Consider the following 213,268-nt stretch of genomic DNA (forward strand, 5'->3'; position numbering starts at 1 on the left):
AAAATCCAGGATCGGGAGCGCAGCCGGGGAAAAGTGTGGCTGCCAAGGTCGTGCAGTGTACAGGACTGAGCCCGGCAACGTGCCGCAACGGTTTATTGTGTTGCGCAGATGCCTCTATAGTGAGGTTCATCCGGGAAGTTGGGAGACCGCGCATGCCGTTACCGTCCATGAAAGAGCAGTTCGCCGCCTTGATCGCCGCGCCGTCGGTGAGCTGCACCCAGGCGTCTCTCGACCAGAGCAATCGCCCGGTGATCGACCTGCTCGCCGCTTGGCTGGGCGACCTGGGCTTTGCCATCGATATCCAACCAGTCAGCCCCGGCAAGTTCAACCTGTTGGCCAGTTTCGGCAGCGGCCCCGGTGGCTTGGTGTTGGCGGGGCATAGCGATACCGTGCCGTATGACGCGGCGCTGTGGAACACCGACCCGCTCAAGCTGACGGAAGTCGATGGTCGCTGGGTAGGGCTGGGCAGTTGTGACATGAAGGGGTTCTTCGCACTGGTTATCGACGCGGTGTTGCCGCTGCTGGACCAACCCTTCAAGCAACCGCTGTTGATCCTTGCCACCTGTGATGAGGAAAGCTCTATGTCCGGTGCCCGTGCGCTGGCCGAGGCGGGGCGCCCATTAGGTCGTGCAGCTGTGATCGGCGAGCCGACCGGGCTCAAGCCTATCCGCTTGCACAAAGGTGTGATGATGGAGCGCATCGACATCCTCGGGCGCAGCGGCCACTCGTCGGACCCCAGCCTGGGCCACAGCGCCCTGGAAGCCATGCATGACGCCATCGGCGAACTGCGCGGCCTGCGCCTGGCCTGGCAGCGCGAGTACCGCAACGCGCAATTCAGCGTGCCGCAGCCGACGATGAACTTCGGCTGCATTCACGGCGGCGACAACCCCAATCGCATCTGCGGCCAGTGCTCCCTGGAGTTCGACCTGCGCCCCCTGCCGGGCATGGACCCCGAGGTGCTGCGCGCCGCGATTCGCCAGAAGCTCGAACCCGTGGCCGAGCGGCATAAGGTCAAGATCGACTACGCGCCGTTGTTCCCCGAAGTGCCACCCTTTGAGCAGCCCGAAGACGCCGAGTTGGTGCGGGTGGCGGAGCGTTTGACCGGTCATCGTGCCGAAGCAGTAGCGTTCGGCACCGAAGCGCCTTATCTTCAGCGCCTTGGTTGCGAAACCCTGGTGCTCGGCCCTGGCGACATTGCCTGCGCCCACCAGCCTGGCGAGTACCTTGAAATGTCACGCTTGACGCCTACAGTGCGTCTATTGCGGGAACTGATCGAACACTACTGCCTGAAACCTGCATAAATTAACCCCTGCCCATTCGTACATAAGGAGAGTGAGCGTGTCGCCAAGCCTGTTCCGACGATAACCATCAGCCGCTGTGCGCTTTCACGATTGATCCTTTATTTGGCTGCTTTTTATTACAGGCCCAGGTGTTATGCCCGAATACGTCAATTGGCTTCGTCACGCTTCGCCCTACATCAACGCCCACCGCGACTGCACCTTTGTGGTCATGCTGCCCGGCGATGGTGTGGACCACCCCAACTTCGGCAATATCGTCCACGACCTGGTGCTGCTTCACAGCCTGGGTGTGCGCCTGGTGCTGGTGCATGGCTCGCGCCCGCAAATCGAAACCCGCCTGCAAGCACGCGGCCTTACCCCGGCTTACCACGAAGGCTTGCGCATCACCGATGCTGCGACGCTGGAGTGTGTGATCGACGCGGTGGGCCATCTGCGTATTGCCATCGAGGCGCGCTTGTCCATGGACATGGCGTCCTCGCCGATGCAGGGCTCGCGCCTGCGCGTGGCCAGCGGCAACCTGGTCACCGCACGGCCAATCGGCGTGCTTGAAGGCGTGGACTACCACCACACCGGCGAAGTGCGCCGGGTCGACCGCAAGGGCATCAACCGCCTGTTGGATGAGCGCTCTATCGTGCTGCTGTCGCCGTTGGGGTATTCGCCCACCGGCGAGATCTTCAACCTGGCCTGCGAAGACGTCGCCACCCGCGCCGCCATCGACCTGGGCGCCGACAAATTGCTGCTGTTCGGCGCCGATCCCGGTCTGATCGATGAGAACGGCCGCCTGGTGCGTGAATTGCGCCCACAACAAGTACCCGCGCACCTGCAACGCCTGGGCAGCAACTATCAAGCCGAACTGCTCGATGCCGCTGCCGAAGCCTGCCGGGGTGGAGTAGGGCGCAGCCATATCGTCAGCTACGCCGAAGATGGCGCCTTGCTCACCGAGCTGTTTACCCGCGACGGCGGCGGTACGCTGGTGGCCCAGGAGCAATTCGAACTGGTGCGCGAAGCGGCGATCGAAGACGTCGGCGGTTTGCTGGACCTGATCAGCCCGCTGGAAGAGCAGGGCATTCTGGTGCGCCGTTCGCGGGAAGTGCTGGAGCGTGAGATCGAGCAGTTCAGCGTGGTCGAGCGCGAAGGCATGATCATCGCCTGCGCGGCGCTGTATCAGATCGCGGATTCGGATGCGGGGGAGTTGGCGTGCCTGGCAGTGAACCCGGAGTACCGCCACGGCGCGCGAGGCGATGTGTTGCTCGAACGCATCCAGACCCGGGCACGCGCCCAGGGCTTGAAAACCCTCTTTGTACTCACCACCCGTACGGCCCACTGGTTCCGCGAACGCGGTTTTGTGCCGAGCAGCGTGGACCGCCTGCCGTCGGCGCGGGCGTCGCTGTACAACTATCAGCGCAACTCGAAGATTTTCGAGAAGGCCCTGTAAAAGAATACTGCTCTGTGTGGGAGCTGGCTTGCCTGCGATAGCGGCGCCTCGGTTTAACTGCAGGACCGAGTTGCTGGTATCGCGGGCAAGCCAGCTCCCACCAAAGACTGTATTTATTGTGGGATGAATTTGTCGGTCACATAGGCCGAATAATCCGGCAGCACCGTCTCTACCTTCCCCTGTTCCTTCAGGAACTTCGCCGTTTCCTCAATCGCCTTCGCCGTGCCGCCCTTGAGCAGCGCAGCGGTTTGCTGTGCCTGCGCATCCGGAAACGTCGTACCGGCCAACAGTTCCGGAATGTCGTCGGCATTTGAACCTGTCAATTTGGCGATTTTCTGCACTCGCTCGGAATCCACCGTCCAGCTGTCTTTGTGGGCGGCATAGTCGGCAAAGGCATCCAGGGTAACTTTGGCGAACTTGGCCACTACGTCAGGATGTTTTTGCGCAAAATCCTTGCGCGCCACCCACACCTCAAACGTCGGTGCGCCCCATTGGCCCACCTGCGCCGCGTCTGTCAGGGTTTTTCCGGTCTTGCGGATTTCGCCCAGGGCCGGTGACCACACAAAAGCCCCATCAATATCGCCACGCTTCCAGGCGGCGGCGATTTCGGCCGGTTGCAGGTTCACCACTTTGACTTGTTTGGTGTCCAGCCCCCAGTGTTTCAGCGCGCCGAGCAGGCTGTAATGGGAGGTGGAGACGAAGGGCGTGGCGATGGTTTTACCAATCAAGTCCTGGGGGGTGTCGATCCCACTGCCGTTGCGCACCACCAGGGCTTCAGAAGCGTTGATCTGTGCCGATACGATAAACGCCACAATCGGCAGGTTGCGCGAGGCCGCCGCCGCGAGCGGGCTGGAGCCGAGGTTGCCGATTTGTACATCACCGGAAGCGATGGCCGTGACTACCTCTGGCCCGCTGTTGAAGCGGCGCCAGGCGATTTTTTCGCCGATGGCTTTTTCGTACAGGCCGTCGGCCTGGGGAACCTTGCTGGGATCGATGCCGGTCTGGTAGCCCACCGTCAGGTCGGCGGCGTTGACACCCAAAGAAAGTAATAGCGATACAAAAACTGTAACAAATTGACGGGAGGATGTGCGTTTGGCCATGATGGCGTCGCCTTTTTGATCGTGAGTGACGTATGCAACCGTACGGCAACACTAATCGATCTAAAAAAGCACCAGTAAATACCCTTTAGGAATTAGCTTATGGAGCGGCGCGTCTATCCTGACCGACCAGCTTCACGGAAAGTCTTATTCCTGGATCGTATGAAAAAGAATGAAATAATTCTTTTTGGGTGTATGAAAAACTCATTACCCTGCAGGGACCAAATCAACTGCGATTAGACGAAGGTAGTAGACACACAAGGTTACGATTGACTTGGTGGTCACTATCTGGCGCTAATCGCGCATCTGTGGATCGAGGGCGTCAGACCCGAGACCAAAGAAATACAAAAATTAGAAATGAGAGGAGCGGTACATGAAGAAGTCCACCTTGGCTGTGGCTGTAACGTTGGGCGCAATCGCCCAGCAAGCAGGCGCTGCCGGTTTCATCGAAGACAGCAAGGCCACACTGGGCCTGCGTAACTTCTACATCAACACCGATAACCGCGAAGGCACGGCCAACCCGAGCAAGAACGAAGAATGGGGCCAAGGCTTCGATCTGCGTTTCATCTCCGGTTACACCCAAGGCACTGTTGGCTTCGGTCTCGACGCTATCGGCCTGTTGGGTGTTCGCCTGGATTCCGGCGGCGGCACCAACGGTGCGACTGCCAGCTCTTACGGCGGCACGATCTTCCCGAGCAAGTCCAATGGCGAAGCCGTTGATAACTACTCGAGCCTGGGCCTGACCGCCAAGGCCAAGATCTCCCAGACCGAACTGAAGCTGGGTACCTTGCAGCCCAAGCTGCCGGTCATCGTCACCAACGATGGTCGTATGCTGCCGCAGACCTTCCAGGGTGGCCAGATCACCTCCAGCGACATCAAGGATCTGACCCTGGTCGCCGGCCAGATCGAAAAAGCCAAGGGCCGTAACTCCAGCAACAACGAAAGCCTGTCCATCTCCGGCGCCAACAGCCGTGGTGTGAACTGGCGTTCGAGCAACAAGTTCTACTACGCCGGTGGCGACTACAAGATCACCAAGGATCTGACCGCCCAGTACTACTACGGCAACCTGGAAGATTTCTACAAGCAACACTTCCTGGGCCTGACCCACAACTGGGCCATTGGTCCAGGCGTGCTGAAGTCTGACCTGCGCTACTTCAACAGCTCCGACGATGGTAACAACGGCAACCAGTCCGCTTACTTCTCGACGGGCAACTACAGCGGCGTGAACTCCGGCCGTGGCAAAGTCGACAACAACCTGTACAGCGGCCTGTTCCTGTACTCGGTTGCCGGCCACACCTTCGGTGGCGGTTACCAGGTCAGCAACGGCAGCAGCGACTTCCCTTGGCTGAACCAGGGTGACGGCTCGTCGGCTTACATCACCACCGACATGCAGATCCAGAAGTTCGCCCGTGCCGGCGAGCGTACCTGGCAAGCTCGCTACTCCTACGACTTCGCCAAAGTCGGCGTGCCTGGCCTGACCGCCGGTGTGGTTTACCTGAAAGGTGATCATATCGACACCGTCGCCAGCAACCGTACCGAGTTCACCGGCCAGTCCGAGTGGGAACGTGACCTCACTGTTGCCTACGTCGTACCGGAAGGTCCGCTGAAAAACGTCGGCGTGGCGTGGAAAAACGCTATGTGGCGCAGCGACATCGCCAACGCGCGTAACCAGGACGAAAACCGCTTGATCGTCAGCTACTCGATCCCGCTGTTGTAAGACTGTAAAACCTTGCCCGGCGCAATGCCGGGCAAGGTGTCTTGCTGTTCAAGTCGGGCTCAACCCCCGCAAGCCCTTCCTGAATCCCTCTTTTTTGCAGCGTCTCAAGGCCTTCTCGAACCTTGAAGGCGATGTTGGCCTCAGGCCGTTCCCAAGTCCAATGAACTGATTTTTAATATTCCTTTATCGTCTAGATAAATCGATATTTATTCTTTTTAAATCAGCAAAAATCCATGCACAGTGGGCTCCATAAGCACTCACCAGGAGCCATACCATGAGCCTAAGACTGGGCGACATCGCCCCCGACTTCGAACAGGATTCCAGCGCCGGCAAGATTCGCTTCCACGAATGGCTGGGCGACAGCTGGGGTGTGCTGTTTTCCCACCCGGCGGACTTCACGCCGGTGTGCACCACCGAACTGGGTTTCACCGCCAAGCTCAAGGATGAATTCGCCAAACGTGGGGTCAAGGCCATCGCCCTGTCGGTAGACCCGGTGGACTCGCACCACAAGTGGATCGAAGACATCAACGAGACCCAGAACACCGTGGTCAACTTCCCGATCCTGGCCGACGCCGACCGCACGGTCTCGGACCTCTACGACCTGATCCACCCAAATGCCAGCGATACCCTCACCGTGCGCTCCTTGTTCGTGATCGACCCGAACAAGAAGATCCGCCTGACCATCACCTACCCGGCCAGTACCGGGCGTAACTTCCATGAAATCCTGCGGGTGATCGACTCGCTGCAACTGACCGACAACCACAAGGTGGCGACGCCGGCCAACTGGCAGGATGGGGATGAAGTGGTGATCGTGCCGTCACTCAAGGACGAGGAAGAGATCAAGAAACGCTTTCCCAAGGGCTATCGCGCGGTGAAGCCGTACCTGCGTCTTACCCCACAACCCAATCGTTAAGGCTGATATCGCCAGCGCGGGCAAACCCGGCTCCCACAGTTGACCGCATTCCCCTGTGGGAGCCGGGCTTGCCCGCGATGGCGGCCTCATGAACAGCACAGGCTTCAAGTTGCAAACCGTCTCACACAGCAGGGGTTTTCAGGCCGTTTCGACGGCCTTTTTTTTCGCCTGGCGATTGGTTAAACGCTTATGTATTTATGGAATAAACAAATGAATAAATAAGATTTATAGATATATAAATCTGCTGATAAGGTCTATCCCATCTTGGCGCCATCGCCGCACAGCGAACCGCCGACACTTGCTCAAGGAATCTCCTGCATGCTGGTCGTAACACTTGGAGGCAGTCCCAGCCAGCGTTCCCGCTCTGGGGTCTTGCTGGATAAAACCCGTCAGTGGCTGCAACAGCAGGGCGTGGAAGTGGTGAGTTACCAGGTACGGGACTTCCCGGCTGAAGACTTGCTGCACGCACGCTTCGACAGCCCCAAGGTCATCGACCTGCTGCAACAAGTCGCCAATGCTGACGGGCTGGTGATCGCCACGCCGGTGTACAAGGCGTCGTTTTCCGGGGCGTTGAAAACCGTACTGGACCTGCTGCCGGAGCGTGCGCTGGCCCATAAGGTGGTGCTGCCGATGGCGACCGGCGGCAGCATCGCCCACATGCTGGCGGTGGACTACGCCCTGAAGCCGGTGCTGTCGGCCCTCAAGGCGCAGGAATTGCTCCACGGTATTTTTGCCGAAGACAGCCAGATCGCCTATGGCGAAGGCAGTGTTCAGGCGCAACTGGTGCCGGTACTTGAACAGCGTCTGCACGAAGCCCTGGAGCAGCTCTACAGCGCCATGGCGCGACGGCCAAAACCTTTGGACCCTGACGTATTGAATGAACGTTTGTTGAGTGCTCGCTGGAGCATCTGAGCCTCACCCCGAAAAGCTGGAAACCCTCACCTTACTCAGCCGACAACGGCCAAGCAGGTGCAGCCAAAACCCTAATCGCACAGTTGGAGAGAGCGCCATGCGCACTGTCATCTTGCGTCGTGGTCTGGTCGCACTCTTTGCTGCGGCTGTGTCCTTCGGCGCCATCGTTCAAGCCCAAGCCGCCGAGACCTTGCGGATCGGTTATCAGAAGTACGGCACCCTGGTGCTGCTCAAGGCCAAGGGCACCCTGGAAAAACGCCTGGCCGACCAAGGCGTGCAGGTGCAGTGGACCGAGTTCCCCGGTGGCCCGCAATTGCTCGAGGGCCTGAACGTCGGCTCCATCGACTTCGGCGTTACCGGCGAAACCCCACCGGTGTTTGCCCAGGCGGCTGGCGCCGATCTGCTCTACGTCGCCTACGAACCACCCGCGCCTACCAGCGAAGCGATCCTGGTGCCCAAGGACTCGCCGATCAAATCGGTGGCCGAGCTCAAGGGTAAAAAGGTCGTGCTCAACAAAGGCTCCAACGTGCACTACCTGCTGGTGCGTGCCCTGGAAGATGCCGGCCTCAACTACACCGACGTAAAGACCGTGTTCCTGCCCCCCGCCGATGCCCGTGCCGCATTCGAGCGTGGCAGCGTGGACGCCTGGGTAATCTGGGACCCGTACCAGGCCGCCGCCGAGAAGCAACTGCAAGCGCGCACCCTGCGAGACGGCACCGCAATTGCCGACAACCATCAGTTTTACCTAGCCACCAAACCCTACGCCGAACAGCACCCGCAAGTGATCAAGGCGTTGGTGGAAGAGGTGCGTGCGGTAGGCGAATGGTCCAAGGCCAACCCGCAGGAAGTGACTGAGCAGGTCGCCCCACTGCTCGGCCTGCCGGCAGATATCACCCTCACATCGGTGAAACGCCAGGGCTACGGCGCGCTGTTCCTGACCCCGGAAGTGGTCGCCGCCCAGCAGAAAATCGCAGACACCTTCTACCAACTCAAATTGATCCCCAAGCCCTTGAGCATCAAGGACGTGATCTGGACGCCACCCGCCGCGGTTGCCAAAGCGCCGTAATCCGACTTCATTCAGGAGACAACTCCATGAGCCTCAATATTTTCTGGTTCCTGCCCACCCACGGCGACGGTCATTACCTTGGCACCGCCGAAGGCGCCCGCGCTGTCGACCACGGTTACCTGCAACAAGTGGCCCAGGCTGCCGACCGCCTGGGTTTCGGCGGGGTGTTGATCCCTACGGGCCGCTCTTGCGAAGACTCGTGGTTGGTGGCCGCCTCGCTGATCCCCGTGACCCAGCGCTTGAAATTCCTGGTTGCCCTGCGCCCTGGGATCATCTCCCCGACCGTGGCCGCGCGTCAGGCCGCGACCCTGGATCGCCTGTCTGGTGGCCGTGCGCTGTTCAACCTGGTCACCGGTGGCGATCCGGAAGAACTGGCTGGCGACGGATTGTTCTTGAGCCATGAAGAGCGCTACCAGGCGTCGGTGGAATTCACCCGCATCTGGCGCCGTGTGCTGGAAGGCGAGACCGTGGACTACGACGGCGAGCACATCAGCGTCAAAGGCGCCAAATTGCTCTACCCACCGATCCAGCAGCCACGCCCGCCGCTGTATTTCGGCGGTTCCTCCGAGGCCGCCCAGGACTTGGCGGCCGAACAGGTGGAGATGGTGCTGACCTGGGGCGAGCCGCCGGCAGCCGTTGCGGAAAAGATCGCGCAGGTACGCGCCAAGGCTGCAAAACTGGGACGCACGGTGCGCTTTGGCATTCGCTTGCATGTGATCGTGCGCGAAACCAACGACGAAGCCTGGAAAGCCGCCGACAAACTGATCTCCCACCTGGACGACGAGACCATCGCCCGCGCCCAGGCGTCCTTGACGCGCTTCGATTCGGTGGGCCAGCAACGCATGGCAGCCTTGCATGGTGGTAGCCGTGACAACCTGGAAGTCAGCCCCAACCTGTGGGCCGGCGTCGGCTTGGTACGTGGCGGCGCAGGGACGGCGCTGGTGGGCGATGGCCCCACGGTTGCGGCGCGGGTCAAGGAGTACGCGGACCTGGGTATCGATACCTTTATCTTCTCCGGTTATCCACACCTGGAAGAGTCGTATCGGGTCGCCGAGCTGTTGTTCCCGCACCTGGATATCGAACGTTCCGAGCTGCCAAAAAGCGCCGGCTACGTCAGTCCGTTTGGCGAGATGGTGGCCAACGACATCCTTCCCAAAGCTGCGTCACAGAGCTGAGGCGCCGTTATGGACTTAGAAAAAATCAGCCATCGCGTGGCGCCCTGGGTGCTGCCGATCTTATTGCTGGCGGTGTGGCAGTTGTCGGTGTCGGCGGGTTGGTTGTCGACGCGCATTCTGCCAGCGCCGAGCGCAGTGATCGAAGCCGGGGTGAACCTGGTGGTCAGCGGCGAAATCTGGACGCACCTGGCCATCAGCGGCTGGCGCGCCGGCCTGGGCTTTGTGATCGGAGGCAGCATCGGTCTGGCCCTGGGCTTTATCACCGGCTTGTCGAAGTGGGGCGAGCGCTTGCTCGACAGCTCCGTGCAGATGATCCGCAACGTGCCGCACCTGGCGCTGATTCCGCTGGTGATCCTGTGGTTCGGCATTGATGAGACCGCGAAAATTTTCCTGGTGGCCCTGGGTACCTTGTTCCCGATCTACCTGAACACTTACCACGGCATCCGCAATGTCGACCCGGCACTGGTGGAAATGTCGCGCAGCTATGGCTTGTCCGGTTTCAGCCTGTTCTGGCAAGTGATTCTGCCGGGCGCGCTGCCGTCGATCCTGGTGGGGGTGCGCTTCGCCCTGGGCTTCATGTGGCTGACGCTGATCGTGGCGGAAACTATCTCGGCAAGTTCCGGCATCGGTTACCTGGCGATGAATGCCCGTGAATTCCTGCAAACCGACGTGGTGGTGCTGGCCATCGTCATGTACGCCATCCTCGGCAAGCTGGCCGACCTGGCAGCCCGTGGGCTGGAACGTGTGTGGCTGCGCTGGCACCCGGCGTATCAAGTCAAAGGAGGTGCAGCATGACGGCCCAACAACCTCCGCGTCTGTTGAAGGGTATCCCACTGGCGGTGCGCAAATTGCGCAAGGCCTTTGGTACCCGCGAAGTGCTCAAAGAGATCGACCTGCATATTCCCGCGGGGCAGTTCGTGGCTGTGGTCGGCCGCAGCGGTTGCGGCAAAAGTACCTTGCTGCGCCTGTTGGCGGGGCTGGACAAAGCCAGTGGCGGCGAGCTGCTGGCCGGCTCCGCGCCACTGCACGAAGCGATTGAAGATACACGGTTGATGTTCCAGGAAGCGCGTTTGCTGCCCTGGAAAAAGATCATCGATAACGTCGGCCTGGGCCTCAAGGGCGACTGGCGGCCCAAAGCGCTGGATGCGCTGGAAGCGGTTGGCCTGGCCGAGCGCGCCAATGAATGGCCGGCGGCGTTGTCCGGTGGCCAGAAACAGCGCGTGGCACTCGCCCGGGCGTTGATCCACCAGCCGCGCCTGTTGCTGCTCGATGAGCCGCTGGGCGCACTGGATGCCCTGACCCGCATCGAGATGCAGCAACTGATCGAAAACCTGTGGCGCAAGCACGGTTTCACGGTGTTGCTGGTGACCCACGACGTCAGCGAAGCCGTGGCGATTGCCGACCGCGTGATTCTGATTGAAAACGGCGAAATCGGCCTCGACCTGAACATCGACCTGCCACGCCCACGGGCCCGTGGCTCACATCGCTTGGCCGCGCTGGAAGCCGAAGTGCTCAACCGCGTGCTGTCGCTACCCGGTTCCCCACCGGAACCCGAACCTGTTTCACCGCTGCCGACGCAATTGCGTTGGGCTCAATAACTCACACAGGAAAAACACCATGACTATTAAAGCCATCAACGTGCGTAACCAGTTCAAAGGCACCATCAAGGAAATCGTGGTTGGCGACGTGCTGTCGGAAATTGACGTGCAGACTGCGTCCGGCATTGTCACCTCGGTGATCACCACCCGTTCGGTCAAGGAGTTGGAGCTGGTGATCGGCAGTGAAGTGATTGCCTTTGTGAAATCCACTGAGGTGTCGATTGCCAAGTTGTGATAACGCCACTGATCGTTCCCACGCTCTGCGTGGGAATGCCGCCTGGGGCGCTCCGCGTCCCGCTGTGCCAAAGGTGACGCAGAGCGCCACGGGATGTATTCCCACGCAGAGCGTGGGAACGATCAGCGCTTGGGCAGATAGGCCGGCAAATAAAGCCCCACATACGCGTCAAACACCCGCATGCCTTCCTCCGCCATGCGCGGCGTAATCAGCCCATGCTGATGCACCGACCGCGCGTACACGCGGTCGCTCAACTCCAATGCCAGGGCAAACACGTCCACATCGCTCGGTAGCGTGGGCACTTCAAAGTGGCGATTGAACACCGCCAGCATCAAGTCGCCCAATTCCAGATCATGCTGGCGATCGGCCTGGGTCACTTCGGTCAACCCGTGCTGAGCGAGGATCAACTGGCGCGCCGCGGCATCGTTGCTGTAGATGCTGAGCATGCGTTGTTCAACGATGTAGGACAGGTCGCGCCAATGCTTGAGCGATTCATGCTCGATGGGTGCCTGGATGGCGGCGCGAAAGGCTGCGTGAACGTCAGCGGTCAACGCCTCCAGCAACGCCGGCACACTGGCGAAAAAGTGGTACACCGATGACGGTGGAATCTGTGCCCGTTCGGCCACGCTGTAGATCGACAAACTGGCCACACCTTCGGCGGCCAGCAAGGTGCGGGCGGCGTCGAGGATCGCATCGATCCGGGCCTGGCTGCGGGCGCGGGGTTTGCGAACAGTGGCGGGGCGGGTGGTCATGGATGTCTCCTACAAGGCAGCGGGCATTGTATGAGCAGGAAGGTGTGTTGTCTGCCAGGCCGCCTTCGCGAGCAAGCCCGCTCCCACATTTAACTGCATTCCAAAGTTGAAACCCGACCCCTGTGTGGGCTTGCTCGCGAAGAGGCCAACTCGGTCTACCGGTAGAAACCCATAAAAAAACGCCACTGACCAAAATCAGCGGCGTTCTTTTATTGCAGCAACCGCTTACACGGTATGCAGGTACCAGTTGTACTCAAGGTCGGAGATGGAGTGTTCAAACTCCTCCAGCTCACTTTCCTTACAGGCGACGAAGATATCGATGTATTTAGGATCGATGTACTTGGCCATTACCTCGCTGTCGTCCAACTCACGCAGTGCATCGCGCAGGTTGTTCGGCAGGCTCTGCTCGTTCTGCTCGTAGCTGTTGCCTTCCACCGGAGCGTTCGGCTCGATCTTGTTGGTCAGGCCGTGGTGCACGCCCGCCAATACCGAGGCCATCAGCAGGTAAGGGTTGGCATCGGCGCCAGCCACACGGTGTTCGATACGCACGGCCTCGGACGAGCCGGTGGGTACGCGAATCGCCACGGTGCGGTTATCCAGGCCCCAGCACGGCGAGTTCGGCACGTAGAACTGTGCGCCGAAACGACGGTAGGAGTTGACGTTGGGGCACAGGAACGCCATCTGGGCGGGCAGGGTCTCCAGCACACCGCCGATCGCGTGACGCAATGCGGCGTTCTGCTCGGGATCCTCGCTGGCAAAGATGTTCTTGCCGTCCTTGTCCAGAATGGAGATGTGCACGTGCAAACCGTTGCCTGCCTGGCCTGGGTAAGGCTTGGCCATGAAGGTGGTGTCCATCTCATGGTCATAGGCGATGTTCTTGATCAGGCGCTTGAGCAGTACCGCGTAATCGCAGGCCTTGATCGGGTCGGCAACGTGGTGCAGGTTCACTTCGAACTGCGCCGGGGCACTTTCCTTGACGATGGCGTCCGCCGGGATGCCTTGCTCCTTGGCACCTTCCAGAATGTCCTGGAGGCAGTCGACGTATTCGTCGAGGTCGTCGATCAGGTAGACCTGTGTCGAGTGCGGGCGTTTGCCGGAGATCGGTGAGCGGGGCGGTTGTGGCCGGCCGTTCACGTTCTCCTGGTCGATCAGGTAGAACTCAAGCTCGAAGGCGGCGCAGATGGTCAGACCGAGGTCGTCAAACTTGGTAACAACTTGGCGGAGCACTTCGCGCGGATCGGCGAAGAAAGGTTCACCTTCAAGTTCGTGCATGGTCATCAGCAGTTGCGCGGTAGGGCGCTTTTGCCAGGGTTCATTGCACAGGGTGTCGGGGATTGGATAACAGATTCGGTCAGCATCACCGATGTCCAGGCCCAGGCCGGTGCTTTCCACCGTAGAGCCGTTGATATCCAGGGCAAATAAAGAGGCAGGCAGGTTAATGCCCTTCTCGTAAACCTTGTGGAGGCTGGTGCGTTCGATGCGCTTACCGCGCACCACACCATTCATATCCGCAATTAGAAGGTCTACGTACAGAACCTCAGGATGATCCTTAAGGAACGCGTTCGCTTCGTTAAGCTGAACGGCACGCGGGGGTACCGACATGATGCAACACCTTTGTTGTTAAAAATATCAATCATTGATCTTTTCTGGTTTCAGTCAACCCGAACGGCTTGCCGAAGTCAAGCGAGGCATTTTTTGCCCTAAAAAAGCGCCATGGAGCCTTTTTTGCGGGGTTTTGGGGCGGTTTTTTGGGTTTTAGGGGCTTGGGACCTGCAGGCTTGAGCGGGCCGTGTAGGATTTTTTACGGGGGTGTTGTGTAAAAAAATGAACAAGGCTAAGCTCGATTCAAACCCATAACAGCAATAATACCGGGGTGCTTCATGTTTCACCTGCCGCCAATCGGCGTCTGCGCCTGCTCCAGCCAGGCTTTGTCCGCAGCTCGTTCGCCCCGTGTGAATGCCCAGGCACCGGCCAATATTCTTGACGGCCCGGCCGATCTCCTTTTTGCCATCTCCGACGCCACTGAGCGACCCTCATCCGCCGTGCCGATCATAATTGCGCACAACTTTGGCCTGAGGAATGCAACCTGCGGGCAAATGGCAGGTAAGCTCCTACCCTGAATGAAAAAACGACGCGGATGCTGCGTCAACCAACGCCTGGCCTTTAATGGATGCCAGGAAACCCAGCCCAGAGGCATTTATGAGTAACAACCTCGACCAGCTCACCGATTGGTTGAAAGACCACAAGATCACAGAAGTCGAATGCATGATTGGCGACCTCACCGGTATTACCCGAGGCAAGATCTCGCCGACCAACAAGTTCATTGCCGAAAAAGGCATGCGCCTGCCCGAGAGCGTTCTGTTGCAGACCGTGACCGGCGACTATGTCGAAGACGACATCTATTACGAATTGCTCGACCCGGCCGACATCGACATGATCTGCCGCCCCGACCAGAACGCGGTATTCCTGGTGCCCTGGGCCATCGAACCGACCGCCCAGGTGATCCACGACACCTACGACAAGCAAGGCAACCCGATCGAGCTGTCGCCGCGCAACGTGCTCAAGAAAGTCCTCAAACTCTACTCCGACCGCGGCTGGCAGCCCATCGTGGCGCCGGAGATGGAGTTCTACCTGACCAAGCGCTGCGAAGACCCGGACTTCCCGCTGCAACCGCCGATTGGCCGCTCCGGCCGCCCGGAAACCGGTCGCCAGTCCTTTTCTATAGAAGCAGCCAACGAATTCGACCCGCTGTTTGAAGACGTCTACGACTGGTGCGAACTGCAGGAGCTGGACCTCGACACCCTGATCCACGAGGACGGCACCGCGCAGATGGAAATCAACTTCCGTCACGGCGATGCCCTGTCCCTGGCCGACCAGATCCTGGTGTTCAAGCGCACCATGCGTGAAGCCGCGCTCAAGCACGACGTGGCCGCCACCTTCATGGCCAAGCCCATGACCGGCGAGCCCGGCAGCGCGATGCACCTGCACCAGAGCATCATCGACATTGCCACCGGCAAGAACGTCTTCTCCAATGAAGACGGGACCATGAGCCAGCTGTTCCTCAACCACATCGGCGGCCTGCAGAAGTTCATCCCTGAATTGCTGCCTTTATTCGCCCCCAACGTGAACTCGTTCCGCCGCTTCCTGCCCGATACCTCGGCGCCGGTGAATGTGGAATGGGGCGAAGAAAACCGCACCGTCGGCCTGCGCGTACCGGATGCCGGCCCGCAGAACCGCCGCGTGGAAAACCGCCTGCCGGGCGCCGACGCCAACCCGTATCTGGCGATTGCCGCCAGCCTGTTGTGCGGCTACATCGGCATGGTCGAAGGCCATAACCCGAGCGCGCCGGTGGTGGGCCGTGGTTATGAGCGGCGCAACCTGCGCCTGCCGTTGACCATCGAAGACGCTCTGGAACGCATGGAAAACAGCAAGACCATCGAGAAATACCTGGGGCAAAAATTCATCACGGGCTACGTCGCGGTCAAGCGGGCCGAGCATGAAAACTTCAAGCGCGTGATCAGTTCGTGGGAGCGGGAATTCCTGCTCTTCGCCGTCTGATGCGCCGGGCGCGCCTTCTAAATGGCGCGCCTTCACTGAAAAGTCTAGGAGATTGGTATGTCCAGCAACAACCCGCAAACCCGTGAATGGCAAGCCTTGAGCAATGATCACCACCTGGCGCCGTTCAGCGACTTCAAGCAATTGAAAGAGAAAGGCCCAAGGATCATCACCAAAGCCCACGGCGTTTACCTGTGGGACAGCGAAGGCAACAAGATCCTCGACGGCATGGCCGGCCTGTGGTGCGTGGCGATCGGTTACGGTCGCGATGAACTGGCCGATGCCGCCGCCAAGCAGATGAAAGAACTGCCGTACTACAACCTGTTCTTCCAGACCGCACACCCGCCGGTATTGGAGTTGGCCAAGGTCATTTCCGATGTCGCGCCGGCAGGCATGAATCACGTGTTCTTCACCGGCTCCGGCTCCGAAGGCAACGACACCATGTTGCGCATGGTCCGCCACTACTGGGCGATCAAGGGCCAGCCCAACAAGAAAACCATCATTGCCCGCAAGAATGGCTACCACGGCTCTACCGTGGCCGGCGCCAGCCTGGGCGGCATGACCTATATGCACGAGCAGGGCGACTTGCCGATCCCGGGCATTACCCACATCGCGCAGCCGTACTGGTTTGGCGAAGGCGGCGACATGAGCCCCGAGGAATTCGGTGTGTGGGCCGCCAACCAGTTGGAAGAGAAAATCCTGGAGCTGGGCGTGGACAACGTCGGCGCCTTTATTGCCGAGCCGATCCAGGGTGCCGGTGGCGTGATCGTGCCGCCTGCCACGTACTGGCCGCGCATCAAGGAAATCCTCGCCAAGTACGACATCCTGTTTGTCGCCGACGAAGTAATCTGCGGCTTCGGCCGTACCGGTGAGTGGTTCGGTAGCGATTTCTACGACCTCAAGCCGCACATGATGACCATCGCCAAGGGCCTGACCTCGGGCTACGTGCCCATGGGCGGCCTGATCGTGCGTGACGAAGTGGTGGCGGTGCTCAACGAAGGGGGCGATTTCAACCACGGCTTTACTTACTCCGGCCACCCGGTGGCCGCGGCCGTGGCGCTGGAAAACATCCGCATCCTGCGCGATGAAAAAATCGTTAACCGTGTGCACGACGAAACGGCACCGTATTTGCAGAAACGTCTGAGGGAACTGGGCGATCATCCGCTGGTGGGTGAAGTACGCGGCGTCGGTATGCTCGGTGCGATCGAGCTGGTGCAGGACAAGGCGACGCGCAAGCGTCACGAAGGCAAAGGCGCCGGCATGATCTGCCGAACCTTCTGCTTTGAAAATGGCCTGATCATGCGCGCCGTGGGCGACACTATGATCATTTCGCCGCCACTGGTCATCAGCAAGGCTGAAATCGACGAGCTGGTCACCAAGGCCCGCCATTGCCTGGACCTGACTTTGGCTGCCTTGCAGGGCTAAGTGCTAGGCTCAGTGCGCGGTGCACTGGGCAGTTAAAAAGGCAGGGGCTTTGGTTGAAAGCCAGCCCCTGAACTTGCCAGACTGTCGCCCTGTTTTGTTGCCCTTCGGTTGGGCCGTAAAACATACAACGCTTGTGGCCCAAAAAAGAAAAAATTGGAGCATCACCAAATGAAGGCATTAGGTTTGAAGAACGCTGGCAAGACTCTCCTCGCCTTGTCCCTGATGGGCGCAATGGCGGGCGCGGCCCAGGCAGACAATAAAGTGCTGCACGTTTACAACTGGTCCGACTACATTGCACCGGACACCATCGCCAACTTTGAAAAAGAGTCGGGCATCAAAGTGGTGTACGACGTTTTTGACAGCAACGAAACCCTGGAAGCCAAGTTGCTGGCAGGCAAGTCCGGCTACGACATCGTCGTGCCGTCGAACAGCTTCCTCGCCAAGCAGATCAAGGCCGGTGTCTACCAGGAGCTGGACAAGTCCAAGCTGTCCAACTACGGCAACCTGAACAAATCCCTGCTCAAGGCTGTATCGGTCAGCGACCCGGACAACAAGCACGCCTTCCCGTACATGTGGGGCTCGATGGGCATCGGCTACAACCCGGAGAAGGTCAAGGCCGCACTGGGCGTGGACAAGATCGACTCGTGGGACGTACTGATGAAGCCGGAAAACATCGCCAAGCTGAAAAGCTGCGGCGTGAGCTTCCTCGATTCGCCAACCGAAATGCTGCCGGTAGCGCTGCATTACCTGGGCCTGCCGACCGACACGACGAAGAAGGCTGATCTGAAACAGGCCGAAGACCTGTTCATGAAAATCCGTCCTTCGATCGGCTACTTCCACTCCTCCAAGTACATCTCCGACCTGGCCAACGGCAACATCTGCGTGGCTGTGGGCTACTCGGGTGACATCGAACAGGCCAAAACCCGTGCGGCTGAAGCCGGTGGCAAGGTCAAGATCGCCTATGACATTCCCAAGGAAGGTGCTGGCAGCTTCTTCGACATGGTCGCCATTCCCAAGGATGCCGAAAACGTCGAGGCTGCCTACGCATTCATGAACTACCTGCTCAAGCCAGACGTCATGGCCGCGATCACCAACAGTGTGCGTTTCCCGAACGGTAACGAGAAAGCCACTGCCCTGGTCGATAAAGACATCACCAGCGACCCGGGTATTTATCCGTCGGCCGAAGTGCAATCCAAGCTCTACGCCATTGCCGACATGCCGGCGGCAACTCAGCGTGAAATGACCCGTAGCTGGACCAAGATCAAGTCCGGTAAATAACGCCAGAAACCTGTAGGAGCGAGCTTGTGTGGGAGCGGGCTTGCTCGCGAATGCGGAGCGTCAGCCAGCATATGTATCAACTGATACGCCACTTTCGCGAGCAAGCCCGCTCCCACACAAAACAGCTCTCAGAAATTAAATGACAGAAAGTTTTGCCGGATCGGTTTATCGACGGTAAGTTGCGCGCCGGTTTTGTTGCCGGGCAACAACTTCAAGGCCCCAACTATTCAAGAGGACCTCCACTTGCCAATTTCTTTATTTCGCAAAGCCATGCTGGTGGGTGCAGGTATCACGCTGGCTGCCAGCGTACAGGCCGCACCGACGGTGCATATTTATAACTGGTCGGACTACATCGGCCCCGACACCCTGGCCAACTTCGAAAAGGCCAGCGGTATCAAGCCTGTGTATGACGTGTTTGACTCCAACGAAACCCTGGAAGGCAAGTTGCTCGCCGGGCGCACCGGCTACGACGTGGTGGTGCCGTCCAACCATTTCCTGGGCAAGCAGATCAAGGCCGGGGCATTCCAGAAGCTCGACAAGTCACTGCTGACAAACTACGCCAACCTCGACCCGGTGCTGCTCAAGCGCCTGGAAAAGAACGACCCGGGCAACCAGTACGCGGTGCCGTACCTGTGGGGCACCAATGGCATTGGCTACAACGTCGACAAGGTCAAGGAAGTGCTGGGGGTCGACAAGATCGACTCCTGGGCCGTGTTGTTCGAACCGGAAAACATGAAGAAGTTGGCCACTTGCGGCGTGTCGTTCATGGACTCGGCCGATGAAATGCTGCCCGCAGTACTCAACTACATGGGCCTGGACCCCAACAGCACCAACCCGGCCGACTACAAGAAAGCCGAGGAAAAACTGCTGAAAGTGCGGCCCTACGTGACCTACTTCCATTCCTCCAAATACATCTCGGACCTGGCCAACGGCAACATCTGCGTGGCGGCCGGTTTCTCCGGCGATGTGTTCCAGGCCAAGGCCCGTGCGGCGGAGGCGGGCAAAGGCGTGAACATCGCCTACACGATTCCCAAAGAAGGCGGCAACCTGTGGTTCGACGTGCTGGCGATTCCCAAGGATGCCAGCAACGTCAAGGAAGCCCACGCCTTCATCAACTATTTGCTGCAGCCTGAGGTGATCGCTCAGGTCAGCGATCAAGTCGGTTACGCCAACCCTAACCCAGGGGCGGACAAACTGATGGAGCAATCGATACGCACCGACGCAGCGGTTTACCCACCGCAGGCGGTTCTCGAGCGGACATTCGTCAACTTTGAGCTACCCCCGAAAGTGCAGCGTTTAATGACCCGTAGCTGGACCAAGGTCAAGACGGGCAAGTAAGGCTAAAACTATCCAAGGCTGGCCCGCATTGGGCCGGCTGCACAGTTTTTTTTGGGAGTTTCGTAAATGGCAGTTGCCTCCGGCGCCTATAAGAAAGCCCTCGAGGGCGACCAGACACCGAAAAAGGTGCTGGTCAAAATCGACCGGGTCACGAAGAAGTTCGACGAGACGATTGCCGTGGACGATGTGTCCCTGGAAATCAAGAAAGGCGAGATCTTCGCCTTGCTCGGCGGTTCGGGTTCGGGCAAATCCACCTTGCTGCGCATGCTTGCAGGTTTCGAGCGCCCAACCGAAGGTCGCATCTACCTCGACGGTGTGGACATCACCGACATGCCGCCCTACGAGCGGCCGATCAACATGATGTTCCAGTCCTACGCCTTGTTCCCGCACATGACCGTGGCGCAGAACATCGCCTTCGGCTTGCAACAGGACAAGATCCCCAAGGCTGAAGTCGACGCACGCGTGGCCGAGATGCTCAAGCTGGTACAGATGAGCCAATATGCCAAGCGCAAGCCGCACCAACTGTCCGGCGGTCAACGCCAGCGCGTGGCACTGGCCCGCTCCCTGGCCAAGCGCCCGAAACTGCTGCTGCTCGATGAGCCGATGGGCGCCCTGGACAAGAAGCTGCGCTCGCAGATGCAACTGGAGTTGGTGGAAATCATCGAGCGCGTCGGCGTGACCTGCGTGATGGTGACCCACGACCAGGAAGAGGCCATGACCATGGCCGAACGCATCGCGATCATGCACCTGGGCTGGATCGCCCAGATCGGCAGCCCCATCGATATCTACGAAACGCCCACCAGCCGCCTGGTGTGCGAGTTCATTGGCAACGTCAACATTTTCGACACCCAAGTGGTGGACGACGCTGAAGGCCACGCGGTGCTCAAGTGCCCGGACCTGGACCGCGACATCTACGTGGGCTACGGCATCGCCACCTCGGTGGAAGACAAGTCGGTGACCTACGCGATTCGCCCGGAAAAGCTGCTGGTGACCACTGAAATGCCAACCTGCGAGCACAACTGGTCCAGCGGCAAGGTGCACGACATCGCCTACCTGGGCGGCCACTCGGTGTTCTACGTGGAGCTGCCGAGCGGCAAGCTGGTGCAGTCTTTCGTCGCCAACGCCGAACGCCGTGGCCAGCGCCCAACCTGGGGTGACCAGGTGTACGTGTGGTGGGAAGACGACAGCGGCGTGGTACTTCGCTCATGAACATGAAGAAATTCAAGCGGCGCTTGGATCGCATCGTGCCCAATGGCAAGCAGGTGGTCATCGGGATTCCTTTCCTCTGGCTGTTCCTGTTTTTCGCACTGCCGTTTTTCATCGTGCTGAAAATCAGCTTTGCCGAAGCCGATGTGGCGATCCCGCCCTATACCGAGATCTATACCTACGTTGAGCAAAAGCTGGAGGTGGTGCTGAACCTGGCCAACTACAGCTTGCTGGCGGGCGACGAGTTGTACATCGCCGCCTACCTGGGCTCGCTGAAGATGGCGTTTTTCAGCACGCTGCTGTGCCTGCTGATCGGCTACCCGATGGCCTACGCCATTGCCACCGCGCGCAAAGAGATGCAGACCGTGCTGGTGCTGCTGATCATGATGCCCACCTGGACCGCGATCCTGATCCGGGTGTATGCGTGGATGGGCATCCTCAGCAACAACGGCCTGCTCAATGGCTTCCTGATGTCCATGGGCTTGATCAACGAGCCGCTGCAGATCCTCAACACCAACATCGCGGTGTACATCGGCGTGGTCTATTCGTACCTGCCGTTCATGATCCTGCCCCTGTACGCCAACCTGGTGAAGCACGACCAGAGCCTGCTGGAAGCTGCTTCGGACCTCGGTTCGAGTACCTTCAACAGCTTCTGGAAAATCACCGTGCCGCTGTCCAAGAACGGCATCATCGCCGGTTGCATGCTGGTGTTTATCCCGGTGGTGGGCGAGTTCGTGATTCCTGAACTGCTCGGCGGCCCGGAAACCCTGATGATCGGTAAGGTGTTGTGGCAAGAGTTCTTCAACAACCGTGACTGGCCGGTGGCGTCTGCCCTGGCGGTGGTGATGCTGGCGATCCTGATCGTGCCGATCATCCTGTTCAACCGCAGCCAGGCCAAAGAGCTGGAGGGCAAGATATGAAGCGCTTTCGTTTCTCCAGCTTCATGCTGGTCGCAGGCCTGTTGTTCATCTACCTGCCAATGTTGATCCTGGTGATCTACTCGTTCAACGAATCCAAGCTGGTGACAGTGTGGGGCGGTTGGTCGATCAAGTGGTACGTGGGCCTGTTGGACAACACCCAGTTGATGGGCTCGGTGGCCCGCTCCCTGGAAATTGCCTGCTACACGGCGGTGGCGGCGGTGGCGTTGGGTACCCTGGCGGCCTTCGTGCTGACGCGCATCAGCCAGTTCAAGGGCCGCACGCTGTTCGGTGGCCTGGTGACGGCACCGTTGGTGATGCCCGAAGTGATCACCGGTCTGTCGCTGTTGCTGCTATTCGTGGCCATGGCGCAGATGATCGGCTGGCCCCAGGAACGTGGCATCGTCACCATCTGGATCGCCCACACCACCTTCTGTGCGGCGTATGTGGCGGTGGTGGTGTCGGCGCGCTTGCGTGAGCTGGACCTGTCGATCGAAGAAGCGGCGATGGACCTGGGCGCACGGCCGTGGAAAGTGTTCTTCCTGATCACCATCCCGATGATCGCGCCATCGCTGGCAGCGGGCGGCATGATGTCGTTCGCGCTATCGCTGGACGACCTGGTACTGGCCAGCTTCGTGTCGGGCCCTGGTTCCACCACCTTGCCGATGGAAGTGTTCTCGGCGGTGCGTCTGGGGGTTAAACCCGAGATCAACGCCGTGGCGAGCCTGATTCTGTTGGCGGTGTCGCTGGTGACCTTCCTGGTGTGGTTCTTCAGCCGTCGGGCCGAAGAGCATCGCAAGAAGGCTATTCAGCAAGCGATTGAAGAAGCCGCAGCGGATGGCTGGCAGCAGCCGGACAAGCGCCGGGCGCCAGCGCCGGTCTAATCAGGCCTGCCTGAAGAAACCGGATCAAAATGTGGGAGCGGGCTTGCTCGCGAATGCAGAGTATCAGTCACCAGATGTCTCGACTGATCCACCGCATTCGCGAGCAAGCCCGCTCCCACATTTGATTGCATTTCAGGTTGATTACATCGCCCAAGGCGACGTGCGGATCACCTGCACAAAATTCATCGGCGTGAACCCCGGCTCCTGGTCCACCAGCACGTCGGTCTTAACATTGCCAAACGTGGTCTGCGGGCGATGGCGCAAGCCGTCGGCGAACGCGCAGATGATGCACTCCTTGAACCCTTCACCCCGTGGATGCGCGTGCACCACCGCTTCGCGCTGCGCGCTGCTGAACGCGGCGTAGTCCATGCCCAGCACATCCATCTCCACACCAGCGGTCACCAGCGCTACGGTGGGACGCAAGTGTTTCGGCACGCCCGGCGTGGTGTGCAGTGCGATGGACAACCACACTTGTTCGATATCGTCATCGCTCAACCCATAGGGCTTGAGAAATGCGGCGGCGGCGTTGGCGCCGTCCACTTCAAAACGCTCGTCGTCACTGCGGTGGCCTTCCACCAGCCCCAGGTCATGGAACATCGCGCCGACGTAGAGCAACTCCGGGTCGTAGGCCAATTGCTTGCGCTCACCGCTCAAGGCGCCGAACAGGAAGACGCGGCGCGAATGGTGGTAGAGCAGGTCCGATTCGACGTCGCGGATGTATTCGGTGGTGGCCCTGGCCAAGGTGCTGTCAGGGATCTGGATACCGGCTATGGTGGTGCTCATGGTGGATCTCCTCTGGAAAGATTCCAGTCTGGTCCCATGACCCTGAAGCGGCTATCGCCACAGGGAGGCGATCCCGGCCAATGTGCCGCCACATCGTGCCAAGCATGTAGGCGATCCCCTGTGGGAGCTGGCTTGCCTGCGATAGCATCACCTCGGTGTACCTGAGGTACCGAGTCGTCTGCATCGCAGGCAAGCCAGCTCCCACAAGGGGGTCGCGTTTATCCAGTTGGAAAAAGGTGTTTGTGACCATGGGCAAAACCGTCGCCATCCTGATCTTCCCCGGTGTCCAGTCGCTGGACGTGACCGGGCCGATGGATGTGTTCTGCGAGGCCAACCGCTTCCTGGCGCCCGAGGATCACTATCGGCTGGAAGTACTCGGCTTTGGCCACGGCGCCATGGCGGCCTCCAACGGTTTGTCACTGCAGGCGCACAAGCACTACAGCGAAGCCCGGCAACCCTATGACCTGTTGCTGGTCGCCGGCGGCCCGCAGTTACCCTTCGAGGATTTCGGCTTCGAGTTTGACGCTTGGCTGCGCGCGGCCGCCGCGAAGGCGCAGCGCTTCGGCTCGATCTGCAATGGCGCCTTCATGCTGGCCCGCGCAGGTCTGCTGGACGGCAAGACCGTCACTACCCATTGGAACGATGCCGCCAGCCTGGCGCGCCTGTGCCCCTCGGCCCAGGTCGAAGCCGACCGTCTCTATGTGCAGGACGGCAAGCTCTACACCTCCGCCGGGGTCACGGCAGGTATCGACCTGTCGTTGTACTTGCTGGCCCAGGATCACGGCCCGGAAGTGGCCCTGAGCGTGGCCAAGCGCCTGGTGGTGTTCACCCAGCGCTCGGGCGGGCAATCTCAGTTCAGTCCGTTCCTCACGCCCCATGCCGAAACCACCTCGGCGGTGGCGCTGGTGCAGCTGTACGTGCTGGCCAACCTGACGGGAGACTTGACCATTGCCGACCTGGCCAAGGCGGCCAATATGAGTGCGCGCAATTTCTCCCGGGTGTTTGCGCGTGAAGCGCGGATTACGCCAGCGGAATTTGTCGAGAGGGCGCGCGTGGATGCGGCGCGGGTGATGCTTGAAAGCAGCCACGCACCGCTTAAGACCGTGGCCTATCAATGCGGCTTTCGCGACGCCCAGCATATGCGCAGTGTGTTCAACCGCCGGCTGGGCGTCACGCCGCAACAGTTCAGGCTTAACTTTGCAGCGCCGGTTTGAGCGTGCTTGATCGTTCCCACGCTCTGCCTGGTAACGCCTCTTGGGACGCTCTGCGTCCCGATTCTAAGGGCGGACGCGGAGCGTCCATGGCTGCATTCCCACGCGGAGCGTGGGAACGATCATCGGGCGGGCAGCAGTTTCAAGGTGCCGCGGGTATTGGCCGTCACTTCCTCCTCACTGAAGTGCGCCTGCTCATACCTGCCCTCGATATAGCTCTGCGCCTGGTCGCCATAGTGCGTATCAAAAGGCACACCGCTTTGCCCCACCGGGTTGATGGTGAGGGCGTGGGCCGGGTCGGCGAAGTCGATCAGGCGTCGTGTCGACGGGCCGTAGGTTACCGGCCACGGTGCTGGGCCAATCGGAGAGGTCTGGTTGTTCGGAACCTCGTGGCTGCCCGGTGCCGGGAACGGGCCGACGTTGAAGATTTTATCCAGCGGTTTTTGCAGGCCCAGCGGGTGACCGTGGGTCAGGGTGTGCGCCTTGCCCCACTGCCACTGCGCCGGGTCATCGCCGAACGTCGCCTTGAGGTGGGTCAGGCTGTTGTCCCAGGCGAGCTTGACGGTGTCGGCCCGATTGCCGTTCCACCAGGGTGAGTCTGCCGATGCGGCCAGGCGTGGCAAGGCGGCGTCGATCACGCGGGTGCCGAGCAGGGTCTTGAACAAGGCATCGCCGAGTTTGGAGTGAAAGGTTGCGTCGCTGAGGTTGAAGAGCAACTGGTTGAACAGCGTGGCATTGGTGGAGTCCAGTGGGTAGTCACCCTTCCAGTTGGCAAGCTGTTCCACCAGTTTGAGTTGCGCCGGGTCCTTGACCACCTCGCGCAGCACCGGCAACAGCGGCGCCAGCAGGCGTGGGCCGTAGGCGGTGGTGGTGCCCAGTTGCAGGGCCTGGCTGTTGGTCACATCCCACTTCACGCTTGGGTCGCTCAACTGCGCGTTCAACTGCTGGCCGCGGTCAGCCAGGTTGTAATAGCCGGGAATCGGCATGCCGGTGGGCGATGCCGGCTGGGCATTGGCGGACACCACATAGCCGCGCGGCGGATTTTCTTCCTGGGGGTTGGCACTGAAGGGGTAGAAACCCAGCTTGTCGGCCTGGGTAGTACTGCCGTCGAGGATGAACGCAGGGTTAACGCCGGCCGGGCGGATCGGCAACTGCGCCGCTGCCCACCAACCGATATCGCCCTTGGCATTGGCCCACACGATGTTCAGGCCCGGTGCCGAGACCTTGGCGGCTGCGGCACGTGCCTTGGCCAGAGTGTCGGCACGGTTGAGCTGGTAGAAACCATCCAGGATCGGGTTTTCACTGTCGAGGAACGCCCACCACATGGCAATCGGTGTGCTGCCGGCGTTCTCACCGAGCACGTCGTTGATGATCGGGCCGTGGGGCGAGCGGCGCAGGGTGAGGGTCACCGGCGCCTGGCCCTTGACCTGGATCTGCTGCTCGCTGCTGCTCATGTCCACCCATTGGCCGTGATACCAGACCTGGTTGGGGGTGTCCGGGTTGACCTTCTCGGCGACCAGGTCGAGGTCGTCGTTCTGGAACATGGTCAGGCTCCAGCCGAAGTCCAGGTTGTGCCCCAGAAACGCCACCGGTACCAGCGCGTTGTGGTAGCCGTATAGCTCGAAGCCTGGCGCCGACAGTTGCGCCTCGTACCAGACCGAAGGCACCGAAAAACGGATATGAGGGTCACCCGCCAGCAACGGCTTGCCGCTTTGGGTATGGCTGCCGCTGACGGCCCAGGCATTGCTGCCTTCGAACTGCGGCAGGCCGTTGTCGGCCAGGGCCTGTTCGCTCAGGGCGGCGATGGCGCCAAGGGTCTGCCAATCGCTGGCGGCCAGGTTGAGAGCGCCCTTGGGTTGCCAGTCGAGATCGAAGACGTTCAAGTAGGCGCTGCCCAGTCGGTCGCGCACATAGGTCAGTACCGGCTCGGTGCGAAAGGCTGCGGCAAAGCTGTAGGCCATGTACCCGGCGACGCTGATGCTGTCTTCGGCGGTAAACGGGCGCTTGGCGATGCCCAGCACATCGAATTCCATGGGGCTGGCGTGGCTGTCCTGATACTGGTTGATCCCGTCCAGGTAGGCTTGCAGGGCCTTGGACGAGGCTGAGCCAGGGTCCATGTGCTCCACATAGCTCAAGGCGCGCTCGCGAATGCGCAGGCTGCGAAACAGTTTGTCGGTCTCCAGCAGCTTGGGCCCCAGCACCTCGGCCAGTTCGCCACGGGCCAGGCGCCGCATGATCTCCATCTGGAACAGGCGGTCCTGGGCATGCACATAGCCCAGGGCGCGGTACAGGTCGGCTTCGTTTTCGGCGCGTATATGCGGTACGCCACGGTCGTCGTAGCGCACCGTGACCGAGCCTTGCAGGTGCGCCAGCGTCACCGTGCCCTGGCGCGTGGGTTGTTTGCTGTAGACGTACCAACCGGCGCCCAGGGCGACCAGCACAATCAGCACCGCAAAAACCTGCAGGACGCGCTTCATGAACATTCCTTACCAAAGTGGACGGGCTACAGATCCTTAGGCCACGAACAATAGCAGCCTACCGCGAGGGTGTGAGTGGCATTCACTTCGCGTCCGGTTCCAAGCGCCTTGAGGATCGGCTCGATAAAACTGTTGCTGGCGTTGCACGTCAGGCCTTCGCTGTAGGGGCCGAAATACGCCAGCTTGCCGGTGCGATCCCAAATGCCCACGGCCGGGCTGGCGGGGATCTGGTCCGCGCCGGGCAGGGCATCGAGGACTTTCATGTGGCGCAGGTTCTCGGGCAACTGGCCGTGGCTGCCGGGTTTTTGCAGGGCATAGAACTCCACCCCTTGGGGCGCGTACTGCTCGATCAACTCGCCCAGGTGCTGCTGGTTACCGACATTGCACGGGCAGGCCGGGTCCCAGAAGTGCACCAGGCGAATCGGGCCAGGGCCACTGAGGGCGGCGGGCAGTTGCAGCGCATCGCCGGAAAATACCGCGGTGTGTTCGCTGAAGGCACGCAGGTAGCGGCCTTGGAACCAGTCATAGGCCGCCCACAGCACCCCGGCGCAGATAACCAGGATCAGGCTGGCGAACAGGGCGTTACGGTAGGGCGGTCGCATTGGATGTATCCTCGCAGGTCGCGTAGCTTGCCATGCTTGTCCTGACAGATGAATATCGCAGCTCGATATTCATCTTCACCGCAAGTCTGGAAGCCTTTATGCCCGTCACCTTTGACCCTGATCATCTGCGCGAAAGCTTGCGCCCCCTGGTGGATGCGCAGCCGCTGTCAGCCGAGGCGAGGGTTTACCAGCGTTTCTACGGGCTCGACCTGGCCGCACGCCAGGTGCCGGCGGTGAGCCGCCTGGGGCGCTTGCAGGTGGATGGGTTCGAGGTGGTGGCCCAGGTCTGGTGGCCGGCGGCGCCGGTCGCGACCATGTTCCTGTTCCACGGTTTCTACGATCACATGGGGCTGTATCGCCATGTGGTGGATTGGGCCTTGGACCAGGGCTTCGTGGTGATCGCCTGCGACCTGCCGGGCCATGGCTTGTCCAGCGGCGTGCGCGCCAGCATCGATGACTTTGCGGTGTACCAGAGCGTGGTGCAGGCGTTGTTCGTCGAGGCCAAGGCGCTGCAATTGCCGCAACCCTGGCACCTGTTCGGGCAAAGCACCGGCGGCGCTATCGTGGTGGACCACCTGCTCAACCACGGCGCCCAAAGCCCGGCCCAGGGCAAGACCTTTCTCTTGTCGCCGTTGGTGCGGCCGCGTGCCTGGGGTTGGTCCCAGGTCAGCTATTACCTGCTGCGCCCGTTCGTCAAAGGCATCGCCCGGCGTTTCAGCGATAACTCCAACGACCCTGCGTTCAAGCCGTTCCTGGAAGCCGACCCGCTACAGCCTCGCCAGCTGCCTACCGCCTGGGTGGGGTCGCTGGCGCGCTGGATCAAACGCATCGAAGCCGCACCACGCAGCCCCCGGCGCCCGGTGATCGTGCAGGGTGAGGAAGATATGACGGTGGACTGGCAGCACAATTTGCAGGTGTTGCGAGGTAAGTTCGACCGGCCTGAGGTGTTGATGCTCAAGCGGGGTCGGCATCACTTGGCCAATGAAATTCCGCAGATTCGCGAAGCATATTTTAACTTCCTCACGGATCACCTGAAATAACGCGGTTCAAATGTGGGAGCTGGCTTGCCTGCGATAGCGGTGTCATTGACAGATCGCAATCGCAGGCCAGCTCCCACAGGGTTTACTGCGTCAGGCTTGAGGTGCTTTGGCCGACAGCCAGCCCTGCGCGAATGGCCGCCAGGGCAGCCTGGTAATACGCCTTGCCCTCCGGCGACTCGGCAAAGGTGGCGAACTCTTCCAGCTCAGGGTCGGACAAATCCCGATAGACATACAGCAAGGTATTGTTCAAATCCTTGTCGATCTGCTGCATCAACCGCTCGCGCTGGCCATTCAACATTCCTTGCGCCTGGCCACCGCCGAGCAGGCCGGGGATCATCTGGCTCAAGCTGTCGGCCGCCACGCCTGCAATCGCCAGGCTGACCTCGGCACCGGCCTCGCGGGCGGGCAGGGCCTGGGCCAGGTGGCCGATGATCAGGCTGCGGGTGGCATCGGCTTCGAGTTTGGGCAGGCCCTGTGCGTTTTTCGCCAGTTGATCGCGGCGCGTGGCCAGCAACTCAGCGGCGACGATCTTGCGGCCCAGGGGCGACTGGAAAAACGCCAGGGCAGGTTTCGGGTCGGGCAAGTGCTTGCGCAGTTGCGCCTCGGCACGCTGGTCCATGGCCTGGGCGGCAAAGCGTTTATTGCTGTTGTCCACCAGCGCCTGGTACACCACCGGCGGCAGGCTATTGCGGTAGCGCTGCTGGGCGGCACTGAGGGCGTCATTGAAGTGCGCACGTTGTTCGGCCCAGCCGGCGACCTTGTACAACTGGTCATGGCCGTCTGCCCAGGCGGGCAAAACGCAGAACATCAACACAGAAAAAAACAAACGACGCATAAGGACTCCTGTCAGTCGGCCACTATTGTCCGTGTCGGGCGTAGGATTTGTCGAGAAGTCCTATCAGTCACCTGACTAAAGTGCATTCAGATGCTCAACGGCGCTGTCGGATTTTCAGGCGTATGGATACTATGCGCGCCATGCAAATACCCCTCGATCACCCGCTGCTGCAACGCATCGTCGACGACTTGGCCGAAAAAGGCTGGTCGCAGCAAAATGGCTTCCTGCCCCAGGCTCTGACCCTGGAGCTGGCGGCTGAGTGCCGTAAACGTGCGGCGCAGGGTGAACTGGCGCCCGCAGCGGTAGGGCGTGGGCCGGCCCAGGAGATTCGCGAAGGCATTCGCGGCGACCATATCCAGTGGTTGGAGGAGGGGGACGCGCCTATCTGCGACACCTACATGGGCGTGATGGACGGCCTGCGCCTGGCGATGAATCGCAGCCTGTTCCTGGGCCTGGAAGATTTCGAAAGCCACTTCGCGATGTACCCGCCGGGCGCGTTTTACCTCAAGCATGTAGACCGTTTTCGCGACGATGACCGGCGCATGGTCTCGGCGGTGATCTACTTGAACGACGCCTGGCTGCCCGAGCATGGCGGCCAACTGCGCATGTACCTCAAGGGCGGTGTCGAATACGACGTGGTGCCCACCGGGGGTTGCCTGGTGGTATTCCTGTCGGGCGAGGTGCCTCACGAAGTCCTGCCCGCTACGCGCGAACGCCTGTCCTTGACGGGCTGGTTTCGCCGGCGGGGCAACGAGCCGTTTTAAACATGGAAAAGATTCTGGTCAGCCGCTGCCTGCTCGGGCACAAGGTGCGCTATGACGGCGGGGCCAGCGGCCCATTCGACCCACTGGCAGCGTGGCAAGCTGAAGGCCGCGTGGTTGCCATCTGCCCGGAAGTGGCGGGGGGCTTGCCCACACCGCGCCCGCCGGCCGAAATCCCAGGCGGGCAGGGGATCGACGTGTGGGAAGGCCGCGCCCAGGTGCTGACGGCCCAGGGCGAAGACTTCACCAGCGCCTTTCTCGACGGTGCCCGCCAGGCCTTGGCGCTGGTGCAACGCCATCACATCCGCATCGCCATTCTCAAGGCCAACAGCCCATCCTGCGGCAATCTGTTGACCTATGACGGCACCTTCAGCAGGGTGAAGGTCAGTGGCGAAGGCGTCACGGCGGCGCTGCTCAAGCGCCATGGTGTGCAGGTGTTCAGTGAGTTGGAGTTGCCACAGGCGGCAATTGCCCTCACGCAGCTTTAAGAAGTTTAAACAGATCAAGTGTGGGAGCTGGCTTGCCTGCGATAGCGGTGTATCAGCACCTTATGTGTAACTGACAGACCGCTATCGCAGGCAAGCCAGCTCCCACATTTTATTGCGCCTTGAGCCATTTCTGCGACAGCGCCTTCAACCGGCCATCGTCCTTAACCCGCTTCAACGCCCCGTTCAAACTGGTCTTGAACGCCGGGTTGCCCTTCTGGAACGGGATCGCCAATGCCGGCTTCTGGTGGTAAGGCTCACTGAAATCGAAACGATCCTCAAGCTCGGCAGTCATAGCCATATGGTTAATGGCCACGTCGTACTTGCCGGTTTCCACACCGGACAGCAGGTCCGCGTTATCGGTGGTAATAAACGAGGAGCGCACCTCCATCTCCTTGGCCAGCAGTTCACCCAGCTCCACTTCAAAGCCGGCGAGTTTGTCGCCCTCTTTGAAATTGTACGGCGGGGTGTTGGCTTCCAGGGCGATGCGCAGTTCACCGCGATCGTTGACGTCGTCAATCAGTTCGGCATTAGCCAGGGGGCTCAGAAGAGGAAGCAACAGCAACAGGCCAGGCGAAAAGCGCATGGTCACTCCTAAAGAATTCGTACAGGCGAGGCGCCGTTCAGCAACGTTTTGTTATGGTGTCGGGTGCCTTGGACCGCAATTTATCGCGAAGTTGTCATAACCCTACAGATTTCACCGAAAAACTGGAGAAGCGAATGAAAGCCCTTTTGTCCCGTGCAACGATTGCCAGCCTTTTGCTGGGTACCTCGATGTTGGCCAGTGCCGCAGACCTTCCTCGTACACCTGCGCCTGAAGGTGCCGAAGTGTTCATCGTCTCGCCGAAAGATGGCGCCACCGTTGATAAAACCTTCACCGTCAAATTCGGCGTCAAGAAGCTGGACCTGGAACCGATCGACAAACAAGTGCCTAACGCCGGGCACCACCACCTGTTGGTAGACCAGAAGGTGGAGTCGCTCAACGCCAATGAGGCGATCCCGGCCACGCCTACTTCGATTCACTTCGGCAAGGCGCAGACCGAAACCGAGCTGACCCTGACGCCAGGCAAGCACACCCTGCAACTGGTGGCCGGCGACAACGTGCATCGCCAGTTCGAACCCACAGTCGCCTCGAAAGTGATCACCATTAACGTCAAATAAGCGTTATTCGGGCAAAAAAATGGGAGACCCCTGCGGGTCTCCCATTTTTTATCCAGCGCTTGAAGCCTTAGAACAACACGCGGCTACGAATAGTGCCGTTGATGTGCTGCAGCTTCTCTTGCGCCAGGTCCGAGTACTCGGCGTCGACGTCGATCACCACGTAGCCGACCTTCTCGTTGGTCTGCAGGAACTGACCGGAGATGTTGATGCCGTTTTCCGCGAAGACCTTGTTGATCTCCATCATCACGCCAGGGATGTTCTGGTGGATGTGCAGCAGACGGTGCTTGCCCGGGTGAGCCGGCAGGGCCACTTCCGGGAAGTTGACCGACGATACCGAGGTACCGTTGTCGCTGTACTTGACCAGTTTTTCCGAGACTTCCAGGCCGATGTTGGCTTGGGCTTCAGCGGTGGAGCCGCCGATGTGCGGGGTCAGGATCACGTTGTCCAGGCCACGCAGCGGGCTTTCGAAGATGTCATCGTTGGAGCGCGGCTCCACCGGGAACACGTCGATGGCAGCGCCGATCAGGTGCTTGTCCTTGATCGCGTCGGCCAGGGCATCCAGCTCGACCACGGTGCCGCGAGCGGCGTTAATCAGGATCCCGCCTTTCTTGATCGCGCGGATTTCCTTCTCACCGATCATCCACTGGGTCTCGGCCGTTTCCGGAACGTGCAGGGTGACGATGTCGGACATGCCCAGCAGCTCGGTCAGGCTGGCCACTTGGGTGGCGTTGCCCAATGGCAGCTTGGTCAGGGTGTCGTAGAAGAACACCTGCATGCCCAGGCCTTCAGCCAACACCGACAGTTGCGTGCCGATCGAGCCGTAGCCGACGATACCCAGCTTCTTGCCGCGGATTTCGAAGGAGTTGGCCGCGCTCTTGATCCAGCCGCCACGGTGGCAGGAAGCGTTCTTCTCAGGGATACCGCGCAGCAGCAGGATGGCCTCGGCCAGCACCAGCTCCGCCACGGAACGGGTGTTGGAGTACGGTGCGTTGAACACCGCGATGCCGCGCTCGCGCGCTGCATTGAGGTCGACCTGGTTGGTGCCGATGCAGAAACAGCCGACAGCCACGAGTTTCTTGGCGTGGTCGAAGATCTCTTCGGTCAGCTGAGTACGGGAGCGAATGCCGATAAAGTGCGCGTCGGCGATCTTTTCCTTGAGCTGGGCTTCCGGCAGAGAACTGGTGATGTACTCAATGCTGGTGTACCCGGCGGCTTTCAGAACGTCGACAGCCGATGGGTGGACGCCTTCCAGAAGAAGGAACTTGATCTTGCTCTTATCGAGAGAAGTCTTGCTCATCTGCGTAAACCTGTATCCCGGAGAAAATTGGCAGGGAGTCGAGCAGCGCAAGCTGACCCGGACGGCAGGAAAGCCGTCACCGCAGAAACGCCCTTTGGGTCTGTCCTGCGGGGGCGGTATGCTAGCATACGCACCCCGCTAAACACCTATTCCTGCGACGTGAAGCGTTCTCAGGATGACCATGAATTGTTCGAGAGTTCTGTCGATGACCCATCCTGCCCTGATTGATGAGCTAAAGACCCTGGTTGAGCCCGGCAAAGTGCTGACCGATGCCGACTCCCTGGAGGCTTACGGCAAGGATTGGACCAAGCACTTCGCTCCCGCACCTAGCGCCATCGTGTTCCCCAAAACCACCGAGCAGGTACAGGCCATCGTGCGTTGGGCCAATGAGCACAAGGTGGCGCTGGTGCCCTCGGGCGGGCGCACCGGTCTGTCGGCCGCTGCCGTTGCCGCCAACGGCGAAGTGGTGGTGTCGTTCGACTATATGAACCAGATCCTCGACGTGAACCTCACCGACCGCACCGCCGTGTGCCAGCCGGGTGTGGTCACCAAACAACTGCAGAACGTCGCAGAAGAAAACGGCCTGTATTATCCGGTGGACTTCGCCTCGTCCGGTTCCAGCCAGATTGGCGGCAATATCGGCACCAATGCCGGCGGGATCAAAGTCATTCGCTACGGTATGACCCGCAACTGGGTGGCTGGCATGAAGGTCGTCACCGGCAAAGGCGATGTGCTGGAGCTGAACCGCGATCTGATCAAAAACGCCACCGGCTACGACATGCGCCAGCTGTTTATCGGCGCCGAGGGCACCCTGGGCTTTGTGGTCGAAGCCACCATGCGCCTGGACCGTGCGCCAAAGAACCTCACGGCAATGGTGCTCGGCACGACTGATTTCGACTCGATCATGCCGGTGCTGCACGCCTTCCAGAGCAAACTGGACCTGACCGCCTTCGAATTCTTCTCGGACAAAGCCCTGGCCAAAGTCCTTGGTCGTGGCGACGTGCCGGCGCCGTTCGAAACCGAGTGCCCGTTCTACGCCCTGCTGGAATTCGAAGCCACCACCGAAGAAGTCGCCAACCACGCCCTGGAAACGTTCGAACATTGCGTGGAGCAGGGCTGGGTGCTGGATGGCGTGATGAGCCAGAGCGAAACCCAGCTGCACAACCTATGGAAACTGCGCGAGTACATCTCCGAAACCATTTCCCACTGGACGCCGTACAAGAACGACATCTCGGTGACCGTGTCGAAAGTGCCAGCGTTCCTGAGCGAAATTGACGCGATCGTCGGTGAACACTACCCGGACTTCGAAATCGTCTGGTTCGGCCATATCGGTGACGGCAACCTGCACCTGAACATCCTCAAGCCGGAAAACCTGAGCAAGGATGAGTTTTTCGCCAAGTGCGCCACCGTTAACAAGTGGGTATTCGAGACCGTCGCCAAGTACAACGGCTCGATCTCCGCCGAACACGGCGTGGGCATGACCAAGCGCGATTACCTGACCTACAGCCGTTCACCGGTTGAAATCGAATACATGAAGGCCGTCAAAGCCGTGTTCGACCCTAACGGGATCATGAACCCCGGCAAGATCTTCGCTGTTTAACCGCACCTGAAGGAGTCGTTCCATGAGCTACCAGCACAAGTATGTCGACGGCACCAACATCCACTTCCCGGTGGGTAAAGTGGTGTGCATCGGGCGTAACTACGCCGAACACGCCAAGGAACTGGACAACCCGGTACCCACCGAGCCGCTGCTGTTCATCAAGCCGGGCAGCTGCGTGGTGCCGTTGGAAGGTGGCTTTGCCATTCCGACCGAGCGTGGTTCGGTGCACTACGAAGCGGAAATCGCCGTATTGATCGGCAAGCCTTTGTCCGCCAAGCCGAGCCGGGAAGAAGTGCTGGACGCCATCTCCGGCTTCGCTCCGGCCCTGGACCTGACCCTGCGCGACAAACAGGCCGAGCTCAAAGCCAAGGGCTTGCCGTGGGAAATCGCCAAGTCTTTCGATGGCGCGGCGGTGATTGCCCCCTTCGTGGTCAGCAGTACCTTTGCAGACGTGACCGATATCGGCATTCGCCTGAGCATCAACGGTGAAGTGCGCCAGGACGGCAACAGCGCGCAGATGCTCAACCCGATTGTGCCGATGATTCAGTACATGGCGGGTTGCTTCTCCCTGCAAGCGGGCGACGTGATCCTGACCGGCACCCCGGCGGGCGTTGGCCCGTTGAATGTGGGGGATGAAGTGGTGTTGGAGCTGGCGGGTGTCAATCGCTTCGAAAGCGTTGTGCGCTAAATCACTGCCAAACTGCGATCAAACTGTGGTAGCGGGCTTGCCCGCGATGGCGGTGTGACAGTCACTGAATAGTTGACTGAACGCCCTTAATCGCGGGCAAGCCCGCTCCCACAGTTGTTTGTGTACATCTGCAGGATCCAGCGTTTTGCATTTTTTTCACACACTATCCGGATAATTCCCTGCTCTTGCGCGCGGGTCCTTGAATCCTGTGCTATCCCCTACAGCTGACTTTCCGGAAAAGCGCTCAATGGTCGTGCCTCTGCCCACTTCGAAAACCTCGCTTCGCTCTCGCTTGTCCATGCGCTGGTATTCCTGGGTATTTTTGGCTGGTGCCATTTTGTATGGCATCGCCTGGGCCATGCACTGGGATGATCGCGGCCTGCTGTGGGTGCTGGAGCGTTTCGAGAGTTCGGCCGAACGCCGGGAAAGTGTGTGGCTGCCGGACTATCACGCGGTGATCGACGCCAAGTTGCTGCCCGGTATGGAGAAGGACGAGGCATCAGACCTGTCCTATAACCCGCAGACCAAAACCCTGTTTTCAGTGATGGGCAAGAATCCCTTCCTGGTCGAACTGAGCCTGCAAGGCGATGTGTTGCGCAAAATGCCGCTCAACGGTTGGAACAATCCGGAAGGCGTGGCAGTGATGGAAAACGGCTTGATGGCGGTGGTCGATGAACGCGATCACAGCCTGACCGTGGTCAAGGTCGACGCCGGCACTACGGCGCTGAACAAGGCCGATTTCCCCAGTTATGACCTGGGCCCGTCCAAAGATCAGAACAAAGCCTTTGAGGCCGTTACCTGGGACAAGCGCAACCAGCAGTTGGTGCTGGGCGAAGAACGTCCCCCGGCCCTGTTCACCTGGAAAAGCGATGGCAATACGCTGACCGGCGACAAGCAAAAACTGGCCAGCACCGAACTGGATGTGCGCAACCTGTCGGCCCTGTCCATCGACCCACGTACCGGACATTTGCTGGTGCTGTCGGCCGATTCCCACCTGCTGCTGGAACTGGATGAAACGGGCGAGCAAGTCAGCTTCATGACCTTGCTTGGCGGCTTCAATGGCCTGAAAGACACGATCCCTCGTGCCGAAGGCGTGACCATGGACGAGAGTGGCAACCTGTACATGGTCAGTGAGCCAAACCTGTTCTATCGTTTTGAAAAGCAGAAATAACTGACGAATTACGTCAGACTTTTCTTTATAAACGGCATTCGCCAGGCAGTCCGGTGCGTTTAAGTTTAAATTCAGGTGACCTTGATATCTATTCGCCAGTTTTTTCTCTGAGCCCGCCCCGATGCGTCGACTTGCCCGCCCTAAACCTGCTGTTTTTATCCTGCTGTTGCTCGCCCTGGTCACTGCCGGGCTGGTGGCACAGCAGTTCCGTCTGTTCGAACGCGCCTGGTTCAACTGGCAGGTGTGGTACCAGCCTGCGGATGAGCGCGCCATTGGCCTGGCGGACTACCGTGTCACCCTCGAAGGCCAGGTGATCGAAGGGCTCGACGACGATGTCTCGGCCCTGACCTACGACCCCGTGCGCAAAAGCCTGTTTACTGTCACCAATAAAAACGCCGAACTGGTCGAGTTGTCGCTGGCGGGCAAGATCCTGCGGCGCATTCCGCTGGTGGGCTTTGGCGATGCCGAAGCGGTGGAATTTATCAGCGACAACATCTACGTCATCAGCGATGAGCGCCAGCAGCGCTTGATCAAAGTGCATGTGGACGACGACACCAAGTTCCTCGACGCCGCCGATGCGGAGCAAATGACCCTGGGCGTGCACGTCGGCGGCAACAAGGGCTTTGAAGGGTTGGCCTACGACTCGGTGGGCAAGCGCTTGTTCGTGGCCAAGGAACGCGACCCCATGCTGATCTACGAGGTGCACGGGTTTCCCCATTTCAAGCCGGAAAAAACCTATTCGGTACATGTGATCAACAACCCCAAGCGCGATGCCGGCCTGTTTGTGCGCGACCTGTCGAGCCTGCAATACGACGAGCGCAGTGGCCATCTGTTGGCGCTGTCGGATGAGTCGTTCCTGGTCTTGGAGCTGGATATTGATGGTCGCCCTCTAAGCAGTCTGTCGTTGCTTAAAGGGCGCCATGGCCTGAGCAAGCGCGTGCCCCAGGCCGAAGGGATCGCCATGGATGACGACGGCACGCTGTACATGGTCAGCGAGCCCAACCTGTTTTACGTGTTCAAGAAACCCTGATCAGAACATCCATTGCACACCCAGCGAATAACCGGTCTGGCTGCCTTCAGCATGCCCGAGGCGGCCATTGACCTCGGCAAACACGCCCAACTGTGGGGTGATCGCCAGTTGGCTGCCCAGTTGTGCGCGAGCGAAGCTCTTATCCACTGAGCCCAGCCTGGCGGTGCGGGCCTGGCCATCGGCGCGTGCGGTGAGTTGCAGGTCGTCCAGGCGGCCGTCGGCCAATTCCTTGACCCAGGCGATGTCGCCGTAGGGCATCAGGTTCAGGCCATAGGGCAGGGCAACAGCGCCGCGCACGCGCCAGCCGAGGCTGGCTTCCAGGGAGTCGAAAGACTGCTCTTCGTACTCTAGGGCCGTGCGCAGGTTCTGCTTTTCGTGGAACTTGTCGATGCGGTAATGGCTGTAGTCCAGGCCGGCGAACGGCCCGCTCTTGATCGCGCCAAAGTCAAAGTCATAGCCACCCAGCACCCGTGCGCCCAACGCCAGGGCATCGGTATCGCCCGTCAGTTGCTGGTTGAGCAGGATCGGCCCGCCATTGGCCTGGATGACCAGGTTGCGCTTGGAGTCGAAGCGCGTGTGGCCCACGCTCAGGTCACCGGCCAGCCAGCGTGGCCCGCCATCGTTGAGCAGTGCATAGACGGCTGCCTGCCAGGTGTCGCTGTCGAGCTTGCCGCGATGCTCCAGTTTGTCGCGCCCATTGAGGTAGCTGAGGCTGGCGCCGATATTCAGGCTTGAAGTCAGTTGGTAGTCGCCGAGGGCATGCAGGCCCACGCGCCGGGCTTCGGGGTTGGGGGCCGTGTCGAAGCCGCTGTCCGGGTTGTATTCGCCATCCACGCCGATCTCGCCATCGAAGCTGCCGACCGCGCGGCTGGCCGCTTGCAGGGTCAGCCAACGGCGATCATGCAGGCGCACCAGGGCCTGATGCTGGCGCTGCAGGTTGTCTTGCATATTGCGCGCAACGGCACCGCCAGAAGCGGTCGAGGCCATCAGGTCGGCGTTGGTCAGTTCCAGCACCAGGCGGCTGAGCAGGCGTGAATAGTCGCGCAGGCGCTGGTCGATGCGCGCCTGGCCGAATGCATCGGTCAGCACGGCTTTGTTGTCTTCGTTCGGGTCGTGCCAGGTCGAGCCGCCGGGGATTTTCGGGTTGTCGGTCTGGGTGTAGCCGTCCAGGTCGCCCAGTTCCCAGTTGGTGGCCTCTATATAAAGGATCGGGATATTCAGCGGTTCAAACGCTTCACCATCGCTGCAGCAGCCGGTGCCCTTCGGGTACTGCGGGTCCAGGCCGGGGTTGCTGAATAAGGGGATGTTCAATTCCCTGGCGACCTGGAAGGTGTGCTCGCGCAAGGAGGCCAAGGCCGGGTTGGCGGTGCTGTTCTGGCCGGCGTGGGCGTACATCATGTCGCCGGTGATCAGGCTGTCGAGGTTGATCATCGCGAGCATGTTGGCGCGCTGGCTGGTGTTGAGTGAGTCGACAAAGGCACGGGAGCCGCGCAGGCCTTCTTCTTCGGCGCCGAAGCCCACTACCTGCAGGCCATTTTCCAGTGACAGGCCGCTGAGGTTCTTCGCCACTTCGGTCAACACGCTGGCGCCGGAGCCGTTGTCATCCAGGCCTTGCAGGGTCGGGCGGCCGAAGTAAGTGTCGAAGTGCGCGCCAATCACCACGTACTGGGCCTTGATACCAGCGGCAGAGGCCACCACGTTTTGCGAAGCCCGGCTGCCGTTGTTCCAGGTGAAGTCCTGGCGGCTGAAGCTATAGGCCGTGCCCATCTGGCTCTGCATCCAGTCGGCTGCCCCGGCAAAATTTGCCGTGCCTCGATATCGGCCAGGGTAGTCGTTGATCAGTTTTTCCAGGGTGGTGTTGGCGTGCTGGCCGTAATCGTAGGCCTGGGTATGCGTGGACAGCAGGGCACCGGCAACGCTGATGGCGAAGGCTAAGGGCTTTATCACAAGGTCTTCCTTGAGGTGAGGGGGACGTTCAAGCCCAGACCCTTTGCACAATGCGCGCCTCATTCCATGGGCGGCTGCGAATTGGCGCATTGTTAAACGCGTGGGTCGCGTGGCTGTAATTTGTAACGGATTGGATACCAGGCGGGGCAGGGGATGCCGTGACAGAGCGCACGGTTTTGGCGAGGAGTGCTGCGAAAAGTAGCGTTTTTGTTACATCGCTCTAGAGTCGAGCGCTAACACATGTGGTAGCTGGCTTGCCTGCGATGGCATCGCCTCGGTATCCATTGATACGCCGAGTCGTCTGCATCGCGGGCAAGCCCGGCTCCCACAGGGTCAGGCCTTGAGGGTTTTCACGCCTTCCGGGGTGCCCAGCAGCAATACATCCGCCGGGCGCGCCGCGAACAGGCCGTTGGTGACCACGCCCACGATGGCATTGATTTGCGTCTCAAGCTCCACCGGGTTGGTGATCTGCATATTGAACACGTCGAGGATGATGTTGCCGTTGTCGGTCAACACACCTTCGCGGTACACCGGGTCGCCGCCCAGTTTCACCAGCTCGCGGGCCACATGGCTGCGGGCCATGGGGATGACTTCCACCGGCAGTGGGAACGTGCCCAGCACGGGTACCAGCTTGCTCGCGTCGGCGATGCAAATGAAGGTCTTGGCCACGGCCGCGACAATCTTCTCGCGGGTCAGGGCCGCGCCGCCGCCTTTGATCAGGTTCAGGTGCTCGTCGCTTTCATCGGCGCCGTCGACGTAGAACTCCAGGTCGCTCACGGTGTTGAGCTCGTACACCGGAATGCCATGGCCCTTGAGGCGGGCAGCGGTGGCTTCGGAACTGGCCACGGCGCCGTCGAACGCGCCCTTGTGCTGGGCCAGTGCGTCGATGAAGCAGTTGGCGGTGGAACCGGTGCCGACACCGACGATGCTCTTGTCGTCGAGCTTAGGAAGGATTAAATCGACAGCGGCCTGGGCCACTGCCTGTTTGAGTTGATCCTGGGTCATGCGGGCTCCGGAACGGGCGGGGAATTAACGAGGGCGGCGAGTATAACCCAACAAAACCTCGGGATTCGTGTGGTCGCCCGGCCAAACGCTGGGTTAGACTCCTTGGCCCTGCCCAACCCGTGAAGTAGATGCCTGCCGATGCTTGAACACTACGTCAAAAAAATCCTCACCTCGCGTGTTTACGACATCGCCGTGGAAACCCCCTTGCAGACTGCCCGCCAGCTCTCCGAGCGGCTGGGTAACAAGATTTGGCTCAAGCGCGAAGACTTGCAGCCGGTGTTCTCGTTCAAGATTCGCGGCGCCTACAACAAGCTGACCCAGCTCAGTGCCGAAGAACGTGCGCGCGGCGTCGTCACCGCGTCGGCCGGCAACCATGCCCAGGGCCTGGCCCTGGCGGCCAAGGTGCTGGGGGTCAAGGCCACCATCGTGATGCCCAAGACCACCCCGGAGATCAAGGTCGAAGGCGTGCGCTCCCGTGGCGGCAAAGTGGTGCTGCACGGTGATTCCTTCCCGGAAGCCTTGGCCTACTCGCTCAAGCTGGTCGACGAAAAAGGCTACGTGTACATCCACCCCTACGATGATCCGCACACCATTGCCGGGCAGGGCACCGTGGCGATGGAAATCCTGCGCCAGCACCCAGGGCCGCTGGACGCGATTTTCGTACCGGTGGGCGGCGGCGGCCTGATCGCCGGGATTGCGGCGTACGTGAAATACCTGCGCCCGGAGATCAAGATCATCGGCGTGGAGCCGGACGATTCCAACTGCCTGCAAGCCGCCATGGCGGCGGGCGAGCGCGTGGTATTGCCGACCGTCGGCCTCTTTGCCGACGGCGTGGCAGTGGCGCAGATCGGCCAGCACACCTTCGACATCTGCAAGGACTATGTGGATGAAGTGATCACCGTCAGCACCGATGAAATCTGTGCGGCGATCAAGGACATCTACGATGACACTCGCTCCATCACCGAGCCGGCCGGCGCGCTGGGCGTGGCCGGGATCAAAAAATACGTCGAGACCCGCGGTGTCAGCGGCCAGACCTTTGTCGCCATCGACTCGGGCGCCAACGTCAACTTCGACCGTTTGCGCCATGTGGCCGAGCGCGCCGAACTGGGTGAAGGCCGTGAGGCCATCATCGCCGTGACCATCCCCGAGCGGCCGGGCAGCTTCAAGGCCTTCTGCGAAGCGGTGGGCAAGCGCCAGATCACCGAATTCAATTACCGCTACCACTCCGGCAGCGAAGCGCACATTTTCGTCGGCGTGCAGACCCACCCGGAGAACGACCCGCGCAGCGCGTTGGTGGCCAGTTTGACCAGCCAGGGTTTCCCGGTGCTGGACCTTACCGAGAACGAACTGGCCAAGTTGCACATTCGCCATATGGTCGGCGGGCATGCGGCCAAAGTCAGCGACGAGTTGGTGTTTCGCTTCGAATTCCCGGAGCGGCCGGGGGCGTTGTTCAACTTTCTCCACAAGCTCGGCGGGCGCTGGAACATCTCGATGTTCCACTACCGCAACCACGGCGCGGCTGACGGCCGAGTGGTGGCGGGCTTGCAAGTACCGGCGGACGAGCGCCACTTGGTGCCTGCCGCGTTGGCGCAAATCGGTTACCCGTACTGGGATGAAAGCGAAAACCCGGCTTACCAGCTGTTCCTCGGTTGAGCGACTACGCTGACTGAGCGGCCTATAAGGAATAGAGACCATGGAAACGCTGACCACCCTCAAGGTGATCCACATCACCGCCACCGTATTGCTGCTGCTCAGCGGCCTGGGCCTGGCGGTATTGGCGTGGCGTAAACGCAGCGCCGGCCCGGCCGCGACCGTGCAGCGCCCCTGGGCATTTGTATGGCTGCTGATGGGGATTTGCCTGGTGAGCATGCCCTTCACCGGCTGGTGGCTGGTGCACCTGCTCGGCTGGCCATTGGGGCAAACCTGGATCTTGGGCTCCAGCATCCTCTACACCGTGGCGGCGCTGGCCTGGTTCTGGCTGGTGGCGCGGCTCAATCGGCTGCGCAAGGGCGAGGGCGGGAGCCTGAATTTCACCCTGGTGCTGGCGGTGGTCAGCCTGGTGGGGTTTGTGGCGATTGCCGGGCTTATGGGCGCCAAGCCGGTATAAGAGTGATCGTTCCCACGCTCTGCGTGGTAACGCCGCCACCGCGTTGGCTTCATCGCAGGCAAGCCAGCTCCCACACTTGACCGGATTCCAACATGAAAACAGGGTCAAAATGTGGGAGCTGGCTTGCCTGCGATAGCGTTGTCAGCTGCGCAGCGTAATCACCGGCCAACCCCGTTTCTGGGCCTCAGCACGAAGATTCGGATCCGGATCCACTGCCACCGGGTGCGTTACCTGCTCCAGCAACGGCAAATCATTCATCGAATCGCTGTAGAAGTAGCTGTCTTCCAGGCTATGCCCGGTTTCTTCCAACCAGCGGTTCAAACGCGTCACCTTGCCCTCGCGAAAGCACGGCACATCGGTACTGCGCCCGGTATAGCGGCCATCCACCATTTCGCATTCGGTGGCGATCAGGGTCTCGACGCCCAGGCGGGCGGCAATCGGCGCGGTGACGAAGCGGTTGGTGGCGGTGATGATCACCAGCTTGTCACCGGCGGCGCGGTGCCTGGCCAGCAGTTCAACGGCCTTGGGGAGCATGATGGGCTCGATGCAGTCGCGCATGTAGTCGTTGTGCCACGCGTCCAGCTGGGCCATCTCGGTGCGGCCGAGGATTTCCAGGCAGAAGTTCAAGTAGGCGGCGTTATCCAGCCGCCCGGCCAGGTAGTCCTGGTAGAACTCGTCGTTGCGGGCCTTGTAGGCTACCGCGTCGAGAATCCCGCGTTCACACAGGTAATCGCCCCAGGCGTGATCGCTGTCACCGCCCAGAAGGGTATTGTCCAAGTCGAATAAAGCCAGGCGCATTGCAGTTACTCGCTGAAAAGTCTGTAAAAAGGCGTCCAGAATACGGTCTTTTCACAAGAGTGCACATAAGGTAAGAAGCCTCGTTGCCGCTGGAACAACCTTTGTGGAACAATGCGGCGACATGCGTTTGCGAGGTTGTTGCCGTGATCGACCCCGATGGTTTCCGTCCTAATGTCGGCATTATTCTGACGAATGATGCCGGACAGGTGCTATGGGCTCGCCGAATCAACCAAGATGCCTGGCAGTTTCCTCAAGGTGGAATCAACCCCGACGAAACCCCTGAAGACGCCTTGTACCGTGAGTTGAACGAAGAAGTCGGCCTTGAGCGCGAAGATGTACAAATTCTGGCCTGTACCCGTGGCTGGTTGCGCTATCGTTTGCCGCAACGCCTGGTGCGTACCCACAGCCAACCGCTGTGCATCGGCCAGAAGCAGAAATGGTTTCTTTTGCGCCTGATCTCCAACGAGCAGCGGGTGCGGATGGATTTGACCGGTAAACCGGAGTTCGATGGCTGGCGCTGGGTCAGCTATTGGTATCCGTTGGGCCAGGTGGTGACATTCAAGCGCGAGGTTTATCGTCGCGCTCTCAAAGAGCTTGCCCCGCGCCTTTTAGCGCGCGACTGACGACGGAGTTCGACCCCGAGCCATGCTCAATACGCTGCGCAAGATCGTCCAGGAAGTTAACTCCGCCAAGGATCTCAAGGCGGCGTTGGGGATTATTGTGTTGCGCGTCAAGGAAGCCATGGGCAGCCAGGTCTGCTCGGTTTACCTGCTGGACCCCGAGACCAACCGTTTTGTGCTGATGGCCACGGAGGGCTTGAACAAGCGCTCCATCGGCAAGGTCAGCATGGCGCCCAATGAAGGTCTGGTGGGCCTGGTGGGGACGCGTGAAGAACCCCTGAACCTCGAGAACGCGGCCGATCACCCGCGTTATCGCTACTTTGCCGAAACCGGCGAAGAGCGCTACGCCTCGTTCCTTGGTGCGCCGATCATTCACCACCGCCGCGTTGTCGGCGTATTGGTTATCCAGCAAAAAGAGCGTCGCCAGTTCGACGAAGGCGAAGAAGCCTTCCTGGTGACCATGAGCGCGCAACTGGCCGGGGTTATCGCCCACGCCGAAGCGACCGGCTCGATTCGCGGCCTGGGGCGCCAGGGCAAGGGTATCCAGGAAGCCAAGTTCGTCGGCGTACCGGGTTCGCCAGGCGCTGCGGTGGGTACCGCGGTGGTCATGCTGCCGCCCGCCGACCTCGATGTGGTGCCGGACAAGACCGTCAGTGACATCGACGCCGAAATCAAACTGTTCAAGACCGCCCTCGAAGGCGTGCGCGCCGACATGCGCAACCTGTCGACCAAGCTGGCCACCCAGCTGCGCCCCGAAGAGCGTGCGCTGTTCGACGTGTACCAGATGATGCTCGACGACGCGTCCCTGGGTAACGAAGTCAAGACTGTGATCAAGACCGGCCAGTGGGCCCAGGGCGCGTTACGCCAGGTGGTCACCGATCACGTCAACCGTTTCGAAATGATGGACGACGCCTACCTGCGCGAGCGCGCATCGGATGTACGCGACCTGGGGCGACGTCTGTTGGCGTACCTGCAGGAAGACCGCAGCACCAACATGGTCTTCCCCGATAACACCATTCTGGTCAGTGAAGAGTTGACCGCCACCCAGCTTGGCGAAGTGCCTGAAGGCAAGTTGGTGGGCTTGGTTTCGGTATTGGGTTCGGGTAACTCCCACGTGGCGATCCTGGCCCGGGCCATGGGTATCCCGACGGTGATGGGCCTGGTGGACCTGCCGTACTCCAAGGTCGACGGCATCGACATGATCGTCGATGGGCATCGCGGCGAGGTGTTCACCAACCCCAGCGACGTGCTGCGCAAGCAATACGCCGAGGTGGTGGAAGAAGAGAAGCAACTGGCCCAGGGCCTGGATTCGCTGCGCGAGCTGCCGTGTGTGACCCCCGATGGCCACCGCGTACCGCTGCTGGTCAACACCGGCCTGCTTGCGGATGTAGCCCGTGCGCAACAGCGCGGCGCCGAAGGGGTGGGTCTGTACCGCACCGAAGTGCCGTTCATGATCAACCAGCGTTTCCCGAGCGAGAAGGAGCAGCTGGCGATTTATCGCGAGCAATTGCAAGCCTTCCACCCGTTACCGGTGACGATGCGCAGCCTGGATATTGGCGGCGATAAGTCACTGTCCTATTTCCCCATCAAGGAAGACAACCCCTTCCTTGGCTGGCGCGGTATTCGCGTTACCCTCGACCATCCCGAAATCTTCCTCGTCCAGACCCGCGCCATGCTCAAGGCCAGCGAGGGCTTGAACAACCTGCGCATCCTGCTGCCGATGATCTCCGGCACCCATGAGCTGGAAGAAGCCCTGCACCTGATCCACCGCGCGTGGGGCGAAGTGCGCGATGAAGGCGCCGATGTGCCGATGCCGCCGATTGGCGTGATGATCGAAATACCGGCGGCGGTGTACCAGGCCAAGGAGCTGGCGCGGCAGGTGGACTTCCTGTCGGTAGGCTCCAACGACCTGACCCAGTACCTGCTGGCCGTGGACCGTAACAACCCACGGGTGGCCGACCTCTACGACTACCTCCACCCGGCGGTGCTGCAAGCGCTGCAACACGTGGTGCGCGACGCCCATGCCGAAGGCAAGCCGGTGAGTATCTGCGGCGAAATGGCCGGCGACCCGGCGGCGGCGGTGCTGTTGATGGCGATGGGCTTTGACAGCCTGTCGATGAACGCCACCAACTTGCCGAAAGTGAAGTGGATGCTGCGCCAGGTGGAATTGAGCAGGGCCAAGGATTTGCTCGCCGAGTTGATGACCATCGACAACCCGCAAGTTATCCACAGCTCGCTGCAATTGGCGCTGAAAAACCTGGGGTTGACCCGGATGATCAACCCGGCCTCGGCCAAAACCCTGTAGGAGCGAGCTTCTAGCAGATCGTTCCCGCGCTCTGCGTGGGAAGGCAGCCCTGGACGCTCCGCGTCGGCTTTTAGAGCGTGACGCAGAGCGTCACAAGAGGCGTTCCCACGCAGAGCGTGGGAACGATCAAAGACCCAGGCGCCTTCATCGCAGGCAAGCCAGCTCCCACCTGTGGAATGCATTCCCCTGTGGGAGCTGGCTTGCCTGCGATAGCGGTGGTCCAAGCAGCGCTAAAACATCAGGTCCACCTCACCCAGCCGCCCCCCGTGCGGGCCAAAGCTGCGCTCCAGCATCCGCCGCGTCCCATCGGCATTCACGATCAGCGCTGTGCTCGCCCGTGTCCCATAACTGGGGCTGGCGATAAACACGCTCGACAGCAGGCTTTCGGTCGCCAGGCCTACGCCGGTGTCCGGCAGCTCAGCAAACGGCGCGGTCTGCGGGTCGCTGAGAATCCCCAGCAGTGCCTCAGGCTCGGGGTTCTCCAGCACGGCGCTGAACGCTGCTTTGGCCTTCACTAGCTTCGGCCAGGGCGTATCCAGCCCGGCATTGGCTAATCCATACACGCCAGCCTTCAGCAACGTCGGCTCGGTGTCATTGGCGTTGTAGTGCCACAGCTCATCCCGCGTGCCCACCAGCAGGTTGAACCCGGCATATTCAATCGAGCGGCCGTTCACATCGGCCAAATAATCGTCGATCGGCAGCGAACCGCTGAGAAACCGCGCAACCAGTTCGCCGCGAGACTTGCGTGCCGGTGGCTGGTGCGGGTCGCGGATGTTGGTCAAGGCGGCAAAGCGCCCATCCGCGTTCACCCCCAGCCAGGTGCCCCCGGCCTCCTGATCGCGACCGGCATAAACCTGGGGCACATCCGCCCACTGGGCCAGCGGCAGGCTGGGGCGGGCGTAGAACTCATCGCGGTTGGCCGCGACGATCAGCGGCAGGGCATGGCCCGGTCGCCAGGCGAAAACAATCAGGCACATTGGGTGACCCCTTTTGTGTTTTTGCCACTCTACCCACAGACGCGCCGGTGTTCCATCGTCTCGAAGTTGGGCCGTGCACCTCTGATCCGTTAACATGCCGGGCTATTTGGCGTGTATGTGAACTTCTTAATTTGATCTCGCCGCTGTAACGCAGGCTTAATCGCACATCGGCATGGTCCGGTGCGTCATGACTAAATGTTTTAACGAGGAGTCGCAATGCTGCCTTACCCGCAGATCGACCCGGTGGCCCTGGCCATCGGTCCGCTGAAAATCCATTGGTACGGGTTGATGTACCTGATCGGCATCGGCGGCGCCTGGCTGTTGGCTTCCCGGCGCCTGAACCGTTTCGACCCGACCTGGACCAAGGAGAAGCTCTCCGACATGGTGTTCTGGATGTCGATGGGGGTGATCGTCGGCGGGCGCCTGGGGTATGTGCTGTTCTACGACCTGTCTGCGTATCTCGCCAACCCGACCCTGATCTTCGAAGTGTGGAAGGGCGGCATGGCGTTCCACGGCGGGTTTATCGGCGTGATGATCGCCGCCTGGTGGTTTGGCCGGCGCAATGGCAAGTCGTTCTTCCAGCTGATGGACTTCGTCGCCCCCTTCGTGCCGATCGGCCTGGGTGCTGGGCGCATTGGTAACTTTATCAACGCCGAGCTGTGGGGCAAGCCGACCGACGTGCCGTGGGCGATGGTGTTCCCGCCGTTCAGCGACCCGGCGCAACTGCCGCGCCACCCGTCGCAGCTGTACCAGTTCGCATTGGAAGGTGTGGCGCTGTTCCTTATTCTCTATATCTTCTCGCGCAAGCCACGCCCAACCATGGCCGTGTCGGGCATGTTCGCGCTGTTCTACGGGATTTTCCGCTTTATCGTCGAATTCGTACGGGTACCGGATGCGCAGTTGGGCTACCTGGCATGGGGCTGGCTGACCATGGGTCAGGTGCTTAGCTTGCCAATGATCCTGGCGGGCCTGGGCATGCTGTGGTGGGCGTACAATCGCCCGCAGCCGCTGAAGAACGCCGCGCTTTAAATTCGAATGCCAAGACCAGGAGGTCTTGGCTTCAACGATACGGGTAAAAACATGAAGCAATATCTCGAACTGCTGCAGGACGTCGTGACCAATGGCCTGACCAAGGGCGACCGTACGGGCACCGGCACCAAGGCTGTGTTTGCGCGTCAGTATCGGCATAACCTGGCCGACGGCTTCCCGCTGCTGACCACCAAGAAGCTGCACTTCAAAAGCATCGCCAACGAACTGATCTGGATGTTGAGCGGCAATACCAACATCAAGTGGCTCAACGAAAATGGCGTGAAGATCTGGGATGAGTGGGCCACCGAAGACGGCGACCTGGGCCCGGTCTACGGCGAGCAGTGGACCGCCTGGCCGACCAAGGACGGCGGCACGATCAACCAGATCGACTACATGGTGCACACGCTCAAGACCAACCCCAACAGCCGCCGCATCCTGTTCCACGGCTGGAACGTCGAATACCTGCCGGACGAAACCCAGAGCCCGCAGGAAAACGCGCGTAACGGCAAGCAAGCCCTGCCGCCGTGCCATTTGCTGTACCAGGCGTTCGTGCATGACGGCCATCTGTCGATGCAGCTGTATATCCGCAGCTCCGACGTATTCCTGGGGCTGCCGTACAACACTGCCGCGCTGGCGTTGCTGACCCACATGCTGGCCCAGCAGTGCGACCTGATCCCCCACGAGATCATCGTCACCACGGGCGACACCCACGCCTACAGCAACCACATGGAACAGATCCAGACCCAGTTGGCGCGTACGCCGAAAAAACTGCCGGAACTGGTGATCAAGCGTAAGCCTGCGTCGATCTACGACTACAAGTTCGAAGATTTTGAGATTGTGGGCTACGACGCCGACCCAAGCATCAAGGCCGACGTAGCTATCTAAAGCCTTACTCGGTGAAAAACTGTGGGAGCTGGCTTGCCTGCGATAGCGCAGTGTCAGGCGACATCAATGTCGCGGGCCCGCCGCTATCGCAGGCAAGCCAGCTCCCACATAGGTTTGGTGTTCGCTTGAGTTAATGGCCGTGGCTTCTGCCCACATGCGAAGGCTCGGCCTCGCTGGCCGCAATCCCGCCGCTGACTTCCAACTGCTGCAAGATCCCGCACTGGTTCCCACCGCCGCAACGTTGGCGCAGGTCCAGCAGTTGTTCCTGCAAGGCCAACAACCCGTCGATCCGCGCTTTCACATGGTGGATATGCTCGTCGATCAAGGCATTCACGCTTTCGCATTGGTCCTGGGGGCTGTCGCGCAGACCCAGCAGGCTGCGGATTTCTTCGAGGGTCATGTCCAGGCTGCGGCAGTTGCGAATAAAGGTCAGCCGCTCGGTGTGCGCCTGGGTGTACACGCGGTAGTTGCCGTCGGTGCGTGCCGGGGGCGGCAGCAGGTTTTCCTTCTCGTAATAACGGATGGTTTCCACCGGGCAATCGGTGAGTTTGGCCAGTTCGCCGATCTTCATCGCAGCAATCTCCAAATGGGCGCTTGACCCTATAGTGGCTACAGGGTCTTTACTTGGCAACAGGCACCTTTACGGACGCGACCTGATGAGCCACTCCATTCATACCCCGCACAAGCACGACCACAAGCATGATCACGATCACGATCACGGTCATGATCACAAACATGACCATGGGCCCGCCAAACTCACGCCTGTGGATAACCACGGCCATTCCGGCTCCTGCTGCTCCGGCGCTGCCGGGCCTGCCATCGTGACCCTGAGCGAGGCGCCCACCGCCGGCTCGCGCCTGAGCACCTTCCGTATCGAGGCCATGGACTGCCCTACCGAGCAGACGCTGATCCAGAACAAGCTGGGCAAGCTCGCTGGCGTGCAGCAACTGGAATTCAACCTGATCAACCGCATCCTCGGCGTCACCCATGACCTGCCGAACACCGCGCCGATCATTGAGGCAATCAAGTCCATCGGCATGCAGGCCGACCCTATCGAAGAAGGCAGCCCTGCCGCCGCGCCGCCCGCCAAGAAACATTGGTGGCCGCTGGCGGTGTCGGGCGTGGGTGCCCTGGGGGCCGAAGTGCTGCACTTCACTGGTGTGGCGCCCACCTGGGTAATCGCGCTGGTGGCGTTGGTGTCGATTCTCAGCGGCGGCCTTACCACCTACAAGAAGGGCTGGATTGCCCTGAAGAACTTCAACCTCAATATCAATGCCTTGATGAGCATCGCGGTGACGGGCGCGATCCTGATTGGCCAGTGGCCCGAAGCGGCGATGGTGATGTTCCTGTTCACCGTGGCCGAGTTGATCGAGGCCAAGTCCCTGGACCGTGCGCGCAACGCCATCAGCGGCCTGATGCAGATGACTCCGGAACAGGCCACGGTGCGCCAGGCTGACGGTTCCTGGCTGGAACAGGAGGTCAAAAGCATTGATCTTGGGGCGATTGTGCGGGTAAAGCCTGGCGAGCGCATCGGGCTCGACGGGGAAGTCACGGCCGGCCAGTCCACCATCGACCAGGCACCGATCACCGGGGAAAGCCTGCCGATAGAAAAAACCGTGGGCGATAAAGTGTTTGCCGGCACCATCAACCAGGCCGGCGCCCTGGAGTACAAGGTCACCGCCGCGGCCAACAACTCCACGCTGGCGCGGATCATTCACGCCGTGGAACAGGCTCAAGGGGCACGGGCGCCAACCCAGCGCTTTGTTGACAGTTTCTCCAAGGTCTACACCCCGGCTGTCTTCCTGTTTGCCCTCGGTGTGGCGGTGATTCCGCCGCTGTTCATGGCGGGCGTGTGGTTTGACTGGATCTACCGCGCCCTCGTGCTGCTGGTGGTGGCCTGCCCTTGTGCCTTGGTGATCTCCACCCCGGTGACCATTGTCAGCGGCCTGGCGGCAGCGGCGCGCAAAGGCATCCTGATCAAGGGCGGCGTGTACCTGGAGGGCGGCTACAAGCTCGACTACCTGGCCCTCGACAAGACCGGCACCATCACCCACGGCAAACCGGTGCAAACCGACTACCTGCCGCTGTTCCCGAACATCGAAGACAGCGCGCCGGCCCTGGCGGCCAGCTTGGCATCGCGCTCCGATCACCCGGTGTCCCTGGCGATTGCCAACGCAGCTGTGGATAAAAACCTGTCGACTCACGCTGTGGATAACTTCGAAGCCTTGGCCGGGCGCGGTGTGCGGGGTGATATCAACGGCCAGACCTATCACCTGGGTAACCACCGCCTGGTGGAAGACCTCGGTCTGTGTTCCGAGGCCTTGGAAGAGAAACTCTTTGCTTTGGAAAAACAAGGCAAGTCCGTGGTGTTGCTATTGGACAAGTCTGGCCCGCTGGCGCTGTTTGCCGTGGCCGACACGGTCAAGGAGAGCAGCCGCGAAGCCATTCAGCAGTTGCACGACCTGGGCATCAAGACTCTGATGCTCACTGGCGACAACACCCACACTGCCAAGGCCATTGCGGCCCAGGTGGGTATCGACCAGGCCCAGGGCGACCTGTTGCCCACCGACAAGCTGCAAGCCATCGAAACCCTCTACGGCCAGGGCCATCGGGTGGGCATGGTCGGTGACGGTATCAACGACGCCCCGGCCCTGGCTCGTGCCGAGATCGGCTTTGCCATGGCCGCAGCGGGCACCGATACCGCTATCGAGACCGCCGACGTGGCGCTGATGGACGATGATTTGCGCAAGATTCCGGCTTTCATTCGGTTGTCGCGGCAAACGTCGAGTATCCTCAAGCAGAACATCGCCCTGGCGCTGGTGATCAAGGCGATCTTCCTGGCCGTCACGTTCATGGGCATGGCGACCATGTGGATGGCGGTCTTCGCCGACATGGGCGTGAGCCTGCTGGTGGTGTTCAATGGCCTGCGCCTGGTGCGCAAATAGCGGATGAGAGGGTGGTGTGCTGAGTGCTGAGTTAAAGGCGTTTTTCATGGTCGCCCGCCTGGGCAGCATTACCCAGGCGGCGAAGAAACTCGGCTTGAGCCAGCCCACGGTGACCACCCAGATTCGCAACCTCGAAGGCCACTACGGCGTCGAGTTGTTCTACCGTGGCGGCCGCCGCCTCACCGTCAGCGACGAAGGCGCGCGGCTGTTGCCGATGGTCAAGGCGCTGTTGCAGCAGGAAGCGGATATCGAGTTTTTCCTGCGCAACAACGGCCAGGTCCAGGGTGCGCTGAGAATTGCAGCAACGGCGCCGTATTACATCCTCGATCTGGTCAAAGCCTTTCGCGAGCGCCTGCCCCAGGTGGACGTGTCGGTGGAAATCGGCAATTCCCAACAGGTGCTTGAGGCGTTGGACGATTACCGCGTCGATGTCGCGGCCTCATCGCAATTGCTGGAAGATGCCCGTCTGATCCGCCGCGTGCTGGGCACGGATCCGCTGGTGCTGGCGGTGCACCGCAATCACCCGTTGGCCAAGCTCGATCACGTACCGTTGAGCGCGCTTATCGGGCACACCTTGCTGATGCGTGAAGCGGGCTCCACCACCCGCCGGCTGACGGAAGAGATGTTGAAGAACGCCGGCGTGGGGTACGGGCCGTTGCTGGAGATTGGCAGCCGTGAGTCGATTCGCGAGGCGGTGCTGCGCAACATCGGCATCAGCATCATCGCCCGCCAGGAAGTGCCCCATGACCCGCAGTTGCGCGTGCTGACCATCGAGAATGCACCGCAGATTCCGGAGTATCTGTATTGCCTCAAGGAGCGCAAAGGTGCGCGCCTGCCGGCGGCTTTCCTTGGCCTGGCCCAGGAAATGTCACCCCTCTGATCGTTCCCACGCTCCGCGTGGGAACGCCGCCCAGGACGCTCCGCGTCCGTGACGCGGAGCGTCACTAGAGACATTCCCACGCAGAGCGTGGGAACGATCATGAGTCCTACACAAATCCACCAATACCACTATCACCCCGTTTTGCCTTCCTGCCACACCCGCTACGCATTCCCTCCCTAGCATGGCCTTCATCCGTTCGATGAGGTGCCACCATGCACACAGCCCTGACCCAACCCGGCGCACCGATGAAAGTGCGCGCAATCCAGAAACGCTTTGGCGCCTTCACTGCGCTGGACAACGTCTCCCTGGACGTCGCCGCCGGCGAGCTGGTGTGCCTGCTGGGCCCGTCCGGCTGTGGCAAGACCACGCTGCTGCGCTGCATCGCCGGCCTGGAGCGCCAGGACAGCGGTGAGCTTTACCTGGGCGAGCGCGACGTGTCCCTGCTGCCACCCCAGGCGCGGGACTACGGCATCCTGTTCCAGTCCTATGCGTTGTTTCCCAACCTCAGCGTTGAAGCGAACATCGGCTACGGCCTCACCGGCAGCGGCCGCGATGAAGTGCGCAAGCGGGTCGCGCAGATGCTTGAGCTGGTGGGCCTGGTGGGCAGCGAAAAGAAGTACCCCGGCCAACTCTCCGGCGGCCAGCAACAGCGCGTCGCCCTGGCCCGCGCACTGGCGCCGGCGCCGTCGTTATTGCTGTTGGATGAGCCGATGTCGGCCCTCGATGCCCGGGTGCGCGAGCACCTGTGCACCGAGCTGCGTCAACTGCAGCGGCGCTTGGGTATCACCACCTTGATGGTGACCCACAACCAGGACGAAGCCATGTTGATGGCCGACCGCATTGCCGTGATGAATAACGGCAAGGTCGAGCAGTACGCCACGCCTCAGGAAATCTACGACCGCCCGGCCACGCCGTTCGTGGCGGAGTTTGTCGGCCAGGGCAACTGGTTGCCGTTCAGCCGTAACAGCGCCAGCCATGCCCAGGTGGGTGGGTTGAACATGCGCCTGGCTGAGGATGCGGGTGTCGCCCAGTCCGGCCGCTTGTTCTGCCGCCCCGAAGCCATTTGCGTCAACCCGCCGGTGCATGAAGAAAACCTGTTCCCGGCCAAGGTTCGCGAGATCACCTTTCTCGGCAACCGCTGCCGCATGAGCTTTGAGCTGGAACAATTGCCGGGCCATCCGTTGCTGGCTGAACTGGCGCCGGAAGCGATGCCGCGCCTGGGCGCCCAGGACATCTGGGTGGCGTTGCCGCCGCGCAGCCTGCAGGTGTTTGCCTGAGATGGGGGCGGTGATGACATTGCCGGTACCGCGCCAGGTGTCCCGCGCCGAGTGGGGCGACCGCCTCTTCGTGGTCGGCGGCAAGTGGCTCTGGCTGGGCCTGTTAGTGGTGGCGGTGCTGTTGCCGCTGTTGGCGATCTTCTGGCGCGGCTTCAGCAGCGAAGCCGGGCAGGGCGGTGGGCTGGTGGCCGCGCGCGAACTGCTGAGCAGCGCCAACTTCCACTGGTTGCTGGGCAATAGCCTGAAAGTTTCCCTCAGTGTGGCGGCCATCGTCGTGCCGCTGGCCTACTTGTTTGCCTATGCCCTGCAACGCACGCTGATCCCCGGCAAGTCCACCTGGCGCGGCCTGTCCTTGCTGCCGTTGATGGCGCCGTCGATGCTGCCGGGCATTGCCCTGGTTTATCTGTTCGGCAACCAGGGCCTGCTGCGCGGCTTGTTCTCGGAGAATATCTATGGGTTCTGGGGCATTGTGCTCGGTGAGGTGATCTACACCTTTCCCCATGCCTTGATGATTTTGCTGTCGGCGTTGTCCCTGGCGGATGCGCGTTTGTTCGACGCCGCTTCGAGCATGGGCGCCAGCCCGGCCCGGGCGTTTCGCAGCATTACCTGGCCGGCCACGCGCCAGGCGGTGTTCGCCGCGTTTTGCCTGGTGTTCACCCTGACTATCACCGACTTCGGGGTACCGGTGGTGGTGGGCGGTGATTACCAGGTGCTGGCGCTGGAGGCCTACAAGGCGGTGGTGGGCCAGCAACAGTTCGGTCGCGGCGCGTTGATCGGCATGGTGTTGCTGCTGCCGGCGCTGTTCAGCTTTGGCGTGGATGCCTGGTTGCGCCGTCGGCATGGCGACGCGATGAGCGGCCGCGCCCAGGTGTTCCAGCCAGCGCCATCGCGGCTGCGCGACGGCTGCTACCTGGCCATCGTGCTGCTGATCTGCGCGGCGTTGCTGCTGGTGTTCGGCATGGCGGTGTACTCCTCGCTGGTGAAATTCTGGCCGTACAACCTGTCGCTGTCGCTCAACCACTACCAGTTCGAAGACACCGCCGGCGGCGGCTGGTTGGCCTATCGCAACAGCCTGACCATGGCGCTGTGCACCGCGTTGATCGGCAGCGTGCTGATTTTCACCGGCGCCTACCTGATGGAAAAGACCAAGGGCCAGAAGAACCTCAACCTGGCGCTGCGCATGCTCAGCTTCGTGCCGATGGCCGTGCCGGGCCTGGTCCTGGGGCTGGGCTACGTGTTCTTCTTCAACCTCAACGGCAACCCGCTGCATGTGTTGTACGGCAGCATGGCGTTGCTGGTGGTGTGCACCATTGCGCACTACCTGACCACCGCGCAGATGACTGCGACCACCGCCTTGCGCCAGTTGGACGCCGAGTTCGAAGCCGCCGCGTTGTCCCTCAAGGCACCGTTGTACCGCCATTATCTGCGCGTCACGGTGCCGATCTGTCTGCCGGCGCTGCTGGACATCCTGCGCTACCTGTTTGTCTCGGCGATGACCACCGTGTCCGCCGCGATTTTCCTCTACAGCCCCGACACCATCCTCGCCGCCGTCGCCGTGCTGAACATGGACGACGCCGGCAATGTGGGCGGTGCGGCGGCCATGTCGACCCTGATCTTGTTCACTTCGGCCAGCGTCTCGCTGCTGCTGGCGTGGGCCTCACGTGGCGCGCTGCGCCGCTCCCAAGCCTGGCGCCAGCGCGCACCTGGCCAATAAAACATCCCTGAAGGAGGTGCTCCATGTTCAAGCCCCTGGCGCTGGTCGCTGCAGTCCTCACGGCATTCAGTCTGAATGCCTTCGCCAAGACCGAGTTGACCGTGTACACGGCCCTTGAAGCCGAACAATTGAAGACCTACAAAAAAGCTTTCGAACAGGCCAACCCCGACGTCGAGATCAAGTGGGTGCGCGACTCCACCGGCATCATCACCGCCAAACTGCTGGCCGAGAAAGACCGCCCCCAGGCTGACGTGGTGTGGGGCCTGGCCGCCTCCAGCCTGGCGATCCTCGATCAGCAAGGCATGCTCGACAACTACGCGCCCAAGGACTTGGACAAGATCGGCAAAAACTACCGCGACGCCGCCAACCCTCCGGCCTGGGTCGGCATGGACGTGTGGGCCGCCACCCTCTGCTTCAACACCGTCGAAGCCGAGAAGCAGGGCCTCACCAAACCGGTGAGCTGGCAGGACCTGACCAAGCCCGAATACAAGGGCAAGATCGTGATGCCTAACCCGGCGTCTTCAGGCACCGGCTTCCTGGATGTCAGCGCCTGGCTCCAGACCTTCGGCGAGAAGCAAGGCTGGCAGTACATGGACGACTTGCACCAGAACATCGGCCAGTACGTTCACTCCGGCTCCAAGCCGTGCAAGTTGGCGGCGTCCGGTGAGTTTCCGATTGGTATTTCTTTCGAATACCCGGCGGTTCAGCTCAAGCGCCAGGGCGCGCCGCTGGACATCATCCTGCCCAAGGAAGGCCTGGGCTGGGACATCGAAGCCACCGCCGTGATCAAAGGCACGGCCCATGCCGAGGCGGCGAAAAAACTCGCTGACTTCTCCGCCAGCACCGCGGCGATGGATCTGTACAAGGACAACTTCGCCGTGCTCGCGCAACCGGGAATCGCCAAGCCACAGACCGAATTGCCGGCCGACTATGAGCAACGGTTGATCAAGAACGACTTTGTCTGGGCTTCCAAGAACCGTGACAGCATCTTGGCCGAATGGCGTAAGCGTTATGACGGCAAGTCGGAAAAACAGTAACCGATCGTTCCCACGCTCCGCGTGGTAACGCCGCTCTGGACGCTCCGCGTCCGCTTTTAAAGGTCGTGACGCGGAGCGTCACCGGATGGATTCCCACGCGGAGCGCGGGAACCAGAGGACAGTATGAGTAGTGATCTGTTAGTCGTCGGCGCCGGCATCCTCGGTCTCTCCCACGCCTATGCCGCCGCCAGGCGCGGCCTCAAGGTCAAGGTGTTCGAGCGCAGCGCCACGCCATTGGGCGCCTCAGTGCGCAACTTCGGCCAGGCGCTGGTCACCGGTCAACCACCAGGGCCAATGCTCGACCTGGCGCGGGAAAGCCGCGAAATATGGGGCCAGTGGGCGCAAGCGGCGGGCCTGGCGCTCAAACGCAATGGCTCGTACCTGTTCGCCCGCACCGAAGCCGAAGAGCATCTGCTCGAAGCCTTCTGCGCCGGGCGCGCGCGGGAGCACGGCTACAACGTCGAGCTGCTGCAGGGCGCTGTCATGAACGACCTGTACGCCGGCCAGTTCCGCCATCACCGCGCCGCACTGCATGGCAAGGACGACCAGCAACTGTATTCCCGCGAGGCCATCCCGGCGCTGATCCATTACCTGAGCCAGGCGCTTAACGTGGAGTTTCACTTCTCTACCCTGGTGCGCGAGGTTGAACCGGGCCAGTTGCACAGCACGGCAGGCCGCTTTCGCGGCGAGCAGATCATTGTTTGCTCCGGCCACGACTATCAAACCCTGCTGGCCGACGCCATCGCCGCGCTCAACCCGCAAACCTGTCACCTGCAAATGCTGCGCGCCCGGCCAGTGCTCAACCTGAACCTGCAACATGCCTTGCTCACCGGCTTGAGCTGCGTGCACTACGGCGCCTTTGCCGACCTGCCGGAAGCGGCCGCCGTGCAGGCGCAGATCTTGCGCGAAACGCCGTACCTGCACGAGCACGGCATTCACCTGTTGATCAGCCCTACGCCCCATGGCGAGTTGATCATCGGTGACTCCCACCATTACGACAGCGATCCGTCGCCCTTCAACGCCGAGCAGGTGGATGACTGGCTGATCGAACTGGCGCAACAGACCCTGGGTTGCAAGGTCCAAGTGGTGGAGCGCTGGCAGGGCGTCTACGGTTCGCGCGGGCCTGGGCCGTTTTCGTTTGTGCAGGCGGCACCTGGCGTCAGCGCTGCCTTGATGCACACCGGCGTAGGGATGAGCGTGGGGCCGGCGATGGCCGAGCGTAATATCAGCACACTGTGGGGCGCGACGCGATGAGCCCGGAACAGGCGATTGACCAGGTGTTTGGCTTGTACGAGCAACATGGCACGGCTGACTACATCGGCGAGCCGGTGTCGCAAATCGAGCACATGTCCCAGGCCGCGCAATTGGCCATGGCCGAAGGTTTTGACGACGAGGTGGTGCTGGCGGCGTTTTTCCACGACATCGGCCATCTCTGCGGCCAGGGCGGCGCGAACATGGGCGGTTATGGCGTGGTCAGCCACGAGCGGCTGGGCGCCGATTACCTGCGCCGGGCAGGCTTCAGCGAACGCCTGGCCAGGCTGGTGGAATACCACGTCCAGGCCAAGCGTTACCTGACCTTCAGCCAACCGGACTATTTCGCCCGCTTGAGCGAAGCCAGCCGTCGCACTCTGGCTTACCAAGGCGGCGTCATGAGCGCAGAAGAGGCTCGGACCTTTGAGCAAGACCCGTTGTATGCCGTGAGCTTGCGTATGCGCCACTGGGACGAGCAGGCCAAGCAAATGCAGGTGCCGGTGCTGGACCTTGAGGTGCTTAAGGCCAAGGCCCGGCAGGTGCTGATGACTGCTTAGGTCTCGTCGAGGCGCATGGCAAGGGCTTCGACCTGTTCTTGACGCTCGGCCTGGCTTAGTTTGGCGTGGGGATTGAGGGACGACCATTGCGGATAGGCGCGGGCCTTGTTCAAGGCGTCGGGCAGTTTGCCCTCGCGCCAGGTTTTGTCCTGGGGTGTGTCGACCTTGATGCTGTGCATTGCCGCATGACCGCGCAGGTTCAGGGCCTTGAGCAACTGGCGCTGGCGCAGGGCGAGCAGGCGCAGCACGCTGTCATCGACGGTGAGTTCGCGTTGGCCCTTGATCTTGCCCATCAGGCGGCTGCCGTAGCTGCGCGCGGTTTGCAGCGCACCGCCGGCAATCGCGCCCGCCAGGGCAGCAGCGCCCAGCGTCAGGCCGCCGACCAGGAGGTCCACGCCCGCACCGGCGGCTGCGCCGGCGGCGATCCCGCCACCCACCCGCACGCCCAGTTGCTTGAGGGTTTCGGGGTTGAACAGGTCGTCGCCCCAGCGCCCATCCAGTAGCGGCAGGTCGCTGGCCGCCGCGTCCTGTGGGCGAAAGCCGTACAGCTTGAGCAGGGCATCAACACACTTTTGTTCCCGTTGGCGCACCGCTTTGCGCAAATCGCCGATGGCTTGCTGCTCATCTTCGGTGAGGACACTGCGACGGCAGGCCGCGCAGTCGATCAACAGTTCGGCGATCAAGCGGGCGGCGCTTTGCTGGCGGGCCTGGCGCTGGGCTTCTTGATCGAGGATCAGGCGTTCCAACTGCGGCCGTGAGTTTTCCAGCAGCAGGGCCAGGCTTTCATACAGCCGGCGTTCGCCGTCTTCGGGCGGTGCCACGCTGTCGAAACGCACCAGCGCATGCAGGCCAAGGCGGGCCAGGGCTTCGCGCCAGTCCGGTTCGCGGTGGTCGCTGCTGCTGACGAAATTGAGCACCGGCAACAACGGCTTGCCACAACTGGCCAGCACTTGCAGCTCGTCGCGGTACTTGGCCAGCACCGGCTCCCGGGCGTCGATCACGTACAGGCCGGCATCGGAGGCCAGCAACTGGCGCAACACCTTGGCTTCCTGTTCGAAACGCTGGCGCGCCTCGCTGCCTTCCAGGAAACGCGCCAGCCGCGCAGGGCCATCCAGGCGTTCGCCGGGGCGGTCGAGGCGCTCCAGGTAATCGAGCAGGGCGATGGCGTCTTCCAGGCCGGGGGTGTCGTACAGCTCCAGCAAGGCTTCGCCATCTACCGATAGGCGCGCACCTTCCACATGTCGCGTGGTACTGGGGCGGTGGGACACTTCGCCAAAGCCGACATCGCGGGTGAGGGTGCGCAACAGTGAGGTTTTGCCCACGTTGGTATGGCCGACCACGGCGAGTTTCAGCGGTTTAGTCATGACCGGTCTCCAGCCAGCTCAGCGGCGCACAATCGGCAAACGACACTTCAAGCTGTTGCAACGCGGCATGCCAGTCGCCCAGGCGCTCGGCGTCCAGCGCCTGGCCCGGTGGTGCCTGCAGCAGCCATACGCGGGTGTCGGTGGCGCTGCGTGCCAGCTCGGCGATCAGCGCCAGGCTGCCACGGTCGGGCGAGCGGCGCGGGTCACAGGCGATGGCCAGGCGCGCGGGTGGGAAACGGCTGAGTTGCTCCAGCAGTTTGTGGCGTGATTCGCGGCTGTCGAGGATGCCGGCGTTCTTGACGTTGGCAGGCAGTTTAGGGGGCCAAGGGTGTTGGTCGTCGAGTTCGATGGCGACCAGCAAGGCGCCATCACTCTGCAGCTCACTTGCGCCGCCGCTGATCGGGTGCAGGTGTTCGGGCGCCACATCGTTGACCCCCAGGCGCTCGCTGCTGGGCATCAGGCGTTCGCGCAGTTGGGCGTAGCCGGGCAGGTTGAGGTCCAGGCGCAACGCTGCGCGCCCGCGTTTCCATCGCCACAGGCACAGCAAGGCAAGGATCAACCGCGGCAGCAGGCCGTAGACCAGCAACACGCCCACCAGCCAGGCCGCCCAGGCCTGGCGGGCGCTTTCGATATTCAGCGCGGAGTCGCCGCTGGCGCGGATCATCTCCACGCTGGGCACATTGAAACCGAGCAGCGCCGGGAGTGTGCCAAGGGCCTGGGTCACGGCGACAAAGGTATCGGCGCCGAGTATGGTGGTTTCCCACACAAACCCGTAGCGGCGGGTGGCAAGCAGGGTCAGCAGGATCACCAGGGCGCTGAGCAAGGCCAGCAACCACAAGCTGTTGACCAGCACACCCACCGCCCAGCGATTGAGTTTTTGCCGTTGCAGCAACAGCAACAATGCTGGGGCCAGTTGCGCGGCCTTGGCGTCACGCGCCAGTTTCTCGCTGAGCCACAACCACAGCCGGCCAAGGCTGGCGCTGTGTTCACCGGCAAACAGCAGGCCCAGGGCCCAACTGATCAGCAAGATCAGGTTCAGGCCGAGCAGGCTGCCCAAGGCCCAGAACACATTCACCGGGGCCAGGCCATTGCCCAGCGCGGCGAACGCCAAACCGGCGCCACTGATGACGGCGACCACCGCCAGTAACACCAGGGCCAGGCGTGCGCCTTGCAGCCAGCGGCTGAGCGCGGCGGCCAAACCATCGCGCTCGGCCAGGTGCAGCGCACGCTGCTGGATGCGCGAGGGCAGGTCGCCCCCGGCGGTGCGGGCCAGGCGGTTGGCTTCCAGGTCTTCCAGGGGGCCGGCGTGTTCTTCGCGCAGGCGCACGGTTTCTGTCAGCCAAAGTCTGTGCAGCGGGTTCAGTGCAGTCACGCGCCGTCCTGTCGAGTTGATGAGGTTGGAGCATAACCGCTGGCTCGCCGCTCTGGTATTCTCGTCGCCATGAAAAAAACACTCCCTTTAAGCCTGATCGCAGCCCTCGGTGAAAACCGTGTGATCGGCGTCGACAACAGCATGCCCTGGCATTTGCCGGGGGATTTCAAATATTTCAAGGCCACCACGCTCGGCAAGCCGATCATCATGGGGCGCAAGACCTGGGACTCCCTGGGCCGACCGCTGCCGGGGCGCTTGAACCTGGTGGTCAGCCGTCAGACCGATCTTGTGCTGGAAGGTGCGCAAGTGTTTCCGTCACTGGACGCAGCGGTAGAGCGGGCTGAGGAGTGGGCCAAGGCGCAAGGCGTGGACGAGCTGATGCTGATCGGCGGCGCGCAGTTGTATGCGCAGGGGCTGGAACAGGCCGATCGCTTGTACCTGACCCGCGTGGCGCTGAGCCCGGAAGGGGATGCGTGGTTTCCAGAGTTTGATATGAACCAGTGGAAGCTGGTGTCGAATGTCGAGAATCCGGCTGAAGGTGATAAGCCGGCCTACAACTTCGAAGTGTGGGAAAAAGCCTAAAAGCATCGCAGGCAAGCCAGCGCCCACAGTTTGATGTGTGAATACATTCAAATGTGGGAGCTGGCTTGCCTGCTATAGCGGTCTATCAGACCTGCGCTAACTCGGCATGCTCATCGGCATCCAGCAAGGCCTTATCCGTCTGCCCCATGATCTGGCTGGTAATCGCCCCCGCCGTCATCGAACCATTGACGTTCAACGCCGTGCGGCCCATGTCGATCAGCGGTTCCACGGAAATCAACAGCGCCACCAGTGACACCGGCAAGCCCATGGCGGGCAGCACGATCAGCGCGGCAAAGGTCGCACCGCCGCCTACGCCGGCAACGCCCGCCGAACTCAAGGTCACAATCGCCACCAGGGTTGCGATCCACAGCGGGTCCAGCGGGTTGATGCCCACGGTCGGCGCGACCATCACCGCCAACATGGCAGGGTAAAGACCGGCGCAGCCGTTCTGGCCGATGGTCGCGCCAAACGAGGCGGCGAAACCGGCGATGGATTGCGGAATGCCCAGGCGACGGGTCTGCGCTTCAATGCTCAGCGGGATGCTTGCAGCGCTGGAGCGGCTGGTAAAGGCAAAGGTCAGTACCGGCCACACCTTGCGGAAGAAGCGCAGCGGGTTGATCCCGGCCAGGGACAGCAGCAGGCCGTGCACCACGAACATCAGGCCCAGGGCCAGGTACGACACCACCACGAAACTGCCCAGCTTGATGATGTCTTGCAGGTTGGAACCGGCGACCACTTTGGTCATCAGCGCCAGCACGCCGTAGGGGGTCAGCTTCATCACCAGGCGCACCAGGCGCATCACCCAGGCTTGCAGGGTGTCGATGGCGTTAAGGACTTTCTGGCCTTTTTCCACGTCGTCCTTGAGCAGTTGCAGCGCGGCAACTCCAAGGAACGCGGCGAAAATCACCACGCTGATGATCGACGTCGGCTTGGCCCGGGCCAGGTCGGCGAACGGGTTGGCCGGCACGAACGACAGCAGCAACTGCGGGATATTCAGGTCGGCAACCTTGCCAGCGTAATCACTCTGGATCACTTGCAGGCGCGCCATTTCCTGGGTGCCGGCCACCAAGCCTTCGGCGGTGAGGCCGAACAGGTTGGTCAGGCCGATGCCGATCAGCGCCGCGATGGCCGTGGTGAACAGCAGCGTGCCGATGGTCAGGAAGCTGATCTTGCCCAGGGACGAGGCGTTGTGCAGGCGCGCCACGGCACTGAGGATCGAGGCGAACACCAGCGGGATCACGATCATTTGCAGCAGCTGCACATAGCCGTTGCCGACCAGGTCAAACCAGCCGATGGAGGCTTTGAGCACCGGGTTGCCGTCGCCATAGATCGTGTGCAACGCCGCGCCGAACAGCACGCCCAGCACCAGGGCGAACAGCACCTTCTTGGCCAGGCTCCAGTTAGTACGGCGAGTTTGTGCCAGGCCCAGCAACAGGGCCACGAACACCAATAAATTGAGAATCAGGGGCAGATTCATTGAAGCTCCGTTGAGAAAGCAGCCAATCGCGTGAGCCTGCGATTGCGAACCGGGAAGCCTAACAGCTTGAAATATATTGATTTAATACCGATATGGAATGGGGACTGTCGTTTTTGGAATAAGCATTTGACGCTCAGGCGTATGCCCTTGGCGTGATCACGACGTCCCTGGTCGCGCTCGGGCGATAACTGTCATACGGATTTGTTAGCGTCGATGTCTTTCACTTGAGGGAGACAACGCCTATGAAGCTCGCGCCGAAACTATTGGTATCCGCCGCCTTTTGCCTCGGGCTCGCCAGCCAGGCGTTTGCCGCCACCGAGTTGAAACACTGGCCGGCACCTGCCGCCAAACAACTCAACGAAATGATCGCCGCCAATGCCAACAAGGGTAACTACGCGGTGTTCGACATGGACAACACCAGCTACCGCTATGACCTTGAAGAGTCGCTGCTGCCGTTCATGGAAAACAAGGGCCTGATCACCCGCGAAACCATGGACCCTTCGCTCAAGCTTATCCCCTTCAAAGACACCGCCGACCACAAGGAAAGTCTGTTCAGCTACTACTATCGCCTGTGCGAAGTCGACGACATGGTCTGCTACCCCTGGGTTGCGCAGATTTTTTCCGGCTTCACCCTCAAGGAACTCAAAGTGCAGGTCGACGAACTGATGGCCTCCGGCAAGCCCGTGCCGGTCAGCTATTTCGAAGGCGACGTGGTGAAAAAATCCGAGGTACAGCCGCCGAAAGTCTTCACCGGCCAGGCCGAGCTGTACAACAAACTGATGGAAAACGGCATCGAGGTCTATGTGATGACCGCCGCGTCCGAGGAGCTGGTGCGCATGGTCGCGGCTGATCCGAAGTACGGCTACAACGTCAAACCCGAGAACGTCATCGGCGTGACCACGATGCTCAAGGACCGCAAGACCGGCGAGCTGACCACCGCACGCAAACAGATCACTGCCGGCAAGTATGACGAGAAGAGCAACCTCGGCCTGGAACTGACCCCCTACCTGTGGACCCCGGCGACCTGGATGGCCGGTAAGCACGCGGCGATCCTCACCTACATCGACGAATGGAAAAAACCAGTGATTGTCGGCGGTGACACACCGACCAGCGATGGCTACATGCTGTTCCACGATGTGGACGTGGCCAAGGGCGGCATCCACCTGTGGATCAACCGCAAAGACAAGTACATGACCCAACTCAACGGCATGATCGCCAAGCACGCGGCGGCGCAAGCCAAGGAAGGGTTGCCGGTGACGGCGGACAAGAACTGGGTGATCGTGAAACCGGAGGAGATTCAGTAAAGAGCCTTAAGTCGAAGTGCAGTCACTGTGGGAGCTGGCTTGCCTGCGATGCAGACACCTCGGTACTTCATGTACTCCGAGGTGATGCAATCGCAGGCAAGCCAGCTCCCACATTTGATCTCCAATGTCTTGGGGAATTTCTGCAGACAAAAAAAGCCCCGCACCTGGCGGGGCTTTTTTATGCGCGGGGCTTACAGGCCGTCGAGCATGGCTTTGTTGCGCACCGCACCCTTGTCGGCGCTGGTGGCCAACAACGCGTAGGCCTTCAACGCGGTGGTGACTTTGCGCGGGCGCTTCTCCACCGGCTTCCAGCCTTTCTTGTCCTGCTCAACCCGGCGTGCTGCCAGTTCTTCATCGTTGATCAACAGGTTGATCGAGCGGTTCGGAATGTCGATCAGCACCTTGTCGCCATCCTGCACCAGGCCAATCGCGCCGCCGGCAGCAGCTTCCGGCGAAGCGTGGCCGATGGACAGGCCCGACGTGCCGCCGGAGAAACGGCCGTCGGTCAGCAGGGCGCAGGCTTTGCCCAGGCCTTTGGATTTCAGATAGGACGTGGGGTAAAGCATCTCCTGCATACCCGGGCCGCCTTTAGGGCCTTCGTAGCGGATGATCACGATATCGCCTTCCTTGACTTCGTCCGCGAGGATGCCGCGTACCGAGCTGTCCTGGCTTTCGTAGATCTTGGCGCGGCCTTCGAAAACGTGGATGGATTCATCCACACCTGCCGTTTTCACCACACAGCCGTCGAGGGCGATGTTGCCGTACAGCACGGCCAGGCCGCCTTCTTGCGAGTAGGCGTGCTCGACACTGCGGATGCAGCCGTTTTCACGGTCGTCGTCCAGGGTGTCCCAGCGGGTCGACTGGCTGAACGCGGTCTGGGTGGGGATACCGGCCGGGCCGGCCTTGAAGAAGGTGTGCACGGCTTCGTCGTCAGTCTGGGTGATGTCCCATTTGGCGATGCCTTCGGCGATGGACTTGCTGTGCACGGTTGGCAGGTCGGTGTGCAGCAGGCCGCCACGGGCCAGGGAGCCGAGGATCGAGAAGATCCCGCCGGCGCGGTGCACGTCTTCCATGTGGTACTTCTGGATGTTCGGCGCGACTTTGCACAGCTGTGGCACGTGACGGGACAAGCGGTCGATGTCGCGCAGGTCGAAGTCGATCTCGGCTTCCTGGGCGGCAGCCAGCAAATGCAGAATGGTGTTGGTGGAACCGCCCATGGCGATGTCCAGGGTCATGGCGTTTTCGAACGCCTTGAAGTTGGCGATATTGCGCGGCAACACCGACTCATCGTTCTCGCCGTAGTAGCGCTTGCACAGCTCGACGATGGTACGGCCGGCCTGCAGGAACAGCTGTTCGCGGTCGCTGTGAGTGGCCAATGTGGAGCCGTTGCCCGGCAAGGCGAGCCCCAGGGCTTCCACCAGGCAGTTCATCGAGTTGGCGGTGAACATGCCGGAGCACGAACCGCAGGTCGGGCAGGCGCTGCGCTCGTATTCGGCGACCTTCTCGTCAGAAGCGCTGGAGTCGGCGGCGATCACCATGGCGTCGACGAGGTCGAGGCCGTGGGAGGCGAGTTTGGTCTTGCCGGCTTCCATCGGCCCGCCGGAGACGAAGATCACCGGGATGTTCAGGCGCAAGGCAGCCATCAACATGCCGGGGGTGATCTTGTCGCAGTTGGAGATGCACACAATGGCGTCGGCGCAGTGGGCGTTGACCATGTACTCCACGGAGTCAGCGATGATCTCGCGGCTCGGCAGGGAATACAGCATGCCGTCATGGCCCATGGCGATGCCGTCGTCCACGGCGATGGTGTTGAATTCTTTAGCCACGCCACCGGCGCGTTCGATCTCGCGGGCGACCAGTTGGCCCAGGTCCTTGAGATGGACATGGCCCGGCACGAACTGGGTGAACGAGTTGGCAATCGCGATGATCGGCTTCTTGAAGTCGTCATCTTTCATCCCCGTGGCACGCCACAGTGCGCGCGCGCCGGCCATGTTGCGGCCGTGGGTGGATGTTTTCGAGCGGTAATCAGGCATTGGAGCACTCCGGGCGGCTAATCAAGTACTAAAGGGGAGTGAGCTTCTAATTGACGACTGGAACACTCAGAAAATGGCCGTGTGTCCGGAAGTTGCCACTCGCGTCGCGGGATCGCCGCGTGCTTGGGCCTCGAGCTCATAAACCCGCCGGGGGATGACTGGCGATGAATAGGGCCGATTCTACACCGCTGGCGGCTGGAGGGAATGGGCGCAACCTTGAAGTTAGCCGCTACAGGACGTGCGGGCGCCGCCGTGCCCATGAGTTCAACGCAAGGGCGGCAAAGCTCAGGATCAGAAAACACAAGCCAAGCGCAGTACTCAACTGGTGGGTAAAGGTGCTGATAAACGCACTGATACAGCCGCCAGCAATGAACAGCACTGCCGCAACGGCGGAAGCTGCGGCTCCCGCATTGTCTGGAAACAGGCTCATGGCCTTGGAGTTGGAAATGGGCCGGGTGATGGTGGTGCCCGCCGTGCAGAGCAGCATGGGCACCAACACTGTCGGGGTTGATAAGCCGAACAGGTAGGCCAACAGCAGCATGACCACGCCAGAGATAGCGATCAGAACCAGCCCGACTGCCATCTGGGTAGCCGCCGCCAGCCGTTTGTGCAGGACGCCGGCACAGAGGCCTCCCACTACGTAGGCGGCGCCGTAGAGAAGCAAGGTCAATGAGTACTCATGGGGTGACAGCTTTAACTGGTCCATGAAAATGAGCGGTGACACAACGATGAATGAGAAATGACAGGCGAAGGTGATCGCGGAGATCGTGGCGTAGCTGGCGAAATGTCTGTTGGCGAAAACCTTGGCGTAGGCCCTGAAAATACCCCGCTCGCTTGGCGCGGTTGGAGGGAAGCCGCCATGCAGTAATCGGTGAGCCATAAACCACGTTGCGGCACAGAGGGCGATAAACGCGTAGAAGCTGGCTTTCCATCCCCAGTGCAATTGCAGCCATGCGCCCAGCATTGGGGAAATCGAGATGAAAATGCCTCCGGCCGTGGCCATTGCTATGCGCAACCGCTCCTGTTCCCTGCCGAAAAAAAGGTCCTGCACCAGCGCTTGGGACAGTATGAAACCACCGCAGCCTATGGCCTGAATGACTCGAAAGAACAGGAATTGGGGCGTGTTTCTGGCGGCCAGACACCCGACTGCACCCAGGATGGCTACTACCATACTGGCCAGGAGTAGCTTCTTGCGACCGATTCTGTCGGACAGCGGGCCGATCAGCAGCATTGAGCAGGAAAATCCAATGGCGAACAGGCTGACGGATCGAGCGATATGGGTGGTCGAGGTATGGAAGTGTTCAGCCAGGGCGGGAAAGGAGGGCAGTACGACGTCAAGGGGGAAGACGCCCAGCAAAGTCATGGTCATCAGCCAGAAAACCAAGAGCGGTTTTTCAGCCTGTGTAATTGCCTTCGACATACGCGAGCCTCGGTTCCATGAGAGGGGCGAGGATCGAGTCTGCGCTACGGAAAGTCAAAGCCTGGGGCAGTACGACATTTCCTAAAAACCTGTAGGAACCCGCAAGTCCCTACAGGGGAACAGCATCAGCTATTGGGTAGCAACCGGCAGGTAATGCTCTTGATGTAGCGCGTCTCGACAATCGCCGGATGCACCGGGTGGTCCGGGCCTTGGCCGCCGCGTTCGAGCATCTGGATGTTGCGGTCCAGATGGCGGGCGCTGGTGAGCAGGATGTTTTGCAGGTCGTCTTCCGGCAGGTGCATGGAGCACGAGGCGCTGACGAGGATGCCGTCTTTGCTGAGCAGGCGCATGGCTTGCTCGTTGAGGCGGCGGTAGGCGCCTTCGCCGTTTTTCATGTCTTTTTTGCGCTTGATGAAGGCCGGTGGGTCGGCGACGATCACGTCGAAGCGCTCTTCGCTGGCTTTCAGTTCTTTCAACGCCTCAAAGACGTCGCCTTCGATGCAGGTCATCTTCTCGGCAAAGCCGTTCAGCGCGGCGTTGCGCTCTACGCCGTCGAGGGCGAAGGCCGAAGCGTCGACGCAGAACACTTCACTGGCGCCAAAGGCTGCAGCTTGCACGCCCCAGCCGCCGATGTAGCTGTACAGGTCCAGTACACGCTTGCCCTTGGCATACGGGGCCAGGCGGGCGCGGTTCATGCGGTGGTCGTAGAACCAGCCGGTTTTCTGGCCCTGGATCACCGGGGCTTCGAACTTGACGCCGTTCTCTTCCAGCGCCACCCACTCCGGCACCAGGCCGAACACGGTTTCGACGTAGCGGTTGAGGCCTTCGGCGTCGCGCGCGGCGGAGTCGTTCTTGAACAGGATGCCGCTGGGCTTGAGCACTTGGGTCAGCGCGGCGATCACATCTTCTTTATGCGCTTCCATGGTCGCCGAGGCGATCTGTACCACCAGGATGTCGCCGAAACGGTCGACCACCAGGCCCGGCAGCAGGTCGGAATCACCGTAGACCAGGCGGTAGAACGGCTTGTCGAACAGGCGGTCACGCAGGGACAGCGCGACGTTGAGGCGGTGCACCAGCAGCGACTTGTCCAGCGGCAACTTGATGTCGCGCGACAGCAGGCGGGCGCAGATCAGGTTGTTCGGGCTCATGGCCACGATGCCCAGGGTCTTGCCGCCGGCCGCTTCCAGGATAGCCTGGTCGCCTGCCTGGAAACCGTGGAGTGGGGTGGCGGCCACGTCGATTTCGTTGCTGTAGACCCACAGGTGGCCGTTGCGCAAACGACGATCGGCGTTGGCTTTGAGACGCAGGCTTGGCAGGGACATGACGTCGCTCCGGAAAAAAGAGCGGGAGTATACCCTTTGCGCACTCTTTCATGTGGGAGCTGGCTTGCCTGCGATGCGGGCGGCGCGGTGTATCAGACGTACGGTGGTGATGCTATCGCAGGCAAGCCAGCTCCCACATTCGATCGGGTTTCACTTGGGTTTTTGGGTGTCGGCCACATCGGCATAAGGGGTAGAATTCGCGCCTAGCCCAGAGTGTGTACTTATGTCCCAAGAGCTTTCCCCCGAGCAGATCCAACAGGCCCTGCAAGGCATCAGCGTGCCGCCTCAACCGCAAATCATGGTGGATTTGCAGATGGAGCAGTACATGCCCGATCCGGACCTGGAAGTGATTGCGCGGCTGATCTCCCAGGACCCGGGCTTGTCCGGCGCGCTGCTCAAGATCGTCAATTCGCCGTATTACGGCCTGAGCAACAAAATCGCTTCGATCCAGCGTGCGGTGAACCTGCTGGGCAGCCGTTCGATCATCAATTTGATCAACGCGCAGTCGATCAAGGGTGAGATGTGCGACGACACCATCGTCACCCTCAACCGCTTCTGGGACACCGCCCAGGATGTGGCCATGACCTGCCTCACCCTGGCCAAGCGCACCGGTTCCCAGGCCGTGGACGAAGCCTATGCCTTGGGCCTGTTCCATGATTGTGGCGTGCCGCTGATGCTCAAGCGCTTTCCCAATTACATGGCGGTGCTGGAAGAGGCCTACGCCAATGCCGCCCCGGATTGCCGCGTGGTCGACACCGAAAACAAAGCGTTCCACACCAACCATGCGGTAGTCGGCTACTACACCGCCAAGTCCTGGCGCCTGCCGGAGCATGTCACCGACGCCATCGCCAATCACCATAACGCCCTGGCGATTTTCAGCGATGAGACGTCGCGCAACCCACAGCTCAAGAACCTGCTGGCCATTTTGAAGATGGCCGAGCATATCTGTTCGTCCTATCGCGTACTGGGCAATCAGCCAGTGGATCATGAGTGGAACGCCATTGGCCATCTGGTGCTGGATTACGTGGGCCTGTCGGACTACGACTTCGAGAGCCTGAAGTTGTCGATCCGCGAACTGGGCGCGCACTGACCCGTCATTCAAGAGGTACATATGCCCGAGTTACCAGAAGTCGAAACCACCCGACGCGGCATTGCCCCGCACTTGGAAGGCCAGCGCGTCAGCCGCGTGGTAGTGCGTGAGCGGCGCCTGCGCTGGCCGATTCCGGAAGACCTGGATGTGCGCCTGTCAGGGCAGCGCATCGTGCTGGTGGAGCGCCGGGCCAAATACCTGTTGATCAATGCCGAAGTGGGCACCTTGATCAGCCACCTGGGCATGTCGGGCAACTTGCGCCTGGTGGAAGTCGGCATGCCCGCGGCCAAGCATGAGCACGTGGATATCGAGCTGGAATCGGGCATGGCCCTGCGCTACACCGACCCGCGGCGCTTCGGTGCGATGCTCTGGAGCCTCGACCCGCACAACCATGAGCTGCTGATGCGGCTGGGGCCGGAGCCGTTGACCGACCTGTTTGATGGCGAGCGCTTGTTCCAGCTGTCTCGCGGTAAGTCCATGGCGGTGAAGCCGTTCATCATGGACAACGCGGTGGTGGTGGGCGTGGGCAATATCTATGCGACCGAGGCGCTGTTTGCAGCTGGGATTGACCCACGCCGCGCCGCCGGGGGTATTTCACGCGGGCGTTATCTGAAGCTGGCGATTGAAATCAAGCGGGTGCTGGCTGCTGCCATCGAGCGGGGCGGCACCACGTTGCGGGACTTTATCGGCGGCGATGGGCAGCCGGGGTATTTCCAGCAGGAACTGTTCGTGTATGGCCGGGGCGGCGAGGCATGCAAGGTCTGCGGCACTGAGCTGCGCAATGTGGTGCTGGGGCAGCGGGCGAGTGTGTTTTGCCCCAGGTGTCAGAGCTGATTGCTGGGTGAAGGCTGATATTGCTATCGCAGGCAAGCCAGCTCCCACATTTGAATGTATTCATATATCCAAGTGTGGGAGCTGGCTTGCCTGCGATGAGGCCCTTAGGGGCAATGAAGAGGTTTAGGCCTTACCGGTAATCTTGCGGTACTTCTCCATCAACTGCTCTTCAGTCTCAGGGTGTGCCTCGTCCAGCGGAATGCAATCCACCGGGCATACCTGCTGGCACTGCGGTTCGTCGTAGTGACCGACGCACTGGGTGCACAGGTTAGGGTCGATCACGTAGATCTCTTCGCCCTGGGAAATGGCGGCGTTCGGGCACTCGGGTTCGCAGACGTCGCAGTTGATGCAATCGTCGGTGATGATCAGGGACATGGAAACTCCTGCCAGGGCACTCTGCCAAGGCATCTGAAAACTAATGCGCGCAATTGTGCCGCATTGGCGCCCGCAGTGCGAGCAGGCACCGACCGAGCAGCCTTACTTCTTGAAGCGCAGCGTCAGCGCATCGGCCACGGCTGGATGCACGAATTTGGTGATATCTCCGCCCAAAGCGGCGATTTCACGAACCAACGTCGAGGAAATGAACGAATAACGCTCCGACGGCGTCAGGAACAGGCTTTCCACGTCCGGCGCCAATTGGCGGTTCATGTTGGCCAGCTGGAATTCGTATTCGAAGTCCGACACCGCACGCAGGCCACGCAGGAACACATTGGCGTTCTGCTCCTTGGCGAAATGCGCCAGCAATGTCGAAAAGCCCACTACTTCCACATTCGGCAGGTGCTTGGTGACCTCTTGCGCCAGCTCCACACGTTGTTCCAGGGGAAACAGCGGGTTTTTCTTGGGGCTGGCCGCGACCGCGATGATCACATGGTCGAACAGGCGAGAGGCGCGTTCGACCAGATCGCCATGGCCTTTGGTAATCGGGTCGAAGGTACCTGGGTACAACACTCGGTTCATCGCGTCGTCCTGGCGGAGTCCGTTGGGGAACCGGATGGTATCGCAGCATTACCGGTGGGCCAAGTCGACTTATGTAGATAGATACCGTGAATACCCTGTCTTTTCATGCCGTTTTCAGACGTTCGGCCAATGCGCTCGCCAGTTGCGCGGTCAGTCCGTACACCGACAATTGCGGGTTGGCGCCAATGCTGGTGGGGAACAGCGAGCCATCGTGGATCGACAGGTTGCGCAACTGATGATGGCGACCCAGGCTGTCGGCAACGGCATTTTTTGGGTCTTCACCCATGGCGCAACCGCCCATCACGTGGGCGCTGCCCAGGGTGGTGCGATGCAGTTCCAGGTTCAGACCGTCGATCACGCTGCGCGCTTCGGCCAAGTTGTTCACAAAGCGCGCGTCGTGATGCAGGGGCTTGACCGATTTGGCCCCCGCCGCGAACTGAATCTCGGCCATGCTGTGGAAGGCCCGGCGCAGGCCGTCCCAGGCGTAGGGCGAGACCTGATAGTCGAGCACTGGGGTGCCGTCACCGCGTAACTCCACCGTGCCGCCTGGGCTGTCGGGGTGAAAGCCGTCGCGCAGCAGGGCGAGCATGGCGTGTGTGTGGGGTAATTGGTTCATGTCCAGGGCGTTCTGGTTGCCATAGCCACCAAACAGGGTGCTCGCCAGGCCTGGATGCAGGGGCGGTGCTTCCAGTTTGTAGGACATTTTTCCGGTAGTGCCGTCCTGCCATTGGAAATGGTCGGAGTAGATGGATTGCGGCGCACCGTAGAAGGGGTTGATCACCTCGTCGAACAGCCCGGCGGAGAAATTGACCAGGTGCAGGAAGGTGCGCTTGCCCAGCCGCGAGTGTGGGTCGGGCGCGTCGGAGCGCATCAGCAGGGCCGGGCTGTTGATGCCGCCGCCCGCCAGCACATAGTGCTTGGCTTTCACGCTGATCTTGCGCCCGGTGGGCGCTACGCAGCGTTCGTCCATGGCCACGCATTCGAGGCTGCTGATGGTGTCGCCGCTGTATTTCAGCCGTTCGGCGCGGGCCAGGTAAAGCAGTTCGCCACCCTTTTCCAGGGTGGACGGGATGGTGGTCACCAGCATTGACTGCTTGGCGTTGACCGGGCAGCCCATGCCGCAATACCCCAGGTTGAAGCAACCGCGCACATTGCGCGGGATCACATGCCAGCTGTAGCCGAGCTTTTCGCAGCCTTTGCGGATCACATCGTTGTTGGCATTCGGCGGCAGCGCCCACGGCGCGATGCCCAGGCGCTGCTCCATTTTTTCGAACCAGGGCGCCATTTCGGCGCTGCTGTGGCCTTTGACCGCATATTCGCTGGCCCAATGCGCGAGGGTAGCGTCAGGGGTGCGAAAGCTGGAGGTCCAGTTGATCAAGGTGGTACCGCCCACGGCCCGGCCCTGCAGGATGGTGATAGCGCCGTCCTTACTCATCCGCCCGATGCCTTCCTGGTAAAGGCTGGCGTAGGCTTCGTCTTCCAGCAGTTTGAAATCACTACTGGTCTTGAGCGGGCCTTCTTCGATCAGCAACACTTTGTAGCCGGCGGCGCTGAGGATTTCAGCCGTGGTACCGCCCCCGGCGCCGCTGCCGATGATGGCGACATCCGCTTCCAGGGTCAGGTCGTTATCCAGGGCGGCGCCATTGTGGGTTTTCCAGCCACGGGCCAGGCCGTCGCGGAACAGATCGGGTACGGGCATAGGTGTGCTCTCTTATTCTTGTAGGAAGATGCAATCTTGGGGGATGGCCCAGGCTAGATCTTCGGCGGGCCGGGGTAGCCGCAATGGGCCCAGGACTCGGGCCGGAAGTACCAGGCCATGATCACTAGCTTGAGCAACGAGCCCTGGCCCATGCGCAGCAGGTTCAGGTAGCTGTTTTCCCAGCGGTGCAGGAAATTGCGGATCTGTTCGCTGCTGGCGTTTTCCCAACTGCCCCAGATACCGGTCAGCGGGCCGCGGGTAATGCCCATGCCCAGTACGTCGAATAATTGCTGGGTGAGCTTGAACATCTCGGGGGACAAGTGCTGCAGGCTGTAATCGAGCTTTTTCAGGGTGTCCTCAATACCTGCAAGCACTTGTTCGGCACTGGCCGCGCCTTCCAGCAGCACCGGGATTACCGCCCGCAAGAATGGCAAGTCGCTGGTGCGCAACATCGCAAAGCCGCTGGCTGGCGTACTGCTGGAGCAACCGCTGAGGCTGGCGCCCAACCCGGCGGTGGCGAGGAAGGCGCTGGCACACAGGCCGATTTTCAAGACGCCGCGCCGTGACAGCGCGGGTGAATCAGTCAGGCTGGTGTTCATTGTTTTTATAGTCCCGAAGGTGGCGGTTATCAGCGGATAAACAGCTTCTGGATCAGCTTCTGGATCGACTTGCCATAAGGCGGGTAGATCAACTTCGCTGCGTTCAGGCGCTGTTTGACCAGCACACCCTTGGCCTTGCTGAACGTCAGGAAACCTTCGTGACCGTGGTAATGGCCCATGCCTGACGGGCCGATGCCACCGAACGGCATATCGTCCTGAGCGACGTGCAGCAAGGTGTCGTTCAGGCACACGCCACCGGAGTGGGTTTCGTGGAGCACCCGCGCTTGTTCGCCTTTGTTGTAGCCGAAGTAATACAAGGCCAGTGGTCGAGGTCGCTGGTTGATGTAGGCAAAGGCTTGGTCAAGGCCGCGATACGGCACGATGGGCAGGAGCGGGCCGAAGATTTCGTCCTGCATCACGGTCATGTCGTCGCTGACATTCAACAGCAGGCTGTGGACCATTCGCCGCGCCTGTCCTTGCTCGTACAGTGGGATCAAAGTGGCGCCTTTGTCGGTGGCGTCCTTGGCGTAGGCATTGAGCCGGGCCAGTTGGCGCTCGTTGATGATGGCGGTGTAGTCCGGGTTGTCGACCAGCGTCGGATAAAACCCGCGCACGGCTTTGGAATAGGCCTCGACAAAGCCTTCCACGCGATCTTCCGGTACTAGCACATAATCTGGCGCCACGCAGGTTTGCCCGGCGTTCAAGGTTTTGCCGAAGGCGATGCGTTCGGCGGCGTCCTTGAGTGGCACATCGGCCGAGACAATGGCTGGCGATTTGCCGCCTAGCTCCAGAGTCACCGGCGTGAGGTTTTCGGCCGCCGCACGCATCACGTGCTTGCCTATGCTGGTAGCGCCGGTGAACAGCAGGTGATCGAAGCGCAACTTGGAAAACGCCATGCCCACGTCAGCTTCGCCCAGCACGACGCACACCAGGTCCTCGGGGAAGATCTTGGCCAGCAACGCCTTGAGCAGCTCACCGGTGGCCGGCGTGGACTCACTGAGCTTGAGCATCACTCGGTTACCGGCCGCCAATGCCCCCACCAACGGGCCGATGGCCAGGTATAGCGGGTAGTTCCACGGCACGATGACGCCGACGACGCCCAATGGCTGGTAAATGACTTTGGCTGAGGCGGGCTGGAAGGCAATGCCTACAGCGCGGCGGGAAGGTTTCATCCAGCCCTTGAGGTGTTTGCTCGCGTAGTGAATGCCATGCAGGCTAGGCATCAATTCGGCAAACAGGGTTTCGTCGGCGCTGCGATGGCTGAAGTCCTGGCTGATCGCATTGATCAGCGCTTGGCGTTCGTCGCTCAGCAGATCCCGCAAAGCCTTGAGCCATTGCTGGCGCTGCCCGGCCGGCGGCATCGGGTTGGCGACGAAGGCGCGGCGTTGGGCGTTGAACAGGTTCTGGAGCTGATCCAGCGCCTGGGAATCTTGCAGGTAGGCAACGTTGGCAGACATGGCGCGGCACCGATTGTTATTGGTCTGCCTGGATTTTTAGAGTCATTGCTCTAAATTGTCAAATAACATTGCAGTAACATCCAGATTTATCCTGGCCGGGTTAGGCCGTAAGATGCCCCATCCCGTGTATAGAAGCTGATCCCCTATGGCACCACGAGTAAAGACCAGCGAGCGCATTGTGCAAACCAGCCTGGAGCTTTTTAACCAGCAGGGCGAGCGCAGTGTCAGTACCAACCACATTGCCGCCCACATGGAAATTTCCCCGGGCAACTTGTACTACCACTTCCCTAACAAGCAGGCGATCATCGCCGTGCTGTTCCGCGAATATGAAGCGCTGGTAGACAGTTTCCTGCGCCCACCACAGGGACGCACGATGGTGGTGGAGGATAAACGCTTTTATCTGCAAGCCGTATTGGCCGGCATGTGGCGTTATCGCTTCCTGCACCGCGACCTCGAACACCTGCTGGAGAGCGACCCGGAACTGGCGACCGGCTACCGGCGGTTTTCCCAGCGTTGCCTGATCCAGGGCGGCGCAATCTACCAAGGCTTTGTCGATGCCGGCATTCTCAATATGGACCCGGTGCAAACCGAAGCCCTGACCCTGAATGCGTGGATCATCCTCACCTCGTGGGTGCGCTTTTTGTGTACCACCAATGAAAAATCCACCCACCTGAGCGCCGAGGCGATCAAGCGCGGGGTGTACCAGGTGCTGGTGCTGGAGGCGGGGTTCGTTACGCCACAGGCTAAAGAGGCGGTGGATGCCTTGTTCAAAGAGTTTTACGTGCCGTTGAATCAGGCACTGGAAGAAGTGAAGTAAGACCTTTCCCCTTTGTATGCACAGGAGTCAGTCATGCCGCTTGCCCAACTGATCAGCCCCCCGCAATTGGCCGAGCGCCAACAGTCGAGCGGGTGGGTGATCCTGGATTGCCGCTTTGCCCTGGAAGACCCGGACTACGGCTTGTGCAGTTACGCCGAAGGGCATATCGAGGGCGCGCAATACGCCGACCTTGAGCGCCACCTGAGCGGCCCGGTGACCAAGGGCGTGACCGGTCGTCATCCTTTGCCGGCGGCGGACACGTTCGCCAGGCAACTGCGGGCCTGGGGCATCAGTGCCGACACCGATGTGGTGCTGTATGACGACGGCCCCGGTGCCTACGCCGCCCGTGCCTGGTGGCTGCTGGCCTGGCTGGGCAAGCGTGATGGCGTGTTTATTCTGGATGGTGGCCTCAAGGCCTGGCATGCCGCCGGTTTCCCCTTGAGCCTGGACGCGCCTGTGGTTGCGCCAGGTACCTTCGACGGTACGCCGGATAATCGTCTGTTGCTGGATGCCGAACACCTGCAAAAACGCCTGGGCCAACCTGGCCTGACCTTGATCGACGCCCGCGCCCAGCCGCGCTTTCGTGGCGAAGTGGAGCCCATCGATCCGATTGCCGGGCATATCCCTGGTGCGCAATGTGCGGCGTTCAGTGAAAACCTGGGCAGTGATGGTCGTTTCTTGCCGGCTGATCAGCTCAAGCAACGCTTTGCCGCGCAGTTGCAAGGGCGCCCGGCTCAGGGGCTGGTGGCGTATTGCGGGTCTGGGGTGACGGCGTGCCATAACCTGTTTGCGTTGAGCCTGGCGGGGTACCCGTTGGGCAAGTTGTATGCGGGGTCGTGGAGTGAGTGGATTACCGATCCAGCCCGGGAGATAGCAACGGGCGACTAAGGCTCGATCTGCAAACCCAATCAAATGTGCGGGCTTGCTCGCGAATGCAGGGTGTCAGTCGATACAGGTGTGACTGATACACCGCATTCGCGAGCAAGCCCGCTCCCACATGTTTAACCGCGTTGTGTCAGTAACCAGGCAGGGATCCGGCGCTCCAGGTAGTAACCAGGGCGCTTCAGCGAACCCTCCACAAACCCCACATGCCCGCCCTTGGCCAGCAACTCGAACTCGGTGCAGGCCGACAGCTCACTGGCGTCAGGCAAGCTGTGCGCAAACACAAACGGATCATCAGCCGCCTGGATAATCAGCGTCGGCGTGCGGATACCGCCCAGGTAATAGCGACTGGAGGCGCGGCGATAGTAATCCTCGGCACTCAAGAAACCATGCAGCGGCGCGGTTACCCGCCCGTCGAAGTCCCAGAATGTGCGCATCTTTTCCAGGGAACCAAGGGCCTCCAGGGTTTTGAGCCCATCCTCACGACCGTCCTGCAGGAACTGGCGTTGCTTGACGCGGATGTACGCCAGCATCTCGCGCATGAAGTGCTTCTGATACACCCGCGAGAACCCCAGGCCGATGCGATCGGCGCATTGATCCAGGCGAAACGGCACCGATACCGCCGCCGCGCCCTGCAGACCCGAGGCCTTGCCGGTTTCCCCCAGATGCTTGAGCAACACATTGCCACCCAGGGAATAACCCACCGCATACAAGGGCGCCAACGGCCGCTTGGCGCGCAGATGAGCAATCGCCGCCGCCAGGTCTTCGCTGGCGCCGGAGTGATAACTGCGAGCCAGCAGGTTGGGCTCGCCCGAGCAGCCGCGCCAGTTCAACGCGGCACTGGCCCAGCCTTGGGCCGCGAGGACTTTTTGCAGGCCGGCCACATAGGGTGAATTGGACGAACCGGTCAGCCCATGCAGCACCAGCACCAAGGGCGCTTGCACGTCATGGGGGCCATGCCAGTCGAGATCGAGGAAGTCGCCATCCTCCAGCCACAGTCGCTCACGCTGACGCTCGATGTGGGTGGTCGGCCGCCACAGCGGCCCCCACAGTGTCTGCAAGTGGGGGTTGCCGAGGCCGAGGGCGGGTTTGAATAAATCGGAAGAGGGGGTCATGAAACTCTCGGTAGCCAGTGAGCTCGCCGTGGCAAGCTCCCCAGCCACAGGTTAAGCGGCGTTTTCGACCAAACGATGCCACAACGCGTAATACACCCGCCCGGACTTCTGCTCCCGGTGCAGGCGCCAGCCACTTGGCAGGCCGAGCGTGGAGGGCGCGGTCTCGCTCTCAGTGTAGATCCAGGCATCCGGTGCCAGCCACTGGCGTTCTTCCAGCAGAGTGCAGACGGCCGGTAGCAGGTTCTGGTTGAACGGTGGGTCGAGGAACACTACATCGTACTCAGTCGCCGCCTGGGTTTCCAGGTAGCGCAGCGCGTCGGCCGTCTGCACCTGGCCGGTGGTGCAACGCAGCGTGCCCAGGTGCTCCTTGAGGCTGGACACCGCCACATTGCTGGCGTCCAGCGCCTGGCCCTGGGCCGCGCCACGGGACAGCGCCTCCAGGAACAGCGCGCCGCTGCCGGCGAACGGGTCCAGCACTTTGGCCCCGCCTATGTACGGCGCGAGCCAGTTGAACAGGGTTTCACGCACGCGATCAGGCGTCGGGCGCAGGCCCACAACGTCGGGGAAGCTCAGCTTGCGGCTGCCCCATTCACCGCCAATGATGCGCAGTTGGCCCACACCGTTATGCACGTTGTGGACAGGTTTTTTCGGGCGAGATGAACTGGCCATTAATGCTCCGGAACCCCGAGCGGCTGCTCGGCAGGTTTATCAGTGGGGGGCGGTAGTGGCTTTTGCGCAATCGTCGGGCCGGCGGTCACGATGACCATCTTGTCGGCGCTCAAGTGTTTGTTCATTGCAGCCTTGACCTGATCGACGGTCAGGGCCTGGGATTGTTTCATGAAATCTTCCAGATAGCTCAGCGGCAGGTTGTAGAAACCCATGGCGCCCAACTGCCCGACGATATCGGCGTTGCTTGCGGTGGACAGCGGGAAGCTGCCGGCCAGCTCGCGCTTGGCGTCATCCAGTTCCTTTTGCGTCGGGCCGGTCTTGAGGTAGTCAGCCAATACGTCCTCCACCAGGCGCAAGGTGCCACCGCTCATTTCGGCGCGGGTCTGCAGGTTGATCATGAACGGGCCGCGCACCTGCATCGGTGAGAAACCGGAATACACGCCGTAGGTCAGGCCGCGCTTTTCACGCACTTCGCTCATCAAGCGGGTGCCGAAGCCACCGCCGCCGAGGATCTGGTTACCCAGGGACAAGGCTGCGTAATCCGGGTCGGCACGGTCGATGCCCAACTGCGCAAACAGCAGGTGGGTTTGCTTGGACGGGAACTCGATACGGCTCAGGCCGGCTTTTGGCTCGGTCGGCTGGGCGATCTTGGCCATCGCCGGGCCCTTGGGCAGCGAGGCGGACACCTTGGCCGTCATGGCTTCGGCTTCGGCGCGGGTCAGGTCGCCCACTACTGCAATTACCGCGTTACCCGCCGCATAGGCCTTGGCGTGGAACGCCTGCAACTGCGCCAGGGTAATCTTCGGCACGCTCTCGGGGGTGCCTTCGCTCGGGTGCGCGTAAGGGTGGTCGCCGTACAGGCGCTTGAACAGCTCGATGCTCGCCAGTTTGCCGGGGTTCTGCTTCTGGTAATCGAAACCGGCCAGGATCTGGTTCTTGATGCGTGCCAGCGAGTCTGCCGGGAATGTCGGCTGGCCGATCACCTGGTTGAACAGTGACAGGGCGGCGTCGCGCTTGGCGCTGTCGCTCAGGCTGCGCAGGGTCACCAGCGCCATGTCGCGGTAGGCGCCGTTGCCAAAGTCGGCCCCCAGGCCTTCGAACCCGCTGGCGATCTGGCTGACATCCTTGCCCGGCACGCCTTCGTTGAGCATGGCGTTGGTCATCAGTGCCAGGCCTGGCACGTCGCCATCCTGGCTGCTGCCGGCGGCGAACAGCAGGCGCAAGTCGAACATCGGCAGTTCATGGGCTTCGACGAACAGCACCTTGGCGCCTTCGGTGGTGGTCCAGGTTTGTACGTCGAGCTTGCGGTTGGTCGGTGCCTTGCCATCCAGTTCCGCCAGGGATTGCAGGGTGCTGGCCGTTTGAGCCTTGTCCAGGGCCTGGCTGGCGACCGACTCGCTGGGGCGCAAGAAGTAAACGGCGCTGGCCGCCATCAGGGTGACGGCGATCAGGCCGGGCAGGATCAGGCGGCTGTTTTTGCGATCACTCATGAGCGGTCTCCTCAGGCAAAACATGGGCGACGCTCAGACGTTCGCGGGTGAAATAAGTGCGTGCGGCCTTCTGGATGTCTTCCGGGGTCACGCTTTGCAGGTCGGCAAGCTCGGTGTCCATGAGTTTCCAGGACAGGCCGACCGTTTCCAGGGAGCCGATGGCCGTGGCCTGGCTGGTGATGGAATCACGCTGGTACACCAGGCCAGCAATCACCTGGGCACGGATGCGCTCCAGTTCTTCGGCGGTCGGCGGCTTGGCCTTCAACTCATCGAGCAGGCGCCACAGGCCGGCTTCGGCCTGGGCCACGGTTTTCTTCTTCTGCTGGTTCGGCGTGGCCGAGAGGGTAAACAGGCTGTCGCCACGGGTGTAGGCGTCGTAGTTGGTGGAAGCCGCGGACACCAGTTCCTCACCGCGTTCCAGTTGCTCGGAGATCCGTGCACTGTAGCCGCCGTCCAGCAGGGCCGAGATCAGGCGCAGGGCCTGCACCGAACGTTTGTCTTCAGCGGTGGCCAGGCCGGGCACGTTGAAGCCCAGGATCACACTCGGAAGTTGGGTCTGCACGTGCAGGGTCAGCAGGCGCTCGCCGGGCTCGGCCAGTTCCATCGGGATTTTTGCCGGCGGCACGTCACGCTTGGGGATCGGGCCGAAGTAACGTTGGGCGAGGTTTTTCACCTCGTCCGGGGTCACGTCGCCGACCACCACCAGGGTGGCGTTGTTCGGCACGTACCAGGATTGGTACCAGTGGCGCAGTTCCTCGACCTTCATGCGGTCCAGGTCGGCCATCCAGCCAATGGTCGGCGTGTGGTAGCCACTGGCCGGGAACGCCATGGCCTTGAAGCGCTCGAACGCCTTGGACATGGGGTTATCGTCGGTGCGCAGGCGGCGTTCTTCTTTGATTACCTCGATTTCACGGCTGAACTCGTCGGCCGGCAGGCGCAGGCTGGCCATGCGGTCGGCTTCCAGCTCAAAGGCCACGCCCAGGCGGTCACGGGCCAATACCTGGTAATACGCGGTGTAGTCGTCGCTGGTGAACGCATTTTCTTCGGCGCCCAGGTCGCGCAGGATCAGCGAGGCTTCGCCGGGGCCGACCTTGGCGCTGCCCTTGAACATCATGTGTTCCAGGGCGTGGGACAAACCGGTCTGGCCCGGGGTTTCGTAGCTTGAGCCAACCTTGTACCAGACCTGGGAAACCACCACCGGCGCGCGATGATCTTCGCGCACGACCACTTTAAGGCCGTTATCGAGGGTGAATTCATGGGTGGGTTGTGGATCGGCAGCCAAAGCTGAGAGAGGCAGACAAACTGTGCTGAACAGCAGGCCTGCGGCGCGGCGGGCTAGAGCATTCATTCGTTTTTAAACCTGTTGGGCTGCCCGCTTGGTCTTAGCGTCGGCGGGCGAGGAGGTGCTAGGATACTGGTCCGACTTAAGGACGGCCACTGCGGCTGTCTTGTGAAGGCCCTATTTAGGCCTTACAAAATGTTGCGCATGAACGAGCTGGCTAAAAAACAGTCTGTTACGCATCGAATTTTATTTACCGGCGCGCCCTGTGGCGCGTCGCTACCTTGAGATAGCCGTCTCCATGTTTGGTTCCAACGACGACAAGAAGACCCCAGCTGCGGCTGGCGAGAAGAAAGGCCTGTTCGGATGGCTGCGCAAAAAGCCGCAGGAAACCGTCGTCGAACAGCCACAGGTTCACGCTGAACCGACCCCTGAACCCGTAATAGAAGCCGAACCGGTTGCCGAGACGCCAGTTCCGGTGGTGTTACCGATGGCTGAGCCGGTGTTGCAGCCGGTCGTTGAGGCCGAGCCGGAACCTGAGCCTGAGCACAAGCCCTGGTTAGAGCTGCCGGTGGCCGAAGAACCCGTGGCATTGGTTGAGGATGTTCAGGCCGAGCACGTCGTGCCGCCGATTCCTGCAGTGGTTGAGCCGGCGCCGGTAGAGGCTGTGGCTGAAATACCGCCCGTCGTTGAAGTGCCTGCACCGGTTGTCGCTGCACCTGCCGTTATCGAGCCAGAGCCTGTCGTCGCCACCACCGAAACCAGCAAAACCGGATTCTTTGCACGCCTCAAGCAGGGCCTGAGCAAGACCAGCGCCAGTATTGGCGAAGGCATGGCCAGCCTGTTCCTGGGCAAGAAAGTCATTGATGACGAGCTGCTCGAAGACATCGAGACCCGCCTGCTCACCGCCGACGTGGGCGTCGAAGCCACCGCCGTGATCATCCAGAGCCTGACGCAGAAGGTCGCGCGCAAGCAGTTGACCGACGCCGATGCGCTGTACAAATCCCTGCAGGCTGAGCTGGCCGCCATGCTCAAACCGGTTGAAGCGCCGCTGGTGATCACGCCGAAAAAGCCGTTCGTCATCCTCGTTGTAGGGGTTAATGGCGCTGGCAAGACCACTACCATCGGCAAGCTGGCCAAGAAGCTGCAAGGTGAAGGCAAGAAAGTCATGCTCGCCGCCGGTGACACCTTCCGTGCCGCCGCCGTCGAGCAGTTGCAGGTGTGGGGCGAGCGCAACAAGATCCCGGTGATCGCCCAGCACACCGGCGCCGACTCGGCTTCGGTGATCTTCGATGCCGTGCAGGCCGCCAAGGCCCGTAACATTGACGTGCTGATCGCCGACACCGCCGGTCGCCTGCACACCAAAGACAACTTGATGGAAGAACTGAAGAAAGTGCGCCGCGTGATCGGCAAGCTCGACGCCGATGCACCCCATGAAGTCCTGCTGGTGCTCGACGCCGGTACTGGCCAGAACGCCATCAGCCAGGCCAAGCAATTCAACCAGACGGTGCAGCTGACCGGCTTGGCATTGACTAAGCTCGACGGCACGGCCAAGGGCGGTGTGATTTTCGCCCTGGCCAAACAGTTCGGGTTGCCGATTCGCTATATCGGCGTCGGTGAAGGCATCGACGACCTGCGCACCTTTGAAGCCGAACCCTTTGTACAGGCACTGTTTGCCGAGCGGGAGCGTTCATGATTCGATTCGAACAGGTCGGTAAACGCTATGCCAACGGGCATGTGGGCTTGCATGAGCTGAGCTTTCGAGTGCGTCGCGGCGAATTCTTGTTTGTCACCGGCCATTCGGGCGCGGGCAAAAGTACGCTGTTGCGCCTGCTGCTGGCCATGGAACGCCCGACGACCGGCAAGTTGCTGCTGGCGGGCCAGGACCTGGCCACTATCAGCAATGCGCAAATTCCATTCCTGCGCCGTCAGATCGGCGTGGTGTTCCAGAACCACCAGTTGCTGTTCGACCGTACGGTGTTCAACAACGTGGCCCTGCCGTTGCAGATCCTCGGGTTGTCCAAGGCCGAGATCGTCAAGCGCGTGGACTCGGCCCTGGAGCGCGTGGCGTTGTCGGACAAGACCGACCTCTACCCGGGGGATCTGTCCACCGGTCAGCAACAGCGCGTCGGTATTGCCCGCGCCATCGTGCACCGCCCGGCCTTGCTGCTGGCGGACGAACCCACCGGTAACCTCGACCCGCGCCTGGCGGCCGAGATCATGGGGGTGTTCGAAGACATCAACCGCCTGGGCACCAGCGTCTTGATCGCCAGCCACGACCTGGCCCTGATTGCCCGTATGCGCCATCGCATGCTGACCCTGCAACGCGGCCGCCTGATCGGCGACGGGGAGGCTGGCGTATGAGTGCTACACGCAGCCCTAAAGTATCCGAACGGGTGGCTCCGAAGCCGGCCGACCCGCAACCGAAAAAGAAAAAACACGACGAAGACGACGGCCCGGACTTCGGCACCCTGGTGCACGCCTGGATCGAAAGCCACCGCGCCAGCCTGCTGGACAGCCTGCGGCGCCTGGGCAAGCAGCCGATCGGCAGCTTTTTCACCTGCCTGGTCATGGCCGTGGCCTTGAGCCTGCCGATGGGCTTGTCGCTGTTGCTTAATAACGTGGAGCGCCTGGGCGGTTCCTGGCAGCGGGCGGCGCAGATTTCGCTGTACCTGAACCTGGACACCAGCAGCAAGGAAGGCGAAGCGCTGCGTGACGATATCAAGAACATCCCGGGGGTAGCCGAGGCCGAGTACATCAGCCGCGACCAGGCTCTCGAAGAGTTCCAGCAGCAATCGGGCCTGGGCGAGGCGCTCAAGGAGCTGCCGCAGAACCCGCTGCCGGGCGTGGTGCTGGTAACGCCGAACGAGGTCGACAAGCCGGCGCTGGAAGCCCTGCGACAAAAACTCGCAGGGATGCCGAAGGTGCAACAGGCCCAACTTGATCTAGTCTGGGTAGAGCGCCTGGCCGCGATCCTCAAGCTGGGCGACCGCTTTGTGTTCGGCCTGACGGTGTTATTAGTGTCTGCATTACTTTTGGTGATAGGTAATACCATTCGTCTTCATATTGAAAACCGTCGCACCGAGATAGAAGTGATTAAACTGGTGGGCGGCACAGACAGCTATGTGCGTCGGCCTTTCCTGTACATGGGCGCGCTGTATGGCCTGGGTGCGGGGGTCTTGTCCTGGGGCGTACTGGCGTTTGGCCTGGATTGGTTGAACGACGCGGTTGTCGGCCTGGCGGGGCTCTACGGCAGTGATTTCGCGTTGGCCGGTGTGCCGGTAGCCGATGGTCTGAGTCTCTTGCTTGGCGCGGTGTTGTTGGGGTATATCGGTGCGTGGATTGCGGTGGCACGGCATTTACGTGAGCTGGCGCCGAAGTAGTTAATGCCAGATTAATGTGGTTTCGTTTGTATTGACCGTATCAGCTGTTTAGGGAACTTGTCCTACGGTTCCCAGGTCAATTTTCGCAGTGCTGAACTGCACGAGTTATGTGAGTCGGAGGTTTTTTCGTATGACCACTTCTTTGCAACCTGCTTATGCCTTGGTCCCGGGTGCGAACCTGGAAGCCTATGTGCACACGGTCAACAGCATTCCATTGCTGACGCCCGAGCAGGAGCGTGAACTGGCCGAGAGTCTCTACTATGAGCAGGATTTGGGGGCGGCTCGGCAGATGGTGCTCGCCCACCTGCGTTTTGTCGTACATATCGCCCGTAGCTATAGCGGTTACGGTCTGGCCCAGGCCGACCTGATTCAGGAAGGCAACGTAGGCCTGATGAAGGCTGTGAAGCGCTTCAACCCTGAAATGGGCGTGCGCCTGGTGTCGTTTGCCGTGCACTGGATCAAGGCGGAAATCCACGAGTTCATCCTGCGCAACTGGCGCATCGTGAAAGTGGCCACCACCAAGGCCCAGCGCAAGCTGTTCTTCAACCTGCGCAGCCAGAAAAAACGCCTGGCGTGGCTGAACAACGAAGAAGTCCACCGCGTGGCCGAAAGCCTCGGTGTGGAGCCCCGTGAAGTGCGCGAGATGGAAAGCCGCCTGACCGGCCATGACATGGCCTTCGACCCAGCCGCCGAAGCGGATGACGACAGCGCCTTCCAATCGCCGGCCAACTATCTGGAAGACCACCGGTACGATCCGGCGCGTCAACTGGAGGACGCCGACTGGAGCGACAACTCCAACCACAACCTGCACGAAGCGCTGGAAGTGCTGGACGACCGCAGCCGTGACATTCTCTACCAGCGTTGGCTGGCAGAAGAAAAAGCCACGCTGCACGACCTGGCGCAAAAGTACAACGTGTCGGCAGAGCGGATTCGTCAGCTTGAGAAAAGCGCGATGAACAAGCTGAAGTTGTCGATCGCCGCTTAAAACGCAGCGAACAAAAAATGCCCCGGTCGAAAGATCGGGGCATTTTTGTATGTGTTCGAAAAGTCTCAAGTACAACTCGGTTTAATATGGGAGCTGGCTTGCGATGAGGCCGTGTCAGATGAAGCATGGGTTACTGACCCACCGCTATCGCAGGCAAGCCAGCTCCCACAGGTCTCGTATTGTGTCAGTCGGACCAGGGTGCCTTTCGAGAGTTGTTCAGCTCCACCAGGTAACCCTCCCCACCCAACTGGCTCATCTGCTGGCGAATCCACGCCGCTCGCCGTGCCACATAGGCGGTCGGATGACTGGCACTCCACACCCGTGGATTGGGCAACACCGCCGCCAGGTAACTGGCCTGCTGCCGCGAAAGCCCCTTGGCACTCACGCCAAAATGGTGCCGCGCCGCCGCTTCTGCGCCAAACACACCTTCATCCCATTCCACACTGTTGAGGTACACCTCAAGAATCCGCTGCTTGGGCCATAACACTTCGATCAAACCGGTAAACCACGCCTCCAGGCCTTTGCGCAAATAGCTGCGCCCGGCCCACAGGAACAGGTTTTTCGACACCTGTTGGCTCAAGGTGCTGGCACCGCGAATCGAGCCGCCGCGTTCGTTGTGCAGAATCGCCGCCTGGATCGCGCCGAAATCAAAACCCCAATGTTGCGGGAAGCGCTGGTCTTCACCGGCCATCACCGCCACTTTAAGGTCGTCGGAGATTTCATCCCACGGCACCCAGCTGCGTTGCAGGTCGATAGGCTCACCGTCAACCCAGGACTCGACCTTGCGCTCCACCATCAGCGCAGTGAACGGTGGCGGCACCACACGAAACAGCAGCACCAGCAACACACTGCCGATGGCAAACCATTTCACGACGTTGAGAAAGCGTTTGAAGAGGACACGCAGCATAGAGATGGCTTGGCCGAACCCGTTGAGCGGGCCATTATACAGACCCTGCCCGATGAGTCTGACTGGAGTTCCCCATGCTGCGTAGCTTTCTGATGCTGGCTGCCTTTTTCGGCTTTACCGGCGTTGCGCTGGGCGCTTTCGCCGCCCACGGCCTGAAAAACCGCCTGAGCGCCGACTACCTGGCGATCTTCCATACCGGCGTGACCTACCAGTTGGTGCATGCCCTGGCACTGTTCGGCGTGGCCTTGCTGGCGGCGCATATTCCGGGCCGGTTGGTCACCTGGGCGGGTATTTCGTTTACCGTCGGTATCCTGCTGTTCTCGGGCAGCCTGTATGTGCTGACGATGACCGGCATCAGTAAACTGGGGATCATCACGCCGTTTGGCGGGCTGGCGTTCCTGCTTGGCTGGTTCTTCCTGGGCCTGGCGGCGTGGCGTTTGCAGCTTTGACCGCTTGACGCTTGGAGCTGACCTTCAGGTTCCAATCGCGCTAGAATGCGGGCCCCTAAAAACGATGGCGGCCCGTGGCATGCGCATTCAGTTGAACGGCGAACCCTTTGAACTGCCCGACGGCGAAACCGTTGCGGCCCTGCTGACCCGTCTGGACCTGACCGGGCGTCGCGTCGCAGTGGAGCTCAACCTGGATATCGTCCCGCGTAGCCAGCACGCCGAGACTGTGCTCACCGAAGGTGACCAGATCGAAGTGGTCCACGCCATCGGCGGCGGCTAGCCCGCCACGGCCGCAACGCATTCTGCAGAACCTCATCCAACCAGAGGATTTCCCATGAGCATCGTTCGTAGCGACAAGCCTTTCGTCCTGGCCGGTCGTACCTACCAGTCCCGTCTGCTGGTCGGCACCGGCAAGTACCGCGACATGGAAGAAACCCGCCTGGCCATCGAAGCCTCGGGTGCCGAGATCGTCACCTTCGCCGTACGCCGCACCAACCTCGGCCAGATCGAGGGCGAGCCGAACTTGCTCGAAGTGCTGTCGCCGGAGCGCTACACCTTTTTGCCAAACACTGCTGGCTGCTACGACGCCATCGAAGCCGTGCGCACCTGCCGCCTGGCCCGTGAGCTGCTCGACGGCCACAACCTGGTGAAGCTGGAAGTGCTGGCCGACCAGAAAACCCTGTTCCCCAATGTGATCGAAACCCTCAAGGCCGCCGAGACCTTGGTCAAGGAAGGCTTCGACGTGATGGTCTACACCAGCGATGACCCGATCATCGCCCGTCAGTTGGCAGAAATCGGCTGCATCGCGGTGATGCCGCTGGCTGGTCTGATCGGTTCCGGCCTGGGCATCTGCAATCCGTATAACCTGCAGATCATCCTCGAAGAAGCCAAGATCCCGGTATTGGTGGATGCGGGTGTGGGCACTGCCTCCGACGCGACCATCGCCATGGAACTGGGCTGCGACGCGGTGCTGATGAACTCGGCCATTGCCCATGCCCAGCAACCAATCATGATGGCCCAAGCCATGAACCACGCCATCGTCGCGGGCCGCCTGGCCTACCTCGCCGGGCGCATGCCGAAAAAACTCTATGCCAGCGCCTCTTCGCCGCTGGATGGTCTGATCAAGTAAGAGCTATTGATGACTGAATCAAACGAAACGCCGAACACCGTGGAAGAGGGCGACGAGTCCAAGCACCGCCGCATCAAGAGTTTTGTGATGCGCGCCGGCCGCATGACCGAAGGCCAGCAAAAGGGCCTGGAACAGGGCACGCCGCTGTTCGTACTGCCCCTGGCCGATGCGCCGGTGGACTATGACCAAGTGTTCGGCCGTTCGGCCCCGCGCTCCCTGGAAATCGGTTTCGGCATGGGCCATTCCCTGCTGGAAATGGCCGCAGCCGCGCCGGAGCAGGATTTCATCGGTGTGGAAGTGCACCGCCCAGGCGTCGGCGCACTGCTCAACGGTGTGCTGACCCAAGGCCTGAAAAACCTGCGGGTCTACGACTGCGACGCGATTGAAGTGCTCAACCGCTGCATCGCCGACAACAGCCTCGACCGCCTGATGCTGTTCTTCCCCGACCCATGGCACAAGGCCCGTCACCACAAGCGCCGCATCGTCCAGGCGTCCTTCGCGGAACTGGTGCGCAGCAAGCTGAAAGTGGGCGGCATCCTGCACATGGCCACCGACTGGGAACCGTACGCGGAATACATGCTGGAAGTGATGAACGTCGCCCCCGGCTACCGCAACCTGGCCGAAGACGGCAAATGCGTGCCACGCCCGGCCGAGCGGCCGATCACCAAGTTCGAACGCCGTGGCGAGCGGTTGGGGCATGGGGTGTGGGATTTGAAGTTCGAGAAGCTGGCTTAACTCGCGTTGCTAATCACGGCGGTGGAATCGCTGCGTTCCACTGCTGCTTCGCTTTTTACTTGTAAAGGAATACAAGCGCTTGAAAACCCTCCTTTCCAGTCTACTGTTGCTCAGTCTGTTGTCTGCGACAGCCTTCGCGGCCAGCACATCCTCTTTGCCAGTGACTTCCAGTGACGACTACTTTGAGCGTGCTCAGAAGAAGGCGGAGCAACTCAAGCTGATGTTCGATGAGAGCGTCAAGCTGGAGACCAGTGGCAAGCTGGATAAAGCCACGTTGCCCGAAGAACTCAAAGAGGTTCAGGGTGTCATGACTGCGTTCCAAGATGATCTGAAAATGGCCTCGGAGGGCGGGCATGTTGTTGCGACCTATATGCTGGCCAATATCCAAAGCCGGTTCGGCATGTCCAAGGAAGAACGCAAACAGGTGTGTGAACCGATGCACAAGGCAATGGATCAAGGTTTATTAGCCGCCGGCGTGGGGTATTACTATCAATGTGATATGGCGTACATGCGTCTAAATCTGCTTGATCCTGGGCACGTAAAGTACCTGGAAGCGCTCAAGCAGATGCTTCTGAACGTTGATCCCAACCATGACTATTATCCGCTGTACACCAATCGTTCGCTTTGTTTCGAAGGTGATCGGCTAGCTGAGATCAAGGAAGAAAGAACCTTGGGCAACATGCAAGCACGCGCCAGCGCGCGGATGCTGACCTATGATCAGTACCGGGCGGATGCCTACTACATCTTGGCGGCGACTCGTATGAACGACAAAGGTGAGCCCGACAGCGTGAATTTGACCTACCTGGATCAGGCGCTCGCGCTGGGTTGCAAAGACCCGATGACACTTAAAGAGTATTACGAAAAAGCATTTGGCAGTCAGGCCTCTAAATAGCTTCGAGGAACTGGGCAGGAACCTGCTCCGTCAGCCAAACCCCATTCTGCGCCTGATAAAATTTGAAACCCTGGGCCAGCATCTTCGAAGTGTTGATCTTCAGAATAACCACTTTCCCATAGCGCTGCCCAACTTCCCTGGCCGTCTCAAGCTGTTCACTGAGATGCACATGATGTCGTGACCCGGGAATCAGACCCTTTTGGTTGATTGACTCGATGAAGCGCGTTGCGGTGCCGTGGTACAGGACGGCTGGTGGTTGTCTTTCATCGAGTTGCAGCTGGACGCCTTGGTTGGAGTGACCCTGCACGGCGCGGATGTGTTGACCGTCCTCGGAGAACGAAAAGCGCTTCTTCTCGTTTGTGCGCACCACCTGCTCCAGCAGTTTTCGGCTAAGGCTGCGCCCGTCGCGGCTGGCCGCCTCAATCAGCTCTGCAATGCCTGCCCAGCCTTCTGAATCCAATGAAAGGCCAATTGCCTGAGGCTCATGGCGCAGTACATAGCTGAGAAATTTGCTAGTGTCGTCCAGAAGCTTTTTGCTCATGAGATGTCCTTGCCTTCATCTGGATGAAATCAGCGGCGGTCTGCTACCACGCCAATCAACACCAGCACCACGATCAACACCGGCGCCAGGCTGTAGTTATTGAACTGGCTCAATCCCCGCACAATCCACGGCGTAGCGTAGATCAACGCCGCACCACTGCCGATCAGGCACAGCAGGGCCATCAAGGGTACGCGCAAGGCGCCGGCGATGCTGCCCAGGCGTGCTTCGACCCAGCCCTTGATGTCGGCGCCGAACAGCACCAGCAAACAGCCCACAAGGGCCAACGAGATTTCCGACAGGTTGCTACGGCTCCAGCGGGATACGGTGGCGAGCAGGTCGAGTACCAGATCCATTCGATTTCCTTAAGAGCTATCAGCTCAAAAACTTCTGCAACAGGTCATTGAGAAAGAGTTGCCCGCGGTCGGTGGCCGCCAGGCGTGACGGTTCGACCTGCATTAATCCACTTTGTTCTGCGTCGCGGCGGCCTTCATCGAGGCTCGCCAGGTCAAGGCCGGTGCGCTCGGCGTAGAGCTTGGCATCAACCCCTTCGGTGAGGCGCAGCGCGTTCATCAGGAACTCGAACGGCAGTTCATCGTTGGTCAGTTCTTTCGCGCCGGCCTGGAAGCTTTTGGCCGGGTTGAGGTAGTCCTTCGGTGCACGGGTTTTCCAGGTGCGGATGATGCGCCCGTCCGGGTGGCTGAGCTTGCCGTGGGCGCCGGCGCCGATGCCGATAAAGTCGCCAAAGCTCCAGTAATTGAGGTTATGCCGCGCCGGCCGCCCCGGTTGGGCGTAGGCCGAGACTTCATATTGTGCGTAACCGTGTTCGGCGAGCAGTGCCTGGCCGGCTTCCTGGATATCCCACAGCGTGTCGTCTTCCGGCAGCGCGGGTGGCTGGTTCCAGAACACGGTATTGGGTTCCAGGGTCAGTTGGTACCAGGACAGGTGCGTGGGCTTGAGTGCAATGGCCTGGCGCAGGTCGCCCAAGGCGTCCTCCAGGGACTGGTTGGGCAAGCCGTGCATCAAGTCCAGGTTGAAGTTATCGAACCCGGCCTGGCGCGCCATGCCGGCTGCGCGCACGGCTTCATCGCCATTGTGGATGCGGCCCAGGGCTTCGAGCTTCTCTTGCTGGAAGCTCTGGATGCCGATGGACAGGCGATTGATCCCCAGTTTGCGGTACGCCACGAACTTCTCTTGTTCGAACGTCCCGGGGTTGGCTTCCAGGGTGATCTCGATATCGTCGGTAAACGGGATACGCGTTTGAACGCCCTTGAGCAGGCGGCCCAGTGCAGCAGCGCTGAACAGGCTGGGCGTGCCGCCGCCAAAGAAGATCGAACTCAGTTTACGGCCATACACGGCGTGCAGGTCTTGGTCCAGGTCCGCCAGCAGGGCGTCCACATACTCTTCTTCCGGCAGCACTTTGCTGGCGGTGTGGGAGTTGAAGTCGCAATACGGGCATTTGCGCACGCACCACGGGATATGGATGTACAGCGCCAGGGGTGGCAGATGGGGCAGGGCCGCCCGTGGTGTTTGCGCGCCACCGTGGATCAGCGGCTGCGCAGAGGTGTTCTGGGTCATTTCAAGCCCAGGCGCTGGCGCAGCAACGCCATGGCGCGGGCGCGGTGGCTGATCTGGTTCTTGTCGGCCGGGCTCAGTTCGGCGCTGGAGACATTGCGCTCCGGCACCCAGAACAGCGGGTCATAGCCAAACCCATGCTCACCGCTGGCGGCTTGCAGGATGCGCCCGTGCCACAGGCCTTCGCACAGAATCGGCAACGGGTCATCGGCATGCCGCACCAGGGCCAGCACGCAGACGAACTGCGCACCACGCTCGGACTCCGGCACGTCCTTGAGGGCGTCGAGCAGCTTGGCGTTGTTGGCTGCGTCGCCCTTGCCGTCGGCGTAACGGGCGGAGTAGATGCCAGGGGCGCCGCCGAGGAAGTCCACGGCCAGGCCCGAATCATCCGCCAGGGCTGGCAGGCCAGAGATACGTGCGGCATTGCGGGCCTTGAGGATGGCATTCTCGACGAACGACAGGCCGGTCTCTTCCGGTTCGACCTGGCTGAACTCGCCAATCGAACGCAGGTGCACAGACTCACCGAGCATGGCTTGCAGTTCTTTGAGTTTGCCGGCGTTGTGGCTGGCGAGTACGAGTTGGGTAAGGTTCATCATTCGGCCGGGAACAGTTCTTGGTTGAATTGGAAACCGTGGGCCTTACCGCCGGTTTCAACGTTGATGGTAAACGTCTTGTATTCCCGCTGGGTCACCGAGTAGGGCGCGAGGTAGCTGATGCCGCTTTTCTCTTCGATCTGCTTGAACGTCAGGATCTCGCTCTTGCCGCCCAAATCCTTGACCGTGCCAGTGACTTGCGCGGCCACCGGGCTTACGCCCTTGATCACGGTCACGTTGATCAACCCCTTCTCCTTGCTGCGCACCACACCGACTTTTTGGGCGGTCTCAGCGGGCAGGAAGCTTGAAGTGAAGGTGTTGTAATGAACGGTGATATCGCCGAAGTCTTTTTTGCGATTAGCGTCGATAGCGTCGGCGGCCATGGCGCTGGCGCCCAGGCATGCGGTCAATAGAAAAATAGCCAAACGACTCATGAACGTCCCTCTTGAAGATGATTAGACGGCAACTTTGTGGTCGGTCAGGCCAGGGCTGCTGACCCGGTAAATACCAATTTCGCCCAACAGGTTGGGCCATAGCTTACTCGCCCAGCCGTGGCGGTGCTGTTGATCGACGGCAAGGCGGTTGATCACCTTGGCTTCACGCTCGCCACACAGGGCTTCGAAGTCTTCGAAGGTGCAGAAGTGGATGTTCGGCGTGTTGTACCAGGTGTACGGCAGGAAGTCGGAGACCGGCATGCGCCCCTTGGTGGCCAGGTACCAGCGGCAGCGCCAGTGGCCAAAGTTGGGAAAGGTGATGATGCATTGGCGGCCCACGCGCAGCATTTCGTCGAGGATGCGGTCCGGGTAGTGCACCGCTTGCAGGGCTTGGGTCATCACCACGATATCGAAGCTGTTGCTGGCAAAGTTGCCCAGGCCCTTGTCCAGGTCCTGCTCGATCACGTTGATGCCCTTGGCCACGCACTGGGCGATGTTGTCCGGGTCGTTTTCCAGGCCGTAGCCGGTGACTTGCTTGTGGTCGCGCAGCCAGCTCAGCAGTTCGCCATCGCCGCAGCCCAGGTCGAGCACGCGGCTGCCGGCGGGGATCCAGTCTTGGATGATTTCCAGGTCGGCTCTCATGGCGTTCTCACAAGCGAAATACGGTTCATGTAGTTACTGAACGCCTGCAGGTAGCGTGGGATCGGAATCAGGAAGGCGTCGTGGCCTTGCGGTGCATCGATCTCCAGGTAGCAGACGTCTTTCTTGGCGGCCATCAGGGCATCCACCAGCTCACGGGAGCGCGCTGGCGAAAAGCGCCAGTCGGTGGTGAACGACATCACGCAGAACTTGGCCGTGGCGTGCTCGAAGGTTTTTGCCAGGTCGTCATCGTGGTTGGCGGCCGGGTCGAAGTAGTCCAGAGCCTTGGTCATCAGTAGGTAGGTGTTGGCGTCAAAGCGCCCCGAGAATTCCTCGCCCTGATAACGCAGGTAGCTTTCCACCTGGAACTCGACGCTGTGGAAGTCGTAGTTGAGCTTCTCGCTCTTGAGGCCACGGCCGAATTTCTCGCCCATGGAATCGTCGGACAGGTAGGTGATGTGGCCGACCATCCGCGCCAGCATCAAGCCGCGCTTGGGGATCACGCCCGCTTCCTGGAACGAACCGCCGTGGAACTCGGGGTCGGTGAGGATCGCCTGGCGCGCCACTTCGTTGAAGGCGATGTTCTGCGCCGACAACTTGGGCGCCGAGGCGATGGCCAGGCAATGACGCACGCGGTCCGGGTAGGTGATGGTCCATTGCAGGGCCTGCATGCCGCCCAGGCTGCCGCCAATCACGGCGGCCCACTGGCTGATGCCCAGCAGGTCGGCCAGGCGTGCCTGGCTGTGCACCCAGTCTTCCACGGTCAGCACTGGGAAGTCGGCGCCGAACGGTTTGCCGGTTTCCGGGTTGAGGCTGCTGGGGCCGGTGGAGCCGTTGCAGCCGCCGAGGTTGTTCAGGCTGACCACAAAGAACTTATTGGTGTCGATGGGCTTGCCGGGGCCGATGCAACTGTCCCACCAGCCGGGCTTGCGGTCGTCAACGCTATGGAAGCCGGCGGCGTGATGATGGCCGGATAAGGCATGGCAGATCAGCACTGCGTTGCTCGCCGTGGCGTTCAGTTGGCCATAGGTTTCGTAGATCAGGTCGTAGGCTGGCAACGAACGGCCGCAGGCCAGGGCCAGGGGTTCGCTGAAATGCGCCACTTGTGGCACGACCAGTCCAACAGAATCGGGGGGGAAGGCAGCTGGCATCGACCCTGCTCTCGTTTAAATGAGGCGTAAGTCTAAAGAGCGGGGACCCTAGCGGCAAGCAATGGTCGGGGGTTAGCGTGATCGTTCCCACGCTCCGCGTGGGAATGCCTCTTGGGACGCTCTGCGTCCTGCCCTGGTGACGCGGAGCGTCACGGCTGCATTCCCACGCAGAGCGTGGGAACGATCAGCACAAGCCATGCTATCGCAGGCAAGCCAGCTCCCATAGGGGCTACGGCATTCAGATCAGGCCAAACAACTCTTTTGGCATGTAAGCAAAGTAGGCCAGGCGCGGAATCACCCAGCTTTGCAGCAACTGAATCACGATAAACGCGAAGATCGGCGAGATATCCAGGCCACCCAGGTTCGGAATCAGGCGACGGAAGGGTGCCAGCACGGGCTCGGTGATCTGAGCCACCAATTCGGCACCTGGGCTACGGCTGCCCGGTGCGACCCAGGAGAGGATCACGCTGATGATCATCGACCAGAAAATGATCTTCAGGAACAGCGAGAAAATCCCGATCAGGCCCCATGGCAACAGCAGGACGGTGAAGGCCTGGTAGCCATTGAGCATCAGGATCACCACGAACAGCAGGATTTGCAGCAGCAACGCCAGCACCAGCGACGACATGTCCAGGCCGAACAGGCTCGGGATCACTCGGCGCAGCGGCTTGAGCAGTGGTTGGGTGGCCTTCACCACGAACTGGCACAGCGGGTTGTAGAAGTTTGCACGCACCAGTTGCAGGATAAAGCGCATCAGCACGATCAGCAGGTACAAGCTGCCCAGGGTCTGGATGATGAAAATGGCAGCGTCATTGATTCCGAGCATGTTTGATTACCTTGGTAAGGGACGACTATTTGCCCAGTTGCTCAGCCATCTCGGCTGAACGATGTGCGGCGGCACCCAGTGCTGTTTCCACCAGGGCTTCAAAGCCCCCGGCCTGGAACGACTCGATAGCCGCTTGTGTGGTGCCACCGGGCGAGGTGACGCGACGGCGCAGTTCGGCGGCATCCACCTCGCTGCCGACCGCCATTTTCGCGGCGCCCAGGGCGGTTTGCTCCGCCAGTTGCTCGGCCACGTCGTGGGGCAGGCCCAGCTTGACACCGGCGGCGGTCATGGCCTCGATCAGCAGGAAGAAGTAGGCCGGGCCACTACCGGAAACGGCGGTAACCGCATCCAGTTGCTGTTCCTGCTCCAGCCACACGGCGAGGCCCACCGCAGACAGCAGTTCCTGGGCCTGGTCACGTTGCTGCACGGTGACTTCGCCGGTGGCATACAAACCGCTGACGCCCTGGCGCAGCAGCGCCGGGGTGTTGGGCATGCAGCGCACGATGGGCTGGGCGCCGAGCCAGTTGGTCATGCTGGCGCAGGTGATGCCAGCGGCAATCGACACCACCAGTTGGTGAGGTTGCAGACTCGGGCGCAGGCTCTCGCACACAGCCTTCATGGCCTGGGGCTTGACCGCCAGCACGATCACATCGACGCCGTGGATGGCCTCGGCATTATCAGCGAAGGTCTGGATGCCGTGTTCGGCGCTGACGCGCTCGCGGGTCTCGGCGCCCGGGTCGCTGGCGCGGATCTGCTCGGCGTCCAGGCCCTTGGCCCGCAGGCCACCGATCAGGCTGGCCGCCATGTTACCGGCGCCGATAAAGGCAATACGCGTGTTGCTCATGACAGGTCCTTATTTTCGAGGGATGTCAGCCATTTCACGGCTGGCCGTAGTCGCGGGCGCCAAACAGCGCGGTACCGATCCGCACCCAGGTGGCGCCTTGGGCAATGGCCGACTCAAGGTCGTGGCTCATGCCCATGGAAAGTGTGTCCAGCGCCAGGTTCAAGCTGGCTTGCAGGTCGCGCACCGTGGCAAACGCCGCATCCTGCTCTGCCCGATCTTCAGTCGGCTCGGGAATCGCCATCAAGCCCCGCAGCTTCAAGCGCGGCAGGGCGCTGATCGCCGTGGCCAGGGCCGGCAGGTCGGCGGGTGTGCAGCCGGACTTGCTGGCTTCGCCACTGACATTGACCTGAATGCAGATATTGAGCGGCGGCAGGTCGGCCGGGCGTTGTTCGGACAGGCGTTGTGCGATTTTCAGGCGGTCCACGGAATGCACCCAAGCGAAGTGCTCGGCGATAGCGCGAGTCTTGTTCGATTGAATGGGGCCGATGAAGTGCCAACTCAAGGGCAGGTCGGTTAAATCCGCCTGTTTGCCCAGGGCTTCCTGCAGGTAGTTTTCGCCAAAGTCGCGCAGCCCGGCGGCATAGGCTTCGCGCACTGCCTGCGCGGGTTTGGTCTTGCTCACGGCCAGCAGGTGGATGCTGCTTGCGTCACGTTGCACGGCGTCGGCTGCGGCGCGGATGCGCTGGCTAACCAGGCCGATGTTGTCTGCTATCGTCGACATTCAAGATGCGCCCGTGGATATGGAGTCCGCGGCATTCTACTGGAAATGGAAAGCCCTATGGATATCACGCAATTGCTGACGGCCAGCGTAAGCCGAGGCGCCTCAGACCTGCATCTGTCAGCTGGCCTGGCACCGATGCTGCGCATTGATGGCGAGGTTTGGCCGCTGGATGGGCCAGCGCTGAACGCTACCCAAGTGGTCGACTTATTGAGCCCGTTGCTGAATAAACATCAACAAAAGGATTTCGAAACATCTCTTGAAACGGATTTTGCCTTCGAATTGCCAGGCGTCGCCCGGTTCCGGGCGAACGTGTTCCGCCAGGATCGCGGCGTGGGTGCAGTGTTCCGGGCTATTGCGACTGAGGTCCAGAGCCTGGAGGCGCTGGGATTGGGCGAGGTGTTCCAGCGTATCGCCCGCCTTCCTCGCGGCCTGGTGCTCGTGACCGGGCCCACCGGTTCTGGCAAGTCCACGACCCTGGCGGCGATGATCGACGACCTCAACCGGCATCGACGCCAGCATATCCTCACGCTGGAAGACCCCATCGAGTTTATCCACAGGCCGAAACTGGCGCTGGTCAACCAGCGCCAGGTGCATCGTGACACCCACAGTTTCTCGGTGGCCCTGCGTTCAGCCCTGCGAGAAGACCCGGATGTGATCCTGGTGGGTGAATTGCGCGATCTGGAAACCATCCGCCTTGCGCTGACGGCGGCAGAGACCGGGCACCTGGTGTTCGGCACTCTGCACACCTCGTCGGCGGCAAAGACGATAGACCGGCTGGTGGACGTCTTCCCGGCCGGGGAAAAGGCCATGGTCCGCTCGATGCTGTCGGAGTCGTTGCAGGCGGTGGTCTCTCAGGTGTTGGTGAAGAAGGTGGGCGGTGGGCGTGTGGCCGCCCATGAAATCATGCTGGGTACGCCGGCGATTCGTAACTTGATCCGTGAGGACAAGGTGGCGCAGATGGTTTCGGCAATTCAGACCGGTGGGGCGTTGGGGATGAAGACCCTGGATATGAGTTTGAAGGCGTTGGTGGGCGCGGGCCTGGTCAGTCGGGAAGAGGCGCGGGAGAAGGCGAGGGTGCCGGCAGATATCTAAAACGCACAGATACACAATGTGGGAGCTGGCTTGCCTGCGATAGCGGACTGTCAGGCACTCTCTCTGCCAACTGACACACCGTCATCGCAGGCAAGCCAGCTCCCACATTTGATTGCATTTCAAAGGGGGAGCTTCAGTGGTGCCTGGCTTAGCGCTGCACGATCCGCAGGTTGCTGTTCTGCTCTTTAGGCAGTACCCGCTTGGCAATCACGTAGTTCTTGTCCCAGAACGGCTTTTTCAGCGTGTCGATGCTCACCGACTTGCCACGGCGCGGTGCGTGAATAAAGCGGTCATTGCCCAGGTAGATGGCAACGTGGTTCACCTGGCGGCTCTTCAACTTGAAGAACAACAGATCGCCCGGCTTCAGGTCTTTGCGGTCAACCTTCAACCCATGGCCGGCCGCCATGGCGTTGGAGGTGCGTGGCAGGTCCACCGCTTTTACATCGTTAAATGCATATTTCACCAGCCCGCTGCAGTCGAACCCTTTACTTGGGCTGCTGCCGCCCCAACGATAAGGTGTACCGAGCACGTTGACGGCACGGCTCAAGACGTTGCTGCTTTGCTTGGTGTTCACGGCCAGCTGGGTGGAAAGCACTTTGCCGTGGGCCTTGCTCAGTTGAGTCGGGCGGCTGACGGTCGGCTTTGCCGCTTTGGCAGTGCTGGGCGTGCTATGGACTTTAGGGGTGAAACCGTTAACGTTCGGAAGTCGTTGCTCACGATTGGTGGCGTGGGCGGCCAGTGGCATTAATAGGCAAATGGTTAGCCATGTCTTGAAAAATGGTCGCATTAGGCGTGGCTCTTATGGGTTTGCGCGCAACTTTATAACAGCTTTTTGTGCTGTTCTCAGGCCGTTTGTCGACTGAACCTTGGGGTCAAATTCAGGAAAAACGCGACGATTCGCCGCAATTGTCCTACACAAGGCAGGCGGTACAAGGCTTTGAGGGCAGGAAGATACCATTTACCGTACGTCGGGCGCCCGTAAAAAAGTCACAAAGAAAATGAAAAAATTTATCTATCGACGCAAAAGAGGTCCTTCATGAACACCTATCAACAGGTTGGTCAGCAGCACGACACCCACAGTAAGGCGATTGGTTACCTACTGTGGATTTTCGGTTTTACCGGGGCTCATCGCTTCTATTACGGCAAGCCGGTGACCGGTACGATCTGGTTTTTCACCTTCGGCTTGCTGGGTATTGGCTGGCTGATCGACTTGTTCCTGATCCCGGCCATGGACCGTGAAGCCGACCTGCGGTTTACCGCTGGGCCGATTGAATACAACGTGGCCTGGATTCTGTTGGCGTTCCTGGGCGTGTTTGGTGTGCACCGTATGTATCAGGGCAAATGGATCACCGGCCTGATCTACCTGCTGACCGGTGGTTTGTTCCTGATTGGGGTGCTGTATGACTTCTGGACGCTGAACACGCAGATCTCGATCCGCAATGCCGAGCGCAACAGCGGGCGCTGAGCACTGATCGTTCCCACGCAGAGCGTGGGAACGAGCTTGCGCGTCAAGCCTGGTAGCTGATCCGCCCATCCATCAAGGTGTACCGCACCGTCGCCGGCAGGCTGTGGCCGATGAACGGGCAGTTTTCGCCCTTGGACAACCAACGCTCACCAGCCACCGTCGAGCTTGCCAGGTCGAACAGCACCAGGTCCGCCGGTGAACCCACCGCCAACTGGCCCGCTGGCAAGCGCAGGGCTTCGGCCGGGCCGGCGCTCAGACGCGCCAGCAGTGTCGGCAGGTCCAGCAAGCCGTCTTCCACCAGCGTCATCGCCAGTGGCAACAACAACTCCACGCTGCTGATGCCCGGCTCGGTCGCGCCAAACGGTGCCAGCTTGGCGTCTCGCTCGTGAGGTTGGTGATGGCTGGAAATCGCCGACACCACACCCGACTTCACCGCCGCACGCAAACCGTCACGGTCTGCCTTCGTGCGCAGCGGGGGCTGTACGTGGTAAAGGCTGGAGAAGTCGATCAGCGCCTCATCCGTCAGGATCAGCTGGTACAGGGCGACATCCGCAGTTACCCGCAAGCCACGGGCCTGGGCCTGGGCGATCAGAGCCACGCCCCGGGCGCTGGTCAACTGGCTGAAATGCGCACGCACGCCGCTTTGTTCCACCAGCAACAGGTCACGGGCGAGGGCCACGGTTTCTGCGGTTTCCGGAATGCCCGGCAGGCCGAGGAAGCTCGCCACTGCGCCTTCATGGGCCAGGCCGCCTTCGGCCAGGTCGCGGTCTTGGGAATGGAAGATCACCGTCAAGTCGAACGTGGCCGCGTATTCCAGGGCGCGGCACAAGGTGCGCGTGCTGCGAAAGCTTTCCAGGCCATTGCCGAAGGCCACGCAACCGGCGTCACGCAGGGCGATCAATTCGGCGAGTTGTTCGCCATCCAGGCCCTTGCTCAAGGCGCCAATGGGAAACACTTTGCAATTGCCGGCTTCGCGGGCGCGGTCGAGGATCAGCTCGGTCACAGCAGAAGTGTCCAGTACCGGCTTGGTATTGGGCGGGCAACACAGGCTGGTCACGCCACCGGCTGCCGCGGCCTGGGTTTCGCTGGCGATGTTGCCTTTGCGACTGTAGCCCGGTTCACGCAGGGCGACATTCAAGTCCACCAGCCCAGGTGCGGCCACCAGGCCCTTGGCGTCAATGCTCTGGCCGGCGTTGAAGCCGGCGGGGGCGGCGCCGATGGCGACGATCTTGCCGGCGTCCAGGTGTAGATCGGTAACTTGGTCCAGGCCGCTGGCCGGGTCGATGACTCGGGCGCCGAGAATGCTGAGCTTCACTGGGCCTGCTCCTGCTCGAATTGACGTTGCGCGGTTTGCCCGCTCATGGCCATGGACAGCACGGCCATGCGCACGGCGATGCCGTAGGTCACTTGGTTGAGAATCACTGATTGTGGGCCGTCGGCCACCGCCGACTCAATTTCCACGCCGCGGTTGATTGGCCCCGGGTGCATCACGATGGCATCCGGCTTGGCCTTGGCCAGGCGTGCGGTGGTCAGGCCGAACAGGCGGTAGAACTCACCTTCGCTGGGCAACAAGCCCCCGGCCATGCGCTCGCGTTGCAGGCGCAGCATGATCACCACGTCCACATCCTTGAGGCCTTCGGCCATGTCGGTGTAGACCTTCACGCCATACTGTTCGATGCCGATGGGCAATAGGGTCTTGGGCGCGATCACGCGGATATCCGGGCAACCCAGGGCCTTGAGAGCCAGCATGTTCGAACGTGCCACCCGCGAATGCAGGATGTCGCCGACGATGGCTACCGAGAGGTTTTCAAAGCTGCCCTTGTGCCGACGAATGGTGAGCATGTCGAGCATGCCCTGGGTCGGGTGCGCGTGACGGCCGTCGCCGCCATTGATGATCGCCACGTTCGGGCACACATGCTCGGCGATGAAATGCGCAGCGCCGGAGTCGCCGTGGCGTACCACGAACATGTCGGCGGCCATGGCTTCCAGGTTGCGCAGGGTATCGAGCAGGGTTTCGCCCTTGCTCGCCGACGAGGTGGACACGTTCAGCGTGATCACATCGGCCGACAGCCGCTGGGCCGCCAGTTCAAAGGTGGTGCGGGTGCGGGTGGAGTTTTCGAAGAACACGTTGCAGATGGTTTTGCCGCGCAACAGCGGGACTTTCTTCACTGCCCGGCCACCGACTTCCAGGAACGAGTCGGCGGTGTCGAGGATTTCGGTGAGCAGTTCGCGGGGCAAACCGTCGAGGGACAAGAAGTGTTGCAACTGGCCCTGAGCATTGAGCTGCAGCGGGCGCTTGGCATCTAGAGGCGTCATCGCGGGGACTCTTTACAAGGCGGTTTAAAGGGCAAGGTCTTGCAGTTCGAGTTCGAGCGGCGTAGGACCGGACAATTTTACCCGCTGCTGGGGTGCAAGCGACAGGGTTGCACCCACGACGTCCGGGCTGATCGGCAGTTCGCCAGCATCCAGGTCCAGCAGGCACACCAGGGTCACGCTGGCAGGGCGGCCATAGTCGAACAATTCGTTCATGGCGGCGCGGATGGTGCGGCCGCTCATCAGCACGTCGTCGATCAATACCAGGTGCTGGCCTTCGATCTCGAAGGGCAGGGCCGATGGGCGCACTTGTGGATGCAGGCCGTTCTGGCTGAAGTCGTCGCGGTAGAAGGACACGTCCAGGGTGCCCAGAGGCGAATCGCTGCCCAGTGCTTCCAGCAATGCCTGGGCTACCCACACGCCACCGGTGCGTATGCCGATAAAACGCGGTTCGCTGATGGCACGGTGTTCCAGGTGCGCCTTGAGGCGTATCGCCATCTGGCTGATCAGTTCGGCAGGGTTCGGCAAGCTCATAGTGGCTCCTTATCAAGTGTGTAGGAGCGAGCTTGCTCGCGAAAAACTCATGGGCACCGCGTTCATCCAGCCTTCTCGCGGTATCGTTAACGTTCTTCGCGGGCAAGCCCGCTCCTACAGGATCGCGGCGGGTCAGGATTCAAATAAAGCGGTGTTTTCATCCAGCCAGCCCTGCAACAGCAAGGCCGCGGCGATAGCGTCTACCGGGTTGTCGCGGTAACTGCCCTTTTGCCCGCCACGGTCGCGGCGCTCTCCCTTGGCTTCGAAGGTGGTGAGGCGTTCGTCGTGGGTATAGAAGGGCAGGTTGTAGCGGCCATTGAGGCGGCGCGCGAACTTCTCGGCGCGCAGGCACATGTCACTGGGGGTGCCATCCATGTTCAGGGGCAGGCCGACCACCACCGCGTCAGGCTTCCACTCTTTAATCAGGGCTTCGACCTGGTTCCAGTCCGGCACGCCGTTCTGGGCCTTGAGGGTGCACAGCTCGCGGGCCTGGCCGGTGATGACCTGGCCAACCGCTACGCCGATCTGTTTGGTGCCGTAGTCAAAACCGAGGATCAGACGCAAGGCCATCAGGCGTGCCCCGCCTGGCTGGTCAGCAGGCTGAGGTTGACCCGCAGCTTGGCTGCTGCCGCTTCCAGGCGCAGTTCGCTGGCGGTGTTGAACAGGATGTCAGCGTCGAACGGGCAGGTCAGCCAGGCATTGCTGGCCAGTTCGGCCTCCAGTTGCCCGGCTTCCCAACCGGCGTAGCCCAGGGTGATCACGCTTTGCTCGGGGCCGATGCCGTCGGCGATGGCGAACAGCACATCCTGGGATGTGGACAGTGACACCCCATCAAGGTCTACCGTGGCCTGAAACGTCGGCCCGGTGGGGTGCAGCACAAAACCGCGATCGGTCTGCACCGGCCCGCCGATGTAGATCGGTACGCCCTGGCAGCGCGCCGGCGGGTCGATTTCCGGGCGCAGTTGCTCAAGGATATCGGCCAGGTTCAGCTCCTGCGGGCGGTTGACCACCAGCCCCATGGCACCATTGGCCGTGTGCTCGACGATGTAGGTCAAGGTCTGCGCAAAGTTCGGGTCGGCCATATGGGGCATGGCGATCAGGAATTGGTGCTTGAGGTAGGTCGGGCTGACGTTTTTCATGTCCGCTAGTGTGGCGTTGGAGGGGCGAACTGACAAGTGCGGGCGCGAGCCTGATCGCTGATCGTTCCCATGCTTTGCGTCGGAATGCATCCCGGGGCGCTCCGCGTCCCAAGAGCAGACGCAGAGCGTCCATGGCGGCATTCCCACGCGGAGCGTGGGAACGATCTGTGCGATCAGTTGCTGGACAACCGGTCGCCCTTGGCGAACCGCCAGGTGCGGATGATTTCCAGGCGGTCCACGTCGCTCAAGTCGCCGCTGAATGGCGCAAAGGGCGCGGCCAGGCGCACGATGCGTTGCGCAGCCTGGTCCAGCAGCGGCTGGCCGGAGGACTCCAGCACCTGCACCTCATACAGCGAGCCGTCACGGTTGATCGACACCAGCAAGCGCAAATTGCCATAAATCTGTTGGCGCCGCGCCTCGTCCGGGTAATTGAGGTTGCCGATGCGTTCGACTTTCTTGCGCCACTCGTCCTTATACCAGGCACCTTTATCGCGCATGGTTGAGGCGGCGTTCAAACGGTAGATGCGCGGGCGCTTGGCATAAAGCTGTTGCTCATGGGCCAGTTCGGCTTCGAGGCTGGAAATTTCGTCGGACAGCGTCGAACTGTCGAACGTCGGCGCAGGTTTCACTGGCTCGGGCTTGGGTTCGGTCTTGGCCTTTTCGCGCTGGGTCGGGGCTTTTTGCGGCTTGGGCGCGACGGTGGCTACCGCAGCCTTGGGCGTGGCCTGCTTGACCTCGGGCTTTGGCGCCGGCGGTGGGGTGACCTTCTTGACCTGGTTGTCGTGGAAGGGCGCCACTTCGGTGGTCTTGGGCACGGCTTTCTTGTCGAGGGTGCCGCTGCCTTGCTGGTTTTCCTGGGCGAGAAAGTCAGCCTTTTCGGGCTTCTTTTCGCTCTTGAACGTAGCAAGTGTGATTTCCAGGGTCTTGGTGATCTGCTTGGGTTCCACCAGGGTGAACCCCACGCCCAGGAGCAGGGCGAGGTGAATCAGCGCAGCGAGAAACAGGGTAAAACCGAGACGATCAGCCGGGCGCACGCCGCTATGGGTGAATTCGGGGGGCAGATCGGACGGGAGTGTCATGACAAGAAAACCAACATCGCGCGTTTCACAGGTGGCGCATGATAACGCAATGTTGGTATGTGTCCGGCTGTTCTATGTCACTTGGCTTTTAGCTTGCGCTCAATGGCGGCCATCAGCATTTCGCCGATGTTCGTACCAAATGCATTGTCGATCTCGCGAATACAGGTCGGGCTGGTGACGTTGATTTCAGTGAGGTTCTCACCAATTACGTCCAGTCCGACAAACAGCAGGCCTTTTTCCCGCAGGGTCGGACCGACTTGAGCGGCGATCCAGCGGTCCTTGTCCGACAACGGCCGCGCTTCACCGCGACCACCGGCGGCCAGGTTGCCACGGGTCTCGCCGGCTGCCGGGATGCGCGCCAGGCAGTAATCCACCGGCTCGCCGTCGATCATCAGGATGCGCTTGTCACCGTCCTTGATCGCCGGCAGGTAGGCCTGGCCCATGATCTGCTGGGTGCCCAGGGCGGTCAGGGTTTCGAGGATCACCGACAGGTTCGGGTCGCCGGCGCGGTGACGGAAGATCGAGGTGCCGCCCATGCCGTCCAGCGGCTTGAGGATCACGTCGCCATGCTTGGCGGCGAATTCACGCAGTACATCGGCGCGGCGGCTGACCACGGTCGGTGGTGTGCACTGCGGGAACAGGGTGGCGAACAGCTTTTCATTGCAGTCACGCAGGCTTTGCGGCTTGTTGACGATCAACACGCCGGCCCGTTCGGCTTGCTCCAGCAGGTAGGTGGAGTACACAAATTCCATGTCGAACGGCGGATCCTTGCGCATCAGGATCACGTCGAGGTCGCTAAGGGGGCTGTCGATTTCGTCAGAAAGCTCGAACCACTTCTCGGGGTTGGCGAACACCTGCAGCGGGCGCATGCGTGCGCGGGCCTCGCCTTCACCCTGGTAAAGGTCGCGCTGCTCCATATAGAACAAGGTCCAGCCGCGGGCCTGGGCGGCCAGGAGCATGGCCAGCGAACTGTCCTTTTTATAGGAAATGCTGGCGATAGGGTCCATGACAATGCCGACGCGAACGCTCATGGGGGATTTCCTCTAGCAAATTGGGGCGCATAAAAGTGGCGTCAGAGTGGCGCTGCGGCTGTTGTGGGTCAAGGAAAAACCACTGGGTGGGTGCCTCGATAGATTGCGCTTGGAGACTGTGCTAAAAAGGCTGGCACGGCGCAGCAGCCCTTGAATTCCAAGGCTTGCGGCGTTCATCCTGTGCAACATCAGGCAGTACACACCGAAAACCGATTCGCTGTGGCGATGGTAGAGCAGATATGGAACAGCATTCCAACGCCTTGAAGGTGATGGTGATCGACGATTCGAAAACGATCCGCCGCACCGCCGAGACGCTGTTGAAGAACATGGGGTGCGAGGTCATCACGGCGATCGACGGTTTCGACGCCCTGGCTCGTATTGTCGATCATCACCCGCACATTATCTTTGTCGACATCATGATGCCGCGCCTGGATGGCTACCAGACCTGCGCCCTGGTGAAGAACAACCCGGCGTTCAAGTCGATCCCGGTGATCATGCTGTCTTCCAAGGACGGCCTGTTCGACAAGGCCAAGGGGCGCATCGTGGGTGTCGATCAATTTTTGACCAAGCCTTTCAGCAAGGAAGAACTGCTGGGGGCGATCAAGGCCTATGTGCCTGGGTTCGCCGCAGTAGAACAAGCACACTGACGCCGCCTCACGAGGGCCGGCGCCGACCAATGTAGCGGGGAAAACCATGGCACGTGTTCTGATCGTCGACGATTCGCCGACTGAAATGTACAAACTCACCGGCATGCTGGAAAAGCATGGCCACCAGGTGCTCAAGGCCGAAAACGGCGCGGACGGCGTGGCCCTGGCCCGCCAGGAAAAGCCCGACGCGGTGCTGATGGATATCGTGATGCCCGGCCTCAACGGCTTCCAGGCCACGCGCCAGTTGTCCAAGGAGCCAGAAACCAACGGTATCCCGATTATCATCATCACCACCAAGGACCAGGAAACCGACAAGATCTGGGGCGCACGCCAGGGCGCCAAGGATTACCTGACCAAGCCTGTGGATGAAGAGACCCTGATTGCCACCCTGAACAAGGTGCTGGCCGGCTAAGGCTTGCGATCATGACCGAGTCGCAAACCGCCTTTGAGCTGTTGCTGGACATCGACCGCCGCTGCCGCTTGCTGGCCGCGGACCTGCCGTCCCAGGAAACGCGCCTGCAACGCTGGAGCGGCATCGCCTTCCGCGTAGGACCAAACGCCTACGTGGCGCCCATGGGCGAAGTCGCCGAGGTGTTGCATGAGCCGCGCTGCACCTTGATGCCGGGGGTCAAACCCTGGGTCAAGGGCGTGGCCAACCTGCGCGGGCGCTTGCTGCCGGTGATGGACCTGGGCGGTTTCCTGGGCCTTGAGTTGTCCAGGGCGCGCAAGCAACGGCGGGTGCTGGTGGTGGAGTTCAACGACCTGTTTGTCGGGCTGCTGGTAGACGAGGTGGTAGGCATGCAGCATTTCCCATTGGACGCCTGGGTGGCGAGCACCGCCTCGAGCGCCCCGTTTATCCAGGGCCAGTTCGACGGCGAGCCGCAATGGCAAGTCTTCAGCCCCTTCGCCCTGGCCCAGGCCCCTGGCTTCATGGATGTTGCCGCATGAGTACCGCTACCACGCCCAAACCTCAGGCCGCTTCGCGCAGCCGTTCGCAGATCATCGTGCTGTTTATCGCCTTGATCGTGTTCATCATGTTGCTGTTCGCCAACTTCGCGTACCTCAACACCCAGTCCACCTACGATAAACAGTACATCGGCCACGCCGGTGAGCTGCGCGTGCTGTCCCAGCGCATTGCCAAGAACGCCACCGAGGCCGCTGCCGGGAAAGCGGCGGCGTTCAAGCTGCTGGGCGATGCGCGCAACGATTTTGCCCAGCGCTGGGGTTACCTGAAAAAAGGTGACCCGCAAACTGGCTTGCCGGCGGCGCCCAGTGCGGTGCGCGCCGAAATGCGGGCGGTGCAGACCGACTGGGAGGCGCTGCTCAAAAACACCGACGCCATCCTGGCCAGCGAGCAGACCGTATTGTCGTTGCACCAGGTGGCGGCGACCCTGGCCGAAACCGTGCCGCAACTGCAGATCGAGTCGGAAAAGGTCGTGGATATCCTGCTGCAACGCGGCGCCCCGGCCAGCCAAGTTGCCTTGGCCCAACGCCAGTCGCTGCTGGCCGAACGTATCCTGGGGGCGGTCAACACGGTGCTGGCGGGGGATGAAACCGCCGTGCAGGCCGCCGATGCCTTTGGCCGCGATGCCAACCGTTTTGGCGTGGTGCTCAATGGCATGCTCAACGGCAACCCGGGCCTGCGTATCACCCAGGTCGAAGACCCGGACGCCCGTGCGCGGCTGGCGGACATCGCCGAGCTGTTCGAATTTGTCTCCGGCTCCGTGGATGAAATTCTCGAGACCTCGCCACAGTTGTTCCAGGTGCGCGCCTCGGCGAGCAATATTTTCAACCTGTCGCAAACCTTGCTCGATGAAGCCTCGCACCTGGCCACGGGTTTTGAAAACCTCGCCAGCGGGCGCAGCTTCGACACCATCGGTGGTTACGTGCTGGGCTTGCTGGCGCTGGCCTCGATCATCCTGATCGGCCTGGTCATGGTGCGCGAGACCAACCGCCAACTGCATGAAACCGCGCAGAAGAACGAGCGCAACCAGAACGCGATCATGCGCCTGCTGGATGAAATCGAAGACCTGGCCGACGGCGACCTTACCGTCACCGCCTCGGTCACCGAAGACTTCACTGGCACCATCGCAGACTCCATCAACTATTCCGTGGACCAACTGCGCGACCTGGTCGCCACCATCAACCTCACTGCCGGGCAGGTCGCCGGTGCGGTGCAGGACACCCAGGCCACCGCCATGCACCTGGCCCAGGCATCGGAGCATCAGGCCCAGCAGATTGCCGAAGCGTCCACGGCGATCAACCAGATGGCGCGGTCCATTGACCAGGTATCGGCCAACGCGGCCGAATCCTCGGCGGTAGCTGAACGTTCGGTAGAGATCGCCAACAAAGGCAACGAGGTGGTGCACAACACCATCCACGGCATGGACAACATTCGCGAGCAGATCCAGGACACCGCCAAGCGCATCAAGCGTTTGGGCGAGTCGTCCCAGGAAATTGGCGACATCATCAGCCTGATCGACGATATCGCCGACCAGACCAATATCCTCGCCCTCAATGCCGCGATCCAGGCCAGCATGGCCGGTGACGCCGGGCGCGGTTTTGCGGTGGTGGCCGATGAAGTGCAACGGTTGGCCGAACGCTCCTCGGCGGCCACCCGGCAGATCGAAACCCTGGTGCGCACCATCCAGGCCGACACCAACGAAGCGGTGATCTCCATGGAACAGACCACCACGGAAGTGGTGCGCGGCGCGCGCCTGGCCCAGGACGCCGGGGTGGCGCTGGAAGAGATCGAAGGCGTGTCCAAAACCCTGGCGGCGCTGATCCAGAGTATTTCCAACGCGGCGCAGCAACAGACCTCATCGGCGGGGCAGATTTCCCTGACCATGAACGTGATCCAGCAGATCACCACCCAGACGTCGTCGGGTTCCACCGCCACCGCCGAAAGCATTGGTAACCTGGCGAAGATGGCCAGCCAGTTGCGCAGGTCAGTATCGGGTTTCACCTTGCCGCCGCCCAAGCAGGTCGATGATTGAAATACGACCTGAAGAACACCACAGTCCAACTGTGGGAGCTGGCTTGCCTGCGATAGCGGTCTGTCAGATACAGATATAGTGCTGACCCACCGCTATCGCAGGCAAGCCAGCTCCCACATCGGATCTCCATTGTTTGTGAGATACCAGCAACTCATGAATTCTAAGCGGAGCAGTTATGGTTGATCGGCACGACTACGTGGCCCTCGAATGGGTCAAGGGCGATATTGCCGAAACCCTGAAACAGGCCCGGTCGGCGCTGGACGCGTACGTTGAAACCCTTGACGACGACGCCCTCAACCAATGCCTGGCCGGTATCCACCAGGTGCATGGCGCGCTGCAAATGGTCGAGTTCTACGGCGCGGCGCTGCTGGCCGAAGAGATCGAAGAACTGGCCCTTGCGCTCCAGGCCGGGCACGTCGGCCAGCGCGATGAAAGTATCCGCCTGCTGCAACAAGCCCTCGGCCAATTGCCGCTGTACCTCGACCGCGTGCACAGTGCCCGCCGCGACCTGCCACTGGTGGTGCTGCCGCTGCTCAACGACCTGCGCAGCGCCCGTGGTGAAAGCCTGCTATCGGAAACCAGCCTGTTCAGCCCGCAACTGCTGTCGATCGAGCCGTTGTCTGAGCAAGCCCTGGCCCAACGGGCCACGCCGGATCTGCATGAGCAGTTGCGCCAATGGCGCCACCTGCTGCAACAAGCCCTCGCCGGGTTGCTGCGTGAAGACCACGGCCCCAGCAACCTGGAAGACATGGCGCGGGTGTTCGCACGCCTTGAAGCGCTGTGCCAGGGTGCGCCGCTGCTGCCGTTGTGGCAGGTCACCTCGGCGCTGGTCGAAGGCATGCTCACCGGCGTGGTCGCCAACAGCCCGGCGCTGCGCAGCCTGCTCAAGGCCAGCGACAAGCAACTCAAGCGCTTGCTGGTTCAAGGCATCAATGGCATCAACCAGCCGGCGCCGGACGACTTGCTCAAGAGCCTGCTGTTCTACGTCGCCAAAGTCACCCGGCCGACGCCGCGCATGCAAAGCCTGAAGGAACGCTACGGCTTGGACGAAGCCTTGCCCGACAGCGCCGTGGTCGACGCTGAACGTGCACGGCTGGCCGGGCCGGATCGCAATGCCATGGGCTCGGTGCTCGGCGCGTTGTGTGAGGAGCTGGTGCGGGTCAAGGAGCGCCTGGATCTGTTCGTGCGCAGTGATCGCCAGCACACCCAGGACCTCGACCCCTTGCTGGCGCCGCTGCGGCAGATCGCCGATACCCTTGCGGTACTGGGTTTCGGCCAGCCGCGCAAAGTGATCATCGACCAACTCGCTGTGGTGTTGAGCCTGGTCCAGGGACAGCGCGAACCCAATGACGCGGTGTTGATGGATGTGGCCGGTGCGTTGCTGTATGTCGAAGCGACGTTGGCCGGGATGATCAGCACTGTCGAACCGCAAAGCCGTGAAGACAGCCGCTTGCCCACCACCGACCTGACCCAGATCCATCAGTTGGTGATTCGTGAGTCGTGCCAGTGCCTGCGCCAAGCCAAGGAACTGGTGATCGACTGCATTGAGGCTGATTGGGATCGTCAGCGCCTGGAGTCCTTGCCCGAGCTGCTGAGCCAGGTACGTGGTGCCCTGGCGATGATTCCCTTGCCGCGTGCGGCGAGCCTGATGCGCGGTTGCACCGACTACGTCGATGAGCAGTTGATGGTCAATGAAGCCGCCCCTTCGGCGACACAACTGGCGCATTTTGCCGAGGTGGTCAGTAGCCTGGAGTACTACCTCGAACGCATGCTTCAAGACCCTGACGCGGCAGGGGAAAAAGTGCTGGAGTTGGCCACCCAGGGCTTGAATGCATTGGGCTACCTGCCGGTGGAAAAACCCTGGCGTCAGGCCCTGGTCGCGCCCGAGGGGGCACTGTCCTCCGAGGCCGTATCAAACCAATCCCAATTCGATGCCTTGGCCAGCCCTGCATCACGTCTCAACCCTCCGGCCTTGCAGCGTCCAGGCAGCCTGTTGCCGCCGCCGGCCGGCGAGGAACCGATTGACGATGAATTGCGCGAAGTCTTCCTTGAAGAAACCGATGAAGTCCTCGACGTGTTGCATCGCTACCTGCCCGACAGCGCGGACAAAGCCGCCCAGGGCGAAATGCGCCGCGCCTTCCATACCCTCAAGGGTAGCGGCCGCATGGTGCGCGCCCTGGTGCTGGCCGAGCTGGCCTGGGCCGTGGAGAACCTGCTCAATCGCGTGCTGGAACGCAGCTTAGTCCTTGGCCCTGAGGTGCAGCAGGTGTTGGATGAGACCGTGGCCCTGCTGCCGGAGCTGATCGCCGATTTTGCCAGCGACGATCAACGCCAGCGCGATGAAGCCGACGCCTTGGCCGCCCGTGCCCATGCCCTGGCCAGTGGCGCTGCAACGTCGACCACCGAGCCCCATGACCCAATGCTGCTGGAGATCTTCCGCAACGAAGCCCAGGGCCATCTGGACAGCCTCGGCCACTTCCTGCAACAGGCCGCCGAGCAGGTGCCGCTGCAGGTCAGCGATGAACTGCAACGCGCCTTGCACACCCTCAAGGGCAGCGCCTACATGGCTGGCGTGTTGCCCATCGCCGAGCTGGCGCGCCCGCTGGATCACCTCACCCGTGAGTACAAGGCCCACCGCCTGCCGCTGGACAAGGACGAAGTGGCGTTGTTGCTTGAGGCACAGGGGCTGTTCCAGCGCGGGGTGCGTGACCTGGACAACAATCCCCTGGCACCGATCCACGGTGCGGCCAGCGTGATCAGCCGCACCCAACACCTGCTGGAGCATCAACTTGCCGCCTTGCTCGACGCGCCCACGACCGGCCTGCGCGTCAAGCGTGACCCGCACTTGATCACCAACTTCCTGGCCCAGGGCATGGACATCCTGCTCGACGCCGAAAGCCTGCTGCGCCGCTGGCAGCAGCACCCCGGCGACCGTCAGGAGCTCACGGCATTGCTGGACGAGCTGACTACGTTGGGCGAGGGCGCTCACCTTGCCGACCTGCACCCTATCGACGCGTTGTGCGAGGCCTTGCTCGACCTGTATGGCGCGGTAGAAGAAAGCAGCCTGGCGGTCAGCGCCCGGTTCTTCCACGAGGCTGAACAGGCCCACGACGCGCTGATCAACATGCTCGACCAGTTGGCCGCCGGCCAGGAAATCAGCCCCGCGCCCGCACGTCTGCAGGCGTTGCGCGAGTTGCTGGACGAAGCCTTGGACCCGTCCGCCACGGGCCTGATCAAAAGCGACGGCAGCCGCGCCCTGAGTATCTCCGAGTTGGGCGCGGCTACTGCGCAGTTGGATCACGCCACCGCGATGGACGACGAGATTGTCGAGATCTTTCTTGAAGAGGCCGTAGACATCCTCGACAGCGCCGGGCAGTCGCTCAAGCGCTGGTTGCTGGAACCCGAAAACGCCGCGCCCTTGTCCTCGTTGCAGCGGGACCTGCACACCCTCAAGGGCGGCGCACGCATGGCCGAAATCGACCCGGTGGGCGACTTGGCCCATGAGCTCGAATGCGTTTATGAGGGGCTGATGGATCGCCGCTACAGTTATTGCGTGGAGCTGTCCCAGGCACTGATGGCCAGCCACGAACGCTTGGCCCAACAGTTGGACGAACTGCAACAGCAGCAACCCTTGAGTGACGGCGCCGAGCTGGTCGAAAGGTTGCGGGAGTTGCGCCAGGCCAGCAGCCCGGCAGCGCCGGCTGCGGTGGCAGCCGCCTCGGGTGCCGACCCGGAATTGCTGGATATCTTCCTCGAAGAAGCCACCGATATCCTCGACAGCTCAGGCAGCGCGTTAGTGCGCTGGCAGGGCGAGCCGGGCAATCGCCAGGAAGTGGAAACCCTGCTGCGGGACCTGCACACCCTCAAGGGCGGTGCGCGCATGGTCGAGATCGGGCCAATCGGCGATCTGGCCCATGAGCTGGAATTTCTTTACGAAGGGCTGTCCGCCGGTTTGCTCGCGCCGACCCCTGAGTTGTTCGCACTGCTGCAAGGCTGCCATGACCGCCTGGCGCAGATGATCGACGCCGTGGCCGAGGGTCTGCCGGTGGGTTCGGTGGATAAACTCATCGAGCGCATCAAGAGCCTGGTGCACCCCAGTGATGAGCCGGTCACACCGGTGGCGCTGCCGGCTGGCAAGGCCGAAGCGGTCGCCGATCCGGCTGCCGACATGGTGAAAATCTCTGCCGACTTGCTCGATGACCTGGTCAACCTCGCCGGCGAAACCTCGATCTTCCGTGGGCGGATCGAGCAGCAAGTCAAGGATGCGCGCATTGCCTTGAGTGAGATGGAAACCACCATCGAGCGCATGCGCGACCAGCTGCGCCGGCTCGACAGCGAAACCCAGGGCCGCCTCCTGAGCCGCCAGCAAGCCGAGGCCGAACGCCTGGGCTACGAAGAATTCGATCCGCTGGAAATGGACCGCCATTCGCAGCTGCAACAGCTGGCCCGTGCGCTGTCCGAATCTGCCTCCGACCTGCTCGACCTCAAGGACACCCTTGAGCGCCGCAACCAGGATGCCCACAACCTGCTGCAGCAACAGGCGCGTATCAACACCGAGTTGCAGGAAGGCCTGATGCGCACGCGCATGGTGCCTTTCGAGCGCATGTTGCCACGCCTCAAGCGCATCGTGCGGCAAGTGGCGGGCGAGTTGGGCAAGGACGTGGAGTTTATCGTCGGCAATGCCGAAGGCGAGATGGACCGCAATGTGCTGGAGCGCATGGCGGCACCCTTGGAGCATATGCTGCGCAACGCCGTCGACCACGGCCTGGAGTCGCGCGAAGTGCGGCTGGCGGCGGGCAAACCGGAGAAGGGCCGCATCACCTTGGACCTGACCCACGAAGGCGGCGACATCGTCTTCGACATGCGCGACGACGGCGCCGGCGTGCCCCTCGAAGCGGTGCGACGCAAGGCGATCAAGCGCGGCCTGCTCGCGCCCCATCAAGAGATCAGCGACCGTGACGTGTTGCAGTTCATCCTGCAGCCGGGCTTTTCCACCGCCGAAAAAATCACCCAGATTTCCGGGCGCGGCGTGGGCATGGACGTGGTGCATGAAGAAGTGCGCCAGCTCGGCGGCTCCATGGTGATCGACTCGACGCCGGGCATGGGCGTGCATTTTCGCATTCGCCTGCCGTTTACCGTGTCGGTCAATCGTGCGCTGATGGTGCACTGCGCGGACGACCAATACGCGATCCCCCTCAACACCATCGAAGGCCTGGTGCGCGTGCTGCCCCACGAGTTGGCGGGGCACTACCAGCAAGACCCGGCGCACTATGAATATGGCGGCCAGCGCTACGAGTTGTTCTACCTCGGCGACCTGCTGCACACCGCCAGCCGCCCGAAACTGCTGGGCCAGTACCAGCCTGTGCCGGTGCTGCTGGTGCATTGCAATGAACGCCGCGTGGCGGTGCACGTGGATGCCATGGCCGGTACCCGCGAGATCGTGGTCAAGGGCTTGGGGCCGCAATTCTCCGGGGTGCAGGGCGTGACCGGCGCGACCATCCTGGGCGACGGCCATGTGGTGCTGATCATCGACCTGCTGGCGCACATCCGCGCTCGGCAACCGGCCTTGCCGGCCCAGGCAGTGGATGCGCCGCTGGTCCTCAACGACCCACTGAAAAAACGCCCGCTGCTGGTGCTGGTGGTGGACGACTCGGTCACCGTGCGCAAAGTCACCAGCCGCCTGCTGGAGCGCAACGGCATGAACGTGCTCACCGCCAAGGACGGTATCGACGCCCTCGCCATCCTGGAAGAACACACCCCGGACCTGATGCTGCTCGACATCGAAATGCCGCGCATGGACGGCTTCGAAGTGGCCATTCAGATACGCAACGACCCACGCCTGATGCGCTTGCCGATCATCATGATCACCTCACGCACCGGCCAGAAACACCGCGACCGCGCCATGGCCATTGGCGTCAACGACTACCTCGGCAAGCCGTACCAAGAGTCGGTGCTGCTGGAGAGCATCGCCTACTGGAGCAAGTCCCATGCTTGAGCACCGCACCAGCCAACTCACCGGCCTGCTGCTGCCCCTGGCCGACCGCCACCTGGTGCTGCCCAACGTCGCCGTCGCCGAGCTGATCGACTTCCAGCGCGGCGAACCGGCCAGCGATGCGCCGCCGTGGTATCTGCGGCAGGTCACGTGGCGCGATCGACAGATTCCGCTGATCAGCTTTGAAGCGGCCTGCGGCGAAGCCAGCATGACGGGCGAACGCTCGCGCATCGTGGTGTTGAATGCACTGGGCGGGCGGCCGACCTTGAAGTTCATTGCTCTGGTGATCCAGGGCATTCCCCGCTCGTACAAGCTCGACAGCGAATTGAGCTACGTGGACGTGCCCCTGTGCCCGCTGGAACTGGCGGCGGTGCAAGTGGGCGAGCAGGTGGCAAAGGTGCCCGATTTGATGGGGCTTGAAGCGCTGCTGGTAGAGTCCGGCCTGGCCTGATCCTGAGCCCTATGAAGATCTACTGTGGGAGCTGGCTTGCCTGCGATAGCGGCCTGTCAGTCAACATCTCAGTAGCTGACCTACAGCTATCGCAGGCAAGCCAGCTCCCACAGTTTGATCTTCGTTACTCCAGGCGTAACGGTTCGTCCTCCAGCTTGATTGATGCCTTTGCGCTTCACTCCTAAGGTTAGCCCCACGACAGCAACCCCCCGTGGAGCGACCATGACAACAACCATCACCCCCGACTCGCGCTGGACGCGGCGGCGCGACGAGAAGCAGCGGCGGCTCGGGCTGGTCAAACAGTATGCAGACGGGGCGGTGTTGCCCAGTGACAAGATCGTCGAGGCCCTTGAAGCCCTGATCCTCCCCGGCGACCGCGTGGTGCTGGAGGGCAACAACCAGAAGCAGGCCGATTTTCTCTCGCGCTCCCTGGCCAAGGCCGACCCGGCCAAGCTCCACGATTTGCACATGATCATGCCCAGCGTCGGGCGTTCCGAGCACTTGGACCTGTTTGAAAAGGGCATCGCTCGCAAGCTCGATTTCTCCTTCGCCGGCACCCAATCCCTGCGCATCAGCCAGTTGCTGGAAGACGGCCTGCTGGAAATCGGCGCGATCCACACCTACATCGAACTTTACGCCCGGCTGGTGGTGGACCTGATCCCCAACGTGGTGCTTTCTGCCGGCTTCATGGCTGACCGCGCCGGCAATATCTACACCGGCGCCAGCACCGAAGACACCCCGGCGCTGATCGAACCCGCTGCCTTCAGCGATGGCATCGTCATCGTGCAGGTCAACCAGTTGGTGGACGACGTTACCGACTTGCCTCGCGTCGACATTCCCGCCAGTTGGGTGGATTTCGTGGTGGTGGCCGATAAGCCGTTCTACATCGAGCCGCTGTTCACCCGCGACCCACGCCATATCAAGCCGGTGCATGTGTTGATGGCGATGATGGCGATCCGTGGCATCTACGAAAAACACAATGTGCAGTCGCTCAACCATGGCATCGGCTTCAACACTGCTGCCATCGAATTGATCCTGCCCACCTACGGCGAATCCCTGGGTCTGAAAGGCAAGATCTGCCGCAACTGGACCCTCAACCCGCACCCCACATTGATCCCGGCGATTGAAAGCGGTTGGGTGGAGAGTGTGCATTGCTTCGGCACCGAACTGGGCATGGAAAACTACATTGCCGCACGCCCGGATGTGTTCTTCACCGGCCGCGATGGCTCCATGCGCTCCAACCGCATGTTCTGCCAACTCGCCGGCCAATACGCCGTGGACCTGTTTATCGGCGCCACCCTGCAAGTCGATGGCGACGGGCATTCCAGCACCGTGACCCGTGGCCGCCTCGCCGGTTTCGGTGGCGCGCCGAACATGGGCCACGACCCACGCGGCCGCCGCCATGGCACACCGGCCTGGCTGGATATGCGCCACGACGATGCCCCCGAAGCCTTGCTTGAACGCGGCAAAAAACTCGTGGTGCAAATGGTCGAGACCTTCCAGGAAGGCGGTAAACCCACCTTCGTCGACACCCTGGACGCGGTGGAAGTGGCCCGCAAAAGCGGCATGCCCCTGGCGCCCATCATGATCTACGGCGACGACGTCACCCACTTGCTCACCGAAGAAGGCATCGCCTACCTGTACAAGGCGCGCTCCCTGGAAGAACGCCAGGCAATGATCGCCGCCGTCGCCGGGGTGACAGCTATCGGCCTGCGTCACAACCCCAAGGACACTGCGCGTATGCGCCGCGAAGGCTTGATTGCCTTGCCCGAAGACTTGGGTATTCGCCGCACCGACGCCACCCGCGAGTTGTTGGCCGCCAAGAGCGTGGCCGACCTGGTGGACTGGTCTGGTGGCCTCTACAACCCGCCCGCCAAATTCAGGAGCTGGTAAATGCGCGCGCTCAAACAGCATGAACTGAGCCTGGCCGATCGCCTGGCGGATATGGCCGTGGATGCGTTGATCGACGAAGCGGATTTGTCGCCCAAACCCGCCTTGGTAGACCGGCGCGGCAACGGCGCCCACAGCGATTTGCACCTGGGGCTGATGCACGCCTCGGCGCTGTCGCTGTGGCCGATGTTCAAGGAAATGGCCGAGGCCGCGCTCGACATCGGAGAAGTCGGCCTGCCCCTGCGCGAAGCGCTCGGGCGTATTGGCCGGGAAGGCGAGCAGGCCATGCTCGCCACCACCCAGGGCGTGAACACTCATCGCGGTGCGATCTGGGCGCTGGGGTTGCTCACCGCTGCGGCGGCCCTGGAGCCCCGCACCATAACCCTGACCGCCGCCAAGCTGGCCCTGCTCAACGACCGCTTCGCCCCTCAGCCCATGAGCCATGGCGCCCAGGTCGCCCAACGCTACGGCGCACGCGGTGCCCGTGAAGAAGCCCAGCTCGGCTTCCCTTCGGTGATTCAACGCGGCCTGCCGCAACTGCACAAGAGCCGCCGCGAAAACGCCGGTGAGCAGAACGCCCGCCTGGATGCTTTGCTGGCGATCATGACGGACCTGGCAGACACCTGCGTGCTCTACCGCGCCGGTACCGAAGGCCTGGCTACCATGCAACAGGGCGCCCAGGCCGTGCTCGACGCCGGTGGCAGCGCAACCCTGGCCGGACGCCGCCAACTGCATGAGCTGGACCTGCAACTGCTGGCCTTGAATGCCTCCCCCGGCGGCGCCGCCGACCTGTTGGCCGCCTGCCTGTTTATCGACCGCCTCGACGGAGCGTTGTGATGGAAACCTTGTCCTTTGAATTCCCCGCCGGGCAGCCCCCCAAAGGCCGGGCGCTGGTGGGTTGCGTCGGCTCGGGCGACCTGGAAGTGCTGCTGGAGCCGGGCACGCCCGGCAGCTTGACCATCCAGGTGCAAACCTCGGTCAATGGCGCGCAGCAACGCTGGCAGCACCTGTTCGAACGCATCTTCCAGGAGCAGACGCCACCGGCCCTGAACATTGATATCCACGACTTCGGTGCCACACCCGGTGTGGTGCGCTTGCGCCTGGAGCAAGGTTTCGAGGAGATCGGCCATGACTGACCTACTCGCTAAACACAGCTTTGTGGAACTCGGTGCCCGCCAGCGCGCCAAGGCGCTGTTGGATGCAGGCACCTTCCGCGAGTTGATCGACCCGTTCCAGCGGGTCATGTCGCCGTGGCTCAGCCGCCAAGGCGTGGTGCCCCAGGCCGATGACGGTGTGGTGATCGCCAAGGGCAGCATCGGCGCCAAGCCTGTGGTGATTGCCGCGATCGAAGGTAATTTCCAGGGCGGCAGCCTGGGTGAAGTTGGCGGTGCGAAAATCGCGGGCGCCTTGGAGCTGGCCGCCGAAGACAACCGCAACGGCATCCCCACCTGCGCGGTGCTACTGCTGGAAACGGGCGGCGTGCGCTTGCAGGAAGCCAACCTGGGCCTGGCTGCCATTGCCGACATTCACGCGGCGATTGTCGACCTGCGCCAGTACCAGCCAGTGATCGGTGTGGTGGCCGGCAGTGTCGGTTGCTTTGGGGGCATGTCCATCGCGGCTGGCTTGTGCAGCTACCTGGTGGTCACTCGCGAAGCACGCCTGGGCTTGAATGGCCCACAGGTGATCGAGCAGGAGGCGGGCCTGGAGGAATACGACTCCCGTGACCGCCCCTTTATCTGGAGCCTTACCGGTGGCGAGCAGCGTTTCAACAGCGGCTTGGCCGACCGTTATGTGGCGGACGATGTGGCGCAGATCCAGCAGACTGTCAGCGCACTGCTGCAGCAGGGCGTGCCCACACAACCGCGCAGCCGGCGCGCTGATTTTTACCTGGCGCGCCTGGCCGAACTGGACGCGAGCGCGCAAATCGAGCCGGCGACTGTTCGCGCGCTGTATCAGGGAGAACGCTCATGAGAGGCTTGCAGTGGTTCAACGCGTTGAGCGCCAACGCAACGCCGGTGGAAGGTTTGCCGGGCTCATTGAAAGTGGCGGATGGAGTATTGGGTGGACAGGCGGTGCGCTATATCGCCGTGGTTCCCGACTCGCACAACCGCTTCCCCCGCGCCCGCAATGGCGAAGTCGGCCTGCTGGAAGGCTGGGGCTTGGCCAAGGCGGTGGACGAAGCCATCGCCCGGGGTGACAAGCGTCCTATCATCGCTATCGTCGACGTACCCAGCCAAGCCTATGGCCGCCGCGAAGAAGCCCTGGGCATTCATCAGGCCCTGGCCGCCGCGGCTGACAGCTACGCTCGCGCTCGGCTTGCCGGCCACCCGGTGATCGCCCTGCTGGTGGGCAAGGCCATGTCGGGCGCGTTCCTCGCCCACGGCTACCAGGCCAATCGGCTGATTGCCCTGCGCGACCCTGGCGTGATGGTGCATGCCATGGGCAAAGCCTCGGCCGCCCGGGTGACCTTGCGCAGCGTCGAAGAATTGGAAACCCTGGCCGCCAGCGTGCCGCCGATGGCCTATGACATCGACAGCTATGCCAGCCTGGGATTGCTGTGGGAGACGTTGTCAGTCACCCGGATTGAACAACCCACGGCGGATGACGTGGCGCGGGTCAGCGATTGCCTGGTGCAGGCGGTCAAGGATATCGGCAGTACCGACTTGAGTTCACGCCTCGGCGCCACCAACCGAGCCGCCTCCAGCCATGTGCGCCAGCTGTTGCGGGAGCAATGGTGAACGCCCACGATTTGCTCTGGGGCATGACCCTGGCGCATCTGCCTGCCGATGCCCCGGTCTGGGTGCGGGACGCGATCCGTGCCGGGCATCCGGTGGTGGTGCGGCGTGCCATCGCCGAGCCGGGCCATGTGGCGGTCGGTGTGCGTGGGCGTTTGCGTGAGCAGCGTTTTGCCGCCCGGATGCCTGTGGCGGCGGTGCATCGGCGGGTGGTGCCGCAAGCCTTGCGCGAGATGCTCTCACCACGGGATTTACCGGCGCTGCGGGCCCTCGATCAACTGCGGCCGGTGCTGGCGCAGCAAGACTGGGGCGTCAGCGGCAGTGCCGGGTTTGAATTGGCCAGTGGCATTGAAGCGCTGCATGCCAACAGTGACCTGGATTTGATTCTATGCACGCCCAATCCTTTAGGTCGTAGCGAGGCGCAAGCGTTGTTGGCGATCCTGGACACCGCGCCCTGCGCCGTCGACCTGCAACTGCAAACCCCGTTCGGCGCCGTCGCCTTGCGCGAATGGGCCGGGCCCTCACGCCGTGTACTGCTCAAGACCGTCAGCGGTGCGCACCTTGTGCTCGACCCTTGGCAGACCGTGGCATGAGCAGCCTTCTGGTGTTTCCGGGGCAGGGCGCCCAACGCAGCGGCATGCTCCAGGGGTTGCCGGCCGACATTCTGCAAGAGGCCAGTGATGCCCTGGGTGAAGACGTTCGTCTGCTCGACTCGGCGCAGGCGCTGGAATCGACGCGGGCTGTGCAACTGTGCCTGTTGATCGCCGGCGTGGCCCATGCCCGGCAATTGGCGTGCACGCCGGATTATGTGGCGGGCCTGTCCATCGGCGCCTACCCGGCTGCGGTGATCGCCGGCTCCCTGGGTTTTGCTGATGCGATAAAACTGGTCAGCCTGCGTGGCGAGTTGATGCAGCAGGCTTATCCACAGGGCTATGGCATGACCGCGCTGATCGGCCCTGATCTGTCCAGCGTCGAAGCGCTGCTGGCGGATATCCACAACGCGCAAACGCCGGTGTACCTGGCCAATATCAATGCCGATAACCAGACCGTCATCGCCGGCAGCAACGAGGGGATGAAGCGGGTTGCCGAGCGCATCAAAGGCAACGGTGTCGCCAAGCGCTTGGCGGTCAGCGTGCCGTCTCACTGCCCGTTGCTGGAGCAACCCGCCCAGGCTCTGTTCCAAGCCTTCGTCCCACTCAAGGCGCCGCGCATCACTTACCTGAGCAGCACCCGCGCGCGACCTATCCACAACCCCGAACAACTGCGTGACGACCTGGCCTTCAATATGTGCCGTGTTGTCGATTGGCGCGGCACGGTGCAGAGCGCCTACGAGCGCGGTGTGCGACTGCAAATCGAACTGCCTCCGGGCGCGGTGCTCACCGGTCTGTCACGCCGTGTTTTTGAACAAGGCACGGTGATCGCCTGCGAAGGCGCCCGCCTGGACACCTTGCAGGCCCTGCTGCAAGAGGAGGAGCGCCGCCACCGATAACGCAGTACCCGAGGCTTTCGAAGCACAAAAACAACAATTTCGAACGAGCACTTTGAGGACAACAACCATGATTATCTACGGTGTGGCTTTTTTGGCGTTCTGCACGTTGGCAGGGCTGTTGGTGGGTGAACTGCTGGGCAAGCTGTTGGGTATCCCGGCCAACGTCGGCGGGGTGGGTATTGCCATGCTGCTGTTGATCGGCCTGGGCAGCTACCTGAGCAAACGCGGCCTGTTTACCGGCAAGTCAGAGCAAGGCGTGAGTTTCTGGGCGGCGGTGTATATCCCGATTGTGGTGGCGATGGCTGCCCAGCAAAACGTGTATGGCGCCATCAGCGGTGGGCCTATGGCGATTCTGGCCGGGACCCTCGCCGTGGTGCTCGGCTTTGCCCTGGTGCCCGTGCTTGTGCGTATCGGTAACCGCGAGCCGGTTGCTCCTGTTCCCACCAAAGACGCCGGGTGATCGCCATGTACGAATCGATGATGAAAGTGATCACCGGCTACGGCTTGATCAGTGGTTTCGCCGTGATCGGCCTGACCATGTGGGTGTCTTATTGGATCTCCGATACCTTCACCAAGGGCCGCCTGCATGGTTCGGCCATTGCCATTTTGCTGGGGTTGGCGCTGTCGTATGTGGGCGGTGCGTTTACCGGTGGTTCCAAGGGTGTGGTGGATATTCCGCTGTTGTCGGGCATCGGCCTGCTCGGTGGTGCGATGTTGCGGGACTTTGCCATTGTCGCCACGGCGTTTGGTGTGAGTGTCGATGAGCTCAAACGCGCCGGCTACGTGGGTGTACTGGCGCTGTTTGTCGGCGTGGGCTCGTCGTTCGTTGCCGGGGTCGGGGTGGCGATGGCGTTCGGGTACACCGATGCGGTGAGCCTCACCACCATCGGTGCCGGGGCCGTGACCTATATCGTCGGCCCGGTGACCGGTGCGGCGATTGGGGCCAGCTCCGAGGTGATGGCGCTGTCCATTGCCGCGGGGTTGATCAAGGCCATTCTGGTGATGGTGATGACGCCGTTCGTAGCGCCGCTGATCGGGCTGAACAACCCACGCAGTGCGGTGATCTTCGGTGGCTTGATGGGCACCTCCAGCGGTGTGGCGGGCGGCCTGGCGGCGACTGATCCGAAGCTGGTGCCTTATGGGTGTCTGACGGCGGCGTTCTATACGGCGCTGGGGTGTTTGTTGGGGCCGTCGTTGTTGTTTTTGCTGATGCGTGGGTTGGTGGGCTGACGGGGGATGATTGTTCCCACGCTCCGCGTGGGAACGCCTCTTGTGACGCTCTGCGTCACGGTCAAAAAGCGGACGCGGAGCGTCCTAAGCTGCGCTCCCACGCAGAGCGTGGGAGCAATCGTCCTCAGCTTTGGCGATTGGCATACATCCGACACTCCGCCAATAACGCCAGCAGGTTCGGATCGCGCTCCTTGGCTTTCAAAAACACCACACCGATCTGCTGCTGCAACCGATACCTGGGCTGCAGCGGTATCAGCTTCACGCGGTTCTCATACACCGCTGCGATACGTCCTGGCAGCAGCGCATAACCCACCCCTGAACTGACCATGCTCAGCAAGGTAAAGATGTCGTTTACCTGCATCGCCACCTTCGGTTCGAACCCTGCCTGTTTAAACACCCGGTTGCCGTCCTGATGGGTGGCGAAGCCCTGGGTGAGGGTGATGAAGGTGGCATCCCGTACATCGGCCAGGTCGATTTCCTGATTGCGGTCCAAGGGGGAGTCGGCCGGCGTGGCAAGGAAGATGTCATCGCTGAACAGCGCGATCTGCTCACAATCCGAATCGGTGGCGTGATCGTCTAGGGAGATGAGGATCGCGTCCACCTCCATGTTCTTGAGCTTGTAGAGCAGGTCGAAGTTGGAGCCCAGGATCAGGTCGATATTGAGTTCGCTGCGCCTGATTTTCAGACCCATGATCAACTGCGGCACGGTCTTGACCGTCAGCGAATACAGCGAGCCGAGCTTGAAGCGTTCGGCTGAGAACCCGGCGGCTTCGCGGGTCAGGCGCACGCTGTCGACCACGTCGGCCACCAGTTTTTGCGCACGCTCTTCGAGCACGTAGGCGCTTTCCAGCGGGGTGAGGTTGCGCCCCTCGTGTTTGAACAGCGGGCAGCGCAGGGCACTTTCCAGGGAGTGAATGGCGCGGTGCACGCTGACATTGCTGGTTTGCAACTCGGCGGCCGCGCGGGCCAGGTTGCCGGTGCGCATGAACGCCAGGAAGATCTCCAGCTTTTTGAGGGTGAATTCTTCGTCGATCAGCATGGCCTTGGGCTCTTGTTCGATTGCGCTCGATTGTGCCTGCAAACGCGGCCCTCGTCGCTGGAACGTCACACGCCGCTTGCACTCTGATACGCAAGACTGGAGGCTTGCCGACAGTCGTCAACGGTGAGGGGAGGTCAACGATAGATGTATCACGGGGAACGGTTCAACGCCTGGAGCCATTTGCTCGGTGCAGTCGCGGCGTGTATTGGCGCCGTGTGGATGTTGGTGGTGGCGAGCCTGGACGGCAGCCCCTGGAAAATCGTCAGCGTGGCGATTTATGGTTTTACCCTGATGGTGCTGTACAGCGCGTCGACGGTGTACCACAGCGTGCGGGGGCGGCGAAAAGAGATCATGCAGAAGGTCGATCACTTCTCGATCTACCTGTTGATCGCCGGCAGCTACACACCGTTCTGCCTGGTAAGCCTGCGCGGGCCGTGGGGCTGGACGCTGTTCGGGATCGTGTGGGGGCTGGCGGTGATTGGCATCCTGCAAGAGATCAAGCCGCGCTCGGAGGCGCGGATTCTGTCCATCGTGATCTACGCGGTAATGGGCTGGATCGTGCTGGTGGCGGTCAAGCCGCTGATCGCGGCGCTGGGCACGGCAGGGTTTATCTGGTTGGCCGCGGGTGGGGTGTTGTACACCGTGGGCATCATCTTTTTTGCCCTGGAAGATCGCCTGCGTCATTCCCATGGCATCTGGCATTTGTTTGTGATTGGCGGCAGCCTCCTGCATTTTGTGGCGATCATGCATTACGTGCTGTGAATGCTGGTGGCTGCTCTTTAAAGGCGCTCGAGCAACTCACGGGCACGATTGCCGAAAATCTGCAGCAGCTTGGCCAGCATATGCGGCGGTGGCTCATCGCCGCGGGTCAGGGCGTAGAGGGTGATCGGCAGGGGGGGCGTGAGGGTGCGGATACAGGTGGTTGCCGTCGATGCGCCGAGGGCGGTAAAAGGGTCGATCACCGTCAAGCCGGCGCCGGACTCCACCATCGCCCGGGCCAGGGAATAGGTTTGCACCGAGATGGTCACCCGTGGCGGTGGATCAACGTTCTCCAGGTAGCTGTCCAGCTTGGTCGCCAGCGGATCGGCACTGGAGAGCCCGATCAATGGCGCGCCCGCCAGTTCGCTCAGTGGCAATGGCCGGTTGATTTCAGCCGCCGACCAATAGCCCTTGGACGCCAATGCAACCAGTACGCCATTGGCCAGCACCTGTGTGGTCAACCCCGGATGGCCGGAAAAATTGAGGGTCAGCGCCAGGTCGATTTCGCGCATTAACAGCTTCTGGACCAGCTCACGGCTATGGTCGCTGGACAGCTCGCAAGCCATGTCGGGGTATTCGCGCTTCCATTCCAGAATCGCTGGAGGCAGCAGCGACAAGGCCAGCGCGGGTATCGCACCAATGCGTACGCTTTGCCCTGGGGCGCGGCGCAGGCTCTTGGCCAGGCGCCGTACACCTTGCAAGCTCTCGGTGACTTTCTCGACTTCGCGTTCCAGCGCCAGGGCTTCCGGCGTGGGTTGCAATTTGCCGCGTACACGCAGAAACAGCGCAAAGCCCAGCTGCAGTTCGGCGTGCTGCAACACTTTGGTCACCGCCGGTTGCGAGACGTGCAGCAACTGCGCGGCGGCACTGATCGAGCCAGTCTGGCGAATGGCCTGGAAGATTTCGATATGACGCAAGCGCATGGCAGGTCCATAACCTTTGTTTATAGGTGACCCATCTTTATTCATTGTCGGTGGCCTGTCACCTGCGCCTACGCTTGGCCTTCAGTTAATCAACGGTCGGGGGCTGGGATGGCGAGGCAGGTTTGCATCATCGGTGGTGGGGTCATCGGCCTGGCCAGTGCTTACGCACTGGTGCGGGCAGGCCACGAGGTCATGGTGATAGACGCCCGTGACACCCTGGGGAGCGAAACCAGTTTCGCCAACGGTGGGCAGCTGTCCTATCGCTATGTTGCACCGCTGGCCGACGCGGGCGTGCCGCTGCAGGCGATGGGGTGGCTGTTGCGTGGGGACTCTCCGCTCAAGCTGCGCCCTCGCCTCGACCCCCGGCAATGGCGCTGGATGGCTGCATTCGTCGGCGCATGCCGGGGCTCGGTGAACAAGCGCAACGCTGCCCACTTGCTGCGGCTGGCGAGCCTGAGCCAAGGCACCTTGCAGCAATGGCGTGTCGACGATCGGCTGGACGGCTTCGACTGGCGGTGCAACGGCAAGCTGGTGACCTTCCGTAATGCCGGGACCTTTGAGCGTGCGCGCGCCAACGTCACAGACATCCTGCAGCAGCAGGTACTGTCGATGGCCGACTGCCAGCGCCTGGAACCTTCCTTGGCGGCGCGGGATTTTGTCGGAGGCATCTATACGCCCAGTGAAGAAGTTGCGGACTGTCATGCCTTTTGCCAACGCCTGGCCGCCAGGTTGGAAGCGTCCGGGCGTTGCACATTTTTGCTGGGGCGCAAGGTTACCGGGGTTCGTCACGCCGACGGTGCGGTGCAGGCCATCGAGTTGGGCCATGAAGTGATGCCGGTCGATCAACTGGTATTGGCTGCCGGGCATCGCAGTGCCGAGCTGGCGTTGCCGCGCTTGTCGCTGGCGCTGTATCCGCTCAAGGGCTACAGCCTGAGCGTGCCGATCGGCGAGCAGCACAAAGCACCGAACGTAAGCATCACCGACTACGACCGCAAGATCGTCTATGCACGAATAGGTGAGCAACTGCGGATCGCGGCCATGGTGGATATTGTCGGCTTTGATGCGCGTCTTGAGCCCAAGCGCCTGGCGTTGATAAAGCGTCAGGCGCTGGAAACGTTTCCTTTGGCCGGTGACTACGCCCAGGCGGTCGAATGGGCCGGTATGCGCCCGGCAACACCGACGGGCGTGCCATTGATCGGTGCCAGCGCCTACCGCAACCTGTGGCTGAACCTGGGGCATGGCGCACTGGGCTTCACCCTGGCCTGCGGCAGCGGCCAACTGCTGGCCGAGCTGATCGACCAGCGCCCCCCTTCCATTGATATGCAGGGCCTGACGCCCCGCGCCGCTTGAGGATGCAGCCATGACCATTACCCGAATCAATAGCAACGAACGACTCAGCGGCGCCGTGACGTTCAAGGACCTGGTGTTCCTTTCGGGCCAGGTACCGGGCGACGGCCTGGATGTGGCTACTCAGACCCTGCAAGTGCTGGCCAGGATCGACGCGCTGTTGGCCGAGGCGGGCAGTGATAAGGATCACTTACTCAACGCCACGATTTACCTGAAGGACATCGGTGCCGGTTTTGCACCGATGAATGATGTCTGGTCCGCATGGCTCTCGCCAGGCATGGCGCCCACGCGCACTACCTTGCAAGCAGAGCTGGCGCGGCCGAGTGTGCTGGTGGAAATCAGCGTGATTGCAGTACGTAAATAACCTCAAAGACCAACGGAGAATAACAATGAAAAAGATCCTGTTGACCGGCTGCACCCTGGGCCTTTTGTGGGGCGCGCAGGCGCATGCAACCGAAGCGCCTCTGGCGGGCACTTTGAGCAAGATCGCCAGCGCCAAGTCCATCACCCTGGGCTACCGCGATGCGTCGGTGCCGTTTTCCTACGTGGGGGATAGCAGTGGGAAACCGATGGGCTACTCGGTGGACCTGGCAAACAAGATTGTCGAGCGTATCCAGCAGAAAACCTCAGTGGGCGACCTCAAGGTGAAATACAACCTGGTGACGTCCCAAACCCGCATCCCGCTGGTGCAGAACGGCACTGTCGATCTGGAATGCGGCTCAACCGGCGTGACGGCTGAACGGCAGAAGCAAGTGGCGTTCTCCTACGGGTTTATCTACGTAAAAGGCCAGTTGCTGACGGCCAAGGACAGCGGGATCAAAGGCTTTGCCGACCTAGCGGGCAAAAATGTGGTGACCACTGCCGGCACCACCAATGAGCGCTTCCTCAAAAGTTATAACGCTGAACACAAAGCCAATATGTTCGTGATCAGCGCCAAGGACCATGGCGAAGCGTTCAAGATGCTCGAGACTGGCCGGGCCGTAGCGTTTTATATGGACGACGCGTTGCTCTACGGCGAGCGCGCCAAGGCCAAGGACCCGCATCATTGGGTGGTGGTGGGCGAGGAGCAATCACGGGAGATTTACAGCTGCATGGTGCGCAAGGATGACCCGCAGTTTCTCGCGGTGGTCAACGAAACCCTGGGCGAGCTGTACCGCTCGGGAGAGATCAACGGGATTTACCAGCGCTGGTTCGAGCAGCCGATTCCGCCCAAGGGCTTGAACCTGGAGTTCCCGATGACCAGCGAGTTGAAAGCGATCATCGCCAAGCCGGTGAGTGACCCAGTGGAGTAAGCCTTGGGTAACCCGATAAAACTGTAGGAGCTGGCTTGCCTGCGATAGCGGTCTGTCAGTTGTAAATTAACTGCCTGAAACACCGCTATCGCAGGCAAGCCAGCTCCCACAGTTGATTGGGTTTACAGGGTGAGGTTAGAAGTCGCCCCAGAGTTGTTGGGCGACGGAGAGTGCGACGACGGGGGCGGTCTCGGTACGCAACACCCGCGGGCCGAGGCGAGCGGCGTGGCAGCCGGCGTCTTGGGCGGTCGCGACTTCATTATCGGTGAGCCCCCCTTCGGGACCGATCAAGAACGCCAGGCTCGATGGCTTGGCGTGGCTGATCATCGGCTCTGCCACCGGGTGCAGCACCAGCTTCAAGTCCGCCTCGGTTTGCTTGAGCCAGTCTGCCAGCAAGAGCGGAGGGTGAATCACCGGCACCGTTGAGCGCCCACATTGCTCGCACGCGCTGATTGCCACCTGGCGCCAGTGCAGCAAGCGCTTGTCGGCGCGTTCGTCCTTGAGGCGTACCTCGCAGCGGTCGCTGAAGATCGGTGTGATCGCGTTGACGCCCAATTCAGTGGCCTTCTGGATCGCCCAGTCCATGCGCTCGCCCCGGGACAGGCCCTGGCCGAGGTGAATATGCAGGGGCGATTCGGCTTGGCCGGCAAAGCTATCGGTGAGTTGCACGGTGACGCGTTTTTTACCGACTTCCAGCAAGGTGCCACTAAACTCCTGGCCAGAGCCGTCGAACAGTTGCACGGCATCGCCTTCACCCATGCGCAACACACGGCTGATGTAATGCGCCTGGGCTTCGGGCAGTTCGTGATCGCCGAGGCTCAGCGGGGTGTCGGTGAAAAAGCGGGACAGTCTCATTTCTGTTCTCTGAAGAAGTTTATGTAGGCGCAGCGGCGCGCCTGGAATGCCTTCGCGAGCAAGCTCGCTCCTACAAGGATTTAGGCAATCAACCCGGATCACGGAAGCCTGGATGGAAATCTTTCGGCACCGCCACACTGACCTTGCTGTTGGTGGCGATATCGATCCCCTCGCTGGCCACCTCGGCCAGAAAGTCGATCTGCTCGGGGGTAATTACATAAGGCGGCAGGAAATACACCACGCTGCCCAACGGCCGCAGCAGCGCACCGCGCTCCAGCGCGTGCTCGAAGACCTTCAGGCCACGGCGCTCCTGCCACGGGTAGGCGGCCTTGGTGGCTTTGTCCTGCACCATCTCGATAGCCAGCACCATGCCGGTCTGGCGCACTTCCGACACGTGAGGATGGTCCACCAAGTGCACGGTGGCGGTCGCCATGCGCTGGGCCAGGGCCTTGTTGTTCTCGATGACGTTGTCTTCTTCAAAGATATCCAGCGTTGCCAACGCCGCCGCACAGGCCAGCGGGTTGCCGGTGTAGCTGTGGGAGTGCAGGAAGGCGCGCAGTGTAGGGTAGTCATCGTAGAACGCGCTGTAGACGTCTTCCGTGGTAACCACCGCCGCCAGCGGCAGGTAACCGCCGGTAAGGGCCTTGGACAAGCACAGGAAGTCCGGGCGGATGCCGGCTTGTTCACAGGCAAACATACTGCCGGTGCGGCCGAAGCCCACGGCGATTTCGTCGTGGATCAGGTGCACGCCGTAGCGGTCGCAGGCTTCGCGCAGCAGCTTGAGGTACACCGGGTGGTACATCCTCATGCCACCGGCGCCCTGGATCAGTGGCTCGACAATCACGGCGGCAACGCTGTCGTGGTGGTCGGCCAGGGTCTGTTCCATGGCCAGGAACATGGTGCGCGAGTGTTCTTCCCAGCTCATGCCTTCGGGGCGCAGGTAGCAGTCCGGGCTCGGCACTTTGATCGTGTCGAGTAGCAGCGCCTTGTAGGTCTCGGTAAACAGCGGCACGTCGCCCACCGACATCGCGGCGATGGTTTCGCCGTGGTAGCTGTTGGTGAGGGTGACAAAGCGCTTTTTGTTCGGCTGGCCGCGGTTGAGCCAGTAGTGGAAGCTCATCTTCAGCGCCACTTCGATGCAGGACGAACCGTTATCGGCGTAGAAGCAGCGGGTCAGCCCTTCGGGCGTCATCGCGACCAGGCGTTCGGACAACTCGATCACCGGTTGATGGCTGAAACCAGCGAGGATCACGTGTTCAAGCTGATCGACCTGGTCCTTGATGCGCTGGTTGATACGCGGGTTGGCGTGGCCGAATACGTTGACCCACCAGGAACTGACGGCATCGAGGTAGCGCTTGCCTTCGAAGTCTTCCAGCCATACGCCTTCACCGCGCTTGATGGGCACCAGCGGCAGTTGCTGATGGTCTTTCATCTGGGTGCAGGGATGCCACAGCACCGCGAGGTCGCGTTGCATCCACTGGTTGTTCAAGCCCATCGGTGATCTCCTCGAAGCGGTCCTGCGGCGGGCACAGGCGAAACAATCGCGCAAGCCTATGCAATGGTGGCTCGGGTCACAAGCCATTGTGGGGAAATTCGCAGTAAATGCAGGACGGTCTGTCACTTTTCCCAGGGATAGTCTTAATCCCTTGTTAATTTATGATGCCTAGCCTCTTTATCGTATTTCTCGATATTTCAAAGCAAAATTTTCCGCTTTAATTCGATAGGTAAAGCGCTAGTCTTGGGCACAGTTCTTACGGGATTAAGTACATGCAGCTACGTAATTCGCCGGCCCGCTATGGTTGGGTCAGCATGGTTCTGCACTGGGGCGTAGCCCTGGTGGTGTTCGGTTTATTTGCCCTGGGCTTGTGGATGGTCGGTCTCGATTACTACAGCGCCTGGCGCAAAGATGCGCCCGACTTGCACAAGAGCATTGGCATCACGCTGTTCGCCATCATGCTGGTGCGGATCGTCTGGCGCCTGGTCAGCCCGCCGCCGCCACCACTGGCCAGCTATAGCCGCATGACGCGGATCGGCGCCGCGTTTGGGCACGCGTTCCTTTATGTCGGGCTGTTTGCCGTGATGATTGCCGGTTACCTGATTTCCACCGCAGACGGTGTCGGTATCCCGGTGTTTGGCCTGTTTGAAATTCCTGCCGTGGTTTCCGGTCTACCGGACCAGGCAGATACCGCGGGTTGGGTGCACCTGTACCTGGCCTGGGTGTTGGTGGTCTTCGCCGGCTTGCACGGCGTGGCGGCCCTGAAACACCATTTTATCGATCGTGATGCGACCCTTGCGCGAATGCTGGGACGCAAAGCCTGATGTTCAACCTCGACTCACAAGGAATAGAAAGCATGTTGAAAAAAACACTCGCTGCGCTGGCAATCGGTTCTGCCCTGCTGTCCGCAGGTTCGGCGATGGCCGCTGACTACGTGATCGACAAGGAAGGCCAGCACGCCTTCGTCGATTTCAAAATCAGCCACCTGGGCTACAGCTACATCACCGGTACCTTCAAGGACCTGGATGGCAAGTTCAGCTTTGACGCCGCCAAGCCCGAAGACGCCAAGATTGAAGTCAACGTGCGTACTGCCAGCGTGTTCTCCAACCACGCCGAGCGCGACAAGCACGTCAACAGCAAGGACTTCCTGGAGTCGGGCAAATTCCCTGATGCCAAGTTCGTTTCCACCAGCGTCAAGCCAACTGGCAAAAATGCTGATGGCAAGCTGACTGCTGATGTGACCGGGGACCTGACCTTCCACGGCGTGACCAAGCCGATCCTGGTCAAAGCCACGTTCCTGGGCGAAGGCAAGGATCCATGGGGCGGCTACCGTGCCGGCTTCGAAGGCACCACCAACATCAGCCGCAAGGAATTCAACAAGGACGGCATGGACGTAGGTCCACAGTCTGACAACGTGCAGTTGTACATCACGTTTGAAGGTGTGAAAGCGAAGTAATGCTTCGTATGTAGGAGCGAGCTTGCTCGCGAAGGCCGCAAGGACACCGCGTTAAACCAGGATGCCCGCGTTATCGTTGACGACCTTCGCGAGCTAGCTCCTACAGGCAAAAAAAACCCGTATCTCACGATACGGGTTTTTTTTATGCTTCGCGGTTGCGAGTCAGCAGCGCTGGTTTCTCACCACGAGGGCGGCCTGGCAGTTGATCCAACTGCTCAGGTGTCGGGAAGCGATCCGCTTTCGACTCCTTGTGGATGATCTTCGGCGCCGGGCCACCCCGTGGGTTTTGTACTGCAGGCTCGGACGAGCGAGGCTGATCGTCACGGGCAGGGCGGCGGTTGTTGCTGCGTGAATCTTCGCGACGGGCCTGGCCGTCACGCGGTGCGCCATTACGCGGGCCGCTGCGCTTGGCAGGCGGGGTGCCAGTGGTGCCGCCGCTGCTGTTGCGCGGGGCGTTCTGGCGACCGCCCTGTGGCTGGCCGCTACGTGGAGCGCCTGCGCCCTGGGCAGGAGCCCCTGGACGACGGCCACGGCCCTGGGCCGGTTTGGCCTGGGGCACGTAGTCGACGCGGTTACCGAAGTTATCGATATCGTCGTCAAGGAACTCGTCCGGGGCGCGGTCGGCCGCGGCGCGTGGTGGCTGGCTCGGCTGGCGCTGTTCGCGGGCCGGGGTGCCTTCACGGGGCTTCTGCTCACGGGCCGGGCGTTCGCCACGGCTGCTGCTCGCGGATTTTTCCTTGCCCTTGTCCTTGCCTTTGTCGCGACGACCACCGCCACCACCGCCGCCGTTCGGGCCATCGCCCTTCGGACCACGTGGGTTGCGCGGGTTGCGCACGTCTGGACGCTCGCGCGCTTCTGGCTTCTCGGCCTCCACGGCGCTGGCATCAAAGCCCATCAGGTCGCCATCGGCGATTTTCTGCTTGGTCATGCGTTCGATGCTTTTCAGCAGCTTTTCTTCATCCGGCGCGACCAACGAAATGGCCTCGCCCGAACGACCGGCACGGCCGGTACGGCCGATACGGTGCACATAGTCTTCATCGACGTTTGGCAGCTCGAAGTTGACCACGTGTGGCAACTGGTCGATATCCAGGCCGCGTGCGGCGATATCGGTGGCCACCAGGATACGCACGCTGCCGGCCTTGAAGTCGGCCAGGGCTTTGGTGCGTGCGTTCTGGCTCTTGTTGCCGTGGATGGCGACGGCGGTGAGGCCGTGCTTGTCCAGGTACTCTGCCAGGCGGTTGGCGCCGTGCTTGGTACGGGTGAACACCAGCACCTGTTCCCACGCGCCGTGGGTGATCAGGTGCGCCAGCAGCGAGCGCTTGTGGCTGGCGGCCAGGCGGAACACGCGTTGCTCGATACGCTCGACCGTGGTGTTCGGCGGCGTGACTTCGATGCGTTCCGGGTTATGCAGCAGCTTGCCGGCCAGAGCGGTGATGTCCTGGGAGAACGTTGCCGAGAACAGCAGGTTCTGCCGTTTGGCCGGTAGGCGGGCGAGGACTTTTTTCACGTCATGGACAAAGCCCATGTCGAGCATGCGGTCGGCTTCGTCCAGCACGAGGATTTCCACGTGGGACAAATCGACGCTGCCTTGGCCGCACAGGTCGAGCAAGCGACCCGGGCAGGCTACCAGCACGTCGACACCACGGGACATGGCCTGAACCTGTGGGTTCATGCCGACGCCGCCGAAGATACAGGCGCTGACGAACTTCAAGTCGCGGGCATACAGCTTGAAGCTGTCGTGCACTTGGGCTGCGAGTTCGCGGGTTGGGGTCAGGACCAGTACCCGCGGTTGGCGCGGGCCGTGACGTTGGGATTTGTCCGGGTGACCGTTGGGAAACAACCGCTCCAGGATCGGGAGGGCGAAACCGCCGGTTTTACCAGTACCTGTCTGAGCCGCAACCATCAGGTCGCGACCTTGCAACACGGCGGGAATGGCCCGCTGTTGCACCGGAGTAGGCTCGGTATAGCCCGCTGCCTCGATGGCGCGGACTAAAGCCTCGGAGAGACCGAGGGAAGCAAAGGACATGAGTAATCCTGTTTTAGTTAGGGCTTGGCCCAAAGGGATAATCTTGCCGGGCGTGAATGGCGCTTAGGGGAGCGCAACCCCGTCCGGTCCTGCTGTGTCTGGCGGGCACTCCATCGGCTCGCGCGGGCTGCAAAGCTGCGCAGTAGCTGGGTTGGGTGCCGTTTTCAAGACCCGAGCGGCCGGGCGTAAGCCTGGCGGAAAGGCCGCAGTATAACAGAGCAATCACCGCGCGCTGCTTTCCTGCTGCTCAACGGCGTGTTCGGGGGCTGGTATGGGGGCTGTTTGCTCGTGCATCCGCCCATATTTGGCGCTCAATGTGGCATAGGCGGGCTCTTGCTTGAAGCGCTTGAGCTCGGCGGCAAAGCGTTGCACCAGCAGGTCCATGCCTGCGCCACGGCGTACCGCAAGGAATTGCTGCTGGCGGCTGACCACCACCGACGCCTGGCTGACTTTACCTTCCAGGCCCAGCGCCTTGATCACGTGGTGCCCCACGCGCCGGTCAGTCACCACCATATCGACGCGCCCCAGCATGAGTTTGCCAAAGTTGGCTTCATGGCTGGGGGCGGGTTCGCGCTGGAAGGTGTTGGCCTCACTGAACGCGTCGCCATAAAGGTAACCAGGTGAAACGCCAACCGTCAGGCCGCGCAGGTCGTCGAGCGTGGCGGCGGGGTGAGGGCGTTCGTTGGCATAGAACAAAACGAATTCGACTTCCGACAACGGCTCGCTGGGATAGAGCAGCAACGCGTCGCGCTCCTGGCTGTGAAAGATATCCAGCGCGCCGTCGGCGTGGCCCTGGTCGAGCATCGCCAGGCAGCGCTTCCAGGGCAGGAACTGCCATTGCACCTCCACCCCCAGGCGCTGGAACACGATCAGGGTGGTTTCATAATCCAGGCCGGCCATGGTGCCGTTGTCTTCGTAGACATAGGGCGCCCAGGGTTCGGTGACAATGCGCAGTTTCTCGCCATGAGCGGCCAGGCTCAGGCAAGAAAAAAACACAGCGGTCAACAGCTTGAAGAGGACGGGCATAGCCTGAGGTTACGACGCTCCCCGAAGAAAGAGAAGCTCTGGCACGCGCATTGGCGGGCGGTCTTACTTCGCGGGAGCGTTCAGCAGGTGTTCGTGGATCGCGGCGCGGCGCTCGCCCAGAATCAGGCGCACCAGGGGGTTGGCAAACCAGTGTTCCAACTGGTGTGCATCAAGCGGGCGCTTCTGGCGTTCTTCCTGGTTTTGTCGGGCTTTGTCCCACCAGACCGGACCGCAGGCCTGGTCGAACTCGTTTTCGTGTTCGTAGCAGCCGTAAAGGATTTCGCGGATGAATTGTTGCTGGTGCTTGGGCAGCAGCAGGGTGATCAGCTTGTACATCAAGCGCTGCAAACGCGGCGGGCGCGGCAGGTGCGAGGAGACCTGACGCGTATCGGCCAGGGCCTGCACACTGGTGGGGGCGCTCGCGTGCTTGGCGATCCACGCCTTGACCTTGGCCCGGAACAGCTGTTTGCGGCTCCAGTAATGGTGGATCAGGTCCGGGCACTCGCGCACCTTTACGGTACGGTAGGCGGCGATCGACAGGCAGAACTCTTCCAGGGTGTAGGCGCCTTGGGCATGGGGGAACAGTTCATCCATCAACTCGATGGAGCGGTCGAGGATGTGCGCATCCTGTTGGGTCAGGCCCATGACGCCGGAGTTGAGGGTCATCATGTCATCGTCGGCCACGCCCATGTCCAGCAGGCGCTGACGCAGGGCGGTGTAGAGGATGCTTTCGTGGTTGTCGCCGTACTTGGTGTAAAAGGCGTTGCACAGCAGGGTGCCGGGCTCTACGCGTTCGAACAGGGCCATGGGCGAATGATGGAAGAAGGTGTCAGTGTCGATCAGCAGCGCCACGGGGGATTCTTGCAGGACTTGGCGCAGCACCACGTGCTTGGTGCGAAAGTGATAACCGTGGGGCTCGCTCCAGCGTTTGCGGGTGGCTTCGTCCAGTGGGCGCACGCGCACCGGCAGCAAGCGATAGGGCTCGGGGTTGTCGCTGAATACCTGGATGTCGATGTTCGCATCCGGTGTGTCCTGCAGGAACGCCAGTGCGCTGGCGATGCTGAATACCGCTTCCTGATGGTAGGTGTCGGCGCCGAAGACCAGGTAAACCAGTTGCGGGCGGGACGTCGGGGGCACTGTATTCATGGACTGCGGGGTTCCGTGGGTAACGTAAAACGACAAAGGCCCTCGTCAGAACGAGGGCCTTGGTACAACCGGTCAAGCGTTAACGTGGCAGCTTGAGGTTGTTCCAGATGGCAAGGCTGGGTTCAGCCTGGTTCAGGGTATAGAAATGCAACCCTGGCGCACCACCTTGCAACAATTGCTCACACATCTCGGTGATAACCTGCTCGCCGAACGCCTGGATGCTTTTGACGTCATCGCCATAGGCTTCCAGTTGCTTGCGCACCCAGCGTGGGATCTCGGCGCCGCAGGCGTCGGAGAAGCGCGCCAACTTGCTGTAATTGGTGATCGGCATGATGCCCGGCACGATTGGGATGTTCACGCCCATCGCCCGTACTCGCTCGGCAAAGTAGAAGTAGCTGTCGGCGTTGAAGAAATACTGGGTGATTGCGCTGTCGGCACCGGCATTGGCCTTGCGCACGAAATTCTGCAAATCGTCTTCGAAATTGCGCGCCTGGGGGTGCATCTCCGGGTAAGCGGCTACTTCGACATGGAAGTGATCGCCACTTTCTTCGCGGATGAAGCTCACCAGGTCGTTGGCGTAGCGCAGCTCACCGCTGGCCATGCCCATACCCGATGGCAGGTCGCCACGCAGGGCAACGATGCGCTTGATGCCGGCGGCTTTGTATTGGGTCAGCAGGCTACGCAGGTCGGCCTTGCTGTCGCCCACGCAGGACAGATGCGGAGCGGCGGGAACTTTGACTTCACTTTCCAGCTGCAACACGGTGTTGATCGTGCGATCACGGGTCGAACCGCCAGCGCCGTAGGTGCAGGAGAAGAAGTCAGGGTTGAAGCTGGCCAACTGCTTGGCAGTGGCCATCAGTTTTTCATGCCCAGCATCGGTCTTGGTCGGGAAGAACTCGAAGCTGTAGCGACGGTCTTGGGACATGGTAATACCCTTGGAAACTCGAAAGCCTGGAAGGCATACGCAATCGATGCGGGTGCCTGGCTTTCTGTGGGAGCTGGCTTGCCTGCGATAGCATCAGCTCGGTGTTACTGGAACACCGAGGCGTCTGCATCGCGGGCAAGCCCGGCTCCCACAGAAGAGCCGGCGCCAGCAAGGCCGATCAGTAGCGGTAAGCGTGCGGCTTGAACGGACCTTCAACCGTCACGCCGATGTAGTCGGCCTGGGTCTTGGTCAGTTGAGTCACGACGCCGCCGAAGCCGCGGACCATTTCCAGGGCCACTTCTTCGTCGAGTTTCTTGGGCAGTACTTCCACGGTCAGGCGCTCGGCTTTCTGGGCGGGCGACAGGTCGGCGTACTTCTGTTCGAACAGGAAGATCTGCGCCAGCACCTGGTTGGCGAACGAGCCATCCATGATGCGGCTTGGGTGACCAGTGGCGTTGCCCAGGTTCACCAGGCGGCCTTCGGCCAGCAGGATCAGGTAGTCGTCGTTTTGTGGGTCGAAATCACCAGCGCCGGTACGGTGAACCTTGTGTACCTGCGGCTTCACTTCTTCCCATGCCCAGTTCTTGCGCATGAAAGCTGTGTCGATTTCATTGTCGAAGTGACCGATGTTGCAGACAACGGCGCGCTTCTTCAGGGCCTTGAGCATGTTTGCATCGCACACATTCACGTTACCGGTGGTGGTGACGATCAGGTCGATCTTGCCCAGCAGGGCTGCGTCGATGCAGGCGGAGGTGCCGTCGTTCTGGCCGTTGATGAACGGCGAAACCACTTCGAAACCGTCCATGCAGGCTTGCATGGCGCAGATCGGGTCAACTTCGGAGACCTTGACGATCATGCCTTCCTGACGCAGGGACTGGGACGAACCCTTGCCCACGTCACCGTAGCCGATCACCAGGGCTTGCTTGCCCGACAGCAGGTGGTCGGTGCCGCGCTTGATCGCATCGTTCAGGCTGTGACGGCAGCCGTACTTGTTGTCGTTCTTGCTCTTGGTCACCGAGTCGTTGACGTTGATGGCCGGGATTTTCAGCTCGCCCTTGGCCAGCATGTCCAGCAGGCGGTGTACGCCGGTGGTGGTCTCTTCGGTCACGCCGTGGACGCGGTCGAGGATCTGCGGGTATTTCTTGTGCAGCAACTCGGTGAGGTCGCCGCCGTCGTCAAGGATCATGTTGGCATCCCAAGGCGCGCCATCTTTGAGGATGGTTTGCTCCAGGCACCACTCGTACTCTTCTTCAGTCTCGCCTTTCCAGGCGAATACCGGGATACCGGCAGCAGCGATAGCGGCAGCGGCCTGGTCCTGAGTCGAGAAGATGTTGCACGACGACCAACGCACTTCGGCACCCAGGGCAACCAGGGTTTCGATCAGCACGGCAGTCTGGATGGTCATGTGGATGCAGCCGAGAATCTTGGCGCCCTTGAGCGGCTGCTCAGCGGCGTACTTGCGACGCAGGCCCATCAGGGCCGGCATTTCGGATTCGGCGATAAAGGTTTCGCGACGGCCCCAGGCAGCGAGGGACATATCGGCGACTTTGTAGTCATTGAAATCAGCAGGCGTCATTACAGCGCTCATAGAGAGCCTCCATTCGTAGTGTGCGAATGGGCGCCGTTGTGCGTTTAGTATCAGGCCAAGGCAACCAGGCCGGACAACGCCCCATCCGAGCCTGACAGGTTTAACCTGCTGCAGCGCCCCTCGGACAGGTGGCGGGAGAACGGTATCAATCGAAGATGACCGTTTTGAAACGGAGGCGATTATAGCCGTGTATGTGGCACTTCCCAAGCCTTTCTGTCGGTGGCAATGAAGATCGCGCATGGGGTTGATAGGCAATGGCTCATAGAGCTTGGGCCTGGGCTCTGCCATGATGTTGCCCATCATTTCGCAAGACGCTTTGGAGTGACCATGAACTTCCACACCCGCAAATGGGTAAAACCCGAAGACCTCAACCCCAACGGCACTCTGTTCGGCGGTAGCTTGCTGCGCTGGATCGACGAAGAAGCGGCCATCTACGCGATTGTCCAGCTCGGCAACCAGCGCGTGGTCACCAAGTACATCTCGGAAATCAACTTTGTCAGCGCTTCACGCCAGGGCGACATCATCGAACTGGGCATCACTGCCACCGAGTTCGGCCGCACCTCCATCACCCTGACCTGTGAAGTGCGCAACAAGATCACGCGCAAAAGCATCCTGACCGTGGAAAAAATGGTCTTCGTCAACCTGGGCGAAGACGGTTTGCCGGCGCCCCATGGCCGTACCGAAATCAAGTATGTGAAGGACCAGTTCAAGGACGACAGTCTTCCCGAGTAACAACTGCACGGCGTGATTTGCGTTACCAAATCATTTCACATGGATCTATCCGAGGCTCTCTCATCACTCAGGCCTACACCCTGTAGAGAGAGCCTCGTGTATGAAAGTCTCCAGTTCTGTTGTAGAAAACCAGCCCCCTCTGCCTCGAACCACCGACCAGGATGTAAAGACGCCTCTGGTCAAAGGTGTGGGCGAGCGCAACCTGAGTATTTATCGTCACAGCGATGGACGTGTGGAGGTGGTGCTGTCACCGCCGCCGCCTGCTCACTTGGTGCTCAGTGGCGGTGGCGCCAAGGGCATCGCCTTTCCAGGCATGGTGCAGGCGCTTGAAGAGGCCGACAAACTCAAAGGCGTCAAAGTGGTTTCCGGCTCTTCTGCCGGCGCGATTTCCGCAGCGCTGCTCGCCAGCGGCATGGATGCCAAGGCCTTTACGCAACTGTCGAATAACCTTGACCTGCCCAGCTTGCTCAACAGCAAAGACCCGGTCATGTCTTGGTTGCAGGACGCCAGTTCCAAGCTCGGCAAGCTCGCCGGCAGTTTGCCTGGGCCGGCCGGTAACATCTCTCAACTGTTGCTGACGCTGTTGCCGCGTCTGCAAACCGAGGGGCAGCCTTTGGAGGACTTGATTCGTAACGAGTCACGTAAGTCTGTTCTCGCTCATATCGCGGGCATGCCAGCGGCAAACCGACCGCCCGAGGTCACGGAAATTGCCGACCGGCTAAGCGCTGGCGGAGGGCCGACGTTTCGCGACTTGGAAATTTTGAGCCGGCATATTCCGGCGATCAAGCAACTGAACATCACCGGCACGGGCATGTTCGATGGTCGCCCGCAGTTGGTGACATTCAATGCCAGCCTCACACCGGATATGGATATCGCCCGCGCCGCGCTTATTTCGGGGGCGCTGCCTGGGTTGTTCAAGAGCCCTTCCGAACAGGGCCACGGGTTTCAGGCTGCTTCAGAGGTCACGGCGTTTCAGGACGGTGGTTTGCTCCTCAATACCCCGGCGCCAGGCATTATTGAGCGTTCTTTCCCGGAAAGCCCCCTGGGCAAGGACGAAGCCCTGATCGTCAAGTTCGAGTCTGACAAACCATCAGCCCCCCCAAAAAGCGGAGGTTTTTTCAGCTCCCTGGTCGACACGATCACCGGCACGCCACACACCGCGGCTGAAAGCTATCAGGATGACCGGCTCAAAACGTATTCGGAGCAAACGGTAACGCTGCCACTGAACTCGGGCAAAGGCGACTTTCGCGGCCTGCTCAATGGCACCGTCAACTTCACCATGACCCCTGAGCAGAAACAGCATTTGCAGTCCCAGGCCCGCCAGGCGGTGTCAGGGCATCTGCAAAAACGTGAGCTGGAGCGTGAGCGTCATGAATTCCCCTCGATGAACGACGCCGTGATGGCTATGGATGATCAAATGCTCGCCAGCGTGCAGGTTGATCTGCAAAAGGACCCGGCCGGCGCCGAGGCGTTGCGTTTTCGCAAGGACGCACAGCAGGCGTTACAGGCGTTGGACACTGCGATTGCCGAGGCGAATCAATCCAGCACGTCGCTGGTGATTACGCCAAAAATAGCCTCGGCACTGCGCAATCTAGACGCCCTCGCTCGTAGGCCCGAGGATATCGAATGGCTGGGCAAGCGCCTGAATGCGCCAAGCCAGCGCAATTTTCAGCAACTGCTGCAGGTGGGCGCCAAACTGGCGTCGGGCAATGGCTCAAGCATGTCCAAGGTGTTAACGAGCGCCGTTGGCGAAATGCAAAGACGCGATATTGGGGTAAAGGCAGAGAATTTTATCCGCGAAGTCATTTACCCCTCGCTATACCGTCCTGGCCAACCGGCTGCCAACGTTGAGTTATTGCAACGTGCGGTGCGGGATTTGGGCGAGGCGACGACGCCAGCGGAGTTCAACCGTGTGCTTGATGGCATCGTCAAACATTACCGGGCGCGCAATAAACCCTGGAGTAAACCCTTCAGCTCTACCACCGTGGAGCAGGCCAAGGCCTGGCGTATTCCGGTTTAGTTGCGGTGCTACTGAACAGCCATCGTCGCGGCGTGTCGTAGCTACAGGCACCCCTTGGACTCAGGTACATCATGGCCACTCAAGCAGACGGCAAGACCCCCAACCTGTCGCAGGAAGAGCAGCAAAACGTTGACGAGAACCAGCCGCCTCGCGCGGCTGTATTACACGAAATTATCCGCACCCAGGGCGATCAGGAGCTAGAGCGCAGTGTGGCAGCGTTGTGGTGGTCGGCGCTGGCCGCTGGCCTGACCATGGGCTTGTCGCTAATGGGCATGGGCCTGCTCAATTCACGCCTGCCGGACGGTGATGAATTCAAGGTCATTGCCAGCTTTGGCTATTGCGCAGGCTTTCTCGCGGTGATTCTTGCTCGTCAGCAGTTGTTTACCGAAAACACCCTGACCGCCGTGCTGCCGGTGATGAGCAAACCGACTCTGGCCAACGCCGGGCGCTTGTTACGGCTGTGGACGGTGGTGCTGGTGGGCAACCTGTGCGGCACCTTGCTGGTGGCCTACGTGATGCTGCACCTACCGATCTTCGATACCAAGACCGACCTGGCCTTCCTCGAGATCGGGCGCAAGGTCATGGAGAACGACCCCGCGCAGATGTTCGCCAAGGGCATCGTCTCCGGTTGGATGATCGCCACCATGGTCTGGATGATTCCGTCGATGGAGAGTGCCAAGCTGTGGATTATCATCCTGATCACCTACTTCATGGCACTGGGCGACTTCACCCATATCGTCGTCGGTTCAGCGGAAGTGTCCTACCTGGTGTTTGCCGGCGAGTTGCCGTGGAAGGATTTCTGGCTGGTCTTCGCCGGGCCGACCCTGGCCGGCAACATCATCGGGGGTAGCTTCATCTTTGCGTTGATCAGCCATGCGCAGGTTCGCAGCGAGGCGTCCATGCCTGCTGTTGCTCAATCTCACACACAGGCGAAGCCCCGTCAGGATAAGGGCAAAGTCTGACAGTACCCTGGCTGACGCGTCAGGCCTTGAAGGGCACGCTGGGAGGTTCGCAGGCCAGCGTGCTGTCGGGTGCCTTGAGCTGACCTTCCCAGCGAGCAATTACCAGCGGGGCCAATGCGTTGCCCAGTACATTCAGGGCTGTGACGGGCATATCCATCAGCCGATAGATGCCCGCGATGATTGCCACACCCTCCACGGGAAGCCCGGCCGCGGTCAACGTCGCGGTCAGGATGATAAACATGAAGCCTGGCACGCCCGCCGCGCCCTTTGATGTCAGCACCATGATCAAGACCAGCATGCCTTGATCCGCCAGGCTCAAGTCGATGCCATACGCTTGGGCGATGAACAGCGTGCCGAGTGCGGCAAACAGCGATGCACCATCCAGATTGAACGAGTACCCCAGTGGGATCACCATGCTGGTAATGGGCCGTGGCGCGCCATAGCGCTCCATCTTCTCGATCAGTTGAGGCATGACCGTCGCCGAGGCGGCACTGCTGAAGGCCAGCAGCAGTTCACTACGTATTTCCCGCACCAGGTGAAAAAAGCCGACGCCGGCCAAGCGTGCCACTGCACCCAATACACACAGGGCAAATAAGAGCACCGCGACATAGGTCGTGCCGATCAGTTTGGCCAGCGGCAACAACGCACTGAGGCCAAAGCTGGCGACGGTGACCGCGATCAGGCCGAAAATACCTATCGGCGAGTAATGCATGACCAAGTGGGTGACTTTGAACATGGTGTCGGAGACGCCTTGCATCACGCTGATCAAGGGCGCTTTGCGCTCCTCGGGCAACAACGATAAGGCACAACCGAACAGGATCGCGAAGAACAGCACCGACAGCAGTTTGCCCTGTGACATGGCCAGGACGATGTTATCCGGCACGATCGCCAGCAGTACCTGGCCCAGGTTCTGTGGGGTGCCACTGGAGGCCAGTCCCGTCGCCGGTGCCTGCAGCGTGCTGCCGAATTCGGCGCCCGAGCCGGGCTGCACCACATTGCCAACCAACAGCCCGAAGACGATGGCAATGCTGGTGATGGTGAAGAAGTACACGAAGGTCTTCAGGCCGACGCGACCCAGGGCAGACGGGTTGCCCATGCCGGCGATGCCGACGGTCATGCAGGCAAATACCAGGGGAACGACGATCATCTTCATCAGCTTGATAAACAGGTCGCCAGCCGGTTGCAGCAGATTGTCGATGAACCAGGTTTTTTGCTCGGGGAATTGATTGAGCAGGAGGCCGACGATTATCCCGGCAGCCAGGCCGATCATGATGCGAGTGATAAGACTGGTGGGTTTTCTAGTGGTCATGGGGGTGTCCCTTATTGTTGTGATTGTCAGGGATTTACTGGGCGAACAACCCTTCGAAGTGCTTGAACCCTTTCACTTCGATGGGGTTACCGCTGGGGTCGAGAAAAAACATCGTGCGCTGCTCGCCAGGTTCGCCGGCAAAGCGGGTCACGGGTGGAATCTCGAAGCGCGTGCCCAGGCGGGTGAGGCGCTCGGCAAGCGTCAGCCACTCATCAAGTGGTAACACCACGCCCAGGTGTGGCATCAGTACCTGGTGCTCACCGACCAGGCCGGTGCGTGTGGTTGGGAAGGGCGTACCGAGGTGCAGTGAAAGTTGATTGCCGAAAAAGTCGAAGTCGATCCAGGTCTCGCTGCACCGGCCCTCGGTGCAACCCAAAACATCTCGATAAAAAATGCGCGCCTCGTCTAAGTCATAAACATGGTATGCAGCGTGAAAGGGTCTGTTCATGGCTGGTTCTCCAGATGGGGAACTGTCAGGTTAAACAGGCGATGCCGCCAGGGTAAAACGGGTTTGCCTTGGTCTGAGCGAAAGGAAAACTTATGGATGTTCGATTCCTGAGGAGCCTGGTCGCTGTCATTGAAACCGGGTCGATAGCCGCCGCTGCGCGCCGTGAAAATCGTAGTGCCGCGGCGATCAGCCTGCGGGTCAAGGCGCTTGAGCGCACGCTGGGTTGTACGCTGCTCATGCGCACGGCACATGCCGCTTGGCCTTCGGATCAATGCTTGCTGCTCTTGCCCAGAATCCAGGCAGTTATTGAACAGGCGCGCCAGCTGCAGGAGCAGCTGAGCCAGGACGAGTTATCGGGGGAAATTAAAATCGGGGCCATTTCCACGGCGCTGACCGGCGTCTTGCCGGGGGTGATCGAGCGTCTGACAATGTCAGCACCCAAGCTGAGGCTGAAGATCACACCCGGCGACTCCAGAAGCCTTTATGAGAAGTTACTCAACCAGGAGTTGGATGCGGCGATACTGGTACGGCCGCCGTTTCAACCGCCCAAAGCCTTGTCGATGGCCTTGCTGCGTGCCGAACCCTTGATTCTGGTTGCGCCCGCCCAGTGGGGTGCGCAGGCGCTGGCTGCCTTGTTACGTGAACGCCCATTCATCCGCTATGACGCACGCTCCTGGGGCGGTCAGATTGCCCAGCGCTTTCTGGATGAACAGTCCTTCGACCCAGAGGTGCTATGTGAGCTGGATGCGCTGGAAACTATCCTGATGCTGGTCGCCCAAGGGATGGGGGTTTCGCTGGTGCCGCAGTGGGCGGGCATGCCCTCCAACGGCATCAGTGTGTTACCGGCCGGCAACCCGCAGTGCTATGCGCGCGAGCTGGTAGTCATGTACGGCTCGACACCGCGCCGTCCACTGGCGATGCGGCACCTACTTGAAGTGTTGCGCGGCGCGGTTACTGCGGCCCAGTAACGCGGCTGACAACGCGACCGATCGTCAACCCCTGCAACAGGATCGAAGACAGCACCACGATATAGGTGATGCTCAGCAACAAGTCACGCTCAGGGCCCAGGGGCAGGGCCAGGGCCAATGCCACCGAGACGCCGCCGCGCAGGCCGCCCCAGGTGAGGATGCGGATAGTGCCGCGTGGTACCGAGCGCCAACGGCGCAGCAACAGGATCGCCGGGGCCACGGTCAGCAGGCGCGAGAGCAGGATCGCCACCGCCAGCAGGCTGGCCGCGAACACGTGCAGCCAGTTGAATGGCAATAGCAGCAGCTCCATGCCGATCAGCGCAAACAGCAGCGCGTTGAGCATGTCATCGAGCAATTCCCAGAAACCATCCAGGTAGCGACGCGTCATGTCGTTCATCGCCAGCTTGCGTCCCAGGTTACCGATGATCAGCCCCGCGACCACCATCGCAATCGGTGCGGACACATGCAGCTCCGAAGCCATGGCCGAGCCGCCGATCACCAGGGCGAGGGTCAGCATGACTTCGATCTGGTGCTGTTCGATGCTCTTGATCATCAGGTACACGAGGTAGCCGATCAGCCCGCCAAACAGCACGCCGCCAATGGCTTCGTGGGCAAACAGCATGGCCGTGGCGCCCACGGTGGGTGTTTCACCCAACTGCGCGATGCCCAGCAGCACGGTAAACACCACCACGGCGGTGCCGTCATTGAACAGCGACTCGCCGACGATGGTGGTTTTCAGCGGTTTGGAGGCATTGGCGGTCCGCAGCACGCCGAGCACCGCAATGGGGTCGGTGGGGGAAATCAGCGCGCCGAACAGCAAGCAGTAAAGGAAGCTCACGTGCCAGCCAAACAGGGCGAAGATGTAGTACGCCAGGCTGCCGATCACCACGGTGGCGATCAACACGCCAAAGGTTGCCAGCAGGCCGATGGGCCAGCGGTAGCTGCGCAAGTCGTTCAAGTTGACGTGCAAGGCGCCGGCGAACAGCAGGAACGACAGCATCCAGTTCATCAGCAAATCGCCGAAGTCGATCTGGCCGATCAGCTGTTGGACGCGTTCCTCTAAGCCTGGGTAGCCGAGCACGCTCAGGCCTTGCAGGATCAGCGAGAACAGCAGTGCGGTGACCATCACGCCGATGGTGGGCGGCAGGCCGATAAAACGGAAGTTCACATAAGTGAGCAGGGTGGTGAGGCAGATGAAAGCGGCGACAAGTTCAAGCATCCGGGGTCCTTGGAGCAGGGAAATATAGGCGCACGGGGTGCGTCGAATCGGGGTTTAGTATAAACAGGTGCTGTTACATGACGTATCAATTAAGGAGGTTCTGGTGGTAGCGACAGCCCTGGTGCTGGTAGCGGCGCTGTTGCATGCGACGTGGAACACCTTGATCAAGTTCAGTGGCGAGCGCCTTTTAGTCATCGCTTGCATGGACAGTGTGGCGCTGCTGTTCGTGGTATTGGCGGTGGGGTTCGTGTCTTTGCCGCCGCTGGAACTCTGGCCGTGGCTCGTTGGCTCGGCGCTGTTTGAATTGCTCTATCGCTATTTGTTGATCCAGGCCTATCGGGTGGGTGACCTGGGCCTGGTATATCCGTTGATGCGCGGTTTGTCGCCGCTGGTGGTGCTGGTGCTGACCCTGGTGTTTGCCGGCGAAGTGCTGAGTACCCAGCAAATCCTGGGGATTCTGCTGATCCCGTTCGGTATGGTGTGCCTGTTGTGGCAGGGCGGCGGCGGTGACCGGTTGCCCTGGTCGATGCTACCCGTGGTGTTGCTGATCGGCCTGTGCATTGGCTGTTACACCTTTTTGGACGGGCAGGCGTTGCGGCGCTGGTCGCACCCGCTGGATTACCTGGTGTGGTTGACGCTGATCAGCGCCTGGCCGTTTCCGCTGCTGGCGCTGGTGCGCAAGCGTGCAGCCTTCAGCCTGTTCTGGCGCACCCAGTGGCGGTTGGGGTTGAGCGTGGGGTTATGCGTGTTGTTGAGCTACGCTTTGGTACTTTGGGCCATGCAGTTGGGCTCGATTGCCGAAGCCGCCGCGCTGCGCGAAGTCAGTGTGATTCTGGTGGTGCTGTTCGGGATGCGTTACTTGAAAGAACCTTTTGGCCGTCCACGGCTCATAGCCTGTGGGTTGGTGTTGATTGGCATGTTGGTGATGAAACTCTAACCGTCGGATAAAACTAAAAGGAATCGGTGATGACAGTCGCTTTATGGTGTGTGTTGATCGCAATCTTTCTGCCGTACATCTGCACCGGTGTGGCCAAGTTCAGTACAGGCAAGTTCGGGCCACGGGATAACCACGACCCGCGTGCCTTCCTCGAGAGCCTGGAAGGCGTCGCCAAGCGTGCTCATAGCGCGCAACTCAACAGTTTCGAAGTGACCCCGGCGTTTGCCGCCGCAGTCATCATTGCGCACCTGGCCGGCAACGCCGAACTGGTGACGATCAACGTGCTGGCAGTGCTGTTTATCACCAGCCGCCTGCTGTACATCATTTGCTACCTGGCGGACTGGGCGATCTTGCGTTCGCTGGTGTGGGCCGTGGGTATGGCGTTGATTGCGAGTTTCTTCTTCGTCTCGATCTGAGGGATGACGCCGTCGCTATGCGGGAGGGAGCAAGCCCTGCTGTTGATCAATTAAATGTGGGAGCTGGCTTGCCTGCGAAAGCGGTCGTGCAGTAACAGATGCAGTGACTGACACGCCGCCTTCGCGGGCAAGACCGCTCCCACAGGGGATTTGCGATAACTGGCTGGGATCAGGGCAAGCCCCCACCCACATTGACTATCAGAGGTTGTCAGGTGCCGGCAGGCGCATCCGGCACCTGGGGCAACGCCGCGCCTTTGGGCCACAGCATCCAGATCTGCCCTTGCTGTTTCATGTTTCCCGCCAACTCGCCTGCGGCATTGCCTGTGCCCCAGAACAGATCTGCGCGCACTTCGCCGGTGATTGCGCCGCCGGTGTCCTGCGCGGCGACCGGGCGTGCCAGTGGCGTGCCGTCCGGCTTGGTGGTCGACAACCACAACAGGCTGCCCAGCGGAATCACCTTGCGATCCACCGCCACGCTGTAGCCGGCGGTCAATGGCACGTTCAGCGAACCGCGCGGGCCTTCGTTACTGTCGGGGCGGGCGCTGAAGAATACGTAGCTGGGGTTGCTCGCCAACAGTTCTGGAATGCGCTGCGGGTGGGCCTTGGCCCAGGCGCTGATGGCGGCCATGGTCACGTCTTCTTTTTTCAGTTCGCCTTGTTCCACCAGCCAACGGCCTATGGGGCGGTACGGGTAGCCGTTCTGGTCGCCGTAACCCACACGCAGTTGGCGCCCACCGGCCAGTTGAATACGCCCCGAGCCCTGGATCTGCAGGAATTGCAGGTCCATCGGGTCGGTCAGCCAGGCGATCGGCTTGGCGGTGGAGCCTTGGCTGTTGAGGGTGCTGGCGTCGTCATACGGCTTGAGCACACGACCTTCCAGGCGCCCGCGCAGGCGCTTGCCCTTGAGTTCCGGGTAGATGCTGTCGAGGTTGACGATGATCAGGTCGTCCGGCACGCCGTATACCGGCACGTGGGCGGTGGCGGTCTTGGTCAGGCTGCCGGGGTAGACCGGCTCGTAATAACCTGTGATCAAGCCGTTTGGCGTGTTGTCCGCCGAACGCAGGCCGAAGACATCCAGGTGTTCCTTGAGAAAGCCACGAACCGCCACGGCATCGCCCGGAACGCTGGTCGCTGTCGCGCAGGTCGGGCCCCAGATCGGGTCGGCCTTGAGGCGCTGGCAGGCGCTGCGCCAGGATTCGAAGCCGGCGAGCAAGTCGCTGTCGGAAACGCTCGGCAAGGCTTCCCACGGTGCGCTCACGTAGGTGGCAACGGCGTGAGGTTTGGTGGGTTCCTGGGCAGCTTCTTTGCCGGCGTCTTTACCGGCATCGCAGCCGGCCAGTAGCGCGAACATTGGCAGAGCCCACGCCAAGCGCCGGCCCCAGGGTTTGAAGGTGACATTCATGCAAGCAATTCCTGAAACGATTGCCCGTGCTTCACTGCATTCGGGCAACCCTTATTATTAATAGGGCTATTGGTCTTTGCGGGCGGTGCGAGGATACTGGCCGCCGTTTCCCGTGACCTTGAAGCCATGATGATGTTAAAAAAATTGACCGTTGTATTGCTGGCCTGCCTGGCAGTGTCTGCCTGTGGCGGTGTTGATCCCAATTCCCCCCTGGGCCAGCGCAAGGCGATCTTCAAGCAGATGCTCAAGACTGGTGAAGACCTGGGCGGGATGCTGCGCGGGCGTATCCCATTTGACGGCGCCAAGTTCGCCGAGGGTGCGGTCAAACTGGATGCGTTGTCCCATGAGCCGTGGAAGCATTTCCCGAGCGTGCGCGAAGAAGACCACACCAGTGCCAAAGATGATGTGTGGCAAAAACAGGCGCAGTTCCAACAATTGGCCCGCGATCTTGAGGCGGCCACCGGTGAATTGGTGATCGCCAGCCAAGTGCAGCCCTACAAGGCCAGCAGCCTGCAACCTGCGGTGCAAAAAGTTGAAGATGCCTGCAGCGCCTGCCATAAACAGTTCCGCGATCATTGACCGGTTTTACTGGTCAAGTTCTTCCACCGCGTCTTGCAGCTCTTTGCGCGAGTCGGCCAGCTTCTCCTTACGCTTGTTGATCTTGTCCGGGTCGCCTTTTTTCATAGCCTTGTCGAGGTCGGCCTGACGGCGGCTGACTTCGTGCTTGGCGTCGAGCACTTTGTTTTCACGTTCTTTCTTCAAGCCGGCATCGGTGCAGTGGGTAGTGACTTCGTCCAAGGCTTTTTCCAGACCGGCCTGCTGGGCGCGGTTACCGTGGGCCTTGGCCTGTTCGATCTGGCTGCTGATGGCCTGGCGCTTGGCGGCGCAGCCGGTGAGGGGTTGTACGTCTTCGGCGGCCAACAGCGGCGTGGCCATGAAGCTTGCGACGGTCAGCAAGGCAAAGGGGGCGAGAAATTTCATATAAAGCTCCAAGTTCGCAATCAGGTGGCCGGGGGTGTTCAAAACCCATCTATCCCGGCTACGCGTAATGTTTCAGCCAAGGCTTGTACCTGCGGGTCGCGAAAAAAAGCGCTGAGTTGCGCCGCGCGTCCCGGGCCAATGCCGTCTGAGGCCAGCCAGGCTTGGGGGTCTTTGGCGACCAGCGTCTGCCAGTTACCTTCCAAGTTGTTGCGCGCCGCTGGCGGTATGCCCAAGGCGCGGAGCCATTGTAAAAAAGGGCGTTGCCGGGCGCTTTGAATACTGTCGAGCACCCGCGCACGGGTCCGCTCGCCTAAGCCCTCAATGGTAGCAAGCTCGGCCGCATCCAGGGTCAACCAATCGAGAAAGCCTGCGATTAGACCGGCCTGAATCAATACGTTCCAGGTTTCACGGCCCATATGGGGTAAGGCCAGGCCGTGTTTGCCGCTCAGCCAGGTGAGGCGGGCGAGCAACTGATCTTCGCAGCCGGGGTCCAGTTGCCAGCAGCTCAAAGCGTGGAAGTCTTGAGGGTCGGGTACCTGCAGGTCCACGCGCGTCTCGTTGCGCAGGATCACCTCGTCCAGTCGCGGTATCACTTGGCCCGCCAGGCTGATCGACACATGATCGCCGGGGCGGATATCCAGGGCTTGCCAGCGTTTCAGGGAGCTGGCACTGACCCGGCTGATCTGCCGATCATCCAGCCGCACGGGTTCCAGTTCGAGGATTGGAGTAATGCGCCCGGTGCGCCCCACCCTGAAGTGGACATTGCGTACCAGGGCCAGGGCCTTGATGGCAGGGTACTTCCAGGCAACCGACCAATACGGCGCACTGGCTTGCCAGCGCTCGGCGGGCGCTCGCGCAGCCTGGTGCAGCACCACGCCATCGCTGGCGAAAGGCAATGCCGCGTTGTACCAGTGCGTGCGCCAATGCGCAGCTTCGCTAACGGAAGCGACGGGTTGGCTGTACTGCTGGCTGTCGCTAAACCCCCAGCGCGCCAGGGTGGCCAGGCGTTCGGTGAAGTCCTTCGGGCCGTCGGGCCATGCCCAGACGAACAGGCCGATCCCTGCCGCCTCGGCGTCGCTCAATTGGCGACGGTTCATCAGGCCAGCCACTTTACTGCGTGCATTGAGCCCGCCCTTGAGCGCTTGCACATGGTGATTGAGGCGCCAATAGAGTTCGCCTTGCAGCACCACGTCAATGGCGTCGGGCAACTGTTGGACAATGCCGGGGATCTTGGCGGCGGAGGCTGACCAGTCGTGCCCCAGCAGGCCGTCGCCCCGACTGATGAGCTGGTGCAAGCGGCCTTGGCGATACACCAGGGTCACCGCGACGCCATCGACCTTGGGTTGGACCCATACATCCTGGCGTGTGCTAAGCCAGTCACTGACGGCAGGCTCGCCCGGCAGCTTTTGCAGGCCGGTGTGCGCGACCGGGTGACGTAGGGTGCCGCGCGCACTGGCTAGCGGGTTATCAGCCTTGGGGGGCTGCTGGCGGGCGCATTCTTGCCAATGCGCGAGGCGCTTGCGGGCCTGGTCGTAGAGTTCATCGCTGATCAGGGATTGGCCCTGCCGATGGTAGCTGTCGTCCCACTGCTGGATTTGCCTGGACAGGGTTTCCAACTGCAAGTGAACGTTATCCGGACAGGCTTCGGCCCAGGCCCAGGCTGGCAGGGCGCTTATGAGAGCAGCCAGTAATACGTGCATCATGAGCATCCTTGCTCGAAAAGGGCGCCCAGCCTAAGTGATCCACGCGCCCACAAAAAAGCCCCGACCGAGCGGGGCTTTTTACCGGGTATTTCTGTTTACTTGAACAGGCCGCCCAAGGCCTTCACAGCGTCGTTGTTTTCAGCCTTGGCCTGCTGTTTTTGCTGCTTGGCGTCGACTTTTGCCTGGCTGTCGGCGAGTTTGTTGCAAGCTTTGTTGACCTGCTCCAGCGCAGCCTCATATGCCCGCACTTTCAACAGATCGTTCTTGGCATTGGCCGCGTCGATCTTGGCTTGCAGGTCTTTGGGTTGCTGCTGGCAGTCGCCGGCGTTGCCGCCACCGAGCTGGGCACTCAGGGCGCCGCTCAGCGCGTTCAGGTCAGCGGCCTGGGCCGACAGGGTGAACAGGCTGAGCAGAAGGGCGGCAGGGGCGAGCGTGGAAATGCGCATGAAAACCTCAATGTTCGATTGCCTGCGCGCTTATCCATCCCGGGCGGGCGCAGTGCAATATCCAAATAAGGTGAAGGGCCCGAGAGGGCGCGGATTCTAGTGGGCCATCATTTTGCCTGCAAGCCTTGGATCCAAAAAAGCCCGAAGAGGCCCTGCAGGCAACAAAAAGCCCCGCCAGGCAGACCTGGCGGGGCTCTATTTACCGCGAACGATTACAGGCCGGCGGCGGTACGCAGGTCGTTGGCGCGGTCGGTTTTTTCCCAGGTGAAGGTACTGAAGGTGTCATCACCCACAGTCTTCTGCGCCGGGGTGCGGCCGAAGTGGCCGTAGGCTGCGGTTTCCTGGTACATCGGGTGCAGCAGGTCGAGCATGGTGGTGATCGCGTAAGGGCGCAGGTCGAAGATCTCACGCACCAGTTTGACGATCTTGTCATCGCTGATCTTGCCGGTGCCGAAGGTGTTCAGCGAGATCGACGTAGGCTGGGCGACGCCAATGGCGTAGGAAACCTGGATTTCGCAGCGCTCGGCCAGGCCGGCAGCCACGATGTTCTTGGCCACATAACGACCGGCGTAAGCCGCAGAGCGGTCAACCTTGGACGGGTCCTTGCCGGAGAATGCACCACCGCCGTGACGGGCCATGCCGCCGTAGCTGTCGACGATGATCTTGCGGCCGGTCAGGCCGCAGTCGCCCACGGGGCCACCGATGATGAACTGGCCGGTCGGGTTGATGTGGAACTGGGTGTCCTTGGTCAGCAGCTCGGCAGGCAACACGTGCTTGACGATCAGTTCCATCACGCCTTCACGCAGGTCGGCGTAGGACACATCCGGGTTGTGCTGGGTCGACAGTACGACGGCGTCGATGCCCACCACTTTGCCGCCTTCGTAGCGGCAGGTCACCTGGGACTTGGCGTCCGGGCGCAGCCATGGCAGTACGCCGGATTTACGCGCCTCGGCCTGGCGTTGTACCAGCTGGTGCGAGAAGGTGATCGGCGCGGGCATCAGTACGTCGGTTTCGTTGCTGGCGTAGCCGAACATCAGGCCCTGGTCGCCGGCGCCCTGGTCTTCAGGTTTGGCCCGGTCAACGCCCTGGTTGATATCTGGGGACTGCTTGCCGATGATGTTCATCACGCCGCAGGTTGCGCCGTCAAAGCCGACGTCGGAGCTGTTGTAGCCAATGTCGGTGATCACGTCACGCACGATCTGCTCCAGGTCGACCCAGGCAGTGGTGGTAACTTCGCCGGCGATGATCGCCACGCCCGTTTTCACCAGCGTCTCGCACGCCACACGGGCGAACTTGTCTTCAGCGATGATAGCGTCCAGCACCGCATCAGAAATCTGGTCGGCGATTTTGTCCGGATGCCCTTCAGACACGGACTCGGAGGTGAAAAGGGAGTATTCGCTCATCTCGATGTTTTCCTGATATTTACCGATGGTGAGTGTCGCCAGTCGGTCGCTGAAAATGGCGGACCTGAATCTGGAAACCATTACGTAAACCTACATAGAGGCTTTCCCCGGGAACGAGTCCCGCAGCGGTGGCCCAACGGGCCAGATCGTCCTGTTCAAAACCCAGCCAGAGATCACCGCAGGCCTCCTTGGCCCAATTCTGGTTGTGGCTGCATAAATCCGTAACCAGCAGGCTACCGCCGGGGTGCAGCAACCCGGCCATTTGCTTGAGGGCTTCTGCCGGGGCGGCGAAATGGTGCAAGACCATGTTCAGCACCACGCAATCGGCTCGCAGGCCGGTGTCACTCAGGGCGTCGGCCAACTGCAGGCGCACATTGCCCAAGGCTTCGCGCTCACAGAGTTGGCGCGCTAGTTCAAGCATCGCCGGGCTGTTATCCAGCGCGGTGACCTGCTCGAAGCGACACGCCAGTTCGGGCAGGAAACCGCCGTCGCCAGGGCCGACTTCCAAGGCCGTGGCCTCTTCACTGAAGCTCAGCTTGTCCAGCAGCGCCAGTACGCTTTCGCGGTACTGGGCCAAGCCGGCGATCAGATCCTGCTGGGCGCGAAACTTGTCGGCCACCCGTGAGAAAAAATCCTGGCTGGCGGCGGCGCGTTGTCCGTGCACCTGGCCGATGCGCGATTGCACATCGCCGGGCAGGCACAAGTTATCCACTTCGTCGAGCAGGGCAGCGTGCAATTTGCCGCCAAGCAGTTCGGTATGGGGCAGGGCGCGCCGGTAGAAAATCGCATTGCCTTCGCGACGGGTAGCCACCAGGTCGGCCTGGGCCAGCACCTTCAAATGATGGCTCATGCCGGATTGGCCGATGGCGAAGATCTGCGCCAGCTCCAGTACCCCGAAAGAATCGTTGGCCAGTGCGCGCAGTACGTTCAAGCGCAACGGATCGCCAGCGGCCTTGCACAAGGCAGCCAGTTCATCGCCGTCGTCAGGACGCAGGGAGGGCACGGGTAGGTTCATAAGGCCAGCAGTCTAGTGACGGGTGTAGATCCCCGCAAGGCCAATATCAAAAAGTTTTGATATTGATCGATAAGTGGCGGTTATAAGCCATCGCTATAACCTTTAGACGAACCGGTTAAAGGTTTCTGCAAGGGATTGATGCCCAAAGCACAGGAAAAACGCCCACAAGTAACTATCTTTCATTGCCCGCAGGCGGTGGCTGAGGGAAAATGCCGGTCCTTTTTTCCGTTTCTTTATAAGCAAACTCCAGGAGATCAGCGATGCCCAGCCGTCGTGAGCGTGCCAACGCCATTCGTGCCCTCAGCATGGATGCCGTGCAAAAAGCCAACAGCGGCCATCCCGGTGCCCCGTTGGGCATGGCGGATATCGCCGAGGTACTTTGGCGTGACTACCTGAAACACAACCCGAGCAACCCGTCGTTCGCCGACCGTGACCGCTTTGTGCTGTCCAACGGCCACGGCTCGATGCTGATTTATTCGCTGCTGCACCTGACCGGCTACGATGTCACCATTGACGACCTCAAGAGCTTCCGTCAGCTGCACAGCCGTACCCCGGGCCACCCGGAATTCGGCTACACCCCAGGCGTGGAAACCACCACCGGCCCCCTGGGCCAAGGCCTGGCCAATGCGGTTGGTTTCGCCCTGGCGGAAAAAGTCCTGGGCGCGCAGTTCAACCGCCCTGGCCACGACATCGTTGACCACCACACCTACGTGTTCCTGGGTGATGGCTGCATGATGGAAGGCATTTCCCACGAAGTCGCCTCCCTGGCCGGTACCCTGGGCCTGGGCAAGCTGATTGCCTTCTACGATGACAACGGCATCTCCATCGACGGCGAAGTCGAAGGCTGGTTCACTGACGACACGCCTAAGCGTTTCGAAGCCTACAACTGGCAGGTGATCCGCAATGTCGACGGCCACGATCCGGAAGAGATCAAGACCGCTATCGACACCGCTCGCAAGAGCGCGCAGCCAACCCTGATCTGCTGCAAGACCACCATCGGTTTCGGCTCGCCGAACAAACAGGGTAAAGAAGACTGCCACGGCGCCCCACTGGGTGACGCGGAAATCGCCCTGACCCGCGAAGCACTGAAGTGGAACCACGGCCCGTTCGAAATCCCGGCCGATATCTACGCCGAATGGGATGCCAAGGAAAAAGGCCTGGCGGCTGAATCCGAGTGGGACCAGCGTTTCGCTGCGTACTCCGCCGAATTCCCGGAATTGGCCAACGAGCTGGTACGCCGCCTGGCCGGTGACCTGCCTGCCGACTTCTCGGAAAAGGCCTCGGCCTACATCGCTGAAGTCGCGGCCAAGGGCGAGACCATCGCCAGCCGTAAAGCCAGCCAGAACACCCTGAACGCCTTTGGCCCGTTGCTGCCTGAGTTCCTCGGCGGTTCGGCTGACCTGGCCGGTTCCAACTTGACCCTGTGGAAGGGGTGCAAAGGTGTCTCTGCCGAAGACGCCAGCGGCAACTACATGTACTACGGCGTGCGCGAGTTCGGCATGAGCGCCATCATGAACGGCGTGTCCCTGCACGGTGGCCTGGTGCCTTACGGCGCGACCTTCCTGATGTTCATGGAATACGCACGTAACGCCGTACGTATGGCGGCGCTGATGAAGAAGCGCGTGATCCACGTCTACACCCACGACTCCATCGGCCTGGGCGAAGACGGCCCGACGCACCAGCCGGTCGAGCAACTGACCAGCCTGCGTACCACGCCGAACCTCGATTGCTGGCGCCCAGCCGACGCGGTGGAATCCGCTGTGGCCTGGAAGCACGCCATCGAGCGCAAGGACGGCCCTTCGGCGCTGATCTTCTCGCGTCAGAACCTGCAACACCAGGTGCGTACCGACGCGCAGATCGCCGACATCAGCCGTGGCGGTTATGTGCTCAAGGACTGCATCGGCGAGCCGGAGCTGATCCTGATTTCCACGGGTTCCGAAGTGGGCCTGACCGTTCAGGCCTACGACAAGCTGACTGCCCAGGGCCGCAACGTTCGCGTTGTATCCATGCCATGCACCAGCGTGTTCGAAGCCCAGGACGCCGGCTACAAGCAATCGGTATTGCCGTTGCAGGTCAGTGCGCGTATCGCCATCGAAGCGGCTCACGCTGACTACTGGTACAAGTACGTGGGCCTGGAAGGCCGCGTGATCGGCATGACCACCTACGGTGAGTCTGCACCGGCGCCAGCGTTGTTCGAAGAGTTCGGTTTCACCCTGGAAAACATCCTGGGTCAGGCTGAAGAGTTGCTGGAAGACTAAAGCGCTAACGCGGTGGCCCACTGGCCACCGCATCTACTGTAGGAGCGAGCTTGCTCGCGAAGATCGTTAACGATAACGCAGCGTTTCTGGTTTAACGCGGCGCTCTCAGGTTCTTCGCGAGCAAGCTCGCTCCTACAGTGGTTTGTGTCGCCCACAATGCGAGAACCCCATGCCCCAACCGCGTCCCTACAAAGTTGCACTCAACGGCTACGGCCGCATTGGTCGTTGCGTCTTGCGTGCTCTGTTCGAGCGAGGGGCGGCGGCCGGGTTTGAAATTGTTGCGATCAACGATCTGGCCGACATGGCCAGCATCGAATACCTGACACGCTTTGACTCCACCCACGGCCGTTTCCCTGGCGAAGTGCGGGTTGAAGGCGATTGTCTGCATATCAATGGCAACTGCGTGCAAGTGTTGCGCAGTGCCACCCCCGAAGGCATCGACTGGAAAGCACTGGGCGTCGACCTGGTGCTGGAATGCTCCGGTGTTTATCACACCCGTGCCGATGGCCAGCGTTTTCTCGACGCCGGCGCACCGCGTGTGCTGTTTTCCCAGCCGATGGCCAGCGAGGCGGATGTCGACGCCACCATCGTCTACGGCATCAACCAGGACTGCCTGACCGGCGATGAGCTGCTGGTGTCCAACGCGTCGTGTACCACCAACTGCAGCGTGCCGTTGCTGCGCCTGCTGGACCAGGCGATCGGCCTGGATTACGTGTCGATCACCACGATTCACTCGGCGATGAACGACCAGCCGGTCATCGACGCCTATCACCACGAAGACCTGCGGCGCACGCGTTCGGCGTTCCAGTCAGTGATTCCGGTGTCCACCGGCCTGGCGCGTGGCATCGAGCGACTGCTGCCGGAACTTGCCGGGCGAATCCAGGCCAAAGCCGTACGGGTGCCGACGGTGAATGTGTCTTGCCTGGATATCACCATGCAAACCGTCAGTGACACTGACGCGGCCGAAGTCAACCGGATCCTGCGCGACGCCGCCACCAGCGGCCCGCTCAAAGGTCTGTTGGCCTACACCGAGCTGCCCCACGCCAGTTGCGATTTCAACCATGACCCGCATTCGGCGATTGTCGATGCCAGCCAGACCCGCGTTTCCGGCCCCAGGCTTGTGAACATTCTGGCCTGGTTCGACAACGAATGGGGCTTTGCCAACCGCATGCTGGATGTTGCCGAACACTATCTGCACATCGCTTCTAAACAACCTCAACAGTAATTCAGGAACTGCGACCCATGACCGTGTTGAAGATGACCGACCTCGATCTGCAAGGTAAGCGCGTACTGATCCGCGAAGACCTCAACGTCCCCGTCAAGGACGGTGTTGTCACCAGCGATGCGCGAATCCTGGCCTCGCTGCCGACCATCAAGCTGGCCCTGGAAAAAGGCGCGGCCGTGATGGTCTGCTCCCACCTGGGTCGCCCGACCGAAGGTGAGTTCTCTGCCGAAAACAGCCTCAAGCCGGTCGCCGAGTACCTGAGCAAGGCCCTGGGCCGTGACGTGCCATTGGTCGCAGACTACCTAGGCGGCGTGGACGTGAAAGCCGGCGATATCGTGCTGTTCGAAAACGTGCGCTTCAACAAGGGCGAGAAAAAGAACAGCGACGAACTGGCCCAGCAATACGCCGCCCTGTGCGACGTGTTTGTGATGGACGCGTTCGGCACCGCCCACCGCGCCGAAGGTTCGACCCACGGCGTGGCCAAGTTCGCCAAGGTCGCCGCGGCGGGCCCGTTGTTGGCTGCCGAGCTGGATGCGCTGGGCAAGGCCCTGGGCGCTCCGGCCCAACCGATGGCGGCCATTGTCGCCGGCTCCAAGGTATCCACCAAGCTGGACGTGCTCAACAGCCTGAGCCAGATCTGCAACCAACTGATCGTCGGCGGCGGCATTGCCAACACCTTCCTGGCCGCTGCCGGCCACCCGGTGGGCAAGTCCCTGTACGAGCCAGACCTGCTCGACACCGCCCGCGCCATTGCTGCAAAGGTCAGCGTGCCGTTGCCGGTGGACGTGGTGGTTGCCAAGGAATTCGCGGAAAGCGCCGCGGCGACCGTCAAGCTCATCGCTGACGTGGCCGACGACGACATGATCCTGGACATCGGCCCGCAAACGGCAGCCAACTTCGCCGAGCTGCTCAAGGCATCCCAGACTATCCTGTGGAATGGCCCGGTGGGCGTATTCGAGTTCGACCAATTCGGCAACGGCACCAAAGTGCTGGCTAAAGCGATCGCTGAAAGCTCGGCGTTCTCCATCGCTGGCGGTGGCGATACCCTGGCGGCTATCGATAAATATGGTGTGGCTGATCAGATCTCCTACATTTCTACCGGTGGCGGCGCTTTCCTCGAGTTCGTCGAGGGCAAGGTGTTGCCAGCTGTGGAAGTGCTGGAAACCCGAGCCAAAGGTTAAGGCTCGCGTGATCAGGAAAAGGAGCGTTCCCATGATCAAGTCGTTGGCACTGGTGATCGCAGCGGGCCTGTTGGCCGGCTGCGGCAGCACACCCAGCGCGGCGCCCGAGGCGGATAACGCCAAGGCACCGTTGAGAAAAAGCTGTTACCAGGCTGACTGGCAAGCCGAGACCATGCCGGTGATCAACAAGCGCATCGGCAACGAACGGCTGGAGAAATACGACTCCGCGCCCAACGGTCAGGAACAGGGTTGCCCATGACGGGTCTGATCCACTAACCGACAGCAACGGCGGCCCCGGTCGCCCTGCGAGGATTGGCAATGAAAGGCGTTTTCGCCCTGGCAGCTCTGGCCCTGTTGGCCGGCTGCAGCAGCATGAACCTGTTCAACAAGGCAGAGCCAGCCGACAAATGGACCACCTGGACCTGCGACAGCAAGGCCGAGGTCAACTGGCGCTTTGCCAACCAGGCCCGTTCCGAAGTGGATGTACGCCTCGGCGGTTCGGACCAGGTTTACCGTCTCAAGCAAGAGGTAGCCGCCTCCGGCGTGCTGTACAGCGACGGCCAGTTGGCGTTTCACACCAAAGGTGAGGAAGGCCTGGTGTACTGGGTGGCGACGGATGATTTGATTGGGCGCGGCTGCAAAGCCAACTGAACCCAACAGCAATAACGATTCAGCAGCACAAGGCTCAACCCCTTGATCTGCAATAACTTGAATAGCAGCCGCCGCTACGGCAGGCTTGCACGATTAACGACCCTCGACCGGGAGAGACAACACAATGGCACTTATCAGCATGCGTCAAATGCTGGACCACGCAGCCGAGTTCGGCTACGGCGTCCCAGCCTTTAACGTCAACAACCTTGAGCAGATGCGCGCCATCATGGAAGCCGCTGACAAGACCGACTCCCCAGTGATCGTCCAGGCTTCGGCCGGTGCGCGCAAATACGCTGGCGCCCCGTTCCTGCGTCACCTGATCCTCGCTGCCATCGAAGAATTCCCGCACATCCCGGTGTGCATGCACCAGGACCACGGCACCAGCCCTGACGTGTGCCAGCGCTCGATCCAACTGGGCTTCAGCTCGGTGATGATGGACGGCTCCCTCGGTGAGGACGGCAAGACCCCAACCGACTACGAGTACAACGTACGCGTGACCCAACAAACCGTGGCCATGGCCCACGCCTGCGGCGTTTCGGTTGAAGGCGAGCTGGGCTGCCTGGGTTCGCTTGAAACCGGCATGGCCGGCGAAGAAGACGGCATCGGCGCCGAAGGCGTGCTGGATCACAGCCAGATGCTGACCGACCCGGAAGAAGCGGCCGACTTCGTCAAGAAGACCCAGGTCGACGCCCTCGCCATCGCCATCGGCACCAGCCACGGCGCCTACAAGTTCACCAAGCCGCCTACCGGCGACGTGCTGGCCATCGACCGCATCAAGGAAATCCACAAGCGCATCCCTAATACCCACCTGGTGATGCACGGTTCTTCCTCGGTACCGCAAGAGTGGCTGGCGATCATCAACCAGTACGGCGGCGACATCAAAGAAACCTACGGCGTACCGGTTGAAGAAATCGTCGAAGGCATCAAGTACGGCGTGCGCAAGGTCAACATCGACACCGACCTGCGCCTGGCCTCCACCGGTGCGATGCGTCGCCTGATGGCCACCAACCCGAGCGAGTTCGACCCGCGTAAATTCTTCGGCGCCACTGTGACGGCGATGCGTGATGTGTGTATTGCACGTTATGAAGCGTTTGGTACGGCGGGTAATGCTTCGAAGATCAAGCCGATCTCACTGGAAGCGATGTACCAGCGGTATTTGAAAGGTGAGTTGAACGCTAAGGTGAACTGAGCCTCAAGTGTTAATAAAAAGCCCGCAGCGATGCGGGCTTTTTTATGGACACCATTTAATCAACTTGCAGATGAAGCGCCGAAACCACGGTGTTCAATGACCCGAAACACATCACTCACGTCCTGCACCAGAATGCGTGCGGTATTGGCCATGTTGTTCAGGTCGCGCTCGGCAAAATCCGGCAGGCTGGAGCAAGCCATCAGGTTGAGGTGTTCCAGAGCGGCGTTGAGGCGTTCGCGCAGGCAGGCGTGGAGGTCGAGCAGTGGGGCTTCGCTGTCGATCAGCAGCACGGGGTAGTCGGTGGCGGTTTCTGTGCAAGGGGTGAAGCGACGAGGTGGTAGTTGCTGGGTCATGGTGAATCCTTAACTCGAGAGAAGAATGACCACCGTTTGCTGCGAAACAAGTTGGGTGGCAGCTGTACGCGGGTTCGCAGACCGAGGAGTTAAGACCCGGCAGACCCGAAGGTCTCCCACGCACAGCCGCCATAACAAAGACGACCTTCGGCAAGGGTACCGGGGTTGTTTTGACGGGTGCGGTTTTAACTCTGTAGGGCTGCGAAACCCTATCGCCGATCAATGCCAGCGACGGGGCGAACTATAAGCGGCGATGTGGCTGGCCGCAACGGTGCTGTAGGACTCACACCGGACCTTGAAGCCCATGCACGGTCAATGTGGGAGCCGGGCTTGCCCGCGATGGCGGTGTGTCAGGCGCCTAGGATAGTGGCTGATGTGCCGCCATCGCGGGCAAGCCCGGCTCCCACAGGGGGCGGCGGTGTGTTTAAAGCTTTGGATTTATCTGGGAAAAATCCGGTGTCTCACGGGACGATTCACTCATGATCAATATCCAACTTCGCAAACGTCACCCGCGCGCCCTCATTGGTGTCGCCCGAATTGTCCTGCACGTACACCCCCGCCTTGAAGTACAACGGCTTGTCACCCCAGGCCGCGCCTATGCGTTCATTCCACTCACTGTCGGCGGCATACACGCTCAGCAGCCCGGCTTTGTTGAGGTTGATCACGTAGGTGAAGCTCTTCTGCAGTGGCACATTGGAGGCGACGATGATCACCTGGCTTTCGGCTTCGTCCGGGCGCATGCGCACTTTGGCGACGATGTTGCCGGTCTGGGTTTTCTCCTTGAATTGGTACTCCAGCTTGATCAACGGTTTCTGGCTGTCGTAGGCGTGGATCTGGCCGATCACGATCTTGCCGGAGGAGGGCACCTGGTTGACGGTGAGGGTTGCGCGCAGGAAGTTGTCGGCTTCGGGGTAGGTCCAGTTACGCAGGCGGCCGTCGGCGTAGGTTTCACGCAATTCGCTGCGTGGGTAGATGGCGTTTTCGGTGCGCGAGCCCGTCACAGGCGTCCAGAACTGCACATCGCTGCCTTCGGCCTGGAAGTATTGATCGTTGAAGCCGCTCATCAGCCTTGGCGTTTCAATGGTCGTGGGTGGGGAGCCGACCGGGATGCTCAGGTTCCAGGTGGAAAGGTCGATCATGGTGTTGGCCTTTTTACAGAGGGTGTAGGCATTGGCCCAAAGGGCCTTCCAGGTTCTTTATAGGCGGTGCGGGTGAGATTGTTAAACAATTGCTGGCAATTTATTGGCGTCAGAGGAATGCCAAAAAGCCATGTTGCCCGTGAACCGCGGGCTACAGGGCCTTACCGTTAGTCGGCTTCCTGGTCTTTGGCACAATGAGGGCACCCACGTCACTTCTGCTTTTTTGGCCGCGCGGCTAGAGTGAGCCCTCAGTGTTTATCCGGCCTTGGTAGCAAAAGTGACCGGTGCAGCTCCCTAAGGAAGAGACGTAGCATGGATGGCGCTCCGCAACACGACGATGCAATTTCGGTTCTGTTGGTGGTCGATGACTACCCGGAAAACCTCGTCAGCATGCGTGCGCTGTTGCAGCGTGACGACTGGCGGGTGATCACTGCTGCGTCTGGCCTGGAAGCCTTGGAGTTACTGCTGGCCCATGACGTCGACTTGGTGCTGCTGGACGTGCGCATGCCGGGCATGGACGGCTTTGAGGTCGCGCGCCTGATGCGGGGCAGCCAGCGCACGCGCATGACGCCGATTATCTTTCTGACCGCCACCGCCCATTCGCCCGACGCGGTGCTTGAAGGCTACGCCAGTGGGGCGATCGACTATCTGTTCAAGCCCTTTGACCCGCACATCCTCAAGCCCAAGGTGCAGGCGTTGCTCGAGCACCAGCGCAATCGCCGTGCCTTGCAGCGCCTGAGCCATGACCTGGAGTTGGCCCGCGCTTTTAATGCCTCGGTGCTGGATAACGCCGCCGAGGGCATTTTAGTGGTGAGCGAAAACAGTGTGATCGAGTACGCCAATCCGGCCATTTCCCGGCTGTTGAATGCGACGATGGCTGAGTTGCAGGGCGAGAGTTTCCTCAGTTTCCTGCAAAAGCCCCATGTGCCAGCCTGGTTGGGCTTCCCCATGTACGAGGCGTATCGCCGGGGCGAGACGTGGCGCCAACACGACGCCATTTTGCGCACCGGTCGGGGCCAGCAGGTGCCGGTAGCGTTGTCCTGCGCGCCCTTGCCTGGGGAGCAGAAGGCGATGGTGGTGACGGTGCTGGACATGTCCGAAGTACGGCATCTGCACCAGCAACTGGAGTTCCAGGCCGTGACCGACCCGTTGACCGGGCTGCTGAACCGGCGCGGTTTCCATCAGGCGATGGAGAATACATTGCTGCGCAGCGAACGTAGCGAGCAGGCGCTGGTATTGCTGTACCTGGACCTGGATGGCTTCAAGCGGGTCAACGATACGTTGGGCCATGACGCCGGGGATCGCGTGCTGCGTTGGGTTTCGGAGCAAATGCAGGCGTGCCTGCGTTCCTACGACATTCTGGGGCGCATGGGCGGGGATGAATTCACCGCGTTGCTGGAGCTGGAGTTTCCCGAACAGGCGGCGAAGATCGCGGAAAAGCTCATCGAGCGGGTTTCTGTGTGCCAGCAGGTCGATGGGCTGGAGGTGATGCTTGGGGTCAGTATCGGCATCGCGACCTTCCCGGATTGCGGCTCGGACTTGAGCGGCCTGCTGCGGGCGGCGGATATTGCCATGTACGAAGCCAAGCGCGCCGGCCGTCAGCAGTATCGTTACTACGACCAGGAAATGAACGGCCGCGCCCGCTCGCGGTTGATGCTGGAAGACAGTGTGCGTACCGCCATTGCCAACAAGGACTTCACCTTGGTGTACCAGCCTCAGGTTTGCCTGGAAGACGGGCGTTTGCGCGGCGTCGAAGCGCTGTTGCGTTGGCAGCATCCCAGCGTCGGCGATGTGCCGCCGGGCCTGTTCTTGCCGCTGCTGGAAGAGGCGCGGTTGATCAACCAGTTGAGTGCCTGGATCTACCAGCAAGTCGCTGCCCAGCGCCAGGCCTGGCAAGCCACCTTCGACCCCGAACTGGTGTTGAGCGTGAGCCTGAGCAGCAGCCAGTTCAACATGCCCAACCTGGCCAACCAACTGCAGCAGATGCTGGAACGGCATGGGTTAGAGGGGCGGCAACTGGAGGTGGAAATCGGCGAGGACTGCTTGATGAGTAATCTTGCCGAGTCTACCAAGCAACTCCAGTTACTACGCCGGATCGGGGTGCGGATTGCCCTGGACGACTTTGGCTGCGGCCAGTGCTCCCTGGCCCATTTGCGCGACCTGGCATTCGATACCCTCAAGCTTGACCCTCAATTAGTGGCGCGCCTGCCTGGCTCGGCGCGGGATGGGGCGATGGCGCGCAGCATCATCCAACTGTGTGAGCATTTTGGTGTGCTGGTGATCGCCGAAGGCGTGGAGACCCTTGAGCAAACACAGTGGCTAAAGGCCAATGGCTGCGCGTATATCCAGGGGCCGTGGGCGGCGCTGCCGTTGATGGCCGAAGACGTTGCCGGCTGGTCTTACCCTCGCGCGCTTTGAATTCGCTACACTGGCGCCCGTCCCAATTGCGTTGCAGAGCCCATGACCGCGTTGAAATACCTCCAGGCCTATCCCGCCGCGCTCCAGGAGCAAGTGCGCCAACTGATCGCCAAGGACCAGTTGGGGGCTTACCTGGAACAGCGCTACCCCGAACGCCATGGGGTGCAGAGCGACAAGGCCCTGTACGCCTATGCCCTGGCCTTGAAGCAGGAGCACCTGCGTAACGCGCCGTCTATCGACAAGGTGCTGTTCGACAACCGCCTGGACCTGACCCATCGTGCCTTGGGTTTGCACACAACGATTTCCCGGGTGCAGGGCGGTAATCTCAAATCCAAGAAAGAGATTCGCATCGCTTCGCTGTTCAAGGAGGCGGCTCCGGAGTTTCTGCGCATGATCGTGGTACACGAGTTGGCGCACTTCAAGGAGTCGGACCACAACAAGGCGTTCTATAAACTCTGTCAATACATGATGCCGGGCTACCATCAGGTGGAATTTGACCTGCGTGTGTACCTCACCTGGCGCGATTTGCAGGGCAAGCCCTAACCCCAAGGCGACTGACCATGGATGTGAGCAAGACCAAAAGCAGCTTCTACCGCCGCCTGTACGTGGCGTACTTGATCGACAGCCAACTGGCCAGCAGCGTCCCGGCGCTGACCGAGGCCACCGGCATGCCTCGGCGTACCGCCCAGGACACCATTGCGGCGTTGGCCGACCTGGATATTGTGTGTGAGTTCGAGCAGGAGGACGGTGCGCGTCACCATGCCGGGCGCTATCGGATTCGGGATTGGGGGGCGATTGATCGGGGGTGGATCGAGGCTAATCTGGCGTCGATCAAGCAGGTGTTGGGTTATCCCTGAAGGTCGGCTTTGGCAGGACTGACGCTATCGCGGGCAAGCCCGGCTCCCACAGTTGAATGCGTTCCAATGTGGGAGCTGGCTTGCCTGCGATGGCGCGCTCAGAGGCGCCGCATACCAATATGTGGAATATCATCTTCCAGGTATTCCTCACCCGCCACCACAAACCCATACCGCCCGTAATACCCCTGCAAGTGCGCCTGGGCCGAGAGAAAAATCGGCGTTTGCGGCCAGATATCCTCAATACGCTCAAGCGCCTCTTCCAGCATTTGATGCCCCAGCCCGGTGCCCCGTGCCGCTGGCGAAACGATGACGCGGCCAATCACCACATCGCCGCCCTGGGTCTCCGGGTCCAGCAGCCGCAGGTAAGCCACCAGCTCGTTATCATTCCAGGCCATCAGGTGGTGGGTGTCCCCCGCCAGGTCCTGCCCGTCGATGTCCTGATACGCGCATTTCTGCTCGACGACGAATACCTCGCTGCGCAAGCGCAGGACGGCATACAGCTGGTCCTTGCCCAAGTCGTCGTGATGTTTGCAAACCCAATCAACCGTCATGATGTGTGCTCTTATAAAGACGTGCCTGGATAGTAAGCGTGACGGGCGCCGCTGTCTAAAATTGACAAATGTGTGAATGGCGTCAATTTGCCATCATTCAGTGCGTGCGCCGTTGGCTTCTTTGTGTAATCTGCAATGCAAGCTTATTGATGAGCTACTGTTATCAGGCCACCGCCTGCCCGCCAAGGACTTTGAGCATGCCGCGATTGACTCGTGCCGTTGCTTTGATCGCAGTGCTGCTACTGGCCCAACCAGTGCTGGCACAGCGTCTGCGTCTGGTGGCGGATGGCTGGCCGCCATTCACCGATGCCACCTTGATCAATGGCGGCTTGGCCACGGATATCGTCAGCACGGCCCTGGCCCGTGCGGGGTACGCGAGTGATTTTGAACAGGTGCCTTGGGCTCGTGCGCTCAAGGGCGTGGGCGATGGGCGTTACGATGTGCTGATCAACGCCTGGTACGACGAGGCCCGCACGCAGTTTGGCCAATTTTCTGCTGAGTACCTGCTTAACCGTGTGCGCTTTCTCAAGCGCAGCGACGATGACATCGTTTATCAGAACCTGGCCCGACTGCACGACGAGACCATCGCCGTGGTACGCGGTTACGCTTACTCGGCTGCGTTCGATCAAGACACCCAGCTACAGAAAGTACCGGTGCACAACTTCGCCATGGCGGTGCGCATGCTCGCGGCGCGGCGTGTGCGGTTGACGCTGGAAGACGAATACGTAGCGCGCTATTACCTGGCTCGGGAGTCGCCGCGGGTGCGCAATGCCGTGGCGTTTGTGGGCAAGCCGTTGAGCGAGAACAGCCTGCATATTCTGGTCAGTTTGAAGAACCCCGAGCATGCGCAAATCGTTGCCAGCTTTGATCGGGAGATTGCCAGGATGAAGGCTGATGGCAGTTATGCGCGCTTGATGAAGGCGCATGGGATGTAGCGTGCTTGCCTGCGATAGCGGTCTAAGCCGCGCCGGTCTCCTTGATCAGATGCGCCGCCAACGTACGCAACGGCCCCAACTGCCGGCAAATCAACGCCAACTGCGTCTGCACCAACCGCTGCGCCTCATCGATCTCATCGGGCATTTGCTCCAGCTCGGCCGCCAACCCTTCCTCGGCATCACTCTGGATCGCAATCGGCTGTTTATTGGCCAGGCCGGTGGCGATCTCATCGATGCTCGCCGCCAGGCTGTTGCCCGCGCCTTCGATCAAGTGCTCGCGTACGTCGGTCGGTAGCTGAGTATCGCGGTGTGCACCCAATCCGGATAAGTAGCTGAGCAAGGTGTGAGACAGCACCAGGAAGCGGAAGCCCACGTCGGCTTCCTTACGGAAGTGCCCCGGCTCCATCAGCATATTCGCCAGGGTGGTAGACAACGCGGCATCGGCGTTGTGGGCGTTGCGGCGGGCCAGGCGGTAAGCCAAGTCGTCACTCTTGCCGGCGGCGTATTGCTGCATGATCTGGCGCAGGTAGATGCTGTTGCAGGTCAGGGTATTGGCCAGCACTTTGTTCAAGCGTCGGCCTTGCCAGTCCGGCAGGAACAGGAACACCGCCAGGCCCGCGATCAGGCTGCCGAGCAAGGTATCGAACAGGCGCGGCAGGAACAGCCCGTAGCCATCGCCCACCTGGTTGAAGCAGAACAGCACCATCAGGGTGATCGCCGCCGTCGCCAGTGTGTAGCGGGTGGTGCGGTTGATAAAGAACACCAGGCCCGCGGCGATAGCGAACATCGACTGCACCACCGGGTTGGGGAACAGATCAAACAGCGCCCAGGCCACGGTGAGGCCGATGGCGGTGCCGATGATCCGCTGGCCGAGCTTGCGCCGGGTGGCGCCGTAGCTCGGTTGGCACACGAACAGGGTGGTGAGGATGATCCAGTAACCCTGAGACGCGTGAATGGCGTGCAGGGTGGCGTAGCCGACGGTCAACGCCAGGGACAGGCGCAGGGCGTGGCGAAACAGCAGCGAGGTGGGCGTCAGTTGGGTGCGCAGGCGCGTCCACATTTCCTTGAGGTTGCGCGGGGCGCGGTCCAGCAGGTTACTGTCGGTGGCGTCCGCCAGGGCATCGGGGTTGCTGGCGTCGCCCAGCAGGCGGTCGAGGGTGGACAGGTTGGCCGCCAGGGCGCGCAAGGAGCGCAGCAGGCCACGCCAGGCCGGGTTGCTCTGGATGCGCAGGTGCTCCAGGGACGCGTTGAGGTCGCCCAGGGCTTGGGCAAAGCTGTCGTCATAGATGAACGGTTGGCGCAGTTGGATCGACTCAGCCAGGGTCTGGCAGGCCTTGCCTTGCTGGCGCAGCAAGCGCTGGCAGCGAAACAGCACATCGCTATGGAAGAAGGCTTCAGTGAGGGCGTTGTAGGGGTAGTGGGAGGAACTGGCGCGCTCGTGGATGTCCTGGGCCAGGAAGTACAGTTTCAGGTAGCGGCTGACCTTCGAGCCCGGCCGGCCATTGCCGACGCGGTGCAGGATGATTTCCTTCGCGGCATTCAGCGCAGCCACTACCCGGCCGTTTTGCTGGGCCAATTCCAGGCGTCGCGCTTCCACATCCAGCTGCCGGATCGGTTCGAACAACGATGACTTGAGCTTGAGGTAACGCCCCAGCTCGCGGAACAACCGCGCCAGGCTCTGCTGCACCGGCTGGTTTGAAAACAGCGCCTGCCACAGCACGGACAGCACGCCGTACCAGGCGGCACCGGCGACCAGCAGCAGCGGCTCATGCCAGAAATCCGTGACGGCGCCGCCGCGCTGGTCCACGCCGATCATGGTGTAGACCGACAGAATCAAGGTGGCCGAGGCAATCGCGCCATAGCGTTCGCCCAGTGCGCCGAGCATGGTCAGGCCGAAACTGGCCACGGCCAGGGCGATGGCAAATATCCAGGGGTAAGGGAACAGCAGCTCCACCGACAGCGCGGCGATGCTGAAACACACCAGTGTCACCGCCAGCGCGTTGAGACGGCCTTGCCAGCTGTCATCGGTCTCGGCCAGGGCGCTGGCGATAATCCCCAGGAACAGCGGGATCAGCAGCGTCATTTCATCCTGGTACCAACACAATGCCATGCTGCCGGTGAGGGCGATGAACACCCGTACGCTGTAGCTGAATTTATCCAGCGCCCACAGGCGCCGCATGGACTGCTTGAACGAGGTCGATGACATGAAGTCTGGAGTCTTCCGGGACGTTGTCGCTAAATTGAGCCAGTAATGACGCCACGGCAAGCGTGGCGATCACATCGGACAGCAAAATTTTCAGTATCACTGCAAAACCAATGTGGGAGCTGGCTTGCCTGCGATAACGATGTGGGATTCACTGCCGCTATCGCAGGCAAGCCAGCTCCCACAGGGGATTGCATCTCAAGGTGCACATCAGGCGTATTGCGCGGCCGCGTAGCCCGAGGCCCAGGCCCACTGGAAGTTGAACCCGCCCAGGTGGCCGGTCACATCCAGCACTTCGCCGATAAAGTACAGGCCGGGGCTTTTCAGCGATTCCATGGTCTTGGAGGACACTTCCCGCGTATCCACCCCGCCCAATGTTACCTCGGCGGTGCGATAACCCTCGGTGCCGGCCGGTACCAGTTGCCAGCTCCCCAGCTTTTGCGCGATATCGGCCATTTCAGCGTGGGTGTACTGCTTCATAGGCTTGGATTCGAACCAGCTTTGGGCCAGCAGGTTGGCCATCTTCTTGGTGAAGATCTCACCCAACAGGGTTTTCAATTCGCTGTTGGGGTGTTCGGCCTGTTGCTGTTGCAGCCAGGCATGGGCGTCGTGGTCGGGCAGCAGGTTGATTTCTACCGTGTCGCCGGAGTGCCAATACGAGGAAATCTGCAAAATCGCCGGCCCGCTCAGGCCTCGATGGGTGAACAGGATATTCTCGCGAAGACTCTGGCCGTTGCAGCTCACCAGGCAGTCGACCGAGGTGCCGGACAGCTCGCCGCACAACTCCTTGAGCTGGTCGGTGATGGTGAACGGTACGAGCCCGGCGCGGGTCGGCAGCAGTTCATGGCCGAATTGCCTGGCCACTTGGTAACCGAAACCGGTGGCGCCCAGCGTCGGGATCGACAAACCGCCCGTGGCGATCACCAGGGATTCACAGCGCAGTTCACCCAGGGTGGTTTGCAGTTGATAGCCGCTTTCGAGCTTGGCGATTGCCTCGATGGAGGTGTCCAGGTGCAGGCTCACGCCGGTCTGGATGCACTCGTCGAGCAGCATGCCGAGGATGTCGCTGGACTTGTTGTCGCAGAACAGCTGGCCGAGTTTCTTCTCGTGGTACGGCACGCCGTGCTTGGCCACCAGCCCGATAAAATCCCACTGTGTATAACGGGCCAGGGCCGATTTGCAGAAGTGCGCGTTGTGCGAGAGGAAGTTGGCCGGCTCGGTGTACATGTTGGTGAAGTTGCAGCGGCCGCCACCGGACATCAGGATTTTCTTGCCGGCCTTGTTGGCGTGGTCGATCAACATCACCTTGCGCCCACGCCCGGCGGCGGTCAGCGCGCACATCAAGCCTGCGGCGCCGGCGCCAATGATCACAACTTCGGTCGAGCGCACAGCCATGTCCTCACAAAACTATTGATTTGAAATGCCATCAACCCTGTGGGAGCTGGCTTGCCTGCGATAGCGGTAGTGGATTCACCGTCGCTATCGCAGGCAAGCCAGCTCCCACATTCATTCGGTTCCTGTAATGGGAACTCGGTGTTATTACAAAATGCGCACGCGCAACGAACGGCCTTTGATCTTGCCGTCATTCAAACGCTGCAACGCTTGCTTGGCGATGCCGCGTTCCACGGCCACGAAGGCCTGGAAATCAAAGATAGCGATCTTGCCGACCTGGGCACCCGGAATGCCGGCTTCACCGGTCAATGCGCCGAGGATGTCGCCTGGGCGAACCTTGTCCTTACGCCCGGCAGCGATGCACAGGGTGCTCATCTGCGGCAACAGCGGGCCACCGCTTTGCGGCTTGAGGTTGTCCAGTTGGTCCCAGTTCAGCGGCGACTTCTGCAGTTGCTCGATGGCCTGGGCGCGGTGGGCTTCGGACGGCGCCACCAGGCTGATGGCGATGCCGGTCTCACCGGCACGGCCGGTACGGCCTACACGGTGGATGTGAATTTCCGAGTCGCGGGCCAGTTCGACGTTGATCACCATGTCCAGGGCGTCGATGTCCAGGCCTCGAGCGGCGACGTCGGTGGCCACCAGCACCGAGGTGCTGCGGTTGGCGAACATCGCCAATACCTGGTCACGGTCGCGCTGTTCCAGGTCACCATGCAGGCCAACAGCGGAAATGCCCTTGGACGTCAGGTGGTCGACGGTTTCCTGCACTTGCTGCTTGGTAAAGCAGAACGCCACGCAGGAGGCCGGGCGGAAGTGCGCCAGCACCTTGGTCACGGCGTCCATGCGCTCTTCCGGGGAGATCTCGTAGAAGCGTTGTTCGATCTGGTCGTCGGAGTGGAACGCTTCGGCTTTCACTTGCTGAGGCGCACGCATGAACTTGGAGGCCAGTTGCTTGATGCTCACCGGGTAGGTGGCCGAGAACAGCAGGGTCTGGCGGCGCGGTGGGGTCTTGCTGATGATGTCTTCGATGGCGTCGTAGAAGCCCATGTCGAGCATGCGGTCGGCTTCGTCGAGAATCAGGGTGTTCAAGCCGTCCAGCACCAGAGAACCTTTACGCAGGTGCTGCTGGATGCGTCCCGGGGTGCCGACGATAACGTGGGCGCCATGCTCCAGGGAGGCGATCTGCGGGCCGAGGGACACGCCGCCGCACAGGGTCAGTACCTTTATGTTGTCTTCGGCACGGGCCAGGCGGCGGATTTCTTTGGCGACCTGGTCGGCCAGCTCACGGGTCGGGCACATCACCAGCGCCTGGCAACCGAAGTAGCGCGGGTTGATCGGGTTCAGCAGGCCGATGCCGAAGGCGGCGGTCTTGCCGCTGCCGGTCTTGGCCTGGGCAATCAGGTCCAGCCCTTTGAGGATCACCGGCAAGCTTTGCGCCTGGATCTGCGTCATCTCGACGTAACCCAGCGAGTCGAGGTTAGCCAGCATGGCGGCGGACAGGGGCAAAGTATTAAAAGCGGTGGCGATGGTAGTCACGGGACTGGCTCTGCAAAACAAAATGTCGCGCAGTGTACCAGTCTCGTGGGATTTTCCTCGCAAGTTCTCGACGAGACGCCCGTTAGTGCTCGATATCGTGCTCGCGGCTGACCACCCGTTTGCCGTCTTTAGGCGACAGTTGCAGGAAGATCGCCGCCGCCAGCATCGCCATGATGCCCACGGTGAGGAAGGTCAGCTGGAACGCGCCGAGGACACTTTCCACACCGTCATTGCCGGCCTCGGCAGTAAACCCGCCAAGCAACGCGCCGGCACAGGCCACGCCGAGGCTGAGGGACAACTGCGCCACCACCGACAGCAAGCTGTTGCCGCTGCTGGCCTGGGCGTCGTCGAGGTCGATCAGGGTGACGGTGTTCATCGCGGTAAATTGCAGGGAGTTGATGGCCCCCAGTACCGCCAGCATGGCCAACAGCAGCGGGTAGGGCGTTTGTTCGCTGACCAGGCCCATGCTCGCCAGCATCAGGCCCAGGGCCAGGGTGTTGCCGGTCAGGACGATGCGGTAGCCGAGGCGCTCGATAAGCGGGCGTGCGATGGACTTGGCGAACATCGCCGCCGCCGCCAGCGGCAACATGCTCATCCCGGCTTCCGACGGCGAATAGCCCAGCGCCACTTGCAACAGCAGCGGCACCAGGAAGGGCAGTGCGCCGCTGCCCAGGCGCGCAAACAGATTGCCCAGGATCCCCACGGCAAAGGTGCGCGTCTTGAACAGCACCGGCGAGAACAGCGGGTTATCGATATGCCCGGCGCGCAGCCAGTACGCCGCCAGGCAGGCGAACCCGCCGAACAGCAGCAATATCACGCGCAGATGCGGCAGGTGCAGTTCGCCCAGGCCTTCCATGGCGATGGTGATCAACACCATCGCCGCGCCGAACAGCAGAAAGCCCAGGCCGTCGAAGCGCGTGCGCTCGCTGCCGCGCAGGTCGGGGATGAATTTCCACACGGCGTAGCAGCCGATCATGCCCACCGGCAGGTTGATCAGGAAGATCCAGTGCCAGGTCAGGTATTGCACCATCCAGCCGCCCATGGTCGGGCCAAGCAAGGGGCCGAGCAGGCCGGGAATGGTGATGAAGCCCATGATCCGCACCAGCTCGGAGCGCGGATAAGCGCGCAGTACCACCAGCCGCCCGACCGGCAGCATCAGCGCACCGCCCAGGCCCTGGATCACCCGTGCGCCCACCAGCATGCTCAAGCTACTGGACAGCGCACACAGCAGCGACCCGATGCTGAACAGCATGATCGCGCCAAAGAAAATCTTCTTGGTGCCAAAGCGGTCAGCGATCCAGCCCGACGCCGGAATCAGCAAGGCAACGGTGAGCATGTAGGCGATCACCACCCCTTGCATGCGCAGCGGGTTTTCCGCGAGGTCCTGCGCCATGGCCGGTAGCGCGGTGTTGAGAATCGTCCCGTCCAGCGACTGCATGAAGAAGGCAATCGCTACCACCCAGGGGAGCCAGCGGGCAGTCTTGGCATCGAGAGGGGCACGATTCGGCATGGGATCCCTTTTAATTAGCAGGCTATGTGTCGGCGATTATGCGCCATCCGTCGCGCCTTTTCCCACTGGCGGTTCGTCTATAGCTGACAATGTCACATGTTCGCCCACCAGGAAATCCAGCAACGCCCGATGCACTGCCAGCGCGGATTCGCGGGACTCCAGGTCGAGCAGATGGCCGGTGTGTTCGGCCACCGCAAAGCTGCTGCGGCCTACGTAGTGTTTGAACAGCTGGGCCTCGTCAGCCGGCGTGTATTCGTCCAGTGCGCCGTTGAGAAAGTGCACCGGTGTTTCAATCTGCTTGAGCGCCGGCAGGTAATTGCCATCACCCAAGGCCAACACTTGATGGATATGAAAGCGCGCCTGGCGGTACTCGGTGGTGGCCATGGTCGACAGGTGCCGATGGTTGTTGCGCTTGAGGCGCGGCGACAGGTATTTGCCAACCGTTTCGTTGAGCAGATGGCCGACCGCCGACTTGTCATCGGCCTCGATCAGCACACGCACACGCTCGACATACTCCAGCATCGCCTGGTTGAGGTTGGGCGCCAGCGCCATCACCACCGAGCTTTCGATGGAGGGCGGGTTATGCGCCAGGGTCAACAGCGTGGAGATGCCGCCCCAGGAGGCCGAGACTAGATGGTTGACCTCAAAGCGATCCACCAAGGCACGCAGGATTTGCACCTCGTCGTCCTTGGTGACCAGGTCGAGTTCGGTGTTGTGCTCGCGTGACAAGCCAGAGAAGGGCAAGTCGAACAGCAGCACATTGAAGTGCTCGGCCAGGCATTTGCTGGTACGGGCAAAGGAGCGCGTGGTGGATAACGCGCCATTGACCATCAGTACGGTTTTTCTATGTGGGTCGTTACCCAGTTGCTCCACGTGAACGTTGTATTGCTTGAACAGTTTTTCTATGACGAAACTTCCATGGTTCATCTCAAGACTCCAGCTTGCCCAGTCCAGGCAAGGTCATGCATCACGTGCAGGCACGTGGGCGGGTGGCAAGATTTATAAGGTCAGGGTCAAACGCTTGATCAAGGCTCCCGGCAATAGATTGGAGGCAGTATTACGCTGGCTGTAGGTACTGGGCGACAGCAGCAGTTCTCGATCAGTGGTCAACGCTTCAAGCTGTGAGCCAAGCAGGCTGTAAACACTGTCATCAAAGCGCATGGTGCTGACCGGTGCCTTGATTTCGCCATTCTCCACCCAGAAGGTCGCGAAGCGCGTCATGCCAGTCAGGCGCGCTGCCGGCAGGTCGGAGTAGTTCAGGTACCAGAGGTTGCTGATATACAGCCCTGTGCCCAACTGCTTGAGAATATCGGCCTGGGCCAGGTTGCCTGCGGCCATTTGCAAGGCGCTGGGCGACTCGTCGCTGCTGGCGCCGTTGGTGCTCAAACCGTATTCGGCGGCGCTGCGAGAGTTGATCAACTGGCCCTCGGCCTTGCCTGCGTTGATCAGGGTGACATCCTTGCGCGGGTAGCCTTCAGTGGAAAACGCCTGGCTCAGGGAGCCGCTGATCTGCTCATCCACCGTCACCAGCGGGCTCAGTGACTGATCACCCGCGTACAGGCGTTGCAACGAACTGCCTTTGCTCGCGATGGCCTGGGCCGAAAAACCACCCCAGGTGATGATGCTGATGATTTCTTCCAGCGCTGCCGGCGCAAGGTAGGCGCGGTATTGGCCGGGTGCCAGGGTGTGTAGCGGGCGACCGAGAAACGCCAGTTGCTCACGGGCCTGTTGGAAACGGGCGGCGAATTCGGCGCTGTTCCAGGTGTGCCCGGCGTAGCTGGCTTTTACCGCTTCGCCATTGGCGTGGAACAGGCTGAAGTCGAAATTGAAGCTGTTAGCCCGGTGCCAGCCGAACGCCCCCGATGAGCTGGCGAAGCCGCGGCTGATCGGGCCGGCGGCGTAGAAGCCAACCAGGTCCACGCCATCGGCGGCCCGGCTGATATCGTCCAGCACTTGTGCCAGTTCCGGCAGCGGGCGCAGCTGTTCGTTATGGTTGTGCCAGGCGTCGGGGTTCAGCAGCAGGTACGGGTCAGGCGGCAACAGCGGCAAGGTTTCGCGCAGTTGTTGCAGGCCATCGGCGAGGCGCTGGCGATCCAGCTGCGCCTCGCCCGACAGGGTGATGCCCAGGTCGGCGTGGCGCCCATCGTTGATCAGTTTGAGGTTCAGGCTGGCCTGCTGTACCTGCCCGGCCTGGCGTACCTGCGCGTGGTTGAAGCGCACGAACTCGGACGCCTCATCCGCGTAGCCGAGTTGAAAGTGTTCTTGATCGGTGACCGCCTGCTTGAGCCAGTCCACCAGTGCCTTGAAATGGTTCATCAGGCATCCCCCCCAAATACATCCACATTGCTGAATACACAGGCCGGCGACGCATGGCCGACACGGATCACCTGGTTGGGTTCGCCCTTGCCGCAGTTCGGCGTGCCCAAGACCTTGAAGGTGCTGGCGTCGCCCACCGCGCTGAGCTTGCGCCAGAACTGCGCGGAAATCGCCCGGTAGTTGGGGTTCTTCACCACGCCCTTGAGCTCGCCGTTTTCGATCAACTGGCCCCACTCGCAGCCGAACTGGAACTTGTTGCGCGCATCGTCGATGGACCACGAACGGTTGGTCGACATCAGGATGCCGCTCTCAATGCCGCCCACCAGTTGCGCGAGGCTTTTATCCCCAGGCTCGATATTCAGGTTGGCCATGCGGTCGATGGGTGCACGGTTCCAGCCGCAAGCGCGGCTGTTGGCGACGCCTGGCAGGTTGGCGCGAAATTGCGATAAGGCCCCGCCCAAGGGCTTGAGCAGCAGGCCCTCGCGAATCAGAAATTGCTTGCTGGCAGGCGTGCCGTCGTCGTCATGAGCGTAGCTGGCAAGCTGTTCGGGGATGTCCGGGTCGAAGGTGACGTTGAGCAGCGGCGAGCCATATTGCAGGTGGCCGAAATCGCTGGCTTTCACAAAACTGGTGCCGGCGTAATTGCGCTCGTCACCGAGGATGCGATCCAGCTCCAGCGGATGGCCGATGGACTCGTGGATCTGCAGGATCATCTGGTCGGGCATCAGCAGCAGGTCACGCGGGCCGTGGGGCGTATTCGGTGCGAGCAGCAATTGCAGGGCTTCGTCGGCCACCTTGCGGGCGGCGCCCACCAGGCCAAAATGCTGGATCACCCCGGCACTGCCTTGCTGGCCGAAGTTGGTACCGCCCAGGGTACGGGTCTGGCTGTCGTTGCCGTCGAAGGCGGTCACACTCAGGCCCGGAAAGACAAAGCGCTGGGCCTGACGCAATTGGGCGCCGGCGCTGTTGAGGTAGATCTGTTCAACCCGCGTGGTCCCCAGGCTGACTTCCCAGCTCGCCAGGCGCTCATCCTCGGGCACGGCGGCGGACTCATCGCCGAGCAATTGGTAGCAGTCGCTCAGGGACGGGAAGGGCTGGTCGAGGTCGGGCGACAGGTAGTCGGCGACGTCGCTGGACACCGGTTGCTGGTGCAGGTCGAGCAGGGCGTGGGGCTTGATAAGCCGGGCTTGTTGTTCAGCGCGCTCAAGGGCGGCCTGCAGACCGGCAAGGGAAATATCGTTGGTCGCGGCGTAGGCTTCCACGCCGTTGAGACGCACGGTGAGCATGGCGCCTTCATCATGGCCCAGGTGAGGCGGCTCGGCGATGTTCTTGCGTACCGACAGGTACTGGCCGGATTCGCGCACGTAGCGCAGGGAGAAAAATTCGGCGGTGGTGCGCAGGGCACCGAAGTGTTTCTTGAGCGTGGCGTGGTGTTCGAACATAGGGCCTTCCTTGTGGGCGGCTCGGCGCGGGCAGGCAAACAGAGTAGGCCTGGGCGAGGAGCTGATCAAGGGAGGTTTTGTTGTGTGATCGTTCCCACGCTCTGCGTGGGAATGCCACCCTGGACGCTCTGCGTCCGCTCTTGAAGGGCGTGACGCAGAGCATCACAGGATGCGTTCCCACGCGGAGCGTGGGAACGATCAATCACTGGGGTGTTTCGGTTACTGCGCCAATGGCCCTACTTCACGCAACGGCTTGCCACGCACCGGCGCATCGCCTGCCACGTAGTAATCCGCAGTGCTGCGCGGCAGTGGCTGGCGGCCACGGATCTTGTCGGCGATTTTCTCGGCGATCATGATCGTTGGCGCGTTCAGGTTGCCGGTGGTGATGATCGGCATGATCGAGGCATCGACCACCCGCAAGCCCTGCATACCATGTACGCGGCCTTCGCCATCGACTACGGCCATCTCGTCGGTGCCCATCTTGCACGAGCAGGACGGGTGGAACGCGGTCTCGGCGTGCTCGCGGATGAACTTGTCCAACTGCTCATCGGTTTGCACTTCGATACCCGGGCTGATTTCGCGGCCACGGTACGGGTCCAGTGCCGGCTGCTGCATGATTTCACGGGTCAGGCGGATGCCGTCGCGGAACTCCTGCCAGTCCTGCTCGGTGGCCATGTAGTTGAAGAGGATGCTCGGGTAGTCCCGTGGGTTCTTCGACTTCAGCTGGATACGGCCACGGCTTGGCGAACGCATGGAGCCCATGTGCGCCTGGAAACCGTGCTCTTTCACACCGTTGCTGCCGTTGTAGTTAATCGCCACCGGCAGGAAGTGGTACTGGATGTTCGGCCACTCGAACTCTTCGCGGGTACGAATGAAACCGCCCGCTTCGAACTGGTTGCTGGCGCCGATGCCGGTGCCGTTGAACAGCCATTCGGCACCAATTGCCGGCTGGTTGTACCAGAGCAGCGACGGGTACAGCGACACTGGCTGGGTGCACGCGTATTGCAGGTACAGCTCAAGGTGGTCCTGCAGGTTTTCACCCACGCCCGGCAGGTCGTGGACCACCGGGATATCGAGGCTTTCCAGCAGTTTGGCCGGGCCGACACCGGAGCGTTGCAGCAGTTGCGGCGAAGCGATTGCGCCGCTGCACACCAGCACTTCTTTGCGCGCACGGGCTTCAACACGCTCTTCGGCGGCGCCGATCAGGTAACGCACACCGACCGCACGCTTGCCTTCGAACAACACTTTGTCGGTGAGGGCATGGGTGACGATGGTCAGGGTCGAACGCTTTTTAGCCGTGTCCAGGTAACCGCGTGCGGTGCTGGCGCGACGGCCGTTCGGCGTAACGGTACGGTCCATCGGGCCGAAGCCTTCTTGCTGGTAGCCGTTCAAGTCTTCGGTACGTGGGTAACCGGCCTGTACGCCGGCTTCAACCATGGCGTGGAACAGCGGGTTGTTGCCCGCTTTCGGCGTGGTCACGCTGACCGGGCCGTCGCCACCGTGCCAATCGTTGGGGCCGATGTCGCGGGTTTCGGCTTTGCGGAAATACGGCAGGCAGTCCAGGTAGGTCCAGTCTTCCAGGCCCGGCAGCTTCGACCAATTGTCATAGTCCATGGCGTTGCCGCGGATGTAGCACATGCCGTTGATCAGGGAAGAGCCACCCAGGCCCTTGCCGCGCCCGCATTCCATCCGGCGGCCGTCCATGTGTGGCTCTGGATCGGTTTCGTAAGCCCAGTTGTAGCGGCGGCCTTGCAGCGGGAAGGCCAGGGCGGCTGGCATCTGGGTGCGGAAGTCGAGGCGGTAGTCGGGGCCACCGGCTTCCAGCAGCAAAACGGTGACGCCTTCGTCTTCGGTCAGACGGGTCGCCAGGGTGTTACCGGCAGAGCCGGCACCCACAATGATGTAATCGTATTCTTGGGACATGAATGTACCCTCTTTGAAGTGTGGTCAGGTCTGGCGAGTGCTTCGCACTCGATCGCAGGCAAACCAGCTCCCACATTTGATCGGGTTCACACAGAACAAATGTGGGAGCCGGGCTTGCCCGCGATGGCCTCACGGGCAATACAAGGCTCGGGTGTTAGAACACCGAGGCGTAATCGCCCAATTCAACCTGTACCGATTTGATGCGGGTGAAGTTGTTCAGCGAGCTGATGCCGTTCTCACGGCCCACGCCCGACTGCTTGTAGCCGCCAACCGGCATCTTCGCGTCGGACTCGCCCCAGGCGTTGATCCAGCAGATACCGGCTTCCAGTTGATGAATCACGCGGTGGGCGCGGTTCAGGTCCTTGGTGACCAGGCCAGCGGCCAGGCCGAAGTCGGTGTCGTTGGCGCGGCGGATCACTTCTTCTTCGGTTTCGTAGGTGAGGATGCTCATCACCGGGCCGAAGATTTCTTCACGCACGATCACCATGTCATCGGTGCAGTCGGTGAACACGGTCGGAGCCACGAAGGCGCCTTTGGCGAAGTCGCCTTCGGTGAGGCGGTCGCCGCCGCACAGCAGGCGTGCGCCTTGCTCTTTGCCTTTGGCGATGTAGCCCAGCACGCTTTCCATGTGGGCGAAGCTGACCAGCGGGCCGAAGTTGGTGTTTTCGTCTTCCGGGTTGCCGATGCGAATACGCGCAACACGCTCAACGATCTTGGCTTCGAACGCGGCTTGCAGGTGCTTGGGCACGAACACGCGGGTGCCGTTGGTGCAGACCTGACCGGAGCTGTAGAAGTTGGCCATCATGGCGGTGTCGGCGGCGCGGTCGAGGTCGGCGTCGTCGAAAATGATCAGCGGGGACTTGCCGCCCAGCTCCATGGTCACGTCCTTGAGCGAGGAGCTCGACGCGCTGGCCATGACTTTCTTGCCGGTGTCGGTGCCGCCGGTGAAGGAGACTTTTTCGATGCGCGGGTGCTCGGTCAGCCAGGTGCCGACTTCACGGCCGCTGCCGGTCAGTACGTTGAACACGCCCGCTGGAACGCCAGCCTCGGTGTAGATCTCGGCCAGTTTCAGAGTGGTCAGCGAGGTGACTTCGCTTGGCTTGAAGATCATCGCGTTACCGGCGGCCAGGGCCGGTGCGGATTTCCACAGGGCGATCTGGATCGGGTAGTTCCACGCGCCAATACCGGCAACCACGCCCAATGGCTCGCGGCGGGTGTAGACAAACGAGGTGTCGCGCAGTGGGATCTGCTCGCCTTCGATGGCAGGTACCAGGCCGGCGTAGTATTCCAGCACGTCAGCGCCAGTGACGATGTCGACGTACTTGGTTTCGGAGAAGGCTTTACCGGTGTCCAGGGTTTCCAGGGCAGCCAGTTCATCGTTGCGCTCGCGCAGGATGTCCACGGCACGACGCAGGATGCGCGAGCGCTCCATGGCGGTCATGGCGGCCCAGATTTTCTGGCCTTTTTCAGCGCTGACCACGGCACGTTCAACGTCATCTTTGGTGGCGCGTTGCACTTGGGCGAGAACTTCACCGTTAGCCGGGTTGATGGCTTCGAAGGTGGCATCGCTGCCAGCGTCGCTGTAGCCGCCGTCAATGTAGAGTTTTTGCAGGTCGAAACGGGCCATAAAGTCCTCGCAAGTGCATAAGTGGTTGGCGTTACCCGCCGAACAGTGGGCCATGGGGGTGTGGCAACACTGAGCGGCGGACGTTCAGGGGTTGAGCGGTTATGTGTGCTCTAACTCACCTGCTTGGCCAATTGGAAATCCATGTATTCGTAAGCGATCCGTTGCGCCTGCTCCGTGTCGAAAGCGTCTCCCGACAGGGCGCCGCGCAACCACAAACCGTCGATCAGGGCCGCCAGGCCTCGGGCTGCTTTGCGTGCGTGCGGCAGCGGCAGCACTCGGCGGAACTGGCAGCACAGGTTGGAATACAGACGTTGATCGTTGATCCGCTGCAACCTGTGCAATGACGGGTGGTGCATGCTGGTGGCCCAGAAGGCCAGCCAGGTTTTCATTGCCGGGCCGTTGACCTGGCTGGCGTCGAAGTTGCCTTCGATGATCACCTGAAGGTGCGCCCGTGGGCTGTCATCCTTCAAGGCACGCCTGCGCTCTTGCACGTTCTCGATCAACGCATTCATCAGGTAGCGCATCGTCGCTGCGATCAGGCCGTTCTTGTCCTGAAAGTAGTGGCTGATGATGCCGTTCGAGACGCCGGCCAGACGAGCGATCAGCGCAATGCTGGCATCTCCCATCCCGACCCGATCGATGGCCGTCAACGTGGCTTCGATCAACTGCTGGCGGCGTATGGGTTGCATACCGACCTTGGGCATGTAGCACCTCTCCTTAGGCCTGCCGATGGGCGATCCACGTCCGTCGGCTTGAGGGCCAGTCTATTTTGTTTTGATTGAACGTTCAATCAACAAAGAATAAGATCTGCGACAAATGGTCGCTGCCTACAGATGTTTCCTACCTGCGAGCCGCAACCTTCGACACCTGCAAAAACCCTTGAAACAGGCCACTTCAGAGCCTGATCACCGCTTAGGCGGGCTCAAGAATTTTGGGGTGTCTTTATAACACCCGTCCGTCGACTGCCGAAAAATCGATGTCCCGGGATAACCGTTGCCTTGTGTTTCTCTCTCGCACTGCCTGGAGCATCTGCGCCATGAGTTCTGCCTCTCTTATAAAGACCCCACCGGAAAAGGTCCGGGTCAACGGTTGGGTGTTCTACACCTCCACCGCGCTGATTTTGTTGTTGACCGCCATTCTGATCGTCGCCCCGCAGGAGGCCGGGCGCCTGCTCGGTGTCGCACAGGCCTGGCTGTCGAAAAGCTTTGGCTGGTACTACATGGTGGTCATCGCCGCCTACCTGGTGTTTGTGGTCGGCCTGGCGTTTTCGTCCTATGGGAAACTTAAGCTGGGTGCGAAGGACGATACCCCAGACTTCAGCTATGGCGCCTGGGCCGGCATGTTGTTCTCGTCCGGTATCGGCATCTCGCTGTTGTATTTCGGTGCGTCCGAGCCGTTGGACCACTACTTCAACCCGCCCGAAGGCGCTGCCGCCAGCAATGGCGCGGCACGCCAGGCGCTGCAACTGACCTTCCTGCACTGGGGCCTGCACGGCTGGGCGATCTATGCGCTGGTCGGCCTGGCCGTGGCGTACTTTGCGTACCGTCACAACCAACCGCTGGCACTGCGTTCGGCGCTGTACCCGCTGGTGGGCGAGCGTTGGGTGAAGGGCGCGGCCGGCCACGCGGTAGACGGTTTCGGCATGTTCGTGACCCTGCTGGGGCTGGTGACCAACCTGGGGATCGGCTCGATGCAAGTGTCGTCGGGGCTGGAAAACCTGTTCGGCATGGAGCACAGCAATACCAATTTGCTGATCGTGATCATCGTGATGAGCACCGTGGCGACCATCGCCGCCGTGTCGGGTGTGGAAAACGGTATTCGCCGCCTGTCCAACCTCAACATCGTGCTGTTCAGCGGTTTGCTGATCTTCGTGCTGTTGTTCGGCCCTACCTTGCACCTGCTCAATGGCCTGGTGCAGAACACCGGTGATTACCTCAACGGTATCGTGCTGAAAACCTTCGACCTGTATGTGTACGAAGGCGACGGTGCCAAGACTGAACGCTGGATGGGTCTGTGGACTCTGTTCTACTGGGCCTGGTGGATTTCCTGGGCGCCATTTGTGGGCATGTTCATCGCGCGTATTTCCCGTGGTCGCACCGTGCGCGAACTGGTGGCTGGCGTATTGCTGATTCCGCTGGGCTTTACCCTGGCGTGGCTGTCGATCTTCGGCAACTCGGCCCTGGACCTGGTGCTGAACCACGGGGCGGTGGAGTTGGGCAAGACGGCGCTGGAACAACCGTCCATGGCCATCTACCAACTGCTTGAGCATTACCCGGCGTCGAAAGTGGTGATCGGCGTGTCGATCTTCGTGGGCTTTGTGCTGTTCCTGACCCCGGCGGATTCCGGCGCGGTGATGATGGCCAACCTGTCCTGCAAGGGCGGCAACGTGGATGAAGATGCGCCGCACTGGTTGCGTATCTTCTGGTCGGCGGTGATCACCCTGGTGACCATCGGTCTGCTGTTTGCCGGTAACTTCGAAGCCATGCAAACCATGGTGGTGCTGGCGGGGCTGCCGTTCTCGGTGGTGCTGGTGTTCTTTATGTTCGGTTTGCACAAGGCCATGCGCCAGGACGTGGCCATCGAACAGGAGCAGGCGCAATTGGCTGAACGCGGGCGTCGTGGTTTCAGCGAGCGCTTGAGCGCCCTGGACCTGCAACCGAGCCAGGCCACCGTGCAGCGCTTTATGGACAAGCACGTAACGCCGGCGTTGGAAGAGGCCGCGAGTGCGTTGCGTGATCAGGGCCTGGAAGTGCAGACCCTGCTGGGCAAATCCAAACGCTGCATCGGCGTGCGGATCGAGATGGACGAGGGTAACCCGTTTGTCTACGAAGTGAGCCTGGATGGCTACTCGGCGGCGCCGGCTGACCTGCCTGAAGAAGAGCGCACCCGTTACTACCGTGCCGAGGTGTACCTGCACAACGGGCCGCAGGAGTATGACCTGATGGGCTTCACCCAGGAACAGATCACCCGGGATGTGCTCGATCAGTTTGAAAGCCATCGGCAGCTCCTTGGCCGGGTCTATAGCTGATAGTTGAGCTGGCGGCGCCCTCACTGGCGCCGCTGTTGCAAGCATTGAATGCGGTCGAATGTGGGAGCTGGCTTGCCTGCGATAGCAAGGGTGAATCCAACATAGCTATCGCAGGCAAGCCAGCTCCCACATTGTCCGCATTCCTTTAGCAGTCAACCCAGGTTCTTGCCCAGCAGGGCATGGTAGAGCTCACTGTCCCCCAGTATCCCCACCACCTTGTTGTTGTCGTGCAGCACCAGCTTGTTGCCTGTCTGGTAGCGAATCTGCAGTGCATCGCGCATACCGATGTTCGAGTCCACCAGCGTCGGTACGCGGCCCAAGCCTTCCACGGCCTGCCCTGGCGCCCAGTTTTGCAGGTTCATCGCCACGCCATTCTGGCGTGCGCCCTGGATGGTGTTGCCTTCGGCCAGGTCCAGCCAGGAGTCGCCACCCGGATCAAGACACACCGAACCGTTCACGCGCTTGCAGTTGTCCAGCGTGCGCATCAGGCTGCGTCCGCACAGCACGTTCAGCGGGTTGGTATGCGCGACGAAGGTGCGCACATAGTCGTCCGCCGGGTTCAGTACGATTTCTTCCGGCACGCTGTACTGGATGATCTTGCCGTCTTTCATGATCGCGATACGGCTGCCCAGTTTCAGCGCTTCATCCAGGTCGTGGCTGACGAACACGATGGTCTTGCTCAACTTGCGTTGCAGTTCCAGCAGTTCATCTTGCAAGCCTTGGCGGATCAGCGGGTCGAGGGCCGAGAAGGGTTCGTCCATCAGCAGGATATCGGCGTCCATCGCCAGGGCGCGGGCCAGGCCGACGCGCTGCTGCATGCCGCCGGACAACTCGTCGGGCTTCTTGTTGCGCCATTGGCTCAGGCCCACCAGTTCGAGTTTCTCGTCCACCAGCGTGCGCCGTTCTTTCTCCGGTCGGCCCTGCATTTCCAGGCCGAAGCTGATGTTCTCGCGCACCGTCAACCAAGGCATCAGGGCGAACTTCTGGAACACCATGGCGATGCGTTTGGTGCGCATCATTTTCAGCTCGGCGGGGGTGCAGGAGGCGATGTCGATCTGACGCCCTTCATGCTCCACAAACAGCTGGCCACGGCTGACGGTATTGAGGCCGTTGATGCAGCGCAGCAAACTGGATTTGCCTGAGCCCGAGAGGCCCATCAGCACACAGATCTCGCCTTTCTCGATATCCAGGCTGGCGTTCTCGACGCCGACGATCTGCCCGGTCTTCTTCAGGATTTCGTTACGGCTCATGCCCTGGTCCAGCAGCTTGAGCGCTTCGCGTGGGTCTTTGGAAAAGATCACGTCGACTTTGTCGAATCGGATAATGCTCATGCATCACCCCCTACTTTAGCGTCGGGTTGTTTGCAGATACGGTCGAGCATGATGGCGAGCAACACAATGGCCAGGCCCGCTTCGAAGCCCAGGGCAATATCGGCGGTGTTGAGTGCGTTGACCACCGGCTTGCCGAGGCCGTCGGCGCCTACCAGGGCCGCGATCACCACCATCGACAACGACAGCATGATGCATTGGGTAATGCCGGCGGCGATGCTCGGCATGGCGTGGGGCAGTTCAATGCGCGAGAGCAACTGGCGGCGCGAGCAGCCAAAGGCCTTGCCGGCGTCCATCAATTCTTGCGGGACGTCGCGGATACCCAGGTAGGTCAGGCGGATCGGCGCGGCAATCGCGAACACCACCGTGGAAATCAACCCAGGCACCACACCCAGCCCGAAGAGGGTCAGGGTAGGGATGAGGTAGACGAAGGTCGGCACGGTCTGCATCAGATCGAGTACCGGCCGCATCATGGTGTAGAACATTGGTTTATGCGCGGCAACAATGCCCAGCGGCACACCGATGACCACGCAGACCAGGGTGGCGAACAGCACCTGTGCGAGGGTTTCCATGGTTTCCTGCCAGTACCCCAGGTTGAGGATCAGCAGGAAGGAGGCGATGACAAAAACAGTCAGTCCCCATTTACGTTGAATAAAGTGAGCCAGCAGCGCAATCAGACCGATCAATGCCAGTGGATTGAACCAGGTCAGCGCAAACGTCACGCCGTGGATCATCGTTTCCAGTGTCGATGCGATTGCGTCGAAGTAGTTGGCACCGTGTTGGGTCAACCAGTCGACGAAGGCAGCGATGTACTGGCCTAGTGGGATTTTCTGTTCAGTCAGCATGGTAGTGAATGTCCACATGCGAAGGGGAAAACATCCCAGGCCAGCGCACCGGCCTGGGGTCAGCGGGTGCTATTTGGCGAGGTAAGCTTTAACGGCATCGAGCCCTGGTTTGCCATCAACGGTGGTGACACCGGCGAGCCAGGTGTCGAGCACTTGCGGGTTCTTCTGCAACCAGGCCTTGGCGGCAGCGTCGGCCTTCATCTTGTCGTCCAGGACGTTCCCCATCAGGGTGCTTTCCATGTCGAGGGTGAACACCAGGTTTTTCAGCAACTGGCCGACGTTGCTGCATTCCTGGGTGTAGCCTTTGCGGGTGTTGGTGTAGATGGTGGCCTGGCCGTAATTGGGGCCGAACGAGTCGTCACCACCGGTCAGGTACTTCATCTTGAAGCGGGTGTTCATCGGGTGCGGTTCCCAGCCGAGGAACACGATGGCCTGGTTGCGCTTGGAAGCGCGTTCAACCTGGGAGAGCATGCCGGCTTCGCTGGATTCGACCACCTTGAAGCCGGCGGTTTTCAGGCCGAAGGCATCTTTGTCGATCAGTGTCTGGATGGTGCGGTTGCCATCGTTGCCCGGCTCGATGCCGTAGATCTTGCCGCCCAGCTCATCCTTGAATTTGGCGATGTCGGCGAAGTCTTTCAGGCCCTTCTCATACAGCGCCTCTGGGACCGCCAGGGTGTACTTAGCGTTCTCCAGGTTGGCGCGCACGGTTTCCACGGTGCCGGCATCACGGTACTGCTTGATGTCGTTTTCCATGGTCGGCATCCAGTTGCCGAGGAAAATGTCCATGTTCTTGCCGTCGGCCAGGGACTTGTAAGTCACAGGTACCGAAATCATCGTGGTGCGCGGCTTGTAGCCCAGGCCCTTGAGGATCTCGCTGGTGGTCGCGGTGGTGACGGTGATGTCGGTCCAGCCGACATCGGAGAAGTTGACGGTCTTGCACTGTTCCGGTTCTGCGGCGTGTGCCACGACTGGCAGACTCAGCATGGCGGCCAACAACAACGAGGGTGAACCTTTCATGTGGGTAGACTCCTGTGTCTTTTCTGGCGGCATTCGCCGCGCTTTATAAGTGTTGCGGTTGGAGCGTGCGACAACAGCTCTGGCGCGGTGCCTTGCAAACGAGTCGAGACTGATCATGTACCAGTGAAAATCTGACGCCTACAGGGGGCGTCGTATCCAGTACAGGGAGGGTCGCATCCAGTACCGATGACGTCGCTTACAGGTTTTTCCTAAGGTAAAACTGCTGTTTTTACCCGTCTGCACCGCAAAAAACGGCCAAAACTGGCGTTCGCACGCGAGCGCCGCTGGTGAGCATGAGTGCGTCGGTGTGAGACGCCGTGATGACGAATAAAAGCTTGATGATGCCGCCATCTGGGCGATCTGAGCGTAGCACCTCGTTCAAGCCCGGCCCGTGCTTATCGAGGAGTTTCACGTTAATGGCTATCAGCGTTTTCGACCTGTTCAAGATCGGCATCGGGCCTTCGAGTTCGCACACCGTGGGGCCCATGCGCGCCGCGGCGTTGTTCGTTCAAGGGTTGCGTGAGCGTGGGTGGCTGGAACAGGTGCAGCGTGTCGAAGTGCAACTGTACGGCTCGCTGTCGGCCACCGGCATCGGCCACGGCAGCGACACCGCCACCATCATGGGCCTGATGGGCGAATGGCCAGACGCAATCGACCCCACGCAAATCGGCGCCCGCATTCACACCCTGCGCGAAACCGACACGCTGCTGCTGGACGGGCGTTTGCCGGTGCCCTTTGTGTGGGCGCGGGACATGCGCTTGCTCGACGAAAACCTGCCGTTCCATCCCAACGCCATGACCCTGGTGGTGTTTGGCGAAAACGGCGAGCTGCACCGCGACACCTATTACTCGGTGGGTGGCGGTTTCGTGGTGGATGAAGCCCAGGCCCAAAGCGGTGTGGCGGACATGGACCGTACCGAGCTGCCCTATGATTTTTCCAGTGCCGTGGAGCTGTTGCAGCTGTGCAAGACCCACAACCTGCGCGTTGCCGAACTGATGCTGGCGAATGAAAAAACCTGGCGCAGCGAAGAAGAAATCCGCAGCGGCCTGATGAAACTCTGGCGCGCCATGCAAGATTGCGTGGAGCAGGGCCTCAAGCACGAAGGTATCCTGCCCGGCGGCTTGAACGTGCGCCGTCGCGCTGCCAAGTTACACCGCAGCTTGCAGGAGCTGAACAAGCCCAATGTGATCGGCTCGACCTTGAGCGCCATGGAATGGGTCAACCTGTTCGCCCTGGCGGTCAACGAAGAAAACGCCGCCGGTGGGCGCATGGTCACGGCGCCCACCAACGGCGCGGCGGGAATCATCCCGGCGGTGCTGCACTACTTTATGAAGTTCAGCGAAGAAGTCACCGAAGCCAACGTGGTCGACTACCTGCTGGGCGCGGCGGCGGTGGGCATCCTGTGTAAAAAGAACGCCTCGATTTCCGGTGCCGAAGTCGGTTGCCAGGGCGAGGTCGGTTCCGCGTGCGCCATGGCAGCAGCCGGGTTGGCTGAAATCCTCGGCGCCACGCCGGAGCAACTGTGCAACGCCGCCGAAATCGGCCTGGAACATAACCTCGGCCTGACCTGCGACCCGGTGGGCGGCCTGGTGCAAGTGCCGTGTATCGAGCGCAATGCAATTGCGGCGGTGAAGGCGATCAATGCGGCGCAAATGGCGTTGCGGGGCGATGGCCAGCACTTCATCTCGTTGGACCGGGTGATCCGCACCATGCGTGATACCGGGGCCGATATGCATGACAAGTACAAAGAGACATCACGAGGTGGGTTGGCGGTGAGTGCGGTTGAATGTTGAGTCAGTGACATGATCGTTCCCACGCTCCGCGTGGGAATGCAGCCCCGGACGCTCCGCCCATGGGTGACGCAGAGCGTCACAGGATGCATGCCCACGCAGAGCGTGGGAACGAGCCGTAGTGCTGACACAATTGCTCACAAAGTGAACACCCCAGCCAAAATCGCCACCTTTTAGCGCGTCGCAAATAGATAAGTAGCTTCCGAACGAATTCCTCCACGATCACACGCCTGATGTGCTTTGGGTGACAGACTTCTCCTACGCCCGCAAAGCGCCTTCCCACAAGTGCTACCGATCTGCTCACACCCCTTGAACCTCGCCCGTTATGCGTCATATCCCGCACTTCACGCGTGGGCTCATATAGACGCATAAACAGGTCGTTTTCAGGAGTTCTTGAATAGCCATTCAATTTTAGGCATGGCATTTGCTCTATCAATTTCAAAGCCTCGCCTTTCCAGGACGAGTGCAATAACAAGAGCCTCGCCTGAGGCCACCACCCGCTTTGTGTGATGTGAGGAGATACCGCGATGACGTCGACCAACTCCGGGGCCCAACCCCAGAACCGTGCGCCTCAATCCATCGGCTTTTTGCTGCTGGACAATTTCACGCTGATTTCCCTGGCGTCAGCCGTGGAGCCACTGCGCATGGCCAACCAGCTGTCCGGCCGCGAGCTGTATCGCTGGACAACCCTGAGTGTCGACGGCAACCAGGTGTGGGCCAGTGATGGCCTGCAAATCACACCCGATGCCTCCATGCACAAAGCCCCCGTCCTGGACACGGTCATCGTGTGCGGCGGCGTCGGTATCCAGCGCACCGTCACCCGTGAACATGTGTCGTGGCTGCAAAGCCAGGCACGCCAGTCTCGTCGCCTTGGCGCGGTGTGCACCGGCAGCTGGGCCCTGGCCTGCGCCGGCTTGCTCGATGGCTTTGATTGCAGCGTGCACTGGGAATGCCTGGCGTCGATGCAGGAAGCCTTCCCGCGGGTGGCCATGAGCACGCGTCTGTTCACCCTCGATCGCAACCGCTTCACCAGCTCCGGTGGCACCGCGCCCCTGGACATGATGTTGCACCTGATCAGCCGCGACCACGGCCGTGAATTGTCGGCCGCCATCTCCGAGATGTTCGTGTACGAACGCATCCGCAACGAACAGGATCACCAGCGTGTGCCGCTCAAGCACATGCTTGGCACCAACCAGCCGAAGCTGCAAGAAATCGTCGCGCTGATGGAAGCCAACCTCGAAGAGCCGATCGACCTGGACGAACTGGCGGTGTATGTCGCCGTGTCGCGCCGGCAGTTGGAGCGGCTGTTCCAGAAATACCTGCACTGCTCGCCGTCGCGTTATTACCTCAAGCTGCGCCTGATTCGTGCACGGCAACTGCTCAAGCAGACCCCCATGTCGATCATCGAAGTCGCGTCGGTGTGCGGGTTTGTGTCCACGCCGCACTTTTCCAAGTGCTACCGCGAATACTTCGGCATTCCGCCACGGGATGAACGCGTAGGCTCCAACACCACCCAGCAAGTGGCGATGATGCCGATTCCGCCGGCACTGGTGTTGTCACCGTTGTCGGGGCCGATGTCGGCGTTGAGCCAGGCGCGCAATGAGTCGACCTTTGCCAGTGTAAGGCTCTAGACCGAGCCGTCTGCATCGCAGGCAAGCCAGCTCCCACCTTGGAACGCGTTTCCCTGTGGCAGCTGGCTTGCCTGCGATAGCGGTATTTCAGGCGCCAGAGTTCTGTTTGAACTGCATCAGCGCCGGCAGCAACTGTTTGTCGATCGCCTGCCTCACCGCCGGCAAAATCGTCGCGCTGCCGCTGTACATCTGTTCCACCATGCCCTTGAGCGCCTTGGCCCGCGCTTCGCTCAACCCGCGCACCGCACATTCGCAGGCCTGCTCGGCGGTAGCGCCGCTGGACACTTCAAAACCCAGGGAGCGCAGTTGGCTCAGCAGGTCATCCTGGTCAATCAAATCCGCGTGCATCATGACGGTCATCCTGGTGTAGAAAGCGGGAATTGACTTGGATTCTGGTAGGCCCCAGGACTGGCGGCAAGGGCAGAATCCACCGATGGCTCGGATGGCTATGAACAGGTCGTTTTCGAGGTGCTTGACCCGGCCCGTAACGGGCACACTGAACCCAGGCACGCAGCTTGAAGGTTTGGTCACCCTCGAATGCACGGCTCACACAAAGCACTCTGCCCCGATCCCGTCACGGCTGGATCGGGGCTTTTTTTTGCGCGGGCAGCCCGATCACCCGGCCGAGTAGGGCTGGCCGGGGTAGATCGGCGTGTGCCTGGCTGAGAGCGATGAGTTTTTCCAGGGTCGCGCCGGCAAACGGCGCCGACTGCGGCCCGGCCAGATCGACATGCAGCAGCATCTGTTCGTTACCCGCCAACTCGCGCTCTTCGCCCACAAGGTGCAGGCTGTGATAGAGGTGCAGGCGCTTGGCGTCCTGGGCGATCAGTTGGGTATGCACCTCAACCTCGGCGCCGAGCTTTACCTCATGCAGGTAGTTCAGGTGCAACTCTAGGGTGAACAGCGAGTGGCCGCTGGCTTCGCGGTTTTCGCTGTCCAGCCCCAGGGTGTTCATCAGCGCATCGGTGGCGTAGCTGAAGATCAGCAGGTAGAACGCGTCACGCAGATGGCCGTTGTAGTCAACCCAGTCGGGCAGGATTTTGGTGGTGTAGGTGGTCAGTGCGGGCATGGCATGAATCCAATTTGGTATGCGGTCAAATGTGGGAGCTGGCTTGCCTGCGATAGCAAGGGTGAGGCCACCGCCATCGCAGGCAAGCCAGCTCCCACAGGGTTATTCGGCGAAGCTCATGCCGTGCTTGGCCTTGGTTGTTTTTACGGCTTCCAGCACCGCCAGCAGGCAGTCATCACGATAGCGCTCCAGCGCCGAGATGCTGCGGTTACCCAACTGCTCAGCGGTGCCATCGACCACATCATCAATCAGCTTTTCAGTCAATTCAGGCGCCGGTAGATAAGTCCACGGCAGCTGCAACGCCGGGCCGAACTGGGCCATGAAGTGGCGCATGCCGGCATCGCCACCCGCCAGCGTGTAAGTGAGGAAGGTGCCCATGAACGACCAGCGCAACCCGGCACCAAAACGAATGGCATCGTCGATTTCGCCGGTGGTCGCCACCCCGTCATTGACCAGGTGCAGCGCCTCTCGCCACAGCGCTTCCAGCAGGCGGTCAGCAATAAACCCAGGCACTTCCTTGCGTACATGCAGCGGGCGCATGCCGAGGGATTCATACACGCTGATTGCTGCCTGGATCGCCTCTGGCGCGGTGTTTTTACCGCCCACTACCTCTACCAACGGCAACAGGTAGACCGGGTTAAAGGGGTGGCCGACCACGCAGCGTTCCGGGTGGGTAGAGCCCTCATAGAACTCGCTGGGCAACAGCCCGGAGGTGCTCGAACCAATCAAGGCATTCGGCTTGGCCGCGGCGCTGATCTGGCTGTGCAATTGCAGCTTCAACTCCAGGCGTTCGGGAGCGCTTTCCTGGATGAAGTCGGCGTCTTTTACGCAGTCTTCGATGGTAGCGACAAAGCGCAGGCGGTCCTGGGAGGCGCCGGGCGCCAGGCCCTGTTGTTCAAGGGCGCCCCAGGCGTTGGCGACGCGTTTACGCAAGGCCGCCTCGGCACCGGGGGCGGGGTCCCAGGCCACTACATCCAGGCCATGGGCAAGAGCACGGGATACCCAGCCGCTGCCGATGACACCGCTGCCCAACGCAGCAAAGGTTTTGATTTCGGTGATAAAGCGCATGGCGACATTCCTGAAAAGTTCGGTAATTCCTTGTGGGAGCCGGGCTTGCTCCCACAGGGTTGTGTGGTGTCTGTGTTAGCCGCGTGGGGTCAGGCCCATCTTGATGCGGCCTTCGGCTGGGGTCAGGACCCGTGCGCCCAACCGGCTGAGAATTTCACTGGCGCGTTCCACCAGTTGGCCATTGGTGGCGAGCACGCCCTTGTCCAGCCACAGGTTATCCTCCAGGCCCACCCGTACGTTGCCCCCCAACAGCACCGCTTGCGCGGCCATTGGCATTTGCATGCGACCAATCCCGAACCCTGCCCACACCGCGTCGGCGGGCAGGTTGTCGACCATGGCTTTCATGGTGGTGGTGTCGGCCGGTGCGCCCCAGGGAATGCCCAGGCACAGTTGGAACAGCGGGTTATCCAGCAGTCCTTCCTTGATCATCTGCTTGGCGAACCACAGGTGGCCGGTATCGAAAATTTCCAGCTCAGCCTTTACGCCCAATTCCTGGATACGTCTGGCGCCAGCCCGCAGTTGCGCCGGGGTGGACACGTAAATGGTGTCGCCATCGCCGAAGTTCAGCGTGCCGCAGTCCAGGGTGCAGATTTCCGGCAGCAGTTCTTCAACATGGGCCAGGCGGGTCAGCGGGCCGACCAGGTCGGTATTGGGCCCGAACTCCATGGGATTCTCGCCGCCACCGATCTCCAGGTCGCCACCCATGCCGGCGGTGAGGTTGACGATGATGTCGATGTCGGCCTCGCGGATGCGCTCCATCACTTCGCGGTACAGCGCGACGTCGCGACTGAACTTGCCGGTCTCGGGGTCGCGTACGTGGCAATGCACGACCGTGGCGCCGGCCTTGGCGGCCTCCACGGCAGCGGCGGCGATTTGTTTGGGTGTGACTGGCACGTGGGGGCTTCTGGCGGTCGTGTCGCCAGCACCGGTGAGTGCGCAGGTGATGATGACGTCGTGGTTCATGAGGCGGTTCCTTACAGGCGGGTGATTTCAAGGCGCAGGGCGCCGTGTCGCGGCCTGGAGCGGCTGCGACACGGTGGTCCAAATAGGGTTATTTGCGGGTCAGTTGCAGGTTGGCAGCAGCCGGCTTGCCGTCGAAGGTGGTCACACCCTCCAGCCAGCGCGCCTGGTCTTGTGGGTGATCCTTGAGCCACTGCCTGGCGGACTCGATGGCGTCCTTGTGATCCAGCAGCGGTTGCATCATGCGGCTCTCGTCGGCGGCGGTGAACGTCAGGTTGGTCAGCAGCTTATGCACGTTGGGGCACTGCTCGGCGTAGGCCGGCGCGGTCACGGTCCATACGGTGGCCATGCCTTCGTTCGGGCCCAGGGCATCTTCGCTGCCGGTGAGGTAAGTCATCGCCACATTCACGTTCATCGGGTGCGGCGCCCAACCAAAGAACACCACGGCTTCCTTGCGGCGCACGGCACGGTCCACGGCCGCCAACATGCCGGCTTCGCTGGACTCCACCAACTGGAACTTGCCCAGGCCGAACTGGTTCTTGGCGATCATCGCCTTGATCTGCGTATTGGCGCCCGAGCCCGGCTCGATGCCATAAATCTTGCCGCCCAGCTCTTTCTCGAACCTGGCGATGTCGGCAAAGGTTTTCAGGCCCTTGTCCGCCAGGTAGGTGGGTACTGCCAGGGTGGCGCGGGCGTCTTGCAGGCTGGGTTTTTCGAGGACCTTGACTTGCTTGGCGTCGACGAACGGTGTGATGGTCTGGGTCATCAGCGGGTTCCAGTAGCCAAGGAACAGGTCCAGGCGCTGATCACGTATACCGGCAAAGATGATTTGCTGGGACGCGCTGGTTTGTTTGGTTTTGTAGCCCAGGCCGTCGAGCAGTACTTGAGCCATGGCGCTGGTGGCGATGACGTCAGTCCAGTTCACCACGCCCATGCGCACGTTCTGGCAAGAAGCGGCGTCCGCTGCCATGGCGGTGTTACTCAAGATGGCGCTGGCGCTGAGTGCGAGTGCGCAGCGGCTGATCAGTCGGTTCATGGGTGGAGCCCTCGGCAGGTCGTTATTGTGGGTGCCGGCGTCTTTGTGCGCCGTGGGATCACGTTACGCAGCTTGGCGCCCCGCAAAGCGCACGGCGGCGACCCGCTCTTGCACTGCAGCGACCTGTGCTCTTGAATGGCCGGTTGAACTGGCGTATCACAGTGACCACGCTGCCCGTCCGACGAGAGCGCCACCATGTCCCAGGATGTCTATTTCTTGCTGATGCCGGGGTTCTCGGCCCTCGGTTTTATCTCCGCGCTGGAACCGTTACGCGTGGCCAATCGCTTTCGCGGCGAGCTGTACCGCTGGCACATCTTGAGTGCCGATGGCGGCGCGGTACTGGCGAGCAACGGCATGTCGGTCAACGCCGATGCCGCGCTGGAACCGTTGAAAAAAGGCGCGACCTTACTGGTGGTGGCCGGCTTCGAACCCCTGCAGTTCGCCACGCCCGCCCTGGAGCATTGGCTGCGCCGCCTCGACCATGAGGGTGTGACCCTCGGTGCCATCGACACCGGCGCCTGCGTGCTGGCCGAGGCGGGCCTGCTTGACGGCCACCGCCTGACCTTGCACTGGGAAGCCATCGACGCCTTCAAGGAGGCCTATCCGCACCTGAGCGTGACCCAGGAACTGTTCGAAATCGACCGGCGCCGCATCACCTGCGCCGGCGGCACCGCGTCCATCGACTTGATGCTCGATCTCATCGCCCAGGCCCATGGCCCGGAGCTGGCGATCCAGGTTTCCGAGCAATTCGTACTTGGCCGCATCCGCCCTCGCAAGGACCACCAGCGCATGCAGATCGCCACGCGCTACGGCATCAATAACAAGAAACTGGTGCAGGTGATCGGCGAAATGGAACAGCACACCGAACCGCCCCTGAGCACCTTGGCCCTGGCCGAAACGATCAAGGTCACCCGACGCCAACTGGAGCGGCTGTTTCGCCTGCACCTGAATGACACCCCCAGTAATTTCTACCTGGGCCTGCGCCTGGAAAAAGCCCGAAAACTGCTGCGCCAGAGCGACATGAGCGTGCTGGAAGTGAGTATTGCGTGCGGGTTTGAGTCACCGTCGTATTTCACCAGGAGCTATCGCGCAAGGTTTGCCAAATGCCCGCGGGAGGATCGGCGACGGGAGGTGGTTTGACGGACAATTATAGTCAATTATACTCTTGGCTATAATTTATAGTCATTTCCATAATTGAGTATAAAACCATGTCCAAGCACAGCGGCTTTGTGTTTCGCCGCCCCACCCTGGCAAGCAGTATTGCCGATGGCCTGGTGGGGGCCGGTATTCAGGATTTCACCTCCGGCCTGTTTCTCGCGGCGCCCCGACGCACGGGCAAAAGCACTTTTCTGCGCGAAGACCTGATTCCGGAATGTCAGCTGCGGGGCTGGCTGGCGGTGTATGTCGACCTGTGGGCCGACAAGGAAAAAGACCCCGCCGAGCTGATCGCGAGTGCCATTGCGGGGGCATTGGTGCCGTTTGAAAAGGGTATTCGCAAACTGGCAAAAAACATTGGCATCGAGAAACTAAGCTTTCTGCGTACGCTTTCCTGGGACTTTACCAAGCCACAATTGCCTGTCGGTGCGACGCTGACCCAAGCGTTGGAATTGCTCCATAGGGCTGCAGAAAAACCCGTTGTACTGGTGATTGACGAAGCACAGCACGCAATAACCACCGAGTCAGGTATCAATGCGATGTTCGCGTTGAAGGCTGCCCGGGATCAGCTCAACCAAGGCCGTGACGAGGAGGGCAGCGGTTTGCGCCTGGTGTTTACCGGATCCAATCGCGACAAACTCGCTCATTTGGTATTGGGTAAAAGCCAGCCATTCTTCGGTTCCAGCATCACGCCGTTTCCGCTGCTGGGCAAAGCGTTCACCCAGGCCTACACCGTGCACCTCAACGCGCACCTGGCCCAGAACAACCAATTCAACGCGGCTGATATTGATGAGGCGTTTGAGCGGGTAGGTCGGCGTCCCGAGATGTTGCGCACGATCATCGGTGAAGTCGCATTGGAGTTGGGCGAGGCGAGCAATCTTGGCCAACTGCTGCACAGTCGCGCAGAACTGCTGCGCGCGGGTGTATGGACCGAGTTCGAAAGCGCCTGGAACGCCCTGACCATCCCGCAGCGCGCCGTGCTGGAGGTGATGGTGGAGCGTTCTCAAAACAACGAACCCTTCGCGCCATTCACCGATAGCACCCTCACGGCGGTCAGCAAGGCGCTGGAAAAGATGGGTAGCGACGTGGTGCCGGGTACCCAGACCATCCAGGCCTGCATCGATGCCCTGCGCGACAAGGAACTGGTGTGGAAGTCGAGCCGAGGCGGCTATGCCCTGGAGGACAACACCTTCGGTGACTGGCTGCAACACAAGAACCTTACACCGCGCTAAAAGGCCGGCTTCTAAAGAGAGCGGAGGTGGTTTATTTCTTTACCAGGGCCGAGCATGCCGCCTTGTAGGCTTCATGCTGGTACTTGTTCAGCGTCGCGGGCAGATCAAAGGTGTGCTTTTTGTTCTGCGCATTGATGGTCTGCGGCGACAACAGCGTCACCTCCACCCCCTCCAGCAGTTGAAGCACCCCTTCAATCTTGAACGTCGTTGGGCCACCGGCGAATTCACCTTTTTTGCTGCGCTTCTTGATGGCGATGCGAGTGATGGCGTTGTCCTGCACAAACGCTTTCACCTGAGCGGCGAAGGCTTTGACGTTGGCCGCTTCATCGTCATCGTCGAGGGCGATTTTCTTGGTCGCCAGGGCGACGTGGGTCAGCGCCTGGTTGTCCAGGGCGGCGAGGGCGATGATGGCTTCGCTGCCTTTGATTTCGATGCCGCAAATAATCATGGCGTTGCCTTGAGCAGGAAAAGAGGGCACGGATGGTAACAGGCTCGGTTCGTTCGAGAGGAGCTGACCATCCGTCGGAGATAGTGCTGATACTGTCAGATCTGACAGTAGATCTTGATGGGTTCCCCAACTAGATTCGCAGCAGGGGCCGGCACGCGGTCCCATGTTTTTGCGACGAGGGGGGCGGGCAATGAATATTCGCAAGGAAATTCGAAAACTGAGCGGGCCTGAACGGCTAGCGTTTACCAATACGCTGTTGGCCCTTAAGGGTAATGGCGGATACGACAAGTATGTGCATTGGCATCACGCAGTGATGGTACCTACCGTTCACCCTGATGAACCCCAAGATCCCGACTATCGTAATGGCGCCCACTTGGGGCCGGCTTTTTTACCCTGGCATCGTGAAATGTTGTTGCAGTTGGAAGCCGACCTTCAGGCCATCACGCCCGGTATCACGCTGCCTTACTGGGATTGGACATTGGACGCGGCAGACCCGACGAATTCGCCGGTGTGGGAGCAAAGCCTGCTGGGGGGGGACGGTGACGCTGCCGATGAATTCAGGGTGCAGGATGGACCCTTCGCGTACCGATACGGCAATTGGCCGGTGCCTGCCTATCCGGAAGATGGGCTGCCGGGGGCGGGGTTAAAGCGCCAGTTCTCACGTTTGGTCAACTCGCTGCCGACGGCCGCGGACTTGCAGATGGCAATGAATGAAGAGCTGTATGACGAGCCGAACTACACGTCGAGTCCGTTCAATAGAGGCTTTAGAAACCGACTCGAAGGCTGGATCACTCAGAAGGGCGACCCGCAAGTCACCACCCCTGGTTCTCAATTGCACAACCGCGTCCATTTATGGATTGGCGGCAACATGCTGGCGATGACCTCGCCCGAAGATCCAGTATTTTTTCTGCATCATTGTTTCATCGACAAAATCTGGGCCGACTGGCAGGCGCAAATGATGCTGGATAAGCCCGCACTGGCGCCTCATTACTGCCCGATGCAGGATGGCCCCACCGGGCATAATTACGATGATGTGATCAAACCCTGGACTCGTCGTATCCGTGAGGTGATGGATATCACCGCGCTGGGGTATGCCTACGAGCCAGCCTCACCCTTGACCAAAAGGCCGTTCAAGTCACCTTTCATGGCTTGAGCGTGGCGCAGCCCTTTGCGCGGCCTGGTCGCGTGAAGGGTGTTTACTCCTGCCCAATCGACTCCAAAAACTCCGACCGCTCATCACTCATCCGCGCCAGGCAGTCGTTGTGCGCAATCGCATAGGCCTTGGTGCCGGTGACTGCCGGGAAGGTGTCCACCGCACAATCGGCATCCCGCAGTTTTTCCCACTTTTGCTGCGCGTCCTTCAGACGGGCGGTAATGTCCGCCAGTTTGGTCTTGTCGCTGCCGTAGGTCGAACCCATGCGCTCCAGTAACCCCTGATAGTTATCCTTGAGCAATTGCTCGGCGGTGGTTTTGTTATAGGTGGCGCATTCCAGGGTTTGCTGGTCGTTCTCGATGCCGTCGCACGGCGTGCTGTCGGTGTCTTCGGCCGCGTGGGCGGTGGTTGCGATGAGTGCCAAAGCCAGGAAAATCGATTTCATTGCGCCGTCTCATATCACGTGATGCGCAATTCTGGCTCAAGCGTCAGACAAAGAACAGCCGCCAGTCAGGCATGTCTGCATAGCCTTTGTCGTGGATTGACGCTTTCGGCAATTCCCCTGTCGTTTTTGCACCCGGCTCCGTCGGTGCCTGGGCATATGCTGGCCCCAAAGCGCCGGCAGACGATTCGGCGCATGAATCGCCAATAAGGGGACGCCTGATGAGCCCAGCCGAGTTGCACGCCGACAGCATCGTTATCGACGGTCTGATTATTGCCAAGTGGAACCGCGACCTGTTCGAAGACATGCGCAAAGGTGGCCTCACCGCCGCCAACTGCACGGTGTCGGTGTGGGAAGGCTTCCAGGCCACGATCAATAACATTGTCGCCAGCCAGACCCTGATCCGTGAGAACAGCGACCTGGTGATCCCGGTGAAAACCACCGCTGACATCCGCCGCGCCAAGGAGCAGGGCAAGACTGGCATCATCTTCGGTTTCCAGAATGCCCATGCCTTTGAGGACCAGCTCGGCTATGTCGAGATCTTCAAGCAGCTCGGCGTTGGCGTGGTGCAGATGTGCTACAACACCCAGAATCTGGTGGGCACCGGTTGCTATGAGCGCGATGGCGGCCTGTCGGGTTTCGGTCGTGAGATTGTCGGCGAGATGAACCGCGTCGGCATCATGTGCGACCTGTCCCACGTGGGCTCCAAGACCAGCGAAGAGGTCATCCTCGAATCGAAAAAGCCAGTGTGCTACTCGCACTGCCTGCCGTCCGGGCTTAAAGAGCACCCGCGCAACAAGTCCGATGAAGAGCTGAAGTTCATCGCCGACCATGGCGGTTTTGTCGGCGTGACCATGTTTGCGCCGTTCCTGGCCAAGGGCATCGATTCGACCATCGACGACTACGCCGAAGCCATCGAATACACCATGAATATCGTCGGTGAAGACGCCATCGGCATTGGCACCGACTTCACCCAGGGCCATGGCCAGGATTTCTTCGAAATGCTCACCCATGACAAGGGCTACGCCCGCCGCCTGACCAGCTTCGGCAAGATCATCAACCCGCTGGGCATCCGCACCGTGGGCGAGTTCCCCAACCTCACCGAGACCCTGCTCAAGCGCGGCCACAGCGAGCGCGTGGTGCGCAAGATCATGGGCGAGAACTGGGTCAACGTCTTGAAAGACGTCTGGGGCGAATAAGCCACTGCTCGCTTAATCCTTCACCCGCCGCCATCCGCGTGGCGGGGCATCAAAACGAATTTTCTGGAGTTAAGTTTCCATGGCCAAGATCGCCCCGCAATTGCCAATTGAAGTCGACAGCGAAACCGGTGTCTGGACCTCCGACGCCCTGCCGATGCTATATGTGCCACGCCACTTCTTCGTCAACAACCACATGGGTATCGAAGAAGTGCTGGGCGCTGACGCCTACGCCGAGATCCTCTACAAGGCCGGCTACAAATCCGCCTGGCACTGGTGTGAAAAAGAAGCCGAATGCCACGGCCTGGAAGGCGTCGCGGTGTTCGAACACTACATGAAACGCCTGTCGCAACGCGGCTGGGGCCTGTTCAAAATCCAGGACATCGACTTGGACAAAGGCACCGCCAGCGTCAAGCTGGAACACTCGGCGTTCGTCTACGTGTACGGCAAGGTCGGCCGCAAGGTGGACTACATGTTCACTGGCTGGTTTGCCGGCGCCATGGACCAGATTCTTGAGGCCCGTGGCAGCAAGATCCGCACTGTCGCCGAACAAGTCTACGGAGGCTCCGAAGAGGGCCACGACGATGGCCTGTTCACCGTCAAACCGTTGTAAGCCGAGGACCGTGCCATGGCTTTCGAAGCAATGTTCCAGCCGATCCAGATCGGCAAACTGACCATCCGCAACCGCGTGCTCAGTACTGCGCATGCCGAGGTGTATGCCACCGACGGCGGCATGACCACCGACCGCTATGTGAAGTACTACGAAGAGAAAGCCAAGGGCGGTATTGGCCTGGCGATCTGCGGTGGCTCCTCCGTGGTGGCCATCGACAGCCCGCAGGAATGGTGGGCGTCGGTGAACCTGTCCACCGACCGCATCATCCCGCACTTCCAGAATCTGGCCGATGCCATGCACAAGCATGGCGCCAAGATCATGATCCAGATTACCCACATGGGCCGGCGTTCGCGTTGGGACGGCTTCAACTGGCCGACCCTGATGTCGCCGTCCGGCGTGCGTGAGCCGGTGCACCGTGCCACCTGCAAGACCATCGAGCCGGAAGAAATCTGGCGTGTGATTGGCAACTACGCCCAGGCTGCGCGTCGGGCCAAGGCCGGTGGCCTGGACGGGGTGGAGTTGTCGGCTGTGCACCAGCACATGATCGACCAGTTCTGGAGCCCGCGGGTCAACAAGCGTACCGACGAGTGGGGCGGCAGCTTCGAGGGCCGCATGAAGTTCGGCCTGGAAGTGTTGAAGGCCGTGCGTGCCGAAGTGGGGGATGACTTCTGCGTGGGCATGCGCCTGTGCGGTGACGAGTTCCACCCGGACGGCTTGTCCCACGAGGACATGAAGCAAATCGCCAAGTACTACGATGACACCGGCATGCTCGATTTCATCGGCGTGGTGGGCTCGGGTTGCGATACCCACAACACCCTGGCCAACGTCATCCCGAACATGAGCTACCCGCCGGAACCGTTCCTGCACCTGGCGGCCGGCATCAAGGAAGTGGTCAAGGTTCCGGTGCTGCACGCGCAGAACATCAAGGACCCGAACCAGGCCACGCGTATTCTGGAGGGCGGCTATGTGGACATGGTCGGCATGACCCGTGCGCACATCGCCGACCCGCACCTGATCGCCAAGATCAAGATGGGCCAGATCGACCAGATCAAGCAGTGCGTGGGCGCCAACTACTGCATCGACCGCCAGTACCAGGGCCTGGATGTGCTGTGCATCCAGAACGCTGCGACCTCCCGTGAATACATGGGCGTGCCGCACATCATCGAGAAGTCCACCGGGCCCAAGCGCAAGGTGGTTGTAGTGGGCGCCGGCCCGGCCGGGATGGAAGCCGCGCGCGTGGCGGCTGAACGTGGCCACGACGTGACGCTGTTCGAGAAAAAAGAGTTTATCGGCGGGCAAATCACCACGGCATCGAAAGCGCCGCAACGTGACCAGATCGCCGGTATCACTCGTTGGTATCAACTGGAGCTGGCGCGTTTGAAAGTCGACCTGCGCCTGGGTGTTGCAGCCGATGCCGAGACCATCCTGGACGTGCGTCCGGACGTGGTGGTGCTGGCGGTGGGCGGGCACCCGTTCATCGAGCAGAACGAACACTGGGGCGCCGCCGAAGGCTTGGTAGTGAGCAGTTGGGACGTGCTCGACGGCAAGGTTGCGCCGGGCAAGAACGTGCTGGTGTACGACACCATCTGTGAATTCACCGGGATGTCGGTGGCCGACTTCCTGGCCGACAAAGGCAGCCAGGTGGAGATCGTCACCGACGACATCAAGCCAGGCGTGGCAATCGGCGGTACGTCGTTCCCCACGTACTACCGCAGCATGTACCCCAAGGAAGTGATCATGACCGGCGACATGATGCTGGAAAAGGTCTACCGCGAGGGCGACAAGCTGGTGGCCGTGCTGGAAAACGAATACACCGGCGCCAAAGAGGAGCGGGTGGTCGACCAGGTGGTGGTGGAGAACGGCGTGCGTCCGGACGAGGCCATTTACTACGGGCTCAAGGAAGGTTCGCGCAACAAGGGCCAGATCGACGTTGAAGCGCTGTTTGCGATCAAGCCGCAGCCATGCTTGAGCGAGGCGGGCGAGGGGTACTTGCTGTTCCGCATTGGTGACTGTGTGGCCCAGCGCAACACCCACGCCGCCATCTATGACGCCCTGCGCTTGTGCAAGGATTTCTGACGCACCTGATCGTTCCCACGCTCTGCGTGGGAATGCCGCCCTGGACGCTCCGCGTCTGCTTTTAAGGTCGTGACGCAGAGCGTCACAGGATGCATGCCCACGCAGAGCGTGGGAACGATCTTAGTGGGAGCTTCACCATGCTGAATACCCTTCTTCCCATCCTGCTTTTTGCCGCCCTGGGCCTCGCCGTCCTCGGCGCCTTGCGCCGGGTGAACATGTGGCGCCGTGGCCGCTCGTCCAAAGTCGACCTGCTGGGCGGCCTTTTGGCCATGCCCAAGCGCTACATGGTCGACCTGCACCACGTGGTCGCCCGTGACAAATACATCGCCAACACCCACGTAGCCACGGCGCTCGGCTTTGTGCTGTCGGCGCTGCTGGCGATCCTGGTGCACGGCTTCGGCCTGCAGAGCCGCATTCTTGGCTATGCGCTGCTGCTGGCATCGACATTGATGTTTGTCGGCGCGATCTTCATGTACCTGCGCCGCCGCAATCCGCCTGCCCGCTTGTCCAAAGGCCCGTGGATGCGCCTGCCGAAAAGCCTGATGGCGTTCTCGGTGAGCTTCTTCCTGGTGACCTTGCCGGTGGCCGGGATTCTGCCCGCCGATTTCGGCGGCTGGCTGCTCGCGGCTTTGCTGAGCGTGGGCGTGCTGTGGGGCGTGTCCGAAATGTTCTTCGGCATGACTTGGGGCGGGCCGATGAAACACGCCTTCGCCGGTGCCCTGCATCTGGCCTGGCACCGTCGCGCCGAGCGCTTTGGCGGTGGCCGCTCCACCGGGTTGAAACCGTTGGATCTGAGCGATAAAACCGCACCGCTGGGCGTGGAAAAACCCAAGGACTTCACCTGGAACCAACTGCTCGGCTTCGACGCCTGCGTGCAGTGCGGCAAGTGCGAAGCGGCGTGCCCGGCGTTTGCCGCCGGCCAGCCATTGAACCCGAAAAAACTCATCCAGGACATGGTGGTCGGCCTGGCCGGTGGCACCGATGCCAAGTTCGCCGGCAGCCCGTACCCCGGCAAACCAGTGGGCGAACACGGCGGCAACCCGCACCAGCCGATCGTCAACGGCCTGGTGGACGCCGAGACCCTGTGGTCGTGCACCACCTGCCGCGCCTGCGTGGAAGAGTGCCCGATGATGATCGAGCACGTGGACGCCATCGTCGACATGCGCCGTCATCTCACCCTGGAAAAAGGCGCTACGCCGAACAAGGGCGCCGAAGTCCTGGAAAACCTGATCGCTACCGACAACCCCGGCGGTTTCGCACCCGGTGGTCGTCTGAACTGGGCGGCAGACCTGAACTTGCCGTTGCTCAGCGACAAAGGCAGTTGCGATGTGCTGTTCTGGGTCGGCGATGGCGCCTTCGACATGCGTAACCAACGTACCCTGCGCGCCTTCGTCAAAGTGCTCAAGGCCGCCAAGGTCGACTTCGCCGTGCTTGGCCTGGAAGAACGCGACAGCGGTGACGTGGCGCGGCGCCTCGGCGATGAGGCGACATTCCAGCTGCTGGCCACGCGCAATATTCAGACCCTGGCCAAGTACAGCTTCAAGCGCATCGTCACCTGCGACCCGCACAGTTTCCATGTGCTGAAAAACGAATACGGTGCCTTCAACGGCAACTACCGGGTGCAGCACCACAGCACCTTCATGGCCGAGCTGATTGGCGAGGGCGCGCTGAACCTGGGCCAGCACAAAGGCAACAGCGTGACCTACCACGACCCCTGCTACCTGGGCCGCTACAACGGTGAATACGAGGCGCCGCGCCAAGTGCTGCGGGCGTTGGGTATCGAGGTCAAGGAAATGCAACGCTCGGGCTTCCGTTCACGCTGTTGCGGTGGCGGTGGCGGCGCGCCGATCACAGATATCCCCGGCAAGCAACGTATCCCCGATATGCGCATGGACGACATCCGCGAGACCGGTGCCGAACTGGTGGCCGTGGGTTGCCCGCAATGCACCGCGATGCTTGAAGGCGTGGTCGAACCGCGCCCGTTGATCAAAGACATCGCCGAACTGGTAGCCGACGCGTTGCTTGAAGACGCCGCGCCGGCCAAAGTCCCCCTCAAGCGTGAACCTGCGGAGGTGCACTGATGAGCGATATTATCCGCCGCGACCCCCGGGCCGAATGGATCGCCCGTAACCGCCTGCACCCGTTGCACGCGGCGATGCAGCCGGTGCAACACAGCTGGATGGGGCCCAACGGTATCATTCGCAAAAACGTGCATGGTGTCGGTTTTATCGGGCCCAACGGCATCAAGCGCATCGACCGCAGCGGTGCCCAGCAGGGCGGCGCGGCCAAGCGCAGCGCGGCAGTGCAAGTGCAATTGCCGCTGCATCAGGTGCCGACCCCGGCGTTCTATATCAACGTGGTGCCGGACATGGTTGGTGGCCGTCTGAGCAGCCACGACCGTGACCTGCTTGGCCTGGCGCGCCAGTTGGCTGGCAGTGACGGCGCGGTATTGGCGGTGGTATTCGGTGAACACAAGGAAAGCGCCTTTGCCACGGCCGGCGTCGACCGTCTGCTGGTGCTGGAAGGGCATGAGTTCGAGGGTTATGCACCGGAGCAACGGGTGCAGGGCCTGCGCGCTGTGCATAACCAATTCAGCCCGCGCCACTGGTTGCTGCCAGATAGCCGCAGCGGTGGTGGCGAACTGGGGCGACGCTTTGCCGCCAGCCTCAAGGAACGCCCGGCGACGCGGGTGTGGCATATCAAGGGCGAGGAGTGCATCGGCCGTGCCGGTGCCGGCCAGGAAGACCTGGCGCGACCGTTGCCCCGTCTGATCCTCGCCGCCGCCGAATGTGCCGATCCGGTCAGCGAAACCCGCCACGAAGTCTTGCCCGTGGAGTTATCCACAGGCCTGGCGCGCAGTTTGCCGCGTATCGAAGATCTCGGCGCGGTGGCGGTCGACCCGGCAGCGATTCCGATGGCCGAGGCAGAGTTCATTTTCTCCGGTGGCAACGGCGTAAAGGACTGGGCGCTATTCCACCAGACCGCCGCGGCCCTGGGCGCCACCGAAGGCGCCTCGCGGGTGGCAGTGGACGATGGCTTCATGGCGCGCGATCGCCAGGTCGGCGCCAGCGGCACCTGGGTCACTGCGCGGGTGTACGTGGCCGTCGGGATTTCCGGGGCGATCCAGCACCTGCAAGGCATCGGTGCCTGCGACAAGGTGGTGGCGATCAACCTCGACCCAGGGTGCGACATGATCAAGCGTGCCGACCTGTCGGTGATCGGCGAAAGCGCCGCGATACTGCACGCCTTGATCGCGGCGGTCGAGACCTACCGCAACGGCGCCAAGCGCGATGCAGCCTGAGGATATGACCATGACCAACACTGTATTCAGCCTGGTATCCATCGGCGCTCACCCCACCTCCGGGCGTCCACGCCGTGCCGAGCAGGACGCGCGCGCGGTAGAGTTGGGGCTGCAACTGGCTGGGGATAAGTTGCAGGTGCTGCACGCGGGTGATGTCAGCGAGCCGACCCTGCGCAGCTACCTGGGCATGGGCCTGCCGCAACTGCAGGTACTCGAACAGCCGGCGGGCGCCGACGCGTTGCCGGTGCTCAGCGAGTATCTGCGCGACGCGGGCGCCCAAGTGGTACTGACCGGAAGCCAGGCAGAAACCGGCGAAGGTTCGGGGATGCTGCCGTTCCTGTTGGCCGAACAACTGGGCTGGCCGCTGATTGTGGGGCTGGCGCAGGTGGAGTCCATCGACGCCGGCGTAGCCCTGGTGCTGCAGGCGCTGCCTCGCGGCCAGCGGCGGCGCTTGAAGGTGCGCCTGCCGTTTCTCGCCACTGTGGATAACGCCGCGCCCAAGCCACGCCAGAGCGCCTACGGCCCGGCGCAACGGGGTGAACTGGCCGCCCATGACGTTGAGATTGAACACGACGAGTTATTCACAGGCGCACTGTTGCAACCGGCCAAGCCACGGCCAAAGCGCCTCAAGGTGATCAAGGCCAAGAGTGGTGCCGACCGTATGAAGGCCGCAACGGCCAAGGCCAGTGGCGGCGGTGGGCAGGTGCTCAAGGGCGTGAGCGCTGAAGAGGGCGCGCAAGCGATTCTCAAGCTTCTGGTAGAAGAGGGCGTCGTACGCTGAACCCTGACCACCACCAAACCTTGTGGGAGCTGGCTTGCCTGCGATATCGGTGGGTCAGCAACCCATGCATCCGTTGACGTATTGCAATCGCGGGCAAGCCCGCTTCCACATTTTCCTGTTTTATCTTGGGCTTACCCACAGTGCCTGTTGATCCGCCTGTGGATAACCTGTTCGCGGGTGTCCACAAGCCCGGTGTATCAAGCTCTGCAGCCCTCTGTACGAAAAACAACCAACCTAACTCGCGGTTTTTGTTCGGGTTTTCACCGGGCCAAGGCCTCGACTTGCCCCCAAAGTCTGTTGGCGCTTTTGTGGATAAGATGTTCGCTATCCGCTACAGGCCTTATAAAACGTGGCTTTCACGGGGTTGGTTGATAATTGATCAAATCCTAAATTTTTGCCTTTTAAACTGCTGTATATCCCAGATTTATGAGGGTTTCAAAGGCTTTTCCACAGCCCGGACAAAGTTGCCCCCAAAGTCTGTTGGTGCCTCTGTGGATAAGGTGTTCGCTTACCGCTGCAAGCCACGCCAAACAAGGCTCTTGGAGGGTTGATCAATAAATGATCAGCTTGAGCTGAAACCTGGAAGTTTGAATAAGTCACGGATTTTCTTGATTTAATTTTCGTCCACGACGCACTTGCCCACAATTGCTGTGGGTGGCTTTGTGGATAAGTTGTTGGGTAAAGGCTGGAGGGCAGGGTGGTAAAGGGCTGTATCAGAGCTGATCGAATTTTGAACAGCTAATCTGTTCAAATGTGGGAGCTGGCTTGCCTGCGATAGCGGTCTATCAGCCAATACAGACTTTGACAGACACCATGCCATCGCGGGCAAGCCCGCTCCCAAACAAGCGTTATTCGTGAGCAGCTACGCCTTTGAGATAAGGCGCCGGCGCCGCACCCAGGTTGCTCAGCATGCGCTCGCTGTACCAATCCACAAAATTCACCACGCCAAACTCATAGGTCTTGGAGTACGGGCCGGGTTGGTAAGCGGTGGAGTTGATCCCGCGCTGGTTTTCTTCGGCCAGGCGGCGGTCCTGGTCGTTGGTGGCATCCCACACTTGGCGCATGCGTTCCACGTCGTAGTCCACGCCTTCCACGGCGTCCTTGTGCACGATCCACTTGGTGGTAACCATGGTTTCCTGGGCGCTGATGGGCCACACGGTGAACACAATGATGTGGTCGCCCATGCAGTGGTTCCAGGAATGTGGCAGGTGCAGGATGCGCATCGAGCCCAGGTCCGGGTTCTTGATGCGGCCCATGAGCTTGGCACAACCTTGTTTGCCATCCAGGGTCATCGACACGGTGCCCTTGAGTAGCGGCATGCGCACAATCCGGTTACGCAGGCCGAAGCTGGCGTGGGCGTAAGGGATCTTCTCGGCATCCCAGGCGGCGGCGGAGGCGGCTACGTGGTCCTTGAACGCCTGGTCGGCACGTGGGTCGGTGACGTCGTCCCATTCCAGCAGGGTTTTGAGCAGCTCCGGGTGCGACGCGTTGCAGTGGTAGCACTCGCGGTTGTTTTCCAGCACCAGCTTCCAGTTGGCTTTTTCGAACAAGGTGGTCTGGATCGCCACCTTGGTGTTCTCCATGTCGTAGGGCTCCATGTAATGGCTGAGCGTCGACAGGAAGTCATCGATGGCCGGCGGGTTTTCGGCCAGGCTGATAAAGATATAGCCGCCAGCGGTCTTCACGTTCACCGGCTTCAAACCGTACTGCTTCATGTCGAAATCGGCGCCCATCTCGGTGCCGGCGAACAGCAGGCGGCCGTCCAGCTCGTAGGTCCACTGGTGGTAGTGGCAAACCAGCTTGGCGACCTTGCCCTTTTCGCTGGTGCACAAGCGCGAACCACGGTGGCGGCACACGTTGTGAAACGCATGCACCACGCCGTCGGCACCCCGGATCACGATGATCGGGTTCTTGCCCACTTGCAGGGTCAGGTAGTTGCCCTTGGTAGGAATTTCGCAGGTCATGCCGGCGATCAACCACTCTTTCTGGAAGATCTCCTGCATGTCGATATCGAACAGCCGCTCATCAGAGTAGAACGGCTGCGGCAGCGAAAAAGTGCGCTCGCGCTCTTGCAGCATTTGCGCGGTGGCCTTGCGTGCGGGTTCCAGCGGATCGCCCAAGCTTAAGGTTGCGGTGACGTCCATCGTGTGTGTCCTCATGGCCATTCTGTGTGGCCGGCGAATAGTGGCTACGGTTGGTGCTGTGCAAGGCGTAAAGAACGCGTCTTTGTTGGGAGCGAGTGTGGGCCCGGCGTAACGTCGAACCTTATCCATGGGCGACATGGCCCAATCTGATCCCGACGCGCAAGCCCCTGTCTTTGGGGGCTGGTCGCCGTAAGTATGTGAATGTCGCAGATAGGTAAATGGGTGGTTCTCGCGTTACGCAGAATCGCCACCATAAGGCCGACGTCGGCGGTGGAGAACAATATGTCCAATAATTTCCTGAATCCGGTAACCACCCAGACCTGGGCCAATGGTCGGCACATCGTCCGTTGCGTCAAAGTCATCCAGGAAACCTGGGATGTGCGCACTTTCTGTTTTATGGCCGATCAGCCGATCCTGTTCTTTTTCAAGCCGGGGCAATTCGTCACCCTGGAGCTGGAAATCGAAGGCCAGCCGATCATGCGTTCGTACACCATTTCCAGCTCACCGTCGGTGCCTTACAGCTTCTCGGTGACCATCAAGCGCGTACCGGGCGGCCGGGTTTCCAATTGGCTGCACGACACTTTGCACGAAGGCCAGGAGTTGGCGGTGCACGGCCCGGTCGGGCTGTTCAATGCCATCGACTTCCCAAGCCCGAAAGTGCTGTACCTCAGCGGTGGCGTTGGGATCACGCCGGTGATGTCCATGGCGCGCTGGTTTTACGACACCAACGCGAACGTCGACATGACGTTTATCCACAGCGCCCGCTCGCCCAAGGACATCATCTATCACCGCGAGCTGGAGCACATGGCGTCGCGGATCGACAACTTCAGCCTGCACCTGATTTGCGAAAAACACGGCCTGGGCGAACCCTGGGCCGGGTATCGCGGCTATCTGAACCACAAGATGCTGGAGCTGATGGTGCCGGACTTCCTGGAGCGCGAAGTGTTCTGCTGCGGCCCTACGCCGTACATGAACGCGGTGAAGCGTTTGCTGGAAGTTGCCGGTTTCGACATGACGCGTTATCACGAGGAATCGTTTGGCGCGACGCCGCCCGAAGCCCGTGCCGATGCGGTGGAGCAGGCCGAGCAAGCGGCGGATGCGCCGGAGATCGACCTGGCAGACCTGCATCAAGTGGAATTTATCGCGTCCGGCAAAAGCATTCGCGTGGCACCGGGGGAAACGGTGCATGCCGCAGCGGCCAAGCTCGGCCTGCTGATCCCCAAGGCCTGCGGCATGGGCATCTGCGGTACGTGCAAGGTGATGAAACTGGGCGGCGAAGTGGAGATGGAGCACAACGGCGGGATTACCGAAGAAGACGAGGCTGAAGGCTACATCCTGTCGTGCTGCAGTGTGCCGAAGGGTGATGTACGCATCGAATTCTGATCTGCTCGTTCCCAACGCTCTGCGTGGTGACGCCGCCCAGGACGCTCCGCGTCCGGCCGCATTGAGGGTGTGACGCGGAGCGTCACGGGCTGCATTCCCACGCGGAGCG

Annotated in this window: 197 protein-coding genes and 1 riboswitch; of the genes, 107 read left to right on the top strand and 90 right to left on the bottom strand. The window is 61.1% G+C overall.

What is annotated here, in order from left to right:
- Nucleotides 1–152: 152 nt before the first annotated feature.
- Both argE and argA read left to right on the top strand, forming a co-directional pair.
- Nucleotides 153–1,301: an acetylornithine deacetylase gene (argE, locus tag BT199_RS20150; RefSeq protein WP_072435347.1), complete on the top strand. Its 1,149-nt coding sequence runs from the start codon at nt 153–155 to the stop codon at nt 1,299–1,301.
- A 133-nt stretch (nt 1,302–1,434) separates the two neighbouring features.
- Entirely contained in the window at nt 1,435–2,733 is a 1,299-nt protein-coding gene (argA, locus tag BT199_RS20155; protein WP_014720395.1) for an amino-acid N-acetyltransferase, read from the top strand.
- 113 nt (nt 2,734–2,846) lie between these two features.
- Here argA and tauA read toward each other — a convergent pair whose 3' ends face one another.
- Nucleotides 2,847–3,833, bottom strand: a complete 987-nt coding sequence (gene tauA / locus BT199_RS20160; RefSeq protein ID WP_072435348.1) for a taurine ABC transporter substrate-binding protein — start codon at nt 3,831–3,833, stop codon at nt 2,847–2,849.
- Nucleotides 3,834–4,203: 370 nt separating this feature from the next.
- Here tauA and BT199_RS20165 point away from each other — a divergent pair, with 370 nt between their 5' ends.
- From BT199_RS20165 to BT199_RS20200, 8 genes are all read left to right on the top strand, one after another.
- Nucleotides 4,204–5,547 carry an OprD family porin gene (locus BT199_RS20165; RefSeq protein ID WP_072435349.1) on the top strand — a complete coding sequence of 448 codons (1,344 nt, stop codon included), beginning with the start codon at nt 4,204–4,206 and terminating at the stop codon, nt 5,545–5,547.
- 274 nt (nt 5,548–5,821) lie between these two features.
- Nucleotides 5,822–6,460: a peroxiredoxin gene (locus BT199_RS20170; protein ID WP_072435350.1), complete on the top strand. Its 639-nt coding sequence runs from the start codon at nt 5,822–5,824 to the stop codon at nt 6,458–6,460.
- 318 nt (nt 6,461–6,778) lie between these two features.
- Nucleotides 6,779–7,372: an NADPH-dependent FMN reductase gene (ssuE, locus tag BT199_RS20175; RefSeq protein WP_014720392.1), complete on the top strand. Its 594-nt coding sequence runs from the start codon at nt 6,779–6,781 to the stop codon at nt 7,370–7,372.
- 97 nt (nt 7,373–7,469) lie between these two features.
- Entirely contained in the window at nt 7,470–8,438 is a 969-nt protein-coding gene (locus tag BT199_RS20180) for a sulfonate ABC transporter substrate-binding protein (protein ID WP_014720391.1), read from the top strand.
- 26 nt (nt 8,439–8,464) lie between these two features.
- Complete coding sequence (gene ssuD, locus BT199_RS20185; RefSeq protein WP_072435351.1) at nt 8,465–9,613, top strand: FMNH2-dependent alkanesulfonate monooxygenase; 1,149 nt, start codon at nt 8,465–8,467, stop codon at nt 9,611–9,613.
- Between the two features lie 9 nt (nt 9,614–9,622).
- Nucleotides 9,623–10,408, top strand: coding sequence for an aliphatic sulfonate ABC transporter permease SsuC (ssuC, locus tag BT199_RS20190; RefSeq protein WP_003195258.1), 786 nt, complete (start codon nt 9,623–9,625; stop codon nt 10,406–10,408).
- Entirely contained in the window at nt 10,405–11,211 is an 807-nt protein-coding gene (gene ssuB / locus BT199_RS20195; RefSeq protein ID WP_032902254.1) for an aliphatic sulfonates ABC transporter ATP-binding protein, read from the top strand. The genes ssuC and ssuB overlap by 4 nt, the downstream gene beginning before the upstream one ends.
- A 19-nt stretch (nt 11,212–11,230) precedes the next feature.
- On the top strand, nt 11,231–11,446 hold the full coding sequence (locus tag BT199_RS20200; RefSeq protein ID WP_003176783.1) for a TOBE domain-containing protein: 216 nt from the start codon (nt 11,231–11,233) through the stop codon (nt 11,444–11,446).
- Between the two features lie 122 nt (nt 11,447–11,568).
- Here BT199_RS20200 and BT199_RS20205 read toward each other — a convergent pair whose 3' ends face one another.
- Both BT199_RS20205 and BT199_RS20210 read right to left on the bottom strand, forming a co-directional pair.
- Nucleotides 11,569–12,198: a TetR/AcrR family transcriptional regulator gene (locus BT199_RS20205; RefSeq protein WP_019817784.1), complete on the bottom strand. Its 630-nt coding sequence runs from the start codon at nt 12,196–12,198 to the stop codon at nt 11,569–11,571.
- A gap of 225 nt (nt 12,199–12,423) precedes the next feature.
- Nucleotides 12,424–13,800 carry a glutamine synthetase family protein gene (locus tag BT199_RS20210; RefSeq protein WP_072435352.1) on the bottom strand — a complete coding sequence of 459 codons (1,377 nt, stop codon included), beginning with the start codon at nt 13,798–13,800 and terminating at the stop codon, nt 12,424–12,426.
- Between the two features lie 597 nt (nt 13,801–14,397).
- On the opposite strand from BT199_RS20210, the gene BT199_RS20220 reads away from it, so the two are divergent.
- The 7 genes from BT199_RS20220 to BT199_RS20250 all read left to right on the top strand — a co-directional run bounded on the left by BT199_RS20220 (nt 14,398) and on the right by BT199_RS20250 (nt 22,801).
- Nucleotides 14,398–15,756: a glutamine synthetase family protein gene (locus tag BT199_RS20220; protein WP_003195249.1), complete on the top strand. Its 1,359-nt coding sequence runs from the start codon at nt 14,398–14,400 to the stop codon at nt 15,754–15,756.
- Nucleotides 15,757–15,813: 57 nt separating this feature from the next.
- Nucleotides 15,814–17,178: an aspartate aminotransferase family protein gene (locus tag BT199_RS20225; RefSeq protein ID WP_014720386.1), complete on the top strand. Its 1,365-nt coding sequence runs from the start codon at nt 15,814–15,816 to the stop codon at nt 17,176–17,178.
- 183 nt (nt 17,179–17,361) lie between these two features.
- Entirely contained in the window at nt 17,362–18,456 is a 1,095-nt protein-coding gene (locus tag BT199_RS20230; protein ID WP_019817783.1) for a polyamine ABC transporter substrate-binding protein, read from the top strand.
- A gap of 243 nt (nt 18,457–18,699) precedes the next feature.
- A complete protein-coding gene (locus tag BT199_RS20235; RefSeq protein ID WP_014720384.1) occupies nt 18,700–19,794 on the top strand; it encodes a polyamine ABC transporter substrate-binding protein in 1,095 nt (364 codons plus the stop codon).
- Between the two features lie 66 nt (nt 19,795–19,860).
- Nucleotides 19,861–21,003: an ABC transporter ATP-binding protein gene (locus tag BT199_RS20240; protein ID WP_003195240.1), complete on the top strand. Its 1,143-nt coding sequence runs from the start codon at nt 19,861–19,863 to the stop codon at nt 21,001–21,003.
- On the top strand, nt 21,000–21,920 hold the full coding sequence (locus tag BT199_RS20245) for an ABC transporter permease subunit (protein ID WP_003195238.1): 921 nt from the start codon (nt 21,000–21,002) through the stop codon (nt 21,918–21,920). Before BT199_RS20240 ends, BT199_RS20245 begins: the two co-directional genes overlap by 4 nt.
- Nucleotides 21,917–22,801 (top strand): ABC transporter permease subunit, encoded by an 885-nt coding sequence (locus tag BT199_RS20250; protein WP_003195236.1) that lies wholly within the window; start codon nt 21,917–21,919, stop codon nt 22,799–22,801. The genes BT199_RS20245 and BT199_RS20250 overlap by 4 nt, the downstream gene beginning before the upstream one ends.
- Before the next feature lie 141 nt (nt 22,802–22,942).
- Here BT199_RS20250 and BT199_RS20255 read toward each other — a convergent pair whose 3' ends face one another.
- A complete protein-coding gene (locus tag BT199_RS20255) occupies nt 22,943–23,584 on the bottom strand; it encodes an HD domain-containing protein (protein ID WP_072435354.1) in 642 nt (213 codons plus the stop codon).
- Nucleotides 23,585–23,832: 248 nt separating this feature from the next.
- Between BT199_RS20255 and BT199_RS20265 the strand changes: the two genes are divergently transcribed.
- Nucleotides 23,833–24,798 (top strand): GlxA family transcriptional regulator, encoded by a 966-nt coding sequence (locus BT199_RS20265; RefSeq protein WP_014720381.1) that lies wholly within the window; start codon nt 23,833–23,835, stop codon nt 24,796–24,798.
- Between the two features lie 119 nt (nt 24,799–24,917).
- Here the strand turns inward: BT199_RS20265 and BT199_RS20270 are convergent, their stop codons facing one another.
- Nucleotides 24,918–27,272, bottom strand: coding sequence for a penicillin acylase family protein (locus BT199_RS20270; RefSeq protein ID WP_072435355.1), 2,355 nt, complete (start codon nt 27,270–27,272; stop codon nt 24,918–24,920).
- 26 nt (nt 27,273–27,298) lie between these two features.
- The gene (locus BT199_RS20275; protein ID WP_020301831.1) at nt 27,299–27,874 is read right to left on the bottom strand and encodes a DUF6436 domain-containing protein; all 576 of its coding nucleotides are present in this window, start codon (nt 27,872–27,874) and stop codon (nt 27,299–27,301) included.
- 98 nt (nt 27,875–27,972) lie between these two features.
- Between BT199_RS20275 and BT199_RS20280 the strand changes: the two genes are divergently transcribed.
- Nucleotides 27,973–28,914, top strand: coding sequence for a phospholipase BipL (locus tag BT199_RS20280; RefSeq protein WP_072435356.1), 942 nt, complete (start codon nt 27,973–27,975; stop codon nt 28,912–28,914).
- Between the two features lie 82 nt (nt 28,915–28,996).
- Here BT199_RS20280 and BT199_RS20285 read toward each other — a convergent pair whose 3' ends face one another.
- Nucleotides 28,997–29,749 carry a DUF2059 domain-containing protein gene (locus BT199_RS20285; RefSeq protein WP_003195224.1) on the bottom strand — a complete coding sequence of 251 codons (753 nt, stop codon included), beginning with the start codon at nt 29,747–29,749 and terminating at the stop codon, nt 28,997–28,999.
- A gap of 131 nt (nt 29,750–29,880) precedes the next feature.
- Here BT199_RS20285 and BT199_RS20290 point away from each other — a divergent pair, with 131 nt between their 5' ends.
- A complete protein-coding gene (locus BT199_RS20290) occupies nt 29,881–30,513 on the top strand; it encodes a 2OG-Fe(II) oxygenase (protein ID WP_003195222.1) in 633 nt (210 codons plus the stop codon).
- A gap of 2 nt (nt 30,514–30,515) precedes the next feature.
- Complete coding sequence (locus tag BT199_RS20295; protein ID WP_072435357.1) at nt 30,516–30,998, top strand: 2-thiouracil desulfurase family protein; 483 nt, start codon at nt 30,516–30,518, stop codon at nt 30,996–30,998.
- A gap of 109 nt (nt 30,999–31,107) precedes the next feature.
- On the opposite strand, the gene BT199_RS20300 is transcribed toward BT199_RS20295, so the two are convergent.
- On the bottom strand, nt 31,108–31,581 hold the full coding sequence (locus BT199_RS20300; protein WP_072435358.1) for a transporter substrate-binding domain-containing protein: 474 nt from the start codon (nt 31,579–31,581) through the stop codon (nt 31,108–31,110).
- A gap of 134 nt (nt 31,582–31,715) precedes the next feature.
- Between BT199_RS20300 and BT199_RS20305 the strand changes: the two genes are divergently transcribed.
- Entirely contained in the window at nt 31,716–32,156 is a 441-nt protein-coding gene (locus BT199_RS20305; RefSeq protein ID WP_014720373.1) for a DUF4399 domain-containing protein, read from the top strand.
- A gap of 67 nt (nt 32,157–32,223) precedes the next feature.
- Here the strand turns inward: BT199_RS20305 and serA are convergent, their stop codons facing one another.
- Complete coding sequence (serA, locus tag BT199_RS20310; protein ID WP_003195214.1) at nt 32,224–33,453, bottom strand: phosphoglycerate dehydrogenase; 1,230 nt, start codon at nt 33,451–33,453, stop codon at nt 32,224–32,226.
- A gap of 205 nt (nt 33,454–33,658) precedes the next feature.
- Between serA and BT199_RS20320 the strand changes: the two genes are divergently transcribed.
- The 4 genes from BT199_RS20320 (at nt 33,659) to BT199_RS20335 (ending at nt 37,942) form a co-directional block, all read left to right on the top strand.
- On the top strand, nt 33,659–35,053 hold the full coding sequence (locus tag BT199_RS20320; RefSeq protein WP_005792341.1) for an FAD-binding oxidoreductase: 1,395 nt from the start codon (nt 33,659–33,661) through the stop codon (nt 35,051–35,053).
- A 22-nt stretch (nt 35,054–35,075) separates the two neighbouring features.
- A complete protein-coding gene (locus BT199_RS20325; RefSeq protein ID WP_034128983.1) occupies nt 35,076–35,741 on the top strand; it encodes a fumarylacetoacetate hydrolase family protein in 666 nt (221 codons plus the stop codon).
- Between the two features lie 247 nt (nt 35,742–35,988).
- Nucleotides 35,989–36,912, top strand: coding sequence for an SdiA-regulated domain-containing protein (locus BT199_RS20330; protein ID WP_014720370.1), 924 nt, complete (start codon nt 35,989–35,991; stop codon nt 36,910–36,912).
- Nucleotides 36,913–37,033: 121 nt separating this feature from the next.
- Nucleotides 37,034–37,942: an SdiA-regulated domain-containing protein gene (locus BT199_RS20335; protein ID WP_058410114.1), complete on the top strand. Its 909-nt coding sequence runs from the start codon at nt 37,034–37,036 to the stop codon at nt 37,940–37,942.
- Here the strand turns inward: BT199_RS20335 and BT199_RS20340 are convergent, their stop codons facing one another.
- Nucleotides 37,943–39,889, bottom strand: a complete 1,947-nt coding sequence (locus BT199_RS20340; protein WP_072435359.1) for an autotransporter domain-containing protein — start codon at nt 39,887–39,889, stop codon at nt 37,943–37,945.
- A gap of 333 nt (nt 39,890–40,222) precedes the next feature.
- Nucleotides 40,223–40,894: a ribose-5-phosphate isomerase RpiA gene (rpiA, locus tag BT199_RS20345; RefSeq protein WP_003195201.1), complete on the bottom strand. Its 672-nt coding sequence runs from the start codon at nt 40,892–40,894 to the stop codon at nt 40,223–40,225.
- Between the two features lie 138 nt (nt 40,895–41,032).
- On the opposite strand from rpiA, the gene ilvA reads away from it, so the two are divergent.
- Nucleotides 41,033–42,547 (top strand): threonine ammonia-lyase, biosynthetic, encoded by a 1,515-nt coding sequence (ilvA, locus tag BT199_RS20350; RefSeq protein WP_034128978.1) that lies wholly within the window; start codon nt 41,033–41,035, stop codon nt 42,545–42,547.
- A 40-nt stretch (nt 42,548–42,587) separates the two neighbouring features.
- The gene (locus BT199_RS20355) at nt 42,588–43,001 is read left to right on the top strand and encodes a DUF2269 family protein (RefSeq protein WP_014720366.1); all 414 of its coding nucleotides are present in this window, start codon (nt 42,588–42,590) and stop codon (nt 42,999–43,001) included.
- Nucleotides 43,002–43,142: 141 nt separating this feature from the next.
- Here the strand turns inward: BT199_RS20355 and BT199_RS20360 are convergent, their stop codons facing one another.
- Entirely contained in the window at nt 43,143–43,799 is a 657-nt protein-coding gene (locus tag BT199_RS20360; protein ID WP_054917040.1) for a histidinol-phosphatase, read from the bottom strand.
- A gap of 143 nt (nt 43,800–43,942) precedes the next feature.
- Here BT199_RS20360 and BT199_RS20365 point away from each other — a divergent pair, with 143 nt between their 5' ends.
- Nucleotides 43,943–44,422, top strand: a complete 480-nt coding sequence (locus tag BT199_RS20365; RefSeq protein WP_003176750.1) for an RNA pyrophosphohydrolase — start codon at nt 43,943–43,945, stop codon at nt 44,420–44,422.
- 22 nt (nt 44,423–44,444) lie between these two features.
- Nucleotides 44,445–46,724, top strand: coding sequence for a phosphoenolpyruvate--protein phosphotransferase (ptsP, locus tag BT199_RS20370; protein ID WP_014720364.1), 2,280 nt, complete (start codon nt 44,445–44,447; stop codon nt 46,722–46,724).
- 230 nt (nt 46,725–46,954) lie between these two features.
- Here the strand turns inward: ptsP and BT199_RS20375 are convergent, their stop codons facing one another.
- A complete protein-coding gene (locus BT199_RS20375) occupies nt 46,955–47,701 on the bottom strand; it encodes an NRDE family protein (protein ID WP_072435360.1) in 747 nt (248 codons plus the stop codon).
- A gap of 216 nt (nt 47,702–47,917) precedes the next feature.
- On the opposite strand from BT199_RS20375, the gene lgt reads away from it, so the two are divergent.
- Together lgt and BT199_RS20385 are read left to right on the top strand one after the other, a co-directional pair.
- Complete coding sequence (lgt, locus tag BT199_RS20380) at nt 47,918–48,730, top strand: prolipoprotein diacylglyceryl transferase (RefSeq protein WP_003195189.1); 813 nt, start codon at nt 47,918–47,920, stop codon at nt 48,728–48,730.
- A 51-nt stretch (nt 48,731–48,781) separates the two neighbouring features.
- On the top strand, nt 48,782–49,615 hold the full coding sequence (locus BT199_RS20385) for a thymidylate synthase (protein ID WP_014720362.1): 834 nt from the start codon (nt 48,782–48,784) through the stop codon (nt 49,613–49,615).
- Between the two features lie 130 nt (nt 49,616–49,745).
- Here BT199_RS20385 and cadR read toward each other — a convergent pair whose 3' ends face one another.
- Nucleotides 49,746–50,186: a Cd(II)/Pb(II)-responsive transcriptional regulator gene (cadR, locus tag BT199_RS20390; protein WP_003195185.1), complete on the bottom strand. Its 441-nt coding sequence runs from the start codon at nt 50,184–50,186 to the stop codon at nt 49,746–49,748.
- Between the two features lie 85 nt (nt 50,187–50,271).
- Between cadR and BT199_RS20395 the strand changes: the two genes are divergently transcribed.
- The 7 genes from BT199_RS20395 to BT199_RS20430 all read left to right on the top strand — a co-directional run bounded on the left by BT199_RS20395 (nt 50,272) and on the right by BT199_RS20430 (nt 59,276).
- Nucleotides 50,272–52,560 carry a heavy metal translocating P-type ATPase gene (locus BT199_RS20395; protein WP_072435361.1) on the top strand — a complete coding sequence of 763 codons (2,289 nt, stop codon included), beginning with the start codon at nt 50,272–50,274 and terminating at the stop codon, nt 52,558–52,560.
- Between the two features lie 16 nt (nt 52,561–52,576).
- Nucleotides 52,577–53,440, top strand: a complete 864-nt coding sequence (locus BT199_RS20400) for a LysR family transcriptional regulator (RefSeq protein WP_014720360.1) — start codon at nt 52,577–52,579, stop codon at nt 53,438–53,440.
- A 212-nt stretch (nt 53,441–53,652) separates the two neighbouring features.
- Complete coding sequence (locus BT199_RS20410) at nt 53,653–54,717, top strand: putative 2-aminoethylphosphonate ABC transporter ATP-binding protein (protein ID WP_003195180.1); 1,065 nt, start codon at nt 53,653–53,655, stop codon at nt 54,715–54,717.
- Nucleotide 54,718: 1 nt separating this feature from the next.
- Nucleotides 54,719–56,431 (top strand): putative 2-aminoethylphosphonate ABC transporter permease subunit, encoded by a 1,713-nt coding sequence (locus BT199_RS20415; protein WP_072435363.1) that lies wholly within the window; start codon nt 54,719–54,721, stop codon nt 56,429–56,431.
- A gap of 23 nt (nt 56,432–56,454) precedes the next feature.
- Nucleotides 56,455–57,468, top strand: a complete 1,014-nt coding sequence (locus BT199_RS20420; RefSeq protein WP_060766847.1) for a putative 2-aminoethylphosphonate ABC transporter substrate-binding protein — start codon at nt 56,455–56,457, stop codon at nt 57,466–57,468.
- Between the two features lie 123 nt (nt 57,469–57,591).
- Nucleotides 57,592–58,722, top strand: coding sequence for a TIGR03364 family FAD-dependent oxidoreductase (locus BT199_RS20425; protein WP_072435364.1), 1,131 nt, complete (start codon nt 57,592–57,594; stop codon nt 58,720–58,722).
- Nucleotides 58,719–59,276: a phosphonate degradation HD-domain oxygenase gene (locus tag BT199_RS20430; RefSeq protein WP_038451874.1), complete on the top strand. Its 558-nt coding sequence runs from the start codon at nt 58,719–58,721 to the stop codon at nt 59,274–59,276. Before BT199_RS20425 ends, BT199_RS20430 begins: the two co-directional genes overlap by 4 nt.
- Here BT199_RS20430 and BT199_RS20435 read toward each other — a convergent pair.
- Together BT199_RS20435 and BT199_RS20440 are read right to left on the bottom strand one after the other, a co-directional pair.
- Nucleotides 59,273–60,640, bottom strand: a complete 1,368-nt coding sequence (locus tag BT199_RS20435) for a DUF3482 domain-containing protein (RefSeq protein ID WP_019817769.1) — start codon at nt 60,638–60,640, stop codon at nt 59,273–59,275. The genes BT199_RS20430 and BT199_RS20435 overlap by 4 nt on opposite strands.
- Nucleotides 60,633–62,012 carry a DUF2868 domain-containing protein gene (locus tag BT199_RS20440; RefSeq protein WP_072435365.1) on the bottom strand — a complete coding sequence of 460 codons (1,380 nt, stop codon included), beginning with the start codon at nt 62,010–62,012 and terminating at the stop codon, nt 60,633–60,635. The genes BT199_RS20435 and BT199_RS20440 overlap by 8 nt, the downstream gene beginning before the upstream one ends.
- 69 nt (nt 62,013–62,081) lie before the next feature.
- Here BT199_RS20440 and BT199_RS20445 point away from each other — a divergent pair, with 69 nt between their 5' ends.
- Entirely contained in the window at nt 62,082–62,594 is a 513-nt protein-coding gene (locus BT199_RS20445; RefSeq protein WP_019817767.1) for a dihydrofolate reductase, read from the top strand.
- Between the two features lie 85 nt (nt 62,595–62,679).
- Here the strand turns inward: BT199_RS20445 and BT199_RS20450 are convergent, their stop codons facing one another.
- Nucleotides 62,680–64,071, bottom strand: coding sequence for an L-cystine transporter (locus tag BT199_RS20450; protein ID WP_014720352.1), 1,392 nt, complete (start codon nt 64,069–64,071; stop codon nt 62,680–62,682).
- Between the two features lie 242 nt (nt 64,072–64,313).
- Between BT199_RS20450 and BT199_RS20455 the strand changes: the two genes are divergently transcribed.
- A complete protein-coding gene (locus BT199_RS20455; RefSeq protein ID WP_014720351.1) occupies nt 64,314–65,375 on the top strand; it encodes an HAD family hydrolase in 1,062 nt (353 codons plus the stop codon).
- 191 nt (nt 65,376–65,566) lie between these two features.
- Here the strand turns inward: BT199_RS20455 and ilvD are convergent, their stop codons facing one another.
- The 3 genes from ilvD to BT199_RS20470 all read right to left on the bottom strand — a co-directional run bounded on the left by ilvD (nt 65,567) and on the right by BT199_RS20470 (nt 70,150).
- Nucleotides 65,567–67,408 carry a dihydroxy-acid dehydratase gene (gene ilvD / locus BT199_RS20460; RefSeq protein ID WP_072435366.1) on the bottom strand — a complete coding sequence of 614 codons (1,842 nt, stop codon included), beginning with the start codon at nt 67,406–67,408 and terminating at the stop codon, nt 65,567–65,569.
- 229 nt (nt 67,409–67,637) lie between these two features.
- Nucleotides 67,638–68,828 (bottom strand): MFS transporter, encoded by a 1,191-nt coding sequence (locus tag BT199_RS20465; protein ID WP_072435367.1) that lies wholly within the window; start codon nt 68,826–68,828, stop codon nt 67,638–67,640.
- Between the two features lie 125 nt (nt 68,829–68,953).
- Nucleotides 68,954–70,150, bottom strand: coding sequence for a class I SAM-dependent rRNA methyltransferase (locus BT199_RS20470; protein ID WP_005792302.1), 1,197 nt, complete (start codon nt 70,148–70,150; stop codon nt 68,954–68,956).
- Between the two features lie 277 nt (nt 70,151–70,427).
- On the opposite strand from BT199_RS20470, the gene BT199_RS20475 reads away from it, so the two are divergent.
- The gene (locus tag BT199_RS20475; RefSeq protein WP_172832678.1) at nt 70,428–71,240 is read left to right on the top strand and encodes an HDOD domain-containing protein; all 813 of its coding nucleotides are present in this window, start codon (nt 70,428–70,430) and stop codon (nt 71,238–71,240) included.
- A 21-nt stretch (nt 71,241–71,261) separates the two neighbouring features.
- Nucleotides 71,262–72,074, top strand: a complete 813-nt coding sequence (gene mutM, locus BT199_RS20480) for a bifunctional DNA-formamidopyrimidine glycosylase/DNA-(apurinic or apyrimidinic site) lyase (RefSeq protein ID WP_003195148.1) — start codon at nt 71,262–71,264, stop codon at nt 72,072–72,074.
- A 123-nt stretch (nt 72,075–72,197) separates the two neighbouring features.
- On the opposite strand, the gene BT199_RS20485 is transcribed toward mutM, so the two are convergent.
- From BT199_RS20485 to BT199_RS20505, 5 genes are all read right to left on the bottom strand, one after another.
- Nucleotides 72,198–72,449 (bottom strand): YfhL family 4Fe-4S dicluster ferredoxin, encoded by a 252-nt coding sequence (locus BT199_RS20485; protein ID WP_003195146.1) that lies wholly within the window; start codon nt 72,447–72,449, stop codon nt 72,198–72,200.
- Nucleotides 72,450–72,551: 102 nt separating this feature from the next.
- Entirely contained in the window at nt 72,552–73,031 is a 480-nt protein-coding gene (gene coaD, locus BT199_RS20490) for a pantetheine-phosphate adenylyltransferase (protein ID WP_003195136.1), read from the bottom strand.
- Nucleotides 73,032–73,134: 103 nt separating this feature from the next.
- The gene (locus tag BT199_RS20495) at nt 73,135–74,730 is read right to left on the bottom strand and encodes a GMC family oxidoreductase (RefSeq protein WP_014720347.1); all 1,596 of its coding nucleotides are present in this window, start codon (nt 74,728–74,730) and stop codon (nt 73,135–73,137) included.
- Between the two features lie 53 nt (nt 74,731–74,783).
- Nucleotides 74,784–75,329: a twin-arginine translocation pathway signal protein gene (locus BT199_RS20500; protein WP_072435368.1), complete on the bottom strand. Its 546-nt coding sequence runs from the start codon at nt 75,327–75,329 to the stop codon at nt 74,784–74,786.
- 29 nt (nt 75,330–75,358) lie between these two features.
- Nucleotides 75,359–76,786: a coniferyl aldehyde dehydrogenase gene (locus tag BT199_RS20505; protein WP_014720345.1), complete on the bottom strand. Its 1,428-nt coding sequence runs from the start codon at nt 76,784–76,786 to the stop codon at nt 75,359–75,361.
- 145 nt (nt 76,787–76,931) lie between these two features.
- Here BT199_RS20505 and BT199_RS20510 point away from each other — a divergent pair, with 145 nt between their 5' ends.
- The gene (locus BT199_RS20510) at nt 76,932–77,603 is read left to right on the top strand and encodes a TetR/AcrR family transcriptional regulator (protein ID WP_005792294.1); all 672 of its coding nucleotides are present in this window, start codon (nt 76,932–76,934) and stop codon (nt 77,601–77,603) included.
- Between the two features lie 33 nt (nt 77,604–77,636).
- The gene (locus BT199_RS20515; RefSeq protein ID WP_072435369.1) at nt 77,637–78,491 is read left to right on the top strand and encodes a sulfurtransferase; all 855 of its coding nucleotides are present in this window, start codon (nt 77,637–77,639) and stop codon (nt 78,489–78,491) included.
- 113 nt (nt 78,492–78,604) lie between these two features.
- On the opposite strand, the gene BT199_RS20520 is transcribed toward BT199_RS20515, so the two are convergent.
- The 4 genes from BT199_RS20520 to BT199_RS20535 are packed head-to-tail and all read right to left on the bottom strand — an operon-like array spanning nt 78,605 to nt 83,107.
- On the bottom strand, nt 78,605–79,600 hold the full coding sequence (locus BT199_RS20520) for a hydrolase (protein WP_072435370.1): 996 nt from the start codon (nt 79,598–79,600) through the stop codon (nt 78,605–78,607).
- 51 nt (nt 79,601–79,651) lie between these two features.
- Nucleotides 79,652–80,269 carry a 16S rRNA (guanine(966)-N(2))-methyltransferase RsmD gene (gene rsmD / locus BT199_RS20525; protein ID WP_014720342.1) on the bottom strand — a complete coding sequence of 206 codons (618 nt, stop codon included), beginning with the start codon at nt 80,267–80,269 and terminating at the stop codon, nt 79,652–79,654.
- Entirely contained in the window at nt 80,269–81,759 is a 1,491-nt protein-coding gene (locus BT199_RS20530; protein WP_072435371.1) for a M16 family metallopeptidase, read from the bottom strand. The genes rsmD and BT199_RS20530 overlap by 1 nt, the downstream gene beginning before the upstream one ends.
- Complete coding sequence (locus BT199_RS20535) at nt 81,752–83,107, bottom strand: M16 family metallopeptidase (protein WP_014720340.1); 1,356 nt, start codon at nt 83,105–83,107, stop codon at nt 81,752–81,754. Before BT199_RS20535 ends, BT199_RS20530 begins: the two co-directional genes overlap by 8 nt.
- Nucleotides 83,108–83,339: 232 nt before the next feature.
- Between BT199_RS20535 and ftsY the strand changes: the two genes are divergently transcribed.
- The 4 genes from ftsY to rpoH all read left to right on the top strand — a co-directional run bounded on the left by ftsY (nt 83,340) and on the right by rpoH (nt 87,406).
- Nucleotides 83,340–84,734, top strand: coding sequence for a signal recognition particle-docking protein FtsY (gene ftsY, locus BT199_RS20540; RefSeq protein WP_020301927.1), 1,395 nt, complete (start codon nt 83,340–83,342; stop codon nt 84,732–84,734).
- Nucleotides 84,731–85,402, top strand: coding sequence for a cell division ATP-binding protein FtsE (gene ftsE, locus BT199_RS20545; protein WP_003234627.1), 672 nt, complete (start codon nt 84,731–84,733; stop codon nt 85,400–85,402). Before ftsY ends, ftsE begins: the two co-directional genes overlap by 4 nt.
- Nucleotides 85,399–86,421 carry a permease-like cell division protein FtsX gene (gene ftsX, locus BT199_RS20550; protein ID WP_014720338.1) on the top strand — a complete coding sequence of 341 codons (1,023 nt, stop codon included), beginning with the start codon at nt 85,399–85,401 and terminating at the stop codon, nt 86,419–86,421. Before ftsE ends, ftsX begins: the two co-directional genes overlap by 4 nt.
- A 130-nt stretch (nt 86,422–86,551) precedes the next feature.
- Nucleotides 86,552–87,406 carry an RNA polymerase sigma factor RpoH gene (rpoH, locus tag BT199_RS20555; RefSeq protein WP_003176698.1) on the top strand — a complete coding sequence of 285 codons (855 nt, stop codon included), beginning with the start codon at nt 86,552–86,554 and terminating at the stop codon, nt 87,404–87,406.
- Nucleotides 87,407–87,590: 184 nt separating this feature from the next.
- Here rpoH and mtgA read toward each other — a convergent pair whose 3' ends face one another.
- Nucleotides 87,591–88,313, bottom strand: a complete 723-nt coding sequence (gene mtgA, locus BT199_RS20560) for a monofunctional biosynthetic peptidoglycan transglycosylase (RefSeq protein WP_014720337.1) — start codon at nt 88,311–88,313, stop codon at nt 87,591–87,593.
- A gap of 74 nt (nt 88,314–88,387) precedes the next feature.
- On the opposite strand from mtgA, the gene BT199_RS20565 reads away from it, so the two are divergent.
- The 5 genes from BT199_RS20565 to BT199_RS20585 all read left to right on the top strand — a co-directional run bounded on the left by BT199_RS20565 (nt 88,388) and on the right by BT199_RS20585 (nt 91,518).
- Entirely contained in the window at nt 88,388–88,762 is a 375-nt protein-coding gene (locus tag BT199_RS20565) for a DUF423 domain-containing protein (RefSeq protein ID WP_014720336.1), read from the top strand.
- A gap of 79 nt (nt 88,763–88,841) precedes the next feature.
- Entirely contained in the window at nt 88,842–89,042 is a 201-nt protein-coding gene (gene thiS / locus BT199_RS20570) for a sulfur carrier protein ThiS (protein ID WP_019817757.1), read from the top strand.
- Nucleotides 89,043–89,096: 54 nt separating this feature from the next.
- The gene (locus BT199_RS20575; RefSeq protein ID WP_014720334.1) at nt 89,097–89,891 is read left to right on the top strand and encodes a thiazole synthase; all 795 of its coding nucleotides are present in this window, start codon (nt 89,097–89,099) and stop codon (nt 89,889–89,891) included.
- Between the two features lie 9 nt (nt 89,892–89,900).
- Nucleotides 89,901–90,626 carry a tRNA (guanosine(46)-N7)-methyltransferase TrmB gene (gene trmB, locus BT199_RS20580; RefSeq protein WP_003195101.1) on the top strand — a complete coding sequence of 242 codons (726 nt, stop codon included), beginning with the start codon at nt 89,901–89,903 and terminating at the stop codon, nt 90,624–90,626.
- A gap of 79 nt (nt 90,627–90,705) precedes the next feature.
- Nucleotides 90,706–91,518 (top strand): hypothetical protein, encoded by an 813-nt coding sequence (locus tag BT199_RS20585; RefSeq protein ID WP_072435372.1) that lies wholly within the window; start codon nt 90,706–90,708, stop codon nt 91,516–91,518.
- Here the strand turns inward: BT199_RS20585 and BT199_RS20590 are convergent.
- The 10 genes from BT199_RS20590 to BT199_RS20635 all read right to left on the bottom strand — a co-directional run bounded on the left by BT199_RS20590 (nt 91,511) and on the right by BT199_RS20635 (nt 98,839).
- Complete coding sequence (locus tag BT199_RS20590) at nt 91,511–92,059, bottom strand: RNA 2'-phosphotransferase (protein ID WP_072435373.1); 549 nt, start codon at nt 92,057–92,059, stop codon at nt 91,511–91,513. The genes BT199_RS20585 and BT199_RS20590 overlap by 8 nt on opposite strands.
- Before the next feature lie 29 nt (nt 92,060–92,088).
- Nucleotides 92,089–92,412 (bottom strand): DUF3392 domain-containing protein, encoded by a 324-nt coding sequence (locus BT199_RS20595; protein ID WP_003195099.1) that lies wholly within the window; start codon nt 92,410–92,412, stop codon nt 92,089–92,091.
- Nucleotides 92,413–92,431: 19 nt separating this feature from the next.
- Entirely contained in the window at nt 92,432–93,634 is a 1,203-nt protein-coding gene (hemW, locus tag BT199_RS20600) for a radical SAM family heme chaperone HemW (protein WP_032902275.1), read from the bottom strand.
- Nucleotides 93,631–94,227, bottom strand: coding sequence for an RdgB/HAM1 family non-canonical purine NTP pyrophosphatase (gene rdgB, locus BT199_RS20605; RefSeq protein ID WP_072435374.1), 597 nt, complete (start codon nt 94,225–94,227; stop codon nt 93,631–93,633). The genes hemW and rdgB overlap by 4 nt, the downstream gene beginning before the upstream one ends.
- Nucleotides 94,224–94,658 (bottom strand): DUF4426 domain-containing protein, encoded by a 435-nt coding sequence (locus BT199_RS20610; protein WP_014720331.1) that lies wholly within the window; start codon nt 94,656–94,658, stop codon nt 94,224–94,226. Before BT199_RS20610 ends, rdgB begins: the two co-directional genes overlap by 4 nt.
- Nucleotides 94,659–94,679: 21 nt before the next feature.
- On the bottom strand, nt 94,680–95,300 hold the full coding sequence (gene metW, locus BT199_RS20615) for a methionine biosynthesis protein MetW (RefSeq protein ID WP_003195091.1): 621 nt from the start codon (nt 95,298–95,300) through the stop codon (nt 94,680–94,682).
- On the bottom strand, nt 95,297–96,448 hold the full coding sequence (locus BT199_RS20620; protein ID WP_034128945.1) for a homoserine O-succinyltransferase MetX: 1,152 nt from the start codon (nt 96,446–96,448) through the stop codon (nt 95,297–95,299). Before BT199_RS20620 ends, metW begins: the two co-directional genes overlap by 4 nt.
- A 238-nt stretch (nt 96,449–96,686) precedes the next feature.
- Complete coding sequence (locus BT199_RS20625; protein WP_003195087.1) at nt 96,687–97,274, bottom strand: YggT family protein; 588 nt, start codon at nt 97,272–97,274, stop codon at nt 96,687–96,689.
- A 25-nt stretch (nt 97,275–97,299) separates the two neighbouring features.
- Entirely contained in the window at nt 97,300–98,118 is an 819-nt protein-coding gene (proC, locus tag BT199_RS20630; protein ID WP_072435375.1) for a pyrroline-5-carboxylate reductase, read from the bottom strand.
- A gap of 34 nt (nt 98,119–98,152) precedes the next feature.
- Entirely contained in the window at nt 98,153–98,839 is a 687-nt protein-coding gene (locus tag BT199_RS20635; protein ID WP_014720328.1) for a YggS family pyridoxal phosphate-dependent enzyme, read from the bottom strand.
- 57 nt (nt 98,840–98,896) lie between these two features.
- On the opposite strand from BT199_RS20635, the gene BT199_RS20640 reads away from it, so the two are divergent.
- Nucleotides 98,897–99,931, top strand: a complete 1,035-nt coding sequence (locus BT199_RS20640; RefSeq protein ID WP_032902279.1) for a type IV pilus twitching motility protein PilT — start codon at nt 98,897–98,899, stop codon at nt 99,929–99,931.
- Between the two features lie 148 nt (nt 99,932–100,079).
- Here BT199_RS20640 and BT199_RS20645 read toward each other — a convergent pair whose 3' ends face one another.
- Nucleotides 100,080–100,718, bottom strand: a complete 639-nt coding sequence (locus tag BT199_RS20645) for a C40 family peptidase (protein ID WP_003195078.1) — start codon at nt 100,716–100,718, stop codon at nt 100,080–100,082.
- Between the two features lie 249 nt (nt 100,719–100,967).
- On the opposite strand from BT199_RS20645, the gene BT199_RS20650 reads away from it, so the two are divergent.
- Nucleotides 100,968–101,396 carry an NINE protein gene (locus BT199_RS20650; protein ID WP_020301920.1) on the top strand — a complete coding sequence of 143 codons (429 nt, stop codon included), beginning with the start codon at nt 100,968–100,970 and terminating at the stop codon, nt 101,394–101,396.
- A 43-nt stretch (nt 101,397–101,439) separates the two neighbouring features.
- Here the strand turns inward: BT199_RS20650 and BT199_RS20655 are convergent, their stop codons facing one another.
- The 7 genes from BT199_RS20655 to gshB all read right to left on the bottom strand — a co-directional run bounded on the left by BT199_RS20655 (nt 101,440) and on the right by gshB (nt 107,492).
- Nucleotides 101,440–102,711, bottom strand: coding sequence for a dihydroorotase (locus BT199_RS20655; protein ID WP_034128939.1), 1,272 nt, complete (start codon nt 102,709–102,711; stop codon nt 101,440–101,442).
- Entirely contained in the window at nt 102,708–103,712 is a 1,005-nt protein-coding gene (locus tag BT199_RS20660) for an aspartate carbamoyltransferase catalytic subunit (protein WP_014720325.1), read from the bottom strand. Before BT199_RS20660 ends, BT199_RS20655 begins: the two co-directional genes overlap by 4 nt.
- 24 nt (nt 103,713–103,736) lie before the next feature.
- Nucleotides 103,737–104,243 carry a bifunctional pyr operon transcriptional regulator/uracil phosphoribosyltransferase PyrR gene (pyrR, locus tag BT199_RS20665; protein ID WP_019817751.1) on the bottom strand — a complete coding sequence of 169 codons (507 nt, stop codon included), beginning with the start codon at nt 104,241–104,243 and terminating at the stop codon, nt 103,737–103,739.
- A gap of 132 nt (nt 104,244–104,375) precedes the next feature.
- Nucleotides 104,376–104,813: a Holliday junction resolvase RuvX gene (gene ruvX, locus BT199_RS20670; RefSeq protein WP_003195067.1), complete on the bottom strand. Its 438-nt coding sequence runs from the start codon at nt 104,811–104,813 to the stop codon at nt 104,376–104,378.
- Nucleotides 104,813–105,382 (bottom strand): YqgE/AlgH family protein, encoded by a 570-nt coding sequence (locus BT199_RS20675; protein ID WP_057976477.1) that lies wholly within the window; start codon nt 105,380–105,382, stop codon nt 104,813–104,815. The genes ruvX and BT199_RS20675 overlap by 1 nt, the downstream gene beginning before the upstream one ends.
- 173 nt (nt 105,383–105,555) lie before the next feature.
- Complete coding sequence (locus BT199_RS20680) at nt 105,556–106,461, bottom strand: energy transducer TonB (RefSeq protein ID WP_072435376.1); 906 nt, start codon at nt 106,459–106,461, stop codon at nt 105,556–105,558.
- Between the two features lie 77 nt (nt 106,462–106,538).
- Complete coding sequence (gene gshB / locus BT199_RS20685) at nt 106,539–107,492, bottom strand: glutathione synthase (RefSeq protein WP_020301918.1); 954 nt, start codon at nt 107,490–107,492, stop codon at nt 106,539–106,541.
- A 239-nt stretch (nt 107,493–107,731) separates the two neighbouring features.
- On the opposite strand from gshB, the gene pilG reads away from it, so the two are divergent.
- The 15 genes from pilG to madM all read left to right on the top strand — a co-directional run bounded on the left by pilG (nt 107,732) and on the right by madM (nt 124,922).
- Nucleotides 107,732–108,139, top strand: a complete 408-nt coding sequence (gene pilG / locus BT199_RS20690) for a twitching motility response regulator PilG (protein WP_014720321.1) — start codon at nt 107,732–107,734, stop codon at nt 108,137–108,139.
- A 46-nt stretch (nt 108,140–108,185) separates the two neighbouring features.
- A complete protein-coding gene (gene pilH, locus BT199_RS20695; protein WP_014720320.1) occupies nt 108,186–108,551 on the top strand; it encodes a twitching motility response regulator PilH in 366 nt (121 codons plus the stop codon).
- An 11-nt stretch (nt 108,552–108,562) separates the two neighbouring features.
- Nucleotides 108,563–109,087, top strand: coding sequence for a chemotaxis protein CheW (locus tag BT199_RS20700; RefSeq protein ID WP_020301917.1), 525 nt, complete (start codon nt 108,563–108,565; stop codon nt 109,085–109,087).
- Complete coding sequence (locus BT199_RS20705) at nt 109,084–111,135, top strand: methyl-accepting chemotaxis protein (protein ID WP_038451842.1); 2,052 nt, start codon at nt 109,084–109,086, stop codon at nt 111,133–111,135. Before BT199_RS20700 ends, BT199_RS20705 begins: the two co-directional genes overlap by 4 nt.
- Before the next feature lie 175 nt (nt 111,136–111,310).
- Nucleotides 111,311–117,130: an Hpt domain-containing protein gene (locus BT199_RS20710; protein ID WP_072435377.1), complete on the top strand. Its 5,820-nt coding sequence runs from the start codon at nt 111,311–111,313 to the stop codon at nt 117,128–117,130.
- A complete protein-coding gene (locus BT199_RS20715) occupies nt 117,123–117,578 on the top strand; it encodes a chemotaxis protein CheW (protein WP_003195048.1) in 456 nt (151 codons plus the stop codon). The genes BT199_RS20710 and BT199_RS20715 overlap by 8 nt, the downstream gene beginning before the upstream one ends.
- Nucleotides 117,579–117,800: 222 nt before the next feature.
- Nucleotides 117,801–119,471, top strand: coding sequence for a malonate decarboxylase subunit alpha (mdcA, locus tag BT199_RS20720; protein WP_072435378.1), 1,671 nt, complete (start codon nt 117,801–117,803; stop codon nt 119,469–119,471).
- Nucleotides 119,472–120,305 carry a triphosphoribosyl-dephospho-CoA synthase gene (locus tag BT199_RS20725; protein WP_072435379.1) on the top strand — a complete coding sequence of 278 codons (834 nt, stop codon included), beginning with the start codon at nt 119,472–119,474 and terminating at the stop codon, nt 120,303–120,305.
- The gene (locus BT199_RS20730) at nt 120,305–120,604 is read left to right on the top strand and encodes a malonate decarboxylase subunit delta (protein ID WP_060766832.1); all 300 of its coding nucleotides are present in this window, start codon (nt 120,305–120,307) and stop codon (nt 120,602–120,604) included. Before BT199_RS20725 ends, BT199_RS20730 begins: the two co-directional genes overlap by 1 nt.
- A complete protein-coding gene (locus tag BT199_RS20735; RefSeq protein ID WP_072435380.1) occupies nt 120,597–121,439 on the top strand; it encodes a biotin-independent malonate decarboxylase subunit beta in 843 nt (280 codons plus the stop codon). Before BT199_RS20730 ends, BT199_RS20735 begins: the two co-directional genes overlap by 8 nt.
- Complete coding sequence (mdcE, locus tag BT199_RS20740; RefSeq protein WP_072435381.1) at nt 121,436–122,206, top strand: biotin-independent malonate decarboxylase subunit gamma; 771 nt, start codon at nt 121,436–121,438, stop codon at nt 122,204–122,206. The genes BT199_RS20735 and mdcE overlap by 4 nt, the downstream gene beginning before the upstream one ends.
- Nucleotides 122,200–122,796 (top strand): malonate decarboxylase holo-ACP synthase, encoded by a 597-nt coding sequence (locus tag BT199_RS20745; protein WP_072435382.1) that lies wholly within the window; start codon nt 122,200–122,202, stop codon nt 122,794–122,796. The genes mdcE and BT199_RS20745 overlap by 7 nt, the downstream gene beginning before the upstream one ends.
- On the top strand, nt 122,793–123,692 hold the full coding sequence (gene mdcH, locus BT199_RS20750; RefSeq protein ID WP_058410813.1) for a malonate decarboxylase subunit epsilon: 900 nt from the start codon (nt 122,793–122,795) through the stop codon (nt 123,690–123,692). Before BT199_RS20745 ends, mdcH begins: the two co-directional genes overlap by 4 nt.
- A 67-nt stretch (nt 123,693–123,759) precedes the next feature.
- Nucleotides 123,760–124,152 (top strand): malonate transporter subunit MadL, encoded by a 393-nt coding sequence (gene madL / locus BT199_RS20755; protein ID WP_020301908.1) that lies wholly within the window; start codon nt 123,760–123,762, stop codon nt 124,150–124,152.
- Nucleotides 124,153–124,157: 5 nt separating this feature from the next.
- Nucleotides 124,158–124,922 (top strand): malonate transporter subunit MadM, encoded by a 765-nt coding sequence (madM, locus tag BT199_RS20760; RefSeq protein ID WP_003195023.1) that lies wholly within the window; start codon nt 124,158–124,160, stop codon nt 124,920–124,922.
- A gap of 124 nt (nt 124,923–125,046) precedes the next feature.
- Here madM and BT199_RS20765 read toward each other — a convergent pair whose 3' ends face one another.
- Nucleotides 125,047–125,961, bottom strand: coding sequence for a LysR family transcriptional regulator (locus BT199_RS20765; protein WP_060766828.1), 915 nt, complete (start codon nt 125,959–125,961; stop codon nt 125,047–125,049).
- Nucleotides 125,962–126,105: 144 nt separating this feature from the next.
- Between BT199_RS20765 and BT199_RS20770 the strand changes: the two genes are divergently transcribed.
- Entirely contained in the window at nt 126,106–126,723 is a 618-nt protein-coding gene (locus BT199_RS20770) for a PAQR family membrane homeostasis protein TrhA (RefSeq protein ID WP_020301905.1), read from the top strand.
- A 17-nt stretch (nt 126,724–126,740) separates the two neighbouring features.
- On the opposite strand, the gene BT199_RS20775 is transcribed toward BT199_RS20770, so the two are convergent.
- A complete protein-coding gene (locus BT199_RS20775; RefSeq protein WP_058410812.1) occupies nt 126,741–127,643 on the bottom strand; it encodes a LysR family transcriptional regulator in 903 nt (300 codons plus the stop codon).
- 108 nt (nt 127,644–127,751) lie between these two features.
- Here BT199_RS20775 and BT199_RS20780 point away from each other — a divergent pair, with 108 nt between their 5' ends.
- Genes BT199_RS20780 through BT199_RS20790 form a run of 3 tightly spaced genes read left to right on the top strand, consistent with a single transcriptional unit; the run spans nt 127,752 to nt 130,282 of the window.
- Complete coding sequence (locus BT199_RS20780) at nt 127,752–128,993, top strand: D-amino acid dehydrogenase (RefSeq protein WP_072435383.1); 1,242 nt, start codon at nt 127,752–127,754, stop codon at nt 128,991–128,993.
- Between the two features lie 10 nt (nt 128,994–129,003).
- Nucleotides 129,004–129,354, top strand: coding sequence for a RidA family protein (locus tag BT199_RS20785; RefSeq protein WP_072435384.1), 351 nt, complete (start codon nt 129,004–129,006; stop codon nt 129,352–129,354).
- A gap of 25 nt (nt 129,355–129,379) precedes the next feature.
- On the top strand, nt 129,380–130,282 hold the full coding sequence (locus tag BT199_RS20790) for a transporter substrate-binding domain-containing protein (RefSeq protein ID WP_020301902.1): 903 nt from the start codon (nt 129,380–129,382) through the stop codon (nt 130,280–130,282).
- A gap of 135 nt (nt 130,283–130,417) precedes the next feature.
- On the opposite strand, the gene BT199_RS20795 is transcribed toward BT199_RS20790, so the two are convergent.
- Nucleotides 130,418–131,137 carry a 16S rRNA (uracil(1498)-N(3))-methyltransferase gene (locus BT199_RS20795; RefSeq protein WP_072435385.1) on the bottom strand — a complete coding sequence of 240 codons (720 nt, stop codon included), beginning with the start codon at nt 131,135–131,137 and terminating at the stop codon, nt 130,418–130,420.
- Between the two features lie 88 nt (nt 131,138–131,225).
- Entirely contained in the window at nt 131,226–132,632 is a 1,407-nt protein-coding gene (locus BT199_RS20800; RefSeq protein WP_072435386.1) for an adenosylmethionine--8-amino-7-oxononanoate transaminase, read from the bottom strand.
- Between the two features lie 272 nt (nt 132,633–132,904).
- Here BT199_RS20800 and BT199_RS20805 point away from each other — a divergent pair, with 272 nt between their 5' ends.
- Both BT199_RS20805 and BT199_RS20810 read left to right on the top strand, forming a co-directional pair.
- Nucleotides 132,905–133,456 carry a cytochrome b gene (locus tag BT199_RS20805; RefSeq protein WP_014720299.1) on the top strand — a complete coding sequence of 184 codons (552 nt, stop codon included), beginning with the start codon at nt 132,905–132,907 and terminating at the stop codon, nt 133,454–133,456.
- 32 nt (nt 133,457–133,488) lie between these two features.
- Nucleotides 133,489–134,088: a YceI family protein gene (locus BT199_RS20810; protein ID WP_014720298.1), complete on the top strand. Its 600-nt coding sequence runs from the start codon at nt 133,489–133,491 to the stop codon at nt 134,086–134,088.
- 142 nt (nt 134,089–134,230) lie between these two features.
- On the opposite strand, the gene BT199_RS20815 is transcribed toward BT199_RS20810, so the two are convergent.
- The 5 genes from BT199_RS20815 to ahcY all read right to left on the bottom strand — a co-directional run bounded on the left by BT199_RS20815 (nt 134,231) and on the right by ahcY (nt 140,799).
- Nucleotides 134,231–136,114 (bottom strand): RNA helicase RhlE2, encoded by a 1,884-nt coding sequence (locus BT199_RS20815; RefSeq protein ID WP_072435387.1) that lies wholly within the window; start codon nt 136,112–136,114, stop codon nt 134,231–134,233.
- Between the two features lie 222 nt (nt 136,115–136,336).
- Complete coding sequence (locus tag BT199_RS20820; RefSeq protein ID WP_072435388.1) at nt 136,337–137,140, bottom strand: substrate-binding periplasmic protein; 804 nt, start codon at nt 137,138–137,140, stop codon at nt 136,337–136,339.
- A gap of 63 nt (nt 137,141–137,203) precedes the next feature.
- Nucleotides 137,204–138,286: a hypothetical protein gene (locus BT199_RS20825; protein ID WP_072435389.1), complete on the bottom strand. Its 1,083-nt coding sequence runs from the start codon at nt 138,284–138,286 to the stop codon at nt 137,204–137,206.
- Nucleotides 138,287–138,365: 79 nt separating this feature from the next.
- A complete protein-coding gene (gene metF, locus BT199_RS20830; RefSeq protein WP_072435390.1) occupies nt 138,366–139,211 on the bottom strand; it encodes a methylenetetrahydrofolate reductase [NAD(P)H] in 846 nt (281 codons plus the stop codon).
- Between the two features lie 178 nt (nt 139,212–139,389).
- Nucleotides 139,390–140,799, bottom strand: a complete 1,410-nt coding sequence (gene ahcY / locus BT199_RS20835) for an adenosylhomocysteinase (protein ID WP_003194990.1) — start codon at nt 140,797–140,799, stop codon at nt 139,390–139,392.
- Nucleotides 140,800–140,820: 21 nt separating this feature from the next.
- Nucleotides 140,821–140,927, bottom strand: a riboswitch (S-adenosyl-L-homocysteine riboswitch).
- Nucleotides 140,928–141,126: 199 nt separating this feature from the next.
- On the opposite strand from ahcY, the gene BT199_RS20840 reads away from it, so the two are divergent.
- The 3 genes from BT199_RS20840 (at nt 141,127) to BT199_RS20850 (ending at nt 144,513) form a co-directional block, all read left to right on the top strand.
- Entirely contained in the window at nt 141,127–141,531 is a 405-nt protein-coding gene (locus BT199_RS20840) for an acyl-CoA thioesterase (protein WP_003194988.1), read from the top strand.
- A gap of 100 nt (nt 141,532–141,631) precedes the next feature.
- Nucleotides 141,632–143,551, top strand: coding sequence for a patatin-like phospholipase family protein (locus BT199_RS20845; RefSeq protein WP_072435391.1), 1,920 nt, complete (start codon nt 141,632–141,634; stop codon nt 143,549–143,551).
- 71 nt (nt 143,552–143,622) lie between these two features.
- Complete coding sequence (locus BT199_RS20850; protein WP_014720292.1) at nt 143,623–144,513, top strand: formate/nitrite transporter family protein; 891 nt, start codon at nt 143,623–143,625, stop codon at nt 144,511–144,513.
- A 19-nt stretch (nt 144,514–144,532) separates the two neighbouring features.
- Here the strand turns inward: BT199_RS20850 and BT199_RS20855 are convergent, their stop codons facing one another.
- Both BT199_RS20855 and BT199_RS20860 read right to left on the bottom strand, forming a co-directional pair.
- Complete coding sequence (locus BT199_RS20855) at nt 144,533–145,822, bottom strand: cation:dicarboxylate symporter family transporter (RefSeq protein WP_256204039.1); 1,290 nt, start codon at nt 145,820–145,822, stop codon at nt 144,533–144,535.
- A gap of 34 nt (nt 145,823–145,856) precedes the next feature.
- Nucleotides 145,857–146,270 (bottom strand): VOC family protein, encoded by a 414-nt coding sequence (locus BT199_RS20860; RefSeq protein ID WP_019817440.1) that lies wholly within the window; start codon nt 146,268–146,270, stop codon nt 145,857–145,859.
- Between the two features lie 92 nt (nt 146,271–146,362).
- On the opposite strand from BT199_RS20860, the gene BT199_RS20865 reads away from it, so the two are divergent.
- Entirely contained in the window at nt 146,363–147,238 is an 876-nt protein-coding gene (locus tag BT199_RS20865; RefSeq protein ID WP_072435392.1) for a LysR substrate-binding domain-containing protein, read from the top strand.
- On the opposite strand, the gene BT199_RS20870 is transcribed toward BT199_RS20865, so the two are convergent.
- Nucleotides 147,222–148,457: a cation:proton antiporter gene (locus BT199_RS20870; protein WP_014720288.1), complete on the bottom strand. Its 1,236-nt coding sequence runs from the start codon at nt 148,455–148,457 to the stop codon at nt 147,222–147,224. The two genes, BT199_RS20865 and BT199_RS20870, sit on opposite strands and share 17 nt — an antisense overlap.
- Before the next feature lie 103 nt (nt 148,458–148,560).
- On the opposite strand from BT199_RS20870, the gene BT199_RS20875 reads away from it, so the two are divergent.
- Nucleotides 148,561–149,394 carry an EamA family transporter gene (locus BT199_RS20875; protein WP_072435393.1) on the top strand — a complete coding sequence of 278 codons (834 nt, stop codon included), beginning with the start codon at nt 148,561–148,563 and terminating at the stop codon, nt 149,392–149,394.
- A 29-nt stretch (nt 149,395–149,423) separates the two neighbouring features.
- Complete coding sequence (locus BT199_RS20880) at nt 149,424–149,810, top strand: MAPEG family protein (protein ID WP_014720286.1); 387 nt, start codon at nt 149,424–149,426, stop codon at nt 149,808–149,810.
- Between the two features lie 208 nt (nt 149,811–150,018).
- Here the strand turns inward: BT199_RS20880 and BT199_RS20885 are convergent, their stop codons facing one another.
- Nucleotides 150,019–151,212 carry a murein transglycosylase A gene (locus tag BT199_RS20885; RefSeq protein WP_072435394.1) on the bottom strand — a complete coding sequence of 398 codons (1,194 nt, stop codon included), beginning with the start codon at nt 151,210–151,212 and terminating at the stop codon, nt 150,019–150,021.
- Nucleotides 151,213–151,341: 129 nt separating this feature from the next.
- Between BT199_RS20885 and BT199_RS20890 the strand changes: the two genes are divergently transcribed.
- The gene (locus tag BT199_RS20890) at nt 151,342–151,791 is read left to right on the top strand and encodes a c-type cytochrome (protein ID WP_019817443.1); all 450 of its coding nucleotides are present in this window, start codon (nt 151,342–151,344) and stop codon (nt 151,789–151,791) included.
- Nucleotides 151,792–151,797: 6 nt separating this feature from the next.
- Here the strand turns inward: BT199_RS20890 and BT199_RS20895 are convergent, their stop codons facing one another.
- From BT199_RS20895 to BT199_RS20915, 5 genes are all read right to left on the bottom strand, one after another.
- Nucleotides 151,798–152,193 (bottom strand): DUF1090 domain-containing protein, encoded by a 396-nt coding sequence (locus BT199_RS20895; protein ID WP_014720283.1) that lies wholly within the window; start codon nt 152,191–152,193, stop codon nt 151,798–151,800.
- A 38-nt stretch (nt 152,194–152,231) separates the two neighbouring features.
- The gene (ligB, locus tag BT199_RS20900) at nt 152,232–153,896 is read right to left on the bottom strand and encodes an NAD-dependent DNA ligase LigB (protein ID WP_072435395.1); all 1,665 of its coding nucleotides are present in this window, start codon (nt 153,894–153,896) and stop codon (nt 152,232–152,234) included.
- Nucleotides 153,897–153,991: 95 nt separating this feature from the next.
- Nucleotides 153,992–154,342, bottom strand: a complete 351-nt coding sequence (locus BT199_RS20905) for a DUF1090 family protein (protein ID WP_014720281.1) — start codon at nt 154,340–154,342, stop codon at nt 153,992–153,994.
- A gap of 212 nt (nt 154,343–154,554) precedes the next feature.
- Nucleotides 154,555–155,745, bottom strand: coding sequence for a methionine adenosyltransferase (gene metK / locus BT199_RS20910; protein WP_003194964.1), 1,191 nt, complete (start codon nt 155,743–155,745; stop codon nt 154,555–154,557).
- Between the two features lie 19 nt (nt 155,746–155,764).
- Nucleotides 155,765–156,760, bottom strand: a complete 996-nt coding sequence (locus tag BT199_RS20915) for an ArsR/SmtB family transcription factor (protein WP_072435396.1) — start codon at nt 156,758–156,760, stop codon at nt 155,765–155,767.
- A 260-nt stretch (nt 156,761–157,020) separates the two neighbouring features.
- On the opposite strand from BT199_RS20915, the gene tkt reads away from it, so the two are divergent.
- From tkt to fba, 6 genes are all read left to right on the top strand, one after another.
- Complete coding sequence (gene tkt, locus BT199_RS20920; protein ID WP_072435397.1) at nt 157,021–159,018, top strand: transketolase; 1,998 nt, start codon at nt 157,021–157,023, stop codon at nt 159,016–159,018.
- Nucleotides 159,019–159,187: 169 nt separating this feature from the next.
- Nucleotides 159,188–160,243, top strand: coding sequence for an erythrose-4-phosphate dehydrogenase (gene epd, locus BT199_RS20925; protein ID WP_003194958.1), 1,056 nt, complete (start codon nt 159,188–159,190; stop codon nt 160,241–160,243).
- 17 nt (nt 160,244–160,260) lie between these two features.
- Nucleotides 160,261–161,424 carry a phosphoglycerate kinase gene (locus BT199_RS20930; RefSeq protein ID WP_003194956.1) on the top strand — a complete coding sequence of 388 codons (1,164 nt, stop codon included), beginning with the start codon at nt 160,261–160,263 and terminating at the stop codon, nt 161,422–161,424.
- Between the two features lie 31 nt (nt 161,425–161,455).
- Entirely contained in the window at nt 161,456–161,683 is a 228-nt protein-coding gene (locus BT199_RS20935) for a hypothetical protein (RefSeq protein ID WP_003194953.1), read from the top strand.
- 59 nt (nt 161,684–161,742) lie between these two features.
- The gene (locus BT199_RS20940) at nt 161,743–162,075 is read left to right on the top strand and encodes an MliC family protein (protein WP_014720277.1); all 333 of its coding nucleotides are present in this window, start codon (nt 161,743–161,745) and stop codon (nt 162,073–162,075) included.
- Nucleotides 162,076–162,199: 124 nt separating this feature from the next.
- On the top strand, nt 162,200–163,264 hold the full coding sequence (fba, locus tag BT199_RS20945; protein WP_003177554.1) for a class II fructose-bisphosphate aldolase: 1,065 nt from the start codon (nt 162,200–162,202) through the stop codon (nt 163,262–163,264).
- A gap of 59 nt (nt 163,265–163,323) precedes the next feature.
- On the opposite strand, the gene BT199_RS20950 is transcribed toward fba, so the two are convergent.
- Both BT199_RS20950 and BT199_RS20955 read right to left on the bottom strand, forming a co-directional pair.
- On the bottom strand, nt 163,324–163,617 hold the full coding sequence (locus tag BT199_RS20950; protein ID WP_058410802.1) for a hypothetical protein: 294 nt from the start codon (nt 163,615–163,617) through the stop codon (nt 163,324–163,326).
- Between the two features lie 473 nt (nt 163,618–164,090).
- The gene (locus BT199_RS20955) at nt 164,091–164,756 is read right to left on the bottom strand and encodes a polysaccharide lyase family 7 protein (RefSeq protein ID WP_014720275.1); all 666 of its coding nucleotides are present in this window, start codon (nt 164,754–164,756) and stop codon (nt 164,091–164,093) included.
- Between the two features lie 312 nt (nt 164,757–165,068).
- Between BT199_RS20955 and BT199_RS20960 the strand changes: the two genes are divergently transcribed.
- Genes BT199_RS20960 through BT199_RS20970 form a run of 3 tightly spaced genes read left to right on the top strand, consistent with a single transcriptional unit; the run spans nt 165,069 to nt 168,031 of the window.
- Nucleotides 165,069–167,174 (top strand): putative bifunctional diguanylate cyclase/phosphodiesterase, encoded by a 2,106-nt coding sequence (locus tag BT199_RS20960; protein WP_072435398.1) that lies wholly within the window; start codon nt 165,069–165,071, stop codon nt 167,172–167,174.
- Nucleotides 167,175–167,216: 42 nt separating this feature from the next.
- Nucleotides 167,217–167,717, top strand: coding sequence for a M48 metallopeptidase family protein (locus BT199_RS20965; RefSeq protein WP_014720273.1), 501 nt, complete (start codon nt 167,217–167,219; stop codon nt 167,715–167,717).
- Between the two features lie 17 nt (nt 167,718–167,734).
- Nucleotides 167,735–168,031 carry a winged helix-turn-helix domain-containing protein gene (locus BT199_RS20970; protein WP_014720272.1) on the top strand — a complete coding sequence of 99 codons (297 nt, stop codon included), beginning with the start codon at nt 167,735–167,737 and terminating at the stop codon, nt 168,029–168,031.
- A gap of 98 nt (nt 168,032–168,129) precedes the next feature.
- On the opposite strand, the gene BT199_RS20975 is transcribed toward BT199_RS20970, so the two are convergent.
- The gene (locus BT199_RS20975; RefSeq protein WP_014720271.1) at nt 168,130–168,582 is read right to left on the bottom strand and encodes a GNAT family N-acetyltransferase; all 453 of its coding nucleotides are present in this window, start codon (nt 168,580–168,582) and stop codon (nt 168,130–168,132) included.
- Between the two features lie 197 nt (nt 168,583–168,779).
- Here BT199_RS20975 and BT199_RS20980 point away from each other — a divergent pair, with 197 nt between their 5' ends.
- Nucleotides 168,780–169,517, top strand: coding sequence for a substrate-binding periplasmic protein (locus BT199_RS20980; RefSeq protein WP_014720270.1), 738 nt, complete (start codon nt 168,780–168,782; stop codon nt 169,515–169,517).
- Between the two features lie 22 nt (nt 169,518–169,539).
- Here BT199_RS20980 and yccS read toward each other — a convergent pair whose 3' ends face one another.
- The 10 genes from yccS to betI form a co-directional block, all read right to left on the bottom strand.
- The gene (gene yccS / locus BT199_RS20985; protein ID WP_072435399.1) at nt 169,540–171,723 is read right to left on the bottom strand and encodes a YccS family putative transporter; all 2,184 of its coding nucleotides are present in this window, start codon (nt 171,721–171,723) and stop codon (nt 169,540–169,542) included.
- A gap of 207 nt (nt 171,724–171,930) precedes the next feature.
- Nucleotides 171,931–173,109, bottom strand: a complete 1,179-nt coding sequence (locus tag BT199_RS20990; RefSeq protein WP_072435441.1) for a BaiN/RdsA family NAD(P)/FAD-dependent oxidoreductase — start codon at nt 173,107–173,109, stop codon at nt 171,931–171,933.
- A 150-nt stretch (nt 173,110–173,259) separates the two neighbouring features.
- Nucleotides 173,260–174,597 carry an ATP-dependent RNA helicase DbpA gene (gene dbpA, locus BT199_RS20995; RefSeq protein ID WP_229999345.1) on the bottom strand — a complete coding sequence of 446 codons (1,338 nt, stop codon included), beginning with the start codon at nt 174,595–174,597 and terminating at the stop codon, nt 173,260–173,262.
- A 130-nt stretch (nt 174,598–174,727) separates the two neighbouring features.
- Complete coding sequence (gene mdtD / locus BT199_RS21000) at nt 174,728–176,155, bottom strand: multidrug transporter subunit MdtD (protein ID WP_014720266.1); 1,428 nt, start codon at nt 176,153–176,155, stop codon at nt 174,728–174,730.
- A 36-nt stretch (nt 176,156–176,191) separates the two neighbouring features.
- Nucleotides 176,192–177,082 carry an alpha/beta fold hydrolase gene (locus BT199_RS21005; protein ID WP_014720265.1) on the bottom strand — a complete coding sequence of 297 codons (891 nt, stop codon included), beginning with the start codon at nt 177,080–177,082 and terminating at the stop codon, nt 176,192–176,194.
- 72 nt (nt 177,083–177,154) lie between these two features.
- Nucleotides 177,155–178,471 carry a TldD/PmbA family protein gene (locus BT199_RS21010; RefSeq protein WP_072435400.1) on the bottom strand — a complete coding sequence of 439 codons (1,317 nt, stop codon included), beginning with the start codon at nt 178,469–178,471 and terminating at the stop codon, nt 177,155–177,157.
- On the bottom strand, nt 178,471–179,913 hold the full coding sequence (locus tag BT199_RS21015; RefSeq protein WP_072435401.1) for a TldD/PmbA family protein: 1,443 nt from the start codon (nt 179,911–179,913) through the stop codon (nt 178,471–178,473). The genes BT199_RS21010 and BT199_RS21015 overlap by 1 nt, the downstream gene beginning before the upstream one ends.
- Nucleotides 179,914–180,132: 219 nt before the next feature.
- Entirely contained in the window at nt 180,133–181,836 is a 1,704-nt protein-coding gene (gene betA / locus BT199_RS21020; protein ID WP_060766815.1) for a choline dehydrogenase, read from the bottom strand.
- Between the two features lie 154 nt (nt 181,837–181,990).
- On the bottom strand, nt 181,991–183,463 hold the full coding sequence (gene betB, locus BT199_RS21025; RefSeq protein WP_014720261.1) for a betaine-aldehyde dehydrogenase: 1,473 nt from the start codon (nt 183,461–183,463) through the stop codon (nt 181,991–181,993).
- Nucleotides 183,464–183,573: 110 nt separating this feature from the next.
- Entirely contained in the window at nt 183,574–184,167 is a 594-nt protein-coding gene (betI, locus tag BT199_RS21030) for a transcriptional regulator BetI (protein WP_003194919.1), read from the bottom strand.
- A gap of 389 nt (nt 184,168–184,556) precedes the next feature.
- On the opposite strand from betI, the gene BT199_RS21035 reads away from it, so the two are divergent.
- On the top strand, nt 184,557–186,491 hold the full coding sequence (locus BT199_RS21035; protein WP_224796996.1) for a BCCT family transporter: 1,935 nt from the start codon (nt 184,557–184,559) through the stop codon (nt 186,489–186,491).
- A gap of 152 nt (nt 186,492–186,643) precedes the next feature.
- On the opposite strand, the gene choV is transcribed toward BT199_RS21035, so the two are convergent.
- The 3 genes from choV to BT199_RS21050 all read right to left on the bottom strand — a co-directional run bounded on the left by choV (nt 186,644) and on the right by BT199_RS21050 (nt 189,681).
- Nucleotides 186,644–187,822 carry a choline ABC transporter ATP-binding protein gene (choV, locus tag BT199_RS21040; protein ID WP_014720259.1) on the bottom strand — a complete coding sequence of 393 codons (1,179 nt, stop codon included), beginning with the start codon at nt 187,820–187,822 and terminating at the stop codon, nt 186,644–186,646.
- Entirely contained in the window at nt 187,819–188,664 is an 846-nt protein-coding gene (gene choW, locus BT199_RS21045; RefSeq protein WP_003194913.1) for a choline ABC transporter permease subunit, read from the bottom strand. Before choW ends, choV begins: the two co-directional genes overlap by 4 nt.
- Before the next feature lie 69 nt (nt 188,665–188,733).
- Nucleotides 188,734–189,681, bottom strand: coding sequence for a choline ABC transporter substrate-binding protein (locus tag BT199_RS21050; RefSeq protein WP_034128893.1), 948 nt, complete (start codon nt 189,679–189,681; stop codon nt 188,734–188,736).
- A gap of 416 nt (nt 189,682–190,097) precedes the next feature.
- Here BT199_RS21050 and BT199_RS21055 point away from each other — a divergent pair, with 416 nt between their 5' ends.
- Nucleotides 190,098–191,474, top strand: coding sequence for an L-serine ammonia-lyase (locus tag BT199_RS21055; protein ID WP_014720257.1), 1,377 nt, complete (start codon nt 190,098–190,100; stop codon nt 191,472–191,474).
- A 524-nt stretch (nt 191,475–191,998) separates the two neighbouring features.
- Complete coding sequence (locus BT199_RS21060) at nt 191,999–193,102, top strand: choline metabolism transcriptional regulator GbdR (RefSeq protein WP_003194907.1); 1,104 nt, start codon at nt 191,999–192,001, stop codon at nt 193,100–193,102.
- An 87-nt stretch (nt 193,103–193,189) separates the two neighbouring features.
- On the opposite strand, the gene BT199_RS21065 is transcribed toward BT199_RS21060, so the two are convergent.
- The 5 genes from BT199_RS21065 to BT199_RS21085 form a co-directional block, all read right to left on the bottom strand.
- A complete protein-coding gene (locus tag BT199_RS21065; protein ID WP_072435402.1) occupies nt 193,190–193,453 on the bottom strand; it encodes a hypothetical protein in 264 nt (87 codons plus the stop codon).
- Nucleotides 193,454–193,676: 223 nt separating this feature from the next.
- Nucleotides 193,677–194,171, bottom strand: coding sequence for a thioesterase family protein (locus BT199_RS21070; RefSeq protein ID WP_072435403.1), 495 nt, complete (start codon nt 194,169–194,171; stop codon nt 193,677–193,679).
- A 102-nt stretch (nt 194,172–194,273) separates the two neighbouring features.
- Nucleotides 194,274–195,239: an L-carnitine dehydrogenase gene (locus BT199_RS21075; RefSeq protein ID WP_014720254.1), complete on the bottom strand. Its 966-nt coding sequence runs from the start codon at nt 195,237–195,239 to the stop codon at nt 194,274–194,276.
- Between the two features lie 75 nt (nt 195,240–195,314).
- Nucleotides 195,315–196,202, bottom strand: a complete 888-nt coding sequence (locus tag BT199_RS21080) for a 3-dehydrocarnitine:acetyl-CoA trimethylamine transferase CdhC (protein ID WP_058410796.1) — start codon at nt 196,200–196,202, stop codon at nt 195,315–195,317.
- A gap of 88 nt (nt 196,203–196,290) precedes the next feature.
- On the bottom strand, nt 196,291–197,235 hold the full coding sequence (locus tag BT199_RS21085; protein ID WP_072435404.1) for a choline ABC transporter substrate-binding protein: 945 nt from the start codon (nt 197,233–197,235) through the stop codon (nt 196,291–196,293).
- A 195-nt stretch (nt 197,236–197,430) separates the two neighbouring features.
- On the opposite strand from BT199_RS21085, the gene BT199_RS21090 reads away from it, so the two are divergent.
- Nucleotides 197,431–198,375, top strand: coding sequence for a GlxA family transcriptional regulator (locus BT199_RS21090; protein WP_019817453.1), 945 nt, complete (start codon nt 197,431–197,433; stop codon nt 198,373–198,375).
- A 68-nt stretch (nt 198,376–198,443) separates the two neighbouring features.
- Nucleotides 198,444–199,622 carry an ATP-binding protein gene (locus tag BT199_RS21095; protein WP_072435405.1) on the top strand — a complete coding sequence of 393 codons (1,179 nt, stop codon included), beginning with the start codon at nt 198,444–198,446 and terminating at the stop codon, nt 199,620–199,622.
- A gap of 31 nt (nt 199,623–199,653) precedes the next feature.
- Here the strand turns inward: BT199_RS21095 and BT199_RS21100 are convergent, their stop codons facing one another.
- A complete protein-coding gene (locus tag BT199_RS21100; protein WP_014720249.1) occupies nt 199,654–200,070 on the bottom strand; it encodes a DUF3010 family protein in 417 nt (138 codons plus the stop codon).
- Between the two features lie 190 nt (nt 200,071–200,260).
- On the opposite strand from BT199_RS21100, the gene BT199_RS21105 reads away from it, so the two are divergent.
- Nucleotides 200,261–201,223, top strand: coding sequence for a tyrosinase family protein (locus tag BT199_RS21105; RefSeq protein ID WP_032902308.1), 963 nt, complete (start codon nt 200,261–200,263; stop codon nt 201,221–201,223).
- 43 nt (nt 201,224–201,266) lie between these two features.
- Here the strand turns inward: BT199_RS21105 and BT199_RS21110 are convergent, their stop codons facing one another.
- On the bottom strand, nt 201,267–201,668 hold the full coding sequence (locus BT199_RS21110) for a lysozyme inhibitor LprI family protein (RefSeq protein WP_014720247.1): 402 nt from the start codon (nt 201,666–201,668) through the stop codon (nt 201,267–201,269).
- Between the two features lie 218 nt (nt 201,669–201,886).
- Between BT199_RS21110 and BT199_RS21115 the strand changes: the two genes are divergently transcribed.
- From BT199_RS21115 to BT199_RS21140, 6 genes are all read left to right on the top strand, one after another.
- A complete protein-coding gene (locus tag BT199_RS21115) occupies nt 201,887–202,864 on the top strand; it encodes a dipeptidase (protein ID WP_014720245.1) in 978 nt (325 codons plus the stop codon).
- Between the two features lie 79 nt (nt 202,865–202,943).
- On the top strand, nt 202,944–203,474 hold the full coding sequence (locus BT199_RS21120) for a DUF5943 domain-containing protein (RefSeq protein ID WP_005792152.1): 531 nt from the start codon (nt 202,944–202,946) through the stop codon (nt 203,472–203,474).
- A 15-nt stretch (nt 203,475–203,489) separates the two neighbouring features.
- On the top strand, nt 203,490–205,550 hold the full coding sequence (gene dgcA / locus BT199_RS21125) for a dimethylglycine demethylation protein DgcA (protein ID WP_014720244.1): 2,061 nt from the start codon (nt 203,490–203,492) through the stop codon (nt 205,548–205,550).
- 137 nt (nt 205,551–205,687) lie between these two features.
- On the top strand, nt 205,688–207,631 hold the full coding sequence (gene dgcB, locus BT199_RS21130) for a dimethylglycine demethylation protein DgcB (protein WP_019817451.1): 1,944 nt from the start codon (nt 205,688–205,690) through the stop codon (nt 207,629–207,631).
- On the top strand, nt 207,631–208,851 hold the full coding sequence (locus BT199_RS21135) for an electron transfer flavoprotein subunit alpha (protein WP_072435406.1): 1,221 nt from the start codon (nt 207,631–207,633) through the stop codon (nt 208,849–208,851). The genes dgcB and BT199_RS21135 overlap by 1 nt, the downstream gene beginning before the upstream one ends.
- A 4-nt stretch (nt 208,852–208,855) precedes the next feature.
- A complete protein-coding gene (locus BT199_RS21140; protein ID WP_165835065.1) occupies nt 208,856–209,632 on the top strand; it encodes an electron transfer flavoprotein subunit beta in 777 nt (258 codons plus the stop codon).
- An 848-nt stretch (nt 209,633–210,480) separates the two neighbouring features.
- On the opposite strand, the gene gbcA is transcribed toward BT199_RS21140, so the two are convergent.
- A complete protein-coding gene (gbcA, locus tag BT199_RS21145) occupies nt 210,481–211,776 on the bottom strand; it encodes a glycine-betaine demethylase subunit GbcA (RefSeq protein WP_014720238.1) in 1,296 nt (431 codons plus the stop codon).
- 282 nt (nt 211,777–212,058) lie between these two features.
- Between gbcA and gbcB the strand changes: the two genes are divergently transcribed.
- Complete coding sequence (gene gbcB / locus BT199_RS21155) at nt 212,059–213,159, top strand: glycine-betaine demethylase subunit GbcB (RefSeq protein WP_014720237.1); 1,101 nt, start codon at nt 212,059–212,061, stop codon at nt 213,157–213,159.
- Nucleotides 213,160–213,268: the final 109 nt, after the last annotated feature.

The sequence above is a fragment of the Pseudomonas sp. NFR02 genome (assembly GCF_900119375.1).
GTDB classification, from domain to species: Bacteria; Pseudomonadota; Gammaproteobacteria; order Pseudomonadales; family Pseudomonadaceae; genus Aquipseudomonas; species Aquipseudomonas paracarnis.

Coding starts and splice junctions, on each gene's coding strand:
- argE (WP_072435347.1), top strand. CDS start 153: ATGCCGTTACCGTCCATGAAAGAGCAGTTCGCCGCCTTGATCGCCGCG.
- argA (WP_014720395.1), top strand. CDS start 1,435: ATGCCCGAATACGTCAATTGGCTTCGTCACGCTTCGCCCTACATCAAC.
- tauA (WP_072435348.1), bottom strand. CDS start 3,833: ATGGCCAAACGCACATCCTCCCGTCAATTTGTTACAGTTTTTGTATCG.
- BT199_RS20165 (WP_072435349.1), top strand. CDS start 4,204: ATGAAGAAGTCCACCTTGGCTGTGGCTGTAACGTTGGGCGCAATCGCC.
- BT199_RS20170 (WP_072435350.1), top strand. CDS start 5,822: ATGAGCCTAAGACTGGGCGACATCGCCCCCGACTTCGAACAGGATTCC.
- ssuE (WP_014720392.1), top strand. CDS start 6,779: ATGCTGGTCGTAACACTTGGAGGCAGTCCCAGCCAGCGTTCCCGCTCT.
- BT199_RS20180 (WP_014720391.1), top strand. CDS start 7,470: ATGCGCACTGTCATCTTGCGTCGTGGTCTGGTCGCACTCTTTGCTGCG.
- ssuD (WP_072435351.1), top strand. CDS start 8,465: ATGAGCCTCAATATTTTCTGGTTCCTGCCCACCCACGGCGACGGTCAT.
- ssuC (WP_003195258.1), top strand. CDS start 9,623: ATGGACTTAGAAAAAATCAGCCATCGCGTGGCGCCCTGGGTGCTGCCG.
- ssuB (WP_032902254.1), top strand. CDS start 10,405: ATGACGGCCCAACAACCTCCGCGTCTGTTGAAGGGTATCCCACTGGCG.
- BT199_RS20200 (WP_003176783.1), top strand. CDS start 11,231: ATGACTATTAAAGCCATCAACGTGCGTAACCAGTTCAAAGGCACCATC.
- BT199_RS20205 (WP_019817784.1), bottom strand. CDS start 12,198: ATGACCACCCGCCCCGCCACTGTTCGCAAACCCCGCGCCCGCAGCCAG.
- BT199_RS20210 (WP_072435352.1), bottom strand. CDS start 13,800: ATGTCGGTACCCCCGCGTGCCGTTCAGCTTAACGAAGCGAACGCGTTC.
- BT199_RS20220 (WP_003195249.1), top strand. CDS start 14,398: ATGAGTAACAACCTCGACCAGCTCACCGATTGGTTGAAAGACCACAAG.
- BT199_RS20225 (WP_014720386.1), top strand. CDS start 15,814: ATGTCCAGCAACAACCCGCAAACCCGTGAATGGCAAGCCTTGAGCAAT.
- BT199_RS20240 (WP_003195240.1), top strand. CDS start 19,861: ATGGCAGTTGCCTCCGGCGCCTATAAGAAAGCCCTCGAGGGCGACCAG.
- BT199_RS20245 (WP_003195238.1), top strand. CDS start 21,000: ATGAACATGAAGAAATTCAAGCGGCGCTTGGATCGCATCGTGCCCAAT.
- BT199_RS20250 (WP_003195236.1), top strand. CDS start 21,917: ATGAAGCGCTTTCGTTTCTCCAGCTTCATGCTGGTCGCAGGCCTGTTG.
- BT199_RS20255 (WP_072435354.1), bottom strand. CDS start 23,584: ATGAGCACCACCATAGCCGGTATCCAGATCCCTGACAGCACCTTGGCC.
- BT199_RS20265 (WP_014720381.1), top strand. CDS start 23,833: ATGGGCAAAACCGTCGCCATCCTGATCTTCCCCGGTGTCCAGTCGCTG.
- BT199_RS20270 (WP_072435355.1), bottom strand. CDS start 27,272: ATGAAGCGCGTCCTGCAGGTTTTTGCGGTGCTGATTGTGCTGGTCGCC.
- BT199_RS20275 (WP_020301831.1), bottom strand. CDS start 27,874: ATGCGACCGCCCTACCGTAACGCCCTGTTCGCCAGCCTGATCCTGGTT.
- BT199_RS20280 (WP_072435356.1), top strand. CDS start 27,973: ATGCCCGTCACCTTTGACCCTGATCATCTGCGCGAAAGCTTGCGCCCC.
- BT199_RS20285 (WP_003195224.1), bottom strand. CDS start 29,749: ATGCGTCGTTTGTTTTTTTCTGTGTTGATGTTCTGCGTTTTGCCCGCC.
- BT199_RS20290 (WP_003195222.1), top strand. CDS start 29,881: ATGCGCGCCATGCAAATACCCCTCGATCACCCGCTGCTGCAACGCATC.
- BT199_RS20295 (WP_072435357.1), top strand. CDS start 30,516: ATGGAAAAGATTCTGGTCAGCCGCTGCCTGCTCGGGCACAAGGTGCGC.
- BT199_RS20300 (WP_072435358.1), bottom strand. CDS start 31,581: ATGCGCTTTTCGCCTGGCCTGTTGCTGTTGCTTCCTCTTCTGAGCCCC.
- BT199_RS20305 (WP_014720373.1), top strand. CDS start 31,716: ATGAAAGCCCTTTTGTCCCGTGCAACGATTGCCAGCCTTTTGCTGGGT.
- serA (WP_003195214.1), bottom strand. CDS start 33,453: ATGAGCAAGACTTCTCTCGATAAGAGCAAGATCAAGTTCCTTCTTCTG.
- BT199_RS20320 (WP_005792341.1), top strand. CDS start 33,659: ATGACCCATCCTGCCCTGATTGATGAGCTAAAGACCCTGGTTGAGCCC.
- BT199_RS20325 (WP_034128983.1), top strand. CDS start 35,076: ATGAGCTACCAGCACAAGTATGTCGACGGCACCAACATCCACTTCCCG.
- BT199_RS20330 (WP_014720370.1), top strand. CDS start 35,989: ATGGTCGTGCCTCTGCCCACTTCGAAAACCTCGCTTCGCTCTCGCTTG.
- BT199_RS20335 (WP_058410114.1), top strand. CDS start 37,034: ATGCGTCGACTTGCCCGCCCTAAACCTGCTGTTTTTATCCTGCTGTTG.
- rpiA (WP_003195201.1), bottom strand. CDS start 40,894: ATGACCCAGGATCAACTCAAACAGGCAGTGGCCCAGGCCGCTGTCGAT.
- ilvA (WP_034128978.1), top strand. CDS start 41,033: ATGCTTGAACACTACGTCAAAAAAATCCTCACCTCGCGTGTTTACGAC.
- BT199_RS20355 (WP_014720366.1), top strand. CDS start 42,588: ATGGAAACGCTGACCACCCTCAAGGTGATCCACATCACCGCCACCGTA.
- BT199_RS20360 (WP_054917040.1), bottom strand. CDS start 43,799: ATGCGCCTGGCTTTATTCGACTTGGACAATACCCTTCTGGGCGGTGAC.
- ptsP (WP_014720364.1), top strand. CDS start 44,445: ATGCTCAATACGCTGCGCAAGATCGTCCAGGAAGTTAACTCCGCCAAG.
- BT199_RS20375 (WP_072435360.1), bottom strand. CDS start 47,701: ATGTGCCTGATTGTTTTCGCCTGGCGACCGGGCCATGCCCTGCCGCTG.
- lgt (WP_003195189.1), top strand. CDS start 47,918: ATGCTGCCTTACCCGCAGATCGACCCGGTGGCCCTGGCCATCGGTCCG.
- BT199_RS20385 (WP_014720362.1), top strand. CDS start 48,782: ATGAAGCAATATCTCGAACTGCTGCAGGACGTCGTGACCAATGGCCTG.
- cadR (WP_003195185.1), bottom strand. CDS start 50,186: ATGAAGATCGGCGAACTGGCCAAACTCACCGATTGCCCGGTGGAAACC.
- BT199_RS20395 (WP_072435361.1), top strand. CDS start 50,272: ATGAGCCACTCCATTCATACCCCGCACAAGCACGACCACAAGCATGAT.
- BT199_RS20410 (WP_003195180.1), top strand. CDS start 53,653: ATGCACACAGCCCTGACCCAACCCGGCGCACCGATGAAAGTGCGCGCA.
- BT199_RS20415 (WP_072435363.1), top strand. CDS start 54,719: ATGGGGGCGGTGATGACATTGCCGGTACCGCGCCAGGTGTCCCGCGCC.
- BT199_RS20420 (WP_060766847.1), top strand. CDS start 56,455: ATGTTCAAGCCCCTGGCGCTGGTCGCTGCAGTCCTCACGGCATTCAGT.
- BT199_RS20425 (WP_072435364.1), top strand. CDS start 57,592: ATGAGTAGTGATCTGTTAGTCGTCGGCGCCGGCATCCTCGGTCTCTCC.
- BT199_RS20430 (WP_038451874.1), top strand. CDS start 58,719: ATGAGCCCGGAACAGGCGATTGACCAGGTGTTTGGCTTGTACGAGCAA.
- BT199_RS20435 (WP_019817769.1), bottom strand. CDS start 60,640: ATGACTAAACCGCTGAAACTCGCCGTGGTCGGCCATACCAACGTGGGC.
- BT199_RS20445 (WP_019817767.1), top strand. CDS start 62,082: ATGAAAAAAACACTCCCTTTAAGCCTGATCGCAGCCCTCGGTGAAAAC.
- BT199_RS20450 (WP_014720352.1), bottom strand. CDS start 64,071: ATGAATCTGCCCCTGATTCTCAATTTATTGGTGTTCGTGGCCCTGTTG.
- BT199_RS20455 (WP_014720351.1), top strand. CDS start 64,314: ATGAAGCTCGCGCCGAAACTATTGGTATCCGCCGCCTTTTGCCTCGGG.
- ilvD (WP_072435366.1), bottom strand. CDS start 67,408: ATGCCTGATTACCGCTCGAAAACATCCACCCACGGCCGCAACATGGCC.
- BT199_RS20465 (WP_072435367.1), bottom strand. CDS start 68,828: ATGTCGAAGGCAATTACACAGGCTGAAAAACCGCTCTTGGTTTTCTGG.
- BT199_RS20470 (WP_005792302.1), bottom strand. CDS start 70,150: ATGTCCCTGCCAAGCCTGCGTCTCAAAGCCAACGCCGATCGTCGTTTG.
- mutM (WP_003195148.1), top strand. CDS start 71,262: ATGCCCGAGTTACCAGAAGTCGAAACCACCCGACGCGGCATTGCCCCG.
- BT199_RS20485 (WP_003195146.1), bottom strand. CDS start 72,449: ATGTCCCTGATCATCACCGACGATTGCATCAACTGCGACGTCTGCGAA.
- coaD (WP_003195136.1), bottom strand. CDS start 73,031: ATGAACCGAGTGTTGTACCCAGGTACCTTCGACCCGATTACCAAAGGC.
- BT199_RS20495 (WP_014720347.1), bottom strand. CDS start 74,730: ATGCCCGTACCCGATCTGTTCCGCGACGGCCTGGCCCGTGGCTGGAAA.
- BT199_RS20500 (WP_072435368.1), bottom strand. CDS start 75,329: ATGAACACCAGCCTGACTGATTCACCCGCGCTGTCACGGCGCGGCGTC.
- BT199_RS20505 (WP_014720345.1), bottom strand. CDS start 76,786: ATGTCTGCCAACGTTGCCTACCTGCAAGATTCCCAGGCGCTGGATCAG.
- BT199_RS20510 (WP_005792294.1), top strand. CDS start 76,932: ATGGCACCACGAGTAAAGACCAGCGAGCGCATTGTGCAAACCAGCCTG.
- BT199_RS20515 (WP_072435369.1), top strand. CDS start 77,637: ATGCCGCTTGCCCAACTGATCAGCCCCCCGCAATTGGCCGAGCGCCAA.
- BT199_RS20520 (WP_072435370.1), bottom strand. CDS start 79,600: ATGACCCCCTCTTCCGATTTATTCAAACCCGCCCTCGGCCTCGGCAAC.
- rsmD (WP_014720342.1), bottom strand. CDS start 80,269: ATGGCCAGTTCATCTCGCCCGAAAAAACCTGTCCACAACGTGCATAAC.
- BT199_RS20530 (WP_072435371.1), bottom strand. CDS start 81,759: ATGAGTGATCGCAAAAACAGCCGCCTGATCCTGCCCGGCCTGATCGCC.
- BT199_RS20535 (WP_014720340.1), bottom strand. CDS start 83,107: ATGAATGCTCTAGCCCGCCGCGCCGCAGGCCTGCTGTTCAGCACAGTT.
- ftsY (WP_020301927.1), top strand. CDS start 83,340: ATGTTTGGTTCCAACGACGACAAGAAGACCCCAGCTGCGGCTGGCGAG.
- ftsE (WP_003234627.1), top strand. CDS start 84,731: ATGATTCGATTCGAACAGGTCGGTAAACGCTATGCCAACGGGCATGTG.
- ftsX (WP_014720338.1), top strand. CDS start 85,399: ATGAGTGCTACACGCAGCCCTAAAGTATCCGAACGGGTGGCTCCGAAG.
- rpoH (WP_003176698.1), top strand. CDS start 86,552: ATGACCACTTCTTTGCAACCTGCTTATGCCTTGGTCCCGGGTGCGAAC.
- mtgA (WP_014720337.1), bottom strand. CDS start 88,313: ATGCTGCGTGTCCTCTTCAAACGCTTTCTCAACGTCGTGAAATGGTTT.
- BT199_RS20565 (WP_014720336.1), top strand. CDS start 88,388: ATGCTGCGTAGCTTTCTGATGCTGGCTGCCTTTTTCGGCTTTACCGGC.
- thiS (WP_019817757.1), top strand. CDS start 88,842: ATGCGCATTCAGTTGAACGGCGAACCCTTTGAACTGCCCGACGGCGAA.
- BT199_RS20575 (WP_014720334.1), top strand. CDS start 89,097: ATGAGCATCGTTCGTAGCGACAAGCCTTTCGTCCTGGCCGGTCGTACC.
- trmB (WP_003195101.1), top strand. CDS start 89,901: ATGACTGAATCAAACGAAACGCCGAACACCGTGGAAGAGGGCGACGAG.
- BT199_RS20590 (WP_072435373.1), bottom strand. CDS start 92,059: ATGAGCAAAAAGCTTCTGGACGACACTAGCAAATTTCTCAGCTATGTA.
- BT199_RS20595 (WP_003195099.1), bottom strand. CDS start 92,412: ATGGATCTGGTACTCGACCTGCTCGCCACCGTATCCCGCTGGAGCCGT.
- hemW (WP_032902275.1), bottom strand. CDS start 93,634: ATGACCCAGAACACCTCTGCGCAGCCGCTGATCCACGGTGGCGCGCAA.
- rdgB (WP_072435374.1), bottom strand. CDS start 94,227: ATGATGAACCTTACCCAACTCGTACTCGCCAGCCACAACGCCGGCAAA.
- BT199_RS20610 (WP_014720331.1), bottom strand. CDS start 94,658: ATGAGTCGTTTGGCTATTTTTCTATTGACCGCATGCCTGGGCGCCAGC.
- metW (WP_003195091.1), bottom strand. CDS start 95,300: ATGAGAGCCGACCTGGAAATCATCCAAGACTGGATCCCCGCCGGCAGC.
- BT199_RS20620 (WP_034128945.1), bottom strand. CDS start 96,448: ATGCCAGCTGCCTTCCCCCCCGATTCTGTTGGACTGGTCGTGCCACAA.
- BT199_RS20625 (WP_003195087.1), bottom strand. CDS start 97,274: ATGCTCGGAATCAATGACGCTGCCATTTTCATCATCCAGACCCTGGGC.
- proC (WP_072435375.1), bottom strand. CDS start 98,118: ATGAGCAACACGCGTATTGCCTTTATCGGCGCCGGTAACATGGCGGCC.
- BT199_RS20635 (WP_014720328.1), bottom strand. CDS start 98,839: ATGTCGACGATAGCAGACAACATCGGCCTGGTTAGCCAGCGCATCCGC.
- BT199_RS20640 (WP_032902279.1), top strand. CDS start 98,897: ATGGATATCACGCAATTGCTGACGGCCAGCGTAAGCCGAGGCGCCTCA.
- BT199_RS20645 (WP_003195078.1), bottom strand. CDS start 100,718: ATGCGACCATTTTTCAAGACATGGCTAACCATTTGCCTATTAATGCCA.
- BT199_RS20650 (WP_020301920.1), top strand. CDS start 100,968: ATGAACACCTATCAACAGGTTGGTCAGCAGCACGACACCCACAGTAAG.
- BT199_RS20660 (WP_014720325.1), bottom strand. CDS start 103,712: ATGACGCCTCTAGATGCCAAGCGCCCGCTGCAGCTCAATGCTCAGGGC.
- pyrR (WP_019817751.1), bottom strand. CDS start 104,243: ATGAGCTTGCCGAACCCTGCCGAACTGATCAGCCAGATGGCGATACGC.
- ruvX (WP_003195067.1), bottom strand. CDS start 104,813: ATGGCCTTGCGTCTGATCCTCGGTTTTGACTACGGCACCAAACAGATC.
- BT199_RS20675 (WP_057976477.1), bottom strand. CDS start 105,382: ATGAAAAACGTCAGCCCGACCTACCTCAAGCACCAATTCCTGATCGCC.
- BT199_RS20680 (WP_072435376.1), bottom strand. CDS start 106,461: ATGACACTCCCGTCCGATCTGCCCCCCGAATTCACCCATAGCGGCGTG.
- gshB (WP_020301918.1), bottom strand. CDS start 107,492: ATGAGCGTTCGCGTCGGCATTGTCATGGACCCTATCGCCAGCATTTCC.
- pilG (WP_014720321.1), top strand. CDS start 107,732: ATGGAACAGCATTCCAACGCCTTGAAGGTGATGGTGATCGACGATTCG.
- pilH (WP_014720320.1), top strand. CDS start 108,186: ATGGCACGTGTTCTGATCGTCGACGATTCGCCGACTGAAATGTACAAA.
- BT199_RS20700 (WP_020301917.1), top strand. CDS start 108,563: ATGACCGAGTCGCAAACCGCCTTTGAGCTGTTGCTGGACATCGACCGC.
- BT199_RS20705 (WP_038451842.1), top strand. CDS start 109,084: ATGAGTACCGCTACCACGCCCAAACCTCAGGCCGCTTCGCGCAGCCGT.
- BT199_RS20710 (WP_072435377.1), top strand. CDS start 111,311: ATGGTTGATCGGCACGACTACGTGGCCCTCGAATGGGTCAAGGGCGAT.
- BT199_RS20715 (WP_003195048.1), top strand. CDS start 117,123: ATGCTTGAGCACCGCACCAGCCAACTCACCGGCCTGCTGCTGCCCCTG.
- mdcA (WP_072435378.1), top strand. CDS start 117,801: ATGACAACAACCATCACCCCCGACTCGCGCTGGACGCGGCGGCGCGAC.
- BT199_RS20725 (WP_072435379.1), top strand. CDS start 119,472: ATGCGCGCGCTCAAACAGCATGAACTGAGCCTGGCCGATCGCCTGGCG.
- BT199_RS20730 (WP_060766832.1), top strand. CDS start 120,305: ATGGAAACCTTGTCCTTTGAATTCCCCGCCGGGCAGCCCCCCAAAGGC.
- BT199_RS20735 (WP_072435380.1), top strand. CDS start 120,597: ATGACTGACCTACTCGCTAAACACAGCTTTGTGGAACTCGGTGCCCGC.
- mdcE (WP_072435381.1), top strand. CDS start 121,436: ATGAGAGGCTTGCAGTGGTTCAACGCGTTGAGCGCCAACGCAACGCCG.
- BT199_RS20745 (WP_072435382.1), top strand. CDS start 122,200: ATGGTGAACGCCCACGATTTGCTCTGGGGCATGACCCTGGCGCATCTG.
- mdcH (WP_058410813.1), top strand. CDS start 122,793: ATGAGCAGCCTTCTGGTGTTTCCGGGGCAGGGCGCCCAACGCAGCGGC.
- madL (WP_020301908.1), top strand. CDS start 123,760: ATGATTATCTACGGTGTGGCTTTTTTGGCGTTCTGCACGTTGGCAGGG.
- madM (WP_003195023.1), top strand. CDS start 124,158: ATGTACGAATCGATGATGAAAGTGATCACCGGCTACGGCTTGATCAGT.
- BT199_RS20765 (WP_060766828.1), bottom strand. CDS start 125,961: ATGCTGATCGACGAAGAATTCACCCTCAAAAAGCTGGAGATCTTCCTG.
- BT199_RS20770 (WP_020301905.1), top strand. CDS start 126,106: ATGTATCACGGGGAACGGTTCAACGCCTGGAGCCATTTGCTCGGTGCA.
- BT199_RS20775 (WP_058410812.1), bottom strand. CDS start 127,643: ATGCGCTTGCGTCATATCGAAATCTTCCAGGCCATTCGCCAGACTGGC.
- BT199_RS20780 (WP_072435383.1), top strand. CDS start 127,752: ATGGCGAGGCAGGTTTGCATCATCGGTGGTGGGGTCATCGGCCTGGCC.
- BT199_RS20785 (WP_072435384.1), top strand. CDS start 129,004: ATGACCATTACCCGAATCAATAGCAACGAACGACTCAGCGGCGCCGTG.
- BT199_RS20790 (WP_020301902.1), top strand. CDS start 129,380: ATGAAAAAGATCCTGTTGACCGGCTGCACCCTGGGCCTTTTGTGGGGC.
- BT199_RS20795 (WP_072435385.1), bottom strand. CDS start 131,137: ATGAGACTGTCCCGCTTTTTCACCGACACCCCGCTGAGCCTCGGCGAT.
- BT199_RS20800 (WP_072435386.1), bottom strand. CDS start 132,632: ATGGGCTTGAACAACCAGTGGATGCAACGCGACCTCGCGGTGCTGTGG.
- BT199_RS20805 (WP_014720299.1), top strand. CDS start 132,905: ATGCAGCTACGTAATTCGCCGGCCCGCTATGGTTGGGTCAGCATGGTT.
- BT199_RS20810 (WP_014720298.1), top strand. CDS start 133,489: ATGTTGAAAAAAACACTCGCTGCGCTGGCAATCGGTTCTGCCCTGCTG.
- BT199_RS20815 (WP_072435387.1), bottom strand. CDS start 136,114: ATGTCCTTTGCTTCCCTCGGTCTCTCCGAGGCTTTAGTCCGCGCCATC.
- BT199_RS20820 (WP_072435388.1), bottom strand. CDS start 137,140: ATGCCCGTCCTCTTCAAGCTGTTGACCGCTGTGTTTTTTTCTTGCCTG.
- BT199_RS20825 (WP_072435389.1), bottom strand. CDS start 138,286: ATGAATACAGTGCCCCCGACGTCCCGCCCGCAACTGGTTTACCTGGTC.
- metF (WP_072435390.1), bottom strand. CDS start 139,211: ATGTCCCAAGACCGTCGCTACAGCTTCGAGTTCTTCCCGACCAAGACC.
- ahcY (WP_003194990.1), bottom strand. CDS start 140,799: ATGAGCGCTGTAATGACGCCTGCTGATTTCAATGACTACAAAGTCGCC.
- BT199_RS20840 (WP_003194988.1), top strand. CDS start 141,127: ATGAACTTCCACACCCGCAAATGGGTAAAACCCGAAGACCTCAACCCC.
- BT199_RS20845 (WP_072435391.1), top strand. CDS start 141,632: ATGAAAGTCTCCAGTTCTGTTGTAGAAAACCAGCCCCCTCTGCCTCGA.
- BT199_RS20850 (WP_014720292.1), top strand. CDS start 143,623: ATGGCCACTCAAGCAGACGGCAAGACCCCCAACCTGTCGCAGGAAGAG.
- BT199_RS20855 (WP_256204039.1), bottom strand. CDS start 145,822: ATGACCACTAGAAAACCCACCAGTCTTATCACTCGCATCATGATCGGC.
- BT199_RS20860 (WP_019817440.1), bottom strand. CDS start 146,270: ATGAACAGACCCTTTCACGCTGCATACCATGTTTATGACTTAGACGAG.
- BT199_RS20865 (WP_072435392.1), top strand. CDS start 146,363: ATGGATGTTCGATTCCTGAGGAGCCTGGTCGCTGTCATTGAAACCGGG.
- BT199_RS20870 (WP_014720288.1), bottom strand. CDS start 148,457: ATGCTTGAACTTGTCGCCGCTTTCATCTGCCTCACCACCCTGCTCACT.
- BT199_RS20880 (WP_014720286.1), top strand. CDS start 149,424: ATGACAGTCGCTTTATGGTGTGTGTTGATCGCAATCTTTCTGCCGTAC.
- BT199_RS20885 (WP_072435394.1), bottom strand. CDS start 151,212: ATGAATGTCACCTTCAAACCCTGGGGCCGGCGCTTGGCGTGGGCTCTG.
- BT199_RS20890 (WP_019817443.1), top strand. CDS start 151,342: ATGATGTTAAAAAAATTGACCGTTGTATTGCTGGCCTGCCTGGCAGTG.
- BT199_RS20895 (WP_014720283.1), bottom strand. CDS start 152,193: ATGAAATTTCTCGCCCCCTTTGCCTTGCTGACCGTCGCAAGCTTCATG.
- ligB (WP_072435395.1), bottom strand. CDS start 153,896: ATGATGCACGTATTACTGGCTGCTCTCATAAGCGCCCTGCCAGCCTGG.
- BT199_RS20905 (WP_014720281.1), bottom strand. CDS start 154,342: ATGCGCATTTCCACGCTCGCCCCTGCCGCCCTTCTGCTCAGCCTGTTC.
- metK (WP_003194964.1), bottom strand. CDS start 155,745: ATGAGCGAATACTCCCTTTTCACCTCCGAGTCCGTGTCTGAAGGGCAT.
- BT199_RS20915 (WP_072435396.1), bottom strand. CDS start 156,760: ATGAACCTACCCGTGCCCTCCCTGCGTCCTGACGACGGCGATGAACTG.
- tkt (WP_072435397.1), top strand. CDS start 157,021: ATGCCCAGCCGTCGTGAGCGTGCCAACGCCATTCGTGCCCTCAGCATG.
- epd (WP_003194958.1), top strand. CDS start 159,188: ATGCCCCAACCGCGTCCCTACAAAGTTGCACTCAACGGCTACGGCCGC.
- BT199_RS20930 (WP_003194956.1), top strand. CDS start 160,261: ATGACCGTGTTGAAGATGACCGACCTCGATCTGCAAGGTAAGCGCGTA.
- BT199_RS20935 (WP_003194953.1), top strand. CDS start 161,456: ATGATCAAGTCGTTGGCACTGGTGATCGCAGCGGGCCTGTTGGCCGGC.
- BT199_RS20940 (WP_014720277.1), top strand. CDS start 161,743: ATGAAAGGCGTTTTCGCCCTGGCAGCTCTGGCCCTGTTGGCCGGCTGC.
- fba (WP_003177554.1), top strand. CDS start 162,200: ATGGCACTTATCAGCATGCGTCAAATGCTGGACCACGCAGCCGAGTTC.
- BT199_RS20950 (WP_058410802.1), bottom strand. CDS start 163,617: ATGACCCAGCAACTACCACCTCGTCGCTTCACCCCTTGCACAGAAACC.
- BT199_RS20955 (WP_014720275.1), bottom strand. CDS start 164,756: ATGATCGACCTTTCCACCTGGAACCTGAGCATCCCGGTCGGCTCCCCA.
- BT199_RS20960 (WP_072435398.1), top strand. CDS start 165,069: ATGGATGGCGCTCCGCAACACGACGATGCAATTTCGGTTCTGTTGGTG.
- BT199_RS20965 (WP_014720273.1), top strand. CDS start 167,217: ATGACCGCGTTGAAATACCTCCAGGCCTATCCCGCCGCGCTCCAGGAG.
- BT199_RS20970 (WP_014720272.1), top strand. CDS start 167,735: ATGGATGTGAGCAAGACCAAAAGCAGCTTCTACCGCCGCCTGTACGTG.
- BT199_RS20975 (WP_014720271.1), bottom strand. CDS start 168,582: ATGACGGTTGATTGGGTTTGCAAACATCACGACGACTTGGGCAAGGAC.
- BT199_RS20980 (WP_014720270.1), top strand. CDS start 168,780: ATGCCGCGATTGACTCGTGCCGTTGCTTTGATCGCAGTGCTGCTACTG.
- yccS (WP_072435399.1), bottom strand. CDS start 171,723: ATGTCATCGACCTCGTTCAAGCAGTCCATGCGGCGCCTGTGGGCGCTG.
- dbpA (WP_229999345.1), bottom strand. CDS start 174,597: ATGCTGGCTAACCTCGACTCGCTGGGTTACGTCGAGATGACGCAGATC.
- mdtD (WP_014720266.1), bottom strand. CDS start 176,155: ATGCCGAATCGTGCCCCTCTCGATGCCAAGACTGCCCGCTGGCTCCCC.
- BT199_RS21005 (WP_014720265.1), bottom strand. CDS start 177,082: ATGAACCATGGAAGTTTCGTCATAGAAAAACTGTTCAAGCAATACAAC.
- BT199_RS21010 (WP_072435400.1), bottom strand. CDS start 178,471: ATGAACCATTTCAAGGCACTGGTGGACTGGCTCAAGCAGGCGGTCACC.
- BT199_RS21015 (WP_072435401.1), bottom strand. CDS start 179,913: ATGTTCGAACACCACGCCACGCTCAAGAAACACTTCGGTGCCCTGCGC.
- betA (WP_060766815.1), bottom strand. CDS start 181,836: ATGTCCCAAGAATACGATTACATCATTGTGGGTGCCGGCTCTGCCGGT.
- betB (WP_014720261.1), bottom strand. CDS start 183,463: ATGGCCCGTTTCGACCTGCAAAAACTCTACATTGACGGCGGCTACAGC.
- betI (WP_003194919.1), bottom strand. CDS start 184,167: ATGCCCAAGGTCGGTATGCAACCCATACGCCGCCAGCAGTTGATCGAA.
- choV (WP_014720259.1), bottom strand. CDS start 187,822: ATGAGCATTATCCGATTCGACAAAGTCGACGTGATCTTTTCCAAAGAC.
- choW (WP_003194913.1), bottom strand. CDS start 188,664: ATGCTGACTGAACAGAAAATCCCACTAGGCCAGTACATCGCTGCCTTC.
- BT199_RS21050 (WP_034128893.1), bottom strand. CDS start 189,681: ATGAAAGGTTCACCCTCGTTGTTGTTGGCCGCCATGCTGAGTCTGCCA.
- BT199_RS21055 (WP_014720257.1), top strand. CDS start 190,098: ATGGCTATCAGCGTTTTCGACCTGTTCAAGATCGGCATCGGGCCTTCG.
- BT199_RS21060 (WP_003194907.1), top strand. CDS start 191,999: ATGACGTCGACCAACTCCGGGGCCCAACCCCAGAACCGTGCGCCTCAA.
- BT199_RS21065 (WP_072435402.1), bottom strand. CDS start 193,453: ATGATGCACGCGGATTTGATTGACCAGGATGACCTGCTGAGCCAACTG.
- BT199_RS21070 (WP_072435403.1), bottom strand. CDS start 194,171: ATGCCCGCACTGACCACCTACACCACCAAAATCCTGCCCGACTGGGTT.
- BT199_RS21075 (WP_014720254.1), bottom strand. CDS start 195,239: ATGCGCTTTATCACCGAAATCAAAACCTTTGCTGCGTTGGGCAGCGGT.
- BT199_RS21080 (WP_058410796.1), bottom strand. CDS start 196,202: ATGAACCACGACGTCATCATCACCTGCGCACTCACCGGTGCTGGCGAC.
- BT199_RS21085 (WP_072435404.1), bottom strand. CDS start 197,235: ATGAACCGACTGATCAGCCGCTGCGCACTCGCACTCAGCGCCAGCGCC.
- BT199_RS21090 (WP_019817453.1), top strand. CDS start 197,431: ATGTCCCAGGATGTCTATTTCTTGCTGATGCCGGGGTTCTCGGCCCTC.
- BT199_RS21095 (WP_072435405.1), top strand. CDS start 198,444: ATGTCCAAGCACAGCGGCTTTGTGTTTCGCCGCCCCACCCTGGCAAGC.
- BT199_RS21100 (WP_014720249.1), bottom strand. CDS start 200,070: ATGATTATTTGCGGCATCGAAATCAAAGGCAGCGAAGCCATCATCGCC.
- BT199_RS21105 (WP_032902308.1), top strand. CDS start 200,261: ATGAATATTCGCAAGGAAATTCGAAAACTGAGCGGGCCTGAACGGCTA.
- BT199_RS21110 (WP_014720247.1), bottom strand. CDS start 201,668: ATGAAATCGATTTTCCTGGCTTTGGCACTCATCGCAACCACCGCCCAC.
- BT199_RS21115 (WP_014720245.1), top strand. CDS start 201,887: ATGAGCCCAGCCGAGTTGCACGCCGACAGCATCGTTATCGACGGTCTG.
- BT199_RS21120 (WP_005792152.1), top strand. CDS start 202,944: ATGGCCAAGATCGCCCCGCAATTGCCAATTGAAGTCGACAGCGAAACC.
- dgcA (WP_014720244.1), top strand. CDS start 203,490: ATGGCTTTCGAAGCAATGTTCCAGCCGATCCAGATCGGCAAACTGACC.
- dgcB (WP_019817451.1), top strand. CDS start 205,688: ATGCTGAATACCCTTCTTCCCATCCTGCTTTTTGCCGCCCTGGGCCTC.
- BT199_RS21135 (WP_072435406.1), top strand. CDS start 207,631: ATGAGCGATATTATCCGCCGCGACCCCCGGGCCGAATGGATCGCCCGT.
- BT199_RS21140 (WP_165835065.1), top strand. CDS start 208,856: ATGACCATGACCAACACTGTATTCAGCCTGGTATCCATCGGCGCTCAC.
- gbcA (WP_014720238.1), bottom strand. CDS start 211,776: ATGGACGTCACCGCAACCTTAAGCTTGGGCGATCCGCTGGAACCCGCA.
- gbcB (WP_014720237.1), top strand. CDS start 212,059: ATGTCCAATAATTTCCTGAATCCGGTAACCACCCAGACCTGGGCCAAT.